Raw genomic sequence first — 230,686 nt, 5'->3', positions numbered from 1 at the left:
TAACCTTGTAAGAAGTCTTTGGCTTTTTCCCAACAAATTCTTTTTTCACTTCTATATATTTTTTTTGCTCCAATGCATTAATATGACTGGCCAGATTACCATCAGTAACCTGTAAATGGTCTTTCATTTCCAGAAAATCGATCCACTCGTTTACCACCAGAATCGACATGATGCCCAGCCTTACCCTACTTTCGAAATCCTTATTTAAATGCTCTAATAAGCTCATTATACAATTTAATAATCTTACCGGTACTTCTTATACATGAGTAAACCGTATACAATATGCAACACGCCAAAACCTAATGCCCAAAACACTAACCCATATCCAGGTATGAACATAGCAATAACACCTAAAAATGCTTCGCAATAACCCAGGTTTTGTATATCTGAAAAAGTATACCGGCCTGCGTTTATTAATGCCAGTCCATAAAACACCAGCATTAAAGGAGCCATAATGATGAAATGCCCGTGATACATCGCCGCCAGGCAAAATAAGCCACCAAAGATCAATGGAACAAATAAAGCAACTAATAATTTCTTAGTGGTGGAAGTCCATATTTTATGGCCTTGCTTTTTTGTTTTGTTTACCGTAAGCAAAATTCCCAAACCAACCGCTGCTATTAAAACCACAATAGCCAGGAGCATTAATTGAGTTACTACGCCAATGCCCGCAGCCCCGCTATAATCGCGATAATAATCGATACCGTTTTTTTGCAGAATGTAATACGCAGCCAAAGCCCCTCCTAACGCCACTATACCAGCCACTACACCCGATAAACCGTTCAACGAAATAAACCGGGAGGATTGCTCCATCATTTTCCGGATATGTTGTAAGTCGTCCTTCAATTCCTGACTCATAAAAGCACTTTGAAATACAAAGTAAGTATTCTAAACCCAATCTGCCAAAAAATAAAAAAGAAAAAGTCGCTTTGCAGCGACTTAAATCAATCATTTAGCTTACGGGTTATCTACGTCCCCTTCTAACATAATCCCTCTCTCTGTCCCGACCGTTATTATTACGCCCATTGTTCCACTCTTTATGTTTCGGGTGATATTTGCTTTCGTAGTACTTGTATTCACGGCTATCACGTATTACAACCTGGTTGTGGCTGTTACGATACCTGCTGTAATCGCGTATATCGCTCCTGTTGTCACGGTAGGGTTCATAATTCCTGTTCACCACAACTTTGTAAGTGTTATAAAGATTTACTCTTCCGTAAGAAGAAGGCAATGATCTGCCATAAGCCCAGCCACGCCTGTTAGGGTATATGAATTGTTCTCCCATCACGTCGTAGTAAGCATTATATTCAGGCAGGTAATAATAGCGTGCATAATCATACCCCACTGGTCCCCATGCCGGTTGGTTACCGATATTTATGTTGATTCGAACCTGTGCATTGGCATTTTGTGCTAAACTAAAACCGGCTATCATTAACACAGCAAAAATGAACTTTTTCATGATCTTTAATTTTAAATGTCTTTCCTTTTGAGGGGTGGACGGGTTTACAATTTTTTGTAAAGCGCTTTGACTAATAGACGTTGAACGAAACGCAAAAGGTTGGTGTCTTTCTCACTTTATCAAATTATTAGCAATTCGCTTTTTAACAATAATTCTTTTATTTATGGCAACCCATCAACCCATTCAATGCCATTCCTCCGGGATTTTAAAATTCTAAAAACCTGCATCTATAATAAGGACAGCCCTTCGGGCTTCCTATTTGCATTTCTCGCCCCCTGTCAACATTGTAACTTGGCAACCCTTCAACCTAGAAAATACCATCCCTCCGGGAATTTTAAAAATTCTAAAAACATGCATTAATAATAAGTACAGCCCTTCGCGCTTCTTAATTGCATTCCCCGCCCTTGTCCACATTTCAACTTGTCAACCTACCAACCAGTCAACCAAACAACCAGCCAACTTACCAACTTATCAGCTAAATTTGCGTCCTATGGCTAAAGCAAAGAATAGAAAACCGGTTATCCTGATCACCAATGATGATGGTATTACAGCTCCTGGTATCAGGGCTTTATATGAAGCAGTTAAAGACCTAGGACAAATAGTTATTGTGGCACCAGACAAACCCCAATCGGGTATGGGCCACGCCATTACCATCGGGCACCCGCTTCGTTTGCAGCCTTCCGATCTGTTTCCCGGTGTCGACGCTTATTCCTGCTCGGGTACACCGGTAGATTGTGTAAAGCTGGCAGTTGATAAAGTGCTACATCGTAAGCCAGACCTTTGTTTGAGTGGCATCAACCACGGCCCTAATCATAGTATCAACGTTATTTACTCGGGCACTATGTCTGCCGCTATGGAAGCTGCTATTGAAAACATTCCGGCAGTAGGTTTTTCATTAATGGATCATAGCATCAATGCAGATTTTTCGGCAGCGCAACATTATGCGCGGGTGATCACCGAAAAGATGTTAAAGGATAAACTCACCAAGCATATTTTGCTGAATGTAAACATTCCGAATTTCCCGTTATCTGAAATAAAAGGATATAAGATCTGTAAGCAGGCCTATGCTAAATACCAGGAGAAATTCCTGGAACGTAAAGACCCAAGCGGTAAAAAGTACTACTGGTTAACGGGGGAATTCGTAAACTTTGACAACGGAAGAGATAGCGACGTATGGGCTTTGGCAAACAATTATGTAAGCGTTGTGCCGGTGCAGTTTGATCTGACCAACTATGATCTAAAAACAAAACTGGAAAAACAGTGGAAGGATAAGCCCGACCGTTCGGTGAAAGCCCCGGTAAAGAAGATCGTTAAAAGATCGATGCCAAAATCTGAATAGATGATCAGCGTTTGCTAAATATCACATAAACACAACTCACTTGAGTCAACAGAAAAAATATTACATCATTGCCGGGGAAGCATCGGGAGACCTGCATGGGGGCAATCTTATACATGCGATCAAACAACAGGACACTTCGGCCCATATACGTTGCTGGGGTGGTGATAAAATGCAGGCAGCAGGTGGTGTTTTGGTGAAACACTACCTGGACCTGGCTTTTATGGGTTTTATAGAAGTGGTAAAAAATCTCGGCACTATTCTAAAAAATTTAAAATTCTGTAAGCAGGATATTCTGGCGTTTAAACCGGATGTATTAGTATTGATCGATTACCCCGGATTTAATTTACGCATTGCCAAATGGGCTAAAGAACAGCAGATAAAGGTGGTGTATTATATTTCCCCGCAGGTATGGGCCTGGAAAGAAAACAGGGTAAAAATGATGAAGCAATATATCGATGAGATGATTGTGATTTTACCGTTTGAGAAAAGCTATTTTAAGGATAAATGGAACTGGGAGGTTACCTATGTGGGTCATCCGCTGATAGAAGAGATCGCCAAAAAAAGAGCGCAACAATCTGACCTGATAATAAATAATGCCGAGGGAAAGAAAAACACCAATCCTGTTATCGCATTGTTACCCGGCAGCCGTAAACAGGAGATAGAAAAAAAACTACCGGTTATGCTGGAGGTTAGCAAAGCGTTTCCCGGTTACCAGTTTGTTGTAGCCCAGGCACCCTCTCTTGACAGCGAATTTTATCATACGTACACCGAACAATACCCCAATGTAAGCATTGTGAATAACCGCACCTATGATCTGTTGATGCAATCAAAGGCTGCATTGGTCACTTCGGGTACCGCCACCCTGGAAACCGCATTATTTGGCATACCGGAAGTAGTTTGCTACAAGGGCTCAGAGATCAGCTACCAGATAGCGAAGCGGGTGATCAGCATTAAATACATTTCGCTGGTCAACCTGATTATGGATAAGGAAGTGGTGAAAGAATTAATACAACAGGAAATGAATGTTGCCAACCTTACTACTGAGCTTGATAAATTACTGAACGATGCAGGCCGGCAGCAACGGATACGGCAAGATTACGCACAGCTGCAAAATATCCTTGGTGCAGGTGGCGATGCTTCCGCTAAAGCGGCAGCCATTATAATAGCATTAGCTTCTTAGCAGTTTAATGGCTAATATAATCATGCAAATAATAAACAGGAAGATGCTGAGGCGATTGATATTATGCATATAGCCGACCCAACTACTCTTCGGCCTGCCCGGGTCTTTCTTTTTCAGGAAAAGATATTCAGCCAATTGTTTAAATACACCCATCAGTTCTTATTTAAATAACGACTCTAGGTTTAGTATTCCGGATCATAGCGGTTGTAACGCTTTTGAAACAGGCCCACGTTTACACCTGCGCGTAATACCGGTACGATCCTCACCTTTTCTGCTCCTGTATTAGGATCAACGGAAAGATCAACATAGGGACTGTTCCTGTTTTTTAATACATCAGCCAGAATTGTGAGGTAAAAAAAGGTGGTTCCGCCTTTAGCACGTCCCGTAGAAAGACCTCCGCCCAGCAGCAGCGAAGTAGCGCTGGCGCTATATTTTTCCGAGATCCTGGCGGAGCCAGACGCGGTGTAATTTACGTTAGTAAAATTATGCTCTAATTGTGCCTGTGCAAATAGAAAGGGGATTGGATATGCCCTGGCGAAAACACCAGGTCCATATACATGCTGTCTTAATTTGTCATTGTAATTATAAACATCTCTTGACCCGGTATACACGTAATTCACTACAACACCAGCATCGAAATAATCGTTAAGCTTGTATCCTAAAACAGGACTGGCTCCAAGCAAAGACCCTCCGGAATAGAATGATGCTGTTACGCCACCACCTGTAAAAAGATTTTCTTTTTTAAATCCCTTTACTTCTACAGGATCGGGATCTTCGTTTGCGTTTCTCACTTTCACTTCTTCATCCTGTGCTAAAGCTGTGATATTTAATACCAGCATTAACGCCATTGCCATGCCTGTTATACAAAAAATTTTCTTCATCTGTATCTGTTTAGTTGTACGGCCGTAAAAATAGTATATATTTTTAAGCGTTGTATACACCAGTTAATAAGGCCGGCAATTTAACATCTTAATCAAATATTTTACCGGCGTTCAGAATATTATTAGGATCGAATACCTTCTTGATGTCCCGCATAATCTGCAACTGGCGTTCTTCAAAAATAATATCCATAAATCCTTTTTGTATCAGCCCAATGCCATGTTCTCCACTAATGGTTCCCCCTAATTGTTTTATTAAAACAAACAGCTCCCGCACAATAATGTCCATTTCGGGATTTTGATAACTATTGGGTATACCCTCCTTTTTGATGCGGATATGCAGATTGCCATCGCCCGCATGCCCGTAAGCTACTGCATCAAAATCGTATTGCTTCCCCAGAACTTTTAACCCCTTGATCAACTTGGGCAATTCGGCCCGTGGCACCACCGCATCTTCTTCAATGGTGTAACCAGCCATTTTCACATACTCTGCTACCTTACGGCGCAATTTCCACAACTCTTCTTTCTGCTGTGCATCTTCTGCAAACAAAATTTCCCCGGCCTCATAATTTTCCAGTACAGCCGCTATTTGTTCCATTTCTTTTAGCAGTACTTCCGTATCATTACCATCTACCTCTATCAGCAGGTGCGCCTCTATCTGGTCGTTAACCGGCATCGCGTGGCTATCTACCATACTGCTCACAATCTTAAGTGCATTGATCTCCATCAGCTCAAGCGCGCTTGGTGTGTATCCCGCCCTGAAAATAGCACTTACCGCTTCACAGGCCTTTTCCAGGCTGCCAAAAGGCGCCAGCATTAACAAGTCGTATTTAGGTAAAGGAATTAAACGCAACACGATTTTAGTAACGATACCTAAAGTACCCTCACTGCCTACTATCAGTTGTGTAATATTATAACCCGTAGCGTTCTTCAATACATTGGCACCGGTCCATATAATTTCACCCGTTGGCAATACAACTTCCAGGTTTAAAACATAATCCTTTACTACGCCATATTTGACAGCCCTCGGACCTCCGCTATTTTCCGAAATATTACCGCCAATAAAACAAGAGCCCTTACTGGCCGGATCAGGTGGATAAAATAAACCCTTTTCGGCAACAGCCCGCTGCAATACTTCGGTGATCACCCCCGGCTCCGTAGTTACCTGCAGGTTGCGCTCATCAATATTTAAAATCCGGCTGAACCTTTCAGTAGAGATCAGCACACCCCCCAAATGAGGAAGCGCGCCGCCGGTTAAACCAGTTCCGGCGCCTCGTGGCGTAACCGGGATCCGGTGTTCATTGCATATTTTAAGTATGGCACTGACCTCCTGTGGTGTAGCAGGTTGGAGCACCACCTGTGGCTGAAAGCTCAACGTCTCGGTTTCGTCGCGGCTATAATGCTGCAATGATTCCGCATCAGCAAAAAAATAGTCATTTCCTACTATTAATTTGAACGATTTTATGATATCTGCTGTTATTGTGTCCGGCAAGTGCTCCATCCCTGTAAATATAGTGCTTTTGAAAGTACAGGCTGGAGCCCTCCTATCACCAGAACATACCAGATGCGGGCAGGATAGTCGATAAATTTAACATACTTATCTTTGAAGCATCCTAAATAAAAAAAATGGCCGGAATACTTGAGCAGATTGGTAATACACCTTTAGTAGAGCTAACAAAAATAGCGGTAAATAAGAAAGTAAAAATATATGCTAAACTGGAAGGGAATAACCCTGGTGGCAGTGTGAAAGACAGGGCTGCCTATGGCATGATCAAGGGAGCTTTAGACCGGGGAGAGATTCAACCCGGAACCCGTTTAATTGAAGCAACAAGTGGTAATACTGGCATTGCACTGGCCATGATCGCTAACCTGTTTGGAATAGATATTGAGCTGGTAATGCCTGAAAGTGCAACGAGGGAACGTGTACTGACCATGCAGGCTTTTGGTGCTAAAGTAACACTTACCTCCAAAGAAAGAGGTATGGAAGGTTCGATTGACTATGCAAATGACAAATTGAAATCGGGCGGTTACCTGATGCTCAACCAATTCGGCAATCCTGACAACCCGGGTATGCACTATAAAACAACAGGGCCTGAGATATGGAGAGATACAAAAGGGCAGATCACGCATTTTGTTTCTTCCATGGGAACCACGGGTACTATCATGGGTGTTTCCAGGTATTTGAAAGAAGTGAACTCCAACATACAGATTGTAGGCTGCCAGCCTACCGATCATTCCAGTATTCCTGGTATTCGTAAATGGCCCGAAGCCTATTTGCCAAAAATTTTTGATAAAAACCGCATTGACCGGGTGATCGAACTCGATGAGTCTGATGCCCGCACTATGGCTAAAAGGCTGGCCCGGGAGGAAGCCGTATTTGCCGGTATGAGCAGTGGTGGAGCCGTACATGCCGCCATTGAGCTCTCCAAAGAACTGGAATCGGGTGTTATTGTTTGTATTATTTGCGACAGAGGCGATCGATATTTATCTTCTGATTTGTTCGACTAGCAGTTAGTCTATCATAAAAATAATTGCTGATGCGGTGCCTTGACTGACCGCATTTTTTTATATAACTATACCCGATAAAAACATGCCGGTTCAGCAGAAGATTTTATCTTCACAGCTTACTAAAGATATATAAATGAAAAGGTTCCTCACCATTTGCCTGCTGCTGGCATGCTGCACTGCTTTTTCTCAAAATCCCGCCACCCTTTATCTCCAATCCAGCGAAGTACACGACATCATGGTTCGCTATAACGCCGACAAAGGAAGCATCCTGCGTTTTTATGGCAGTAGCGACGGATGGCGAAGTGAAACCGGCTTTAATACACCCGAACGAAGAGAGCGCCTGTTGAAACTGATCAGCAGCTATTTGTCTGAATTAGAACAGATGCATTTTGAGACGATGCATATTAACGGTAAAGCAGATTATATACTGTTTAAAAATCAACTGGAAGATCAACGATATCAATTAAAAAAAGAAGAAAAAACATACAGCGAGATAGCAGGGCTATTGCCATTCTCTGACCGGATTCTTCAAATGTATACACCCCGCAGACGGGGCATTTCGGTAAAAGGAGAAGAGGTAGCTAGGGAAATGAATAACATGAGCGGGGAAATAAAAGCCCTCATTAAAAAACTGGAAAATAGCCCGGCTCTTGAAAAAGACCAGGCTTTAACTGCGTCCGGATCAACCAAAACCTTACAGGCTCTGCTAAAAAATTATTTCAATTTTTATAATGGTTACGATCCGCTGTTTAGCTGGTGGGTTCCTAAAACCTATAATTCATTAGATAGCCTGTTAGGAGCTTACGCGACGGCTTTATCTAAAAAGACAACTACTAATAGCCTTCAAAAAGATGATGGAAGCGGCATTATTGGCAATCCCATTGGCCGGGAAGAACTAATACGCCAGCTAAAACTGGAGTTCATTCCTTATACTCCGGAAGACCTGGTAGATATCGCTAATAAAGAATTTGCCTGGTGCGATGCCGAACTGCTAAAAGCGACTAAAGAAATGGGCTTTGGAACCAACTGGAAAGCAGCACAGGAAAAAGTAAAGAATAGTTATGTACCTGTAGGAAAACAGCCGGAGGCCATGCTGGAGTTATATAACCAGTCGGTTGATTTTTTAAAGAAACATGACCTGGTAACCATTCCCCCAATTGCCGAAGAAACCTGGCGCATGACCATGATGTCACCGCAGCAACAACTGGTGAGCCCTTTCTTCCTCGGTGGAGAAACATTAATGATCTCTTATCCTACGGATGACATGGCCTATGATGACAAACTAATGAGCATGCGGGGCAATAATCCTCATTTCTCCCGGGCCACTGTACATCACGAATTAATAGCCGGTCATCACTTACAGGGCTTTATGAATAACCGTTACAAAAGCTACCGCGACTTCGGCACTCCGTTCTGGCACGAAGGCAATGCGTTGTACTGGGAATTTATTTTATGGGATCTTAATTTCCCAAGGGGGCCTGAAGACCGCATTGGCATGTTGTTCTGGCGTATGCATCGCTGCGCCCGTATTATATTTTCGCTGAATTATCACCTGAACAAATGGACGCCTCAGCAATGTATAGACTTTTTGGTTGACCGGGTAGGCCACGAAAGGGCCAATGCAGAAGGCGAAGTACGCCGCTCTTTTACCGGTGGATATGGCCCGCTTTACCAGATTGCGTATATGATTGGGGGGCTGCAATTTTATGCTTTGAAAAAAGAACTGGTAGATACAAAAAAGATGACTTACAAGCAATATCATGATGCCATCCTAAGGGAAAACAGCATGCCACTTGAAATGCTCAGGGCCATTTTACTGAACCAGGACCTGAAAAAAGATTTCAAAACCAACTGGAAATTTTATAACCAAAAACATTATTAAAATTTATCGTCCGATATGAATGCTTCTTCAACTAAAATAAAATCCTATCAAATTTTTAAAACAAAAGCCAGGCTTCAAAAACCTATTGCTGATGCTACACATACATTGCATGAGATATCGTTTCTAGTATTAAGGCTGCATTTACACAACGGAGTTATCGGTGAAAGTTATTTACTGTCTTTTCAGTATTCACCTAATGCGATACTCGGTGCATTAAAAGATACATTGCCACATATTGTAGGACTGGAAGCGTTTGAGACCGGCAAGGCAGAAGCCCTCCTCTATCATGAAGCTGAATATTTTGGAGCCGATGGTCTTAATAAATGGGCGGCAGCAGCCATCAATATTGCAATGTGGGATGCCTGGGCCAGATCGCTGGAACAGCCTGTATGGAAGCTATGGGGTACACATAAAGACAGATGTGCTATTTATGGTAGCGGTGGATGGCTATCATATACCACTGATGAGCTGATTGAAGAGGTGACCAGCTATAAAGCGCGCGGCTTTAAAGCGGTAAAAATAAAAGTAGGATCTCCTGACTGGAAAACAGATGAAAAGCGGCTGCAACTGGTGAGGGATGCCGTGGGAGATGATTTAAATATTATGATGGATGCCAACCAGGGCATGCAATTACCCGAAGCCATACAGCTGGCGAACAAGGCAAGGGAGCTAAATATTTATTGGTTTGAAGAGCCCCTGCATCATCAAAACTTTGAAGGATACAAAACGCTGAAACAACAAACAGGTATATCACTGGCCATGGGAGAACGTGAATATAGCGTTCAGCCACTGAAAGAGCTTATTGCCAGAAACGCATTGGATATCTGGCAACCCGACATCCTGAGGATCGGCGGTGTGGAAGCCTGGCGCTCGAGTGCCGCATTAGCGGCTGCGCATCATCTGCCGGTATTGCCCCATTATTATAAAGACTATGATGTTCCACTGGTTTGTAGCGTACCCAATGGTGTTGGTGTGGAAAGCTTTGATTGGATCGACCCGTTAATCGACAACCCAATGGTAGTAAAAGATGGCTTTGCCTACCCACACAACCAGCCCGGATGGGGTTTTCGTTTTTTAGATGAACATTTACACGAAATAAAATAATGCCCGCCGCAGGTATGAGGAACTTTATATGCCTGAAAATAATTTATATTTTATCGCAGTTGTACCTTTCAGCGACTTACAAAATAAAGTCAACCAGTTAAAGCGTGATATCGCCACACGCTTTAACAGTGCCAGGGCGCTAAAGGTGATGCCTCATATCACCTTAAAAGCACCTTTCAAATGGCCTTCCACAGCGCATAACATGCTGCTAAAATGGTTTGTTGATTTAAAACTTCCCGGGCCTTCTTTTGCTATCACATTACAAGGCTTTGGCGCTTTTAATAATAGAAAGAACCCGGTTATATTTATAAAGCCGGCAGACAGTATTTCCCTGGTACTATTGCAACGGGAGCTCGTTAATAGCTTTGCAGCTTTAGAGCCGGCTATTGTTCAGCCCATAGATAAAAATTTTACACCCCATATGACCATTGCCTATCGCGATCTGACACCGGCCAATTTTGAAAAAGCATGGGAGGAATACAGCCATAAAGAATTTGAAGAACAGTTTGAGATCAACGCGGTGCACTTGCTTCAACACAATGGCAGGCAATGGAACATCATTGCATCTAAAGCATTGGCGAACACATAGTACTTATTTCTTCTTTTTAGCCACCAGTTCGTAAGAATGATCAATCCATTCTTTTAATTGTTTAAAAGGCACCGACCCATCAGCCGTAATGGTGTTCCAGTGTTTTTTATTCATGTGATAACCGGGCTGCACACAGGTATAAGTTGCCCTTAGCTCCAGCGCGAGATCGGGATCACATTTTACATTAAAAGAAATAGGCTCCGCATCCATTCCCATCAGCAGGAATATCTTGCCATTTACCTTGTACACCAGTGTGTCCGGCCCAAAGGGCAGGGCTTCTTCAACATCCGCTTTTCCTAAACAATAATCCCTGATACGCTCTATATTCATCTAAAAAATTTATTGCTGTTATATGCAACCGTTTGCACGTCGTCAATCACCATAAAAATACTAACTTGACACATTTATAACAGATTTGCTTTTAAAATTGTCTGGAAATACCCAGATAACCAGTTACTTAAACCATTTCCAAATGCGGCCGCTTCAAAAGATAATCTCTCTACTCTTGCTGGTTTGCTGTTTTGAAACCACCTCATTAGCGCAACAAATATATGTTTCCACTAAAGGAAAAGACGATAATCCAGGTAGTCGGGCACAACCTTTTCTTTCTATTGAACGGGCGGCAGCACATGCCGTTTCACTCACCGGGGATGTGGCCATCCATATTGAAAAAGGTACTTATTACCTGGATAAAACTATACAATTTACATCTGCACAGTTCAAACCCCGCACATTAACTATACAGGGCTCAGGAGAAGTAATTATTAGTGCCGGTAAGCTGCTTAAGCTTAACTGGAAACATTTTGAAAAGGTAATCTACGTGGCTTCGATAAATGATGACATACCATTTGAAAGATTATACTGCAACAATATTTTACAGGTATTAGCGCGCTACCCCAATTATGATTCTTCTGCAAAAGTATTTAATGGTGCCGCCGCAGATGCCATCGATGCACAAAGAATTAAAAAATGGGGTAATCCGGCGGGAGGATATCTGCATGCATTGCATGGCGGTGAATGGGGTGGCTTTCATTATCGTTTTACAGGAGCAGATACCGCAGGAATACTACAAATGGAAGGCGGCTGGCAAAATAACCGTCCCAGCAAATTGCATAAAGAAATGAGGTTTGTTGAAAATGTTTTTGAAGAATTGGATGCTCCCGGAGAATGGTTCTTAGACAAAAACAAAAAGCTGCTCTACTTCTATCCTCCGGAAAACATTAATCTTGCCACTTCCAAAATTGAAGTGGCCCACCTAACCAAAAGCTTTGTGATGGCAGGCACTGTTCAGCAACCATTACGAAGTATCACTTTTTCTAATCTTCATTTTAAACACAACGAAAGGACCTTTATGGAAACAAAAGAACCGTTGCTGAGAAGCGACTGGACTTTCTACCGTGGAGGTGCTTTACTTTTTGATGGTGCCGAAAACTGCGCCATATCGGACTGTGTATTTGAAGGCCTGGGCGGTAACGCCATCGTATTCAGCAACTACAATAAGAACAACCTGGTAACGGGCTGCCATATTTATAATATAGGTGCCAATGCAGTTTCCTTTATTGGCGATATGAAGGCAGTACGAAGCCCGTCTTTCAGCTATGGCAGTCATGTTCCTTATGCAGAGATGGACAAAACTCCTGGGCCTATTGGTAAAAATTATCCTCAACAATGCGTAGTAGACAACAACCTGCTTCATGATCTGGGGCAAATAGAAAAACAGGCCACCGGTGTTCAAATAGAAGTCTCGTCACAAATAAAAGTCAGCAGAAACAGCATTTACAATTTGCCCAGGGCGGGCATTAACATCGGCGACGGCTGTTTTGGCGGGCACCTGATCGAATACAACGATGTATTTAACACAGTATTAGAAACGGGCGATCATGGATCATTTAACTCCTGGGGACGAGATCGTTTTTGGGCGGCCAAAAGAAGTTACATGGATAGCCTGGTGGCTTTGCATCCAGAATTAATTTTATTGGACGCGCAGGAAACAACCGTTATACGTAATAACCGGTGGCGTTGTGACCATGGCTGGGATGTTGACCTGGATGATGGTTCATCCAATTATCATATTTACAACAACCTTTTTTTAAATGGAGGTCTTAAATTCAGGGAAGGCTTTTTTCGAAAGGCAGAAAACAACATTATGATCAACAACAGTTTTCATCCGCATGTTTGGTTTAAAAACAGTGGTGATGTGTTTACCCGTAATATCGTAATGAGGTCTTATGCCCCAATTGGCATGAACTATTGGGGAGCAACTATAGACCGCAATTTCTTCCCCGACCAGGCCGCATTAGATAAAGCCCGGTTGAATGGCACTGATCAAAACAGCCTGGCAGGTGATCCTTTGTTTATTGACCCGGCTAAGGGGAATTTTAATGTAAGACCTAATTCGCCTGCGCTCAAAACGGGATTTAAAAATTTCGACATGGGTTCTTTTGGCGTACAGAAGCCATCGCTGAAAGCTATAGCACTTCAGCCTGCAATACCGTTGTTACAAACCACAACAGCAATATCTTCGTCAGATAAGCCTATCGATTTTTCGGGAGGGATCATTAAATCGGTAGAAGGTCTTGGAGATCGTTCTGCCTATGGTTTGCCGGACGAAAGCGGGGTAATCGTTATCGATACAGGAAAAGGCCTTTTACGCCAATCGGGCTTGCATCCGAGAGATGTGATAGTAATGGCAGACGGTAAAAAAGTAAAAACCATAAAAGATTTTATAGATATTTATAACGCTCTTAAAAACTTCAGTGCATCCATTTCGCTTACCATTATCCGTAACCAGCAACAACTGACTATTAACTTAACTACCAAATGATAAAATTTTTCACTTTCCTCTTATCTTTTGCGCTTATAGCAACTGCACTGGCACAACCCGGTCCGCAGCATAACCTCAGGTTTAATGAACTCGCCAAGCGGTGGGATGAAGCTATTCCTTTGGGCAATGGTATGCTGGGCGCGCTGGTATGGCAAAAACAGGGTAATTTAAGGCTTTCGCTAGACAGAGCCGACCTGTGGGATGAACGAAAAGCACTAGACCTTTCGCTGTTTAATTTTGCCGATGTACAGCGTTGGGTAAAAAATAAAACTTATGACTCTGCACAACGCCTGGGCGACCGCCCTTATGATGCGCTGCCCTATCCTACCAAACTACCGGCGGCCGCAATAGAATTTAATATCGCATCTCTGGGCAAAGTGATTTCCAATACACTGGATATTACCACCGCATTAAATACAGTGAAATTTGAAAATGGCTACCTGTTCAACACCTATATACACGCCAGCAAAGAAGTGGGGTACTTTTCGTTTGAACATGTTGATGCAAAGAAACATCCGGATATAGTAAGCCTGCTGGCGCCAAAATTAATAGTACATCAGTACAATAAAGGGGGATCCCAGGATCAGGACAACAGCCATGCGGGCGAAGGATTAGGCAAACTGGGATATTCCGAAGGCACTGTTGTTAAAACCAACAACAGTATCCGTTATCATCAATCAACTTACAATGGTCACTACTTTGAAGTATTGATTAGCTGGAAAAAATTTCCGGGTAACCGCATCATTGGCCAATGGATCATATCCAATGATAAAAAGGCACAGGCTCCTGATTTAATTACAACCCATAAAGAGCCCACCAGTTGGACAAGTCATATCAGCTGGTGGAAAAATTTCTGGTCAAAATCTTCAATCGCATTGCCCGATTCGCTGATCGAAAAGCAGTACTACCTTGAAATGTACAAGCTGGGGGCTGTATCGCGCCCCAATGCGCCCGCCATTACTTTGCAGGCCGTATGGACTGCGGATAACGGGAGCCTGCCACCCTGGAAAGGAGACTTCCATAATGATCTGAATACACAACTCAGTTACTGGCCTGTATACACTGCCAACCGTTTAAAAGAAGGAGAAAGCTATATTAACTGGCTATGGAATAATAAAAAGAAAAACGAGCAATACACAAGGCAGTATTTTGGTGTACAGGGTTTGAACGTTCCTGGCGTGGCCACACTTAGCGGAGACCCTATGGGAGGTTGGATACAATATTCATTAGGTCCGACAGTTGGAGCCTGGTGTGCACAACATTTTTACTGGCAATGGAAATACTCAATGGATAACACATTTCTGCAAACCAGGGCTTATCCCTATATACATGATGTAGCTGCTTACATGGAACAAATAACTTTTTTAAAGGATGGCAAAAGAATGCTGCCTCTAAGTTCCAGTCCGGAGTACAACGACAATGCGATTACTGCCTGGTTTACCCAATGGAGTAATTTCGATCTGGCACTTGTACAGTTCTTGTTTAAAGCAGCGGCCGAAGTGGCACTTGCATCTAACAAAACCGCAGAGGCAGCGCACTGGAAACAATTAGCGGCCCAGTTACCTGCTTACGAAACCAATACAACCGGCTTTACCATTGCCCCGGGCCAGGACCTCCATTCATCGCACCGGCACATGTCATCTTATATGGCTGTTTATCCCCTTGCTCTTTTGGATATTAATAAGCAAAAGGACAAGGATATTATACAAAACTCTCTGAAGAGAATAGAAGAAAAGGGAACCAGCGCCTGGTGCGGCTATTCCTTTAGCTGGATGGCTTCGCTCTACGCAAGGGCCTATGAAGCCGATAAAGCCGTGAAACAGTTACAGATATTTGCTTCCAACTTCTGTTCACCTAACAGCTTTCATCTTAATGGTGATCAAAAAGGAGGACAGCATTCCAATTTTACTTACCGGCCATTTACATTAGAAGGCAATTTTGCCTTTGCCCAGGGCGTACAGGAATTATTGCTGCAAAGCCGCGATGGTTACATTGAAGTATTCCCGGCGGTTCCGCGTAGCTGGAATAATGTTTCATTTAAACAACTGCGAGCGGAAGGCGCATTTGTTGTTTCTGCTCAAAAAGAAAATGGTGTGCCAACCTCGATAACCATTGCCGCCGAACAGGGAGGTTTACTAAGAATAAAACTACCTTTCAGAACATGGATCACCAGGAGCATTCCTATGTCACTATTCAATACCAGCGAGGAAGGCATCATTTCTGTGAAGATGAGAAAGGGGCAAACCATTACTATTGAAAACGGATATGAATAATGAAGCAGCAAATGAAACGCAGCATGATGAATTTTTATCAAACTCCGAAGGAGTTCTTTGGACAGGAAAATGCCCGCCTGACCGGACGGGCGGGTATATGCGAAGTTCCCCGTCCGACCGGGCTATCCGCGCGGGCATCCAACCAAATCAAAAAATAAAAAATATACGGGTGAAAAAGATATTTTTTGCGATAACCATGTTAGTCATTACTAACACACAGGCACAACAGATTACGGCAGCTAACCGGGCTAACTGGTTTAAAGAAGCACGGTTTGGTATGTTTATACACTGGGGATTGTATAGCATTTTAGGAGGCACATATAAAGACCACACTATGCCCGATAAAAATTTTAAGAACGGCAATAGCTGGTACTCCGAATGGATACAACAAAGGCTCGAAGTACCTAAAGCCGAATACCGGGCACTGGTGAAACAATTTAACCCTGTAAATTTTGATGCCGATAGCTGGATCAGGGAAGCAAAAAATGCCGGCATGAAATACTTCGTGATCACATCGAAACATCATGATGGCTTTGCTTTGTGGGATTCTAAAGTTTCCACTTACGATCTTGGGAGCACTTCTTACAAAAAAGACATTTTGGGAGACCTGGCAAAAGCCTGTAAAAAATACGGGTTGAAATATGGTTTTTACTATTCGCACTGCGAGGATTGGGATCACCCCGGAGGAGCCACGCCATCCTGGACACCCCAGAAAACGGATAGTCAATTTGAGCAATACTGGAATGAAAAATGTTTGCCACAGGTGAAAGAGCTGATCGAACGATACAGCCCTGATATGTTTTGGTTTGATACCTGGGGAGATGAACAGGAAAAAATATTTATTTCTGATAAACGTCGCGACCAGCTGATCGCCCTGATCCGGAACTTAAGTCCTAAAACATTAATCAACGGGCGTATATCATGGCTTAATCCCGGCAACGACATTGATTTCCTTGAAATGATGGACAACGATTACCCGTCTGAATTATTACAGCGCCCCTGGCAAACGCCCGCTACCATGGTACACTCCTGGGGTTGGCATGCCAAGGATTACAATTGGAAAACTGCTAAAGAAATGATCGGCTACCTCGTGAATAATGTATCCAAAGGCGGTAATTATCTTTTAAATATAGGCCCTAAAGGTGATGGCTACATACCGGCAATGGCTACAAGACGGCTAAGAGAAATGGGTGGCTGGATGCTCACCAACACAGAAGCTATATATGGAGCTATGCCGGTGGCTTTAAAAGCTCCTGAAAATATTCGCCTGACACAAGGTACCATTAACGGGAAGAAGTTTATATACGCGTCGATCTTAAAACCTTTGGAAGAAAAAAAGCTGGTACTTCCCTTACCGCTTCAACAAGTAGTATCCTGTAGTATGCTAGATACCGGTATGCCTGTTCCTTTTGAAAAAAACAACGACGGGACCTCATTTACACTCACTGATAAAATAGCATTAACGGAAGACGGCGTACCAGTATTGAAAATAGAACTAAACAACTAATCATTTTACTTAAGGCTATTTTGCAGTACAGGCCTATCTTGCATTCATTCAAAAATCATCTTAATCATGCGCCTGATTTTTATTTTACTGTTTACGTTGACCCTCTCTGGCTTGTCGGCACAAAAAAAACCTAATATCATTTTAGTACTGGCTGATGACATGGGTTATAGCGATATCAGTTGTTATGGCAATCCACTAATACAAACACCGTTTCTTGATAAAATGGCGCGCAGCGGTATTATGGCCACCAATTTTGTCACCACATCTCCTACCTGTTCTCCTTCGCGTGCATCGTTGTTAACAGGTCGATATTGTACCCGGTCGGGCATTACCTATGTTATTGGCCCAGGCAACAAAATCACCATGCCCGATAATGAAGTAACTATTGCAGAAGTATTAAAACCCAATGGCTATACAACAGGCGCTGTAGGTAAATGGCATGTGGGAGATTATGGCAGTGGGTTGCCTAATAAACAAGGCTTTGACTTTTTTTATGGAATGATGTATAGTCATGACTACAGAAGCCCTTATGTAAAAACAGACACTGTAATTAAACTATTCAGAAGTACCACTCCAGAGATCTATCAACCTGCCGATAGCATTTTGAATGATCTTTATGTAAAAGAAGCAACCGGGTTTATTGCCAAGTCTGCTAAAAGTAAAAAGCCCTTCTTCCTGTATCTTGCTCATAATATGCCTCATTTGCCGGTTGCATTTGCCGCTATGAAAAATAGGGGAAAGCGTTCAGCAGGTGGAGAACTGGGTGATGTAATAGAGGATATGGATGAAGGTCTATCCAGGATATGGAAAGCTGTAGAACAGGCAGGCGAAGCCGATAACACCATTTTCATATTCACCAGCGATAATGGTCCCTGGCTGAATGCACCGCAAAGAATGTATGACGATGGATATACGCAGCCTTATCATATTGGCGCAGCGGGTATTTTCCGGGGCTGGAAGGCGCTTTCCTATGAAGGTGGACATCGTGTACCCTTTATTGTTTACTGGAAGGGCCACACTTTAAACAATGAGGTATTATTGAAGCCGGTTTCCAATCTTGATGTGTTACCTACCCTGGCCGAATGGACGCAATCGAAGCTACCGGCTAATACGCTGGACGGGCAATCTATATCAGGCTTTCTTACAACAAACAACTACAGCAAGTCCCACCGTCCTATTTACTATCATAATACAGTGTTGGAGGGAGTAAAAGACGGAGACTGGAAATTACGAATTACACAAAAAGATAACACCGAATTACAGGAGTTATTTAATCTCTCATGGGATCCTTCTGAAAGAGTAAATCTTTTCGAGAATCCAAAATACATTAAAGAGAAAGAGCGTTTGTTGCAATTATTTAAAGAGTTTCCTAAAGGTTAATAATGCCTTAACTTAGGTGCTCAAAATAATTTTTATAATGATTGTACGAATGCCTCGGTTTTTATTTAAACAATTATTGAGCGCTCTGATAGTTTGCTTTATACTTAGCCTATCTTCTGCAGCTTTTGGCGCCATAAGGTTACCTCATATTATTGGCAACAATATGGTATTACAGCAAAAAAGTGAAACTGCTTTATGGGGCTGGTCCAATCCTGCCGAGAAGATTTATATTACTACATCCTGGAATAATCATAAAGACTCAGTAACAGCCGATGGCACAGCCAAATGGAAACTCAATATAAAAACTCCGGTAGCCGGCGGGCCTTATACGATTACACTAAAAGGAGAAAACACTATCGTACTCGAAAATATCATGATCGGAGAAGTATGGATATGTTCAGGCCAGTCGAACATGGAATGGAGCAGCTTGCAAAAGCTTCAGCAGATCATTGATGAAATGCCTCATAGCCGGAACAATAATATCAGGTTATTTCATGTTGCTAAAACAACATCGCCATACCCGCAGGATTATGTAGAAGGCAGCTGGAAGGTTTCGGGGCCTGATGCCTTAAATGGTTTTAGTGCCGTAGCTTACTTCTTTGCAAAAGAATTGCAACAAAAGCTCAATGTGCCGGTTGCGGTGATTAACACGAGCTGGGGCGGTACACCGGCTGAGACCTGGACACCTGCTGAAAAAGTAAATAATAATGAAGTACTGGCGAAGTCTGCTGCTATGCAAAAAACAGTACCCTGGTGGCCTGCAGCCCCTGGCTACGCATATAACGCGATGATTTACCCTTTACTTAATCTATCAATAGCGGGCGCCATCTGGTACCAGGGTGAGGGCAATACGGTGATGCCGTTTACCTACGGGCAATTATTCTCAGAAATGATCCAAAGCTGGAGAGCCGCATGGAAAAAAGACTTTCCTTTTTATTATGTACAAATTGCGCCATATAATTATGGCCATAATAATATAGGCAACCTGATACGTGAGCAACAGGCCAAAACACTGGCTGTTCCCAATACAGGCATGATCGTCATTTCTGACCTGGTAAATGATGTAAAAAATATTCATCCTACCAATAAAAAAGATGTGGCATTAAGGCTGGCCAATTACGCATTAGCGGAGACTTACAATCAGAATATAGCAGGCTATAAAAGCCCCATGTTTACCCGCATGCAGGTAACCGGTAACAAAGCAAATTTATATTTTGATAACGCCCCTAATGGCTTTAAACTAAATACAGGGAAAACTGCCACTGAGTTTTATTTAGCAGGAGCAGATAAAGTATTTATGCCGGCGGTAATAAAAATAGAAAAGGATCGACTGGTTGCGTCGAGCCCTGAAGTGAAAAATCCCGTAGCAGTACGGTTTTCATTTAGTAATAGCGGCATGTCCAATATTTTCAGTAAGGAAGGATTGCCGGTAGCTCCTTTCAGAACAGATGAATGGGTGGTAGATACGAGTAAAATGAAATAGAGCAGATACCAGATGTTAGATTATAGATACTAGTCTTATATCCCATCTACATCAGGTATTATCACTACCGATTTATACCTCGGCTCCTGGTGTAATACAGCGATTTGGTAATTAATATCTTTTTTACATTGTTCTAATACCTTGGCGTTACGTGGTAGTTTTAATAATAACTCCATCAGGTATTGGTTCCGGAGGCGGTTAATAACCGGTTCTGCTGGTCCTGTTATATGATCCTTATAACGATTGGATAAAGCGTTTGCAAAAATTTGGGCGGCATCCTGCACCACTTCTCTTATTTTATTTTTAAAAGTAAGTTTAATAATCCTCGAAAAAGGAGGATAAAAGAATTGCTCCCGCTTGGCTATTTCATCATTATAAAGTGCATCATAATCATGTTGCTGTACCTGCATCAACACAGGATGTGCCGGCTGCGAGGTTTGCACTAATACTTTTCCTTTACCATGTTTTCTCCCCGCGCGGCCACTCACCTGCTCCATCAATTGGTAAGCTCTTTCGTTTACCCTGAAATCTGCAAATGATAAAATACCGTCTGCATCTAAAATACCCACCAGGTCTACGTTTTCAAAATCAAGACCTTTAACTACCATTTGGGTGCCCACCAGTATATCAATATTCAGTTGCTCAAAATTCTGGATCAACTGGTCGTGCGCATTCTTGCCTCTTACCGAATCCATGTCCATACGGGCTGTTTTAGCCAGGGGAAAAATCTCCTGTAACACTTCTTCAATGCGTTCGGTACCAAATTGCTTTTGTACAAAATCGTGACTGCCACAGGCCGCACAGGTCTGCATCGGCGCGTAGCTGGTTCCACAATAATGGCACACCAGTTTATTATAAAACTTATGAAATGTCAGCGACACATCACAGTGTTTGCATTGAGGTATCCACCCGCAAACATTGCAGCGTTGATAAGGAGTGTACCCACGCCGGTTCTGAAACAATATCACCTGCCTGGCCGCATCGAGCGAGGTTTGTATGGCATTACATAAAGGCTGGCTTAAAATCGCGGCGTTAGGATCTTTGCTTTTCAACCTGCGCGTATCTATCATTTCCAACACAGGCATTGCCACGTCGCCATAACGCTGCATCAATTTTACCAGACCATATTTCTCCTTGGACGCATTGTAATAAGATTCCAGCGAAGGCGTAGCGCTTCCCAGCAGCACTTTGCAATCGTCATATAAAGAAGACATATAAATGGCGGCATCTCTTGCATGGTATCGCGGTGCCGGCTCCATTTGCTTATATGAAGTATCGTGTTCCTCATCACAAATAATAAATCCCAGGTTCTCAAAAGGCAGAAACAATGCCGAGCGGGCGCCTAAAACTATTTTCAACTCCCCTTCTTTCACCTTATTCCATATTTCTATTCTTTCATTCTGGGAGAATTTGGAATGATAAACACCGATATGTCCACCAAAATGTTTTTGTAAACGCCTGATCGTTTGTGACGTGAGCGCAATCTCCGGCAACATATACAACACCTGCTTTCCCGACCTTATGTAATCTTCAATCAGGCGAATGTAAATTTCGGTTTTACCACTGGATGTAACACCATGCAATAAACAAATGGGCTTCTCTGTCAGCGAAACCCTGATCTTTTCAAAAGCCGTATTCTGCGCTTCGGATAACTCAAAATTGATATCAATATTTTTTGCTCCCCTTTTTATCCGGTCTACCACCCTCCTTTCAGCTATCAATATTCCCTTCTCTATCAATCCTTTTAGCTGAGCATCCGATGCACCTGACTTTTTCAGCAGCGCAGCTTTGGTAATCTCTCCCTCTGTTTTCTGAAAATGCAGGTAAGCCAACAGTAATTCCATTTGCTTTTCGGCCCGCTGTAATCTTTTATCCTCATTAAGTAGTAATTCCAATGCGGCTTCAGAGCTGTATTCGGGGCTCAGCAAGATGTAGTCCTCTTTTTTAGGAATATAGGTTTCTTTCAATGCTTCCCATACATAGCAGATCCTTTTTTGTATCAAACGGTTGATGACCGGATACACCTGCCCGCTTGACAGACGGGCATGCGATAGCTCCAGGATTTGCTGAACTTCGGGTAACTTCAACTCCTTTCTTATCAGTAATGCCTCGGCCACCAGGTATTCTTCATTATCCAGCTCCCTGAAGTCCTCACCGGCTTCTTCATTAAAGACCAAAACGGACTCACTGCTTAATTTAAAATGCGCTGGTAATGCGGCTGCCATTACCTCACCTTGTGTGCACATATAGTAGGACGACATCCATTCCCATAACTGTAGTTGCTGGGGATACACTACAGGCTGAACATCCAGGATATTCAACACTTCTTTAGCCTCAAAAAATTCAGGGGCTTCATGATGCAGCTGCTTTACAACACCAGCATATCGTTTGTTTTTACCCAGGTTCACTTCTACCCTGCATCCAACCTTAATATCCGAAAGCATATGCTCCGGAACCAGCCAGGTATAATTGATAGGTAACGCCAACGGGATAATAATTTCCGCGAAAACTTTTCTTGTATTAGTTGGACCGTATAATTCCAGCTCCTGCATGTATGATCAATAAAATTACGATTTAGATATCCAGTCTGCATTATACTTAAGCAATGCCTGCTCCATATCTGCAAAAACGGTTTGCTTCAACCAATGATAGTCCGCCCCCGGTTCAATTTTGTTAAGGTATACCGCCCTACACTTTCCCGGTGTCAGCGAAAAAACAGTTTTGTAATGCATTCTTTTAAAAGTATCCAAAAATAAAACAGGCTGAACGGGCGTTTGTGTTTCCACGGCCAGCTTAAAAGCACCATTATAAAATTCTTTCAAAGGTGCAGTGGTTTCATTAAATGTTCCTTCAGGAAATACAAATATGGATATGCCTTTGTTTAAAACAGATTTGAGCATTTTCAAACTGGCAGCCCGGTGGGTAGCATCACTCCTGTCAACCGTAACGATCGCATTTTTATAAATAAAACCGAACACCGGTACCCTGGTCATTTCAATTTTGCCCAAAGGCCGCAAGGGTTTTCTAAAAACTTTTACCAGCATAGGTATATCCAGGTACGAAATGTGGTTGGCGACGATAATACTTTTTTCGTTAGCGTTATAAGGCGCTTCATATATCGACTTAACCCGGATGAAAGTGAACGCAAACCACAGATCGGCCCAGAATACACAAAGCCTGTAAATCATATTTCCTCCTTTGATACGTCCGAAAAAACTGGCAATAATTACAAGAGGGAATATCAACAGCATAAAGGCCACAAAAATGATGGCGGCATAAATGCTGAATAGGAAACGAAGTACTGTCATATACTGTAGCAAATGTAATGATTAGTTGGCTGGTTGATTAGTTAACCAGTTGATATGTTGACTGGTTAACGGGGATACACAAAATCTAATTTGTTTTGGGCAGTGCACGAAAACAAAAAGCGGTTAGCGGGAGACCGTCAGATCCAAAAGCAAACAGGGTCCTGCCCATTCCTCCCTTCTTGAAAGGGATTGAGGAGGACCAACCTTTCAACTTTTCAACGTACCTTTGCACTCTTATGCAGGGCGCAAAATCAGTAGCTTTTCACACTTTGGGATGTAAATTAAATTACTCTGAAACCTCCTCCATTTCACGAATGATGGAAAATGAAGGGTTTGTGAAGAAAGAATTTACTGAAGAAGCCGATGTATACGTGATCAACACCTGTTCGGTTACTGAAAATGCGGATAAAGAATGCCGCCAGCTGGTGCGTCGTATACAGCGAAAAGCACCTGAAAGCATTGTTGTGATCACCGGCTGTTATGCCCAGCTAAAACCCAAAGAAATTGCGGAAATCCCGGGGGTGGACCTGGTACTGGGAGCTGCTGAAAAATTCAATATTACCAAACATATTAAGGAGATTGCCAAAGGCGATTCGGCTAAAATATGCAGCTGTGATATTGAAGAGGTTTCCGGGTTCAATTCTTCTTTCTCTATCAATGATCGTACCCGTACTTTTTTAAAAGTACAGGATGGTTGCGACTATAATTGCTCTTTTTGCACCATTCCTATGGCCCGCGGTAAAAGCAGGAGTGATAGCATTGCTAATGTGATCAAGAGCGCTCAAAGCCTCGCTGACAGTGGCGCTAAGGAGATTGTGCTTACGGGTATCAACCTGGGTGATTTCGGAAAAGGTCCCGACGGCAATGAGCCCATATCTTTCCAAAACAGGGAGGAAAACTTTTACAAACTCATACAGGAATTGGACCATATAGAAGGTATTGAACGTTACCGTATTTCATCTATTGAGCCCAACCTGCTTACGAATGAGATAGTGGAATTTGTAGCGAATAGCCAAAAGTTCATGCCGCATTTTCATATTCCTTTGCAAAGCGGCAGCAATACTATCTTAGGCATGATGCGCCGCCGGTATAAGAGAGAACTTTATGCCGAACGCGTGGGCCTTATTAAGGCCCTGATGCCTCATGCGGCTATCGGTGTTGATGTTATTGTAGGTTTTCCGGGTGAGACGGATGCTGAATTTAAAGAAACCTATGACTTTCTTCATGCATTAGATATCTCTTACCTGCACGTTTTTACCTATTCTGAACGTGATAACACACATGCGCTTACTTTAAGCCCTATTGTAGATATGCATACACGGCACGAAAGAAACAAATCGCTCCGCAATCTTTCTTACATGAAAATGCAATACTTCGAAGCCGGTCATGCAGGACAGACGCGAAAAGTTCTGTTTGAAAATCATAATAAGAACGGCATGATGGAAGGATATACCGATAATTATATCCGCGTTAGCGTGCCTTACAAAACCGAATGGGAAAACAGTATCGTGGAGTGGCGCTTATAGCCCGGCGTTTACTTGCCTTTATTTGCTTTGTATTGCTGATTTAAGCCTTGTATTACTTCACTGGTAATATCATAAGCCGTGTCGCTATAATAGAAGAAAGGCTCATGAGAAAATATAAAAGAGTAAGTGCCGTCGGCATTGAACTTCTTCAGGTAATCCTGTATGTCTTTAATAACACTCATGTTTTTAGATGCCAGCCAGCTCTGAAAGCCATCCATCAATGATTGTCTTTTCTCCAGTATCTGGCGTTGGGTAGTTTCCATATCTTCCCGGGCTGCCACAGCCTGCTCTTCCGTCATAGATGCGCCCCTCTGCTGATAACCCTCCAGCTTATTTCTATAAGCCTTATCCATCTTATTCAGTTCGGCATCCAAACTTTCCTGTCTTCTTTCTACTTCGTTCGAAACAGCTTTCGCCAGTTCATACTTACCTTGAATAGAATCCATATTCATATAAGCAAAAAGCAATTTTTTGCTACCCAGGCTGTCCTTTGTTTTTAAAACACTCCCAGCAGTGGGCACTTTTTCCGAGCCGCTTGCAAATTGCTTATATAATAAAAATGATACTGCGACAACCAATAAAGCATTTACAATCAATAAGGCCTGTTTCATCCGAGTATTTTATGTTTTTTTTAATTGGGGGCGGATGGCCCACCTGACCAGGCGGGCGGGAACGCCTACCGCTATCCTACCTCTACCAAACTTTTTTAAATGGGCGTTTCTTAATCACATTCTAATTTAAACCTGCAATATAATCATCAATTAAAGAAAAAGTGCAGATGAAAACCTTTCTTATGAAAGGCTTAACGAGATTCCCCAAATTTTAGATCGAAAAGTTAAGAGTTAACCTGCGAACTACCAACTTTCTTCCATAAAAAAAGAGCAACCCTGGTATGATCCAGAATTGCTCTTGCATATTTTGATTTTGATAATTACTCTTCCTCGTCAAATGCCATGGCTTCGCGGGTAGTTTGCAACAATTCGTATTCTTCTTTGCTTCCTACGATCATGTTTTCAAACTCACGTAAACCTGTACCGGCAGGAATGTGGTGACCAGTAATTACGTTCTCTTTCAAGCCCAGCATCTCATCTGCTTTACCGTGTATGGCTGCAGAAGACAATACTTTGGTTGTTTCCTGGAACGATGCTGCTGAGATCCAGCTTTGTACACCCAGAGAAGCTTTGGTAATACCCAGTAATGTAGGCGCTGAAGTAGCAGGTTGTGCATCCCTGAACTCTACAGGCTTTTTATCATTACGACGTAATACTGAATTTTCTTCTCTCAGGTCACGCAGGCTGATGATCTGACCCGCACGAAGTTTAGTCGAGTCACCCGGATCGGTAACTACTTTCTTCTCGTATACGTAATCATTCTCATCAACAAACTCAAATTTATCTACCAGGTCATCTTCAAGGAAACGGGTATCTCCCGGATCAACGATGTTCACTTTACGCATCATCTGGCGTACGATCACCTCAACGTGTTTGTCGTTGATTTTCACACCCTGTAAACGATATACCTCCTGAATCTCGTTCACTACATACTGTTGTACAGCGAATGGACCCTGAATAGAAAGGATATCCTGAGGAGAAACCTGACCATCGCTTAACGAAGTACCGGCTTTTACAAAGTCTCCATCCTGTGCCAGGATCTGACGTGTTAAAGGAACCAGGTATTTTCTTGTAACGCCGTCTTTAGCTTCGATGATAATTTCACGGTTACCGCGTTTAACAGCTCCCATCGTTACCACACCATCAATCTCAGAAACCACTGCAGGGTTACTTGGGTTACGCGCCTCGAACAATTCTGTTACACGAGGCAGACCACCCGTGATATCCTTCAGTTTACCTAAGATACGAGGGATCTTCACCAGTACTTTACCTGCTTTCACATCATCGCCTTCATCCAGCATGATATGAGAACCGGTAGGTAAGTTGTACGATTTATCTGTTTTACCTTCTACAATGATGGAAGGAATCTTCGTTTTATCCCTGGTTTCGATTACCACTTTCTCACGGTGACCAGTTTGCTCATCCGACTCTTCGCGGTAAGTGATACCTTCAATTACGTTGTCAAATTTCAGCACACCATCCACCTCAGCAACGATAACGTTATTGTATGGATCCCATGAGCAGATCGCATCTCCTTTGGAAATTTTCTGACCATCTTTTACCAACAAAGTAGAACCGTAAGGAATATTATTAGTAATTAACAGCCTGTCCGCCTTAGTATCAATGATACGGGCTTCACCGGTACGACCGATAACCACTTTCACGTCTTCACCTTCAGCATTGGTTGTAGCTACCGAACGTACACCGTCGAACTGGATGGTACCATCAAACTTAGCGATCAAAGTAGATTCTACAGAAGCAGAACCCGCAACACCACCCACGTGGAAGGTACGAAGTGTAAGCTGTGTACCAGGCTCACCAATTGACTGTGCAGCGATGATACCTACTGCATCACCTTTTTGCGCCAGTATACCCGAAGCAAGGTTTTTACCATAACACTTCACGCAGCATCCACGCTTACTTTCGCAGGTTAATACAGAACGGATCTCAATAGACTCAACACCCGCCTCTTCAATTTGTCTTGCTACTGCTGCTGAGATTTCAGTACCAGCTTCAATGATCAACTCTTCAGTTTGAGGATGGAATACATCATGTAATGAGGTACGTCCTTCAATCCTGTCTGATAATGGTTCGATCACATCTTCATTATCTTTTAAAGCAGATGTATTAATACCACGTAATGTACCACAATCTTCTTCAGTAATTACTACATCCTGGGAAACGTCTACCAGACGACGGGTTAAGTAACCGGCATCCGCTGTTTTTAACGCCGTATCCGCAAGACCTTTACGCGCACCGTGGGTAGAGATGAAGTAATCCAATACATTCAGACCGCCTTTAAAGTTAGAAAGGATCGGGTTCTCAATGATCTCAGAACCAGTAGAGCCTGATTTTCTTGGCTTAGCCATCAGCCCCCTGATACCAGCCAGCTGTTTGATCTGCTGTTTAGAACCACGGGCCCCGGAATCAAGCATCATGTAAACAGAGTTAAAACCTTGTTTGTCTGAAGCCAGCTCACGGATCAACGTTTCCGTTAACCGGGTATCCACACGGCTCCAGATATCTACGATCTGGTTATACCGCTCGTTATTGGTAATAAGACCCATGTTATAGTTGTCCCAAACCTCATCTACTTCACCTTTAGCATTCTCCAGTAATTCAGCTTTAATTTCAGGAATGATCAGGTCATTAATGCTGAACGACAAACCACCCTGGAAGGCAGTACGGAAACCTAACTGCTTGATATCATCCAGGAATTTGGCTGTTTTAGGAACGTTGGTGATCTCAATGATATTACCGATGATCTCACGAAGGTTTTTCTTTGTTAACAGCGCGTTTACAAATCCAACTTCTGCGGGAACATGCTGGTTAAATATAACACGACCAACAGTTGTTTCTAGTAATTTATACTCCAGTTCGCCATTTTCATTACGAACATTGGTTTTTACTTTAATCCATGCGTGAAGATCGATCTGCTTTTCATTGTAAGCAATGATCACCTCTTCTGCAGAATAGAAAGCTTTGCCTTCACCACGTACTTTTTCAGTTTCGGTAGTTTTCTTACCCTTAGTAATATAATACAGACCGAGTACCATGTCCTGGGAAGGAAGGGTAATTGGTGTACCATTCTGTGGGTTCAAAATGTTGTGAGAAGCCAGCATTAATAACTGTGCTTCCAATACTGCCGCATTGCTTAAAGGTACGTGTACCGCCATCTGGTCACCATCAAAGTCGGCGTTGAATGCCGCAGTAACCAATGGGTGTAACTGAATGGCTTTACCTTCGATCAGTTTAGGCTGGAAGGCCTGGATTGATAAACGGTGCAGTGTTGGGGCACGGTTTAACATGATCGGGTGACCTTTCAGAATATTTTCAAGGATATCCCAGATAACCGCTTCTTTTTTATCTACCAGTTTCCTTGCAGACTTAACGGTTTTTACGATACCTCTTTCAATTAATTTACGAATGATAAATGGTTTGAACAGCTCAGCCGCCATATCTTTTGGCAAACCGCACTCATGCATTTTCATTTCAGGACCTACAACGATAACCGAACGACCAGAATAGTCAACACGTTTACCCAAAAGGTTTTGACGGAAACGACCTTGTTTACCTTTCAATACATCTGAAAGAGATTTCAATGCACGGCCACCTTCAGCTTTAACAGCATTAGATTTACGGCTATTATCAAACAATGAGTCAATTGCTTCCTGAAGCATACGTTTTTCATTACGTAAGATTACTTCAGGCGCTTTAATCTCCATCAAACGTTTCAAACGGTTGTTACGGATAATTACACGACGGTATAAATCGTTCAGATCAGACGAGGCAAAACGACCGCCATCCAATGGAACTAGCGGACGAAGTTCTGGTGGAATTACCGGGATGTATTGCATTACCATCCACTCAGGGCGGTTCGTAATACGTGTATTCGCATCACGGAAGGCTTCTACTACGCTCAAACGCTTTAAGGCGTCTGCTTTACGTTGCTGAGAAGTTTCAGTAGCCGCGCTATTCCTTAAATCAAAAGATAACTGATCCAGGTCGATACGCTGTAACAGATCATGAACAGATTCAGCACCCATTTTTGCAATGAATTTCTGAGGATCGTCATCGGGCAGGTACTGGTTATCTTTGGGTAAAGCATCCAGTATATCCAGATATTCTTCTTCTGTTAACAGATCGCCATAACTCTGTCCTTTATCTTCACGCACACCTGCCTGAATTACCACGTAACGCTCGTAGTAAATGATGCTCTCCAATTTCTTGGAGCTCATTCCCAACAGGTAACCAATTTTATTAGGAAGCGATTTGAAGTACCAGATGTGAACTACAGGAACCACCAGTTTAATGTGTCCCATTCTTTCGCGACGTACTTTCTTCTCAGTTACTTCAACACCACAACGGTCGCACACAATACCCTTATAACGAATACGTTTATACTTTCCGCAAGCACATTCGTAATCCTTTACCGGGCCAAATATTCTTTCGCAAAACAAACCATCTCTTTCTGGTTTGTAAGTACGATAGTTAATCGTTTCAGGCTTTAATACCTCTCCAAAGCTCTTCTCCAGGATAGAGTCAGGCGAAGCAAGGCCTATGGTTATTCTTGAAAACGCTGCTTTTGGACGATTGTCTTTTTTAGTAGCCATGTTTCTATTTAAGATTTTTTATTTGAAAGATTTAAGATGAACGCTGACTTTTTGAAGAAGTCCATAGACCATAGTCGATGGTCCATGGACTCTAAAAACTTATTCGAATGTCAGGTCAAGACCTAAACCTCTTAACTCGTGTACCAATACATTGAATGATTCAGGAACTCCGGCGCGAGGTACGTTTTCACCTTTTACAATGCTTTCGTACGTTTTAGCACGGCCAATGATATCATCCGACTTAATGGTTAATAATTCCTGTAAGATGTTAGATGCACCGTATGCTTCGAGTGCCCATACCTCCATCTCACCAAAACGCTGACCACCGAACTGAGCTTTACCACCCAGAGGCTGTTGTGTAATAAGTGAGTATGGTCCTATAGAACGTGCGTGCATTTTATCATCTACCATGTGGTGTAGTTTGATCATGTAGATCACGCCCACAGTTGCTTTCTGGTGGAAACGCTCACCGGTTTCGCCGTCATACAGGTATGTGTGACCAAACTTAGGTATACCCGCCTCATCACAATAAGTCTCAATCTCTTCTGTAGAAGCTCCGTCGAAAATAGGAGTAGCGAATTTCACACCCAGGTTTTTACCAGCCCAACCTAAAACAGTTTCATAAATCTGTCCGAGGTTCATACGGGAAGGTACCCCTAACGGATTCAATACGATATCCACCGGTGATCCATCCTCAAGGAACGGCATATCTTCCTGGCGAACGATTTTCGCAACGATACCTTTGTTACCATGGCGACCCGCCATTTTATCACCCACTTTCAGCTTACGCTTAACCGCTAAGTATACTTTTGCCAGTTTCAATACACCTGCAGGTAACTCATCACCTATTGAAATATTGAACTTCTCTCTTTTATAGCGACCCAATTCTTCGTTGAACTTAATGCTGTAGTTATGCAATAAAGTATTTACCTGGTCATTGATCTTTTCGTCGGTAGTCCAGCCCAAAGGATTGATGTTAGCATAATCCAGTGAAGCCAGGTTCTTAGCGTTAAACTTAGAATTTCTGCCAATTACGATCTCATCGAAGCTGTTCTTAACACCTACTGAAGTCTGGTTTTCCAGTAAAGTGCCCAGTTTTTCTAAAAGCACATTCAGGATATCCTGCTCATTCTTTTCATGAACGCGATCTAATTTTTCAATTGCCGCTTTTTCACGAACCTTAGCATTTTTATCTTTCTTCGCACGCTGGAATAACTTCTTACCAATCACCACACCTTCTACCCCGTTTGGCGCTTTCAGAGAAGCATCTTTTGCATCGCCGGCTTTATCACCAAAGATGGCACGTAATAATTTTTCTTCAGGAGTTGGATCGCTTTCCCCTTTTGGAGTGATCTTACCGATCAGGATATCGCCTTCTTTAATTTGCGCTCCGATACGGATAATACCATTTTCATCCAGGTCTTTAGTCGCTTCTTCAGATACGTTAGGGATATCAGCAGTTAACTCTTCTTCACCTAATTTAGTATCACGCACTTCCAGTTCGTATTCGGAAATGTGGATAGAAGTAAACATATCTTCTTTTACCACACGTTCGCTGATCACGATCGCATCCTCAAAGTTGTAACCCTTCCATGGCATGAAGGCCACTTTCAGGTTTTTACCTAATGCCAGCTCACCATTTTGAGTAGCATAGCCCTGAGTAAGGAAGTCACCATTCTTTACCTTCTGACCTTTCTTTACGGTAGGCATCAGGTTAATACAAGACTCCTGGTTGGTTTTGATGAATTTAGTAAGCTTGTATATTTTCAGATCTTCTTCAAAGCTTACCAGCTTCTCATTCACATCTCTGTCGTAACGCACATGAATTTCAGTAGCATCTACAAACTCAACCACACCATCACCTTCTGCGTGGATCTGGATCCTTGAATCGCGTGCTGCTTTTCCTTCCAGACCAGTACCTACGATAGGCGCATCCGGACGCAATAATGGAACCGCCTGACGTTGCATGTTTGATCCCATTAACGCACGGTTGGCATCATCATGCTCCAGGAATGGAATCAGGGAAGCACTCAAACCAACAATCTGGTTAGGAGCTACATCCATATATTCAACCTCTGATTTATCAAGGATCGGGAAGTCACCTGTTTCGCGGCTTTCAATCTTCTCTTCAACAAAATTACCATCAGCATCTAACGCCGTATTAGCCTGGGCAATTTTTGCTGAATCTTCTTCTTCTGCACTTAAGAATTTCAGTTTCTTAACATCCACTTTACCGTTTACTACTTTATGATAAGGCGTTTCGATAAAGCCCATTTCATTGATAGTAGCGTGCACGCAAAGTGTAGAGATCAGACCAATGTTCGGTCCTTCCGGTGTTTCAATAGTACACAAACGACCATAGTGCGAATAGTGTACGTCACGAACCTCAAAGCCGGCTCTCTCACGACTTAAACCACCTGGCCCGAGCGCTGAAATACGACGTTTGTGTGTAATTTCTGACAGGGGGTTGGTTTGATCCAGGAATTGGGATAACTGAGATGTACCAAAGAAAGAGTTGATCACTGAAGAAAGTGTTCTTGCATTGATCAGATCCACCGGCGTGAATACCTCGTTATCACGAACATTCATTCTTTCACGGATGGTACGCGCCATACGTGCAAGACCTACACCAAACTGAGCATATAACTGCTCACCTACAGTACGTACACGACGGTTGCTCAGGTGATCGATATCATCGATCTCTGCTTTACCATTGGTTAAACGTACCAGGTATTTAATAATCTCGATGATATCGAGCTTAGTTAAAGTTTTCTGATCCAGAGGCGCATCAATGTTCAACTTGCGGTTGATTTTGTAACGTCCTACTTCACCCAGATCATAACGTTTATCGCTAAAGAATAATTTATCGATAATACCACGGGCTGTTTCGTTATCAGGGGCATCAGCACCGCGCAATTGACGGTAAATAAACTGAACCGCTTCCAACTCACTGTTCGAAGTATCTTTATTTAAAGTGTTGTAAATGATTGCATAATCACCACCTACATCTTCTCTCTGGATAAATACGGTATCGATCGCCATATCAACAATGGTTTCGATCGCTTCCTCATCCAGAACGGTGTCACGCTCCATCACAATCTCATTACGCTCAATAGAAACTACCTCACCGGTATCTTCATCCACGAAATCTTCTACCCATGTGCGTAATACGCGGGCTGCTAATCTTTTACCTAGATGTGCTTCCAGGGATTTTTGGTCACCGGCTACTTCGTCGGCCATACCAAATAATTCCAGGATATCTTTATCAGTTTCATAACCGATAGAACGTAATAAAGTAGTAACCGGGAATTTCTTCTTACGGTCGATATACGCATACATTACGTTGTTGATATCGGTAGCGAACTCCATCCATGCTCCTTTAAAAGGAATTACACGTGCAGAGTAAATTTTTGTGCCATTCGGGTGAACAGACTGACCAAAGAATACACCAGGAGAACGGTGTAACTGGGAAACTACCACACGCTCAGCACCGTTGATCACAAAAGTACCACGGGGAGTCATGTAAGGAATATTACCCAAAAACACATCCTGAACGATTGTCTGGAAATCTACGTGCTCTTCGTCGTTACAGCTTAAGCGAAGTTTCGCTTTCAGCGGAACGGCATAAGTTAAGCCACGCTCCATACACTCGTCGATCGAATAACGGGGGGGATCAATAAAGTAGTCTAAAAATTCCAGTACAAAGATGTTTCTCGTATCAGTGATAGGGAAATTATCTTTGAACACACGGAACAAGCCCTCAATGTTACGCTTGTCGGGTGTGGTTTCAAGCTGGAAAAACTCTTTAAATGATTGAATCTGAACTTCGAGCAAATCGGGCGTCTCAGCCAGATGTTTGATTTTCCCGAAATTCACTCTTGATTTTACGCTTGTAGCAGACATAAATTATACACCGGTTTTAATGATCGACCTATAGAAACGCCAAAAAGGACCACTTTTATCGCTAAAAGAAATCCTACTGAAATTCAATTACTTGAACACATTTCGTAAGTCAAAATTTTATTGGCCAAAATAAAAAGGACTGCAAAGTTAGGGGATAAAGTATAAAGAAAAAACTTATTAGCAATAATTTTGCCAAATTTTATTTTGACGATGGTTTTTATAAATCGTAAATTTATGAAAACAGCTATCTATGAGCCTGAAACACACGCTGAAAGAGTCTCTGACTTTTTCAAAAAAAGAACGCATAGGCATTATTTTTTTGGTGCCTGCCATCGTTATTATCGCTTTTCTCCCCTTCTTTCAAACACATCCGGAAGAGTCTAAACTCTCCTCCACGGACTCAGTCTGGCTCGCAAACGCTAATAATTTGCAGGAGAAAAACATCAGCGAATCATCAGAACTGACCGATGATCCATCAACGCCTGCTACTACCAGCTTCCCTATCGACAAAACGGGAGGCAGCTACAGCAACCCGCTAAAAGGGGTTCTGTTTAATTTTGATCCGAATACGCTGGATGCCGAAGGTTTCAAAAAGCTGGGGCTGAGGGACAAAACGATCCGCACCCTGATCAACTATCGCAATAAAGGGGGGAAATTCAGAAGGCCAGACGACCTGGCTAAAGTATATGGGTTAAGGCAGGAAGAATTTCAACGGCTGAAGCCCTATATATCCATAAAAAGTGCCACACCTGCGGGTAATTATCACAATCAAACCAATGCCGATAAAGGAGTTAACAATACAGGATATACGCCCGAAAACAAGCCCAGTCACCTACCTAAAACGATCGAAATCAATACTGCAGATATAGCAGGGTTTGAGTCTTTGTATGGAATCGGGAATAAACTGGCTACTAAAATTGTCAATTTCCGGGACAAGTTGGGAGGCTTTTATTCGGTCGACCAGGTAGGGGAAACCTACGGAATACCCGATTCAACCTTTCAGAAAATAAAAGCGCAGCTGAAGGTTGATGCCGGGTCCATAAAAAAAATCAACATCAACACAGCTTCCTACGATGAGCTCAATAATCATCCCTACATAAGCGCTAAGCTAGCTTTCCAGGTTTTAAAACAAAGAAAAGAGAAAGGGAATTTTACAGCAATTACGGACATAAAAGATTTGGCAGCACAAACCAACGACTCTTATGAAAGAGTTTCTAAGTACATTACGGTGAGCAATTGAAGTTGAAGACTGTAATGACGCATAAAAAAGGCAACCATAGAAATGATTGCCTTTTAAAAAATATTTGAAAAGAATTAAGCTACTTCAACATCAGCGCCAGCTTCTTTCAACTTAGCTGCGATATCGTCTGCTTCAGCTTTGCTCACACCTTCTTTAACAGGTTTTGGAGCGCCGTCTACTAATTCTTTAGCTTCTTTCAAACCTAAACCAGTTAAGTCTTTAACGATCTTAACAACGTTTAATTTAGAAGCACCACCGCTTTTCAGGATAACGTCAAATGCTGTTTTTTCTTCTACAGCAGCCGCGCCACCACCGTCTCCAGAAACTACTACTGCTGCTGCAGCTGGTTCGATTCCGTATTCAGTTTTTAAGAAATCTGCTAATTCCTGTACTTCTTTTACAGTTAAACCTACCAGGCTTTCTGCTAAATTTTTAATATCTGCCATTTTGTTTAATTTTTACCGTCTTCATTTCCTTTTAAAAATGGATCCGACGGCGGGTTTAAAAAAATTGTACCCCCAGCCCTTTAATAAGGGTGATTGGGCGGTGATTTATAAAAAGAACTAAATCCTTGTTGAGCAAGATCTGGCGAGGGTTAACACGCCATCTCTATAGCCTGATTATTCAGCTGCAGGCTTTTCTTCTGCCGCAGGAGCCTCAGGTGCTGCCGGAGCTTCAGGAGCCGCCTCAGTTGCAGGAGCTTCAGCCGCTGGCGCTGCTTCAGCAGCAACCGGAGCCACATCTCCCTCTGGTTTGTTTTGTAACGCACCAATAACACGCTGAATGGGAGAAAGCAACAAGCCAATAACTTCGCCGATAAGCTCGTTCTTGGTTTTGATTTGTGTTAATGCTTTCAACTGGTTGTCACCTGCATACAGGTCACCGTTGATAAAAGCCAGTTTCAATTCTGGTCTTTCAGCTTTGGCTTCGCTACGGAAAGAGCTTAAAATAACAGCTGGTTCTTTGGGATTTTCAGAGAACATTAAAGCGGTTACCTTATGTAAAGAGTCATAAACACCAGCATATTTTTCAGCATCCAGAGATTCCAGGGCTTTTTTAATAAGCGTGTTCTTAGCTACTTTCATTTCAACATTTTTGTCGAAACAAGCGCGGCGCAATTTACTTACCTGTGCTACAGTAAGCGATTCTGTATCGGTTATATAGAAATTGTCGTACTGAGAGAACTTACCTTTCAATACTTCAATTACTTCATTTTTTTGATCTTTAGTCATTTTATTTCGATTTGACTGTGTTTAAAATTGTTGCGATTGTGTTATACCTGCCTGTTAGGGCAGTACTACAACCTGATTAGTGAACAAAGCCTTTAGTGTCTAAAGCAATGCCTGGGCTCATAGAACTTGCCATGCTGATACCTTTTAAATAAGTACCTTTTGCTGTAGAAGGTTTTGCTTTAACGATAGCATTGATGAACTCCTGTCCGTTCTGAGCGATTTTTTCAGGAGAAAAGCTAACACGTCCGATAGAAGCGTGGATGATACCAGCTTTATCTACTTTGAACGCAATCTTACCACCTTTTACTTCGTTTACTGCAGCTGCCACATCGTTGGTAACAGTACCTGTTTTAGGGTTAGGCATTAAGTTACGAGGACCTAACACTTTACCTAATTTACCAATTTTAGGCATTACAGCAGGAGTAGCGATGATTACATCGATATCTGTCCAGCCGCCTTCAATTTTTTGAATAAACTCGTCTAAACCTACATGGTCAGCACCTGCTTCAATTGCAGCCGCTTCTTTGTCAGGAGTACAAAGTACCAGTACTCTTTTTGTTTTACCAGTACCATGAGGTAAGGTAACAGTGCCACGAATTGCCTGGTCTGCTTTTTTAGGATCTACACCTAAACGTACATGTAAGTCAACCGAAGCATCGAATTTCGCAACATTTATTTCTTTAACCAATGCAGAAGCTTCGCTAAGCGTATATGCTTTGTTGGCATCCACCTTGGAGTTTACAACTTTTCTTTTCTTTGTAATTGCCATTGTAATTCTTTTTTAAGCCTGCCCGAAAGCAGACGGGTTCTTTAATGGATTAATTTTCCCAAGGGGCTTTACCTTCTACAGTTAATCCCATACTACGCGCTGTACCAGCAACCATTTTCATAGCGCTTTCAGCAGTAAAGCAGTTCAGATCGGGCATTTTATCTTTTGCGATAGCCTCAACCTGATCCCATGTAACTTTACCAACTTTGGCACGGTTGCTTTCTTTTGAACCTTTTTGAATTTTAGCCGCTTCCATCAACTGCACCGCAGCAGGAGGCGTTTTAATTACAAAGTCGAAACTTTTGTCCGTATAAACTGTGATTAATACAGGAAGTACTTTTCCTGGTTTGTCCTGTGTGCGCGCATTGAATTGCTTACAAAATTCCATGATGTTAACACCTTTGGAACCCAGCGCCGGACCGATTGGAGGTGCAGGATTGGCCTGACCACCTTTACACTGCAGCTTTACAAAGCCGGAGATTTCTTTTGCCATTTTTAATGATTTATTGGTTCAAACGCTCTGCCGGTTATTCCGGAAAGAGCTCCCAAATTCCTCGTTCTGTATTGATATAATCTGTACAGAAAACCTAAAAAGAACTAATTGGGGGTGCAAAGGTAAGTGTTTTGGTTGAAAAGTTGATCAGTTGACTGGTAGTTTAAGAGTTTGCAGCAGCCAAAATGGGTTGAAAAGATAAAACCAATTGATTTGAAGCGTATTATTTATATTTTTAGCAGATGAAATATTTGTTTTCGGCTTTACTGATACCGCTTTCTGCTGCTGCCTGGTCGCAAACCACGGCTTTTTTCGATTCAACAGGCATTATAGCGAGCAATTTTGAAGGCCTTATGAAAATAAAGCAGGCTTTTAGTTTTACCGAGGGGCCCGTTGCCGATAAAGACGGTAAAGTATATTTTACGGACCAGCCGAACAACAAAATATGGCGTTACGATCCCCAAACTACCGTATTATGGGAATTTAAAAAAGATGCCGGCAGAGCCAATGGCCTTGATATTGACGCTAAAGGTAATATTATCGCCTGCGCTGATGAAAACAATGAAATATGGTCGATAGATACCAGGGGGCATATTGTGAAAGTGCTGCTGGGTAAAGTAGATGGCAAAAAATTGAATGGCCCTAACGATTTATGGATTGACCGCGAAGGCGGGATTTATTTCACCGACCCCTACTACCAGCGTGATTACTGGACCCGTACTGCACCCGAGATCAGGGAGCAAAATGTGTATTATTTGCCTAAAGGGGCTACGCAGCCGATAACGGTGAGTAACGAACTGGTGAAACCTAATGGCATTACCGGCTCGGCTGATGGACAGTATCTTTTTGTGGCCGACATTGGGGATAATAAGACCTACAAGTTCCAGATTAACGACGACGGCACCTTATCAGGCAAACAATTATTTGTTGCTCAGGGATCAGACGGTATAACCCTCGACAACAGGGGTAATTTGTATTTAACCGGCAATGGCGTTACTGTTTATAACAGCACCGGGAAGAAAATAGCCTATATACCGGTTCCGGAAAAGTGGACGGCCAATATTTGCTTTGGTGGAAAAGAAAGGAATATCCTTTTTGTGACAGCAGGCCCGTCGGTTTACCATTTGAAGATGAATGTTAAAGGGAAATGAATAACGTGAGTCAGCATTTCAGCATTATCCGCCAGTTAAACTGCACCAAAATTTATCAACCTAAATTCGTCATTCATCAAGTATTTTTGCGTCTGAACTAACCAGGTAGGTTATCAAAAAAATCAATGACGTATTATTATCTTGCATTCGGTATTCCGGTTATTTCAGAAATCGAACTTCCTGCATTATTTCCAATAAATGAATCCCCCGACCTGGAAAACCCCGTATACGTAAAGCTGGGCATCGTGCCTGCTGAGCTCTCAGGTGAGGGACAAAATGCTGATAGACATGCTTACTGCAACGCTGATGAAATGATTTACACGATCAGCGGGAAAATTAAATTCTATATTTCTAATGGCAGCCAGGTGATTATTGAGCCAATTACGGCAGATTATCGTTCTAACCTGATTTATTTTTATTCGAATGGGTTAGCGGCTATTTTGTACCAGCGGAATATGATCCCGTTTCATGTTTCCGGAGTTTTCACCGGATCTGGGAAAGTTGCGCTCTTTGCGGCTCCCTCCGGCACAGGAAAGTCTACACTGGCCGTTAAACTGCAGGAGTTAGGCTTTCAACCGTTTACCGATGATACAGCTGTATTATTTATAAGAGATGGAAAATGTTACGCACAGGCCTCCTACCCGATGATCCGCTTGTGGGAGCAAACGTTGGATCAACAGAGTTTGCTAAATACTAATGATAAACAAAAGATCTTTGATGATGGTGACCGGGATAAATTTGGCTTTTCATTCCATAGTCAGTTTGCCACGGCGCCGGCTGAGGTTGAAAAAATAATCTTTCTCGACAAGGAGGGTTCGGAAATATGCCTGTCGCCCATCAGGAATATAGAGGCTTTTAAAGCGCTTTCGGATAACGTATATCGTAACCATTGGATACCGGTGATACAAAAAAGCAAGTTACAGTTCGACCTGGTAGGTAAAATATTGAATAGTACCCCTTATTTCTTGGCTCTGCGTCCCAAAAATGTCAATAGCATATCCGAATTCTCCCTATTCGTGAAAAAAATTTTGCAAAATGTTCAGAACTAGGTATTTTGCAGGCCGTAATTAACATTAAAACTTAATTTATGGAAACTAAAAAAACTTGGGTTCTACCGGAAGTAACCGAAATTGAAATCAACTCTGGAGTTGATGCTAAAGCTGATGCTTTTAATACTGCGAGCTAATTCCAAAGGTTAGCAAAACAGTTATATCTTATTAAAATAAGCGGAGTTTACCTGTAAGCTCCGCTTTTTATTTCGCAATCGGTCATGAATCTCATATTTGGAGCCTGGCACTATAACAATAACTATTCAGTTGATCTGTCGCTTCAAAAAATGTATAACGGTCTTAGAAAATTACCACATCAGGGACACGCTTTTAAAACGACTTTAGAGGCAGGATTTGGGCATCTGTCTTCCGGGAGTACTTTTAACGACCAGCCTGTGTATATGCCCGAAAATGAACTGCTGTTTGTATGGCAGGGCAGAATTGACAATATAAGCCAACTCACTAAAAAGTTAGGCCTGGACCACGAAGCAAGAACATCCTACTCCAGTGATTTTGTATTGCTACAAGCTTATAGAAAATGGGGCAGAAATTGTATAAATCACTTACGCGGCGAATGGAGTTTTGCCGCGTTTGACGGCCAAACACAGGAACTATTTATCGCACAAAGTCCAACGGGTTATACTGCTCTTTATTATTACCACGACAATAGCGGCTTTTATTTTAGCTCTTCCATAAAAGGTATTCTACAACTTCCTAATTATTCCAAACAGCTGAATGAAGTCCATTTTATGCGTCAGTTAACCTTGTGGGGCCGGGAAAATGGTGCATACGATACTTTCTACAGCAATGTTTTTTCTTTACCGCCCGCTCATACCATCATCATAAAAAATCGTACTGTAAAAGTCGAAAAATATTGGAACCCGCAAATCACAGAAAAAAGAACTTATAAAAAAACACAGCATTATGCAGATGAAATAATGGAGCTTTTTGTTGCAGCTGTCCAATCACGAATCTGTGGCGATAAATCTGTAGCATCTACTTTAAGTGGAGGATTAGATAGCAGCGCCGTAAGTTACACCGCAGCTGACTTACTTAAGCGTCAGAATACTACCCTTACGACTTTCAGCCATGTTCCACTATTTGCGTCTGAGATACTGCAGGATATTGAAAAAGAAAAAAGTGTACTAGATGAAACGCCCTTTATTCATGATATAGTGAATGCTTCCGGGAATATAGATTCTATTCTATTGAATTCTGCAAATTATAGTGTGCTTAATGGCATGATCGACTTTCTTGATATATATAGCGCTCCGGCTCACGGTGCCTGTAATGCCTACTGGTTGTTGGACATTTACAGATCTGCAGCTCAAAAAGGAGTGGAGGTTTTACTTAAAGGCGAAGGCGGTAATGGCAGTATTTCTTTTGCAGGAGCTCCTCACCTGCTCCCAGTCAGCATTTCGGCCTTTATACACAATCCGTTTTCCTTCTTTAAATCCCGCATAGCGAAACCTGTAGTGCAAACTTTTTTTAGGAACTATTTAAACAAAAGAAACCATAAAAGAAGTAGCCTGAGAAAATACGCTTTTAATGTTTTTGCTCAGCCTGCCAGACTAGATCAACATGGCATTACTATGGATTTTTCGGCTATCGACGATATTCAAAGGCCGTCTCCTGATGATATTCAACAAAACAAAGAGCTTTTTTTAAATTTATACAATGTAAGAAGTGCCATTGGTGCAGCAAGCGGGCAATATTATGGTGTTGAATTAAGGGATCCTACCATTGACCAGGATCTTATCGAGTATTTTTTCAGCATTCCCAATGAAGCTTTTTTTGATAAGCATTTCAACAATCGCATGTTGGTAAAACAAATGATGCGTGGCAAAATACCCGACAGGGTTTTGTTCGAAAAAAGAAAAGGTTTACAAAGTGCAGATATTGTTTATCGGGTAAAGGCCCAGGCCTCCGAAATTTCCGCAGCAATTGAAGATATCAAAAATAGTACCGCTGCCGGATACTATATTGACATTCAAAATCTGAGTAGCACCTGGCAATTATATTTGCGTCAACCATATGTTGAACCCTATCAAATGCAGAACCTGCTAAAGGCTCTACAATTTGCCTTATTTTTACACACCAATTTTGATTAGTTTAATTACCATTACCTACCATGGGCTACCAGTTTAATGCAAAGGATATATTAATAACACAGTTAGGTGAAGAAGGCGTAGCTTTCAACAGTGCTACCAACGAGTATTTTTCTTTAAATGAAACTTCCTTTAAAATTTTAAGAGGTATTGAAAGCAATTTATCAGTCGACGCTATTTGCAGGCAACTGGAAAATGAATATGAAATTTCAGCACCTGATTGTAGGAAACAAGTCAATAACATCATTCAGCTTTTTATTTCGAAAAAGTTGATTACAGAAGAATGATTAACAAAATCAAATCTTTTTTGAGATTAGGCCCATCCAGGAAAATCATAGTGATTCAGGCCCTCTGGATCTCTATATATACTTATTTTCTTTTTAGTTTTTTTAACCGGCGAGCCAGGTTTGGAAAAAAAACAGCACCCGCAGCTAGCTTACATCAATTGCCTCATAAAAAAGCGAATGATATAGGTTGGGCGATACAAATTGTTGCAAAATATATCTCCTGGAAAAACGTATGCCGCCATCAGGCTTACCAGGCCAAATTGCTTTGTAACTTTTATAAAATACCTTGCCTGATTTTCGTTGGTTTTAAGAAAGATCCCAACAGAAATGAGATAGAAGCACATGCCTGGACAGTTGCAGGTGGAAAAATAATAACTGGTTTCTGCAATCCTCAGGAGTACATCGTGCAAAGCGTATATAAAAATAAATGGCAATAGCATTAAAAAATTTTAAACCCAACGATCTGGTTAAAAACATCAGGCGCTCTTTGCTACTATTATGGCAGACGAGTAGTTCTTTGGCTTTATTAACTTTAAGCCTGCATATAATACAGGCGCTGTTGCCGGTAGCCTCCCTCTATTTTATTAAAATATTGGTTGAAGGTGTTACCAATAAGCAGGCTTTTTCGGAAATTGTTCCTTTTATTATTTACTTCCTGGTTACTCAATTATTGCTTGCCCTTACGCAGCAATATGCCAACTATATTATCACCATATATCAGCCCCGGCTTACCGATTACCTGTCAAAACAGGTTTTAGAAAAAGCGGTTAGTGTTGATTATGGATATTATGAAAACCCGGCATATCACGACAACCTGCATCTGGCACAGCAGCAATCTTTATACAGGGCGGGTATGCTTTTAACCAGTTTTACCGCATTTATAACTTCCGGTTTTGCGCTCCTGTTCCTACTCCTGTTTTTTATTAGTATGCAATCCTTTTTTGCATTGTTTTTTATTGCTTTCTCTTTACCTCTTGCGGCTATAAAATGGTATTACGGCATTGCTATTATGCAACAGGAGCGAAAGCTCGCCCCACTCGAAAGGGAAAGCAATTACCTGCACCAAATACTAACTGGCGTAACTTTTGCAAAAGAAACACGAGTCTTTAGCTTCGGTTCATTCTTTATTGATAAGTTCGTCAACATCCGTCGCTCCATTCGCCTTCAAAAGCAACGTTTAAATAAAAAACTCACCCATTACAGCCTCATTGCCGAAGCGATAGAGATCATCGCTATGGCGATTATATTTGCTATCTTATCCAGGCAAACGATCGAAGGCGCTGTAACCCTTGGCTTATTTGTAGTATACATACAGGGTTTTCAAAACCTGCAGCATAATTCGAAAAATTTCCTACAGAGCATTGTGCAAATTTTTCAGCAGCGTATCTTTTTACAAGACCTGTTTTTATTTCTTGATATACCCTTATCTCAAAAAACAAGTAATCACAACCCCTTCCCTCTCACCGATTCAGGATTAACAGTGGAAAAACTGAATTTCCGGTACACCCCAGACAGTAAACTGGTCCTGCGAGATATTTCCCTTCAATGTAAGCCTGGACAGATCATCGCTATCGTGGGGCAAAATGGTTCGGGAAAGTCCACGTTAATCAAACTACTGGCTAAACTGTATGAAGCTAATGAGGGACAGATATATTTTGACAATACGGCCATTGAAGAAATTTCCGAAAAATCGTATAAAGAGCAAACAGTTTTCCTCTTCCAGGACTTTGAGAAATACTTTTTTACTATTGAAGAGAATATTATTTTGGGAGAACCAGATGCAACCAAAACTATAGACAAGATTCAGTCAGCCGCACACGCTGCCGGAGCCGAAGGTTTAATCTCAAAACTACCTGAAGGCTACCAAACCCGCATGGGTCGTATATTTGAAGGCAGTGCTCAATTGAGCGGCGGCGAGTGGCAAAAAATTGCCCTGGCAAGAGTCTTTTATCGTGATAATGCTCAACTTATTGTTCTGGACGAACCTACCAGTGCATTAGATGCACCTGCAGAATACGAAATATTTAAACAGATTAAGGCCATTGCGAAAGACAAGATGGTTATTTTAATAACCCACCGATTGTACAATTTGAAGATCGCTGATCATTTATATGTGATGGAAAACGGTCGAATTGCTGAAGAGGGCTCTTTTGATGAATTGATTGAAAAAAATGGTGTATTTGCACAGCTTTATAATATGCAGCAACTATGATACCTATTGAAGATGTAAAATCAGAATATGGAACCGAAATAACAGTGGTATTGCTATGCTGCAGGTTGCATTTTAATACTGAAAAACTTTCAACCTTGCAGCAATACATCGATACCCGCCAAATTAACTGGGACGACGTAATCTATCTTGCAAAATATCATCGAATTGAGCCTATTATCTATAAAATATTAAGTAAGGCCCATTTACCTGTTGCCATTGCTTCACGTGTAAAGCAAAGCCAGTTTTTCTTAGTTCAGAATAATTTTAAACAGGCTTTAGAAACAGAGCGAATAATCGAACTTCTTGAAACCATGGGCATACAATGCACACCTTATAAGGGTGTTGCTTTTTCCAGGCAGTTCTATGGCGATATTATTTCCAGGGAGTCCAGCGATATAGACCTGGTTATATCTCACGAAGATTTTAGCAAGGTATTAGAGTTGATGACAGCAGATGGCTATATTTTTGAGAACAAGATTGAATACAGCTATTTTAAAGAAAAAATTTTTACGCGGAACAATAGCCTCAATTTTGATAAATTCAAAGGAGATAACAGGGAATTTCATATAGAATTCCATTGGCGTATAACTGAAAACTTTGTAAAAGTTCATAACGAGGCACATCGACAGCTATTTAATAATTCAGAGAAAATTATTTTAGCAAAGCGTAAAGTGAATGCTTTAAATGCCAATGCCCATTATATCACCCTATTTATTCACCATTCTAATCACGATGGATTCAGAGTGCTTAAGAATATCGTAGATCTTTGTCAAATTCTCCCTTCCAATAATAACGACATCGACACTCACTATATTAAAAACGCTTTTAAAGATCTTCGGTTAGTAAAGGCTGCGGCTGTCTGCTGCTACCTTTCCTCCGAACTATTAGGCCTCAACCTTCCGTTATCCCCTGCAAACAACAACAGCTTAATACCGGGAAAAGTAAAAGCTTTCTTTATGGAACGGCTATTAAGGAAAAGATCCTATCGCGATACAGCTTTGGATAATCTCGATAACAGAAGCCAGCTATACCTCAAAGATTCCCTGTCGGAAAAAATTGCATTTATTTTGGCCGGCTTTAAACAAAGAACCACACCTTCTCCGGAAGACCTGCAAACACTGAAGTTAAACCGAAACTTATATTTCCTGTACCCGGCTATTAAATCCTTCAGGCTATTGACAAAAGGCATCGATAAGAAGCATATAAAACAACAAAAATAACTATCATCTTAATGATGGTAACCTTTATATAAATGGTAGAAAACTAATAAGTGAACCATTTTTATTCTGAGAGAAACTGGCACATAACGGTTTTCACTAGCCTGCGTCAGTAATTTCCGCGGAATTAAATGATACAATATTTTTCCTCTCAACGAGGTCAGGAAATTAACCTGAAAAACATCCTTAGCCCACGGATGTTTATTTAGCAAATACTTTAATCCCTGGCCTGCAAATGCTTCCCGTTGCTGTAGCGCAAAGGACAAAGATTTGTCCATAACTCCAAATGCAACTGCTTGTTTATTAAATAGAACCTTTAGGCCTGACTCTTTTTGTATTCTACAGCCCAGCTCCGTATCTTCTCCGCCATAGGTTTTGATACCTTCGTCAAATCCATTGAGCCTGACAAATAGGAAGGCCGGCATTGCCACGTTTCCTGTTAAGATATATTTTGCCGGTAATTCAGCCAGATTATTTTGAAACCGGTTCATTCCCCTTGTCATGTCGTAATCACCCCAAATCGTACCTTTTTTATAGCAAATCTGGCCCTGAGAAATTGTAGTACTGTTTAAAACGGCGTTGTGTGATTCGAGGTAATTATTGTTTACCACCAGATCGGAATCTAAAAATAATACATAAGTTGCGGTTAAACAACCCAATACCAGGTTGCGTGTTGCCGCCCTGCCATGATTTCTTCTATCGGTGTGCTGCAGGCATTCCAGCATGAATTCAAAATGCCTTGAAGAAAGATATGCCAAGGTTCCATCGGTGGAGCCATCCACCACAACCCACACTTTAAAATTGCGAAGGGTTTGCTTCTCCAGGCTATACAGACATCGCTTTAGCTCTTCTAGGTTATTATAGGTTGGTATAACAATATCAAAGAGCAACATTCAATAAATCTGGTTTAAATTGAAACATTTTATCTGATCAGCACCATTTTACCATACCCCTTATTGAAGTATTTATCGGTATTATTATCCTTTGTACTGTATTTATCTAAGCTTCGGCCGTTTAGATTGGTAAGCACTCTGTACAAATAAACACCATTGCCCAGTTTTTGACCATATTGATCGGTTCCATCCCATTTAAATTCGGTTATATTTCTACCGATACGCAATGGACCTAATTCTGCTTTGGTAATCTCCCGGACAATTTTACCCGTAACCGTTAATATTTGTATCCGGATATTTTGAGGGATATCAGACCCTGTTAACGTAAATACAAAGGCTGTTGAACTTGTAAAAGGATTAGGATAATTGAGTAAATTAGTGATCATGGGTTTATTGATTACCTGGAATGCAATCCGGTAATTAAGGCCACCAGCTGTATTGCCACTTTGATCTTTAGCACTTACAATTAATTCATAATCCCCATCTGCCAGCAAATTAGGCTTGAAGGTTACGGTTGCCGTATTGCTACTATTGCCGCCCTGACCTGGAGGGGTTAACACTAAAGTATCATTATTGAATTGGTAATCGCGTGTTACACCATCAGGATGTTTTAGCTGCACTTTTATCAGCTCGGTATTATTGAGTAACATATACTGAGAATCATCAGTAAGCTTCATTAATATACTGGGCTTGCTGGATACAATATCACGGTTCAGTATTCGGGCCCCATCAAAAGTCACATCCAGGTAGGGGTTGGTTGTATCTCTCCGTACATGAAAATTCCGGGATATAAAATTATTAAACTGATATTGTTCAAGCTGGTGCTGCCCGCCTTCGGGATTAACTTCCAGATAAGCAAGATTAGCTCCACCGTAGGATCTGGTATCTACCGAAACATTCACCCTGACAGTATCTCCCGATGCCAGGGATTTTACTTTAGGAACATTAATGAAATGTTCGACATTGTTTTGATCACGAACCGAAAGTTTAACAGCTAAACTGTCAAAATTATGATCACTCACATTTTTAAAAGCTATTCCCAAATTAAGCGGTTCACCTGCATCTACTGTATCTTTCATGCTGAAGTATATATTGGGGGCAACAGCTCCTTCGGGTGCCGGCACGTTATAAAGACGCCAATATTTTAGCTGATAGGGGCTTTTATCGATCGTATCGCGTGTTTGCAAAGCAATTCTTAAACCAGCGTAATTTTGCACATCCAGGGAAGAGAGATCCAATCTTTTCTGATTAACAGGTACCTGGCCTATTAATTCCGTTTCCCGGCCGGATGCATCAACACCCAGAACAGTCAGGAAAGTATTATCTGTTGATGGAGTTTCAACACTATATCCATCCCAAACCAATGTTTTCCATTCTTTAGCTTTAGGGTAAACAGGAGATTTCATAGTACCTGTCGTTCCATGAGCAGGCACCGTAATACTCACACTTAGCTTATCGGAAACAGCAGTGCCAACCGCCTGGGCTAATGGACCAGGCTTGCCTTTTTGATAAATAAAAATATAAGGAACTACAGAGTTTACTAAATCCAACTCTGACAGGCCGATAGATTTAAGTTTATGATATAAAGAAATATTTTTTCCCAGGACGCTTGTGTCTGCCTGCCAGGCTGCAGGTAAGATTGTTGACCCGATTTGGTTGCTTGTTAGCCCGACATAATAGCCATTCGGGATAGAATCTAAAAAACTCATTACCGTCTTCCTGGACTCGGTTGTAGATATATCAAATTGAAAATATTTTACGATCCTGGGATGAGTACCTGCTATCGGAGTAGGTCTGTAACTACCGTATAAACCGCTGGATCCTATATCTGCATTTTCAAAAGGAGACAGGTTCCTGTTATTAATTACATAAAAACGCAGGGAGTTTTCCTGAGGACTAATACTTCCTGCAGCATTCACAATATATCCGCCTTGTATACCCAATCCATTTATCTGATAGGCCACATCCAATGGAGAACCTGCGGCATTACTAATGCTGTTATTTACCACCAGTGAGGCCGTAAGGCTATCATAAACAAAGGTTCCGTCACTTTTAATACCCATTTCACTATAGCTATTGTCTATCAGTTGGCTATAGCCTGACTGACTATAACCAAGATTTGTTCCCTGCATGTAGGTAAAAGAAGCTCCATTCCAGATAGGTTGTTCGTTAGTGTTTGATGGCTTATAAGCTACCCGCCAGTAATAAACTGTACTGTCTTTAAATGTGATTCCGGGACTAAATTCAAGAAGTCCCCCTGATGAAGTTTTATTCTGGCTAACTTTAAAAGATGAATTGAATGTTCTCACCGTATCTATCTCCATTACATAATTTCTTGCTTCCGCAAATGGGTTTCCTGTTGAAGCAGAAAGCACTATGTTCTGACGGTTTACTATGGAATAATTAGCGGGGAATACCGGTTTAATATCATCTTCGTAAATAAAAATATCCTTTATGAGTGTATTATTGGTTTCAAATAATTCACTGATAGTATTCTCCGGATCGATAGTAATCGTAAATTTATTAGCGCCTTTATCTATCAAGGGATCAATATGTATTTGGTATAAAATTGAATCTGCATAGCGTATAGAAGGTAATGTATCCCTTTGGATTACCTTTGTAGAAAGATCAGGCAGGGTTCTCGTTAATTCTACAATAACATTGCTATTAATAGCCTTGCCCAGATTGGCAATTTTTGCTTTTATTACAAAGCTCGGATCGGCTACAGAAACGATAGAAGGATTAACCGTAACCATTTGGTCCTCGATAGCATAATCCGGCTTATCGTATTGATAGAAACGTATAGCGGGATCTCCGTTCAGAGTATATTGCTCACATTGCGCTCTTAAATATCTGTTTCCCTCTCCTCCCTGCTTAGCAAAAGTTTTAACAATTGCCTTCTGCATCATTTCGCCAAGGGTACCTCCATAGCTTGCCTTACTCAATTCGGCATATAGCTCCTGGTTATACAATGCCAGATATTGGATAAAGCCCAGAGCTGTTCCGGCCATCATAGCAATACTTCCCCTCTCCTTTTCAAACATAAACTTCTCTGAAAAAGTGGTAATACTCGAAAGCCGCGCCTCGTTCAAAATAAAAATATCTCCAACATTGCACCCCATCATATGGAACACCGGATATTTACCCTGGTTCAAATATCCGGTTGGGTCATCAAGTTTAAAGACCAAGCCCTCAGTGCTTGAATGTCCGAAGTAGGATACCAGGTTCAAGCCGCTATTCATTAGCGATCTGAATGCTTCAGCCGCTTTTTGTTGTTCACCAGCATTCGTGCTTTTCAGAAAGTCTGTAACATTAGCACCATATAAAGTATCGGTAGCAATATTTTTAGCGAAGTTCAATGCTCCATATAACTGACTGATTTCACCCGGAAGATCAGAACCAACTATATGAGCAATATTCTTTTTCCAGCTATTGGCCAGCGGATTCGGTTGAGGCAGCAGTTTTTCTTCATACTGTTTTACTTTTTCAAGGTAAATCGCAAATTCGCTGCCGTTTACTACAGGTACCCGACCAATTGGCGTTAAAGGAATAGAACTTGCGCCCTCGGCAGCTAACAGCTTATCTGATGCAGGCTCCCCAAAAGTAGGAATGAGATTCAACCTGTCTGTTACCGGATTAGACTCATTATATCGTGCCGCAGTATACTTCACACCTTTACCAACAATAAACACACTTTTTGGGGCAATAGAAAAATGGTTTCGGGCAAACCTCAGAAAATTTCTTACACTCAAAGGGCTACCCTTAATACCATAAGCAAACTGATCCGTTAACTGATCAATCATATATACTTTCGCATTGTAGCCACCCCCTGCTGTTGAACTGCGATAAGCCCTATACTCTTCTACAGGCGCACTACCACCCGGCCCATTTAGAATAGCGCTATGAGATATCATCAAATAATCTCCCTGATTAGTTGTGGCCGAATAATTAACAAAATTCCTTGGTTCGAAACTGTTGATCGTTCTAACGGTTGCAGTATTTACCAAAACCAAATCTGCATTGGCTACAGAAGGCTGTACATATATTTTTACAAGGGAGGGATTAGAGGCATCGGCGTCATATCTTCGTCCACTGCTAAGGTCATACAAGATGGGTGCACCTGAAGTACTAAAGCCGGCAATTTCCATGTACTTGCCTGTAGTAGTCGTTCCTGGTAATTTAAAACGGAAATTATTCGCCCCTCCAAAATTAAAACTACGTGGATAGACAATTTCAATTATACCGATTTTAATACGATTATTGGCAATAGTAGTTACATTTGATATCTGAATGCTTTCTGAAGCGCCTGTCAACGCAGTAATTGGCAGTGTGCCGGATAACCTGGAATAATTGAATTGGTTTAATGTTGTATTGAATAATTCAGTGTTATTTAGTTTCACTTGTACTACCCGGCTATTATCACTGTTGCCTACTACGCTCATATTTACTTGCACTGGGGGAGCTCCCGAACCAGTGAACGGGAATAATCCAGACTGCGTAATTGTTCTCGTTTGATTTTGATCTATTTCATTCGAAGTCCACCCCTCCCCTACTTCAAAAGAAGCCGAGATTGCAGGAGTTGATACTGCACCTTCATAGGGCCCTAAATGTATACTTTCATTGAGGTAGATACCCGCAGTATGCATAAAATAAGGCTCGGCAACAGCACCCGTAGGTATGCTATTGGCAGTAGGTACAAGCCTTTTGTTATTGCCAGCTGAATTAACAGTAAGGAAATAGGCTGCCGTGTCGGTAAACAAACTTTTGCTGTTGTTGATCTGGTCCAGCGGATTACGATACAGTACCTGGTCTGCCTTGCCATCGTTGGCCTCACCCCAGAACTCTATATAGCCACCGGCAGCTAGAACGCCCGTTTGATTGGAGGTATACAAAGCCACCTCTTCTCCGTTACGCCATAACTGGAAAGAAGATACATCTGCATTGCCAAGGTTAATGGCGGCTAACGCCGATTGGGGGATCCTGTAAAGCCCGCTGGATCCGATTTTGAACTTATAATAAGTTTTGCTATAGTCAATCCACTCATTATTGAATGACTGCGCCAGGGCACTCATCGTATACGACAGAAAAAATATTGTCAGCAGTTTCTTCATCGGGTGCTCATTAAATTAAAATACCGAAGATTTCTTTTCACGGTTCAGATCCAGTCTAAGTGAAAAAACATGGGTAAACAAAGGATTAGACTGATTGGCCAGGTTGGCGAATGCATAATCTATTACTACAGATTTAATCCTAAATCCTACACCAACGCTTGGCTGATAGATCCAAACCCGTTTTTGATTCGTCGTATCTCCATCTGCCAGTCCCTTTTGAAAATTGTTAATACCACCCCTTACAAAAAAGATATTCTTGTATCCATACTCTAATCCAACCTTAGGGTCGATACTAACAGCATCGCTGCTTACCAACGTATTTCGTTTTCCATCAAAAGTCAGGTCAAAATCGGTTTCGGCCAGCACTGTTGATGTTTTGCCGATGGTGAACAAACGTGATGCCGCTAATGTCAGTCTTGGAGCCGTAAGTTCCGATGATCGCACCGGGATTTCGTTCTTGGTAAGATATAGCATTTCTTTCTCTTTCTCCGTAAAATTGAAGGTCCAGGTATTAAATGTACTCGTGATGTCTTTGGCCACTACACCAAATCTCCAGTTATTTTTAAACACCTGCAAACCCGCATCCAAGCCAAAGCCCCAGGCCTGCGCAAATTTCCCCACGTTCCGGTAGATCACTTTGGCGTTGGCACCAAAATTCACCATACTGTTCTCCGTTTTTTTGAGGTTTTGTCCATACGATAAGAGAAAAGCATAATCAGCCGAAGAAAAAGTCTGGATATTATTATAATTGAGCGATCCATCGGGGTTCACCAGGAAAAGCGTATTAGGTATATCATCCACAGCAAACCTCATAGCAGAAAGTCCCAATACTCTTTTTTCATTGGTGGTAGGTATGGCCACATTGGCAAAATCGTATTTACCAATTCCTGCAAAATATTCCGAATGCATTAAATTCACTTCCGTACGTCCCTGCACATTCACCAAACCTGCCGGATTCCAATATCCTGCCGTACCATCTGCTACAGAGGCAGCCTGGGCGCTACCCATAGCTAATCCCCGGGCTCCGGCACCAATATTCAGGAATTCATTAGAATATTTTCTAAACTGCGCAACAGACACCTGGCAACAGCATTGAACTACCAGGAATATGCTCGCAAAGGGTATATATTTTCTTATAGTCACTAAACAGTTATTAATATTTACCGGTCAGCTCTATACTGCACTTATTTAAATGGCTTGTTTCTTCATCAAATTCACCACAATGGCAGTACCTGTCAACTTTCTTTCACGTGATCAAAAACTATAGGGCTCATGCGAAATTAGCATTATCATACAAATCAGCAACAGAATTAGTTAAATGCTTAATAATATTCGCCCAACAAGGTAAAAACGTACTTTTGCGCCCATGGATTTAATAAAAGAACTGAAATGGCGTGGAATGGTGCAGGATATGATTCCCGGCACCGATGAGCAACTGAAAAAGGAAATTACAACCGGTTATATAGGTTTTGATCCGACAGCAACCAGCCTGCATATTGGTAGCCTGGTACCCATCCTGCTTTTAGTGCACATGCAAAAAGCAGGGCATCGCCCTATTGCCCTGGTGGGTGGCGCTACCGGCATGATTGGCGACCCCAGTGGTAAAAGCGAAGAAAGAAACCTGTTGAATGAAGTACAATTAGCTGAAAATGTAGCCGGCATCAAAGCCCAGCTGGAAAAATACCTGGATTTTGACCCGTCAAAACCCAACGCCGCCCTGATGGTGAATAACTACGACTGGTTTAAAACGATTTCGTTTATCGATTTTTTACGGGATGCGGGAAAACATATCACGGTAAACTATATGATGGCGAAGGACAGCGTGAAAAAGCGTTTTGAAGGAGAAGTTGGGATTAGCTATACCGAATTTGCTTACCAGTTGATGCAGGGCTACGATTTCTACCATTTATTTAAAGAGAATAATTGCAAATTGCAGATGGGCGGCAGCGACCAGTGGGGCAATATTACCACCGGTACCGAGTTTGTACGTCGTAAAGCACAGGGAGATGCATTTGCTTTTACCTGCCCGTTGATTAAAAAAGCGGATGGTACTAAATTCGGTAAAACAGAAAGCGGGAATATTTGGCTAGATCCTGAACGCACTACACCTTACCAATTTTACCAATTTTGGTTAAATGCCAGCGATGCCGATGCCGAACACTGGATCAAAATATTCACCTTTTTAGATGAACCAACCGTCAATCAGTTGATTGAAGAACACAAACAAGATGCGGCTAAACGCATATTGCAAAAATCACTGGCACGCGAAGTAACCACTTTTGTTCATGGCGCTGCAGCCTATGAGCAGGCCATAGCCACTACGGAAAAGCTTTTTGCAGATCAGAACAAGCCTGCTGAAGAGATGAGCATTGAAGACCTCGAAGGTATGGCGGGAGTTGTAAAATCAACTATTAAAAAAGAAGCTATTGAGAACGGAATTGATATCGTAAGCTTTTTGGCCGATGCAAAAATAACTGCCAGCAAAGGCGAAGCCCGCAAATTAGTGTTGGGCGGCGGCGTACAGCTGAATCGCAGAAAAGTAGAAGACGCTCTGCTATCCGTGGGCAATGATAACCTGTTGCATAACAAATACCTGCTACTTCAGAAAGGAAAGAAAAACTACTATCTTGTTGAGGTAATTGAATAAAGAATTAAAGGGAGCTCTCGCTCCCTTTTTCAATACCTTATCTTTTCAGGAAAATAAAAACAGCACCAATAAATGTAAGCGCAATAATCAAACGGCGATAACTGGTATCTTTTATTAAAGCTACAATTCTGATACCTAGTAGAAACCCGATCAGCAAGGCGGGTAGCAATAAGGCGTCGGTTTTCAAACTGTCTACGGTTACATTCTTCCATACAAATACCTGAAAGGGTAACTTAAACCAGTTAATGGCCAGGAACACCCATGCGGCCGTACCAATAAAATTGTTCTTGGGCATGCGCATCGCTAAAAAATAAATATTAGCGAAAGCACCGGCCAGGTTACCAATCATGGTGGTAAAACCAGAGATCAATCCCATGCCGGATACAAAGAATTTATTGGAAGGAACGATCAGGGTTTTCCTGACTTCCAGGTACAACATAATGATCACAGTTATCACAATAATCGTAGCCATTATTTTTCTGAACACAGCTTCGTTCATGTGCTGACCGGCAAAAACACCTACCAGCACTCCCACCACCATCCAAGGAATCAGTTTCCAGAAATGTTTCCATTCAGCATGACGATGATAGTACTTTACCGCCATCAGATCCGCTGCGCATAATAAAGGTAGCACCACACCGGTAGATGCCTTACCACCCAGCACTATTGCCATCAGGGTTACGTTCAGCATATCGATCCCTTTTAGCCCGGCTTTAGCCAGCCCTATGAAAAAGGCTGATAGAGCCAGGAGTATCCAGTTAGTTAAGGAATAATCATCCAATAGCGCTTGCAAAAAAACTTCTTTAATTATTAATTACAGGGATGACTACCTTATTATTTTAATGGCTTCACCGCTTTCCACATTTCCTGTGCCACCAACAGGTTACCAGCGCCATTAAGGTGTACCCGATCTGTTGTTAGAATACCTTTTTCCTGATTATTAGGATTATTCTTGTCCAGGTAATTCATAAATGACTGACGCAGGTCGATCAATGGTATATTATTTTTCGCCGCATATTCGCGTATCCATTTCGCATAAAAATTCAGGTCACCATCCTGCAGGTTGGTGTCGTCATTATACTCCCCTATCACCGACGGTGTACACATCACGGGTTGTATACCTGCGGCTTTCATCTTCGTAATCATTTTATCGTAAAATGCTCCGAATTTATTTAACTCCGTTCCGGTACCACTGGTTGTTTTGTGCCATACATCATTAATACCAATATATACTACCACAATATCCGGTTTCTGATCCAATACATCTTCCTGGAAACGATAGAATAGATCATAGACCCGGTTGCCACCAATGCCTTTACCAACAAACTCAAAATTTTCGGCTAGCTTATCCTGTTTGCAAAGACTATCCACCTTCGGAATGTAGCCGTTGGGACCGGCACCCTGCTGAGTGATTGAGTCGCCAAAAAATATTACTTTTTTCTTTTTAACCGGCTGAAAGGCAATAAGTGCAATGGCTGCAAGCGTTAGAACATATTTCATGTGTTGATACTTTTTTAGTAGGATATTTATATTGTTCGAAGAATTTCGTTATCAAATAACGGGTACAAGTTTAAACAAAAACCTCAAATAACTGAACTAAATATTTTCACCTTGGCTGGATATCTTTTAGCGTAGCTGAAAAGCATATTGGTAATGGTGCTGTTTTCTTTGTAAGGAGTAACCAGGTCTTTAAATCTCTCGGGCTCTTCAACAGCGGTGTCGTAAGGAATAAATCCCATGCCATAAAACTTTCCCTGCCATACCAGTATGCAGGAATTTTGGTCTCTTGTAATACCCTCATCAATGATAACAAAAGATGGCAGCCCTTTTAGCTTATTGATGGCTGACTCCACCCGGTCGTTATAATCGGCTGCAGCCTCCTTTTGATTACAGGCACCTTTGCACGAAATAGCATGCATTTCTTCATCATAGAGATTTTTGCTGATAAAACAAAGGTGAGGGCAAAGATGATAATCGTGAACGAGCTGCCTCAATGCAGCACCTGCGTTTTCCAAATGGTGATACGAGCTGATAACTTCATACCGGCTGCTTATCTTGTCAATGGCTAATCTTATATATCCGTTCTGATCGTAATAACGAATAATGCCATACATGTCTTCCCGTCTTTTTTGCGCCGCATTAAACCGGGGCCATAATCTTTTTATTTCAGATGATTCTTTTACAGCCGCCATCAATTCTGTACCACACTCCTCAAAACTGATGCGGTATACCTCGCGCATAAAATTTTGCTTTTGCCGGGAGGTGGAGTTGTTACTAAAGTGACTGCTTACCCTGTAACGAATATTTTTAGCCTTGCCTACATAAACAACCTTTCCTTTTTCATCATGAAAATAATAGACTCCGGCTGTATAGGGCAGGTTTTCGAAATCAGTTTTGGGAACATTGGGCGGTAGCACATGCTCCTTGGAAGTTCGTTTTAAGCTTTTGACAATATGCCCCTCTTTATCTTCTTCAAGCAATAGTCGAAATAATGCAACGGTAGCATCTGTGTCTCCACCAGCTCTATGATGATTTATATGAGTTATACCCAAAGCATTACATAGCTTACCCAAACTGTATGACTGGTAGCCTGGCAATATTTTGCGGCTCATCCTAACAGTACATAGTTTATTTGCATCATAGGTATATCCACAAAATTGCAGCTGACTACGTACAAAAGAATAATCGAAGTTGACGCTATGCGCTACAAATATTTTTCCGTTCAGCAGTTCATAAATACGTTCGGCCACCGCTTCAAAAACCGGGGCTTCTGCTACCATAGCATTGCTGATACCCGTTAATGCTTCGATATAAGGAGGTATACGATGAACCGGATTGATCAGCGTTTCATATCGTTCCACTACTTCAATCCCATCGAAAATAACAATGCATATCTCCGTGATACCATTGGCGTCGGCATAACCGCCCGTAGTTTCTATATCAACAATTGCATACATGTCTAACCCACTAATTTCGGAAATTATTTGTCTTTTTCCTATGCAAAATTCGGAATACGGTGTCATAGATCCGATAAACCTGGTTATGAAAAAATAAAGCGGTTCTCTATGCGTTTCCTCGTTATATGTATTTTTCTTGCACCCATTATCTATTTCATTGGTTGCCATGCCACTCCGTCAGGGGAAAGGAAAATAGCTACACTTAATGCACCCCTGGCAATTGAGCCGGCATATGATACCACTCAAAAAAATATTCATATCCTCGTAGCCTTATGCGATAATAAATACCAGGGGATTGTTCCCGTCCCCGCAAAAATCGGGAACGGCCAGGACCCAGATAACAACCTGTACTGGGGTTGCGGCTACGGCGTACGAACTTATTTTAAGAAAAGCAGCAACTGGACCTTTATTAAAACCTTAAAGGGACAGGGTGTAAAAATGCAGCGGCTGGTGTTTAAACACAAACAAAAGAACAGCTATCTTATTGCAGATGCTTATAATGGTATGTATATTAAGGATTGTACTGTAGATTTTTTAAAAAGCTGTTCCGGGCAGTTAAAGGATGTGCTGGATGTTGATGGTAAGCATATCGGTATTAATGGCAATGCCTCTTTGTTAGCTTATGTAGGCCACGACGGATTAATGGACTTTAGCTTATCCGAATCCTTTCGAAATGCGGATGGCCGAAAACGGGATGCCATTATGTTGGCCTGCATCAGTAAAAAATACTTTGCACCCCATTTATCGCAAACCCAGGCCAGGCCCCTGATTTGGAGCACCGGGCTTATGAGCCCTGAAGCCTATACCCTGCATGATGCCTTAAATGCATACCTCGATAAACAATCGCCGGAAGCCATTAGAACCGCAGCTGCGAAGGCTTATGCGAAATATCAAAAATGCAGTGAAAAAGCAGCCAGGAACTTATTGGTAACCGGGTTTTAATAATTGTTTGAAAACTTTGCTACGCTTCCCTGTATGAAAGATTATTTTCGTGCAAATTTGTATTGATGAGCGGAGCAGATAAATTCGAGATGTTTAAAAACCGGTTAACCAAGGTTTACAGGCATTTACAAAAAATAGCTAAAAGGCAAAATATATCCTGTTATCGGGTTTACGATCACGATCTGCCCGAGTTCCCGTTTATTATAGAAAAATATGGTGATACGCTTTATGTGTCTGAATACAAACGAAATCACAGTCTCAACGAAGATGCGCATCAATTCTGGATGATGCAAAGCATACAGGTAATGTCGGAGGTGCTGGATATAACCCAGGAAAATATATTTACCAAATTGAGACAACGCAAGGCAGGCCGCGAGGGACAATACCAGAAAACCGCTGAAACAAAAAGTGAATTTATTGTAGAAGAAAACGGGTTGAAATTTATCGTCAACCTGGCTGACTATCTGGATACCGGCTTGTTCCTGGATCACAGAACCACCCGGAAAATGGTGCTGGATCAATCTGCAGGAAAGCGGGTACTCAACCTGTTCGCCTACACGGGCTCCTTCTCGGTATATGCTGCTGCAGGCGGTGCCGCGCAGGTAACCACCGTAGACTTATCTAACACTTACACCAACTGGGCTAAGAGAAATATCGAATTGAATGGTTTTACAGATCAGAGCAGGTATTTATTTATAGCGGCCGATGTTATACAATATCTACAAACCCTGGAGCCTGCATCCTTTGACATTGTTGTAATGGATCCACCAACTTTTAGCAATAGTAAAAAGATGGAGGGTGTTTTAGATATTCAAAGAGATCATGTATCCCTGGTTAACAATTGCCTGCATGCGCTTTCGCCCGGAGGCCTGCTTTATTTCAGTAATAATTATACAAAGTTTCAGCTGGATGAAGAGGCTATTAAGGCAACTGCTATAAAGGATATAACCAAAGCTACCACACCTTTCGACTTTGAGGGTAAGCTTAAAAGAAGCTGTTTCCTGGTCACCAAATAGACTTTTACCCGAATCATTTATTTTTGCTGCATGTTTAACAATGATGATTTACAGGTGCGCTGGTGGACACTGGAGGCTAAACTGGTAGAACGTTTTGGCAAGAAACCGGATATGGAGACCATCCTTTTCTTAATAGGTATACAGGAGTTGGGCACCGTAGCAGAAAGATTTACCAAAGAGCAAAAACAAGACCTGATGCATATAGCGGTGTGCAAATTACTCGTGCCCAGCGGCTATTATGAGTTAACCGCTACAGACCCCGACGGCTGGCCACATTATAAGCAGCTAAAGCCCATGCCCGATCTAAATCCTTTTGAACAGGAAGCCTTTTTAAAAGACCATGTATTGCTTTATTTTGAAGAAAACGGAATTTAATGTGCAGACTAATTGTTATCGTCGTATGTAGCTTACTGTTATTCAGCTGTGCGTCGCAACAAAAGCTACGCAAGGCTGATCTCAAAAAAGACGTTGTTTTGGAAACTAATTACGGCGTCATGCGTGTTCGCTTAAGTGATGAAACACCGCAGCACCGCGATAATTTCCTGAAACTTGCTAAAAGCAAATATTACGACGGTGTTTTATTCCATCGCGTCATCAATAAATTCATGATACAGGCGGGGGACCCCGATAGCCGCAAAGCAGCGCCCGGAAAGGCTTTGGGCGAAGGGGGACCAGGATATACCATTCCTTCAGAATTCAGAACGAATCTTTTTCATAAGAAGGGGGTCATTGCTGCTGCGAGGGAAGGCGATGATGTCAATCCTCAAAAAGCCAGCAGTGGGAGTCAGTTTTACATAGTGCAGGGAAAAGTATGGACTGACGGCGGACTGGATACGCTTGAAATAAAAAGGTTGAACGGCAGAAAAATTCCTTCAGAACAACGAACTGCCTATAAAACAGTTGGAGGTACTCCTCACCTGGATCAGAATTATACAGTATTCGGGGAAGTAATAGAAGGGCTGAGCGTTATAGATGCAATTGCAGCAGTAACCACCAGTAAAGGAAAAGATAAAGATCGCCCGGTAAAAGACGTGATAATCAAAAAAGCCAGGCTGGTTAAACGCAGATAATAGTTTAAAACAAGGTTTCAATTGCCTGACGGCTGCTCAGGATTTTTCCGAGCGGATCCTCGGTATCCGAAGCCATTTCAACGATAGCATATTCAAGTCCGGCCAAATCCCGGTTGGCAAAGGTTGATTGGAAATCAATTATTCCACTTCCAATAGCAACAGACCTTTTTGTAACAGGGTCAATGTCTCTTAAATGCCATATCGGAAAACGTCCGGGGTACTTTTGAAAAATGTTTACAGGCTCTTGTCCAGCGTAGCCTAGCCAACCCAGATCCGGCTGAAAGACCACCAGGTCAGGATCAGTATAGTCTAGTAAAATATCGAACAATAATATACCGTCAACCACCTCAAATTCGTGGGCATGATTATGATAAGCCAGTTGCAGGTCAAAGGCTTTTGCAATGGCTCCCATTTGATTTAAGGATTGAGCAGCTTTTTTATAGGTATCCTGCGTTTGCTCTAACTCATTACTAAAAAAAGACCTGACAATATATTTGATGCCCATTGATGCAGCGCGGTCACTGATTGTAGAGGCTTCTTTTACACTAAACTGAAAATGTGCACTCACCATCTGTAATCCCTGATCGTTTGCGAGGTTCTTGAGCTCTTCCGGCTTAAAACCCTGGATCGTAAGCTCACTAATATTGAACCCTGCCGGCTCTACCACTGTATAACCTGCTGCCGCCAGTTTTTTAAATGTTGCTCCCGGCTCCTCCAGCAACAGATTTCTTAAAGACCATAACTGTGCGCCTGTTGCCGGTTTCATTAAATGTATATTGAATGTAGTTCCTTAAGCAGCTTTTTGAGCAGATTGTAATCCTATTCTATGGTTGGTTTTAATTGCAGTATCAACTGTTCCAGTTCTTTAATACGTCTTTCCAGATCCGGAAGTTTCCGGCTTAATGCCTGGCTTCTCAACGCAGAAGTATATTCATGTGCCGGAGAACCGGTAACAGCCTTGCCTGGCTCCAGATTTTTACTAACCCCGCTTTGCGCATTTATTTTAGCACCATCGCCAATTTGCAAATGACCTACAATGCCCGCCTGACCGCCAATCATAACACCTTTGCCAATTTTGGTACTACCGCTAATACCGGCCTGGGCTGCTACTACTGTACTGCTGCCAATTTCCACATTATGCGCGATCTGGATCAGGTTGTCCAGCTTGGCTCCTTTTCTTATAATGGTTGAGCCAATAGTGGCCCGGTCAATCGTGCTGTTGGCACCAATTTCAACATCATCTTCAACGATGACATTGCCGATTTGTGGCACTTTAGAGAAACTGCCATCCGCCTGCGGCGCAAAACCAAAACCATCACTACCAATTACAGTTCCCGCATGCACCGTAACATTGTTACCGATCTGGCAGCTATGCAACACTTTCACACCCGGGTGCAATGTAACATTGTTACCAATTGTTACATTATCGCCCAAATAAACACCAGGATAAATTTTAGAACCGCTGCCAATTTTCACCTGCTCTCCCACATAAGCAAACGCCCCTAGGTATATATCATCGGCATAACTCGCGGTTGCCGCTATAAATACCGGTTGTTGAATACCTTTCAATTGTTGCTGACGGAACTCCTGGTACTTGCCCAGCAAAGTAGCAAAAGCGCTATAAGCATCTTTCACTTTTATCAACGTAGCACTAACCGTTTGTTTTAACTCCAGTGAGTCGTTAACAATAACAATAGTAGCTTTTGTTGTATATAAATACTCTTCGTATTTGGGATTAGCCAGAAAACTCAGTTGCCCCGCTCCTGCTTCTTCTATTTTACCAAAGGATTGAACAGCGGCATCAGGATTACCTTCTACCTTACCATTTATGAGCAGTGCGATTTGCGAAGCAGAAAAAACCATTCTTGGATTTTTAATATATTTTTATTGGAGTCGAAAATAGGCAAGTAAATAATTATTAAAAGTTAAAACTCGTACTATTAAACTCTCAGGTAGCAAAAGTAGTATTTTTTAACAGGCTCGCTTATTTTTACGTCAATAAGCGGATCATCCACCTGCGAAATATCTTTCAAAGAACCGTCTTTATATAAAATATTGATACTTTCATTATCAGCATTATAGAGCCGGTTGGTAGCATCTCCGCCAAAAGCGAAATAGTCCATATCCTTTTCATCGACACCTGTAGCCAGGGCTACTTCTTTTATCTTTTCCTGCTGAAATGACTCCTCTATTGGAGTGGACTGCAACCTGATGCGCATGATTTTACGTTGAATGATCGCTTTGCAAAGGAGAGACAATATGGTATCATCGTGGCTACACCAGTTTTTCACGGTAGCCATGATATCATGATCGTCCATCTGGCAAAAATCTTCCAATAGCAATTCGGTGGCTCCGTCGCTGTAGCTTCCTTGCAAAAACCGGTTAAAAGCCGGCGTAGCCGCTGTAGTTATCACTCCTGCCGCAATGAGGGCCTTTGCCCGCCGAATGATCATGATCAGCATTTTTTCAGCAGCAACCACGGTTTTATGCAGGTATACCTGCCAGTACATCAGCCTCCGGCTTAATAAAAACTTCTCGATAGAATAAACAGCTTTTTCTTCTACTACCAGGTTCCCGTCTTTTACGGTCAGCATTTTAATGATACGGTCGTACCCAATTACGCCTTCTGCTACCCCGGTAAAAAAGCTATCCCTGTTCAGGTAGTCCATTCGGTCTACATCCAGCTGGCCGGAAACCAGTTGGTGTAAAAATTTTTTAGGGTATTGATCTGTAAAAATGTCGATGCCTGTTTGTAGTTGTCCGCCAAACTCTTCGTTCAGTTTTTGCATAATCAATAAAGACAGCCGCTCATGATGAGCGCCTTTAATGAGTTCCTGCTCCAGGGCGTGAGAAAAAGGGCCATGCCCTATGTCGTGTAACAAAATGGCCAGCTTGGCTCCCAGTTCTTCCTCCTCAGTTATTTCAGTACCCTTACCCTTAAGTTCGCGCAAGGCAGTGCACATCAGGTGGTAAGCCCCTAAAGAATGATGCAACCGGCTATGTACAGCACCGGGATATACCAGGTGCGCAAAAGCCATCTGGTGAATATTACGCAACCTTTGATAGTAAGGATGGGAAATGATCTGCAATAACAGCGGATGATCGACAGTAATAAAGCCGTATACCGGGTCGTTGATAATTTTTCGAGCCTGGGCCATAATGTATTAAAAACGCAAATTTAGCACGTGCTTCCCTATTTTTCACATTCCCCATAATATTAACATGCCTTCGCGTGCCTTTTTGCAAACCGTTATCTTTGCGCATAACTAAAAACATGATCAAGTACACTCAAAATACATTAGACAAGCTGGAGGCGATACCGGAACAGTGCGGGTATATTTTAAGGTATGAAAGAGGCAATTTTCAAAGTGGTTATTGTATTTTAGATAATAAAAAAGTAGTGGTACTGAATAAATTTCTCCAAACCGAAGGCCGTATTAATGCCCTTATTGAGATAATTCCGCAGTTAAATATTGATACTGAAATGCTGGATGATAATGCTAAAAAGCTTTTTGCGGAAATATCAGAAAGAACCGATGCCGGTGAAGGCGAAGCATAATCTTCTGGCTTTATCAATTTTCAAATTACTCATTATTTACTACTCATTATTTACTACTCATTACTGATCACTCATTACTCATAATATTGCCTTACCCTCCGCTACAAATAACATTTTTAGGTACCGGTACCAGCTCAGGAGTACCCATGGTAGGATGCCATTGCGAGGTATGCACTTCTTCTAACGCTAAAGATAAAAGGCTTAGATCGAGTATACTGGTGCAATCGTCCACCACAACTCTTGTGGTGGATTCCGGACCCGACTTCAGACAGCAAATGCTCACCCACCAGGTAAACAAGCTGGACGCGATACTTTTTACCCACTCCCACAAAGATCATATTGCCGGTTTGGACGATGTGCGGGCCTATAATTATTTTCAACAAAAGCCGATGGATGTGTATGCTACCGAGGCTACGCTTAACCGCGTAAAAGTTGAATTTGATTATGCTTTTGCCGATGTTAAATATGCTGGTGTGCCTTCCATACAACTGCATCACCTTAACAATAATGATGCTTTTCAGGTTGGAGATATGAATATATGGCCGATACCCGTATGGCATATGTTTATGCCGGTTATTGGCTTTAGGATGGGAAATTTTACCTATATCACCGATGCCAACCGTATTGAGGATAGCGCCAAAGAAAAAATAAAAGGCTCACAGATACTGGTTTTAAATGCACTGAGAAAAGAAAAACATATTTCCCATTTTACACTGCAGGAAGCACTGGATTTGGCCGACGAACTGGATATCCCGGAAGTATACCTCATTCACCTCTCCCACCAAATGGGTTTGCATGATACTGTTTCAGAAGAACTCCCCTCAGGTCGATTTTTAGGATATGACGGATTAAAACTTCAAATTCCCTAACATTTGTTAGTTTATTTACAATAGAAATATTATATTTACAGGGACCTCTTTAGCTTGTCAGGATAGTCTCAAAGTTTTACCGCTATGTAGCAATACATGGCGGTTTTTTATTTACACAAACAGAAACTATTTTTTAATTTTATTAAACTTTTATTTAACTTTATTAAATGAAGCTGCCCGTTTTTTGTCCCAGTTGCGAAAACACGCTCAACGTGAGCCAAATGAAGTGCAATGATTGCGGCACTGAGGTTAGCGGAAACTATGAAATGCCCTTGTTTTTAAAACTAACAAGAGAGGAGCAAAGTTTTATCATGGACTTTTTTCTGGCCAGCGGAAGCATTAAAGAAATGGCCAAACAGGCAGGCAACAGTTATCCAACCATGCGCAACAAGATGGATGATATGATTGAAAAAATAAAAAACCTAAAATGCTGATGATATGAAGACCAATCTTATTTTTAACCCTTTTGAGAAATTTTCTGAAACCAGCCTGGCGGTTGCCGGGGCATCCGTTATATTATTTTCGGTTTTGCTGTTCTGGTTTTCAGGCCAATCCAATGACGGCATTTATCACGTTACGTATTAGTCGGGAATACAACTAGTGCAGGCGATTATCGAAGCCCTGAGCTATACTTTTCTCCCTTTTCTTTTACGCTTCACATAAGTAGCAAATTTTCAACTTAAGTTCCCATAATCCCGAACATAGTTCAGGCCTTAAAAACAACACTAATGATCTTTAGCGCATCTTATGATACTCCTGTTAAAATAGTTACTCCTATCACATTCCTGGTCCTTATACTGAGTTTTATTACTCCGGCGATAACAGGGGCTGCAGTATCAGTTTATTACTTTCTTATTCCACTAATTATAATTGCTACCCTGGCATGTATTGCCTATGCCCCTAAATACTATTGTGTGGAAGCCGGTGAAATAAAAATATACCGGATCTTATTGAAACCCGTTACAATAAAAATCGATTCTATATCCGGGATAGAAATATTAACTAAAGCTCAGTTAAAAGGGAGTATCCGGCTTTGGGGATCAGGAGCTTTTCTAGGATACTTTGGGTGGTTTACGACGAGAAAATTGGGCAAGGCAATGTGGTATGCTACGAGAATGGATCGAACAATATTTATATATACCAACGACGGAAAGAAATTTTTAATATCTCCGGACAACACTGATCTGTTTTTAGACCAGCTCCCCGGTATAGTTTAAAAAAAGCGGCCAAGCCGCTTCCTACTATATACTATTTTGTGTTTTTTGCGGACTTACCGCCTCTTTAACCCCCTGGGGAACTTTATCCCAAAGGTTTTTGCCGGCATCAGTCACCTTATTTTTAAGGTTTTGTTTCTGATCAGGCGTCATTTTATATTTCCAGTAAGCAAAAGCCGCCAGGCCTAACGCGATTAATCCGCTTGTTTTATTTTTCATAATTATTGGTTTTAAATTTTATTTTATCGAATAACCATAGACTAAAAGTGTGCCACGACCTTGCTTAAACCTTAAAATATGTCAAAAAAAAATCCCAGGCCACAAAACCCGGGACATCTAGATCTCTAATTGTCGAACTGTAACTATTTGAGATACTGTGCAAAAAAGCCCAGCATGGTTTTATAAAACTCAATCCGGTTATCTTCTCTTTGAAAACCATGCCCTTCATTATATTTTACAATATAAGGCACGTTGAATCCTTTAGCACGCAGCGCTTTTACTATCTGATCCGACTCGTTGATATTAACCCGCGGATCATTAGCACCCTGAACCACTAACAGTGGCTTGCGAATCTTATCCAGCTGGTAAAACGGTGATACTTCTTTGGCGATTTTGGCCTCTTCCGGGTTATCCAGGTCGTACCAGATCTGTTTTACCATTTCTTTATATGGCTTCCAGTATTCCGGGAAGGAAGCAAAGAAGGTTTCAATATTAGACACACCCACGTAATCAACACCACAGGTATACAAATCAGGCGTTTTTACCAATCCCATTAAGGTAGCATAACCACCGTGACTCCCCCCATAGATGGCGGTTTTGCTTTTATCGGCCCAACCTTGCGCTATTGCATATTGAACTCCGTCTTCCACGTCATCCATTAGCTTACGGCCAATTTGTTTGAACCCGGCTCTTAAAAATTCTTTACCATAGCCACCGCTGATCCGGAAGTTTACCTGCAGTGTGGCATATCCCCGGCTGGCAAAGAGCTGCGTTTCGGGATTAAAGCCCCAGCTATCTCTTATGCCTTGAGGGCCACCATGAGGATTTACCACTAATGGCACTTTCCTTCCTTCCAAAGCTGCTTTGGGCAAAGTAATATAACCATGAACGGTTTTACCATCGCGGCTTTTAAAGGAAACAGGCTTCATGATTGCCATGTCGGTTTCCTTCAGTTGTGGCATCAGATCGTACAGAAAAGTTGTTTTACCGCTGGCTGCATCATAAATATAATACTTACCCACTAACCTGTCGCTGGTTACATACACCAGGTATTTGCTCTCATCATCTGTTTTACCCGTTAAACCAAACTGATAGCCTTTAAACTCTTTGTTGAGGTTATCATAGATCTTTTTGAAAGTTGTACTAACAGGTATGATCTCGTCCTTTTCTCCTTCGTAATTGAAGTAATCTACCTCGTAATTCCTTTTTCGGGAAAGGCCGATACCTGATACATCAAAATCTTTATTAGCAAAAACCTCTTTGACCTTCTCCTTCTTTTTGAAGTCATATAGGATAATACGGGCTTTATCAGAATCGAGGTTCGTTACCACATAAGCCTCATCAGGATTAGCAGGATTGTAGCTAAATGATTGTATATTGAAGTTATCGTCCCAGTTATTAGTGAAATATAATTCGTAGTCTTTTGCACCTGCAGGTTTATAAAAATATTGCGATTTAATCCCCTGGAACATTCTGCCAAATCCCCTCAGGTTGCCGTCTTTATCAAAGTCATAACCAACAATGGGATTAGCTACATCTTTATTTTCATACAATTTTTCAAGCGCACCAGTTACCACATTTACCTTGTAGGGTTCAAAAACCTGCTTATTGTCTTTGTTCATGGTAATGATCATATAGTTCTTCTGATCTTTCAGGATACGTTCGATGCTGGCCTGCACTCCATCAAAAGGAGTAAGATCCAGTACATTGCTTCCATCAACGTTAGCTGCATAGATATGGAAGTTCTCATTGCCGCCATTATCCATTACATATACCAGGCGTTCATCATTGATCCAGCCATATCCTTTGATCAACTCGTCCTTCTCCTCGATAGCCCTGGCAACTTTACCACTGGCAATATCTTTCACATATACATGCCGTTTGCCGTTCTCTTCCTTCTCCATATAGGAAAGGTATTTACCCCCGGGGGATAGCTGGAACTGTGAGGACTTGGGGCGGGCAAAATAATCCTCTACCTTATATTTATAATCGCCTTTATCCTGTGCAATGATTTTTTGAATTTCGGCATCACCGGAAGGCAAAGTAGTATCACCAGGCTTGGTTACTACTGTTTTGGTAAGAACCAGCGGCAGGTTCATACCTGCCTGTTTAAACTCTCCGGTGATTGTTTTATCAGCTAATGTTCCGCTATAGCTGATACCCGCAGCTTTTACGCTTAAAGACAGTTTATTGTCTGCAAAAGCAGTGCTGTCAACTGGTATACCTGAAGCGCCCTGGGCCGGGCTATCCATTGTAGTGACCCATTTGTCGCTATCTTTTTTAATATGAAATACGAGTGGAATTTTAGAGCCCTGTACTTCCAGGGTTCCTTTCCAGGCCCCTGCAATATCCTGTGCTTTTATTAATGTCATAGAAATAATACAAACAATAAATGTGAGAAAGAGTTTTTTCATCGTTCGAAATTTAAAAGGTGTAGAAACAAAAAACACACCCTGTAAGATGTGTTTTTGTATATTTTTAGCTGATAGCCTGGGAAACAATGTGCCCGATTTTTTCTATGGATATTCTTTCCTGTTCCATGCTGTCGCGATGACGTATCGTAACCGTACCATCTTCTTTGGTCTGGTGGTCGATTGTTATGCAAAACGGAACACCTAAAGCATCCATTCTCCTGTAACGCTTACCAATAGCATCTTTCTCCTCGTAGAAACATTTAAACTCACCGCGGTACTGAGCCATTATCTCCTGCGCAATCTCAGGTAAACCATCTTTTTTCAACAACGGGAATACCGCCAGCTTGATCGGAGCCAGTTTAGCAGGGAACTTCAATACTACGCGACTGTCCTGCTTTTCGGGTGTGCTCAGATCCTCTTCAGTGTAAGCTGCACAAACCATTGAGAGGAACATACGATCCAGTCCGATGGAAGTTTCAATTACATAAGGAATATAATTACCGTAAGGCTTTCCGGTTTCAGGGTTCACATCATTATCGAAGTACTGCATTTTCTTGCGGCTAAACTCCTGATGCCTTGATAGATCATAATCGGTACGGCTGTGAATACCTTCCAGTTCTTTAAACCCAATTGGGAAATTAAATTCTATATCACAAGCCGCATCGGCGTAATGCGCCAGCTTTACATGATCGTGAAAACGGTATTCTGTGTCAGGTACACCCAATTCGAGGTGCCATTTTAAACGGGCCTGCTTCCAGTATTCATACCACTCCTTCTGCGTACCAGGCCTGATGAAAAATTGCATTTCCATTTGCTCGAACTCACGCATACGGAAAATAAACTGGCGGGCTACGATCTCGTTACGGAAGGCTTTACCAATTTGGGCAATACCAAACGGGATCTTCATCCGACCGGTTTTCTGCACATTAAGAAAGTTTACAAAAATCCCCTGTGCCGTTTCAGGACGCAGGTACACTTTGTTGTTTTCATCTTCAGAAGATACAGTGGAACCAAATTCTGTAGAGAACATTAGGTTGAACTGGCGTATATCCGTCCAGTTAGCAGTACCGCTAACGGGGCATTTAATTTTATTGTCGTCAATAATCTTTTTCAGTCCTGTAAGATCTCCGGCAGCATCCGCCTTTTCCATTTCGCTGATAATGGCAGCAGCTTCGGCTTCTTTTCCTTCCACCTTTAACTGCTCAGTGTGAGATTCAATTAAATGATCTACACGATAGCGCTTCTTACTGTCTTTGTTGTCGATCATCGGATCGTTAAACCCATCCACGTGACCGCTGGCCTTCCATGTAGTGGGATGCATAAAAATAGCTGCATCAATGCCCACGATATTATCCTGTAACTGGGTCATCCATTTCCACCAATAATCCTTAATATTTTTCTTTAGCTCGGCGCCCCACTGACCGTAGTCGTAAACCGCCTGTAAGCCGTCGTATATTTCGCTGCTTGGGAAAATAAAGCCGTACTCTTTACAGTGCGATATAATCGCCTGAAACCTTCCTGCCGGCAAGGCTTGTTTATTTGTCTCTGTTGCCATAAGGCTGCAAAAATAAGGGCGTTTTTTGATTTGAGGTTTAAGAATTGATATTTAGCTTTTCCCCCTGTGATAGCGGATCATTTGCCCGTAATCCATTTTATTATTTAATCCGAAAAGTGCCTGTGCTATGCGTTTCGTTTTGGTGGTATCGGTTTTGGCATCATCAATCCATTTGCTGAAATAATTTTGATGCGAAGGAGCCAATGTTTCAAAAAAAGCCCGGGCTGGCGGATCATCTTCCAGGCAGGCCACAAAGTCCACGTTAAGCTGGTATTGTTGATCGTCTACCTCTAACTGAACAGCAATCATCGCCCCTTGTCTTTTGGCTATCCCCTTACGCATGACAGCATTAATAGCCATAATATAATTACCTGCGCCGGCAGGTAAAAGCGTTACGCCCGAAATGATATGTTGATCCAGTGCGCCTTTAACCCGAAATGCCTTTTTGCTGTCGCCTTTCAGTTGCGCTGCCAACTCCGCCGGTATCTCAATATAGGTCCATCCGGTTTTATCGCCGTTCTCCCCAAATTTCTGAAGGACTGCTGTAAAGCTGATCGCCTGACTTTTCATGAGCTATAACCTAAACATTAATTGGTTTGCACCTTTCCCAACACCTCCATTGGTTTGATACGTACACCAAAGTTATAGGGTGTAATATCCAGGCCCCGCAGATACATGCTTTTGAATGCATAAGAGCCGTACAACCTGATAATACCCAGGTTTACTTCAGCGATATACGATAGCTTCCAGGGACGTATGTCAAAATCACCACGTGATTTAGCTTTTCCTTCGTCAGAGTTGATATATTTATTTCTTGCAGAATACAGATACCCCACGCTCATCCCGGCGCTCAATTCAACAGCATATAAGTTATGCGGCGTTAAATTAAAGTTGAGCATAAGTGGTACCGTTAAATAATCTGCCGCCAGTTTATTCTTTTTATAGGTTCTTCCAAAAGTACCGTCGTAGCTAAGTGCCGGGGCGTTTTCTACAGTCGCTTTTTGTAATTGGTATCTTATCGGTTGCTTGTAATGATAGTTATTTAGCTCCAGCCCTATTCCATAATTAAAATTCACATAATTATTAATGATACTCACCTGCTGGGTCACCACCCAAATATTAACATTACGCGATTTAAAGGGTCGCAGGCTCATCCAATCACCATTAACAGCAGGTGTAGCATATTCCTGGGCTTCAGTACTCGAATAGTCGGTGTTATCTACGAAGTTGGAGAATCCAATATCAACAATGCCCCATTGTGTTCGCACTTTTTTAGGATTGGTACGACTGCTTAACCTCTTTAAAAAGCCCTTTTTAGGTGATGCAGCAAATGCTCCGGGGTCGTTATCTCTGATGATGGTAACACCGCCTATTTCAAGCGTATCTGGTTTCGGTCGGTCCTGCGCCATACCTGAGATAGCTAATGATAAACAAAGTACGGAAAGCAATAATCTCATAATTCCGTAAAGATACATTTTACCGATAACCGAAAAGTTAAAATTCGGACTACCTGGTCGATTATTGAATTTATTATTAAAACCTGATTCCCACGTTGTAAGGAGTCATATCCAACCCGTTTTTAAACATGCCTTTCATGGCATAAGACCCATATAAACTAATCACCCCTAAGTTTACTTCAGCTACATAAGATAATTTCCAGGGGTTTAAGTTTAGGTTGTCTTTCAGCTTTTGTTTGCCTTCATCAGAAGTGATGGTTTTATTACGTGCACTGTATAAGTATCCCGCGCTGATGCCCGCACTAAAGCCCCATTCCTTGGTTTTTTTAGCAGATATCTCAAACCCTTTTTTATGTTTTTTCGTAACGGAGTAACCGCCTGTATGTTTGCCAAAATCAAAATTCAGCATCACTGGAAAGGTCACATAGTCTGCTGCCAGTTTATTTTTAGAATATGCCCGCCCCTCTGTACGATCCCACTCTACATAAGGCAGGTTGGCATTAAACCGAACAGGATTTTTAAACCTGTAATTATTCAATTCTAACCCTAATGCGTATTTCAAATTCACATTATGATTGATCAGGTTTACTTTCTGGCTCACCAGCCATATGTTTACATTCACTGATTTTCCGTTTCTCAGGTCGAACCAGGATGCATCTGAATTAGGTGCAAATGCCTGCGCGCCGGCTGAAGCATAGTTGGTATTGTCTACAAAATTGGAGAAACCCAGGTCAAGCCCTCCAAACCAGCTGGTGGTAATATTTTTACGGCGCGTAGTTTTTTGCCACACTTCGCCATCCTTATCTACAATTACTTTTTTATTGTCCTTATCGGTGATTACCTGCACCGTTACAGAAGAAGTGTCTTTTTGCGCGTAGACCGCAGCCGACATCACCACACACAGAGTCGTTGGTAAAATTTTGTGTAACATATATCTTATTTTTCTTGTATATTTTTATCGTTTTTGGCCAAGAGTAACCTTTGATATAATTTTTCTTTTCTGTTTGTGTAATTTGGAAAAGAAAAATTACATGTCGGTTTTAAGTATTATTTTTCTACACGAATGGCAAAACCTGCCACATTGATATTATCACCACCATCGGATAAAATATCCAGGGCACGGTCGCTAATCTGTTTTCCTATCTTTTTAAAGAGTGATTTTTTTTCTTTCACCGGCTCCTTAGCAGAAGCCACGGGAACAGAGGGCTCGATTGAGGTTGATTTTGTTATCGTTTCTTCAGATACTTTAGCTGGGTCCGTTGAAATAGGGGTTTTAACTCTGTTCCCGTTTCCATTTTCTAATACAGGCGGAGCTGTATTCACAACTTCCTGCCTTTCTTTAGTTCCCTCTACCGCCGAGGATCGAATCGATTGTGTAGTATTCGCGGCCTTAACAGGCTCTTTACGCTGACGTTCTATGTTTTTGGGATATTCTTCAGACGATGAAGCTTCCGAAACTACGGGAGTATTTACACCTACGGTGGAGTCCACAACAGGAGGAGCAGGTTTAGCAGGTTGGGTAACAGGTGTGTCATTCAAGGCTACAGGCGCACCATTTTGCTCTTCCTGTTCGGACTGATTCAAAACCAACCAGGTACTTACACATAATAACAGGGATGCAGCAATGGCCAGTTTCCGCCAGTCCATACTTCTAACAGCGCCCCTTTTATACAACTTTTCTTTACCCGGGTATTGAACAGATAAGTCTGCTTTTAAATATAGCTTACCCAGCGTTTCGAGCTCAAGCCTTAAAGCATCATTTTTTTTCGCGGCCTGTTCTATTGTACCAGCCAGTTCATTTCCAGCTTCACCATCCAGGTACGTGAGTAAATTTTCTTCAGACAGTTCCGATTGCCTGATCAATTTTTCTTTACCACTGAACCCAATCGGCTCTTCGATATTCAAAACCGTTTGTTTCAATAATTCCAGTTCACCAGCCAATTCAGGGTGCTCTATGACAAAAGCCTCCACCATTTCTTTTTCCTGCACAGACAATTCATTGTCTATATACATTAAAAAAAGCTCCTCGTAATTATGTTGGTTGATTTGCATTGCTAATTTCTTTGTTGTTAAACCAGATTATTTACATTCACCAGGTATGACTTTAATTGCAACCTGGAACGATGCAGGTATACTTTTACCTGCGATGCATTCAGCCCCGTAATTTCGCCTATTTCTTCGTAGCTATATCCCTCATAATCTTTTAACAGAACCAAAGACCGGTTTTGTTCTGACAACCGGGATAAAGCCTGTTCCAGAACTGCTTTCAAATTATTTCGCTTCTCTTCAACTCCTTTGTCCAGGTTTTCAAACGACTCATGTAAATCCATCCGACTGTTCTTGCGATAGTGGTCTACCATTTTATTATAAGCCACTCTAAACAGGTAAGCTTTTGCAGTATCCATGTTAATATCCTGCCGGTTTTGCCACAATACTTCGTATGCATTTTGCACCATATCCTCTGCGTCCGCGGTATGTCGCATAGTTTTCAACATGAAACGATACAAAGCATCCGAATAATTCGTTACACACTCATTGTAGTCTTTTTCAGTCATAAAACAGCTAGGGCCTTTGTTGTAAATTTTATTCTATCTGATAAATCCAACCTTAAATATATTATTGTTTAATATGATTAGTATACTGGGCGAGAAACATATTACGCCGCGACCCAAATTCATCTGTTCCAGGCTTTGCCTCTTTTAATTCAAAAAAATCGAACATCACGACCACACCTTCGTTGCCAAGAAGGAAAAAAGATTCTTTTTTTTCTGATTCGCCGGGTTGATTACAACTTACGCCTCTTATTTGAAAATGATTATAGTCCAAATTCGTCCATTGAACAGCCTGCTGATCATTGTACTTTGGATTGGGGGCAATCATTGCAAGCAGCCCCTTTGTAGTATCTCCTGCTATTCGCTGTCTTTTTACCGACACTCTAACCAATATATCTTTAGCGTATTGGTATTCAGATTTATAAATTCCCTCATGCTGTATTTTACTTCCTGGTATCAAAGAAAAGCCGCTGCCCTTTCCCGAAAAGCTGGTATACTTCCTGGGTAACGGATCTGCAAAGGCTGTCAACACCGAAGAAATGATTATAAGAAGCGTTAAAAATATGCCTGCCGACTTTTTCATGTTATAACCCCGTTTTAATTTATGAATACCTGCCCTGCGTTGTTTTGCAAAAGCGTTTCTATAGGTTATACGGGCAGGAAAAAAAAAAGTTACAGCTATTACAATTTTTTTTGTGTTAGACGGGATGCAGCCCTAACCTAATATTTTTATTAATGATAATGAAGGCAGCTGTAAACAAGGCCATGCAACCCTTTATAAAAACTGTATACCATTATAGCTCATAAACTTCTTTAGAAAGTCGTCCATATCCTCTAATTCTTTTATAAAGACACTTGCAGTTTCAGTTTTTAACACTCCATTCCTTTTGGTATTGGAAAATACCGGTGTATACTCACCTAAAAAACTCTTAATGATTGATTCTTTTGCCCGTACTATTTCCAATGCCTGCTTATCCCTTTTCCATTCCCTGGCTTCACTTCTATACTTTTCCAATGCTTTAAAAAAGTTATGATTCGCTGAGGCGCTATCATTTAATTTTCTCTGAACTATGCCCAGATAAGCCCACGAATTTCCCCATTCCGGCAATGCGCTTGTGTAAGCTATAGCCGTTTTAAGCGCATCTTCGTATCTACCTCTTTTATAATCAATGCATATTTTGGACTCATAAGCTCCTGTATGACTTCGATTTAAGACAAGCACTTCTCCAAGCAAGCGGTACGATTGGGTTATTGAATCCTGATTATCATAAAAATTCAACCGATTGGCCTGGCTGAATAAATGATTAACCTGTTCATTTTTTCCATTCTCAGCATTTTTTTGCGAAAACACTGTAATAAAAAACAGCGGTCCGGTTAACATGGTGGTAAACAAAAGTTTCTTCATATGCAAATTTTATTGGTTTCAGATAAGTTGTGATCGGTTAATGGATGAATATAAATTTTGATGGCCCAAAAAATGAAAACAACCTCTCCCGTCGGCAAAAGCATGGCAGATAAGGATGCTACGATCCAATGCAGCGAAAAGTTACAAAAAATAAAAAAAAATTACCGGAGTACCATTTGGCGGTCGGCATCAAGCCTGATGAGAATAAAAAGCAGCACTGAAAAAGTGAGCAGAGAGGTACCACCATAGCTGATCAATGGAAGCGGAATACCGATAACCGGTGCCAGACCGATAGTCATACCGAGATTAATGGCAATATGAAAAAAGAAAACCGAAGCAACCCCATAGGCATAACAACGGCTGAAAACACTTCGCTGCCGCTCTGCGATAGTTACTATTCTAAATAAAAGCAACAAATAAAGACCCAGCAGCACCACACTTCCGGCAAAACCAAAGCCCTCACCAATCGTATCAAAAATAAAATCGGTACGTTGCTCGGGTACAAAGCCATACCGGGTTTGAGTTCCACTTAAAAGTCCTTTGCCTACTAATCCACCACTACCAATGGCTATTTTAGATTGTTTTACATTATAGTCGGCTGTATTTGTCTGCTTCCCGGTTTTAGCATCCACTTTCATTTCCCCCTTGATATACTCTTCCGGAATATCCCTGCCAATGGTACTAAAAATTCGTTCTACCTGGTGTTTTTCAAACACATGTGTAAACAAAAACGGTACTCCAAATCGTTGCACCCCGATGCAGAGCAGTCCAATCAACACAATTTTAATCAAAACATTTTTATCTCTTTTGATCTGCCGCTGGTTCAATAAAATTACAATGCCTGTTATTACAGCCAGTATAATTGCCAGCAGGTTTTTGTCGAGCAGCAAGGTAGCCACCACCAATGCAGCGGCCGCAAAGCCAATTACAATGTATATGGGAGGAAGTCCCTCCCTGAACATTACAAGGAAGAAAGCAAAAAATACCAGCGCTAAACCCGTTTCCTTCTGCAAAATCGTCAATGCCGCTGGAGCCAGCGTAAGGGCTGCGGCAATGAGTTGGGACTTGGGCCTGCTAAAATCCATTTCGGGAAGTGAAAGGTATTTGGCCAAAGCCAATGCCACAGTTATCTTACAAAACTCAGCCGGCTGAAACTGGAAGCCTCCGATACGAATGATAGACTCGGTACCTTTTACCGCAGAGTGAAAGGGAAATACAAGCAGCAGTAGTAATATGCCGCCGGCGTACCAAAGATTAGCCGTAGCAGGGAAAAACTTGCTATCGGTTAGCAAAATAAATAAACCTAGCGCCATAGCCACGCAGGCATAATAGAACTGTTTGCTATAATCCGTTTTATAGCTTAAAAAGCTTTGTAATACAGGATCACCATCTTTATAGGTAACGGCAAAAATGGCCAGCAAGCCTATAGCGAGTAAAATAAGATAAATAATGATCAGTACATAATCTACTCCCTTTGATATTTCTGATTTATTCTGGCTCATGCTATGCTGTATGTGTAGCTTTAGACTGTTTGGAATTTTTCTTCTGTTCGGTTAACACCGCCACTGCTGTTGCCGCTCTCTGACTCTCTCTTTTCTTTTGCTCTTCTTTTTTCTTTTCTTCTTCCAATTTTTTACGCTTAGCCACGCTGTCAGCAGCAGCCCTGCCTCTTCCACGGAACTTTAGAATCATGCTGCTATCTTTATAGTCCTTCAACCACTGGTAGGCCCTGGCGGAATCTGTTAAATATTGTAACCGCGGCAAATAGGGAGGCATTAGATTTACCTTTGACGTCCTTTCAACATCGGCCAGGCTTTTATCATTTAATGTGTCAAATAAGTACTTCTCCATTAACAAACGTGCAATAGGACCTGCTGATGATCCTCCGTACCCACCACTTTCGACCACTACAGCAACACATATTTTCGGATCTTCTTTTGGAGCAAAGCAAACGAACATCGCATTATGTGGCAGATCCCATTTCTTGCCACCAATAATTCTCGAATTTTGTGCTGTACCGGTTTTGGCACAAACATTTATTCCCTGTATCCTCACGTTACGGGCAGTGCCATGAGTAACCACATCCTGCATACCGTTTATTGTGGCACTGAAAGCTGTATCAGAAATATGAGTAAGTGCATCATGCCTGGTACGGTACTTATTCATAAAAACCGAATCGGCAAGTGTTTCATTCTCCAAGCTGTCAACAAAATGCGGCGTATAATAATATCCCCGGTTAGCAATAATACACATAGCATTGGCTAGCTGTAAGGGCGTAGCCAACATTTTATCCTGCCCAATACCCAGCGTCAGGTTGGTACAGGAGTTCCAAGAGCCTCTGTACTCTTTATCATAATCAGCGACTGTCGGGATATTTCCTTTGTTTTCACTGGGCAGATCAACTCCCAATCTTACTCCCATACCGAATAAATTCATATAATCTTCCCAAACCTCATACCCTTTTTTGGGATCCCCATATTTTCGGTTATCTACTACTTTTCGATATACATCTGCAAAGTAAGAGTTGCAGGAGTTGGCGATAGCAAGTCTTAAATTAGCTGCGTGACCACCGCCGGCGTGCGTACAGCCAGGTTTGCCCGAGCCACAGGCATAATATCGCCCCCCGCAGGGATAACCAAATGCCGGTGTTATTACACCTTCATCCAATGCAACCAATCCGCCCAAAGGTTTAAAAGTTGAGCCGGGAGGATAACGACCCTGTATACCCCGGTTTAGCAAAGGCGAAGCAACATCCAGGTTCATTTTCTGATAATTCTTCTTAAACTCAGGTCCGGTTAGATCGTTTGGATCAAAAGTGGGACCTGACGCCATTGCCAAGATGCCGCCCGTCTTAGGATCGATTGCAACAGCCGCACCCACTTTATTGCTGATCAGCTTTTCTGCGAGTTGCTGTAACTCAACATCAATATGTGTTTTAAGCCCCCGGCCTGCAACAGCCGTTGTATCGAATGCCCCATTTTCGTAATGCCCTACCAGCCGGTTCTTATTATCTTTTATCATGTACTCAATACCCCGCTGTCCCATCAACACTTTTTCATAGGCATACTCCAAACCGCTCTTCCCCCTGTAATCGCCCATTCGGTAAAATCCGCCCGAACGCTCAATATCGCGCTGATCGGCTTCACTAATGTATCCTAAAATATGTGCCCCCACATTAAACGGATAAGATCTTACGGGACGGGCTACCAGGTTAAAGCCCGAAAACCGCCAGCCGTTCTCTTCAAAGCGGGCCTGCATTTCAGGTGTTAGCAGCGACATAAATATAGATGGTCGCACCCTCGTATTCTTAACTACCGCCTCTACAATTTTCTGGCGGAACTCAGCCGTGTCAATATTCATCAGGCTGCAAAAAGCCGTAGTATCAATATTCTTTACTTCGGCAGGTGTTACCATCAGATCGAACATGATCGTATTATTCAGTATAGGCTTGCCTTTTCGGTCGAAAATAATGCCCCGCTCCGGGTACACTATTTTCTGGAAAACAGCATTATCCCTAGCTAGCTGGTGGTACTTTCGGCCAAAAATCTGCAGATTAACTAATTGAGCTAGTATAACCAGGAAAACTGCCAGGAAAATGGCGCGAATAATATAACTCCTCGATTGATTGAATACGGACATGTAAAAAGGAAAACTTTTGCAGGATAACAATAATATCAGCAAAAGTACATACACAACAGCGTTGCATTATATATTTCTACCTAAAAAATTTATAATACCTGGAAAGCGCTATAATACTGCATTAAACTGCCGTTTCTTATGATAACGACGCCTTGAACTTTAGTTCGTATAATTTTCTGAAGTTGTTTTGGAACAAACTACAGCCAGCACATTAAACAACAAATTGTGTGAGCCGCTATGCTGTATTTGATCTGAACTTCAGCTTACGCGGGAAGATTAATTCAGCAATAATGATCATCAGCATACTGATAGCCGTGGTAATCACTACTTTCATTAGAAAATGAATGAGGGAACCAAATGAAAGCCACTCCAGGAACAGCAGGTAAAAATTATGACAAAAAGCAAGGATTAACGCATATAATAAGTAAGCGTTCCAGCCCATTGCTTTGGGCGATGGCTCCTTATAACTGAATTCTGTTGCATCTTTAGGTGCAAAAAGATTGATGATAAAAGGGCGTAAAAAAGCGATCAGCACACTGGCAGCCGCGTGTAAACCAGGTGTCATCGTGTAATAATCCACACTAATTCCCAGCAAAAACCCCAGTACCAGCACCCAACCTTTTTTCATATAAAAAGGCAGCCATAGAATAAAAAGGAAATAGATGTATGGGGTGATCAGCTGGTGCAGATGTGGCATTATATTCAATACGTACACCTGTAGAAAAACAAAGAGTATAAAGCGAATGGTATTTCTTACGAGATCACTCATTTATTACCTCCTTTTCTTTCAACCATATCGTGTGTTGCTTTATCCAGCTGCTCTAATTCATTATAATTAAGGTTTTGTACTACGAAAACCTGTTGCAGATTTGTAAGATTAGCTGCTGGCTTTACTTTCAGTATAAAGAAATTACTTGATTTATCAACTAATACTTTCGATACAACACCTACCATGCGCCCCGGCGGGTAACTCCTGGAATAAGTACCGGTTAGAATAGTGTCCCCCCTTCTTACCGAATCTGTCTTAGGAATATTGCTCAACGTCAACTCCTGTGGCGACTTTCCGTCCCAACTTAACATACCGGCACTACCGGTTCTCTTCAGCTGTACACTAAACTTATTCACCACATTCAGCAAACTCATTACCTCGCTAAAGTTCTTGCCTGTATTGATCACTTTTCCAACCAACCCGCCATCAGAGCTAAAAACACCCATATCATCACCCACACCCGTGCTGCTTCCCCGGTTAATCTGCAGGTAATTCTTATCACTTCCCGAGGTGCTATACAATACCTGGGCGCTTCTCCATACGTAATGACGAGCACTTCCTGATGTATCCCGGTAAGTTGAATCATGCATCACGGTTGTTCCTGAATCAGCAACAACAAAGTTTGTGTTGAGTAAATTCATCAGGGAATCGTTCAACCGGTGTACCCGCCTGTTTTCTTCCTGCATGGTAAAAAAGTCTTCCAGGGCATTGTACTTACCATTAAAATAGGATGTAACGCCACCGGCAAAGCCAAGGCCTTTAGCGCGGTGCGATTTATTATACGTAAAAAGAAAGTACAGCGCAATGATCTGTAAAACCAGGAACAGAACAAAAACTGAGTAACGCCGGATGAATAAAAAGATATTACGCATGGCTCCTTTGGATGTTGATAAGTTAACAGGCTGATAAGTTGATAAGGAGGATAAATAATAGGTGTTTTCGCATATAAATCTGCCACTACTTGTTTAACCTGTAAACACTTTAACTTGTAAAGCTATCAACTCAAAATTACCTCATTACAAATGGGTACCTGTCATAGTTTTGCAGCGCAATACCCGTACCTCTCACCACACTTTTAAGCGGATCGTCAGCTATATGCACAGGCAGCTTAATTTTCTGACTTAGTCTTTTATCCAAACCTCTTAATAAAGCGCCACCGCCTGTAAGGTATAAACCACGGCGATAAATATCACTAGCCAGCTCGGGAGGTGTTTGTTCCAGCGCCTTTAAGATGGCTTCTTCAATTTTAAAAATACTTTTGTCCAAAGCTTCGGCTACTTCCTGGTAGCTTACCATGATTTGTTTAGGGATACCGGTTACCAAATCACGACCGTTTACAGGAATATCGTCGGGCGGGTTATCCAGGTCCTTCATAGCGGCACCAATCTGTATTTTGATCTGCTCGGCAGTACGTTCACCTATCAAAAGGCTGTGGTACCTTCTTAAGGCCTCCATGATGTCGGCCGTAAACTCATCTCCTGCAATACGTATACTTTGGTCGCAAACAATACCTGCCAGTGCTATAACCGTGATACCTGTAGTTCCACCACCAATATCGATGATCATGTTACCTACCGGTTCCTCTACATCAATACCAATACCCAAAGCTGCAGCCATAGGCTCATGAATAAGGTATACCTCTTTAGCGCCAGCCTGCTCTGCACTGTCTCTAACCGCACGCTTTTCTACTTCAGTAATCGAAGAAGGAATACAGATCATCATTCTCCAGCTGGGAGGAAACAAAGGTTTTTTGGGGTACACCAGCTTTATCAGCTCACGTATCATTAACTCGGCCGCATTAAAATCTGCAATTACACCATCTTTTAATGGCCTGACGGTTCTGATGCTTTCATGCGTTTTTTCGTGCATCATCAATGCACGTTTGCCAACCGCCAACACCTCCTTAGGATTATTGCGGTTGAGTGCTACAATACTTGGCTCATTTACAGCCACTTCATCGTTATGTATAATGAGGGTATTTGCGGTACCCAAATCCATTGCTATTTCCTGAGTAAACCAGTTGAAAAGTCCCATTCTGCTATATATTCAAAATTGTGTTGGCAAAGGTGAAGTAATTTCCCGAAAGTAACAAAGCAAAAGAACAAAACGCTTTATTTTTCGGCATTTCCACATTATTAACAGAATTTTTAATGGGAAGTTTAACGGCATTATTTCCACATTAAAAGTTGAGCCAAATACCTACCCCATAAAAGCCCATTCACACGCTTTCCAGCTTTATCTGTTGTTAACCTAAAGGAATGGTTTTTTTTCAGTACGTTTGCCGGATAACTAAAGTTAAAACCAAAAGAAATGGCTTTAAAAGACATTCAATCAACAGGAAGTAAAGATACGCGTAGTGGCTTCGGCGATGGTATAGTAGAAGCAGCGCGTAAAAACGAAAATATTGTAGCCCTCACCGCCGATTTATTAGGCTCGATGAAACTGAACCAATTCGTTAAAGAGTTTCCCGAAAGATTTGTGCAGTGCGGCATTGGCGAAGCCAATATGATCGGGGTTGCTTCAGGATTATCCATCGGAGGAAAAATTCCGTTTACTACTACTTTCGCCAACTTCAGTACAGGCCGTGTTTATGATCAGATCCGCCAGTCGGTTGCCTATAGCGGCAAAAATGTAAAGATCTGCGCTTCACATGCCGGCGTTACTTTGGGAGAAGATGGAGCTACCCACCAGATACTGGAAGATATTGGTTTAATGAAGATGTTACCGGGTATGACGGTAGTAGTGCCTTGCGACTATACACAAACTAAAGCGGCTACACAGGCTATTGCTGAGTATGAAGGACCGGTTTACCTGCGTTTTGGTCGCCCAAGCTGGCCTATTTTTACCAAAGAAGAGGATTTCCAGATCGGTAAAGCACAATATTTCTCCGAGGGTACTGATGTAACTATTTTCGCCTGCGGTCACCTGGTATGGAATGCCATACAGGCAGGAGTCGAATTAGAAGAAAAAGGCATTAGCGTAGAAGTAATTAATATACACACGATCAAGCCTTTAGATGAAGAAGCTGTGATCAATTCCCTGAAAAAGACGAAATGTGCGGTTACCGCGGAGGAGCATAATATTATTGGTGGCTTAGGTGATGCCATTGCACAATGTGCTGCTAAAAACTTCCCTGTTCCTATTGAATATGTAGGTACAAAAGATACTTTTGGCGAAAGCGGTACTCCTAAAGAATTATTGAAAAAATACGGCATGGATGTTTCGGACATCGTTGCTGCTGCCGAAAAGGTAATGGCAAGAAAAAGTGCTTGATCTCACTAAATGATTACAGTAAACCCGCGCATTGCCGCGGGTTTCTTTTTTTAGTTTAAACCTTTTCCTATCTTGAAAGTCTTATCATTTCTTTGATGGAGCGCTCCTTTCTTTCTGATGAAGAACTTTTGTTACTGTTTCGTGACCCGGTTACGAAACAAAAAGCGTTTTCCCAGATTATAGACAAGTATAAGGAGAAGCTTTACTGGCATATACGCCGGATGGTGTTAATACATGAGGATGCCGACGACGTATTGCAAAATGTATTCATCAAAATGTGGAAAGGGCTCGACCAGTTCCGCGAAGAAAGTAAACTATACAGCTGGCTATACCGGATTGCCTCTAACGAGAGCATTACCCAATTAAACCGCATCAAAAAGCAGAAGCAGGTAGAAACGGATGAGGAAACGCATCGTTTACTGGAGGAAAAAGTGAAGGCCGACTCCTATTTTGATGCGTCGAAGGCGGAATGGAAGCTACAACTGGCTATCCAAACCCTGCCCGAACAGCAAAAGCTTGTTTTTAGTCTTCGGTACTTTGACGAAATGCCTTACCAGGAAATAAGTGAAGTACTGGGTGTAACAGTGGGCGCATTAAAAGCCAGCTATCACCATGCGGCCAAAAAAATACAGGACTACCTGCTCAATGAATTAAACTTTTAATACCCTAATCGGGTCTATTTTATAGAGATGAATGAACACAATGACATATTAAAGGCATTGCGTCTGCAAATGAAAGATAATAATGAACCCGAAGGATATCCGTTGCAGGTTCCTGACGACTATTTTTCCGGTCTCAACAACAAAATCTTATCAAAAGTTTTAGATGAAGAAAGCGCCGGCCTGATACCCTTTGCTGATATAGATAAAAAGCAAACGTTTACTGTACCCGATGGATATTTTGACAACCTGGAAAAAGACATCCTGAAAAAAACAATTGCTCCCGCGCCCGTCAGGAGGCTTTTTTCCTCCAAATGGCGGCCGATAGCAGCTGCCTCAATCATTGGATTTATTATTTTAGTTGGTACTTATTACTGGGAAAACGCTGATTCGGGGCGAATTACCGTTCAAAATAAGCCTGCCGGCACATCAATAATACAGAATGTCAGCGTTAACGAGTTGTCAGATTTCGTGGGAGAAGCCACCACAGGTAACATCAGCGATAATGATAAAAAAATTTCCGTTGACATTAATCAACTTTTCCAGCAGGTGAGCAGTCAGGATTTAGAGAGTTTTTTGAACGAAACAGCCGTTAATAACACCGAATTATTTTAGATAGCCATGACCAGATTTAGCAGATTAGCCTTAGTTTTTGCAGCATTTTTGATGTTACATTTCAGCATCTATGGCCAGCAAAAACATCCATCGAAACTTGACGATGTATTTTTTGAATATGTGTCAAAAACACTGGAGCTAAAACCCTCAGATGCAGCACAGATGCGGCCTCTGGTGAAAAAATATCTCAATGAAAGAAAGAAGGTTTACAGTAGATTTTCCGACCCGCTGGAGCGGGAACAGGAAATTCTGAATATAAAATTAAGCTCCCGAAAAGAGATGGCTGCCATTATTGGTCTACAAAAAGCAAATGCCTTTTTTTCAAGTGAACAATCGTTCCGCCGTAAGGTAAGAGAGGAGCTAAAACAACGCACTGAAGAGCAGAAAAAAAATTAATGTTTAAACTTTTTTCTTCAATAAATTTTTTTTGTCTGAATCTATTTCCTATTTTTGCAACTGGTGTTTTTCATAGGTTAGCAACGGCCAGCTCTTTTTAGGGCAGGCCTTTTTTTTATCCTGTACTTTTTTTATTCTGTGAAGCGCTTTAAGGGTGTCTGAATATCGTGATAAAACAAAAACTGCCAATCAGCTCCTTCCTCCAACCATTTCTCCCGCAACTGCATGGCTTTTTTTCCGTCGTAGTCATATTTAGCAGCAAACCGTGTTTTCATTTGCGAAAGCTGGGGCGCATCGTCGGCGCCAAAGAATATCGTCTCCTCGCCCTCTTTAAGCCATATTACGCGATGAAACTTAGAATGGGCACCCGTAACCTCGTAGCTGATCCCGTCGGCTATATGGCCCGTTTCCGCCGCTGTGAGCACCAGGCCATCGCTATTCTGTAATAATTCCAGTAAATCTGTATTATACGATGCGGAACCAATTTCCATTGCGTACTCCAATTCCTGTTGTTGAATATGATAAGTGGCGTTTTCAAATGCCAGCTGCCTGGTGTATGGATTGATCAGCCCGCCCGCATGGTCCTTATGCAAATGACTCATAATAACCCTGGTGATATCGCCAGGATTGATTCCCTGATCGCGCAGGTTTTTATACAACTGAAACTGCCCGTCTTCATCGGTAAGCCCTAAGCCGGTATCGAGCAGTATGATATCATCTTGTGTTATTACTACAAAAGGTTGAATTTCTACTAAAAGGCTACCGCGGTTGCGATCAGCCATTTCGTCTTCACTTAATTTAAAGGGAATAAATTGCTTGGAGGCATCTACTGTAAATGCGCCTTCTGACAGGGGTATAATCTTCATCAGGCAAAAGTAGCTGTTATAAATGATTACATATTCCTCCTGTATTGCCCTCCCACTTCATACAAGGCATGGGTAATTTCTCCCAAAGAGCAATATTTAACACAGTCCATCAACTCATTAAAAAGATTGCCATTTTTAAGTGCAACTCGCTTCAGTCTTTGTATAGCTACCGCACTTTTCGCCTCATTTCTTTGACGAAAAGCTTCCAGGTTTTTAATTTGAAGCTCTTTTTCCTCTGTAGTACTCCTGATCACTTCCAGTGGCAGAATGGTAGGACTCCCCTTTTTATTTAAAAAAGTATTAACACCTATCAGCGGCAGCTCCCCGTTGCTTTTCTGCATTTCGTAGTGCATACTTTCTTCCTGTATTTTATTGCGCTGGTACATTCTTTCCATTGCTCCCAATACACCGCCTCTTTCGCTGATACGCTCAAATTCAGCCAGCACAGCCGCTTCCACTAAGTCCGTTAATTCTTCTACGGCAAAACTGCCCTGCAGGAAGTTTTCTGATTTAGCGCTGCCTAATTCCCGGTTTATAATTAACTGGATGGCCATTGCCCGGCGCACACTCTCTTCCGTAGGCGTAGTGATCGCCTCGTCGTAGGCGTTTGTATGTAAAGAATTGCAGTTATCATAAATGGCATATAGCGCCTGTAATGTGGTACGGATATCGTTAAAGTCAATCTCCTGTGCATGCAGACTTCTTCCTGATGTTTGTATATGATACTTCAGTTTTTGAGAACGGTCATTAGCACCATACTTTTGCTTCATCGTTTTAGCCCATATACGCCGGGCTACCCGTCCAATGACACTATATTCGGGGTCCATACCATTGCTGAAGAAGAAAGAAAGATTGGGTGCAAAATCATCTATATGCATCCCCCGGCTTAAATAATACTCCACATAAGTAAAGCCGTTCGCCAGCGTAAAAGCAAGCTGGGTAACAGGGTTCGCGCCTGCTTCTGCAATATGATAACCGCTGATACTGACGCTGTAGAAATTCCGAACTTTATTGTCAATAAAATACTCCTGTACATCACCCATCAGCTTCAACGCAAATTCTGTAGAAAAAATACAGGTATTCTGCGCCTGGTCTTCTTTCAAAATATCGGCCTGCACTGTTCCCCGCACCTGCTGCAATGTTCGCGCCTTTATTTGCTCATACACATCAACAGGCAGCACTTCATCTCCATGTAAACCTAGCAGCTTTAACCCAAGACCACTGTTACCTTTGGGCAGCTCACCAGCATAAACCGGCTGACTATATCCCTTAAATTTTTCCTGCAATTGGCTATTCACCATTAACCATTGACTATTCTCCTCCAACCACTTTTCACATTGCTGGTCTATGGCCGCGTTTAAAAAGAAAGCCAGCAAAACGGGTGCAGGACCATTAATCGTCATAGAAACCGAGGTAGCTGCATCACACAGATCAAACCCGCTGTACAGCTTCTTGGCATCATCCACTGTTGCAATACTCACGCCGCTATTACCCACTTTACCAAAAATGTCCGCACGATATGCCGGATCTTCACCATACAAAGTAACACTATCAAAAGCAGTGCTCAGGCGTTTTGCCGGCTGATCGAGGCTTACATAATGAAAACGTTTATTGGTACGTTCTGGGCCGCCCTCTCCTGCAAACATACGCGTGGGATCTTCGCCCTGCCGCTTCAATTCAAATACACCTGCAGTAAATGGAAATTTACCGGGTATATTTTCCTGCAACTGCCATTTCAAAATATCGCCCCAGTCCTTATACTGTGGCAACGTAATCTTCTTAATTTTCGAACCACTTAACGACACATTAATTAATGGTTGCCGGATCACTTTATCACGCACTTTATACTCAAAGTAATCCTGGTTATAAGCATTGGTGATACCGCGCCACTTATCTAATAGTTCTTTATTCCCCGGTTCAAGATTGAGCAACAACTGCTGTTTCATTTCTTCTATCAACTCTGCAGCATTCGTCAACATTTGTTGAGCACCTTCAAGCTGGTATAGCTGTGAAGCAATGTCACACTGTGCTGCTACCCACTGATCGTAGGCCTGTATCGATTCAGTTATTTCAGAAAGATAGCGCACCTGCTTTGCCGGGATAATACGGGTCTTGCTGCTGGTATCATTCGTATGAGGATGAACTATAACCGGCGTTCCCCAGGTAGTGCCCGTTTTTGTTTCGATGGTTTTAATAATACGTTCGAACAACTCATTTACACCAGCATCATTAAACTGCGCGGCAATGGTACCTATAACCGGAACATCCTCCTCCTTAGCCGTCCAAAGCTGGTGATTACGACGATACTGCTTCTTCACATCCTGTAAAGCGTCTAATGCGCCTGGTTTATCGAACTTATTGATGCAGATAATATCCGCATAGTCCAGCATATTGATCTTCTCCAGCTGAGACGCAGCGCCGTATTCAGGCGTCATCACATATAAGCTCAGATCACAATAATCTACTATAGAAGCATCACTTTGCCCCACACCCGCACTTTCCAATATCACCAGGTCAAATCCTTGGGCCCTACAAATATTGATAGCATCCCGGGCCGTTTTACTCAAGGCCAGGTGATCATTACGGGTAGCCATCGATCGCATATAAGCGCGCGGATGAGATATCGCATTCATGCGAATCCGGTCACCCAATAAAGCCCCACCCGTCTTTTTCCTTGAGGGGTCAACGGATATAACTGCAATAGTTTGATCAGGAAATTGATGTAAAAAGCGACGAACTATTTCGTCTGTAACAGAGGATTTACCTGCGCCACCGGTGCCTGTAATACCGAGCACTACCCCTTTAAAATCTTCCGCCACCGGGGAGCCTTCAACCAGCAAACCCAGTTCAGCATTCGTTATAGCCCTTGCTATGCGACGGATGTCTTTGCTTTCGCTCAGAGGGGGTGTATCATTCCAGTTACCAGCTGCTTCAAAATAGGCTGACTTTCCTGCCCGGCTCAATAAGTCTTCGATCATCCCTTCCAACCCCATTTTTCGCCCATCATCAGGCGAATAAATATGTTCGATACCGTAATCATGTAGTTCGCTGATCTCTGCAGGTAAAATAGTGCCGCCACCACCACCGAATATTTTGATATGGCCACAACCTGCTTCCTGCAACATGTCAAACATGTACTTGAAAAACTCGATATGCCCGCCCTGGTAACTGGTAATAGCAATGGCATGTGCATCTTCTTCAATCGCGCATTCTACTATTTCATGCACGCTTCTGTTATGCCCCAGGTGAATGACCTCTGCGCCCTTACTTTGGAGAATACGGCGCATGATGTTAATAGCCGCATCATGTCCGTCGAATAAAGAGGCAGCGGTAACAATACGGATCGTTGTTGTTTGTGTTTCGTTCATATAGCCGGTACTGATGTTAACAAACTTACGTCAAAAATCAGCAATACCAACTGCTACCTCTTGTTTGGGATGCGAGGTGTAGCCCCGAATAAAAAATATATACTAACATATTGGTATTTTCACCACTTATATGCTCACTCGCAAAAAGCTAAAGATCTGGACAATTATTTTGCATGGCTTGATCCTCATTGGGGCGGGACATGGAGTAGCCCCCTTATTCTTAATCGAAGTAATATATGTTCTCAAAATGCGAGTAACCAATCTCAACTTTTCATTTTCTGCGGATGATAATCATTTTGTAGTAGCTGGCCTCACTGCGCTCCTGGGATAAATAGCCATAGTCGTTTCCATATTTATTGCACAAAAAAAACCGGAAAATAATGTTTCCTCTACTGGGGCTGTGCCTACTTCGGTTATGCGTTATCTACCGTGGATATTATGCGTTAAATGGCTCATCTATACGTATTGTATGGATCTCTGTAGTACCTTTTTTTATTTGCACCATTCTAACATTTACAGGAAAATACCAGAAAAGAGCTTATTATTGGTTGGGTGAAAAAGTATAGCGATTGAGGCTGCAAAGCCTTGATAACAAATGCTCAACATGCTCACTCTACTTCCGCCGGCTACGCACAGGTCTCATTCAAATCATTTTACGTATAAATTATTTATATTTGTACGTATAAATTAAACTTTATGGATTCGAAGTTGACTTTAAAACTTAATGAAAGCGTTATAGAACGTGCCAAGCAATATGCTTTTAATAAAAATTTGAGCTTATCAAGGCTTATTGAGAATTACCTTGATTTGTTAACGCGCGAGCAAGACGATACATTCGAAATATCGCCGTTTGTAAAAAGCATTGCTACGGGCAAAAGCATTCCTGCCGATATTGATGCTAAAAAAATAAAAACAGACTATACCGACTATTTGGAAAAAAAATATCAATAAATGAGACGCCTTTTTTTAGACACCAACATTGTCGTAGATTTTCTAGGGGAGCGGGGAAACTTTTATGAACCTGCCGCAAAAGTTTTAACACTGGCAGATAAAAAGAAAATCAAAGTTTTCACTTCGCCCACATCCATCTCCAATACCTATTATCTGCTGACAAAATACGAGAATGCAAGAATTGCCCTTGATAAAATCCGGAAATTTACAGTGCTATGCAATATTTCGGTAATGAATGAAGAGGTTGTTGAAAGAGCCATTAACTCCGACTTCAAAGACTTTGAAGATGCGATGCAATATTTTAGTGCCATTGCCGAAAACTGCGACTTAATCATTACCCGAAATGAGGTAGATTTTAAAACTTCGCTCATTCCGGTTATGAATGCCAATAGCTACCTGAAGACAATCAAATAGATCAAGACTTTCTTGGCTTACCTCAATAACGGAGACATTAATGGCCACCTTGATGATTTCCGTCCTGACCATCTAGCTCACTACATATGAAATGTCTTAATAATTTTTAGTTGAACCGCAATGACGCTGTGACGCCAAGAAAGCAGCAACGTTAATAACATTGCTTATTTGCGTCCTGGTGGTTAAGCATTTTTTTCAAGTACTTTTAATGTAATATACCCGATAGTTTAAAACTTCAACGTAATACTGGCCATGGCCGACCTGGGCGTTTGAGGAGCCAATACACCCTGACCGGCGAAATACAGTTCATCTGTTAAATTATCCAGCTTCAATCCCAACCTGAATGATTTGGTTTCATAGAAAACCGTTGCATTCAACAATGTGTAGGAAGGTATGGTGAACACACCCGTCACCGCTGAATTAGCGGTTTCGAAATCGCCGATATAATTACCGCCAAAACCTGCACCTAAGCCTTTAAGCCGGCCACTGGGTATACCATAGCTGATCCAAAGATTGGCCAGGTCGGCAGGGCCCGCGCTTGGCGGTCTCCTGTTCTGCGTTGCAGCTACAGCCGATTGGGTAAGCTTGCTGTTATTATGCGAATAGCCTGCCACCAGGTTCAAACCGCTAAACGGATTGGCAATCAGTTCCAGCTCAAAACCTTTGCTGAACTGGGTTCCATCCTGAACTTTAATATTGTAGTTCGCTCCGTCCCGCACCAATTGCTCATCGCGAACCACATTGGTCACATCAATTTCGTAGTAGCTGGCAGTCAGATTCAAACGGCCGCTAAATAGATCCAGCTTCACACCGGTTTCCCACTGATTTGCCTGCTGCGGCTTCAACACACCTGAAATATCAGGCACCGGCTGGGTAACGGGGGCTACATTGGAGAAACCGTTCATGTAATTACCAAACACAGAAATGCGATCCTTGATCACCTGGTATACCAATCCGAGTTTGGGAGAAAGAGCGGTTTGTCCATATTTAGAGTTGGCCAACACAGTATCAGTAGCCAGGTCGTAAGTACCGTTTCCTTCAAAGCGATCCAATCTCAGGCTCACCATAGCCAAAAGGTTGTCGGTAATATTCAATACGTTTGATGCGTAGGCGCTGTAAATATTCGTACGTGTGTTGTTTCTTACACCACGCGCTGTGCTGGCGGCCAGCCTGGCATCTACCAGAGCGCGGTTTAGTTTCGAGTAGTTAGGATCGGTAGGATTCAATGCATTTACAAAATCCAAAACGATATAAGGAGAATTATCATTTTTAATACGCTGGTTTACGTAATCCAATCCTACGAGCAACCTGTTGCGCATCTTTCCTATTTTAAAATCGCCCACGAAATTCTGTTGCACATCCAGGTTGGCGTTCATGGTATTCTGGTAAGAGATATTTCTCTCCAGGCTGTCATCAGTCGCTTTCCGGATAAACTGGTATTGGTAATACCCTTCAGACTGACGGGTATTGTTGGAGAGAATCGTTTGCGAAGTCCATTGACCGGAGATCTGGTAATTAAATACTGCCCTTAAATTGGCTGTAGGATTTTTCATGGAAAGATCGTTATTGGTATAAGATCTTTTGAAATTAAAGCCCAGCTCTTCGGGAGTATGGGCTACAAAAAGCCTGGTGCGGTTTAGGAAGATAGCCGACGGAGTGGTAAACTCTGAGGTATAAAGCTCTGCGTTCAGATTAATTTTCAGCCTTTCGTTTATGCGGTATTCTAACGCAGGCGCTATAAAAAAAGATTTCCTGAAACCGGCATCCTGCCAGCTGTTCTGATTCTGGTAGGCTACGTTCACCCGCCCCAGTAAATTCTTTTCTTTATTGACAGGGCCATATACATCGGCTGTCAGCCTGTTTAAATTAAAGCTGCCATGTATAAAGGACACTTCACCACCAAAGTTCTCCTGGGGTTTGCGGGTGATCAGGTTGATGACACCACCGTAGGTAGCCACAGCACCACCATATAACGTTGCAGACGGACCGCGCAGCACTTCTACCTTTTCTACGTTGGCCGGATCAATTTCACCATTGGTTTGCGTAGGCACCCCATCTACCATCGACACTTCAGTTCTAAAACCACGAAGACTATAATAAGTAGCGCCATCTGCATTAATACCACGATTCGCTGACACTTTAAAAACACCAGGTGCATTTTTCAGCAGGTTGCTAAAATCGGTAGTGATCTGTTCTTTGATCAACTCTTTTGATATACTGCTGTAAGCCTGTGGGTTTTCCAGATTACTCAGCGGCATTTTAGCCACTGTCTGGCTTTTCTTCACTAAAAACTTATTCTTACCTGCCGTTATAATTACGGTTTCTAACTCAGCGCTATTGATCTGTAAAGTAAAAACAGGATTGGCAGCCTGTCCCGCTGACACACTCACTTCCAGCTCTTTGCTGTCATAGCCCAATAAAGTTACCTGCAATGTGTAAGTACCGGGTTTCAGCCTGGCAAACTCAAAACCACCTTCATTATCAGTTGCCGTACCCTGTTTTATATTTTTGATCACCACACTTACATTGGCGGCGGGTTGATCGTCGGAAGTTTTTACTACACCTGCAATAGTCCCAAATTTCTCCTGGCCCCATACATTCATACAAAGAATCGTGCAGATAACAACAGCTATAGCGCGGAATACCCTCAATTTTTTCATTCATCTGGTTTTGTGGCCGCAAAAGTAGGTTCAGGTTTAGTCAGGGCTATTACGAGATGCGGAAAATTAATGCTGGTAAATTTCAATTTAGAAAAAAGATGCTTCTGATAGATCCATTCATTTTATAAGCTACCGCTTCACCGCTACGACGCAAGGGCACGAAGTTTTTGCTAAAGGACATTGTCCGCTTCTTAGCGTCCTAGAGCCTTCGCGGTTAAAACACTCTTTATCGCTTAAAAATCCAACGCATTATCATCCCTTTCTTAACTTCGCCCCGCATGAATCAACGGGAACTATTTTTACGCCATGTAGCGCAAACATCAACTGCGCCATTAGCATTGGAAATTACAAAAGCAGAAGGCGCTGTTTTGCGCGACGTAAACGGGAAAGAATATATCGACCTGATAGGTGGCATTAGTGTAGCCAATGTAGGACACCGGCATCCGAAGGTAATTGATGCCATACATCAGCAACTGGATAGCTATATGCACATTATGGTATATGGGGAATTTGTAGAAGCACCCCAGGTGCAATATGCCCATTACCTGGCGCAGCATTTACCACAAAGCCTGAATTCTGTTTATTTTACCAACTCCGGTGCGGAAGCGGTAGAAGGAGCTATGAAGCTGGCCAAAAGAGCTACTAACCGAACCCAGATCATTGCCTGCGAAAATTCCTATCACGGATCAACCCAGGGCGCTTTAAGTATTATTGGCAGCGAGTATTGGCGCAATGCCTATCGCCCGCTTTTGCCGGGCATCCTGCATTTACAATATAATAGCCAGGAATTAATTGATGCTATTGACACCAATACCGCCTGCGTAATACTGGAAACGGTACAGGCAGAGGCCGGCATTATCATACCCGACACAAACTGGCTGCAGGCAGTCAGAAAAAGATGTACCGAAACAGGAACCCTGTTAATACTCGATGAAATACAGGCAGGCTTTGGTAGAACAGGTAAACTCTGGGGCTTCGAACATTTTGGTGTAGTACCGGATATTGTGTTATTGGGAAAAGCCTTAGGCGGTGGTATGCCCCTGGGCGCTTTTGTGGCAGACAGGGAATTAATGATGCAGCTGGCCAAAAATCCTGTACTGGGGCATATCACTACATTTGGGGGACACCCTGTTTGCTGCGCTGCAGGACTGGCAGCTATGCAGGCGCTGATCAATGAAAGCATGATTGATGGTGTAACTCAAAAAGGAGAGCTTTTTAAATCGCTGCTACAACACGAGCAAATAAAAGCGGTGCGTCATATAGGTTTATTAATGGCCGTGGAGTTTGATAGTTTTGAAACCAATAAAAAAGTTATCGATGCCGTAATTGAAACGGGCGCTTTAACCGACTGGTTTTTGTTTGCATCGAACTGCCTGCGTATTTGCCCGCCATTAACCATCAGCGAAGCAGAAATAAGAAAAGCCTGCTCCATTATTATTGAAGTGCTCAACAAAAATTAAGATATTTATACCCAATCGCAATTACACAAAAGAATACAATGGATACCGCAAACAACGAAAAGAAAATGGCAGCGCTGGAAGCTGTAAAAGAAATTAAAGACGGCATGGCTATTGGTTTGGGCACAGGCTCTACCGCTTATTATGCCATACATGCTGTGGCAGAACTCATCAAACAGGGAATGAACCTGAAAACAGTTCCTACTTCCGAGCAAACCAAACAAATGTCTATTGAACTGGGTATTCCAATGGTTGACATCAACAGTATTGAGTCTTTAGATATTACTATTGATGGTGCTGATGAGTTTACCCAAAACCTCGAACTAATCAAAGGTGGCGGTGGTGCGCTTTTAAGAGAGAAGATTGTTGCATCTATCACAAAAAAACAGATCATCATTACTGATAGCTCTAAAATGGTGCACCAGCTAGGTAAATTCAAAGTACCCATTGAAGTAATCCCCATGGCCTGCAGCTATGTAATGCGCCAGCTATCTGCTATTGGTGGCATCGGCCTTGTCCGCAAAAAAGACGATAAAGATTATATCACCGACCAGGGCAACCTGATCATTGATGCAGACTTTGGATTGATTGAACATCCTGCGGTATTGGATGAACAACTGAACAAAATTGTAGGTGTAGTAGAACATGGCTTGTTCATTGGACTGGCTCATAAAGTAATTATGATAAAGGACGGCGAGGCAATCACTTTCTCCGCATAAACATGGAATCAATGAATAAAAACAGGCTGTACTAAGCTCAATGCTTTTGTACAGCCTGTTTAATTTAACACCAACTAATATTATTGCACTGCTTCACTTTTTACAGCAGGTCTCTCTCCATCTTTATACCAGTCTTCAGCATGCATTTGCTTACCGTGACGTTCATTACAAAACCTACCGTTGTGGTGCTTTGCAAAATATTTTTCGCCTGCAAAAGCGTATAAGCTCCCAAAGGTTACCACCGCTGCTAATAATCCTACCAGTATATGTTGTCTTCTTTGTTTCATGGGTACTTCATTTAAAATTTAATAAAATTTATTGAGCTGCAGTTGTCTTGTGATGCTGCCCTCCGCAACCATATTGAAAGCGATCTTTGAACTGGGCATACTCTTCGTCGGTCATGTTCCTTACCTTATCAGCAAAACGCGTAAAGCGCTCCTGGCGCCTGCTTCCCGGCCCCCAGGCACGGCGCCCAAACAGGCGGAATAACAATCCTACAATAAGAACTACGGTAACTACCCTTAAAACAAAAAAGGGTATAAAGAATAAAGCAGCGCCGATAAGGACGCCTACTATAATGGGTTTTAAAATACTTCTATTCATAACTATGTTTTTAATTGTTTACCTATAGAATAACGTTGCAGGATAATAAAATACTTTAGTTTGTATCATCATTTACTGCAAACAAAAAATGCGAAGAGAAACTCCCTTCGCATTTTACTATTTCATCGCCTTAATATTAAGAATGCATCCCACAACGACGCTTCCATGCCTCTTTAAATTTTTGCCTATCCTCCTCGCTCATATTGCGGTACTTGTCTCTTAGCTCGCCTCTCGATCCAAACTTTTTATGCCCTTTGCCACCAAATCCGCTGAATAGTATTTTGCTCAGCACCAGTATACCCATGGCCTGCCAGTAGCTCACCGGCTTTACGGGTAAAACATCTGGCAATACCGCATTCCAAAGCAACATTACAATGGCGCTGAATAAAAAGACAGCGGCTACGCCACAGAGTATCATCAGTATAACCGGCGGCCGCCCACATTTTCTTCTCATGCTCATAAAATATCTTTTAAAAATTACTTAACTCGTTGTACAAATACTGCAAACGTTTACGCAAATGTTGTACCGCATAGCGTTTACGGCTGATGACTGTTTTAATGCTTTCGCCACTTCTATCGGCTATTTCCTGCAGCGTCATATCTTCCAGTTCATTCAAAATAAAGGCCTCCCGTTGCGCCACCGGCAGTTCTTCCAGTGCATCAAATAATGATTCCCAAAAAAGCTCTTTGAAATCTTCCAGCTCGGGGTTATCATTAATGGCAAGCAAAATATCCTTAAAATAAACGTCACCGTCTTCGCCCTCGTACTGGTAGTCCTCAATCAGGTCGGGTTTCTTTTTACGATATTTATCGGTGATCTTATTACGGGCCACGGCAAATAACCAGCCGCTTACTTCTTCAATAGTTTGGGTGGCTGAGGTGTTAGAAAACTGGTACCAAACATCCTGCAAAATATCTTCTGCGTCGGCATCGGTATTTACCTTTCCACGTATGAAGCCAAAAAGCCGCTTACTGTAATTCTTTACAGTATCAACAATATTCTGCTTTTTGTCTTCGGCCATTATAGCTATTCCGTCCGCCATTAAAATAGTAAACGGACGATGGAGGAAATTACTTTAAAATTTCCGAATTATGATTTTCCATTGCATTGACGCATGTCTACCATTGCATTGCATTGACGCGTGTCGACACGCGTCAATGGGGCTGGCAGGTTCTTTTTTACCAGCTAAAATGCACCAAATCATCAAAACGTACCTGTTGCTGCGTTCCTGTTGCCAGGTTTTTCAAATTCACCACCCCCTGCTCCAACTCCTTACTTCCCAATACGGCTATAAATGGAATGGACTTCTTTTCGGCGTATTTAAACTGCTTATCAAATTTGCTGTTCTCGTGAAAGACTTCACAGGCAACGCCCTGACTGCGCAGTGTTTGAGCCAGTTCCATGGCTTTGGCCACTTCGGCTTCACCTAAATTAAAAAACAGGAGTTTCGTTCCGGAAACCACTTCCTTTGGAAAAACATCCAGCTCACTCATCACATCGTAAATGCGATCTACCCCAAATGAAATACCAACTCCCGGAATATTCGGCACGCCAAATAGACCGGTCAGGTCGTCATAACGGCCCCCGCCTCCAATGCTGCCCATTTGCACACCGTTAGCTTTTACTTCAAAGATAGTTCCGGTGTAATAGTTCAGGCCACGGGCAAGGGTGAGATCAAGAACGGGTTGACTGTTGACAGTTGATTGTTGACAGTATTGTACGATGTACTCCAATTCTTCAACACCCTTTAAGCCGGTTTCGTTGCCGGCGAAAATGGTTTTTAGTTGCTGTAATTTTTCTTCGTTGCTGCCGCCGATATTTAAAAAAGATTCAATAGTCTGAATCTGTGTTTCATTTAAACCTCTGCCCGATAACTCTTCTTTTACTTTTTCTATACCAATCTTATCCAATTTATCAATGGCAATAGTAATGTCGATCATTTTTTCAGCACCACCGCAGATATCGGCAAGCGCAGCCAAAACCTTTCGGTTGTTGATCCGGATTTCTACATCCACTTTCAATTTCTGAAAAACTGTAGCATAGATGTTTACCAGCTCCAGTTCGTTCAGTAAAGACTTACTGCCCACCACATCCGCATCGCACTGGTAAAACTCGCGGTAACGCCCCTTTTGAGGCCGGTCTGCACGCCATACCGGCTGCATTTGATAGCGTTTGAATGGCATGGGCAATTGCTGGTGATTCATGGCTACATAGCGGGCGAAAGGAATGGTCAAATCGTAACGTAAGGCGCGACTGGTTAAGTCCTTACTATTCTTGCCTTCCAACGCCTGCTCAAACCCAATTTTGGCTTTATCGATCTTGTCACCATTTCGAGGGTCGCCTAATCCGTTGTTCAATATCTTAAAGATCAGCTTGTCGCCTTCTTCTCCATATTTTCCCATTAAAGTTTCCAGGTTTTCCATGGCCGGTGTTTCCAGCGGCTGAAATCCATATAACTCGAAAACAGTTTTAATGGTACTGAAAATATAATTGCGTTTTCTTACTGTATCCGCTCCAAAATCACGGGTTCCCTGTGGTATTGTTGGTTTCATTTTTTGTCGATTGTCGATGGTCCATTGACCATAGTCTATTTGCTATTGTATATATTTCTCTATTATTGCCTCGCAGGCACTATCAATCATATCATACACCTCATGGTAGCCCGGCTCCGGGCCATACCATGGATCCGGTACATCCCTGTTTTCGCCGGGATAGATCTCGTTCATCAGGAGCTCTACCTTAGACGCGTCGTATTTACCTTTGGCAATCCATTTTATTTCATCTACCACATCCCCGGCCATTGCGTAGATTTTATCATATTTGTCAAAATCGGCTGCAATAAACCGGCGCGAGCATTGCCCGCTGATATCCAGTCCCCTGGCCTTTGCCACTTTTTGAGACAACTGGTGCGGGGCTTCTCCTGTATGATAGCCATTTGTTCCGGCGCTGTCCACCGTCCAGTTTAAACCTGCCTGGTTTACCCTATGCTGCAAAATACCCTCAGCCAAAGGGCTGCGGCAGATATTTCCCAGGCATACCATCAAAATATTCATCCTTCCTCCGTTATTAGTTTTAACTAATGTAATGGGTCCCGCCTCAACGTTGTACGAACCTTATTTTATGCGCGCAAAGATAAGTGCCATTGCAAATTGTTGGTCCTGTTTATCGGGTAGTACCATTAATTTCCTTTCGGGTTCTGGTCTTTATTACAATCCGGCATATAATCCTCCAGGGTATGTAATTGCTTGTTGTTATAGTTATCAAAATGGAACTGATCCAGTTTCTTAAGTAACATTGCCAGCTGGTATTTTTCGGGATCATCCAAGTTGCCGGCAGCTATTATGCCTAGCAAATCCATTTTTTGAAAAGCGCTGAATAGCGCCTCCCTTCCCTTTGGGGTGATCGCCATCAATTGGCTGCGGTGATCATCCGGGTTATCCGATTGCATCAAATAGCCTGCCTTTATCAAACGCTTTACAATTTCAATCCCGCTGCTCTTTTCGATCACATTTTTCCGTATTAATTCAGTTTTAGGAATCGTATGCTGCTGCATGGCTGTTGCGAGTATGCCAAACTCCTCTATGGTATTGATGGTTGTATCCGCCAACGCTGTTTTTGCATAAAATTTGATGTAACGGTATAAAAACAAAAAATGCTGGGCAATTACCCGCTCAATATTATCAGGATAAGTTTTCCCTTCCTCAATAAAAGGGCCGCGATCAGCGCTGATAAAACTATTTCGCAATTCGGGTAGGCCCGACTTCACTCCCATAGAGGCCACCATACCCTCAAGCGTAAGCGCTTCTTTATCAGGCACACTGGCTTCATACGTTTCCAATTTCTCCAATAATACCTTTAACAATTGCACACTGGTCATTAAAATGTATGTTTTTGTTCCAAAATTAATCAAATCTTATGGCCATATCACATTAATTGTGTTTTTTTGCACTAAAAACCTCTATGAATCAAACAATATTGTATGTTTTAGTACTAACATTATGTTATAGTTCGGCTTTTTCACAAACCAACGGCAATATCAACGGTGTTATAAAAAACAAAAATGCCCAACAAGTTTTGGAGGGCGTTACTATTATTGCTGAAGGCGCCGATACTGTGACTGTAGTGAGTGATGCAAAAGGTTTTTTTTCAATTACTACCCGTGTAGGTAACTACGCGCTGCGGGCAACATCAGTCAATTACGATGCATTGTACCTGTACAATATAACTGTGAGCTCAGGTAATGCCACCGTTATTGAACTTGAATTACAGGAAAGTTCGAAATTGCTCGAAGGGGTGACTGTAAAGACCGGCAAATCGGTAGTGGCCACTAATATGATTACGCCCTTATCTACTCAAAGGCTTACCTCCGAAGAAATTAAAGTAAACCCCGGCGGTAATTTTGATTTGTCGAAAGTGATACAGGTGTTACCCGGTGTGGGTGGCGGCACTACACCAAGCCGCAACGACATTATTGTGCGCGGCGGCGGCCCGGCTGAGAATGTTTATTACCTGGACGGCATTGAGATACCGGTACTCAACCATTTTCAAACCCAGGGAGCCAGTGGCGGTGCTACCGGTATTATTAATGTATCTTTTGTAGATGATATACAATTAACCTCATCGGCATTCGACAGTAAATATGACAATGCCCTTGCCTCTACTTTTGTTATTAAGCAAAGAAATGGTAATTCGCAAAAAACAGGCGGCAACCTACGGCTTTCGGGGAGTGAATTTGCAGCTACGCTGGAAGGACCCGCAGGGCCTAAAACCACCTACCTGGCTTCTGCCCGGAGATCTTATTTAAAGTACCTGTTCACCCTGCTTGATCTGCCTATAAGACCCGATTACTGGGACTTTCAATACAAAGTGAATCATAAGATCAACCCAAAGACAGAACTAAATTTTATCGGCATCGGCGCTATTGACCGCTTTAAACTGGAGGCGCCCTCCAACTCAGATGCCAATACTGAATATACCCTTAGAGCCAATCCTCTGATCAATCAATGGAACTACACGGTAGGTGCAACTTTAAAAAGGCTGGTCGATAATGGATTTTACACTATCGCATTGAGCAGGAATATGTTTTCCAATGGCCTGCGCCGGTATGAGAACAATGCTACAGAGTCGGGTGCTTTGCTTTACGATCTGAACAGCCGGGAAGCAGAAAATAAGCTACGCCTGGATGTCAATAAGTTCAGGAATGGCTGGAAGTATACTTACGGTTTGGCTGGGCAATATGTAAAATATGAGGCCGATTTATTTAACACAGTAGCAGCGGATGCCGGTAACGCTACACAACCGGCCACAACGATTACTACACAAACCGCCATTGATTTTTTCAAGTTCGGCGCCTACGGGCATGTGAGCAAGCGCTTCTTTGAAGACAGGTTGTTGCTGTTAGCAGGCCTGCGATCAGATGTAAACAGCTTTACAACCACCGGCATGAACCCATTGAAAACCCTGTCACCGCGCCTCTCCCTTGCCTACACCTTATCAGATAGCTGGAACCTGTCTGCTTCAGCAGGCAGCTATTACAAAATACCCGTATATACCAGCCTGGGATACAGAGACGCCTCCGGAATGCTATTGAATAAAGAACTGGAATATATACAATCTGTACATTATACGGCCGGCATCCAGTTCATCCCCAGAAATGACTTCCGCTTTACGCTGGAAGGATTTTATAAGGACTATTATAACTATCCCGTATCAGCCACTACGGGAATTTCTATAGCCAATATCGGCACCGATTTTTCGGCCATAGGAAATGACGTATACCGCTCTTCAGGCAAAGGACGGGTATACGGCATAGAAGCCTACGCGCAGCAAAAATTAGTGAAACATCTATTTTACATAGTGAGTGCTACCTTATACCGGTCAGAATTTTCGGGCAGTGATAACCGGCTTGTCCGCTCTACCTGGGATCTCGGTTATATCGTAGCATCCACACTGGGTTATAAATTCAAACGTAATTGGGATATCGGCGTTAAATACAGGATTGCAGGAGGACAGCCCTACACACCGTTTGACATGCAGGCTTCGCAGGCTGCGTACCTGACAACCGGCCGGGGTACGATTGATTATGCAAGACTCAACTCCGAACGCCTGCCCTTTTTTCAGCAACTGGACCTGAGAATTGACAAAAGGTATTATTTCAAAAAAACGAGCCTCGATCTTTTTATAGATTTCCAGAACGTGTTGTTGTACAAAACACCCGGCTTACCCAATTATACTTTTGAACGCAACGCCAATAATACCGGGTTTGCTACCACCGACGGCCAGCCGGTAGCTACAAACGGCAGCAACGCCATCCCGGTTATTTTAAATGACCGGTCGGCCAATATTGTACCAGCAATCGGGTTCATCTTTGAGTTTTAAATATTAAAAAATCGTCCTCCCATTGAAACCGGTTGTAGGAATTAGCCGCGTGGGCCGTGATTTACAATAATTATTTCAAACGTGTAACATTGGGTATCTTTGCAAAATGGCAGGAAAACAAAATATCAGGGATCTGACGCTCGCAGAATTGGAGCAATACTTATTATCAATCAACGAAAAAAAATTCAGGGCAAAGCAGATTTATGACTGGCTTTGGCTGAAACCCGTGCAGCATTTCGACGCAATGACCAACATTAGCAAGGATTTACGCGAAAAATTGTCTGCCCAATTTTCGTTTCCCTCCATTACAGTAGATACGGTTCAACATTCGGAAGATGGCACGATTAAATCGAGGTTTAAGACTATTGAAGGACATTTAACTGAAGGAGTGTTGATACCTACTGAAGAGCGGAAAACGGCCTGTGTGAGCTCCCAGATCGGTTGCAGTTTAAGCTGTAAGTTCTGCGCAACCGGCTATATCGACCGCAAACGCAATCTTAATTTCGACGAAATTTTTGATGAAGTGGCGCTGATCAATAAGCAATCTTTGGAAGTATATGATAAAAAGCTTACCAATATTGTTTTTATGGGTATGGGTGAGCCTTTGCTGAATTACAGGAATGTATTGAAGGCAATTGAAAAGATCACTTCTCCTGAAGGGTTGGGCATGAGCCCAAGACGTATCACCGTTTCTACGGCTGGCGTAGCCAAACAAATAAAGCAATTAGGCGATGATAAAGTAAGATTTAAACTGGCGCTATCGTTACATGCTCCTACCGACAAAAAACGGCACGAGATCATGCCGATCAATGACAGTAATAATATCAAATCGCTGATAGAAGCACTGAACTATTTCTACAAGCAAACCAAGAACGAAATTACTTTCGAGTATATACTATTCAACAATTTCAACGACTCAATACAGGATGCAGATGACCTGATCAAGATCTATCGCCAGGTACCATCTGATTTGATCAACCTGATCGAATATAACCCGATCGAGTTTGCCCAGTTCACCAAACCTTCTGAAGAAAAAGTGGAAGCGTTTATGAAGCATCTAGAAAAGAACCGCGTGAATGTGCGCCTGCGTCGCAGCCGCGGAAAAGATATAGATGCAGCATGTGGACAGCTGGCGAATAAAGGATAGGGGGAAGAAGTGTACGATGTTAGATGTGTGATGTACGGTGACCCACTATCACTTCCTTAACGCTAACAACAACCACTGCAACAAGCAACTAAAAATTATACTTGATATAACCTGCAACGTTTAGCCGTTGCAGGTTTTTATTTTCGGAAATCTTTACAGCATTGCTACTTCAAATCGCTTCTCCTCAGAGACGACAGCACTCCAAACTGCTGATTTTTTGTATCGAGTATTAAAACATGATGTAAAAACAACTTGTTTCCCGTCACGCCTCCTATGCCCGCTTTTAACATACGCTCCACCTGCGCGTTGCTGGCGCCTTCGATATAAGTTACCGAATGCAGCGGCAGCGTTGTATTGGCAATATTAATGCTGGTGGAAGATGCATAGGTATTGGCAACCAGGGTCCGGCCCCATGAATTCACTTCGTGCCGAATAGCTTGCGAACCAGGTGTAGCTAATTGCAAACAGGTCTCTTTATTGGTAAGCAGTTCGAACATGCTTGAACCCGTATCAAAAAACAAAAGCGTTTCTTTAGCGCCTATTTTTGCCGGTAGCAGTACACTTTTATTCATGTAGGTGAAAGTTGAAAACGATAGTTTTTGTTTTAGCCATGGGGTAACCGATGGTAAAATATGCAGCTTTTTACCCGGATAATCCAATACCAGCACCTTGCCGTCTATCAGGTCTGCTCCAATGGTTCCGATTATTTCCATCCCCTCCTTTTTCCAATCGATAACAGCGCTGTCAAATTGTTTTACCAGGATTTCATGAGCAGTAACCCGTGTTTGATCTACCCAAAAATCAAACGCACTAATTCTGTTATCCTTTTCTGGCAAAGGATACGCGCTGGGGTATTTTGCCCCGATGGCATCGAGTTTATTTTTATAAAATAGTGAAAACGGAGATCCGAGGTCGAATTGCATATAAAAAGTACGGGGACAGTCTTTTAGTTTTACCGGAACGATCATAGCTGTATGGGCCTCCCATTTAGCATGAACGGAATCGCCTTGCCACTCAAAAGAAATGGCAGATTGCTTTGAAGAAAACACTAATTGGGTAACAGATGCCGGTTGGGCTAAAAGACAGTTGACAGGAAAGACAAAAAGAGAGATAGTGATGAGTAGTGTGTTTAAAAAATTCATTATAGCCGGTATTATTTTTTGAATACAAACCTATAATGAAGTAACGGACAACTGGTCGGCATTTACCCGACGTTTACCCGACATTCATTAGTAATCAACTACTTACGGAGGCCCATTTTAATTGATTAACACGCTGTAGGTTTACCATAATAACAAAGGCATTGAGCAGGTACATGGTAAAGAACGGTATTAAATAGCTGATCAAATATGCCTTGTTGAAGTAAGCGGCTACAAGCAGATTATAGCCAAGGGTTAGCAACATTAAAGCATGGAGTGTAATGATCCAATAAATTTGCTGCCGGATAATAGTTCGCCCCATCACTAAAGTTTCCTGATGACTATGGTTATGCTTCTTTAAAAGGTAAATGGGAATTAAAAAATGCACGAAGGGAATAACCAGGTAACTAAAACAGGATAGGCAAAGGGTTTGCAAGAAATGTTTTTCGTTTTCCGGATCGCTGCTGATTCGAGGCAGTTCCGGTTGATTTTCCCCACCCTCATTTTGCGTTTCATTCGTCAGCTCTTCAAAGTTTGTTTCCAGTGCCCGGGCCAAAGCCTTTATAGTAAATGATCTTGGAATACTTTCGCCGCTCTCAATTCGCTGAATGGTACGAACCGTTACCTGGGCCAGGCTGGCTAATTCCTCCTGGGTAAGCCCTTGCTTCTTTCTGGCCAGTACTATTTTTTTAGACAACTCCATGCAGTAAACTACTACAGTAAAGATAGGTATTGTAGCGCAGTCACATTTTCCGGAACTTGTTGCGCCCTAACTACTTTTTCCGTTATTACAAATAGTAATGAATGAACCTAAATAATCCCTTTATGAGATGTACTATTTATGCCATTTTGTTTACTAGTATTTTTCTTTCCTGTAGCAAATCCAAAACGTTTTCTCCCGGCCTTTATGGCAAATGGGAACTAAGGACTAATTTGGGAGGATCTATGGCAGGAGGAATAACATACGCTCCGGGAAATGGAAACACTATTAGTTTTTCTCAAGACCAGCGGTACATAATGACCAAAAACAAAGAGACCATTGCATCAGGAAGCTTTAAAATTTTAACTGACAACTCTGCATCAGAATCTGTAGGGCTGGTTCTTGCACCTGGTAAGTATAACAAAAGAATCGATTTCGAGGGATACAATAATCAATATACGCCTAAGATCTTCTTTGAATTAACCAGCGATACACTCTCTTTGCTTGGAGGACATTTTCCTCTTGATTACGGGATGAATGACATTTATGTGAAAATAAACGAATAGTCCGGCTTCCAAAAACAAATAGCAGAAACTGCATTCTCTAAAATTAGTCTTTCTTTGCTCTCAATGTAAACCCGATGGTGGTGCCCACGTCCTGCGTACTACGTATATGTATCGTTTGGTTGTGGGCTTCTATGATATGTTTGCAAATAGCCAGCCCGAGGCCGCTGCCGGTGGCATCCATACTGCGGCCGATATCAGTTCTGTAAAACCGTTCGAATATACGAGGCAGGCTTTTTTCGGCAATACCTACTCCATCATCACTCACCTCAATCAGTATTCTTTTATCATCGGTACGGTAAATACCTGCTTTGATGGTGCCATTGTGCTTACCATATTTTATAGCATTCTCAAAAAGATTTAAAACGATCTGCCGTATTTTTTCTTTATCTGCATGTACAACTATAGGCGCTTCACATCCTTTTTTTATACTGAAGCGAATACTTTTAGGCTCTGCCTTAATAGATATACTCTCAAACGTATCCTTTAATAGGTCCTGTATTACAAAATTTGTTTTCACCAAAACCAGCTCCCCTCTCTCGAGGCTGGATATTTCATCCAGATCAGCCAGCAAATTCGTGAGCCGATCAACATTTTTTGCCGTTTTCTCGAGGAACTTCCTGCGCAACGCCGGGTTTTCCGGTTCGTCCTGCAGCAATGTATCAACATAGCTTTGTATGGTGAAGATGGGCGTTTTAAATTCGTGCGACAGGTTCTGTAGAAATTCACGACGAAACTGCTCATTAGCTTTTAGTTGTTCCACCTGTTTTTGATTCTCCTGCGCCCAGGCTTCCACATCTTCTGTTACTTCGCCTATACTTTTCTTTGGTAGTATGTATTTGTAATAGGTTTCCTCGCGTTTGGTGGCTTTTGTTTGATAAATAAACTTGTAGATCAATTTTATTTTACGATAAATAAAATTATCCAATACAAAAGATATCAGAACATAAGCCCCGGTGAGTAATATCAGAAAGGAAATGACCGCAAACAGCCAACGTTTTTCTACCACATACAGCAATATACTTACCGGTACAGCCAGGGCCAGCGCCGTGTAAAATGATAATTGCTTGGGGGACAGATTCTTGGGATTCATCCTTTTCTTAAGTTCGGGGCTTCAACGTGCTTAAATCTCAAATTTATATCCTACCCCTTTTACAGTAGTGATACAATCCATGTCCAGCTTCTGACGTATTTTACGAATGTGTACATCGATGGTTCTGTCGCCCACAATCACATCATTACCCCAGATAGCATTTAATATCTCGTTCCGTAAAAACACCCGGCCAGGTTTGAGTGCCAGCAGGTATAATAATTCAAATTCTTTTTTCGCCAGCACAATCTCTTTGTCTTCTATCTGCACCAGGAATTTTTCCGGATCGATACTAATGTTGCCTACTTTTACGGCTTTCGAGTTGTCTTTTTGCACCCGTCTTAAAAGAGCAGCAACCCTGCTCAGCAAAACTTTCGGGCTTACCGGTTTGCTTACATAGTCATCTGCACCGGTTTCCAAACCACGCACCTGGGTTACCTCGTCGTTCAGAGCCGTCAAAAACATGATCAGTGTATCCTTGAAAGCTGTTTGCCCACGTAAAACCTGGCAAACCTGAACGCCGGTTTTTTTAGGCATCATCATGTCCAATATTATTAAATTGGGTTTATGCTGATAAGCTTTGTCTATCGCCTCATCGCCATCTTTTGCTGTGATTACTGTATATCCTTCTTTTTCAAGATTATAGGATAAGATTTCTAAAATGTCTGGCTCATCATCAGCAATTAGTACTTTATAGCCTTTCTCCATTTTAATAATAATTTAAAGCAAACGTAACAGTAATTTGTTTTATACGGAAATAACCGGCATTTGTTAAGCCTATCTTAATGTAAATTTAATATTGTAGCCTATGCCGGGGAACTGTTTGACATAATAAAACATCATAAAACCGGCTTAATTATTGCTATTATTGATTGATTTTTATAAATACCAATAAATTTGCTGTCACCTTATATACTATGAATTCTTTATCTATCACTATCCTGAAAAGAATATTTCCTTTTCTGGCATTGCTTCTTTTTACGGTTGACGCTGACGCCCAGAGACGAAAAAAGAAAAAGCAAATAACGGAACCCGTTAAAATTGTTGATACCATACCGGCCTATACTATTGCGATCAACCGGCAGGTGATGCATGAGAAAGTAGAAAAAGAACAAAACTCATTGCTTTCCATTGATGGCAAAGCAGATAAAGTTTTAACTATATCGGCCGACGAGCAATTAAATGCAGCGGTAACGGACGCAGCTACCAAAAGAGTAGATTGGCTGCAATACGAGATAGAAACCAGTCCCACTATTGATGCCCGCTTAAAAGCCAATTACCTGAATGGATTGGCAACCATTCTGAAGTATGTCAAAACCTATAGTCGCAGCAGACAGTCTGCTCTTAACTACCTGCCACAGGTTATTGCCGCCTATAAACAGCTCATTGAAGCCAACACACAACAGAAGTCTATCGCTCCCATTATACAGCCCCTTTCATTTGAAATAGCCAATGCAGCTCTTCAGCCTGAAGTTTTTAAAGACAACAGCGGTTATAATGATGTGAGAGACCTGATGATTCTTAAAACCGCAGATCGCTATCCCGAAAAAGCCTTCGCAGCCCTGAAAGCATATCCCGAATCTCCGGTTGCAGACAGCCTGATCAGGGTGATAGGACATAAGTACCCTTACCTGGTTTACGATTACGCACAGGCTAATAATAAATTCAGCTATCGTATTCAGAATATAGAAGACGACTCTTTGATCGTTCACATTGTTTCCATGGCGCGTAACCCTAATAAAAGCGGGCAGTTCTATTTTCCTTTCCTTGATAATATTGTAAAAGGAAAAATAACCATGGAAGATATTGACAAGGCCAAAACTGATCCTGTAAAATATTTCCGGCTGCTGGTACAAACGCAAATAGACTATACACAGCGCGCCTTAAATGGAGATACGGCAATGGGGCATACTGCCCTGCTGAAAAAACTGGAGCAAAAGGCTAAAGACGATTTTGTGGCGAAGATCAACGGTTTACATGAAATGTCGGATGGCGTTCGTTTTCGTTGCCTGCAGCCATTAACAGCTGAAGAGTTGTATTATGTGGCAGTGCTTACTAACGGACTTATTTATACCAGCAGCTACACCAATGGTGTTTACCCGCTGATGATGCGCAAAGCCAATCAAAAAGGTGATGAGCTATTAAAAAAGATCAATTTCGATCATTATCGCAAATTTTTAAGCCAGGCCGCATCCTATAATACTTTAAGGAACTTCCTGGGAAGCTTCTCTAATAATGCTGATGCTACCGACCTGATGAAGGCATTTGTTACAGGACTGGAAAAGACAAATGGTTTGGAAGATGGCGTAGATGTAGCCGACTCCTACGCCAGCATATCTGAAACCCTACCCGACCTTGCAAAGGACATGTTGGCAAATGTGAAAGTAAACCTGGACAGGAATCACAGCGAAAACAATAAAAAAGGTATTGCCATATATGATATACTTTACAACCTGTTCCTGTCAGCAGATTCATCTAACCATATCGACCTGACCAGTAAACTGGATATTCCTCCCGTATACAATGTTCCGTTTTCGACACTTACTAATGAAAACGGGGAAGTGATCTCGCAGGTATTCTTTTACGGAGACCAGGATGGGCGCAATATCTTCAACGGGTTCCTGAATATGTTTGGAGGTGGCAACTGGAAAATAGACGGCAGTAATAAACAATGGGTGGTCATTAAATCAACCAAGGGCAAGCCGGTGTCCATTTATGCCAATCGCCCGCTGGATGAAAATAAAGGACTGGATGATAAAGCCCAAAGAGCTCTGAACGATTACCTGGATGAGCAAAATTTGCACCCTACCGTTACCATACACCGTGGTCATAGTTATTATGCAGAAGCAACTATCGGCTATATGGCGCCCACTTCTAAAATTGTTTTCATGGGTTCCTGTGGTGGTTTTAACCTCATCGATTCGATCCTGAAAAAATCAGAAGATGCCCATATCATTGCATCCAAGCAAATAGGGCGCACCTCTATAAACAAGCCTTTCTTTTATTTACTGACAGAGAAGTTACGTACCGGCGCTGATATTGACTGGATCCCTTTCTGGAAAGAATTTAAAGGAAGGGCTAATGTGGCTGGTTTTGAAGATTATATTCCACCTTATAAAAACCTGGGGGCTATTTTTATAAAAGCCTACAAAAAAGAAACCGGGGAAACCGATGTATAAGCAAAGAAGCTGTTTCGTTTTTGAAACAGCTTCTTTACTATTTGGCCTTTTTAAAAGCCTGACTACACCGTAGCAAATACCTGCACTTCTACTTTCCATTCCGGACGGGCTAAACGCACAACCTGCATCGTGGCACGAGATGGTGTCTGCCCCTGGTCAGCGGCTACCCAGCCTTCCCACACCTTATTCAGCTCATCAAAATCATTAATATCGGTAAGATAAATATTGGCGAAAAGAATATTGGCTTTATGCGTACCTGCTTTTTCCAGTAAGGCATCTATACTGTTAAAAATGCTTTGTGCCTGACTGGCAACTGTGTCACCATCTGCAACCTGCCCTGCTAAAATCACCAGGTTGCCGGCCTTTGAAGCTTCACTCATGCGAGGATTTTGCTCTATTCTTTGAACACTCATTTCTTTGTTTTTTAATTTAAAAAGTTAACTCACGATCAATCATGATCGCATAAATATATAGATAAAAAATTATTGCCTGATGTCCGGCATCTGAAAGCCGACCGATCGCACTTGATGAAATGAAAAACCGTCTCCAAAATATCTTTGTGACGGCTATTACTTTATCGTAGTACCATTTATTACTGCTGTTGTTGCTGCTGCTGTTGCATCTGCTCCATGTAAAAGCGATAGGAATTGTTTTTTGTAGATGGAACAGGCTTATCCGACTTATAACTGAAAGCAGGCTGACTGCCTGTTTCTTCAATAGGAACAACAGTTCTGTTATCTATAGAAACCAATACCTCTAATATATGATGAGAAGAGCCTTTATAGGTACCTTTTACCGGGGTAACATCAGTGAAGTTTCTTCCCACAGCCAACCTGATATGCCGGTCGCTTGCAATACAATTATTAGTAGGATCCAGACCGATCCATCCATAATCGGGCAAATAAGCTTCAACCCAGGCATGAGTAGCTCCTTCGCCTCTAAACTCGTGATTTTTGGGACAAATATAGCCACTGACATAGCGTGCCGGAACCCCCACCCTTCTTAGCATCAACAATAAAACATGGGCAAAGTCCTGACATACACCAGCCTTCAATTTCCATATTTCATCCACTTTGGTCTCTACACTGGTAATTCCCTGTTTATACTCAAAGTTTTTAAAAATATACTCAGAAAATTGACGGGCATTTTCAAAAGGTGTTTTATTGCTATCAAACAAACTTTCTATAAAAACCTGCAACTCATCTACCTTCTCGAAAGCCTCTTGTTGCATAAAATCTATATAGGGAAACTGCTCCTGCACTGCTACCAATCGGGCCCATTGATCTTTTGCAGGTAGCTCGTTTTGAGGTGCCATTATTTCCTGGGTGATCACCTCTGCTTCAGACGAGATCAGCAACTCATGATGAGGTTCTACAATGGAAAACATACCAAGTTTATTACCGAAATAGTCAACAAAAATTTCTACACCCGGATTTTTGGTAATCGTTATTTTATGACTTACCAGGTTCTGTAGCGCATCCTGTATTGGATATAGCATGATCTGGTTCGTACATTCAACCGCAGGACTGCTGTAGGAATAGCGTGTAATATGTCTGATCTTAAATGATGGCATTCGTAATATTTGAAACGTTTTGGTTTTGCAATGCTAATGTCAAAATTTTATTTTGTTAAATGAAATTTACTATTGCGGCACCCTAATTATAACCAAAATAATGTTTATTGAAAGCACGCGCAATATTGTGCAGATCGGTACGGGTTTGAGCCAGCAAACTCCTGATGCTTTGCCCGTCTTTTAGGTCACAACTACTATATTTCAGGTTGTTCAGCCCTTTTCCAATCAGGAAGTCAACCTGCTCGTAGCTTTCGGGTATACTTTGAGCGTGTAATCTTTTAAAATAACGGCTGATATGTGAAGTGCAGTACAAAATAGAATGCACAAAGTCTTCGTCGTACAAAATCTGTTTAATAATGGTATCCGGCTCTACTATACCGCGGGACGATTTTAAATAAGCCTCATATCCCGAAAGAGAGTACAACAGATACCTGAGTGAGGGCGTTGCCGTTTCATGCGCCGTATCGTAATCTATCTCTTTGAGTTTTATATCTGTAACATCGGTTGTGATAACAGCCCGCTCTACATAAAGCCCCACATTCAAAAAATTATAGGCTTCACCACGCGACATCGTAACATTAATGGTTCCGTATAGAAAGAGCCCGTGTTTCAGCAAAGCATCCAAAGCGGTTATGGGATCGCCATATTTAATAGTGCGTTGAATGCCGGCCTCCCTGATCAGCAAATAATAACCATTAAGCGCATGCCACATTTCCTTCGTAATATGATCCTGTACAGCTTTGGCATTTTCGCGGGCGCGGGTAATATTATTAATGAGCGATGCATCATTATCCCTGTCCAGCATTACATAGTTTAATACAGCACGTGAATCATACTGGATAAGCTCGATTTCAGCAGCATCAAGATACCCATAAGTTTGCAACACTGTTCTCCAGTTATACTCTCTCATTTCATCCTGCGATGCAATATAGTTGGTTCGTAATACCCTTAACAACCCGTTTGTTCGTTCCATATAGCGCGCCAACCAAAACACCGATTCTGCAACACGACTTAACATTTTAAATTCTAAATTTTATGTTTTAAATTCTAGTCTCCCAATACCCAGGTATCTTTACTACCACCACCTTGCGAAGAATTCACGACCAGGGACCCTTCTCTTAATGCAACGCGTGTTAATCCTCCCGGAACAATATTGATCCCATCCGGACCGTAAAGCGCGAAAGGTCTCAGGTCAACCCTCCTGGGCTGTAACTTACCGTCGATATAACAGGGTGATGAAGACAAATTGATAATTGGCTGAGCAATGAAATTTCTCGGATCCTCTAATATAGCTTTTTTATATTCCTCCATTTCGTCTTCCGTTGCTTTATTTCCCATCAGCATGCCATAACCACCCGACTCGTTCGTTTTCTTAATAACCATATTACCCATATTGGCAAAAACCATCGAACGGTTCTCCGGCACATCTAACCCATAGGTAGGTACATTCTTCAATATTGGTTCCTCGTTCAGGTAATAACGGATCATCTCAGGCACGTATGAATATACGGCTTTATCATCTGCAACCCCGTTGCCCATGGCATTTACGATAGCTACATTACCTTTTCGGTAAGCCCAGTAAATACCGGGCACACCCAATATACTATCCGGGCGAAAAGTAAGCGGATCAATAAACTCATCATCAACCCGGCGATAAATAACATCTACTTTTTGTAACCCACTGGTGGTTTTCATGTAAACATGATGGTTCTCTACTACCAAATCTCTTCCTTCCACCAGTTCAATACCCATCAGGCGTGCCAATGTCGTATGCTCAAAGTAAGCTGAATTGTACACGCCTGGGGTCAGTAAAACAACGGTGGGGTTACTGGTTTGCCGGTTAGCCAGGCCCAGCAAATTCTTCAGCAATAAAGAGGGGTACTCTATTACCCTGCGTACATTATTGCGTGGTATCAAATCAGGAAATATTCTAAAAGTAATGCTCCGGTTCTCCAGCATATAAGATACACCCGAAGGTGTTCTTAAATTATCTTCCAACACATAAAAACTGCCATCGGCATCTCTTATCAAATCGATGCCCGATATATGAGAATAGATATCGAACGGTACATCTACGTTCATCATTTCCCGCAGAAATAAGGGACAGGAATAAATTAACTTAGCGGGAACAATACCATCTTTTATTATAAACTGCTGGTGGTATACATCTTTCAGGAAAATATTTAATGCCTTCAGCCGCTGTTTTACTCCAGCCTCAATAATTGCCCATTCTTTTGCCTCAATTATGCGGGGAATAATATCAAATGGAAAAATTTTCTCGACACCTTCATTGTCACTGTAAACCGTAAAGGTAATTCCCTGTGTCATGAAGAGCTTCTTGGCTAACTCATCCTTATTGCCCATTTCCTCCGCAGAAAGCCCCTCCAGTGTTTTAACCAGATGAAGGTAACTCTCTCTAACACCGGTCTGGCTCATCAGCTCGTCCCAAACATTAGACTGTGTATGATAAGATTCTAAGATTTTCGCTAGGGTCATAATCCAGACTTAGTTTGCTTTAAAAATGGAATATATATATAAAAAGTCTAAAAAACAAAAGATTTCATTCAAATTATGATATTAAATATATATAAAAACAAAAAGAAAAAATTCAAATTTAACTCAATAAAATAAAATAATATAATATTCAAATTTATTACAATAACTAAATTCAGGGAAACACCTCCTCCTTTTTTGAGATTAATCCAATTTTATATATATTTTTTAAATAAAGTCTGCTTTTACTTTGGGAATCCCATTATCTTCGCCATGCTAATTAATCATTGTACCGAAAACTATAATCAATGAAAAAACACGCCACACAAAAAAACAGGCAGGTTTTGAGGATCATCAAATTTAAGAAACGCATTTCCCAAAAAACGGAGTTATTCAAAGTGCTTTACTGGAACTATTATGCCATGAACTTCTTGTCTTAGCAAACGAACTCCTGCCGGTTGTTTTGCAAGTAAAATATTTCCGTAGGTTTGGCGCATGAACGAGTTACCATCTATTTCTTTTCAGAAAGCATCTGCCATTAAAACTTACCAGGAGAAAAAACTGGCAGATCTTTTAGTGTACCTGCAAACCCATTCGGCATATTACCGGGAGCTTTTTCGTTCACATAGCATCCCAATTCAGAACATACAAAGCATAGAGGACCTGTCTTTAATACCGCCAACGGAAAAAGAACACCTGCAAATGAGGAATAAGGAGTTCTTGTGTGTTGCTAAAAACAAGATTATCGAATACACGGCTACCTCGGGTACTGTGGGCAGCCCGGTAACTATTGCACTTACCGAAAATGATCTGCAAAGGCTGGCCTATAATGAATACAGCTCATTTGCCTGCGCCAATGGTACTTCTGAAGATATTTACCAACTGATGCTGACACTTGACCGGCAATTTATGGCCGGAATGGCCTATTATAGTGGTATCCGTAAACTGGGCGCAGGTGTGGTACGCGTAGGGCCCGGCGTGCCGTCGCTGCAATGGGAAACCATTGAGCGGCTGAAGCCTACCGCTATTGTAGCAGTGCCTTCTTTTATTATTAAGCTGATACAATATGCAGAAGATAATGGTATTGACATCAACACCTCTTCTGTAAAAAAAGCGGTATGTATTGGAGAAAATATAAGAACCGAACAGCTGGAACCCAATATACTGGCACAAAGAATAACAGATAAATGGAATATACAGCTGTTCTCTACCTACGCCTCTACCGAAATGCAGACGGCCTTTACCGAATGCGAGGCAGGAAAAGGAGGTCATTTGAATCCTGAACTGCTGATCGTTGAATTGATTGATGACAACGGGCAGCCTGTGGCTGAGGGCGAAGCGGGCGAAGTAACCATTACCACCCTGGGTGTTGAAGGCATGCCGCTATTAAGATATAAAACCGGCGATATCTGCAAAGCTTATACAGGGCCCTGTAGCTGTGGCAGGCATACTTTACGCCTATCCCCAGTGATTGGCCGTAAAAAACAAATGATCAAATATAAAGGCACTACCCTGTTTGCGCCGGCACTTTTCGAGATCATTCACCGTATAGACGCAATAAAGGAATATGTAGTAGAAGTGTACAGCAATGAAATAGGAACCGATGAAGTGCTACTGCACCTTACAGCCATCAACGAACTGGAAGAAACACAGAATAAGATCAAGGCCTATTTACAGGCGAGGTTGCGTGTAACCCCACACATTAAATACATCGAACCTGATACCATGCAAAAGCTTCAGTTTCCTGACGGGGTAAGAAAACCGGTTAAGTTTATTGATCGCAGAAAGAATGGTTAATAAGCATATTGTAATGTTTTATAATAACCGGCGCTACCGTAAATGCTTAGAGAGATTTTATTAGTGCCTTTTTGTCTTAAAGGGTACAAATCAAACTCAAAGCTTTTTACCAATACCGCCGTGCAAAGCTCCTTGTTGGTAAACACCACCTTCAACGCGTGCTGTTGCGGATACACGGCGGCGTCAGAAACAGCATGTAATACTTCTGTCTTCCAGGTGTTGCCCGAGCAACCACTTCCGCCAACTTTTATGGTAAGGCAGTCACCCGATATAGAGGCATCCGCAATCACAAAATCGTTTGTAATTACTGTTGAAAAATTGGGTGCATTAGCTACCACGGCTTCGCCACATGGTTGGCTTTTGCGGGCATCCTCCACTTTTTCTTCAACCGGTGAAGAGCGCTTGCAGGAAAAACTCATAATGGTCAGCATCAGTACAATGGGCAGGTAAGTTAGTTTCATAGTATTGTTTTATATGATGACGTAAGACATGGTTAAAACGCAACTGCATAAAAATAAACAATTACTGACATAGTTTTAGCAGCCCGATAGCCTACTGTCATGAAACGTACAAGATTTCCCGATCTCGTAAACACAAATTCCCGATTTCAAAAATGATTGCGCCAGCTAAGGAGGAGTTTTGCTTTCCTTTTACAAACGCAACATGAACGTATTCTTCAAACATTGGCTTTTTATATTAATTGCATTATCAGCCCATCAATACCTGCAGGCACAGACAGACACCAGTAAAGTATTGGAGGAAGTAACCGTTAGCACAGGACAGTATACACCACAGTCACTTAAGAAATCCGTTTACAAAATAAAAGTGATTACAGCCGCGCAAATCAAAGCCAGGGCTGCGCTTAACCTTACACAGGTATTAAATATGGAACCCGGCATTCGTTTTAGTAACGATAATACGCTTGGTATTTCCGACATACAACTAATGGGCATGACCGGCAGAAGTATTAAAATATTACTGGATGGCGTACCGGTGGCCGATCGCAATGATACGCGTGAAAGCCTGAACCAGGTTGACATACAAACGATAGAACGGGTAGAAATTGTTGAGGGGCCTATGAGCGTGATCTACGGTTCGGATGCCCTGGCGGGTGTCATTAACATCATCACGAAGAAGAATATAAATAGCCGCTTCAGTATCGGCACCCGTGTGCAGGAAGAAACGGCAGGGGATGAATACAGTTTTCTGGGAAACAAAGGCCTGCACCTGCAGTCGGTAAATACCTCTTTTTCGAAAAACAAGTTTTTCACCAACGGCGCTTTTACGCACAATGATTTCAGGGGGTATGGCGGTAGCTATGGCCGGAACAAGAGCTGGAAGCCGAAGGAACAATGGCTCGGCAATATTACCGTTGGTCATCGCGGAGCAAAAAATACTATTTACTACCGGGTTGACGGTCTGGATGAAAATATTGCAGCAAAAGGCGCAATCAATATGGACACTTACAAAGCCTTCGACCAGCAGTTCATTACCCGTCGATGGATGCACCAGGTACAGGATGATTGGCAAATTAACCAGAAGCTTCACCTAAACAGCGCTATTTCTTACACGGACTATAGTCGCCGCACACGCAGTACCCGCCACGACTTCACTAATAACACAGATGAATTAACGGCCGGCATAGGCGAACAAGACACCGCCGTTTTCACCACTTTGTTTTTCCGGTCGCAGGGGCACTATATGATCAACGAAAAGCTATCGATACAACCAGGCGTAGAGTATAACCGCAATGCCGCCTCCGGCGCCAGAATAGAAGGCTCTCCGGTGATCAATGATTTCGCCTTTTTTGCTTCCGCAGAGTGGAAGCCTGTAGAACGCATCAACATTCGCCCAGGCTTTAGAATAATTAAAAACTCCCTGTACGATGCGCCACCGGTTGTACCTGCGCTCAACGCCAAAATAGGCTTACGAGAGAATATAGACCTTCGTTTATCCTATGCACAGGGTTACCGCGCTCCTGCACTCAGGGAATTATACTTCGACTTTATAGATGCGAATCATAGTATACTAGGTAATAAAAACCTGGAAGCCGAAACCTCCAATAGCGTTAACGCCGCCTTAAGCTGGCGCTACGGTACCGAACTACGCTCCACTTTTACATTCAGCAGTTTCTATAATGTTTTCGACAACCTGATCGATTATGGTGTAGACGCTAACGACGCTTCTGTAACCCGCATGATGAACGTTGATAAATTTAAAACCACGGGCATTTCATTCGAGCAAATGTTGGTGTACAAACAATGGCAGCTCAACTTCGGCGCGTTATATATAGGCCGTTACAACCGGTTGAGCACTGAAAATAATTTAAGCCAGGCAGTGCCACAGTTCAACTGGTCGCCCGAAGCCAATGCCAGCCTGTATTACAACTGGACAAAAGCTAAAACAACGCTGGCCTTCCTGTACAAATATACCGGCGCCCGGCCCACCTGGCAGTTTGTTAACGGTACCGGCAGCAATGAGGTTCAACTTTCTGAGTTAAGCAGCTTTAGCTGGGCCGATTTTACCGCTACCAAAACCTTGTTTAATAGCATCACCTTACAAACTGGTATCAAAAACATTTTCGACATTAAAAATGTGAATAATACTTCCTCCGGTGGCGGAGCACACAGCAGCAGCGGTCCCACTCCTATCGGCTATGGCCGGTCTTACTTCCTTGGCATCTCTTATCAATTTATTAAAAACAAATAACAATCAATACACATGAAACAATTACTCGTGATGACGATGGCCCTAGCAGTACTGGCCTCTTGCAGCAAAGACCAGGACCCTATTATCGTAGTACCGCCTTCTAATGGTAGTATGCTAGAGCTTAATGGCACTACTACCGGTGCAGGTGCAAATGCGGAAAATTCTGTATTTGTTGATTTTAGTGTAGATAAACAATCTGCTGTATTGCGTGATAGCTGGGATCTAGCCTTTGCAAGCAATAGTACTTACAAGGTAGCTATTAACCTTACAAATGGAGTGTCTGCGGTACAAGTTAACAAAACAGATATCAATACCGTTACAGAAGCAGACGTAAAGTTAGATACACTAAAATTGGGCCAGGGATTAGGTAGCTTTGCTGTAATAGACGACGTCAGGGAAACCAATATCTTAAACAAGACTGTCATTGCGGAAATATCAGCTACGGACAACAACAACAAAGTTTATGTAGTGAACAGAAAAGGAGGAACCAATGGTACAATACTAGGCGTTGCAGATTTATTTAAAATAAGAATTTTAAGAAAAGGCAACGGCTACACTTTACAATATGCTAAACTTAACGAAACCTCTTTTAAATCCCTGGATATTTCCAAAAACGCCGATTTCAATTTTCAATTTGTATCGCTCGTAAATGGAACTACGGTGAACGTTGAACCCGAAAAAACAAGCTGGGATATTATGTGGAGCTGGAATATATCATCCACTTCATTTGGTGCAGGTCTTATACCTTATGGCTTTTCGGATATTGTTTTAATTAACAACATAGGCGGTGTTACAGCATACGAAAGAATATACAGCTCCGCAGAAATTGCTACAGATGCTTATAGTAAGTTCAACAAGGATAGTGCTACCAAATACGCCTACACGGATAACCGCATGTCAATTGGCAGTAACTGGAGAGCCACTACCGGAACAGTAGGGGTAAAAAAAGACAGATTCTATGTAGTAAAAGACGCCGCTGGTAACGCTTATAAATTAAAATTCTTAAGCTTTACTACGCAGGATGGCGGCACCCGTGGTAAACCACTGATTGCTTACGAACTCATCAAGTAACCTTCAATACGATCAAAAAAAAGAACAATGAAACAATTATTCAGTATTGCCGTAGCAGCTGTTTTAGCATTACCGGCAACAGCCCAAAATGGCAAAGAAAACATCAATAAACTCTGCGGATGCTTTGAGGTAACTTTTAAGTATGCCGAAACATTTTCACCGGATAAGGATTATAAATTCCACGACCGCGAAAAAATACAGGGCGCTACTGAACTGTCGTTACCCATTATCAATACCGATAAAAGAGTAGTGATTCAACACTTGTTGGTGGTAGGAAACGGCATGGTAGTAAAACACTGGCGCGAAGACTGGACTTATGAAAACCCGGTACAGTGGAACTATAAAGGCGATAAGGTTTGGGAAAAAATAACCCTTAATAAAGCCGATGTAAAAGGCAAATGGTCTCAATCGGTATGGGAAGTAACCGATGCACCCCGCTACCAGGGCTCCGCGCCATGGCAGGTAGTAAATGGACATACCATCTGGGAAAATACAGCCGATGCCCCATTGCCACGCAGGGAGTATACACAGCGTTCGGACTATAACATCCTGCAAAGAACCAACCGCCTGGTGATCAACGGCAACGGGTACGATCATGTACAGGATAATAAAAAAGTGTTGCGTACAAATGGTGCCGATAAAGTAATTGCAGAAGAAAAAGGTTTGAACCTGTATGAAAAAGCAGATGATAGTGATTGCGAAGCGGCTACTAAATACTGGAACGAGCATAAAGGTTTCTGGACTGCTGTACAGCAGGAATGGGATAAAGTGCTAACACAAAAAACAGCCATCAAACTCGTGAACGATAATGAACTGATGGGTACTTTATTTAAACTGGCCGACGACTGGAAGGAAAAGAAACTAACAGCCGCTGATGCCAACACTACTGTTGCCTCCGTTTTAGCGAAGCATATACAGTAATTGGGACCGGAAGGTCACCGTATGTCATTGATCAGCCTGTCAACAAAAAACAAAACCGAAATGATTGTTGTCCTGAGCCTGACAGTAGCCTGTCGTTTAAAAAGTAAGTTTATTCGTGGTGCCTGAAAGCAACATGAAAAAACTTCGCAAAACAGTCATTTTTCTAAATAGTGGATATACGCCGCGTCATTTTTGGCGTGGCATTTTTTCAAGGTACCAATAGATGAGCTCAGTAGGTACCGTAATGGTATTCACCCCTTCCGCCTGCGGCTTTGTTTCGGAGCTTGCACCCTGGCATTGTACTTAATCAATGGAGAGCATCGGGGCGCCTTCTTTAAAACGATTGCACTTCATTAATAAAAAGCTACATCGGCTGTTCATGTGAACATCATTCAAATTACAAAATCTACATTACCAATTGGCAGCCTTTAAACAGCTATCGGCTGCAAGCGCCCGAAACCAGGTTCCAGCGAGGAGCGACGAGCTGTTTGTTAAAAAACCGGCATCATCAAAGAGACTTACCTGGTTAGCTGGCGGGAAGTTGGCCGGAAACCGCCGGGAACAATTTCAATAGCCAACCAATTTAATATTTTATTTGTAAAAAAGACAATTATTTTATACAGCTTCCTCTTATTCCGCAAGAATTGCTCACCTCCTTCTTAAAGACGATTTCTTTGCTGAAATCGTTACCTTTGCAGTCATTTTTTAGTGATTATGAGTGCAAAATATCAGGAATTTTCGGGTTTAAATCTACCCGCAATAGAAAAGGAAATATTATCGAACTGGACAGAGAATGAGGCGTTTGAAAAAAGTGTTTCTTTGAGAGAAGGCGCTGAGCCTTTTGTTTTTTATGAGGGCCCTCCCAGCGCCAATGGTATGCCGGGCATTCACCACGTCATTTCCCGTACATTAAAAGACCTGGTTTGCCGGTATAAAACCATGCAGGGCTTCCAGGTAAAACGCAAAGGCGGCTGGGATACGCATGGATTACCCGTGGAATTAGGTGTGGAAAAAGAGCTGGGCATTACCAAAGAGGATATTGGTAAAAAAATAACGGTTGAGGAATATAACCAGAAATGCCGCGAAGCCGTACTGCGCTTTAAAAGCCAGTGGGACGATCTTACCCGCAAAATGGGTTATTGGGTAGACCTGAACGATCCGTATATCACTTTCAAAAATGAATATATTGAAACGCTATGGTGGATACTAAAGCAGCTATTTAATAAAGGGTTGCTGTATAAAAGCGTCAGCATTCAACCTTATTCGCCGGCCGCCGGCACCGGTTTAAGCTCGCATGAGCTGAACCAGCCCGGAACTTATAAGGATGTAAAAGACACCAGTGCTACCGTATTGTTTAAAGCCATCCCTAATGAAACACTGGCGGCTGCCAACACAACCGGCGACATTTTTCTGATGGCCTGGACCACCACGCCATGGACCTTACCATCTAACCTCGGGTTAACGGTAGGACCTAATATTGAGTATAGCCTGGTGCAATCCTTCAATCCTTATACCCACGAGCCGCAAAATGTAGTGATTGCTACAGCCTTGCTGCATAAGTATTTTAAAGCAGAGGGTAAAGATGCAGACCTGTCGGCATACCAGAAAGAAGACAAGATCATTCCATGGAAAGTGATTACCACGTTTACCGGTAAGCAACTGGAAGGATTAAGATACGAACAACTAATGCCCTTTGAAGCCAACAGCCTTAATGCCGTGCAGGCTATTACGCCGGATGCTGATCCGTTTAAAGTGGTAATAGGCGATTTCGTTACCACAGAAGATGGGACGGGTATCGTACATACCGCACCTGCTTTTGGTGCCGATGACTATAAGGTAGGTCAGAAAAACAAGTTGGGCATTGTGACCCTGGTAGATCGTGAAGGTAAATTTGTAAATGGTGTTGGTGAATATAGCGGTCGTTATGTAAAAGATTATAAGGACGAGGCCAACTACGTGGATGTAAACGTAGATATTTCGGTAGACCTGAAGTTAAAAGGCAGAACCTTTAAGGTAGAAAAATACGAGCATAATTACCCGCACTGCTGGCGTACTGACAAGCCTGTATTATACTATCCGCTGGATGCCTGGTTTATCAGAACAACGGCCCTGCGCGATAAAATGGTAGAACTAAACAAAACCATACACTGGAAACCTAAATCAACCGGTGAAGGCCGCTTTGGTAACTGGCTGGAGAATATGGTAGACTGGAACCTGAGCCGTAGCCGTTTCTGGGGTACCCCGCTGCCGGTATGGAGCACAGCAGATGGTGAAGAGATCAAATGTATCGGTTCTATTGAAGAATTAAACACAGAAATTAAGAAGGCCAGCGAGGTTTTAGGCGGAGATGTTAATAAGCATTACCTGCATGATGGTATCCTTGATCTGCACAAACCTTACGTGGATGAAGTAATACTGGTGAGCGACAGTGGTAAACCCATGCGCCGTGAACCAGACCTTATAGATGTGTGGTTTGATAGTGGCGCCATGCCTTATGCCCAGTGGGGACTGAATTACGAAAAGCTGAAAGCAGGTGATCCGAAACCTTTCAATCAACCTTTTGATCACAATTTCCCGGCTGACTTTATCTGCGAGGGTGTAGATCAAACACGTGGATGGTTCTATACCCTTCATGCGATCGGCTCTTTGTTGTACGAAAATGTTGCCTTTAAAACAGTTGTAAGCAATGGTTTGGTGCTGGATAAGAATGGCAATAAGATGAGTAAGCGCCTGGGTAACGTGGTTGATCCTTTTGACACCATTGAAAAATTTGGTGCCGATGCTACCCGCTGGTATCTCATCACCAATGCTTCACCCTGGGACAACCTTAAATTTGACATCGACGGTATTAAAGAAGTGCAACGCAAATTCTTTGGTACTTTGTATAATACCTACCAGTTTTTTGCCTTGTATGCGAATGTGGATGGCTTTACCTTTAAAGAGCCCTACCTGCAAATGAATGAAAGGCCGGAAATTGACCGTTGGATCATTTCGTCATTGAATACCCTGGTAAAAAATGTAAATACGGCTATGGACGACTATGAACCTACCCAGGCTGGTCGTTTAATAGAAGACTTCGTAGACGAACATTTAAGTAACTGGTATGTGCGTTTGTGCCGCCGCCGGTTCTGGAAGCCTGCCCGCCGTAACGCAAATGCAGCGCAGGCAGGCGGGGGTGAATATGAGGCAGATAAAGTATCGGCCTACCAAACCCTGTACGAATGCCTGGAAACAATATGCCGCCTAATGGCGCCGATTGCTCCTTTCTTCAGCGATGCGGTATTCCGTAACCTGAACAGCATTACCCAACGCCACAGTGCAGAGAGTGTGCATCATGCCTTTTTCCCCAAAGCCGATGAGGCACTGATCGACCAGTCGCTGGAAGAAAGAATGCAGTTGGCGCAGGATGCTTCTTCATTGATCCTGTCTTTAAGAAAAAAGGTAAATATCAAAGTGCGTCAGCCTTTGCAGAAAGTACTGATACCGGTATTAAACCCATTTATGAAAGATCAGCTTGAAAAGATAGAAGAACTGATCAAATCGGAAGTAAATGTGAAAGAAATAGCTTATCTTACCGAAACCGAAGGGTTTATCAAGAAAAAGATCAAACCCAACTTTGTTGCTTTGGGTAAAAAGCTGGGGCCTAAAATGAAAGCTGTCTCTGGTGCGCTGGCTCAGTTCAGCCAGGAAGATATCAGCCGTCTTGAGCGGGAAGGTAGCTATGAATTAAATATTGATGGCGCAACCATTTCACTGAACCTGAATGAAGTAGACATTAATAGTGAAGATATTCCGGGCTGGACAGTAGCCTCTAAAGGAGCGCTTACTGTTGCTTTGGATATTACTATTACCCCCGAATTACAGCAGGAAGGCGACGCACGCGAGTTTGTAAACCGTATTCAGAAGATCAGGAAGGATAGTGGTTTTGAACTTACAGATAAAATAAATGTTGTTATTGACACAAATGAAACATTAAAAGAATCGCTAACAGCCTATAAAGATTATATTTGCGCGGAAATTCTCGCAGAAAATTTATATTTTCAGGCTATTACATCAGATAATGGTATAGAAATTGATGTTAACGAGAACATTTTAAAAACGATTGTTTCTAAAAAAGGGTAAAATAAATGGCTACAAAAAAAAGCACACCGGCGAAAAAAACAGCTCCGGCTAAGAAGACGGCTCCAACAAAAGTGGTAGCAAAAAAAGCAGCAGCGCCCAAAAAATCTGCCCGTCCGGCAGGGGGAGTCGCTCCGGCAAAAGCCGCCCCAAAAAAGTCGGCTCCGGCTAAGTCTGTAGCAAAACCGGCGCCTGTTAAAAAACCGGCACCCGTTAAAGTAGCCAAGGCAGAACCCGCCAAATCTGTAGCAAAAGCACAACCTGTTAAGGCCGCTGTAAAAGTAGCGCCTAAAAAAACAGCAGCGAGCAAAGTAGCAGTTGAAAAAACGCCTGCCCCGCCGCAAAAAAAGCCGGTGCCCAAAGTAGCACCCCGAAAAGAAACGGGTAAACCACCTGTAGTACCTAAACTGTCCACTAAAAGCGCAGTAAAGTACACACCGGATTTTACCAAAAGCATTTTAGACACCCATAAAAACGAAAAAGTGAAATCAGTAGTAAGGTATTCAGATAGCGATTTACAGGAGTTCAAAGAGATTATTCTTAGGAAATTAGATGCAGCAAAAAAAGAGCTGGCCTATTTACAGGGACTTATTACCCGTCGTGATGAAGGTGGTGATATGGATGAAGGACGTTATATGACCATGGAAGATGGTAGTGTGAGCATGGAGCGTGAGCAACTAAGCCAGTTAGCCAGCCGCCAGATCACTTTTATCGACCACCTGGAAAAAGCGTTAATGCGTGTTGAAAATAAAACCTACGGTATTTGCCGCGTAACCGGCAACCTGATCGATAAAGCGCGTCTGCGCGCGGTGCCTCATGCTACTTTGAGCATTGAAGCCAAGTCGATGATGAACAAATAAGCCGGCAACCGGTACTAAAATAGTAAAGCGAGGCGGCAACGCTTCGCTTTTTTCTTATCCTTCCTCCTATTGATTTTTTTACGCACTCCTTATATATAATGACGATTTCATTCGATTACGATAAAAAACAGGTGATTCAGGCCTTACGCTACCATTTCATATCTAAAACGGAGCTCCGTGTAATGATCATACTAGTCAACGCTTTTGCTATATTATCATTAGTGTTGTATGCATTAGGGAAGATCACGCCTACCGCGTTTCTCACCTATTCTTTTCTCTGGATTGTATTGATGGCCAGTTTATGGTTTATATTACCTGCTGCGGTGTACCGGCAGGCGAAAACATTTCAGCATGCATTTACCATGTATTTTAACGATGCAGATTTTACACTTGAGCATGAAACCGGAAAAAGAAGCTGGCCTTACACAGCCTTACGCAACTATAAGGAAACGCCCAATTTTTTCCACCTGTATTTTGATGCCAAATCCTTCCTGCTGGTTCCCAAAAATGCTTTTAAAGACCTGGAACACCTGCAGAGTTTCAGGGACTTGTTGAAAAGTAAATTATAAGCGAATTAGTTGATCCTTTTTTTCATCAGTATATGGGCTATCGATAGCTTTAAAAACTCATCGCCTGTTACATTATATCCCATTTTTTCATAAAAGCCGGCTGCGCTGGAGCGGGCATGCATCGATATTTCCCGGTAACCAATATCACGGGCAATAGTTTCAGCAAACTCCATTAAAGCCCGGCCTATACCCTTTCCCTGCAACTGGTTTCTTACAGCCATTTGCCTTAAAACAACACCAATATCGCCCTCTTTCACCAATATACAGCAGCCTAACATTTTATCATCTTCAAAGGCTCCAATCAATATATTCTCTTTATCTGCCTCAATATCGGCAACTTCTAACTCCATACCCAGTGGTTTGCGCAGTATTTCGTTGCGCAGGTCGATCATTTGCTGATACTCTTTTGTACCGAAATCTATAATTTTTAAGGCCATCAGGATTGATTTACACGACTGATTTTACGATAACCGCTGTTTGTAAAATAGTGTTTTTTTCTGGCTTAAATTCAACTTTTTTAAAGCATGACAACATTTTTACATTTTTTTTTGTTTCTCATACTTATTTAGTCAAAAACTCTATTTTTGCACTCAACAAACAAAAACAATCAGATATGTCAGACATTGCATCAAGAGTAAAGAAAATCATCGTTGACAAATTAGGCGTTGACGAAGCAGAAGTAACTACCGAAGCATCTTTTACCAACGATTTAGGCGCAGATTCTCTCGATACCGTAGAGTTGATTATGGAATTTGAAAAAGAATTCAACATTTCTATTCCTGATGAGCAGGCTGAAACAATTACCACTGTTGGCCAGGCTGTATCTTACTTAGAAGAGCACGCTAAGTAATAACTTTAGAAACAAATGCTTCGATTGCCGGGCTGCCCGGCGAGTCGACGGCAAAATTTTATATCCGCCTTTGAAGTGGTTACCCATGCAAAGGCGGTTTTTATTAACGTAGAGCTGCACAGCTAATGGAATTTAAAAGGGTAGTAATTACCGGCATGGGGGCTTTGACACCTCTGGGCAATACGGTAGACGAATATTGGAACGGGTTGATTAATGGCGTATCAGGTGCTGCACCTATCACACAGTTTGATGCATCAAAGTTCAGGACCCGCTTTGCCTGTGAAGTAAAGAATTTTGAACCTACAAACTTCCTCGATAAAAAGGAAGCCCGCAAAATTGACCGCTTTTCGCAGTTTGCACTGGTGGCAAGCGACCAGGCGATGGCGGATGCCGGCCTTTCTAAAGACAATATCAATCCCGACAGGATTGGTGTGGTATTGGGTAGCGGTATTGGCGGATTAATTACTTTCCAGAACGAGGTGATGGACTTTGCCAAAGGCGATGGTACTCCCCGTTTCAATCCTTTCTTTATTCCTAAAATGATCCTGGATATTGCTGCAGGACAAGTGAGCATGCGCCATAACCTGCGTGGCCCTAACTACGCGGTAACCAGCGCCTGCGCCAGCAGTACCAATGCAATGATCGACGCAATCAATTTACTACGTTTAGGCAAAGCAGATATTATTGTTACAGGTGGTAGTGAAGCCGTTATCAGCGAAGCTGGTGTAGGTGGCTTTAACGCCATGAAAGCGATGAGCGAACGTAACGATGATCCGGCTGCTGCCAGCAGACCTTATGATAAAGACCGCGATGGTTTCGTAATGGGCGAAGCTGCCGGTATTTTAATATTAGAAGAACTGGAACATGCAAAAGCAAGAGGCGCAAAAATTTACTGTGAAATAGTAGGTGGTGGCGCCAGCGCAGATGCTTACCATATTACGGCTCCTCATCCGGAAGGACTGGGCGCCAAGAATGTAATGCTGGCGGCACTAAACGATGCCGGTTTGAGTATTACCGATATCGATTATATTAATACACACGGCACTTCCACACCACTGGGTGATGTTGCTGAAACCAAGGCCATCCTGGACGTTTTTGGAGAGCACTCCTATAAGCTTAATATCAGCTCTACCAAAAGTATGACAGGCCATTGCCTGGGGGCTGCAGGGGTAATAGAAGCCATTGCCTGTATTAAAAGCGTAATGCACGATATTGTTCCGCCAACAATCAACCATTTCACCGACGATCCTGATCTGGATCCAAAATTAAATTTTACCTTTAACAAAGCACAAAACCGGGTAGTTAATGCAGCATTAAGCAATACCTTTGGTTTTGGAGGGCATAATGCCTGTGTAATTGTAAAGAAATACACATAAGTGAGTTTCATTAGGGACCTTTTTTCCAGGAATTCTGATACATCTCTTAAAAAAGAGTTGAAGAATATATTGGGTTTTACACCCGATAATTTTCAACTTTATAAAACTGCCCTCACCCACCGGTCCATCAGCGAAAGCGTAGATGAAAATAATGAGCGACTAGAGTATTTAGGCGATGCCATACTCAGCTCTATTACGGCCGACTATCTTTTCAGGCGCTATCCTTATCATGGAGAGGGCTTTCTTACCGAAATGCGTAGCAAAATGGTAAACCGCCAGCAGCTCAATGATGTAGCGGTAAAAATGGGTCTGAAAAAAATTACGAAGTTTAACAAGCTCGACAACTGTCTTAAAACCAGCCATATTTTCGGAAACACCTTGGAAGCCCTTGTAGGCGCTGTTTACCTGGACTATGGGTATAAACGCACGTGTCGCTGGGTACAGGATTATATTATTAATCCACACATGTTTATGGACGAACTGGAGAGCCGCGAAATCAATCACAAAAACAAACTCTACGGCTGGGCCAACCGAAATGGGAAAGCACTTGAATTTAACCTGCTGAGTGAAAAAATAGAAAATGGTCGCAGGCTATTTACCATGGCTGCTGTTGTTGACGGGGAAGCCATTGCGCAGGGAAGCGCCTTCAATAAAAAAGATGCTTCACAAATTGCCGCCAATACAGCCCTGGCCTTGTTAGGTATTAACCAAAGCGAGCCTGTACAATAAATCTCTTCCTTTATAGTTTATATCCCTTTTATTACCTTTAGTTGATGGTAAAAGAGATGCCCGTGTACATGGATTACAGCGCTACCACGCCCTGCGATGAGCGCGTAGTGCAGGAAATGCTGCCTTACTTTACACAATATTTTGGTAATACAGCCAGTCGTGTACATAGCTTCAGCTGGCAGGCCGAAGGAGCCGTGGAACAAGCCAGGGCAAGAGTTGCACAATTACTTCAGGCACAAACCCGGGAAATTGTGTTTACGTCCGGAGCAACCGAAGCCTGCAACCTCGCATTGAGAGGCGTATTCGAAATGTATGCAGTAAAAGGCAATCATATCATCACTACCCAAACCGAACACAAAGCGGTTTTAGATACTTGCAAGGCCTTGGAAAAAAAAGGCGCTTCAGTAACCTACCTGGATGTGGACATCAACGGCATTATCAATTTACAACAATTGGAAGATGCTATTCAACCGCACACCATATTAGTGGCCGTTATGTTTGCTAACAATGAAACCGGGATACTGCAGCCGGTAGCGGAAATAGGTGCTATTTGTAAACGCAGGCAGGTTTTGTTTTTTTGCGACGCCACGCAGGCGGTGGGCAAAATACCTGTAACCCCTAACGAAGCAGGTATAGACCTGATGGGTTGCAGCGCACATAAAATGTATGGTCCTAAAGGGGTGGGCGCTTTGTATATCAGAAGCCGGAATCCAAGAGTGAAAATAACGGCCCAGCTTACAGGAGGCGGGCACGAACAAAATATAAGAAGCGGCACTTTAAATGTTCCGGGCATTGTGGGTTTTGGTAAAGCCTGCGATATATGTACCAGCGAAATGGAAGCCGAGTCGACAAGGCTGGAAGCACTTCGTAACCAACTCAGGGAAGCCTTACTACAAATACCGGGTAGCTCTTTAAACGGGCATCCTACCCTGCGTCTTCCGCATATTTTAAATATTTCATTTGCCGGCCTTAATAGCAGCCAGCTATTGTCGGCGCTCAATAAATCACTGGCGCTTTCGGCAGGGTCGGCCTGCACCAGCGGCAGCCTTGATCCCTCGTACGTTCTGGCGGCAATGGGTTTACCGGAAAACCTGTCCCGCTCCGCCCTGCGTTTTAGCCTCGGCAGGTACACAGCTGCAGCAGATATTGAATTTGCCATTGAAGAAGTGACCAGAGAGGTATCGAACCTGAGAAGCCAGCTCCCGGTTTTCAATTCATAAATAATCCGTTGCAATAAAAGCCAGCGCCCCGGCAAATTTGCCAGGGCGCTGATATCAATAAGATTGCTATCTATAAACTACCTAATCTACAACTAAAAGACCTACTGTTACATTCACAAAGCCATCGCAGTAAGTACTGGCCGATGTACAAACATTTTCGAGCAGAATGGAATTATTCGACGTCAGCGTTGTAGTAACATTTGTGTTATTGCTTAACACCAGCGTTTTTGATTGGTTGATTGCCGGACTGATGGTACCCGTATACCGTCCCGCAGCAATGCGGGTCCAGGTAACTGTAACGCCCAGATTATTCACCAACGGAACACCTATAGGAGCGGCTACACCGGTTTGACTCACTACTGATGCATATACCCGGTTAGCATTACAGATATACGAGGTGCGGGAGATTTCTGATGCATCGAGCACATTATTCCGGTTCAAATCCATACCATAATTGATACGCGTACCACCACCTGCACAGTTACTTCCAATGGGTTCGGGCACCACATCCACCAGGCTGTTAAAACCATCGGTGCCGGTACCACCCGCCGCATTACAGATATATTGCGTGCCCTGCACTTCACTGTTATCTAGTACATTGTTGCGATTGACATCTAGCCCGGTCGTTACTTTGAAACCGCCATTGGGACAATTGGCACTGGTAGGTTCTGCAACCACTGATGACAGGGAAGTCAGCCCTTCATTACCATTACAGATATAGGCAGTGTTTTGCACCTCGGCAGCATCCAGTACATTATTACCGTTCGCATCTACACCCGAAGTAACCTTGTATCCTCCCTTTGCACAATTAGCTCCCGCCCCTTCGGTTACAAATGAAATCAGGGAGTTCTTACCATTGCTTCCCGAACCTCCGCTCCCATTCTCTCCATTACATAAATATTTTGTAACCTGTACTTCGCTGGCATCCAATGTTCCATTGCCGTTCTGATCTATTCCAGACAGCACTTTATAACCTCCGTTGGCACAATTAGCCCCTGCGGGTTCAGCAACAAAATCGATCAGGCTGTTTTTACCATTAGATCCATCTGTTCCGTCTTCACCACGTTTACCGGTAACGCCTTTTTTACAACTGCATAAAAGGGCGCAAAACGAAAAAAATACAATAAAATAATTTCGCATTATGTTTTGGCCTAGAGGGGGTAATGTTGAAGGCAATTATTTCGCGCAAATATACTACAACTGAACGGGATACAGCACATTTAAACTTACCCGCCGGACTGGAATACATATAGTATTGAAGATATTGAACAGAGCCTTATTTTTTTCGAAATTCATCACTAATCACCACTCATCATTGCCCCTGTATAAAAATTATCTAAATCTGTTACCTTCGTAAGCATAATAAAATATAGTATATGAGCCAAGTTTGGAAAGAATACCAGGAACAACATGGAGAAAGGTTTTTAAAAGAGATGATGGACTTATTACGTATTCCATCAATAAGTGCCAAAAGCGAGCATAAAGAAGATATGATTCAATGCGCTGAAGCAGTGAAGGCTTCTTTATTGGCAAGCGGTTGTGATAAAGCAGAAGTGATGGATACAGGCGGACACCCGGTAGTATATGGCGAAAAAATAATCGATCCGGCAAAACCAACCGTATTGGTTTATGGCCATTATGATGTACAGCCGGTAGAGCCGCTGGAACTTTGGCACACGCCTCCTTTTGAGCCTACTATTAAAGATGGGAAAGTATTTGCGCGCGGCAGCGCCGATGATAAAGGACAGTTTTACATGCATGTAAAAGCCCTTGAAACCATGGTGAAGACGAATACCATGACCACCAATATTAAGTTTATTATTGAAGGTGAAGAAGAAGTAGGTTCACCTAACCTGGGCAAGTTTGTAGCAGCTAATAAAGAGCTGTTAAAAGCCGATGTGATCCTGATCAGCGATAGTTCTTTACTGAGCATGGAAAACCCTTCTCTTGATACAGGCGTACGCGGACTGAGCTATATTGAAGTAGAAGTTACAGCAGCAGCGCGCGATTTGCATAGCGGCACTTATGGTGGCGCAGTAGCCAACCCTATTGTGGTTTTATCCAAAATGATCGCCAGCTGCCACGATGAAAATAATCATATCACCATACCCGGGTTTTATGATGATGTGAATGTAGTATCGGAAGCAGAAAGAGCATTAATTAACCAGGCGCCTTTTGACGAGCAGGAGTACAAAGACGAAATAGGTATTAAAGAATTATGGGGAGAAAAAGGCTTCAGCACTTATGAGCGTACCGGCATCCGCCCTACTCTGGAGCTAAACGGCATCTGGGGTGGTTACACCGGCGAAGGCGCCAAAACCGTGTTGCCGGCTAAAGCCACTGCAAAGATCTCGGCAAGACTGGTCCCTAATCAAACCAGCGAAAAGATTACCGAGTTACTATTGGCCCATTTCAGGAAAATAGCGCCTTCGTGCGTAACCGTAAATGCATTCGAGCATCATGGCGGAGAACCTTACGGAACGCCTATCGATAGCAAAGGGTACCAGGCAGCCAGCAAAGCGTTGGAAACGACCTTCGGCAAAACGCCTATTCCTGTGAAAGGCGGCGGTAGTATTCCTATTTGTCACACGCTGGAAAGCGAGCTGGGAACCAAGATCATCTTCATGGGCTTTGGGCTGGATAATGATGGCTTGCATAGCCCTAATGAAAAGTATAATATAGAGAACTATTATAAGGGTATCGAAACCATCCCTTATTTCCATCAGTTCTTTGCAGAGTAAGTTTGAAGTTGGCCACGAATGCCCAAAATATTTTTTCTACCCATTCGTGCCTGCCCGTCCGTTCAGGCGGGCATTCGTGGCTAATTTTATACAATCCCAACGTATTTCCTTTAAAGCTCAACGGGCTTATTTGTTGCTTCACCGATAAAAATTTGTTTAGCTTGTCTATATTTTCTTTGAAGAAATTAAAAATCATCCCTATGACAAAGTTGCTCGGCGGTGTTATCCTCTTCTGCTTAACATTCATTATGATTTCCCCCGTATTGGGCCAGGACAATACCGAGCTCAAACAGATGCATGATGCCGACCAGGCGGCACGTATGCAACAACCTATAGACTGGAGCGTATTGGTAAAACAGGATAGTCTTAGGAGAGTCAGAACGTACCAGCTATTGGATTCGGGTAAGGTAATCACCGGCAAGGATTATTACCATGCGGCTATGATCTTTCAACATGGTGTATTTGGCGATACTACTTCATCGGCTATGGCGGTAAAGCTCATGCGCAAAGCATTGGAAAAAGATTCAAGTGTTAACCGCTGGTTACTTGCCGCTGCGATAGACAGGAACCTGATGTATAGCGGAAGGCCGCAGATCTATGGCACGCAGTATACCGCAAATATGCAAAACCCTAAAATGCATTTGTATACCATCGACAGTACGCAGATATCTGATGAAGAACGAAAATATTATCATGTAGGTACCATGGCAGAGATAAGAGAAAAGGAGCGGCAGATGGGTCTTGAGCCAATCAGTAAGCTATATAATGTCAATCAGCCTATTGCTAACACAATCGCATCGATAAAAAGTGAACACCGGAAAGGTAAGAGCTCAGCTTATGCAGTAGACGAGACAGCCATCAATAGCTTTGGCTATAGCCTTCTTAGCGCTAACAAAAATGAAGATGCCCTGGCTATATTTATGCTGAACACAGAGTTATATTCCAATGGCTATAATACCTGGGACAGCCTGGGTGAATGCCTGCTGCAGCTCAACCGTAAAGAAGAAGCCATTAAAGCTTATGAACGATCTGTACAATTGAATCCAGGTAGTCAGTCAGGTATTGATGCATTAAAAAAGCTAAAAGGGAAATAATTTTTTGCACCAGGAGGTTTGGGGCCATTGGATGTTTTCTTAATTGTCTTAACCTCTTAATGGTTCAAATATTTTGTTGCAGTGTTGGAGTTGCTGATAACATGAAGAAATAAAACATTAAGAAATTAAGGGCATTAAGCTGGTCTGCTTTTTTAATACCACTTTCAAACACATGGTAGTTTCGTGGCAAGATGTAATAATGCAAACCTACTATTATTACTTTGGCAACTCAGGCCTTCGCATGCGATAAGGCGTACCGGTCAATGTATTTAAGAAAGCAACCAGCTGTTTCTTTTCCTGCGGGGTCAGGTTTAGTGGTTTTATTAAACGGTCCGTTTTAGGAAACATCGGGTCATTCTTTTGCTCATCGGTTTTAGCCGGTTGAGGCATCCCGCTATTATAAATATTTATCACCCCCTCCAGGTTATCAAATAAACCATTATGCATCCAGGGACGTGTACGGTTCAATTCCCGTAAAGATGGGGTGCGAAATTTCCCTACATCTTCATTCTTCTTTGTTACGTTATAACGGCCGAGGTCTTCAAATTTTCTTTTATAATAAGTGAGACCAATATTATGAAAACTGGTGTCTGTTAAAAAGGGGCCGCTATGACAGTTCATACAACGGGCTTTGGTTCTGAATAAATGTAAGCCTGCCACTTCATCGTCTGTGAACTCTTTGTAGTCACCACTTAAAAACTGGTCATACCGGCTGGAGCGGCTCTTGATGATCTTTTGAAATGCCGCCAAGGCCTGTGCTATCTTATCAAAATCGATATCCTTGCTCTGGTAGGCCTTTTCAAACAGGGTTTCATAACCTTTTATTTTACCCAGCTTTTCACCCAGGGCAGGTACATCCATATTCATTTCGTGGTGAGCGCTCAGGGGCTCTACCATTTGCGTTTCAAAGCTGTTAGCCCTACCATCCCAGAACAGCTCTTTATTAATGTGTACATTCAGCAGGCTTTGGGTATTACGGGTACCCTGCAAGTGATCATTACCCAGTGCAAGCACTCTTCCATCCTGCCAGGAGAGGTCCGGATCATGACAACTGCTGCAGGAGATCTGGTTGGAGCCCGATAAACGGGGATCAAAGAAAAGTATCTTGCCCAGCTGTGTCACCGGGTCTTTATCCGCTTTAAACCAGGAAGTATCATCTTTGGGCATTACCGCCATCTCGCTCCATATAGCACCTGCATCTATCACAGGCCGCGGCCATTGCGCTACCGGGCGACTGTACAGGTTTCTTAAAGAATCGTTGTAAGTTTTAAAAACCGGTAAAGCCTTATTCGTAAAAGAAAAAGAGCCCAGTCCAACCAGGACAATAATGCCTATAACCAGATAGATTTTTTGCATGAGGTTACAAAAATATTTGAAATCCTAATGAAACCTGTAATTGATTTTTACTGCCGTTTGCGCCCTGGTACACCTCTTTATTGATATCGCTGTCCGTAATTTTCTGAAGATAATTCAAATCTAATACCAAGGAAGAGCCTGCAATGCGAAGTAGGCGTGGAGTATAATATACAATGCTCAATTTTCCATTGAAGAATGAAGAACCACCAAAATCATATTCAGGATAAACAATGTTTCGGGTAAATACATTTACCTGTGTCAGCGGCACCGATAAATTATTTTCAAGCGGCACGGATATACCCGGACTGGCTGATATTTTTATTTGCTGGTTCTTTGCATGAATATATTGTGCAAACTGAAGTGAAATGTCTGCCGTGGTGTTTTCATAAAAATGCGAGGCTAAAAAATCTTTTTTAGTGAAATGAGTGGCTCCTGCATTAAGACCTAGCTCTGTCTTTATCGTATTGTGTCTTTTTAAGGAAAGTAAATATTGTAAAAAAGCACTGTGCTCGTCAAATAAATAGTTGGCGCCAGTTGGAGAAGACATTAGTATTCCGGTCCCCTCATTTATAAAGCCGTTGAAAGATACCTGATGGCTCCTTTTAATATTGTCATTGTAAATAAGTGCATCCAGTTTTTGAGTAACCATTTCATATTTACTGTGAACAATTTTCTTTATGGGATTATCTATATTGCTTGTCTGGCTTGTAAGATCAAAATTCTCTCTAGCAAATAATGCATTGCTGTAGTTGGCTTTTATATGCCACCCGGCAAGCTTTGTTGCTAGGTTTACGCCCCAGCTATCTGTTTTGTCTTTAGACTGGGAGTAGGCCTCCGCATTTGAATACTGTGCGATGTAACCATATCCGTTATTAAGGTACAATCTTCTTTCAGGATAGAGCTGACTTGTAGAAAACATCCTGTTCTTATATTTGATGTCGTAAGTGCCATTCTTTTTACCCAGGCTGTAAACCGCCCCAATCGTAGTGTTCATGAATTGGTAAGACAGTCCAGGCGTGTATTCAAGATGAAACAATTTGTTATCCGGGCGGGGATCTACCGAACCGGTTGACCAATGATAGTCGTAATTCAATAAAGAAGTAAAATATAGTTTTCTAAACACAAAATAACCAATACCTGCTTCGAAATTTATGTTTTGTCTTTCATATTTCCCAGCCTTTAGAGCGAAGTGGGTAAAAGGTTCGCCGTTTTGAAGGTCTCCTCCCAGGTTATTAGCCAGGCTATCATCCCATACCTTATCAAAATAGAATTTACCCATTATTTTAGCTTTACCAATAGTTGTAAAGCCCTCTGTATAAAGAGAAGCTACATCGGTTTTAAACGCGGCTACAGGCAGCTTAAAGTGTCGTTTATAATTACTATATTTCAATTGCAGCATGGCTGCCTGGCGCGTAGTATCGGCAATCAGCTGCGCAATGCTGCTTTGGGTAAAATGCAATTTGTTTGCATTGAATGAGTACAGGTATAAGCTATCGCTTTTCTGCCTTTTGTTCCGTTCTGCTTCTAATGCTTTATAGAACTCAGGGCTTATGGCAGACAAGGTATCCTCTAAAGTATGCACTTGGGCATAGCTTTTAGCCATGCACAGGCACACAATTACCAGAGAAAAACATTTTTTAGTAAGATAACGCATATATACTACTTCTGAAAAGACGCATCTGCTTTAGACGGATCTGCTTTCACTTTTGTCTCAAAATCATTAGCAGAATTATTGGTATCCTGCAAAATCCTTCTGCCTTCTACTGTTTTTAAAGTTTTGCGGATTAAGGATTGGGAAGAATAGGCCCCCCCCGTAACAAACGTGCCAGACACATCTAATGAAACTGGCAATCGTTTGGGTACTCTGTCGACTTCCAATGGCGTTAAAATTTCCACTGCGTCAATAACATCTGCAACCTTAACCTGTGCGCAAAAACTGGTTGGAGAACCAGGTACAGAATATCTAGGCCAATTATTGGCAGGAAAGGGCATTTTTGTTTTAAACATAAAAAAATCTTCCCTACCAGTGGCTTCCATAATCCAATCGTTCCCAGAACGAATATGAATCACGTTAACATTTTTAACTTTAGGATTATCGACATCCCATTTATATGGTTTATCACCTAGATATGTTATCAGGTTTGTTTCAAAATCTGCATTACTTAAGTCTATAGATAATGATGGATCAACAATTCCCTGCATAGCTATGACTCCATTTACAGTATCATAAATGGCATAAGGTGCTGTATGGTTAACAGCAGTTTGAGCAATAATAATACTCTTGCCAGGTTCAAGCGGATTATCTTTGCCTGTTCCAGGTATCATGAACAAATATCTTGCATATATGTAACCTTTGTTAGGATCCCCGATGTTGGTGGGCATCCCTGGAGAAGTACTCCAATCTAACGGTACACCTCCGGCGCTTATTTTAGTATTAGACTGCCAGGTACTCCCAAAATACAGGCTGTCTAAATAAATAATTTGGTTGGAATTATTATAAATCTCAACGAATTCATCTCTAAAAGCTGCTCCGTTTTTATTATGCGATCCCGCATAATAAATCTGTTTAAATACCAAATCGCCGATTTTCCCACTTTGCAATAACAGTTTAACATTGGCGTTAGTGTTTATTGCTTGTGTTTCGGTCCCATTATATGCCACATTACCGGCTACCGTTACATTTGTTACCGCGTAAAACTCTTCGGCTGTATAATTTTTTGCTGCCGATACGGTATAATTACCGGGCGTGATGCTGGTAAATACGGCTATGCCATCGTTGTTGGTATTGGCTGTATTTTCCTGCCCGCTTACCAGGTTAGTTAATTTTACGGGGATATTGGCTTTGGAAAGACCTAATGCACTATCTCCTGCTGAATAGCCTACCTGTACGCTTAATGACACAGCCTGTACTGTATCAATGTTGGACTTCCGGCATCCAAACAGTACAGCAATCAATAGACTGAATAATAATAACTGTTGTTTCATTTGTATTTATATTTTAAAATTGTAAGCTGGCCCCGATGGTGATGCTCACAGGTTTATAGTTGTACAATGACACTGCAGTAGCGCCATTGCTATTGGAGATTTTATACGACTTTGGTTGCATGTTCAATACGTTAAAAGCACTTACCGACAATCGTATATTTTTCTTTATTTCTTTAGCTACGCGCATATTAAAAGTCCAAAACCCTTTTGAGGGGGTAAGTGTTCTTTCTTTGTCCTCTTCATTAAAACCTTTCCATAGGTAAGCCAGCGATTCGCTTCTTGCCTCTTCGGGGGACAGTTCAACTTCTGTAAAATCATTTCTTGTATAAGCAACCGGGTATATGTTCTTTTCCTCCCATTGTTGCTTTAATAATGGTTCATAATCTGCCACAACACTTACAATAAAACCAATAGCTGGAATGTGCGTATTGGAAGAGACATTAATAACAGAATTACGGGAAACGCGCTGCGTGCTGATATAATTCACATACACAATGCCTTTTTGCTGTGCTGCTTCAGACGCAACTTCGGTTGTGGTTAAATTGCCACCGATATATTTGCTTACAGAATAACCGCCTCTTACCGCAAAGGAAGTGGAAAGCAGGCGAATGAACTTTGTCTGGAAAGAAAACTGTACACCATAGTCAACTGAATTCAAACCATTATTCATTCTTGTTCTTCTTAAATCCCAGGCCATTCCATAATTGCCAGAGGGATAATAGGAAATAGTGCTGTCGGGATTTACCAGGTAACTGTATATGGGCACCTGGGTGGGAATGAACTCGCCATAAGTATTAAGGCCATCTTTATTTTTTTTGTAATAGGCAAAGACGGACCCGCTGCCTATTTTAGCGTTATTGTAGCTAACGCCCTGCTCAAACTGGTAAGTGACTGCATTTTTTAAATTCCTGTTTTCCGCCAGCACTTTTTGTGTATAAACCAGATATAAGCTGCTTTTGGCATAGCCTGTATATAAGTTGAGCAATGGAATATCAAAATAAGTAGGTGCCGGGTATAAATGCGCCAGCGAAGGCGATTTGAACGAAACTCCGTAAGAACTGCTTAAGCTCCAGTTTTTATGAATGTAATAATTGAAAGATAAACGAGGTTGCGGATTACCTCTTCTGTTTTGCATATTAAGCCTGAACCCCGCACCCAGGTTATATCTTTTTGTAAAAAGCTTTCCTTTGATATTATCCTGGATATAAAGAGCAAAGTTGTTTTCAAAGCCAACACTATCCTTATAGCTAAAAGGCCGTTCGTTCTGACTGGCTAAATTCACCCATCTGGGCCGGTTAGGATCTGCTATATTTCCCAACCCTTTATTTCCTGAACTATTGAATGCAACACCAAAAGATAGCTGGTGCTGCACACCCCATGCAGATAGCAGTTGCGACTGCATATCGGCATTGATGCTGTAAGAAATGGGCTTTCCATCTATTTCTTCAACGGCAAGATAATTGCCTGGAATAAAATAACCTTCATATAAGCCTGTAGTATCTTTATAGCCAACCCCTTTAGGCAGTTGATTCATCCGGAATTGTATATAAGAATATTGTTCTCCTACCGAATAATTTAAAATAACTGAAACGTTATCTGCTAGCTTTTTGTTGATGTTGAAATTCGTGCTGTTGCTCAAACGGAGACTCCGCCTTTTCGAATAGCTCATTTTATCCGTATCATCATCGGGGTCGGCTTTAATATCATCGAGGTTGCTTTCGGTATTAATACTAAAGGAGTTTCTTATATTGCTGGTCAACTGCTTTGTCCATTTTACGCTTGCATTAATATTGTTGTAGCTTTTTACTTTATCTCTTGGGTCGTCATTGCTGTTGGTATAACCTATTCCAAAATTTAAGGCTCCGGCTTTTTTCCCTAAATCAAATCCCTTTGCCAGCGAAAAACTGCTGCTTCCTCCATTTATATTGGTATTAAAACTATAAGGCGTTTTTCCGGCTTTGGTAGTAATTAAAATGGCGCCATTTGTAAAATCTCCATAGCGGGCAGAACCAATACCCTGTATCACTTCAATGCTGGCAATGTTAGACATGGGAATATCCCTCAAATCAAAACCATTATAAGTAACATCGTTTGTAGATCCCCCTTGGATATTTAAAAGAGAACCACCCAATCCTCTTGACGAAAGCCCTCTCGACTGCATATTGGTTTCGTTGCTGATACGTACGCCATCAATAAAAATAGCGATCCCAAAAGAATTATTTCTCGCATCCGCATCGGCGGCACTGGTTCTTAAAGTAATGGTTTGGGGTGTTTGTAAATTGGGAGCCTCTGTTTTCCGGCCGGGCAATGCATTCAATATATCCATCAGAGAAAAAGCCTGTAGCTGGCGAATAGCTTCTTCATCAAAAACGATAGAAGAAGCTGAGTTTTGATTTTTTACAACACCGGTAACTACTACATCATTGAGCGTTAAGCTTAAATTGGGCAGTACCACTTTTACAACGGAAAGATATTCAGCTTTTTTTACTATGATTGTTTGTGTAGCTTTATTTACATAAGAAATTTCCAGCGTAACACTGTCTAACATCAAAAATTTGGAAGAAAACTGAAAAACACCTTTCGCATCAGTAGTTTTTGAAGCCAGTTCGGTACCATCCACCCTCAATTTTGCTGTAGCAAACTGCAGTGGCTTGCCCTGTACATCTTCAACTAATCCGCGAATACCCGTAACATTTTGTGCACATAACGCCTGAACAAAAAAATTTGCTACAAGCGACAATAGCCCAATATAAAAATATTTAGCGATAGCCTTCTTCATTTTCGAACTGCAAAACTACAGTCCCTTACAGTCAGCTCATTTACGAAATGCGGAAATATTCGTTTAATCTTAATCAATTATTTATTCCTTATGATGCTTATCCGATCATAAAAAACAAAAAGCGGTTGTTTTATGTAAACAACCGCTCATTTGCAAATCCGAGATAACCTAATAATAGCTCATATTATAATCATTATCACATTTTGTCTTCATATTTCCGTTGGCGTCGTAAGTATACGTTTCCATGCTTGCACCTACCGGATAAAGTCTTAATTCCTGGATATAACCAGTAACATCAAGCAAGACGGTCAAATCTGAGCCATTGATTCCTGTGAAAATCACCTTACGAAGATTCCAGTCTCCTGATGTTCTGATAATCTGATTTGAAATAATCGTCCCTGTATTTCCATAGCCCGTAAATTCGAGGGGGCAGTCCTTTTCCCAATAGGTGGCCACGTATTGTTTGTTTGGATTGAGAGTTAGCCACCCTGTTTGAATAACTCCGATTTGCTCAACCATATCAGAACAATATCGATCAACACCTGTAATCGGCATTCCGGGTATTATAGTAAATGAAAAATCTACTGGCGAGCTCCATCCAAACACATTATTTGACTGGTACCCCAAATATGCGACTTCTGACAAAGAGGCATTAGTTACTTTCGCCAAAGGAAGACTAAAGGATGACTCATTAGGAATATAAGCTATTGCAGGAGCTGTTGAACAATTCAATTCGATACGTTTTTGCCTCACGCCAATGACTTGTGTTCCGTTTAAAATATTCGCCTTCAATAAAAAACCTCCCGCGTTATTATAAGCTCCGGGGCTTATAGTAACGGTGTTACCGCTGGCACTGACAGTGGCTGCCCAGGAAGGAACCACTTCCCAGTTTAAATTGGTATTGGCGGGAAGATTACTAACCGAGTATGTTGAAGGCGCACATGCGACATCTGCACCATTTACTTCGATCCCCGCATGTAATATTCCTGTTGTTTGATAAATCCAGTCAGCAAATTGAGACACCCGAACATAACCATCAGGGGGTGTAGCGCAATACTGCGAACCAAAGCTAACTACGCCAACAACAACAGCTTTACCTGCGCTATTTACAATAGTCAGTGGACCGCCGCTATCGCCACCACAGGCCGCCTGATGCGGAGAACCCGATGCACCGCAATAGATTAATGAAGGATCAGATAAATCAGTTACTTTTAAATCAGCCGATCGCAATGTATTAGTCGACAGCGTGCCACCCCGGTAATCTTGAAAGCCCCAACCGCTAACCGTCACTGTTTGATTTAATGATAGCGGTTCATTAAAGGAATATTCAACTTGAGAAACTGCATAACTGTAACTTAATGGTGTTGATAAATGTATTAAAGTTAAATCGCTATTACCATTTGGCACCAGATTATCGGCTGTCCGGTTTTGCCTAGTAGAGGGGCTTGCACCCAAGTCGGTAGTGCCGGCAATAACAGTAACCTGACTGGCATTTACACCTGCTACTACATGTTTAGCAGTCAAAATCCAATTATTATTTAAAATAATACCACCCCCGTTAAAATTTCCATTAATAAATATTGCAACCTGATAAGGCCGTGCGTTAATGGTAATAGGGGAGCCATTAATGACCGATTTTTTTTCGATTTCTTTTGGAGTAGGATCTTTTTCAATGACAGTTTCTTTTTTTTGACAGCCATTCAATATTAGTAATGCCAATACAAATGGTAGAAGGAGTTTTTTCATATTTAAATATTTCACTGAAAATACCGCTTCTCCTAAAAACACACTTACGAAATGCGGAAATAATCAATTGATTAAAATCAACTATTCGTCATTACTGACCAATTTTATAATTTTGTCTCCGATGACTGACAAAGAAAAATTACGCCTCGATAAATATTTATGGTCTATCCGCCTGTTTAAAACACGGCGCCTGGCTACCGATGCCTGCAACGATAACCGGGTAAAATACCAGGAGGAATCGGCTAAACCCGGTAAAAATGTACACCTCGGCGATATTTATGATGTACGAACTGAAGGACGTAAATGGCGTATTAAGGTAACAGGACTGCTGCATACCCGCCTGAAATACGAAGAGGCTGTCAAATATTATACAGACCTGACCCCTCCCGAAGAACTGGAAAAAGCCAAAGTACAGGCAGCTTCCTTTTACAGCGGTAAACGGTTGAGCAAAATTGGCCGCCCTACCAAAAAAGAACGCCGTAACCTGGATGATTTTATGGATGGAGAAGAAGAATAGCCACAACCGGGAAGCCACCAATCCTATATTATTTCAGTATCCTGCATTCAAACCGGCGAACAGGCGTTCAGCCAGTAGTGTCGTTTTTTCCAGGGGTGAACTATGGTGACACAAAATTTTGTGTCATGTTTTGCTGTGCCACATTTTAATGACACCAAAAATGAAGATACTGTTCAGCCGGGCTTTAAACTAATAAATGAAAATCCTGTAACAAAAAGCCTTCGGGTGGTACTAACTTCGACAAGAAACTGTTGCGCTTTGAGGCGCGTATAAATATATAACCAGTCGTTTTGGCAGAAAAAGAGCAGGCATTTTTACAACTCATAAAGCAACATGCGGGCATACTGCATAAAGTGGCGCGCCTGTATATGGACACCGAAACCGACCGGCAGGACCTGATACAGGAAATGATGGTGCAGCTATGGCGCTCCTATGACAGCTTCACTGGCAATAGCCAGTTTGCTACCTGGATGTACCGGGTGGCCCTGAACACCGCATTAACTTACCTGCGCAACAATAAAAAGCATAGTAAACATATTTTATACACGCATACACCGGATGTAGCCGATACCAGCTCTCATCCGCAACAACAGGCACAGCTGGATATTTTTTATGCCGCCACCCATCATTTAAACCCCGTTGAGAAAGCATTGATCTTTTATTTTATGGAAGGGCTTTCACATAAGGAAATTGCACTACAGCTCGGCATCAGCGAAGTAAATGCCCGTGTTAAGCTGAACCGCACCAAAGAAAAATTACAGAAAATCATAAAATCATTGGGATATGAATTTTGACAAATTAAGATCAGAATGGAATAAGGAAAGCGCCGATGATGTGCAAATTCCCGATGCCGTAAACAAGCTCCAAAAAGCTAAACATCCGTTGGCCCAGTTAAAAGCCACTATGAAACAGGAGTTACAAATGCAGGTAGTTAGCCTTGCGTTGTTTATTTTCTTTCCATTTATCCTTCGAATGGAGACCTCACTATACCTGATCTACTACCTTGGCTTTATGCTCATTACCGTTATATCAGTGTATTACCTGGTAGCGTTTTCAAAATTTTATAAAACAGTGGATACTTTTGACCTGGCTACCAAGGACCAATTACTGGAGATTTACTTTGATCTGCGTTTAAATATGGAGCGGTACCGGTCCTGGGCTTTTTTGCTTACTCCTTTCCTGATGTTTACCATCGGGCTTTTCTCCTATAGCCATTTACTAAGAGCAGGTAAATGGGAAACCTTTACCGGATTACCCGTTGTACTCTTGTTTGTAATTTGCTTTGCATCGATGGTATTTATGATTGCGGCTACTAACTGGTGGTTAAAATACTATTATGGTAAATATGTAGGCCAGCTGAAAGCGGTGCTGGATTCATTAAAAGAAGATAATTAATAGTATTCTCCATCAATAATATTAAAGCCAGATTGTACATTTGCAACATACTTATGAATATAAAATGCTATTTTCTTTTCGCTGTAGTTTTGCTGTTTGTTGCCTGTGAAAAGAAAGACAAAAACATTACATCTCCTCCCAAACAGGAAGTCAGGGACTCCAGTATATATGTATGTGGCTATGAGCGAAATGAACAGGGTAAGTTGGTGGCTAAATACTGGAAAGACGGAGTTCCTGTTTTATTAACCGATGGCAAAAACAATGCACAGGCAAACTCAATATTCGTAGATGGAAAGGATGTTTATGTTTGTGGTGTAGAGGATAGTATTGCCTCTGAAACCTTGACATTCAGAAATGGCAGATGTTGGAAAAATGGTGTTTCCATTAAATTCGTAGACAACTCGACGAGCATTATTCCTGAAAAAATTTTTGTCGAAGGACAGGATATATATGTAGGCGCTACTGAAACTAGCGTCATCCCTGGCGCCGGAGCAAATACTGCTGTAAAATATTGGAAAAATGGTGTTCCTTTTGTTGTAAGTGGAACCGCATCCTTCTTCACCTCTCTATACGTTTCGAAAAGTAATGTATATGTTTCTGGTAATGTTGCCAGCGGCACTCAGGCAGCCTATTGGACAAATGGAAACCATTTCGACCTATATCGCAATATCATGTATACTACTGCTCTTGATGTTTTTGCTTCGCCTTCCGGCAACGTTTATGTTTGTGGTGCGACTGCGAATTACTGGGAAAACTTTAGCAGAGCTGTTTACTGGAAAGATGGTGTCGTAAATCATTTGACCGATGGCCCCAAGTCTTACCAAGCTACATCAATTGCAGTATTTAACGATACAGTTTACACCTGTGGAACAGAATTTGGCTTTGGTATCAGTTTAGCCAGATACTGGAAAAACAATACCCAGATCAATTTAACTGACGATTCCGTTTCCGGAACGACCTCATCTATTTATGTAAACAAAGGAATTGCCTATGTAGCAGGTACTGTTGGAGGAACCGCAGTTTACTGGACAGATGGAAAATTGACAGAATTAACAGATGGGAAAAGATATGCAACAGCTACCGGCATATTTGTAACCTACTAGATCGATTACCGTGGACAACTGCTTTCTCACCTCATATATTTCCGAACCTATAACAACCCTTACATTTGCAACATGCATATCGATATACTTACCGTGTTACCCGACCTGTTGACCAGTCCTTTTGAACATAGCATTATGAAACGTGCGCAGGACAAGGGATTGCTGACCGTTAAAGTGCACCAGCTGCGTCAATGGGCCGTGAATGAATATGGACAAATAGACGATTACCAGTATGGTGGCGGAGCGGGTATGGTAATGATGTGTGAGCCCCTGGCCAATGCTATTGAGCAGTTATCGAAAGAACGGAATTATGATGAGATTATTTACCTTACGCCCGATGGCGAACGATTAAACCAGAAAATCGCCAACAGCCTTTCTCTCAAAGGCAACCTGCTCATGATCTGCGGGCATTATAAAGGTATTGATGAACGCATCCGACAGCAATATGTAACCAAAGAAATTTCTATTGGCGACTATGTATTAAGCGGCGGAGAACTAGCGGCTGCAGTACTGGTAGACTCCATCGGGAGATTACTGCCGGGTGTGTTAGGCGATGAAACCTCTGCTCTTACCGATTCTTTCCAGGACAATTTGCTGGCGCCCCCGGTATATACCCGCCCGGTTGACTTTCGCGGGCTAAAGGTGCCGGAGGTATTAATGAGCGGCGACCATAAAAAAATAGACAACTGGCGCTACGAACAGTCGGTACAACGCACTAAAGACCGAAGGCCGGATCTGCTGGAAGATTAGCTATCAATTTAATTTTGCCGGTTTTATTAAGTTTCAAAGAAAGCCCTTTTCTTTCTTACAATTTCAATATATTCGTTCCGGATTCGGCAATACCTTGCTTTTTCTGAATAAGAAAATGATGATGTTTCGTCATCGCTGAATAATTATTTGACATACGGCACTACCTGCAATCTTAATGGGGAGAACACGTACTATTCGTACGGTTTCGGTGCTTTGCTCCATGAGTTTAACCGTACGAATAGTACGTGTTCTCTGGAGTTGATTGATATAGTCCTGGGAAAATACGAAGGCGACTGAATCCGCTGGCTGTTTCAAAAGCATGGAATATTTGGTCTACGCTGAAGAGCGCACCATCTTTTATCTTTTGAAACAGCCCTTTTTATCTATTAAAAACTAAACGAGCATGTCTGAAAAACTCAGTCGGCAGCAAATCTATGACCGTATCCGTGCTACCTCAAGAGATCAGTTTATTTTAGAAGAAATGCAGCGCTTGGGGTTCTGGGAGTCACCGGCCGCACCCAGCGTCTCAGAAACACTGATCAAACGCGAGACCACTATTCAACAGGAGCTCAACAGCTTGTTAGCGCAGGACCGCAAATACGCTAACCGGGAAGCGATGATGAAAGACATGCGGAAAGCCCGCATGAAGGCGGCTAAGGAAAAAAGGGAGCAAACCCGGCAAAAAAATAAAAAGAAGCGCCTCGATAAAGCCGAACACTGGAAGCAACTACAGCAGGAGCAAATCATCTTCCTGGGCAAAGAAGTTTCCGGCGGCCTGAACAATACCAACTCCGATGCCTATAAGCTGCAGCAGTTTAATTTACCGGTATTTAATACAATGGCAGACCTGGCGCAAAGTATGCAACTTGACCTGGCCCGCTTGCGCTACCTCCTGTTTCAAAGAAAGGTTTCCAGAACCTCGCATTACTATGTTTTTGAGCTACCTAAAAAATCGGGCGGCAAGCGCCTCATTGCGGCTCCTAAAAAACAATTAAAATATTTGCAGCGATGGCTGCTGAATACGGTACTCCACCCATTGCCTGTAGGTGATGCAGTACATGGCTTTACCAGGCATCGTTCTATTGTTACCAATGCATTGCCACATGTTAATAAAGACATCGTGATCAATGTAGACCTGAAAGACTTTTTTCCTACCATCAGCTATCAAAGAGTTAAAGGCCTCTTTCAAAAACTGGGCTACTCCGAACAATTAGCCACCATTTTTGCGCTCATCAGCACCCGGGCCGAAACAGAGGAAGTAGAAATGGACGGCGTTCGCTATTATGTACAGAACGGTGAGCGCAGGCTACCGCAGGGCTCACCTGCCAGCCCGGCCATCAGTAACCTGATCGCTTACCGGCTCGATAAAAAAGTAAAAGGCCTGGCTAATCAATTAGGCTTTACCTATACCCGTTATGCCGATGACCTTAGCTTTTCGGGTTCAAAGGAGGCGGAGCACAATATCAGCCGTTTCCTGTACTTCCTCAAAAAGATTATCGCTTCAGAAGGGTTTACCATTCACCCCGATAAAATGCATATTATGCGAAGCGGTAACCGGCAAATGGTTACGGGCATAGTGGTTAATGAAAAAACCGGGGTACAGCGAAGCCGCCTGCGCCGGTTCAGGGCTTTATTGCATAATATCCTTGTAAACGGATGGCAGGATCAGCAATGGGGCAAAGCAGTTCACCTCATCAATGCTATTGAAGGGTATATACAATACATCAATATGGTAAACCCGTTAAAAGCGCAACAATTCAAAAATGATCTGGATGCTATTATTTCCAAACACGGGCGACCAATCGTCAATAAGGAAACAACTGTTACACCAGTTATCGAGAAGAAAGAAGTAGTTCAACCCCAATCATCCGAACCTGAAGAACATAAGACGAAGCAAAACCCGGTGGACTGGTGGAATATTTTTCTCTCTTAAAACCCGGTATCATTATCATTATTAAAACGGCGGATCTAAATACAAGGCATGAAACTCATCCAGCAAAGCAAATTATTTTTTAAAGAAGGCAATTCAGACAAGGTATACGAAATAGACCTTTGCGAATTATCGTCTTCAGCATACCTGGTTAACTTCCGTTACGGCAGAAGGGGCAGCAGTTTAAAGGAAGGCTCTAAAACGCCAGCTGCGGTATCGCATGAGCAAGCCATCAAAATATTTAATGAGCTGGACCAGGAGAAACGCAGCAAAGGATACCAAACAGAAATTGAAATTTTTATTGAACTGCCTGTGCCGGATAGCACCATAGAACCCGCTTCTGCGAAAGGCGCCATCCTGCAACGCTTGCAGGACGCTATTGAAGGCAAGAACAGCTTTAAGACTGAATGGAAAACGAGCCGGGTGATCTGGCGGGCCGGAACCCTGCAAATCAGCGAATCGATTCCATTTATTATTAGGCTCGCCAATAAAGGCGATGATATGCAGTTATATGCATCACTTTGGTCGCTGATAAAATTAGATGCCAGCCAGGCTATCCCTTTGTTTCAATCGGTAGCCGGTAGCGGCAAGCCAAAAGCTCATATCAGGAACCTGGCCTGGGAGGGCCTGCTTTCACTGTCCAATGAAGCAGATCGTATTACTCATAGTAAAGCTCTTTTCAATCAACTACCGGAAGATATTGCCCATGCTATTATTGCAGGCAATGAAGTACAACTAGGCGAGCTACTTCAAAAGCAAATGTCTGGTAAAGATGCAGACTCCTTCACCCTGCTTTATTTATTAGCGACTGCTTACCCGTTTACACGAAAACCATTATCAGCCGCTATCAAAAGCTGGGCAATGGTTCCGCCTTATTTTAAGCAGGCACGCGCTATTTATAAATTATCGCAGGTAAGAAATGACACAGCTACCACGGCTCTTTTATCTTATGCTTTCGAAAAAGCGCCTGCCATGTTTAAACGAACCGTGCTACAGGACAGGAGTTATAAAACTTATGTAACTGCGATCAACCAGTCGGTACATATTGGCGCCGAACTAAAAAGTGCTGAAAGCAAGCTGGCATTCTCTCATTTTACCAAAACCTATTTTCAAAAAAATGCAGTGCAACACCTGCGCAATGCAGGACTAGATAATAATGCTGCCCAATACCTGCAATTGGCAGTAGCTATGCTTTTACAATACCGGGAGGAGGATTACACCCCTGCTTCAGAACAACCTGTTTCGCCCTATGGCCAGTACAACTATAAAACCAGACAATATCATTATACGCTGCATAGTTACCCGGAATGTGCAGGATTACTTTTATTAAATACGATTTTATTTGACAAAGACAGCAGCCGTCAACTGCAGCCCAACCTGAAATTTATTACCGGCAAGCGCGAAGTAACTTCCAAAAGCCATTATTATATTGCCGATAGCGTTAGTGAGATTACCGGGGAGCAACAGACCACACCAGCGCCCGGCGAATCATTAACCGACAAAGCCATCAATATATTTAAAGGCTGGTTTGGAAAGAAAAAAGCCGAACCTGCACCAGCACCCCAGGCAGAGGAGCAACGGACTACAATCAATCACTCATCAACAGCCGCTTCCCGGCGTACCGAACTGTACCCCGACTACTGGGATGAAAAACCGGAAGCGTATGTGCAGCTGTTAATGCAGGCGCAAATGGAGATCATACATGCGTTTGCCTACAATAACCTAAAAGCACACCGGGCATTCGAACAAATACTGAACCGGTTTGATGAACAGGCCATACTACAACTTCTGGAAAGCCGTTTCAATCATCCGCACCAGTTGGCTGTAGACGTATTGAATAGCCGGCTGAAAGAATTTGAGGCCAATAGCTTATTTGTTGCCCAGGTGCTAAATAGTAAAGCTGCCTCAGCCAGAGAATGGGCTAAAAGCCTGATTGATCAAAACCAACGCCAGTATTTTGACAATATAGAATTTACACTGGCCCTGCTGTTTAACAACATAGAGCCGAACAACGAATGGATTAATGGATTGATCGCCCGTGCTTATTTTACGCAAGAACGGGTGGAAGCCATTATCGGAAAAGCCGTAATCCAGTTGTTACAACTGGAGCATGCTGATGACAACAATACCCTGGCTAAAAAAGTAATTGACCACCTGCAGGTAATTGCAGGAGACAAACTGGAATTTATCAGTTGGGATATGATTGAACAATTGGTCGCCTCACCGCTGGAAGCTAATAAGATACTTGCAGGATTGATTATCAACAAGAAATTAGAACGCAATAAAAACCTGGAAATTCCTTTTTCACTGGTGGCACTGTTTATGGAAAGTGAGGACATACAGGTGCGTGCCAATGGTATAAAGTTACTCCATCAATACGCGAACCACTATATAGAACAGCATTTACCTGAAGTAGTGAAGTTAACGGACACTGCTTATGAAGACGTATTAACGGCTGCATTAAACCGTATTAAAGCCGTTACCGCATTAAGCTCACACGCAGGTATTGAGTCGCTTACACAAATGGTATATAGCCTTATCCGCAAAGAGAAATTTGAAGGCGCTCATACGACCATCAGCGAATTTATACATAAAGAATTAAGACCCTACTGGCGTAACCTGAAACCGAAAGAGATCACACGTTTAATTCATGCCCATTACAGGCCAGGCCAGCTTACAGGATATGAAATACTGAAAGATTATCCTGATGTGAATGGCTTTACGCTAGGGCAAATTATTTCTTTTGGCAACCACGAGCTATTATCGGTGAGGCAATGGTGCTGGAATTACTTCAAGCAGAACATTCCCCGCATTCGCTACGAAAGGGACAAAGCGCTTAGCCTGTTAGATGCAGACTGGGATGATACCCGGAGCTTTGCTTTTCATTTCTTTAAAACCAGTTTTACCGAAAGTGATTGGGATGCCGACACCCTGATCAGCATTGTAGATTCCATCAGGCCCGATGTAGAGCAGTTTGGAAAAGAAATGATTGCCCTGCATTTTAAGCCGGAGTATGCACCTGCATATCTTCAAAAGCTGAGCCAGCACCCGGGTACCAATGTACAGGCATTTCTTACTAATTATTTATCCTCTTATGCAAGCGGAAAGCCCGATATGCTGCAACAACTGAGTTTCTATTTCCGTTCGGTACTGACAAGGGTTCATAAAGCCAGGGTGGCCAAGAACCGGATATTTGATTTCCTGCGCCAGGAAGCTTTATTATCTGTTGAAGCTGCGGAAATCATTACACCTATTATTGATGATGTATCCGCCCAAACCACTATACAGGATAAAGCTACCTGCATTGAAATTTTAAGTGCAATCAAAAACAAGTACCCGCATCTCGACATGCATCTCACTGTAAAAAGTCCGGCAATATGATATTCGATTATAAATTTAATGGCAGCAGTTCTATAAATAATACCGGCCACGCAACGTCGATGAACTTTGTGCCGGATGCATCCCGGCAACCTGTATTCTTTTCAGGAAAGCTGCATAAAAAGATTGCCTTTCGCGAAGCTATATCGGCGTTGCACGATGTGGTTATTTCAGATCTGAGGTTTAAACCGAAGGATAAAACCGCTTATAAGGAGTGGGTGGCAGAACAGGAAAAACTCTGGTTAAGCGAGTATATGGCCGGTTACCAGATAGAGCAGGTGCGCGCGCGCATCACCCAACTCAAAGAAGAGCTAAGGCAAGTGCAGCAGGAAAAGGCGAAAATAATGCGGCCTTTTTATAACGCAAAAACTGAATATTTTAAATACCTCTATCAAAACGACAAAGATGCCTGGATTGTATTAGACCCGGTTATAACCGTACATCCCGACGAGGTGTTTTTTGAATGTTTCAGCCAGGATGAATCTTCTTACGGGAAATTGAGCTGCAGCTATAATGTCTTCAAAGAGCTCAACGAGTTTCAATGCGGTACAACGAATGTAGATTATTCTGAAGCGCTCTACGGATCATTCCAGAAAATACGGGATTATAAGGAAACCGAATTCACTATCGATCCTTCGGGCTTTGCAACACAAACAACCAATGAAACAGTTTATAAAGAAGTAAAGATCGATTTGCCAGACTCCTGGGTACGTGGTTTTTTACAGGTAAGTGCGGCGATGACATTACCGGCTGCCAGTTTTGAGCTGCACCCGATGGACATCTTTAGTCTTTGCCAGTACCTGCGCCGGTTTAAGGAAAAAGAAGGACCGCGTGCTTTACGTTTTATACTGGAGCCCGGTAAGCCGGTACAGCTGGTTATAGAACCCTGGTACGAAACACTCACCTTTTACCGGTCGGTATATACCGGCCCGGTTGAAAAAACCATTCGGATATGGGGGCGACGCCGCTTAATGATCTTAGAGCGACTGATCCCAGTGGCCAAAAACTTTAAAGTAATATTACTCGGCTCGGGGCTACCGTCATTCTTTTTAGCCGACTTAGGTGATATGGTTTTTACTTTAGGCCTCTCAGGCTGGACCGCCAATGACTGGAGCCATGCAGGCAATTTTGATCTAATGGCGCCCCGCGGCAAAACAGATATTCAAACAAAAGAACAGGTATTTAACCAGTTAAAAGAAACCTGGTATGCCAGCTCCGATGAGCTCTCCAAAAAATTAAATCTCGATTCGTCAACCGTTGCCACTGCGCTTACCGCTTATATCCAGGCGGGACGGGTGGTATATGATATACATCTGGGCTTGTATCGTGTACGCGAATTAACGCAGGAGCCCTTAGATATTTCTTTGCTCCGCTTTGGCAGCGAACTGGAAAAAGAAGCGCATGATTATATCGAAAAAGGGAGCATTAAAATAGCTACAGAAATTAAGAACGACACTTTACGCATAAAAGGAAAAATAACCACTAGAGAAGAAACCTTATCTACTATGGCTATTATTGATAAAGACCAGCGGTTAATTGATGGCTCCTGTGACTGTGCTTTCTTTAGAAGCAACCAGCTCAAAAAAGGACCCTGCGAACATATACTGGCCACCCGTATGAAGCTACAGTAATAGCAAAAGGTGGGCTAGGCATCTTCGCCAGATTATTTCTATAAGCGGTCTCTTTCTTCCTTAACCGGTAATGAAAGCATTTACCCAATGAAATAATTTTGCATAAATCCTTTTTATGCTTCAGAAACTAATGCTGTCTTGCCTTTGCCTTACATTCAATTGGGCGTATAGCCAATCGTTAACCACCTTACCCAGCGGCGGCAATAAAAGAGCAACCGTCAGCGAACAGGTGGGGCTTACAGACATAACGATACATTATAGCCGGCCGGCAGTGAAAGGACGCGAAGGCAGGATCTGGGGCCAACTGGTGTATGAAGGGTTTGGCGACCTGGGTTTTGGCAATAGTAAGGGAGCGCCCTGGCGGGCAGGCGCTAACGAAAATACCACCATCAGTTTTTCTAATCCTGTTACAATAGAAGGACAGCCACTTGCTGCGGGTACTTATGGTTTCTTCATTGCTTATAAACCTGATGAATGCACGTTGGTATTTTCTAAAAATCACAGCTCATGGGGTAGCTATTATTATGATGCCACAGAAGATGCTTTACGGGTAAAGGTAAAGCCTCAAAGCCTGGACCAATCGGTAGAACGGCTGCAATATATATTCAGCAATCAAACAGAATCTGCCGCTACCATCAGTTTAAGCTGGGAAAAATTATCCATCCCCTTCAAAGTAGAAACAAATTATGTAAATGATCAACTGAATATATTCAGACAGGAACTTAGAACTGAAAAAGGTTTTGCCTGGCAGGGATGGCAGCAGGCCGCCCAATGGTGCCTGCAGCATAACACTAACCTCGAGCAGGCTTTATTATGGTCTGATTCAGCCACAGGCAAAAGTTTTGGCGGAGACCAGCAATTTGTGACCTGGAGCAACAGGTCACAGATACTTGAAAAGCTGGGTAAAAGCAACGAAGCGGCACAGGCTATTGAAAAAGGTTTAGCTTTTGCAGGCATGAACGATATGCATCAATATGCGCGCAGCCTATTACAACAGAAAAAAACAAAAGAAGCGATAGCTATATACAAAGCCAATTTTAAGAAATTTCCAGGTACCTATACTACGTTGATGGGAATGGCAAGGGCTGCTTCCGCCGAAGGCGACTATAAAACCGCTTTAAAATATGCGCAGCAGGCATTACCGCTGGTTACCGAAATCAACATCCGCAATTCGATGCTGGGTATAATAGAAAAACTGAAAGCTGGCAAAGATATCAATTAAAAGCATCCTTAAGATTAGCCACGAATACACTAATAATGTATATTATTTGCGTATTCTGTACAACAAAATGTTTCAAGCCCGTTTCCTCGCGCCTTCGTGCCCTGGCGGTTAATAACATCCAGTTGTTACAACAATCAATCCCATAGGATCAATGGAATTCGTGGCACCACTCCCTCTTCCTTCAAAAGACGCAGGATTCTAAAAATGCTTCATCGATGCAGCTACCTGCTGTCATTTCCAACAGGCTTATATGAGAGTATGGGTAATGTTTTATACGTATCGACTTTAAATAAATAATCAGCTTAACAAAACAATTGCTTCAATAAAAAAAGCCACGAACACACTACTCAAACATTCGTGTATTCGTGGCTATACTTCTCCTTACAGAAGCTGGCTATACTTATATCTTACCCACCATCTTCGCAGGTATCACCCACTCATCAAATTCTTTGTCGGTAAGGTATCCCAATTTCAGCGCCATCTCTTTCAAAGTGGTTCCTTCCTTATGCGCCTTTTGTGCTATTTCAGCAGACTTATAATAACCAATCTTGGTATTTAACGCAGTCACCAGCATCAGCGAATTATCCAAATGCTTTTTAATATTCGCCTGTATCGGCTCAATACCCACTGCACATTTATCGTTAAATGATACGCAACCATCACCGATCAATCTTGCACTGTGCAGGAAGTTGTAGATCATTACGGGCTTAAATACATTCAGCTCAAAATGGCCGCTGGCACCACCAATGCTTATGGCTACATCATTGCCCATTACCTGTGCTGCAATCATGGTTAAAGCTTCACATTGGGTAGGGTTTACCTTACCCGGCATGATAGAAGAGCCCGGCTCATTATCAGGAATGAAGATCTCCCCTATCCCGCTACGCGGACCACTTGATAACATGCGGATATCATTTGCTATCTTCATCAGGCTTACGGCTACTGTCTTTAAAGCACCATGTGCTTCTACTATCGCATCATGAGCTGCTAAGGCTTCAAATTTATTCTCTGCTGTTTTAAACGGCAGCTTGGTTAATCGGGCTATTTCCGCAGCCACATTTACATCATACCCTTCAGGCGTATTGATACCTGTACCTACAGCAGTACCACCCAGGGCCAGCTCGCTCAGGTGCGGCAATGTATTTTTAATAGCTTTTAATCCGTGGTCTAATTGCGACACATACCCGCTTAGTTCCTGCCCTAAGGTTAGTGGTGTGGCATCCATAAAATGGGTACGGCCAATCTTCACCACTTTCATATATTGCTTGCTCTTCTTCTTCAGGGTATCACGCAGCTTTTCAATACCCGGTATGGTTACTTCCACCAGTATTTTATAGGCTGCAATATGCATCGCTGTGGGGAACGTATCGTTACTGCTCTGGCTTTTATTGACATCATCGTTGGGGTGCAGGAATTTTTCTTTATCGGTAAGCTTTCCACCATTCAGTACATGACCCCTGTACGCCACCACTTCATTCACATTCATATTGCTTTGCGTACCACTACCGGTTTGCCATACTACCAGCGGGAACTCCGCATCCAGTTTACCCTCCAGAATTTCATCACATACTTTGCCGATCAGTACACTTTTGTTTTTAGCCAATACTTTAGCTTTTTGGTTGGTAATAGCAGCAGCTTTCTTCAGATAAGCAAAAGCGCGGATAATTTCTTTCGGCATTTTGTTGGTATCCTGCGCTATTTTAAAATTCTCAATAGAACGCTGGGTTTGAGCGCCGTAAAAAGCCTGTGCAGGCACTTTTACTTCTCCCATCGTATCTTTTTCAATCCGGTATTCCATAATTATTTAAAATTTATATAATAAGTGATGCTAACAAACGTACAGAAAAATTTTCATCCGTTTTTTAGTTTGTACTATAACATTTTCGTAAACGTTTGCGTTGTGCAGTACAGTCAGGCCATTCGGCAAAACCAGACAGATACCTGCTTTTGCGCAACCGTTTGAATTGTATTTTGTAAAAAGCAATGGGTACTTTAGTGCGTACCCGAATAAAAGAATCAATACCATTACTCAAAAGCTTGACATTTTAGTTCGAATGGCTTATTGCGAATGTTGGTTTTAATCGGGGCTCCCTCTTTATCAACCTGCTTTATTGGAGGTATAAATTAAATAGAATGAAAAAGAAACTATTAGTGCTGTTATATGCGCTATTGATCAAAAATATAGCGCAAAGCCAGATAGAGCATGTTATCATCATTACAACTGATGGGTTCAGATGGCAGGAGTTATTTAGTGGAGTAGATACCGCCATCGCAAATAACCGGCGGTTTAATGAAGGGGATAGCGCTATCATCTATAAACGATACTGGGATGCCGATCCGCTGCAAAGTCGAAAAAAGCTGTTGCCCTTTATATGGAACGAGTTGGTTAAAAACGGCAGTATTTACGGAAACCGCAATGCGGGCAATAAAGTAAACCTGGCAAATCCTTACTGGATCAGCTACCCGGGATATAGCGAGATCTTTACGGGCTACCCTGATCCACAGGTTAATTCAAACGGGTTTAAACCTAATCCAAATATTACTTTGTTCGATTTTTTAAATACCCAATCGAAATTTAAAAATAAGATGGCAGCATTCGGCGCCTGGGATGCTTTCAACAGAATACTCAACCGGCAACGGAATGGGTTGCCTATATTCAGCGCGTTTGACACAGTAACAGGTAAGCTTACTGCTCAACAGAAGCTAATCAACCAGATGCTAACCAACTCTTACCGGCCCTGGGGCAGCGGCGAATGCTTTGATGTGTTTACACATTATGCTGCTATGGAATACTTAAAAGCACATCAGCCCAAGGTTCTTTTTATTGGCTACGGAGAAACTGACGAGTGGGCACATAACGCGCAATACCGCAGCTACCTGGATGCAGCACACCAGTTTGACCAGTGGCTGGATGAAATATGGCAATATGTACAGTCTTCCCCCTTATATAAAAACAAAACGGCCTTGTTCATCACTACAGACCATGGTCGTGGAGACACCATAAAATCTCAATGGACCAGTCATGGCAGCTCGGTTAAAGGAGCAGATGAAACATGGTTTATGGTTATAGCTCCCGGCTTACCCGCAAAAGGGGAAGTGACAACAAATGGTCAATATTTTACCAAACAGTTTGCCCAAACTGTGGCCGGGTTGCTGGGTACTACTTTTAAAGCCGATCACCCAATTGGTGAAAAGATTGATTTAAGATAGTCCCCATATTTTAACGACAGATCTCTGGTTGCGCAGACGGAGACTGCTTTGTCGCAATTCGCTATGAGAATTTTTCCTGCTTGGCTGCTTAGTTATATCGTTACTTTTATGCACTTTATATGCATATCAAAGAATATTTTAAAGGACTGGGAAAATCAGCGCCGGGTAATGATCCCGATCCTGTCGGCAATTATAGGCAATATATAACCACCTATGTGGGTGATGAGGACCTGGTAAAGTTTTGCTTTGATGCGATGTTGGCTGAAGTGGATTTTAAAGAAGGGGAATATACCAAATGGGATGCTGTGGCGCCGGACTACAGTTTTGTAAAACTTAAAAACTACAAAAACCAGGAAGTCAAAATTCCTCTTTCGGGCCAACTTAAAACACGATTTCAGCAGGCACATGCAAACAGCCAAAGCGAGCTGGTATTTGACAACCAATATACGATGGTAATTAAAGTAGGGGCCATCATCTCCTTTACAACAGGTTTCGGCGCCTACGACCTTCGCGACTTTAACAGTCTGTACAAAATAAAAAAAGACCATCAAAATGAGAAGAGTCTACCTCAGCCAGGTCAGACAAGATTATGTAAAGAACCCTGGGAACCCTACTCCCTGGGCAAAAAGGGAGAAGTGATCCCATGCCCCCGCTTTCCGGCGATGTGGGATATCGACAATCCGGGCGAATTATCAATTGGAATAGAAAGCCTGCAGCAATCTTTGCTGAACGGGGATCTAAATCCTGTATGTAAGCATTGCAACGTCAAACCAATTACATCAACTACGCATTTGCAACAAGAGCTGGAAGCCAAGGAAACTAAAACGCAAAAGGAGGATATTATTGCTGAGCTACTATCCATACAAGAGATCAATAATAGTATCCCTATTCCTCCTCCACACCTTCGCTACCGGATATCGGGGACCTCCGATGACAAGATTTTCGTGCATAACGGGATAATAGGTTCGGAGCAGATGATGTCCTACGTTGATAAATATGACCTCGCATTGGAGCGCAGCTTATTAGACTGGGGTTGCGGGTGCGGCCGATATGCCCATCATATCACTTCAAAATGGCCAACAGTAGCTTATACAGGGTGCGATATAGATGCTGAAGCCATCAACTGGTGTCAGACAAACCTAAAGCATGGCCATTATGTGGTAACCGATCCTTATCCCCCCACCCCATTCGCTAACGAACAATTTACTTCGGTTATGGCCTCTTCGGTGATGACGCATCTTACAGAAGCCAACCAGCAGTTATGGTTAGGAGAAGTTTATAGAATACTGAAGCCCGGAGGTATTTTTATAGCTTCTGTTTTGGGCTTTACCGCCGCTTCACGAAATTTCTGGCTCCCAAGGAAACTAAAAAGAAAAGGATTTGTTGATCATCACCAGGATATGGCGCTAAAGGGAATTGCACCCGATGGATATTATAGAGACGTTTTTCAAACAGAACCATACACCAGACAAAAATGGTCAACATTTTTTGAAGTAAAAGAATATGTACCAGGTGGGCTTATGGATTATCAGGATTTGGTGATACTACAAAAAAAACAGTCTATACAATTGAGCGATCAGGAAAACAGCCGCTCAAAAAGCTGGCTACGAACTATATTCCGCTATTAACCGGTTTACCACGCTCTTCGAAGCGTCCTACGCTATTCGGGGCGTCCTCGCCCCGAATCATTATGCTATGGCCTCCGGCCACAACTTTACGCAACCCTATTGCAATAATAATTACCGATTCTGCAACCTCGTTTTAATAATAAGTGCAGCCGGCAGTTCCCCCATTTCAACCTTGCAATAACTTTACATGTTATAATAGTGAGTTATGGAAACCAATAAAAAAATACAATGGAAAGTAGAGGGTATGGACTGTGCTACCTGTGCGCTTACCATTAATAAATACCTGAATAAAGAAGGAGCGAAAGAGGTGAAAGTAAATTTTGCCACCGGAGATGTAAGCTTTGAAAATAATAGCGGATTATCAGTTGATAAGATCTCCAAAGGTTTGGCCGACCTGGGTTATACGGTGGCTGGCGAAACATCCAACCACGATCATGCACACGGGCACAGCCACGAAAGCAGCAAGACAGGCCTTTTAAAAAATAATGCCCAGCGCTTCTGGTTTTGTTTACCCTTTACGCTGATACTTATGCTGCACATGATACCAGCCCTGCATCATAGCTGGATTATGCAGCCTTATGTACAACTGGTGTTGAGCTTGCCGGTTTATATAGTAGGCATGTCTTTCTTTGGTGTAAGTGCCTGGAAAAGCATCCGCAATGGCATGCCCAACATGAATGTATTGATCGCCATTGGTGCAACAGCAGCCTTCGTGTACAGCTTGTACGGTACTTTAACCGGTCAAAGTGCATATATATTTTACGAAACTGCGGCTACAGTGATCACCCTGGTGTTCCTCGGTAATTTCATTGAAGAAAAAGCGGTAGACTCCACACAGGCCCAGTTAAAAAAGCTATCCGAAAGCAAGGTGATAATGGCCAATATGATCGCTTACGATAATGAGCATCAGGAAAATGTGTTCCCGGTAGAGACCAGCTCATTGCGTACCGGTGACCTGATCCTGATCAAAAGCGGGGAGCAGGTGCCCACCGATTGTAAGATACTCTGGGGCGACGTGAGTGTAAACGAGGCCATTGTTACCGGGGAAAGTGCGCCTGTACAAAAAGGTTATAAGCAGGAGCTGATTGGTGGCAGCGTGGTTACAGATGGTACGGCAAAGGCACAGGTAACGGCAGTAGGAAAAGACACGGTTTTAGCCGGCATCATTAATATGGTGCAGGAAGCGCAGGGCGAAAAGCCACCCGTACAGCAGATGGCCGATAAGATCAGCGCGATATTTATACCGGTAGTATTGAGTATTGCTGCAATAACACTGGCAGCGAACTGGATCATTCTAAAAGAATTTACTCCCGCCCTGATGCGGGCGATTGCCGTATTGGTCATTGCCTGTCCCTGTGCAATGGGCCTTGCCACCCCTGCGGCCATTGCGGTAGGCCTGGGACGTGGCGCCCGTAATGGCATCCTCTTTCGTAATGCCACCAGCCTGGAGAATTTTAAAAATATCAAGCAGGTAGTATTTGATAAAACCGGTACGCTTACCACAGGGCAGTTTGCCATTACCGATTATAAAATACTCGACAATCGCATTGATGAACCCGCTTTCCAGCAGCTGGTGTATTCAATGGAAAAATATTCCAATCACCCCATAGCAAAAGCGCTGGTGAAAGAATGGAAAACCAGGGGTGAGATACGCTGGCAAAAAATAGAAGAAATAAAAGGTGAAGGCATGCGGGCGCTGGATAAAGCGGGTAATGAATACAGGGCGGGATCTTATAAAATAGCCGCTCACCTAACAAAGGATGATGGTCATAATATTTATGTGTTAGAAAACAATACCCTGATCGGCTATATCAATGTAGCAGATGAGTTAAGGCCCGAAGCTAAACAGGTAGTGAGCTATTTTCACCGGAAAGGTATTAAGACCGTATTATTAAGTGGCGATAAGCAGTCCAAAGCCCAACACATTGCTACTACGCTGGGCATTGATGAAGTGATTGCCGAGAAAACGCCTGAGCAAAAGCTGCAGATCATTGCACAGAAAAATGCAGAGACACCCACGGCGATGGTAGGCGACGGTATTAATGATGCACCTGCATTAGCCAAAGCCACTATTGGAATTAGCATGAGCGATGCTTCGCAGATCGCCATGCAAACCGCGCAGGTAGTTCTTATGAATCATGGCTTAAAGAACCTGCCCATGGCATTAGGTCTTGGCAGGCATACGTATAAAACCATTCAGGAAAACCTGTTCTGGGCCTTCTCTTATAATATCATTGCCATACCGGTGGCCGCGCTGGGATTTTTAACACCGTCCTTCGGGGCATTGATCATGGCCTTTAGTGATGTAGTGCTGGCAGCTAATAGCAGCAGGTTGCTGGTGAAGAGAGTGGATTAAACTATAAGTTAGTTGTGAGCCACGAATACCCGCCTGAACGGACGGGCACGAATGATAGTAAAAAATATTCGTGCATTCTGTACAACAAATTTACCCAGGCGGCAACTTTCTTGCGTCCTCGGTCTCGCAGTTAAGAGATTCACCGGGGAGAAAAAGAGAAACAGAGTTAACGCGGAGGAGTTTGAATTATGTACTACAGGTTTTACTTCATCAGAACCGGACACATCCTCTGCGCATCCTTTGCGTACTCCTTTCCTCGCGCCTGCCCGACCGCAGCAGGCGGGGTTAAGAGATTCCCCGATGTGCGGATATATTTTATTCATTTGTGTATTCTCTACAACAAATTTACCCAGATCTTAACTTCCTGACATCTTCGTGTCATTGCGGTTATGCAATATTTAGTTGTGCCTGAAAAGCAATTCTGGGAGGAACGCTGGAATTCGTGTCTATTTTAATTAACAGCGATTAAACATACACCCTACTAATGAAAAGTAAAAGTTGACTGATGGGGCTTACCTATAGCGGTAAAAATTAACAGAAGGAATTTATTATAATAATTACATTTAGTATATAATTCTGGTTTTCGTATGAAGGGGCAGAAACAGGTTTTTGAAACTGAAAGCAGGCTGCGATGGAATACATTCAGGTGGTCAAGTCGCATTGTTATATTTTTACTGGTGCTGATAGTGCCGGTGGTCTGGATATCATTAGCACATGTAAACCCGCCATTTTTACCAAAGCTGGAAAAAAGAAGCAATGTTACCAATAAGAAGCTGGTTACGCCTGCTGGTCTTACCCCAAAAGAAGCGGCCAAATACCAGGGCTTTCAAAAGTTCCTGGAACTAAAAAAACAAAACAGCACTTATATAGCCAACGATGCCCGCAGGCCCAGGTCGCAGGCCATAAGAGCCGCGTTTTACGTAGACTGGGATCCCCAATCCCTTTCATCGTTAATAGCCCATATCGACAAAGTAAATACGGTGATCCCCGAGTGGTTCTTTATCGATCCGCTTACCGACACCCTGGTTACCCGTATAGACCCTGAAGCATTAAAATATATGCGGCGGTACCATGTAAAGATTGTGCCGATTATCAGCAATGTCAACATCAGCACCAACAACGGTGATTTTGACGGAGCTATTTTAGACCGGCTCATGCGAAACCCCGAAAAGAGAAAAAGACTGGCCGACCAGATTGAAGCAGTAATACTAAAGAACGGCTTCGCGGGTATTAATCTTGATTTCGAGGAGATCCGTCAGAATACGGTTGAGCCACTGTTTACTTTTCAAAAAGAATTATACAACCGGCTACATGCAAAAAACCTGCTGGTAACGCAGGATGTAGTGCCCGGTGATGACAATTATGATTTAAGTAGATTATCCCCTTACCTGGACTATATCTTCCTAATGGCCTACGACCAGCATTTTACGGAGAGCGTACCCGGCCCGGTCAGCGATCAGCGATGGATCGAAAAGGTATTGGATAAAGCAGCAACCGGTATCGACTCAAAAAAGATCATTCTTTGCGTAGCCGCTTATGGTTACGACTGGCCCGAAGGTAATGATGCCGCTAATGTTACCTATGCCGAAGCCATTGCCCTGGCAAAAGATCATTACGCCCCTATTGATTTTGATAACGATAGCTACAATTGTTCTTTTAGTTATAAGGATGTAGACAGCGTTGTACACAAAGTATATTTTAACGACGCCGCCAGCAATTTCAACACCATACGTTTTGCAGATGACTACGGTGTGGGTGGTACAGCGCTATGGCGGTTGGGATCGGAAGATGAGCGTATATGGACCTTTTACAATAAGGATTTAAGAAATGATTCTGTGGCTGCACACCCGGGTATCTTTACCAGGCTTCAACATGCACCTGTGGGTTACGAAAAGCCGGATTATATTGGCGACGGCGAAGTATTAGATTTAATTACCGAGCCCGGTGAAGGAAAGATGCGTATTACAAGAGACTCCACCGAAAACCTGATCGCCGAAGAAGCGTATTTACAATTGCCCACCAAGTACATCATTAAAAAATTCGGGCAGGTACAAAAACAAGTGTTGCTTACTTTTGATGATGGCCCTGACCCGGATTATACACCACAGATACTCGACATCTTAAAAAAAGAAAAGGTACCTGCGGCCTTTTTTGTAGTGGGTATTAACGTGGAGGACAATCTTTCCCTGTTTCAAAAAATATATAAAGATGGATTCGAAATAGGCAATCATACCTTCACACATCCCAATATTGCGGAAGTAGGCAGAAACCGCGCCATTACTGAAATTGAAGCCACCCGCCTGTTGATCGAATCGCAGACCGGGCATAGCACGGTGCTGTTCAGGCCGCCTTTTAATGCTGATGCGGAGCCCAGCAGCTACACAGAGCTGGAGCCTATTGCCATCGGTAAAAACCATAGTTATTATGCTGTGGGAGAAAGTATCGACCCTGAAGATTGGGATACCAAAAATCCTGACTTCACCATGAATGCCGATACCATTTATAACCGCGTGATCAGGCAGTACGAAGCCAATCCTGAGAAAGGTATCATCCTTTTGCATGATGCGGGTGGTCCGCGGCAGGCAACAGTAGATGCACTGCCACGCATTATCAGCTACTTTAAGAAAAAAGGTATTCAGTTTATATCAGTGGCCCAGCTGCTCCATCTTACCAAAGAACAGGTAATGCCACCGGTTAAAGGTGGGTTACTGCAGGCAGATAGCTTTGCATCGAAGACCATTGCCTTTCTTTCCAAATTCCTTACCATTACTTTTTGGCTGGCCATAGTGCTGGGCATTATACGCATTCTTTTCCTGGGCGTATTGGCATTACTGGATCATAGGAAGGAACGTAAGCAACCACTACTCGTTACCGGTTCATTTACCCCGCAGCTAAGCATTATCGTTCCCGCCTATAATGAAGAGCTCAATTGTGTAGCCACCATCAAAAGCCTGTTGCAACAGGACTATCCCCACTTCGAGATCATTTTTGTGGATGATGGCTCGAAGGATAATACATTCGAAAGAATTAATGAAGAGTTTAAAAACAATAGCAAAGTGCGTGCTTTTAAAAAACAGAACGGGGGTAAAGCATCGGCACTGAATTATGGAATAGAAAGGGCTAACAGTGATTTCTTATTATGTATTGATGCCGATACCCAATTAAAAAGGGATGCCATCAGCCAGATAATGCCTTACTTTCAAAACGAAGCAGTGGGTGCCGTTGCAGGTAATGTTAAAGTAGGTAATACCCGGAATATGTTGACCCAATGGCAGTCTATTGAATATATTACTGCACAAAACTTTGACAGGCGTGCTTTTGATTACATCAATGGCATTACGGTGGTACCTGGCGCTATTGGCGCGTTCCGTAAAAAAGCCATGGAAGATGCGGGAGGATTTACTACCGACTCCCTGGCTGAAGATTGCGACTTAACCATACGTATTTTAAGGCAGGGCTATATTATCCGCAACTGCACCAAAGCCATTGCAGTTACCGAAGCGCCGGAAACCATTCCCCAATTTTTAAAACAGCGCTTCCGCTGGAGCTATGGCATTATGCAAAGTTTCTGGAAAAACAGGGATGCCTGCTTCAATCCCAAATACAAAGGATTAGGTATGGTATCGCTCCCCAATATTTTATTATTCCAGATCATCCTTCCCCTGATTGCACCTTTGGCCGATCTGTTGTTTTTTGTAGGTCTTATTTATAATCGTCATGATATGGATAGTATGCAGCATATTTTATTCTACTACTCTCTTTTCCTGGTTATTGATGTATTTATATCTATGGTGGCTTTCCGTTTTGAAAGGGAAAACTACTGGAGGTTACTCTGGTTGTTGCCGCAGCGCTTCGTGTATCGGCAATTAATGTACATTGTACTGTTCGGCAGCATACGGAAAGCCATTAAAGGCGAAGGCCAGGGCTGGGGTAATTTAAAGCGTACCGGCAATGTGGTGTTGAAGGAATCATAACAGCAGGCTATTGATATGACCATGAATGCCCGAATAATTTTTGTACTATCATTCGTGCATCCCTGGCCATAAAAACAACAACATTTATCTGCTAACAGATTACTCTCTAAGCCGCTATATTAGCTGATGCCGCTGCAACAGACTGGCTCTTCCTCCTAATAATCCGCTGTATCACCAACACTGAAACAATCAGCAACACCATCGGGATCAGCAACACATAAAAGGCCTTCACCCCTCCTACTTCTCCAAACAATATACCTACGATCCGCGAGCCGAGGGTACCACCTAAAGCAGAAAAAATAATAATAAGGCCCGACATGGGCGAATGCAGGTTTTTAGGCAAATGGCTTAATACTGTTGAGTTGAGTAAAGGATAGATTGGGGCTATAAACAAACCTATCAGCGGTAACATAAAACCCAGCACCGGCACATCTGAAATGCTGACCAGCCGGGTAATGGTAGCCGCTACCTTAAGCTGCGGCAATATGGCCAGCAGCAATGCAATAGACAGCAGCGCACAGCCAATAACAATAACGGCCCAGGATATTTTTTTAGATAACCATCCCGCAACAAACCTTCCTACGGCCAGCGATATGGCTAGCAGTGAAGCCATCTGCACACTTAGCTTCTCAGAAAAAGAAAAGATCTTTTCGTTAAACCTGGGCAACCAGGTCATAATACCTTGCTCGATCATTACAAAGAAAAAAGCGGAGCATATAAATACCAATACAAGCGGTATAGCAATCAATGAGAAAGAGCTTTTAATATCTTCCTTCCAGTTAGCACCCGCAGTAGGGGCCGGTATCTGTACCTTAGACAAAGTGAGAAACAAAAAAGACAACAGGACAAAACCGCAAAGTAACAGGTATACATTCAGCCATGCATGGGTATCAGCCTCCGAATAAAAAGCGGGGAACAGGAAATAAGCGCTGGCAATGCCTACCATAAAAAAGCCTTCTACCGAGCTCATTAAAGCCGAATGCTGCCGGGGCCCATCGGTAACCACACCAACTAAACTATACACCGATAATTTGATCAAAGCGAAGCTGACCCCTACCGACAGGAACATCATTTTGGCAGACCAGAAGCTATTGCCAAAGCGCATGCCTAAACAACCAACAAACACAACTGCCAGCGCAATTAACATCGCTCTTTTATATCCGAGGCGTGGTAAAAAAGACGCGACAAAAAATGATACAATAGCAATGGGCAGGTCTTTAAAAGCTTCTAATATAGAGGCGGCTTTTTCATCAACTCCATATACATTAATAGATTTAGCAATTACAATACCCACGCTATTGAGCAGTATTGCAAAAACAAAATAATTGATATACAACGAGAGCTTAATTTTCCAGTTAGTTGACATACATAAACTTTAAAAATGAAAGGCCATTAATTTACTAATGGCCTTTCAGAAAACAACGGAAGCAATTAATAACCTGTATTTTGTTTCAAATTGGGGTTTACCGCAATCTGCTGACTTGGGATTGGGTATACCAAAGTTTTAGGATCAGGATCAGCAGCTTTTTCCTGCCAGGCCACTAAGAATTTTCCAAAGCGAATCAGGTCCTGCCTTCTCCAGCCTTCCCAATACAGTTCACGGGCGCGCTCGTCTAACAAATTATCCAATGTTAAAGAACCAAAGGCGGCAACACCCCGGTTAGCCCTGATGCCATTTACCAAACCCAAAGCCTCACCTGCAGTTCCGGTACCGCCTCTCAATATGGCTTCTGCCTGCATCAGCAATACGTCCGAATAACGATACACTACCCAGTCATTATTTCTTTGCCCTGTAACACTATAATCGAATGCATATTTCATCGGACGAATACCTGCTGTTTCCAGCGTAGCACCCGAAGTGCGTATGGTTACCTCGCGAGTAAACACCAGTGGCGCATTAGCAGGGTTCCTGGCCATTAAGGGCGCATTGGTAGTCCAGTTATATTGCTGACCTGCAAAAAAGCCCACATTCTGCCGTTTATAGGCTTTTGTTTTGTTAGATGTAGTGTCTGCCGCATAATCATAATAAATACCACGTCTTTCATCAGCTGCCGTGAATTTATCATAATAATCAGACAAAGTGCACCAGCCGTTCCATCCGCCCGGGGTCATGTTATAATGTGCAATCGTATTCCAGGCCCTGTCTACGTTGCCTCCCCTTTCACCGTTCTTATTTAACAGAGTATAAATATTCTCAGTAGACTTTACATCATTGTCTGGCGCAAAATTGTCGAAGTATTTACCGGCACCAGAAATGCTGTAAGAACCTGATGCCGTAATTTCCTTGGCCAATGTAATTACCCTGTTCATATCTTCTGCTGCAAATGTGGGCGCCTGCCTGTTTAAAAAAGTACCCTTATTCAGGTATATCTTCATCAGCAATACTTTAGCGGCATTGCGGTTGGCTACATATGCAGCGGTCGGTCCATTGGCTGGTAAGCTGGTCAGGATTTCGTTGAGATCCTTCACCATATAATCGATAGCAGCCTGCGGTTGCAGTACTTCGGGGGCAATCCTGAAATCTTCCAGGGCAGCTCCTTCTCTTACCGGGACCACACCATACAGGTCAATCATATCAAACATGGCTAAAGCCCTTATAAATTTAGCTTCGGCAGCCTGTTGCGCACTGGGGCTATATTTCAACACATTGGTAGCATTATAAATGGCTGTGCCCAGGCTTACAAAAGTATTGTTCATATAACCATTGTCAGCGTTCCAGCTATGCAGGTGTATAGCCCGGTGCATACCGTTGTCATCCCAGTCACCCCCGCGGGTAGGCGCCATTGCAGCATCCGTAGATATCTCCTGCATTACCCAGCGCTGTTCCTGTTGATAAGGCGTATTAAGAGAAGTATAGGCCGTTACCAAAAGACCTGCGGGATCAACATTACTATTCCCTTCTCCCAGCTCACCTTTAAACTCTTCGTTCAGCTTAGTACAGGACACACCGCCCGTAATCACCGAACCTAACATTAATGTATATAATAAATATTTAGATTTCATCTGTTTAATTTTAACGTCCTTCAGTGGTTACTTTCCGGACAGGTTATCAATGGCTACTTTTACACTGCTTTACTATTCACGCCTTGTGTATTCTAAAGCGAGAATGAAACACCTAACAATACCGTTCTGGCGGGTGGATAAGGCAGGTATTCAATACCCAAAGAAGGGATGCCGTTAGTAGCCCCATCCGTATTCACTTCAGGATCGAAGCCAGTATACTTGGTAATGATAAACAGGTTTTGACCCGTAAGAGAAATATTAAAGTTCTTTAAAGCATTACCTATATTACCTACCCTGTACCCTAATGTAAGGTTGGCCATCTTCAGGTAGTTACCTTTCTCCAGATATCTTGTTGAAGGTGCAGCCGAGTTAGAAGTAGACTCTTTTACGTCTGTGTTAAAAAATGCTGATCCTATATTGCGAAGAGAGAGATTGCTTAGACCGAGTGTAGTAGCCGCCGTATTATTAAACAGGTAATGCCCCATGGCTCCGTTCATATTAGCGCCTAAGGTAAATTTTTTGTACGTAACATTGGTGGATATACCCAGCAAAGTAGTTGGGTTAGGGCTATTGTTGTAAAACTTATTGATGGCCGGATCGTTGGCACTGCTGATGCTGCCATCAGCACCGCGATACATGCTCATACCAGTCTGAGGATCGATACCTTCATGAATAGCCAGGTACCAAACATTCAACGGCTGGCCATTTACCATGCGCTGTCCCAATACGCCTGAAAAGCCCTGGCCTCTTAACGCGCCTGTTTCGTAATATCCTACCAAACCGCTTACGCTGTTCTTCAGGAAGGTAACATTACCGGTCAGATCCCAGGTCCAGTCCTGTGTTTTAATTACCGTTCCGGTCAATGCGATCTCCACACCTTTATTTACGATCTCACCATCTAGGTTTACCCACACACGACCTGCCGGCGCTGGCTGGGCAAGGGTTTGCTCAAATAAAGCATCAGTAGTTTTTTTATTGAAATAATCGATAGACCCATATAAACGATTATTTAAAATTGAGAAGTCGATACCAGCATTGATAGTAGAAGAGGTTTCCCATTTTAAATCGGGGTTACCATAGTTAGCCTGGCTAATACTGCGGTTACCAAATACCAACCTGTTTAAAGAGGCTCCTGAGGGAAACTCCTGGTTGCCGGTTTCACCCCATCCTAATCTTAACTTTAGTTGGTTAATATTGCTATTACCTTTTAAGAATGCCTCTTCGGCAATATTCCATGCAACTGCAACTGAGGGGAATATAGCATACTTATTATTGGCGCCGAATTTAGTAGATCCATCTCTTCTCGCCGTAGCCGTAAACAAGTAACGGTTGAGATAATTGAAACCACCTCTTACAAAAAGTGATTGTAACTGATTGGTAGGACTTCTGTACGAAGCTATTTCTCTGGTAGCAGGTGTAGAATACTGCAGATAATCGAAATAGTCCAGGCCCACAAAATTAAACCCACGCCCAAAAGTGATATTGTTATTAAAATTATAGTCCAGATATTCATAACCAGCAACTGCATTAATATTCCAGTCATCGCTCACCTGCTTATTATAAGAAAGTGTATGGGTCATTTGTTGGTTGGTTTCTCCGTTGTTAGATATAAATGCCTGCTCATCATTTACACCATTAGGATCAATAATACCTGCCCTGTAGATGCCTTCGCGGTTACCGGTTTGCCGCATTACACTATATATAAAACGGTACTCGAGGTCGTCGGTAATTTTATAATAAGGGGCCAGATTCACCACCATAGTATTGGTTACCGACCGGTCTTTAAAGGCATCAATGGTTGCCAGGGGATTACGGGTAGAAGCATTGATAAAAGTAAGATTTCCTTTTTCATCTCTCAACGGCCTCGTTGGGTTCCACTGCAAAGCCTGCGATATCAGGTTACCTTCCGAACCAACGGTGGCATTGATAGGTGCATACTGGTTATTGGTTTGCGTAAGGAACAACGAAAAATCAAGTCCTAATCTCCTGCTCTCTAAAAACCGGAAATTACCAGTGAAGTTGGCCGTATATTTTTTCAATTGCGATCCTGTAATAATACCATTCTGATTCAGGTAACCGCCGGACAGGCGATACTTACCATGCTCGGTACCACCTGCTACATCCGCATAATAATTTTGTGTTACCGCATTGCGGGTGATGGCTTTAAACGCATCTACATTGCTTCCAAAATCTGCATTGGTGGCTTCAGACGGCGTATAATATTGTAAGGCTTCCCTAAATCTGGCAGCGTCCAGCACATCAGGATACTCACGCATATTAGATATGCCTGCCGATGCACCTACCGACAAAACGGGGGGACCTGCCTTACCTTTTTTAGTTGTGATGATCACTACACCGTTCGCGCCACGGGAACCATAGATCGCAGTAGCAGAGGCATCTTTTAAAATGTCCATACTGGCTATATCGCCTGGATTCAGGTAAGTAAGCGGGTTACCGCGATCTGAAGAAAAACCGCCTCTGCCTTCTGGCAACGGCGAGTTACCCGACATAGGCACTCCATCTAACACAAATAATGGGTTATTGCTGGCTCTTATGGAAGAATTACCCCTGATGCGCACGGTAACCGATCCGCCGGGCTGCCCGGTATTGTTGATCACCATCACACCCGGTGTTTTACCCTGTATCAGCTGATCGGGGTTCGTCATGATACCCTTATTAAAATTTCTTTCGCTGATCGTTACCATCGATCCGGTAAGGTCTTTCTTTCTGGCCGTACCATAACCGATCACTACCACTTCATCAATGCTTTGAGTAACCGGGGTTAAAGTAAAGTCCACCGTTTGAGCTTTCCCATCTGCAATATTCACCGATTGGGTACCCGATGCGTATCCTACAAAAGAAGCCGTAACCGTATAGCTACCATCTTCTAATTTGCTGAAGGAAAAAGAGCCATCACTTCCTACCGAAATACTTAAGTTTTTTTCCACTATTACTACCGTAGCCCCGGCTAAAGCCTCTCCTTTGTCGGAGCTCACTTTCCCGCTTATGCTACCGGACTGTGCATAGCTGTTAAAGGCGAAAAGAAATTGCAGCAGTAGCAACACTCCGGCAATTTTTGCAGCTCGCCCAATCCATAAAGGTGGTCTTTCCATAATCATTGAGTTTAAAGTTTGAGTAAAAAAAAGATTCATTGGCAAAACATTTATTAATTAATAACTATCTCATGCATTTTTCATTTTCAGGTAAACTCCATTTGTCCACCCAAATCCATCCTGGTTGGGATACTCACCGCCGGTATCTCTGCCGTCATAGTTTTTCACCACCGGGTATTTCTCCATCAACTTTCCTGTTTGCGCAAAACGATACTCCACATTACCCATCCAGTTACAGCGGATGGCAGCTGCCAGATCTGAATCGCCGTACTGCCTGGCGGCCACATATCCCACCCATTGCAAAGGGGCCCATCCTTTAGGTGCATCCCATTGTTGCTCGGTAGCTACATTGGTTGTCAGCAATCCCCCCTCCTTCAGTAAATGTTCCTTTACGAAAGTCAGCACCTGAGCAGCACGCTTGGAAGAGCTTATACCTACATATAGCGGAAATAGCATGGCAAGCGATTTCGATTTTGTAGTTTGCTTTTGCTGGAAATAATAGTCTTTATACACACCCTCCTGCTCATCCCATAAGTACTTTTCTATGGCGTCAATTCTCCCGGCAACTATTGTTTCAAATTTCATTCTCATGTGCCTGTTGTCTGAAACAGTATAAGCATCTAACAAAGTCTGTTCAAGATGCAACATCATACAGTTCAGATCTACAGGAATAATTTCTGTAGTACAAATACTGTGCAGATTCTTGCCATCAGCCAGCCAACGACTCGAAAAATCCCAACCCGACTCACAGGCAGCCCTTAAATTCCTGTATAAATCTTTGTTTCCAGGTGCCTGATTCATTATAGCCAGGTCTAAGGCATATCCCTCCGGGCGGGGTGTATTCTCGGTATCCCAATACCGGTTCATTAAGGAACCGTCGTCCATTTTTACAACATGTAAACTGGCTGGGTGTTCATGTAAACTTTCGGCACCTTTCATCCAGAATGCATACTCTTTCTCCAAAGCTTCCTGGTATTTCACCAGTGCTGCATCTCCTTTAGCATCTCTTAGCAACTTTACCATTGCTGAATAAAAGGGGATCTGTGACCGCGTAAGATAATAGGTGCGGCTGGCATTAGGTATAAACCCAATACTATCGATGAGGTAGGTAAAATTATCGACCATACCCTCCACCAGGTCCAGGCGCCCGCTTTCTACCAAACCCAGCATGGTAAAGTAACTATCCCAGTAATACAATTCATTAAACCTGCCACCCGGAGCAACGTAGGGATGGGGTAGCCCGATCAGGGAGCCTTTATCTGTAGTATTAATACGGGTAAGGTGGTCCCAAAGATTCAGGATATAGTGATCAATATTATTCCCTGCCAGGTTAGAATGAACCCTCAACTGGCCAGGAAAAGAAAAATTTTCCTGCACAAAAGCCAAAAGATCGAAATCGGGTTCGTGCTTTTGATTCGCGTATTTTGCTGCGATATAGGGCAATGAATACAGGGGCTCTGCATCAACAAAAGTTTTCTGATCATTAAAAATATGTTGCGCCTGCACGTCGGCAAACAAAACCCCAATAGCTGAAGCATCTGTAGCAATCATAATTTATATTTTGTAATGAGCAATCGGCAAAGCATGTTGCTACCTGTGGCAATCATTTAGTCCCAGGCCATATAGCAAACATCGTTTCTTCTTTAACAAAAATCATAAACAGGACGATCTGATCATACAACTCTATTCACTTTTTATTGAACTGTATTAATCATTTTTTATTTATATTTAACAGAATAATGAAAATAGAATACGAAATTGTAAAACCAGACAAGGGAAGCTCCTTCCGGTTGCTGCATCATAAAATGGTGCGTGAGTCCGATTTTGTATGGCAATTTCATTATCACCCCGAGTATGAAATTGTATTTGTGCCCCAGGGAAGCGGCACCCGACACGTGGGGAATCATTTAAGTACTTATCACCAGGGAGATCTTGTGCTGATTGGTAGTAATTTACCCCATTCGGGTTTCGGCCTCAATTCTTCCGGTCTGCATGAAGAAATTGTGCTACAGGTAAAGCCTGAGTTGATTCCCCTGCATTTTACCGAAATGGACCTGGTGGGGTCGCTGCTCGAACGGGCCAGGTATGGCATCTCTTTTTCGGGAGTTACCAGGGAGCAGGTAGGTGAGCTGATGGCTACGATGGTCGGTCAGCCTCCTTTTAAAAGAATGATCCTGTTACTGGAGATCCTGGAAAAACTGGCTGGATCCGAAGAGTATACTATTCTTAATAGCAGTATCGTTTCTCCTGCCCTGCTTTCTAAACATAAAGCCCGGCTGCAAAAGGTTTTTTCTTACGTCGAAAAAGAATATGCAGGTGAAGTACAGGTACAAAAAGCAGCGGCACTGGTAGGGCTGTCGGTACCTTCCTTTTGTAATTTCTTCAAAAAAACCACGCAGATCACTTTTTCTGATTTTGTGAATCAATACCGCATACAGAAGTCGTGCATGTTACTACACCAGGACAAAAGCATTTCGGAGGTATGTTTTGAATGCGGATTTAATAACGTAACCTATTTCAACCGGCTATTCAAACAGGTCATGAACGAAACACCCTCAGCCTTCAAAAAGAAAATAAGCGGGTTCAGCGAAGTAGCTTAACCATACTTTTATTTTCAGGAGCATTTATTTTAAATTCTTCACCGGTACCGCGGCAGGTTCTATAATAATTAATGTATTTTAGAGCCGGCGTAATCAGCCCGATATGAATTCACTGGCGCAGGACACTCTTAAAACATACTTTGGTTTCGATCATTTCCGCCCGATGCAGGAGGAAATAGTGGAAGCAGCCCTGCAGGGTAACGATGTGCTGGCATTAATGCCTACCGGTGGCGGTAAGTCACTTTGTTACCAGGTACCCGCACTTGCCAAAGACGGCCTATGTCTTGTTATTTCCCCGTTGATTGCTTTAATGAACGACCAGGTACAAAACCTGCGAAAAAGAAATATTACAGCTTTCAGCATACAAACAGGTATGCAACGAAAGGATGTGATCAGCGTATTGGAAACAGCTGCGCACAGCAACTGCAAATTTTTGTATGTATCGCCGGAGCGACTGGAAACGGCGCTGTTTAAGGAATACCTGCCCGGACTCGGCGTTAATTTCATTGCGGTTGATGAAGCGCATTGTATATCGCAATGGGGCTACGATTTCCGTCCGCCTTATTTACGTATTGCAAAACTACGCGAAGAATTGCCGGGAGTGCCGGTAATAGCACTCACAGCCTCAGCTACGCCGTTGGTGCAGCAGGATATTTGCGAAAAGCTTTCTATTGATGCAGAAAATAAGTTCAGGGTATTTCGACAGTCCTTCGAAAGACCCAATCTTTCTTATAGTGTTTTTCAGACCGACTCCCGTATCAATAAGATTGTCTCCGTATTAAACTCAGTTCAGGGCTCAGCTATCGTATATTGTAAAACCAGGAAACGATCGAAGGAAATTAGTGAACTACTCAATGCTCAAAACATCAACGCTGATTTTTATAATGCCGGTTTGCCCTCTGACGAGAGAACCAAGAAACAGGAGCTTTGGGTCAAAAACCAGATACGCGTAATGGTATGCACCAATGCATTTGGAATGGGCATTGACAAGCCGGATGTGCGTGTGGTAATACATGCCGACGTGCCGGATTGCCTGGAGAATTATTACCAGGAAGCAGGACGTGCGGGACGTGACGGGGAAAAATCGTATGCGGTACTATTATATGATGAGACGGAGCTCGATGCGCTGAAAGCCTTGCCGGATACGCGTTACCCGGGCATAGATACCATTCGCAACGTATACAGGAATGTAGTGCATTACCTGCAATTACCTGAAGGCGAAACACCCGGACATAGCTACGATTTTAACCTGAAGGATTTTATCAAAAAATTTTCACAGGATATACAAACTACGCTTTTTGGTTTGAAAGCGCTGGAGCAAAATGGATGGTTAACGTTTAACGAACAGGTTTTTTACCCGGCCACCGTACGTTTCAATATCTACAAAAACGATTTGTACGAATATGAAAAGAACTTTGCCGATTATGAGCCCATTATTAAGATCCTTTTACGAACTTATGAAGGTATTTATGATTACCCGGTAGCCATTTCAGAAGGATATATTGCTCATCTTTTAAAATATGATATTGCTATTGTAAAAGATCAGCTACGCAAACTACATATAGACAGGGTAATTATATACGAGCCGCAAAAAGAAGACCCACAGGTGATGCTTACCAGAAGCCGTATTAAAACCGCATTGCTTCAAATAGATACGGAAGAGCATAACAAGCGGAAAGCCATTTTTTCTGAACGGATTGATAAGATCATTGACTATATTAAAGACACCAATGCCTGCCGTAGCAAAATCATCGGTAATTATTTTGGCGACGCTAAAATGAACGATTGCGGTATTTGTGATAACTGCCTGAAAAAGAAAAAATCAGCTTTATCGCAGGACATTTTTAGTAAAATTGCAGATCATTTACAACAACTGCTACAAACCCCGTTAACCACCGAAGAGGTTTTCAGGCAATTAAGCATGTATCATAGAGACCATGTTTGGACCGTTATTAATTTTTGGGTGGATGAAGGAAAAATAACCATAGAAAAAAACGGTTCCATTCTTTTCAATTCCTGATCTCGCGATAAATAAAATCATCTTCTAATTCTGCTTAGTGTTTCCTGCGACATGCCAAGGTAACTGGCTACTGCACCCAAAGGAGCACGCAAAATAATGTCAGGCTCCTCCTGCATCATCTGGAAGTATCGCTCTTTAGCTGTCATATATTGCAATGCATAGATACGGCGTTCGAGGTTGATCATTAAAGTGCCCATCACCGAAACCATGAGTTTGGAAACAGATATAGATGTTTCCGCAAATTTTTGAAGACTGTTGAAACTAAGTGTATTGACCACCGATGCTTCCAACGCCTCTATACTATTATGAGAAGGCTTTTCCAGGAAGAGGGTCTCCTTACTTGCTACCAATCTATTTTCTTTGATGAAACCAAGCGTTATATCCTTTCCGTCTTCATTATAAAAAGTACGGAGCAACCCGCTTTCTACGAAATAGATATTCCGGTCCAGGGACTGTTCTCCTCTTAACATTTCGCCTTTATTAAGAACTATTACATGAACATGCTGCAAAAGAAAATCCTTTATATCATCATCTGTTTTGATAATCCCGGATAAGAAATTCAAGGCGTACATTTTTTCTTTTTCCAAAAGTATCGAATATACCGGCATTTAAAAAGCTCCTGCTAGACAACAGGAGCTTTATCAACAAATAATAAAAGAGAAAAAAAACTTTAATCAGCTGCAAGCTCAGGCTCCTTCTGTGCTGCTATCTTTTTCTTTTTAATAACCAGCAGCAGCCAGCTTAGTATGAAAAAAACAACAATCAGAACCAGCAAATGAATGGTGAATGGTTTTGTGAGATAACCCCCACCCCGCTCTACCAGAGATATTTTTAAAATGTTCAGATAGGGTGTTAATGGAACTATTGATGTAAAAGCATTAATAAAAGAAGGCATAGCGATAGCCGGCCATGTAAAACCACTCATTATAAAGGCAGGAGAAGCAATTACCATTAGCACCTGTGTAGCTTTTAGCGCGTTGGGGATGAGTATACTCATAAAAACGGCCAGGAATATCGACGCCAGAATAAAAAGCTCGGAGTTTAGTAAAAACATTCCCCAATTAACAGGACCGGGCACTCTAAATCCAAGTCCGAAAAAATAAAACATTAGCACGTTTAAATTAGAAAACAAAAACACCGGGATGATTTTTATCAACATCAGCTTCAGCTTATTTTCTTTGCCGAACATTTCTAAAAAATCTTTACGCTTAAAGTCTTCCGCAAAACTGACAGCCATGGCCAGCATAATAACCTGCTGCAATACCACCGCCATAATGGCCGGCCACATAAAAACCAGGTAATTGCCTGTAGTATTAAACAGCGTAATGTAGTTGGCCTTAAAAGGTTCATACTTTATACGGGCTGCTTCAGCAGACATGCCTCTTTTTTGTAAACCCTTCATTTCTGCCCCGGCCGAATAAGTGCCCAGCACTGTTTGTATAGATTTCGATGCAAAGTTTGCCGTAAGCAGGTTGGAGGTATTGACATATGTGTTCACTTCAGGATATTTCCCCTGCAACATCATTGCCTCAAATCGTTCGGGTATTACCACCAAAGCCGCAGCATTTCTCCGTATGATTTCATCTTTAATATTGGCGGGCTTTACTGAATATTGAAGCACCTTAATCGTTTTATTATCGTTCAGCATCTCCGTTAGTTGTGTTGAAGCCGGGGTATGGTCATAATCAACCACTATCACAGGAATATCAACAACTTTTCCCTGCCTGTAGGTAAACCCGATAAAAATGGCATAAATAAGCGGAGCCAGAATAAAAACTGATAACAATGTAGTATTACTCAAAAACACCTTAAATTCTCTCTTCACCAGTTTGTTGAAATTTTTCATTGCTTTAATTTTAACTGCTAATTAAGTTGCACGCTCGCATTCACCAATACATCTACAGCGCCGGAGCTACTTACAGGAACGATTTTAATTTCATACACTGCATCTTCTGGGTCATAATCGGGGAAGGCAGTAGTAATATCGGCATACCTGGCCAATTGCTTTATCGATACTACCTGTCCTTTAATTTCTTTTTTGCTATATGGTATCGTCATGCTTACTTCCATTCCTTTTTGATATTTCGACATCCTGCTTTCAGGAATGGTAAATCGGAAATAAGTGGTATGGGGTATATACCCCGTAAATAATGCATAGCCCGCTACCGCCAGTTCTCCCTTATTCAGCGATATGGTTTCTATCTCCATATCATTGGTTGCAATAATATAGCGTTCTTTATAAGCAGTGTTTGCTTCCTGTAATGCACCCGCTGCCTGGCCCGACTGGCCGGCAGCCATCTCGATCTTCTCGTAGCGCGTACCTCGTGTTACATCATGTAATTCGGCATTAACAGCATCCAGCTGTGCCTTGGCGCCCAGGTACTTTGCATATACTTCATCATAATTCTGTGGCGACATTAAGCTATCGCGGTACATATTTTCAGCCCTGCTGAAAGATTTCTGCGCATAGTCGAACTGGTCTTTCAGTCCCTGCTGCTTTGCCTTCAATTGCTTTAGCTGGTCGGAGGTTGCGCCATTGCGGGCCATTTGCTCCTGTGCCCGCGCAGCCGTGGCAGCACCCCTGGCCTGGGTAATTTTAGCTTCCACCTCGGGTATATCAAGCCTGGCCAGCGTATCTCCTGTATGTATCGTTTGTCCTTCCTGAACGTATATTTCAGCTATACGTCCGCTTATTTTGGGTGAAAATGATATCACCTCTTTTTTAACTTTCCCTTCTACTGCGCGCTCTTCCTTTCGCTGTTTACAACCTGTTGCAGTGCTTATTATGAAAACGGCAATTATGGCTATATTTAAATATTTCATGGCTTTTGATATTAAAGTTTGTTGAAGTCTAATTCCTGTGTTGATCTCATCAATTCTATTGCGGCCCGGCGCTGGTTAAAGATGGCCGTCTGGTACTCCAGTTCAGCATTTTCGAGGTCGTTTTCCGCCTCAATATAATCTGCCGATTTTTTAGTACCGTACCTGAATTCCTTTTCAATATTGCTTAAAGCAGTTCCGGCTATCTCCCAGGCCTTCTCTTTCAAAGCAATCTGTGCATTAGCTACTTTATAGTTGCTCATGCTATTGGCCTGGTTTAATTGCAGTTTATCCCGGGCATCTCTTACTTTGCTTTCCAGCACCTGCCTCTCTACCCGCGCACGGGCAATAGCATTTTTACCTTCCTTTCCGTCAAACAGGTCCCATTTAAAACCAACCCCTGCCTGTACCAGGGGTAATACCTGTAAATTATCGGGTCTCCAGTTCAAACGATCTACAGCACCGGGAATGATGTCCCTGGAAGTAGTTATATGGTTATTATAAAGCCCGATATATGAAGCAGAAGCCTTGGCCATCACCTTGGGTATCCACCAGGTTTGTTCGGCTTTTATCTTATAATCTACCGCTTTTATAGCATGATCCAGCGCTCTTAATTCAGATCTGTTAGCAATTGTATGCTGCCCTGTTAAAAATTGAATAGGTTTTAACTGGGGTTGAATGCCCATGATTCTTTCTTCCTCAATGCCGCTCAAAATGGCCAATTGTGCCGTTAACAGTTCTTTCTTACTATTATATTCAATAATTTTTGAATCGAGTGTAGCCTGGGCCAATTCTATTTTTTTGTGATCATAAGGGGTGATCAAACCATAGCCCAGGGCCTTATCGGCAGTCTTCTTCATCACTTCCAGCCGCTCTTTACCCTTTTGCAATACGTTAGCCGATTCATTCAACAATGCAAACTGGTCGTAAATTTTACTGATGAAAGCTATCACATCTTCCCGGCTTTTTTCCATCAATATGTTTTCCGAGTGGTCTTTTTCTTTATTGGCTTCTTTCAGATGTTTTACTTTTCCGCCAGAATACAACAACATGCTGGCTTCAGCACCTGCCTGTACAGAAATTCCTGAAATATTGAGATTATTGTCCAGAGCCCCTTCTGCCAGCGTCATGCCGGGAAAAATATTTGCAACAGCAGGAATAACAATCTCGGGCGACTGCAATTTTGCTGAAGCATACAGGTAACCTGATTTACCGCTAACAGCAACTTTTGGCAGAAATATGTCATTCAGCTTTTCCTGGTCTAAATGAGTTAGCCTGTTCTGTAACTTTTGCTGTACCAGGGTAGCATCCTGTTGCAGCGCACTGTCTACCAGCTCTCTGAGTGTTGGAGCGCTTTGAGCCTGCAAAGCCACTTGTATGCATAAAGCGGATGTTAATAATAGGAATGCTTTTTTCATTTTATTATTTGTTTGTTGACAATGCAAAGGTGAAAAAGATCGCAGGCATAACTTTTGACTTTTGTCAAAAATTGTTTTGCCCGTAAATTATAGTGCGCAAAACACGGTTATTTATGACCGTGTTTTATATCTTTGTAAAGTGCTTGCCGCATAACTTTTGCTTACCCATGCTGCCTGGCACTTATAAAATCAAATCAATGCATTACGGTATCATTACTTTCGGCTCAAGAGGAGATGTACAGCCTTATATGGCGCTGGCCCTGGGATTGAAAAACAGGGGACATTGGGCAGGTATATTAGGAAACGAGAATTTCTCGGAGTTGGTAACAGCACATGAAATAGATTTTTATTCTCTTCCCGGAAATATCGAAGCAATGCTTCAAACGCCCCAAATGACGGGTATTCTGAAGTCGGCGAATACAATGGCATATTTAAAGGAGCTTCGAAAGTTAACCAGGGAAATGCAGGGAGGGATTATTGAAAAGATGATCGAGCACTGTAAAGCATTTGATGTGCTTATTGCCACTCCTTTAACAATGATGTGGGTGTTTTCCGTTGCTGAAAGCTTAAAGAAGCCCTGGGCCATCATTCAGCTATCTGTTCCAACAGTACCTACTGCCGAATTTCCTTTTCCGGGGCTTGATTTCTTTAATAACAGAATATATAACAGGTTTACGTACCGGCTCATTCGATGGTTTTTCTGGAACGAAAATAAAAAGGATATCAATACACACCGGGCTTATTTAGGCTTACCGCCGCTTCAAAAATCTTTAATGCAGATTATTGACGAACAAAACATCCTTCATCTCTACGCCTTTAGCAGATCTCTTATCAGCCGGCCCTCTGACTGGCCGCAGCAGGTTGACATAACAGGGTTTTTGACCGCCAAAGCGACAGCAGTTTCCCAGGAGAAAGATTCGGATAAGATCGCCGAAATTGATGATTGGTTACAGCAGGGTAAGCCGCCTGTTTATATCGGGTTTGGAAGTATCCCGGTGCCGGATACTCAAACTTTTTTCAATGTACTTACCTGCTTACTTAACGATACCGATGAACGTTACATTTTTTGTGAAGGCTGGAGCCATAATATAAAGCTGCCGGAAAACAACCGCTTACTTAAAATCAAATCAGCCAGCCATGCCTGGTTATTTCCTCAATGCCGGTTGGCCGTTGTCCATGGCGGAATTGGTACAATCGGGGCAGCCTTGCTGGCAAAATTACCGGTAGTTGTAGTTTCTGTTTTTGGCGATCAGCCCATGTGGGGGAAATTTATAGAAGAAAAGGGAATGGGCATACATGTACCTTTCAAAAAGCTTACAGGGCAACAATTACTGAACGCTATTAAAAAGGCTGACACGGAGGCTGTAAGAACAGCCGCCCGTTATACAGGAACCCTCATGGAAAAAGAAGACGGCGTGCAGCAGGCGATATCAAAACTGGAAGCATATTTTATATCAAAATGAAATAGTATTAAGTAACAGGATATCATCATAATTGTTTTGATAAGTACATTTTAGCATAAAGAAAGATGTAACAGTAGTTACCACACCATTACATTATATGTATTTTTTCAGGAAAAACGACCCGTTTTCCTTACTTTTAGCGCAATCGGAAAACAAACCTGTTATACATGCTTTTAACGGTATTGGCTGGCTTACTTACCTCTATTTTCATTATTCCATTTGGCAAAATCATCAAATCAAAGTGGAGCATTTTACTCATGCTCCTACCCCTGGGTTTATTTATTTATTATTTAAGATTAGTGCCAAATGTTTCATTAGGAGAAATATTTCTGCAATCTACTTCATGGATCCCCTCGCTTGGTGTTAATCTGGATTTTAAGCTGGATGGACTCTCCCTGCTATTTGCTTTACTGATTACGGGGGTGGGAACGGCTGTTTATTTTTACGCACGCACCTATTTAAAAGGTCATCCTTACTTTGACCGGTTCTTTGGCTACCTGAGCTTATTCATGTCGGCCATGCTGGGTATGGTACTTTCAGACAATATGCTGCTGCTGTTTGTTTTCTGGGAGCTCACCAGTATCAGTTCTTTTTTTCTTATAGGCTTTAATAACAGTGAACTCAGTTCCCGTAAAAGCGCGATCACAGCGCTTTCCGTTACCGGTATGGGGGGCTTTTTTCTTTTAGCGGGTATTATATTATTAGGAAATGTTGCTGGTACTTACTCTATCTCAGAGTTGCTGCATGCGCGTGAAACCATCATTCATCATACCCAATACCCATTAATATTGGGCTTATTTTTCGTAGGTGCTTTTACCAAGTCAGCACAATTCCCTTTTCATTTTTGGTTACCAGGTGCTATGAAGGCGCCAACACCGGTATCTGCCTACCTGCACTCTGCTACTATGGTTAAAGCCGGCATTTACCTGCTGGCAAGATTTGATCCTATACTGGGTAATACACCCATGTGGAGTTACCCGCTCATGATCGTTGGAGGCTTTACCATGTTGTTTGCAGCTGGTCATTCGCTGCTGCGTGTAGACTTAAAAAGTATATTAGCCTACTCTACCATTTCTGCATTAGGTATTTTAACCTTTCTTATAGGCCTGGGCACCAGGGATGCAGTAATTGCTGTGAGCGTTTTCATATTGGTACATGCGCTATATAAAGCAGCGCTCTTCCTGGTTACAGGTATTATAGATCATGAAACGCATACAAGGGATATTACAAAACTGTCGGGTCTCAGGAAAGTATTATTACCCGTGGCTATAGCAGGTTCTCTTGCAGCCCTTTCCAGTGCAGGTATCCCCCTTTCATTTGGTTTTATAGGCAAAGATCTCATTTATGAGGCAACACTTCATGCCCAACCCTCATGGGTAACCCTACTTACAGCACTTGCCGTACTCACCAATATTTGCCTGGTAGCCGCAGGATTCATGGCGGGGATCAAGCCCTTCACGGGCGCTTTGCCTGTTTCTTATGAAAAAATACATCTGCCTTATACCTCAATGTGGCTGCCGCCACTGATCTTGGCGGTTTTAGGAGTATTATTTGGATTGATGCCCCACTATATAGGAGAGCTTTTTTCCCTGCGTGCAGCTAATGCCATGTTTGGCGCAGATACCAGGCTCGATCTAAAAATATGGCATGGCTTCAATACAGTATTGCTTTTAAGCTTGCTCACTTTCGCAGCCGGAACAGTGCTCTATCTCTTTAATAAACCCGATAGTTCAAAAGCCAACTGGCTACAGCGGTTTAAAGTGCTGGCGCCTGAGTTCCTGATGCAACGTCTTACCACAGGGATCTTTAAATTTTCTGACTGGTATACCAGCACATTTCACAATGGGTACCTGCGATCCTATCATTTAAAAATCATTTTATTTGCCGAAGCTTTGTTGGCTTACAAGCTTTGGCTAAGCGGCCCGATAGATATTAATTTCTATAACCTGGCAATGCTAAGCGTTTACGAAGTAGCAATAGTAGCCATTTTAATAGGCGCATTAGCTATGATGATCACTACCAGGTCGCGCCTTACAGCCGTTGTATGTATGAGTATTATCGGGTATTGCATCTGCGTGATGTTTGTTTTTTACAGTGCACCAGACCTGGCTATGACGCAGTTTACCATTGATACCCTTACTACTGTATTATTCGTGTTGGTGCTATATAAACTCCCTCCTTTTTTAAACCTGGGTACCAGAAAAGAAAGGTACAGGGACATGGCTGTAGCATTGGGGTTCGGACTCATTCTTTGTATGGTTGCCCTTCAGGTACACCACGAACCTATAGAAACCGCCACCAGCGATTTTTATGGTTCCAAAGCCTACCTGGATGCCAAAGGGAAAAACGTAGTGAATGTGATATTAGTTGATTTCAGAGGTATTGATACACTATTTGAAACAGTAGTACTAAGTATTGCAGCTATAGGCGTATATAATTTATTAAGACTGAGATTAAAACCCTCAGAAAAAGAATGATATGAGAAGTAGTATTTTACAAACGGCAACGCGGTACCTGCTTCCGATACTATTATTGTTCTCGGTATTCCTGTTGTTAAGAGGGCATTATTATCCCGGAGGTGGATTTGTAGGCGGACTGGTAGCATCTATTGCTTTTGTGCTACATAGTTTTGCCAATGGCACAAATGCTACCATGACATTGCTGGGCAGAAAGCCTCTATCTCTTATTCCTGTAGGATTGGGTATTGCTGCGCTTAGTGTAATGGCCCCGATGTTATGGGGCTTGCCACCTATGACAGGGCTCTGGGTAGAAGGCAAATTCCCCATCATAGGTTCGCTGGGTTCAGCGCTGTTCTTCGACCTGGGCGTTTACCTGGTAGTGGTGGGCGTTGTTTTAACTATTTTGTTTACTATTTCGCTAACAGACGATTAATATGGAGTTATTACTGATATTGGTGCTTGGACTGTTGTATGCAGGGGGCGTATACTTTATACTACGGCGAAGCATGGTAAAGCTATTGTTAGGTATCATGCTGCTGGGCAGCGCTACCAATATACTGATTTTTGTATTGGGCGCCATTGTTAAAGGGAAGCCTCCCATTATAGATGCTGCGGCAGATGTGATGGATCAGTCTTATGCCGATCCCGTGCCACAGGCGCTTATATTGACGGCTATTGTAATCAGTTTCGCCCTTACCGCTTTTGCTATCGTATTACTGAAACGTGTGTATGCATTGGTTGAAACAGATGATTTGGATAACTTAAACACACCGGAGGAGGAAGATATATGATGGGCAATTTTATTTTAGCACCGGTCTTTATCCATTTGCTCATCGCCATCTTTCAACTGATTGCATGGCGCAAAACTGTTACACAACGTATTTTATCGGTGGGCGGAGCCTTGGGCGCATTGGTTGCTGCTATTATATTGTTCAGGCGGGTGTATCTGAACGGTACATTTACCGTTAATGCTTCCAATTGGGAAGCCCCCTTCAGTATTGTTTTTGTAGCTGATCTTTTAGGGGTCACCATGGTATTGCTTACTTCTATTGCGGCTTTTGCAGTGTCTATGTTTTCGGCAACCGGTCTGAGCCGCCAAAGAATGTTGTACGGCTATTTCCCCATATTTCACTTTTTAGTGATGGGTTTGAACGGAGCCTTCTTAACCGGCGACATTTTCAATCTTTACGTTTGGTTTGAGGTGATCATTATTTCATCCTTTGTACTGATGACATTGGGAGGACGCAAAAACCAGCTGGAAGGAGCGCTGAAATATATGTCGATGAATATACTGGCATCCATGTTCTTCCTAACGGGTATTGGCATATTGTATGGCATGACAGGTTCTCTGAATATGGCTGATCTCGCCATCAAAATGCACGACGTTCAGAACCGGTCTTTAGTAGGCATTACTTCGGTATTTTTCATATTGGGCTTCGGCATTAAATCGGCTGTATTTCCTTTATATTTCTGGCTGCCTTCTTCCTACCATACACCTCCTTCGGCAGTAGCGGCAACTTTCGGAGGCCTCCTTACCAAAGTGGGTATCTATGCCATCCTGCGTGTAAACAGCCTGATATTTATTCCTGATGATTTTACCCGCACCCTGTTGATGGTTATTGCAGTGCTTACCATACTTACAGGAACTTTCGGAGCTTTAAACAAAATCAATATCCGCAGGCTATTCTCATACCTTATTGTTTGCCATATTGGTTTTATGGTGGGAGGTATCGCTATGTTTAGCAAACTGGCATTAATGGGCACCTTGTTTTACCTCATACACGACATTATGGTTAAAACCAACATGTTCCTGATATCGGGAGTTATTATGCAGTTGAGAGGTGTTGTTACTATGGAAAAGCTGGGAGGGTTATATAAAGAATATCCCAAAATATCCCTGTTGATTGCTATCGTATTATTATCACTGGTAGGTATACCTCCATTATCAGGTTTCTGGCCAAAAGTATACCTGTTTAGAGAGGCATTTAATGAACACCAGTATTTTTTTGTAGGTGCACTGATCATTGGTAGCCTCGCAACATTATATGTGATTGCCAGGTTATGGGCAGAAGTATTCTGGAAAGAGGTGCCGGCAGATGTAGTAATCGACAATAAATTTGAGCCGATGCCTTTATCCAGGAAATTTTTATTGATCGCTCCCGTAGCTATTCTGGGCATTGTTTCTGTTTATATTGGATTGAATGCCGAAGTAATTATACAGGTAGCGGACAGGATTGCAACGGAGTTGCTGGATACCAGCTCTTATATAAATGCAGTTTTTAAAAATTAAAACAGGAAAAGTATGATTAAGAATTTTCTGATGAACCTTTTGCTATCTTTTTTGTGGGTAGCCCTTACAGGTTCGTTGTCTTACTCAGGCTTCGTCTTTGGCTTTATACTGGGCTTTTTTGTGCTATGGATCATGAATAAGAATGAAGAGGATCGCAGGTACTTTTACCGGATACCCAAGATATTCAGCTTTGCCTTTTATTTTTTGTACCAGATGCTCAAAGCCAATGTACAGGTAGCTTATGATGTGATCACGCCCAAATATTTTTTCAGGCCGGGCGTAGTGCGTTATCCTATGAGCGCCCGATCTGATTTTGAGATCAATGTACTCTCCACATTCATCTCCTTAACCCCCGGCACTTTGATCCTGGATGTAAGTGAAGATAAAAAAGCATTATATATACACGCCATGTATCTTAAAAGCCCTGAAGCCTTTGTCAGGCAGCTAAAAGAAGGCATGGAAAAAAGACTATTAGAAATTTTAAGATGACATTAGCCAACTACTTTGATTTCGTCATTCTGCCCATACTCACCTTGTCGGTAGTATTGGTTTTTATCCGGCTGTTTAAAGGTCCTGCAATAGTAGACCGTGTAATAGCTTTGGACCTCATCATTACCATTGGCATCGGTATTATTACCGTTTACAGCATCAGGCAAAATCAAAAAATATTATTGGATGTAGCCATTATACTGGCGCTTATTGCATTCCTGGGCACTATTGCCTTTTCCTATTACATAGAAAAACAAAAAGATGATTAATATACTTTTAGCCATACTCAGCACCCTGGGTGCATTAGCCATTTTATTCGCATCCATTGGTATTTTAAGAATGCCCGACTTTTACCTGCGTTTATCGGTTACAGTGAAGGCCTCCAGCCTGGGCGTGGGGCTTTTGTTGATTTGTGCCGCTATCATGTTTCCAGGGGATGCTTCAGTAACCACGAAAGCTATCGCTATTATTTTTTTCCTCATCATAACGGCGCCCATTGCGGCACATATGATTGGCCGGACGGCCTACTTTATAGGCACTCCATTATGGAAAGGTACAGTGGTTGACGAGCTAGACGGTATGTACAATAAAGAAACCCATGAGTTGCAAAGCGATCCTCTGCAGGCTATAGATAAATCGATATCGTCTTATGATGACCAGATAGCAGATACAGCAGATGAAACCAAGTAATCCACTGGTACAAAAGAAGAATGGTAAGCCTTAGCTTACCATTGCCTGATATTTTTTCCAGTTATCACCGATCATCCAAAAATTGATGAGGAAAAGCACGCCTGCTATAAGCAGTCCTGAAGGCATAAAAGTTGCATTATGACAAAGTATGCCAATCATTACCGGTAATATCATAATAGCACCCAGCGCCCTGGTTTTAGGAAAAAGGATCAGTATCCCGGCTAACAACTCAATAAGACCCGTCAGCGGAGTTAACCAACTCAGTGTACCAAATGCCTCAAACACGGGCTTCATTTCGGGTGTCATCTCCGGCATCGGCATGTAATGCAGGAATTTATCTAAACCGGCATTAATAAACATCAATGCAAAAAGCACGAAAAAGATTGTTTTTACGATTTTCATTAGTCTGATTTTTTAAAGTGATTGTCTGTTTAGAGATTAATAGTAAAGCTAAAATTTTGTTCTAATTTTCCGAAACATATTTCAGGGCTGCTTCGCCATTGGCAAACCTTCGGGTTTCGATTAACCTGAGCTTTCGCCGGTTAGCACCATTTTTGAAAAGAGGAACACCAGATCCAAAAATAACCGGGTTTACAAAGATCCAGTAAACATCAATGAGGTTGTGCTCCATCAACTGGCCTCCCACACTTGCACTGCCAAAAATAACAATAGAACTACCCTTTTGCCCCTTGGCCTGCCGGATATATTGCACCAGATTATCATGAACAAAACAGGTATTATCCTTAGATAGTTCTGCGGGTGTTCGGGTAACTACTATTTTGGTGGTACCGTTATACCAATCCGAGTATTTTTTTTTAGCCCTGGTAGCGCCGGGCAGCTTACCGGCATCAGGCCAGAAAGAATGCAATAATTCATAAGTAATCCTTCCTGATAAGATGGTACCGGCTTCTCTGCATACCTCACCTACGAAGTCAAGATTATCTTCCCCCGATTCAAAATCATCGAGCTTACCTGCTTTATTAGCTACATACCCATCTAATGAAGTATGTGCAATCCATATAATTTTCCTCATTGTTGCTCTACGTAATTTTTAAACCTATTCAGTACTGACTGGCAAAATTCTTTCTGCAGTTCAATAGCTGTTTGTAATTCGGGCTCAAAGCGTTCCCTTACAATCGTATTGCTATCTATCTGCTGAAATTCAATCCAGGACTGTCTTCCATCCTTTAGCGTATAGGCAATCATTTCAAAGGGGGTAACCTGATTATAAGTACCGGCATGTTCAAATCCTTCACTTCCATCCTTTTTTTCCATAAAAAATTTAAACCGTCCGCCTGCTGTCACGTCGTTCTCAACTTCAGGACAATGCCAATCGTCGAAGGGTGCATTCCATTGCATAATATGCTCCGCGTGAGTCCAGTACTCCCAAACCTCCGTTACCGGCCGGTTGATTAAAACCAATGCAATCAAGCTTTCATGACCCATAGTTTATATCATTGAGTGAAGACCAATAGTGTTACCCTCGCTGTCCTGAACGGTGGAACAAAACCCATACTCGCCAATAGACATTTTAGATTGAACTACTTTGCCTCCCGCGGCTTCAACACGGCTTTCTTCTACCGCGCAATCTTCGCACCCGAAATAAACAGTTACGCTATTACCACCTGCTTTCATGCCCTCCATTTTCACCAGGGTACCGGATACACCGAAATCTTCCATGTTGCCCGGGAAAGAACGCATATTCATTGACTGATCAGTGGGATCAGACATTTGCTCCAACTTTACATCGAGTACTGTTTCATAAAACCGGGTAGCCCTGTTCATATCATCTACATAAATTTCAAACCATACTACCGGGTTTCCTTTTTTGCTTTCCATTGTTGATTATTTTAAAATGATTATTAATTCAATAAATGAGCCTGGATATTTTTGATCTGGTTCAGATGCCTCTGTGTATGAACCTGCACAAAGCGCAGCCACTCGTAGCGGGTCAGGTATCCCATAAAGGGGAATTCCATATCCAAACATATTTGCGATAATTCCTTGTCTTTTATAGTTTTTGTAAGAACTATTTTATTAGCTTTTATTTTTTCAAGCAGCTCTTCTTTCTGATGTGGCGGCAGGTGTGGTGTGACCGCCGGAGCCGCTTTTGCTTTTTGGCTCATATCGAGAAATATCCCTTTTAGCGCTTCTTCATTTTCATCATAGACCCGCTCAACCTCTTTTACATGACTATCGGGTATACCCCGACTGCAAATGGCAATATGCTCAGCCACTTGGCCAATGGTCCAGCTATCTTCGAAGGGCACCCGGTTAAAAAGGTCCTGGGGTATTTCGTTAAGAACCTCAATCACTTCATCAAAGACGCTGCTGATATCCTGGTTTAGTTGTGCTTTTTCCATAATTGAATAATTTTTAAGGGTCAACCGTTATTCAAAAATAGCATCACATAAACGCACATGCGCTTGCCATTTGGCAAGTAATCTAATAGAGATTGCTTAAAAAAGAAATACTTGTCCTATGACAAGTAGATGGGTGAATAAACACTGGTTGGCTGAAGGGTACTGGCGTATTACCCGGCAGGGTAGGTAGCTACTTCTTTCCTGATCCTGCTTAACGATGTATCGGTAACACCCAGGTAAGAAGCGATTTGCTTTAACGGCACATTCTGTATAATCTGTGGCTTGGCCTTCAATAATTTAAGATAACGATTGGTGGCCGTTTCCTGTACCATATCGAGCGACCGTTGCTTGATCGCGAAAAGCTGGCTGGTAAACCAAAGACGTCCCCAATCCACATACGCAGGTATCGTACTGAACAGCGCCTGGAAAACATCAAACTGAATTTTTAGCATAACACAATCCGTGACGGTTTGTATATTTTCGGGAGAAGGGATACGTTGAAATAAAGACGCGGTTGAGATCACGATCTCCCCTTCGGTAAAAAATTCGGTACTGATCTCGTCGTTATTATAATCATAAACATAGGCCCTTGCCACTCCGCTTTGCAGAACGTAATATTCATTGGCAATTTTCCCTTCCTTCAAAAGCAGTGTACCCCTGGGCACTTCCATTAACTCATGGGCATTGGCAATTTGTTGAAAATCGTTATCCGACAAAAGGGGGTGCTGGTAAACCGCTTTTAAAATTTCCATGAGTATTATTTAACAAGCATGTAAGATAGTTATAAAAAGCGTTCAACACATAACCAGCATCATTATTATAACCCCTACGAATAAGGGCTATCAAAATAAGCATATCTGTTCATTGAAACGAAGGCGGAAAGAACTATGATCACTCACCAATGGGCGCATTCCAATTTGTCGCAACTAAGCAAAAAAGTATAAATAAATTTAACCGCTGAGAAGAGAGACTCAAGAGTTTACGCAGAGATCTCTCCGCGTAAACTCAATAAACTCATGCTCTCTGCGGTAAAAAAAGAATGCGACAAATTGGAATGCACCCCCTCGCCAATTGCAAATGCTGATTCTAGCTTTAATAAAATATCTTTGCCAAATGGAATTATTCGCGGAATCATTGACTCAATATAAAAGACTGTTAACCAAAGAGGTAAAAATCGGCGACTTGCTCCTTGGCAATAATCATCCGATCCGGGTGCAAACCATGACCACTACGGATACCATGGATACGATTGCCACGGTAGAACAAACCATCCGTTGCATTGAGGCGGGAGCAGAGCTTGTAAGAATTACGGCACCTTCGAAAAAAGAGGCCGAAAACCTGCTGAACATCAAAAACGAACTGAAAAAAAGAGGCTATACCACCCCTTTAGTGGCGGATATACATTTTACCCCGAATGCCGCTGAGGTGGCTGCCCGTATCATCGAAAAAGTAAGGGTTAACCCCGGCAACTATGTTGATAAGAAGAAATTTGAACAAATAGAATATACCGATGCAGAATATGCAGAAGAAATAGACCGTATCCGCGATCGTTTCACACCACTAGTAAAAATCTGTAAGGAATATGGCACTGCCATGCGTATCGGCACCAATCATGGCAGTTTGAGTGACCGCATTATGAGCCGGTACGGCGATACGCCTATTGGAATGGTGGAAAGCGCTATGGAATTTTTACGTATTGCCAGAAGCGAAAGTTATCACCAGATCATTTTAAGTATGAAAGCCAGTAACCCGCAGGTGATGGTGCAGGCTTATCGCCTGCTGATCAAAACCATGCAGGATGAGTTCGGCGAAATATACCCCTTACACCTGGGTGTTACCGAAGCAGGTGATGGCGAAGAAGGCCGTATCAAATCTGCTGTAGGCATTGGCACCCTGATGGAAGACGGTATCGGTGATACCATTCGTGTTTCTCTTACCGAAGATCCCGAACTGGAAATACCCGTTTGCAGGGATATTGTGAAGCGGTATGAAAATAAAGTTGACCAGTTGACCAGTTTAAAAGTTGAAAAAGACAATACCCCTTACCAACCTATCAACCTTTCAACTTATCAACCTTTTAATTTCAAAAGACAGCAAACAAAAGCCGTTAATAATATTGGCGGAGGCCAGGTACCTGTAGTAATTGCAGACCTTAGCAAGGTAGCACATATAACGCCCGCTTCGCTTAAAGGTATCGGCTACACCTATAATGAAGCAGACGATAAATGGAATATAGCTGATGCGGCCGCTGATTATGTATACATCAATCAACCGGATATTGGCTTTGCATTGCCGGGCACATTAAAAGTAATCACTTCATATGAGCATTGGAAAAATGCGCCGGATGCAAACCAATACTTTCCTATTTATTGTGCTGAACATTTTGCAGCAATAGAACAGCCAGATAGCCCTATTAATTTTGTGATGATTGATTGCCCGCAGGAAGAACAGTACCTGCAGCGGGTTACACAAAAACAAAATGTTGTTTTGTGCCTGAGCAGCACTCAAAAAAATGCAATGCAAACGGTAAGAGCTACTTGCATTAAATTGCAGCAGGAGCATATTACCGCGCCCATTGTATTGATAACCGATAGTAACTGGGATACAGCAGACGAGCATCTTATTCATTACGCTACAGAAACCGGGGCTTTGTTCCTGGACGGATTTGGTGATGGTATTTGCCTGGGCATGACCAACAATGCTTATGCACAAGCAGCCACTTTAAATGCATCAGGAAGAAATTACCTGAACAACCAATCCCCCGAACAGTTCGTTAATAACACGGCTTTCAGCATATTGCAGGCAACGCGTATGCGTATTTCCAAAACAGAATATATTTCCTGCCCCTCCTGTGGTCGAACTTTATTTGACTTACAGGAAACCACCACCAAAATACGCTCGGTAACCAACCATCTTAAAGGCGTTAAAATAGCCATTATGGGTTGTATTGTAAACGGACCGGGCGAAATGGCAGATGCCGACTTTGGTTATGTGGGAAGTGGTCCCGGAAAAATTACGCTTTACAGGGGCAAGGAGGTGGTTAAACGAAATGTAAACAGCGAGGTTGCCGTAGATGAATTGATTAATTTATTAAAAGAAAACGAAGCCTGGGTAGAACCATAGCATTCAATTAAGAGTTTCCTTATTACGAAAACGATCATTTTTATCCGATTTCAAAGAAGTATCAAACGCATTCATTGACAATAACGGTAGGTTCATCGAAAAAACGCATCAACATTTCCTGTGCTCAGCATTTTTTCTAAAATTTGCGCATCCATACGAGGAAATAACCAGTTGGTAAACGCTTACCGTTGCTGACAAAGAAATAGAGAAATCTTAACCACCAACCTTATCTTACGGAACAGGCTATTCTTCAGGGATAGCCTGTTTTGTTTTTTTAAATGAGGGAACATTTTTCAAAACTGCATTCCGAATTATACTGCATTATCTTTACTCAAACAGATCATTACCCCATATGAAACCTGCTTCTATTTTTGGCATCATAGCTATCACCTATTTCCTGGGTATGGCTTTTGAGCAAGACACCCTGCAGTTTATCTTTAAACCGTTATTAGTAAGCTCCTTACTGTACTATTTTATTTTAAGTACCAGACAGGTAACTTCGGCCCTGAAAAAATGGATAGTAGCTGCATTAATATTTTCTATTGCCGGCGACACCCTGCTTATGTTCGCCAATACCAATGAATTGTTCTTTATCCTGGGACTTTGCGCTTTCCTGTTAGCTCACCTTTTCTACATTTATACTTTTCATCAAATACGTACGCAACATCAGATATCGGGTAAGTGGTATGCCGCTATTATTGTAGCCATTTATTATTTCCTGATCATTAATTTTCTACTTCCACACCTGGGCGGTTTGAAATACCCGGTTATAGTGTATGGCCTCGTGATCAGCTTTATGCTGCTGGTAGCCATGCATCTTTATGACCTGGAAGATAATATCACTGCACGGTATCTCCTCACAGGGGCGATCCTTTTCGTGGTTTCAGATTCTGTATTAGCTATTAATAAATTTTACCACCCTTATCCCTGGGGAGGATGGGCTATTATGATTACTTATGTGCTGGCCCAATGGTTATTGGTAAAAGGACTTACCAGGTATATTAATACTGCCGCCATTTAAACCACATCTTTGTATATGATGTCACTACCTCAAAAGCCCGAAACATATTTTTTTAAGGATCAGCGCCTGGAGATATGTGTACCGGAGGAACAAGCCGTACTGGATAAGTATCGAAATAATAAAGACGATGCCTATTGGGCGCAGGTATGGCCCGCCTCTATAGGTCTTTGTCTTTTCCTGGAGCAACATACTCATCTGATCCTCAACAAACGAATACTGGAGCTGGCCGCCGGATTGGGCTTGCCGGGATTATATGCCGCATCCTTTGCAAAGCAAATAACTATTACCGATAAAGAGCCACTGGCCGAAGTATTTATAAAAAAGTCTGCACAGCATCTTGACTTAAAAAACATTATAACCAAAACCCTGAACTGGAAGGACGCTACTAAAGAACCGCTTCCTGAAGTAGTGCTATTAAGCGATGTCAATTATGAACCCGCTGTATTTGAAGAGTTGAAACAAGTACTCCAATTCTTCCTTGAACGCCAGGTAACTGTAATGATCAGTACACCTCAACGCCTGGTAGCTAAACCATTTATTATGGAACTGCTCCCCTACAGCTCTTTACAATGGAATTGTACAGTTTCGTTACATCAAAAAGAAGCAGGCGTTAGTGTTTTTGTATTGAAGTAAGAGAAGTACAACAAATAGCTTTTGCAAAAAGGTAACTCTAGGCGTAAAAAAATATTAGTGCACAATTTTAGTAGACTATTGTAAAATAGTTATATCTTTGTTATATCAAGTTCTTATAAATAGGTATCTTATCAAGAAAGATGGAGAGACAGGCTCGTTGAAATCTTAGCAACCAGTATGTAGATCATAACTATATATAAGGTGCTACATCCTACTCCTGGTCCGCTTTGGCGGCTACAGGAGAGAGATAAGTAAAATCTGCTGCAAGGAACCACCCTTTTGCAAAATGATCTTCAATGTCTTTTCCGATATCACCAACGTCTTTTATTTTTAATGAAGGATGTGGTTTCTCTTATGAAACAAATTATCGGAAAGGGTAAAAGATTCAGCTTCCTTGATCATACCTCAAACCAATTATAGTACAAACCTGAGAAATGAATATTAAAGTATTGAGTTGTTGTTGCTGATCACGCATCAATAGGCAGACAGATAATATCTATCTGGTCAGCATTTAAAGTATTACGAAATCCAGTAGCGTATTGAGTTAGATACAGCCATCTCAACCTTGAGATTGGCTATACTATCCTAATGCATATTAAATGCTTTTGCTTAGAAAGAAGAACATAGAATGTTTTACACTCTTAATTAAATATAATGACTATCCAATCAAAAATCACAGCACTGCTATCTGGTATAGCCTTGTTGTCGGGCGCAGCACTTTACGCCCAATCTGGCAAAGGAACTCCTTTTACTATCAATGGCAAATTAACCAAGATAGAGGATTCGGCAATTGTTTACCTGCAGTATAACCAGGATAAGAAAGCCATCAAAGACTCCTTCCTGGTTCAAAACGGTAAGTTCCATTTTAAAGGAACCATAGCTTATCCTGTAAGAGCTTTTCTCGTATACCAGCGATTAACGAAAAGCGAAAAAAGACAACCTGGTGATTATTTAAGCCTGTACCTGGAAAAAGGTATCACCAATATTAATGGTGGAGACACACTGGCCAAAGCTATTGTAACTGCCGGACCCGTAAACAAAGAATCCAAAGCGCTCTCTGAAACGCTGAAAGAAACCTCTTCAAAAATATCGGCCCTGTACGAGAAACATTATGCACTTAGCAAAGAGCAACGGGAAGATTCTGCCACCGCCAAACAATTTGATGACGCCGTAGAAGTAGTGAAAGCAGAACAAAAGACAGTACTTAAAGCTTTCCTCGACAAACGCCCAGCCACTATTGTTGCCCTCGATGCATTGCAACAGTATGCAGGTTATAATCCCGAGTACGCCACTACTTTTCCTTTGTTCGAACAGCTACCCCTTGCAGTACAACAAAGTTTCCAGGGAAAAACCTATTTGGACCGCCTGGAAAAACTCCGTGAAGTAGGTGTAGGAAAATATGCACCCGCATTTACGCAGGCTGATACATCAGGCGCTGCGGTGTCGTTGGCTTCATTCAAAGGCAAATATGTTTTAATAGACTTCTGGGCTTCCTGGTGTGGACCATGCAGGGCAGAAAATCCAAATGTGGTAGAAAATTTCGAAAAGTATAAGAACAGGAATTTTACGGTTCTCGGAGTATCATTAGACAGGGAAAACGCTAAAGACAAATGGCTTCAGGCAATACACGACGACAAGCTAACCTGGACTCATGTATCAGACCTTAAGTTCTGGGACAACGAGGTTGCCAAATTGTACGGCGTGGGTGCTATTCCTCAAAACTTCCTCTTAGACCCTTCAGGAAAGATCATAGCAAAAGATTTGCGCGAAGATGAACTGGATAAAAAGTTGAAAGAAATTTTCAACTAAAATACAAAGATGGGAATGCGGGAACATCCCCATCTGGTCAGAATCGTAAAAAACAAAAGTCGAATCAATCATTTTTTAAAACGAATCATCAATGACAAAACTAATAAAAAACACACAACCGGGCATTTTCTAAACCGCCCCTGCTAATATCGGCAATACTGTTAAAGACAATCAAGTCTTTACCTATTGTTTTGCTTTTCCGGTGACGTTTTATGGGAAGATGTCTGTTGCAAAGCAACCGGGAAAGCTAATCCTATTTTTTCATTTCGATTACAATCAAACATGAATAGCAAACTTATCATGCTATTGCTGCTTGCCGTGTGCCTGCACCTGCAGGTTGCTGCGCAGCAATCAGGCTTTTCTATAACAGGCACTGTTACCGATTCCTCAGGGCAACAGCTTGCCGGTGCTACCATTGCTTTACGGCCCGCAGGCATTAATACCTTAACTGACGCCAGGGGCTCCTTCTCTTTTAATGATCTGAAAGCAGGAACCTATTCCATAAGAGTAAGTTTTAAAGGCTACGAGAACCTCGTTAAAGAAGTAATAATTCCATCGCAGGGCACCTATCTCCGCCTTCAGTTAAACAAGAACTATAACGTTCTTGACGAGGTAGTAACAGTGGCATACGGTAAATCCAAGTTTCGTGATCTGACAGGTGTAGTAAGTTCTTTAAATGAGAAAGCCATTAAAGACGCTCCTATGGGCTCAACCATTCAAAGTCTGCTTCAGGGCCGGGCCGCGGGTGTAGACGTAGCAATACAATCAGCCTCTCCCACTTCTCCTATCTCAGTAGTGATTCGTGGCGCTTCTTCCCTATCCGGTGACAATCAGCCTTTGTGGGTTATTGACGGAGTACCACAGTATAACGTTTCCACAACCGGTAACATCGCTAATACGCTTTACAATCTTAATATCAATGACGTGGAAGGCATAGACATACTTAAAGATGCCTCGGCAACTGCGCTGTATGGATCGAGAGCGTCGAACGGCGTGGTTATCGTAACCACTAAAAGAGGAAAGAACGGAGCGCCGCCACTGATAGAATTCAGCAGTCGCATAGGATATTCTAAGCTAAACCTTAATGGATATAAATACTTCACAGCACCTGATTATCTCCGCTTTGCAGATGCAGCAGCCAGGGAGGAAGCCTTTGGCCGGGGCACTTTTGATTACTTCACACGCCTGTACCTGGATGAGCAGGCATTCTTCAATTTAAAAACAAGTGAGTTCGACCGCTCCGACTTTAAAACGCTCGATGGGGCTTACTATGAAGGTAATACCAACTGGCTGGAAGAAATGACGCAGAACCCCATCCAGCAACAATATAGCCTGGCGCTCCGGGGCGGAACGAATAACCTGGCCTATTACGTGTCTTTGAACCATCAAAACATGCAGGGTATTGTTAAATCGGGGCAAAGTAAAATATATGGCGGGCGCGTCAGCCTGGAGGCCCGGCTGCGCAACAATATCAAGTTCAGCATAAATCTTGACGGGTCGTCGAGATTGGCTGATGATAAAGATTATATGCTGGATGTGCTGAAGAAAATAAGGCCCGATATACCCGTGTACAATGAGGATGGCACTTTGTTTACCAGGGATCCTTATACAGAAAACCCTTACACAACCATTAAAAATACAGACAGGGGGAACGGCCAGGTATTCAGCGGAACCGCGGCCCTCGAATGGACCATCCTGAAAGGTTTGATCTTCAAAACAGCTTTTACCAATAATTATAACAATGGCCAAAACCTGGAGTATAAACGGAGAGGAAGCACATTCGAGTATACCGGCTCCAGGTCATGGAATAATGCCCGTAGCAATGTAAACGTTTGGGAAAATACCCTTACCTATTTAAAAACCTGGGAAAAGCATGATCTGTTACTCTTAGGTGGATGGACAGCCGAAAAATACAAATCCACTATCTATTCTATGAGAGCATCTGATTTCCCGGATGATGATATTCTTAATAATTTCGGATCGGGTGCTACACTAAGTTCTATGGGGGAAGCTGTTGCCGAAAATGCACTGGTATCGCAGTTTGCCAGGGCACAGTATAAATTTAACAACCGCTATATCTTATCCGGAACTTTACGCAGGGATGGTTCTTCGCGGTTTGGACCCGGCCGCAGATGGGGAAATTTTCCTTCCTATTCTGCTGCGTGGCTGGTATCAGAAGAAGAATTTATTAAAAACAGCTTTCTTTCAAAAGCAGTATCTTATTTAAAATTAAGGGCATCAAGGGGTAAGGCAGGCTCGCAAAACCTGGGCAATTACGATTGGCGCACCCAGGTAACGGCAACACGTTACAACGAATTACCCGCCATCATTCCCTCGTCTATTGGTAATGAAGCCTTACAATGGGAGCAAACCCGCATGACAGATGTAGGTATAGATTACGGCTTCTGGAATGACCGTATTCGCGGTTCGGTTGGGTACTACGTGAAAAACACATCCGACCTGATCTATTCGTCTGTATTACCCCCCAGCAGCTCTTTTTCAAGCATTAACTCCAATATAGCTGCGGTAGACAATAAAGGTTTTGAATTCGACTTAAAAGTAGATGTGGCCAAACGGAACAACCTTACCATAACACTGGATTTTAATGCAGCCAGCAATAAGAATAGCGTGCAAAAAATCAATAATGTTGCCAAGGCGCTTTACTATCCTTACAGCGGCATGCCCGACTATGCTTATATGAAGCTGGAGGAAGGTCAACGCTCTAACCAATGGTGGGGGTATCGAACCCTTGGTCGTTTATTTGTAACAGCAGAAGAAGTGATTGCCCAGCAAGGGCGCACTGCAACCGGCGGCAAGCAACCTTATCGTACAGCCCTGGAAAGCCCGGGTGACCTGATATTTGATGACATTAACGGTGATGGCAAGATAACAGCAGACGATAAAATATATTTGGGAAGCGCTGACCCTAAATGGCTCGGGGGCTTTGGTGCTACATTGATCTGGAAAAACTTTTACGTTAATACCACTTTCACTTACAGTTACGGTAACAAACGCCTCTGGGATATGCCTATGCAGGATGTAGGATATGTAGGCAATTACAATCACAGTAACCTGATTGCAGGACAGAGTGCCACTTTATTGGGCCCTTACGAAGCAACTATCCCAAGAATGACCCAATACGGTGATGGAGGCAATAGTACATTCTCCGATTTTTGGTTATACGATGCCTCTTATATAAGGTTATCCGCACTGAACCTCTCTTACAGGTTGCCTTCAAAATTGTTTCACGGGTCTATCGTTTCCGCAGTTGACATAACCGGACAAGCCACCAACCTGTTTACCATCACTAAATATCCGGGATTCGATCCCCAGGGTAACTGGTCTTCGTCAACCATGGGTACCGGAATGGGTATTGATTACAGCACCTATCCTTCTGCCCGCATTTTTAACCTTGGGGTGAAACTAACCTTCCAATAAAAATTAATTATACTTATGCGCATTAAAATAGTTACAACGGGGTTACTGGCATTTCTGATAACCTTAACCTCTTGCGATAAATACCTCGACCTGGTGCCTCAACATTCACTTACTGATGCCAATGCTATTACCGATGCTGGCAAGGCTGCTAATGCTGTTGGAGGCGTGTACGCCACTTTTACAGGAGATTACTGGGCCGGATCCCTGTATACCGCGCTGGCAACAAAGGCGGGATTTATTGCTTTTAACGGCCAAACAGAATACACTTTATCGTATACACAAAGCAATCCAGGAAACGGAGCTAATTTCTGGGGCCAGTTTTACAAAAGCATTAATGCAGCCAACTTTGCCGTAGCAGGTATTACTCAATTGTCTCCGGCAGCATTTCAAACAGAGGCTGCTAAAAACAATTTACTGGCAGAAGCCCGTTTACTCCGTGGCTGGATCTATGCCAATATTCTATGGAACTTCGGGCATTGGTGGGCAGGGGATGACAGTCCTTACGGCATATTGTACCGCGACCAGGTAGCCAGCTTAACCAATACCAATCAGCCGCGTATTTCGGTAGGAGAAAGTTATCGGAAAATTTTTGAAGACATTGATTTCGCCATTGCCAATGCCTCTGAATTTTCATCGTCCCGATACGTATCGAAGCAATTTGCCAAAGCATTAAAAGCAAAGCTACTGCTTTACCGGGCAGGTTATTCGGGAGGAAGGGAACAGGATCTTAAAACCGCACTAGACCTGGTAAACGATGTATTAAGCAATCACCCCGGGGCATTGGCACTGGAGGCTGATGTGGCTGATGTTTATAAAAATGCATGGGATAGCAAAGAGCTTTTGTTTGGTCGCTATCTCGACAATGATGGCACACGAACTACAAAGGGCGGCTACTGGTATACTTACGGAAGTATTTACCAGGGTAATAAATTGCCGCTGGCTCCCGGAGGAACATTAACAGCGGGCTTGCAATATGGCCTGGATTGGTTTAAGGCCGACAAACGCTGGAGCATTGCCACCGGGGAAGTACGCGCCCCTGAAACTTGGGACGAATCGAAATACTACACATTTAAAAAGCTGAGCCGGTTAGGTTCCTATGCAGGTAAACTTTCTTCACCCCCCGACGAAAAATATACAGCTTACTACCTGCGCCTGTCGGAGCTTTACTTGTTAAAAGCTGAACTGCTTTATCGCACCGGCGCATCTATTGCTTCGGCCATTGCGCCCATCAACCAACTGCGCGCGGCCCGGGCAGCACAGGCATTTGCACCGCTCAATCCCTCAAGCCAACAGGAATTAGCTGATGATATATTTAAAGAAATATTTCTTGAAACCTGCCTGGAAAACGGCAGTGAATTTTACGCTGCACTCCGGTTTAAAAAAGATGGTAAGCCCTGGATTGAAACCATCAAGCAAACTACGCTTGTTGAGAATACTATTTGCTATCCCATCCCCAATGCAGAGATACAAAACAATATTCTTATGATTCAAAACCCTGGTTTAGAATAATACAAAAAATGAAAACGATGAAATTGATCAACAATAATCTATTCGTATTTGGCCTACTCCTATCCCTGTTTTCAGCATGCAGCGATAAAAAAGAGGTACTGATCCCTTTACCCAAAGACATCACTTTTAACGAGTTGTCGCTGGACCGGTTCAGCTATAAAATTTATGATGCACCATTTAAAGCAGGAACGGCATCCACCGGAACTATCACGGTAAATGCAGGAAAAAATGCTGACGGAAGTTTTAAAGGCTTTGCACTATCCAACAAAAACTGGAGGTCTTATCCATGGAACCTAAGCCCAGACTTTGCTCCACCCGGGCTTAGTGATGCTCAAAAGAAAGCATCGGTGGACTCCTGCATTTTTAGTGTATTTACCAATTACCCTAATAAAACCGAAAACTTCCTGGTAGCGGATACCCGAAACGGAGAAGCTTATATAACATTAGATCAGCCTGCAGTTGTAGAGCATATACTGGTAGCCAACACTACCTATAATCATCTCCTGGAAACTTTTGGGTCTAATTATTCCGGCACCCTGAATACTGCAACGCAGGAATATTCGCTAACAGGGACTAAAATCAGGAATATAAAAATCGCAAGCACTTCAACCGATTTATACGGCCGTTGGTATTTACCGGGACCGGATAATAAAAACCTCATCAGGCTGGAAGGTATAGAGCGACTAGCCCAGGCCGCACAAGGTGCCCAGGTGCGTAAGGGTTTTGTTAAGCTGATCGTTACCGGATCGAAAACCGGCACTGCTACGGGCAAGGTTGAGTTTTGGCTAGCCGTACGCCCGGGAATCGATCCCGCTAAAGCTGCCTGGAATGTCATTCTCGGCGACTGGTATACAGTGGACCTCAAAGGACTTGGCCAGGTAGATCGCCTGCAATTCGACATTGACTCTGACTACAAAGACACCAACGGGAAAGTGCTTGTACCAACTTATTTCTGCCTTGATGGTATCCGTATTCAGCAATAAAACAACGTGCAACATAATAAACAAAATAGGCCTATGCCTAAACCGCAAGATCATCCACTTATGATAATCACCGAAAACCATAACCGGGACCAGAACCGCTTTTTACCGTCAACAGGTGGAAGGCGGTTACTATCCCAATAACAGACCCTTCTGAAATGATCCGGATAATTCTTTACCTGCAACTATTAGTCTCAATTTTTATGATCACCTCATGTGCACAGGTTTACAAACCTTTGGTTTATGATGACGAGGTGAAACCTTCCGTAAATTTCCATATATGGTTAACAGAGCCGGACGTCGGAATTTATACCCCGTTTGCTTCCACTATAATCAACTATGAAAGAGTGCAACCCGATCCAGGGCATACCAACGGATCACCTTTTTTGCTCCGCTTAGAGTACCGGGTTCGCAATAATTTTGAAGCCAAACGAATTATAGAGCACTGGTCACATACAGGCAACCTTGTAAAAGTTCAATACCAGCCTTAAATTATAGTCATATAAACCTGTCAGATCATCTTTAGTTTCCACTTAAGTCTCAGCATAAATTTATATCTATTTTCCACCATCCGCGCTACTATTGAATGCTTTCACACAAGCTAACGAATGTTAAACATTCAGGAGAAAAGAGTAAGCGTTAGGCTAATGAAAATTTTCATGTAAGTTTGATGCCACAGAACCGGAACGCTGAGCGAAGCGTCGCCGAGTGTACCATTAGGTACGGGCGGGCGCCTGAAGGAACGGGCAGGTAAATATGCTGCTATATATTCTTCAGCCGGCTCACAAAAATTTGGCAAATGCAACAAGTAGATTTTTTAGTAATAGGAACGGGTATAGCAGGTCTTACTTATGCCTACAAAATGGCTGAAAAATATCCCGAAAAAAAAGTATTGGTAATTACCAAGGCTGCGGCCGATGAAACCAACACCAAATATGCGCAAGGCGGCGTGGCAGTAGTAAACGACCTCGAAAAAGATAGCTTTGAAAAACATATTGAAGACACATTGATAGCCGGGGATGGTTTATGCAATGAGAAAATAGTTGAAATTGTAGTGAAGGATGGTCCCGAACGAGTACAGGAATTGATTGACCTGGGTGCCAATTTCGACAAAGAATCGGATGGCGATTATAAGCTGGGAAAAGAAGGGGGGCATAGTGAGTTTCGCATTATCCATCATAAAGATATTACCGGCTGGGAAATGGAGCGCACTTTACTGGAAGCCGTTGCCCGCTTGAAAAATATTGAAATCATTAAGCATTGCTTTGTAGTTGATATCATTACACAGCATCACCTGGGATACCTTATCACCAAATCTACCCCTGATATTGAATGTTACGGTGTATATGCGCTCAACCTGCATACCAACGAAATAGAAACCATTCTGGCCAAAACCACTTACCTGTCAAGCGGAGGTAACGGACAGGTATACCGTACTACTACCAACCCTGCCATTGCAACGGGTGATGGAGTGGCCATGGTGTACAGGGCCAAGGGCCGGATTGAGAATATGGAATTTATCCAGTTCCATCCTACCGCATTGTTTGAGCCCGGGCTGAGAGGCCAGGCTTTTTTGATAACAGAAGCGGTTCGCGGCGATGGAGGTATACTTCGCAATAAAGACGGCGAAGCTTTTATGGAGCGTTATGATGAGCGCAAAGACCTGGCGCCCCGCGATATTGTAGCACGCGCTATCGACAACGAAATGAAAACCACCGGTACCGAACATGTTTGGCTGGATTGCCGGCATTTTGATACCGCCAAATTCGTTGAGCATTTTCCTAATATTTATGAAAAATGTAAAAGTGTAGGTATCGATATTTCAAAAGATATGATTCCCGTAGCGCCCGCAGCTCACTACAGCTGTGGCGGCATTAAGGTAGATGAATGGGGACAAACATCCATCAGGAACCTATACGCCGTAGGCGAATGCAGCAGCACCGGTTTACATGGCGCCAACCGGCTGGCTAGCAACTCGCTGCTGGAGGCAATGGTATTTGCGCACCGCTGCTTTGTACATGTTTCGCAAAAAGTAGATAACAACGATTTGCCTGAGCATCCTACTTTTAAGCTGAATATACCGGCTTGGAACGCACTGGGAACCAGCACACCGAGAGAATTAATCTTAATTACACAAAGCCTTAAAGAAATTCAGCAGGTAATGAGTGACTATGTAGGTATTGTGCGCAATAACATAAGGCTGCAGCGGGCCATACGGCGTATCGACCTGCTTTGGGAAGAAACGGAGCAATTGTATAAAACCAGCACGCTTTCGCCAAATATTTTGGAACTTCGCAACCTGATAACAGTTGGCTACCTGATTGTAAAAGGCTCCAGCTTCCGCAAAGAAAGCCGTGGACTCAATTATAATACGGATTATCCGCAGAAAAGCGAGCTGCTTCAGAATATTGTTTTATAAATAAGAAAGATAGTAATTAGTTTAGAGCGAACGGGGTATTGGCATTAAACGCTGAATAATCAGCCACGTCCCTATTCACTATTCACCATTCACTATCTACCATTAACTTTTCTCATGTATTATATCGTTTACGGCTTTTTATATCTTTTTTCTTTATTACCACTGAGGGTACTTTACTGGATCTCTGATTTTTTTTATTTTCTTGTATACTATGTAATTGGCTATAGAAAAGAAGTGGTGATGCACAATCTTCAGATTGCTTTTCCACAAAAAACAGTTAAAGAAAGAACAAGGATAGCCAAGAACTTCTATCATAAATTCATCGATTCGATGATTGAAACGATTAAGCTATTATCGGCGCCGGACTCATTTTTTGAAAAACGTTTTACCGGTAACTGGGAAGTTATTAATAAATATTATGCTGAAGGCCGTTCTGTACAACTACACCTGGGACATAATTTCAACTGGGAGTGGGGCAACGTATCATTGCTGATGCATAGCCAGTATAAATTCCTGGGCGTTTACATGCCGTTGGCCAATAAAACTTTTGATAGAATATTTAAAAAAATACGCTCGAGAAGCGGTACGGTTCTGCTAAGTGCTCATCACATGACCAGGGAATTTCTGCCGCACAGAAATACGCAATATTGCCTGGGTTTGGTGGCCGATCAGAGTCCGTCCAACATAGCCAAATCTGAGTGGTTTCATTTCTTTGATCGGAAAACCGCTTTTATTATGGGGCCGGCCAAAAATGCCGCCAAAAATAATACGGTTGTAATTTTTGCTTTTATAAACCGGCCTAAACGGGGTTACTATCACGTAACCTTCTCAGTGGCAGAGGAATTCCCGACTGCCGAAAGCGAAATTGCGCTAACGCACCAATTCGTTAATTACCTGGAAGCCGTGATCAAAGCCAATCCAGATATGTGGTTATGGAGCCACCGGAGATGGAAACACGCATGGAAGGAAGAATATGGTCCGGCAATTCAATAAAAAGTACTATATTTGCAGTCGCAGGTCTCATACGGCCAGCTCCTGTCGAAACTCCCCAGGGCCGGAAGGCAGCAAGGATAGACGGTTGTAGCGGCGCGATGTGAGTAGCCTGCTTTTTTTGTGCCCATCCTTTTCGTTTTAGCTTTATTATACTACTTTAGCATGTCTCAACAACAGTGTGCTGTTACGCGCAGTTTCAAAAAGCAACGCTGCCCGGGCAACACAATTACTACATATTTGATAGCTGGTATAAAAACAAAAAAATAAAATCATGAAATTTTTTATCGACACCGCGAATCTTGATCAGATCAGGGAAGCTAATGACATGGGTATTCTGGATGGGGTTACCACCAACCCGTCCTTAATGGCAAAAGAAGGCATTAAAGGCCATGATGCCATTATGAAGCATTATGTTGATATATGTGAAATCGTTGACGGCGATATTAGCGCCGAAGTGGTAAGCACCGATTTTAACGGTATTATTGAAGAAGGTAAAAAGCTGGCAGCACTGCATAAGAATATCATTGTAAAAGTGCCCATGATCAAAGAAGGCGTGAAAGCCATCAAATGGTTTACAGACAATGGTATTAAAACCAATTGCACCCTGGTATTCAGTGCAGGGCAGGCGATTTTGGCCGCCAAAGCCGGGGCCAAATATGTGTCTCCATTTATTGGCCGTATTGATGACAGTGGTTGGGACGGCGTACAATTGATTGAGCAAATTGCCCATATCTATAACGTACAGGGTTTCAAAACCGAAGTACTCGCAGCTTCTATCCGTAGCGCTAATCATATTATTCGCTGTGCTGAAGTAGGTGCTGATGTATGTACCTGCCCGCTGGAGCCGATCCTGGCATTATTAAAGCATCCGCTCACAGATATTGGCCTGGCTAAATTTTTAGACGACGCTAAGAAGTTTCAGTAATTTATAGTTGAAGAGTTGAGAAGTTGACAGGTTAACAAGGCGCAAGCTGTTACTTTTCAACTTTTCAACCTTTCCACTTTTCAACAATTTTAATTGAACATTTCATCCTTTATTGCCAACCGCATTGCATTCAACCGGAGCCGGTCGTTCTCAAGGTTTATCATCAGGCTTTCTATTGTTGCTACAGTAATTAGCGTTGCGGCAATGATCATTACGCTGGCCTTCGCTAATGGCTTCCAGAAAAAAGTAAGCGAGAAAGTGTTTAGCTTCTGGGGGCATGTACGTATTCAGGAAACACTCCCCTATTCTTCGCTGATCACTGAAGAAATACCCATTATTGCCAGTAATGAAACCCAAGACCGCATTCAAAAAACACCCAATGTAAAAGCAGTATATCCATTTGCTACGCGATACGCTATTCTTAAAACCAAAGACGAATTGCAGGGCATATTGGTAAAAGGACTGGATAAAACCTACGATTTTAATAACCTGAAAGAATTCATAGTAGAGGGCGCCCCGATTCGTTTCAATGACACCACCTATAGCCGGGACATTATGATATCAAAGAAAACGGCACAGGAACTTCACTTAAAGGTGAACGACCGGGTGTCGATTTATTTTATCCGGCCAGACGGTTCAAAAAGGCGCGACAAACTCACCATCAGCGGCATTTTTAAAACAGATATCGGCGACTTTGACAACTCTTTTGCAATAGGAGATATACAATTGATACGCAGGCTGAACAACTGGGAGCCCAACCAGATTGGCGGCTATGAAATAGTGTTACAAGACTTTAAAAAGACAGACTCTTCCATACACCAGATAGCTCAATTACCTGGCTTTGACGAAGACTGGAGTATACAAAATATCAAAGAGTATATACCTAATATTTTTGACTGGTTGAATATGCAGGACACTACCCGAAATGTACTGATTGGCATTATGATCGTTGTAGCAGTCATCAACCTGATCACCTGCCTGATCATCCTGGTGCTGGAGCGCATGCGTATGGTAGGTGTGCTCAAATCCATCGGTGCCACAGACTGGACGGTTCAGAAAATATTCCTGCGTCACAGCCTGATCATTGCACTCAGGGGCATTGTTACAGGCGCTATAATAGGCTTAGGCATTTTATATGCACAGGTAAAAACCGGTTTTATTAAACTGGATGAAGAAGCCTATTACATGGACAGGGCCGCGGTGCAGATCACTGCCTGGGAGGTAATAGCTATTTGCGGGGCAACTTTCCTGATCTGTATGTTGGTATTACTGATCCCTTCCTATATTGTACGAAAGATACAACCGGTTAAAGCCATCCAGTTCCGATAAAATAGGGATGAACCATTTTGCACCCGCTACTCAACCTCAACCATCAGCTATCAACCACTTATCATCTCAGGTGAGAGAGAATGATACCCGTTGCTACAGCTGCATTTAATGACTCAGCCGCACCCCGTTTCTCAATGGTTATCTTTTGTGTAACCCGGTTCATTACTTCGGGCCTTATCCCTTTCGATTCATTACCAATTACAACCAGGCCGTTGGAAATTGCAGCAATGTTTTTCAAAGGATTTCCATCCAGCGCGGCACCATAAAAAGCTACATCCTTATAGCCATCCATCCAGTTTTCAAGATCCGTATATAGTAGCTTTACCCTGAAAATACTTCCCATAGTAGATTGTACCACTTTAGGGTTATAGGCATCTGCACAATCTTTACTGCAAATAACCTGGTTCACCCCAAACCAGTCTGCGATCCTGATAATCGTACCCAGGTTTCCGGGGTCCTGGATACCGTCAAGCATAAGCCCCGGTTGATCTTTTTCAAATGTAAAATGTTCCACTCCCGGCAGGGCTACGATGGCGAGCACCTGGTTGGGCGTTTTGAGCTGTGATATTTTCTCCAGTTCAAAATCGGCTACTACCTCACAATCAATATTTTTACATAATTCCTCATTTAACTCCAGCCATTCTTTCAGGGCATACACCTTCCTTATCCCCAGCTGTGGAGCAACTAAAGCTTCTCCAACTATTTTAGGCCCTTCCACCAGGTAAACACCTTCTTCATCCCTGAATTTTTTTTGGCTTAAACTTTGAATATATTTGACCTCAGATTTATTAAGCATCCTTTTAATATAATTCATCCATTGAATAATAGCATTCAATCATACAAAAATATACATCTTCTTTTCTTACCCCTTATAATGGTATTTGTTTTTTCTTCATGTACACTATTTACAGTGGTGAGAAACGAGCCTCAAAACAAACCCTATATCTTTCAAACTTCTATCAACATAAAAGATAATGATCTGAAAAAAGACGAAAGATCAAGACTTGAAGGAGGGTTGTACGAACAATTAGACGACAGTATTGCTGCGAGGAAACTGGATAAAGTGTTCTGGGAAGTATTAAAGAACCCGCAGCCCCTCGATAGCGGACTGATCAGCAGATCGCTGGAGTTCATGAATAATTATATGGTTGCGGAGGGATACTTTCATGATTCCGTCAATTTTACCACAGAAGTAAAAAAAGTAGGAGACCAGCAAAGAGCGTTTATCCAATTTAACGTATGGCCCGGAAAGCCGACCCTTATTGACTCCCTGGGCTACGACTTACAAAATGATAGCCTGCAATACCTTACTGACAACAATCTGAAGGACGCGCTGATTAAAAAAGGAGACCGATTTGCACAGTCCCCTATTTCGCTGGAAATGGATCGCCTGGTGGAATTATATAGAAATAATGGCTATCTCCTTTTTACACGTAATAATCTTTATGCGCTCTGGGATACGCTGGATATTGAATTGCTGCAACCGGCGCTGGACCCTCTGGAACAGGTAAGCCAGATTCAAAAACTTCAGGAACGAAAAGAGAACCCTACAGCCAACCTGGAGATCAGGCAAAAACAACTAACAGACAGCATTAGCCTGCAAAAATACTATGTGGGTAATGTAACAGTATATCCTGATGTACGGGCCGACACTACCAAAGGGGCAGAAAAGGCCACCACGATCCGTAACGTGACCGTAGTACAGAGATCTGACAAATTCAAACCCAAAATATTCCCCCAGTATGTTTACTTAACCCGTGGCGAATTGTACCGCCAAAGCCGTTATATGCGTACCGTGAACCGGTTTAATAACCTGGGCACCTGGAGGTTGGTAGACATACAGCAAATTCCTCGCGAACGTACCGATACCGTAGATTTTGTAATGCGGCTGACACCGGCGCCCAAGTATAATTTCACGACCAACCTTGAGGGCAGTTTCAGCCAAAGCGTTATTAGCGGAAACTTCGTAGGCCTGGGACTTAATGTAGGGCTGCAAAACAGGAACTTTTTAAAAGGAGCGAACCAGCTTAATACCAATATACGCGAGGGTGTAGAATTAGGAGGGCTTAATTCAGGTCAGTTTATTCAAACGCGGCAGATCAGCTTAAGCAACTCTCTGATATTTCCCCGTTATGTTTTTCCTGGTATGAACAATTTCAGGCAGTCGTTCAGAGGTAATATACAATCGATACTAAGTTTAAATGCCGCTAATACCGAGAGAAGACTGTTGTTTAACCTGACCAGCTTCAATACCTCCTGGGGATATGAATTTGGCTGGCGCTCAAGGGAGTATGCCCTAACCAATCGTTCCTTTAACTTAGGTATTAAAATACCCAATATCGAGTATTCCTATATCAAGAAAAGAGACAGCCTTTTGTCGCTGATCAGGGAAAACCCATCGATACAAAATCTGTTTTCCGACGGTTTAATCACCTCTGTGATCACTAACTTTTCTATGCCCTGGAACAGTGCCAATAAAAGAAGCATTAATGTTTTAAGAATGAACCTGGAAGCCTCGGGCCTGCTTACCGGAATGGTGCGTAATAGCTTTATCGATGAGCAGCTATACCGCTTTGTTAAGCTGGATGCGGAATACGCGAAACTTTTAAAACTATCTCAAAAAACGGGGCTGGTCGTAAGAGGTTTTGCCGGCGTAGGTTATGAGCTGGATGCTACCGCTAACCCCTTAAAGCGATCACAATTACCTTTTTTCAAACAGTACTACAGTGGGGGGCCTAACAGCATGCGTGCCTGGCAGTTACGCCGCCTGGGGCCAGGTTCTACTATCAAGTATTACGAGAACGACGAATCTATCGAAAACGAATTTATAGTACCTGACCGGTTTGGAGATGTGCAGTTAGAGGCTAATATCGAATACAGGTTGCCACTTTTTAACATAGCCGGCCTTCCCATTAATGGCGCTGTTTTTACCGATATCGGAAACATCTGGTACCTTAAAAAAGAAGCCGGGTCGCCCGAAGAGCGGTTTAAATTATCGCGCCTTGGCAAGGACATTGCCATTGGCTCGGGCGCAGGTATCAGGGCCGATTTCAGCTTTTTTGTCATTCGCCTTGACTATGCCTATAAAGTAAAAGATCCTAGTCCCGATGGCCGGTTTGCGGATTACCAGAACAAGTTTTTTGCCTATCCTTTCTTTAAAGGCAGCCAACTACAGATAGGTATCGGCTATCCCTTTATATTCTGATTTTATTTCTTTTCAAAAAACCAGGGTAGACGCCTGCGTCTTTTTATTTTATAGTTAGTAGTAATATATTTACTGATATGATCCATTGCCTCATCAATATCATCCGTCAATAATACCAGGTCAAGGTCTTCCGGAGAGATGGTTCCCTTCTCTGCCATATCCTCGATCGCTACCATCAGGTCGGCATAAAATTCTTTTCCGAAGATTACAATAGGAAACTGTGCAATTGTTTTGGTTTGTATAAGCGTTAAGGTTTCGAAAAACTCATCCATAGTACCAAAGCCACCTGGCATGATAATAAAAGCATAGCTGTATTTGATCAACAGGGTCTTTCTTATAAAGAAATGATCGAAGGTTACCGCCTTGGTCAGGTATTTATTGTAATGCTGCTCAAACGGCAGCCTGATATTACAACCTATTGATGCGCCACCTGCCTCGAAAGCACCCCGATTGGCAGCCTCCATAATGCCAGGTCCGCCGCCAGTCATGGTAGTGAAGCCGGTACCGGCTATTCTGGCTCCAAACTCTACCGCTTTTTTATAGTAAACATGATTTTCTTTAAACCGGGCGGAGCCAAATACCGTGACACAAGGTCCTACAAAATGCAGGGTTCTCATTCCCTTTAAAAACTCCCAGGCTACCTTGAAAAGAAACACAAATTCATATCCCCTGCTTTTAGGCCCTTCTAAATACACGTGTTCTTTAGCTGGTATAATGGGGTCTGCAATTTTCTCGGCAATTTTCTCTTTTTCTTTCATCTTTTTCGAATCGTTTTTCTATACGCTATTCACATTGTATCTGGCGAATATAAATTTAAAAATCATAAACAAGCAACATCTTATTTTTGCCTGTTATATACTTTAAGTAAATTTTATGCGTATTATCAGCTACAATGTAAACGGGATAAGGGCCGCTGTAAAAAAAGGTTTGTTGGATTGGATGCAGACAGATCCTGCAGATATTATTTGCCTGCAGGAAACAAAGGCAGAAAAAGACAATGTAGATTGCACGCCCTTTAACGAATTAGGCTACCACGACTACTGGTTTTCGGCACAAAAGAAAGGCTACAGCGGTGTTGCCGTTTTTACCAAAATAAAACCAGACAATGTGGTGTACGGCACCGGACACCAGGTAAGCGATGATGAAGGCCGCGTTATTCAGCTGGATTTTGGAGATACCCGGTTGATCAATGCCTACTTCCCTTCCGGCACCAGCGGTGATCTGAGACAGGCATTCAAATATATGTGGCTGGACGAGTTCTTTGTCTACCTAAACGATCTGAAAAGAACACACCCCAAACTTATAATCTGCGGCGACTACAATATTGCGCATAAAGAAATAGACATACACGATCCCAAGGGCAATAAGAAGTCCTCGGGTTTTCTACCAGAGGAAAGAGCCTGGATGGATAAATTTGTTGCAGAAGGATACAACGATACCTTCCGTCTTATTCACCCCGACGCAGCTCACCGGTACAGTTGGTGGAGTCAGCGCTTTCCCAGCGTACGTCTCAACAATAAGGGATGGCGCATAGACTATATCACGGTTACCGATCCGCTTAAGAACAAGGTTTCTGACGCAGAGATATTCCCGGATGTAAAACATAGTGATCATTGCCCGATTTACGTTAAACTGGATTTGTAATGGAAAACAATACTGCACTTATATACAATATAACCAATAAGGTATCGCATCATATACACCGCGAATGGCTGGCCTGGATGCAATCACATCATATTCCGGCTGTTTTGGCTACAGGGTGCTTTTTAAAAGCAGTTTTACTGAGGCTAAAAGGTGTTGACGATGAGGAAGGACCTACCTACGCTGTTCAATACCATGCGGCCAGCGAGGCCGATTATGAGCGCTACTTATCTGATTTCTCAACTGATCTTCGCCAGGAAAGCCTTGATCAATGGGGAGATCAGTTCATCGCATTTCGTACCGTTATGGAAGTTGTGAATTGAATGTGAATAAGATTTTATTTGCTGTTTGCCGATTCAAAAAAAAATGTATATTTAGCTATAACCCTTTACAGGTCTGCATTTCAGCGCAACACGGCTGAAACCCTTTGCTGTAGCGGGTTCTGGCAAACGCATACTCAACACGATCTTTTTCAAAGGACATTCAATACTGCGCAAATCCTTACCACACCTGCATTGTAGCGAATTAGTAAATTCTTAATTATAACAAAATATTTTGTTGGTATGAATGAAAAGCCTCTAAATTTGTTGCCAGTTAAAACTCATTAAAATATCAACTATGAACAAAGCAGAATTAATTGAAAAGCTTGCAAAAGACGCTGGCATCACTAAAACTCAGGCTAATGCCGCTTTAGACTCTTTCACAGAGGCGGTAACAAAAACCCTGAAAAAAGGCGACAAAGTAACTTTGGTTGGCTTTGGTACTTTTTCTGTTACAAAAAGGGCTGCCCGTAACGGACGTAACCCTCAAACAGGCGCTGTTATCAAAATTAAAGCTAAAAAAGTGGCTCGCTTTAAAGCAGGTAAAGAGCTTTCTTCTAAAATCTAACAGTAGCAAATCAAACTCTTATAATGCTCCCGCCAACGCGGGGGCATTTTTTGTGGCCGATATAGCCTTTTTTTTGTACGTTTGCAAAAATTTTTTAATTATGGGAAGAGGCGATAAAAAAACCGCAAAGGGAAAACGTTTTAAAGGGTCATACGGCAAAAGCCGCCCTGCAATTTCTCCTGAGGTAAAGAAGAAATTAGCGGCCAAGAAAGAAGTTGCAGCTAACTAATTTGATACTTTAGGGACGAAAAAATTATACAACAGGAACCAAAAGGTTCCTGTTTTTATTTAAACAAACACAATAACTCCTGGGTTTTGATCTCACTATCAGCCTCTTCCAGGGTTTTATGGAGCCTGGTTAACTCGCCGGGAGTTAATATCAGGCTCACGTCCTGCGAAGGAGTCGCGATTATAATGATTTTCGAGTCCTGGTTTACATTGGAGTACGATTGCAGTACTTTATACTTTACTTGTTTGCAGAAGATGTAGAAATCAGCTTCATTTAAAGTAAGCATTGTTGAAATAAAAGCTACCTGGTAGTGACCACACTGTTTGCAGCGCACTACGTAACCTTCTTCGCCATAATAGAGAGACTGAAAATCACAGGCCATATAAATAGTTTTTAAGAAACAAAATTTGCATTTGTTCCTTACTATTACATGCCATATCGGGAATTTAATTTTACGAGATCGGGAATTTTATGGCTAGTTGAACAGTTGACTGGTTTACAAGTTAACAGGGGCCATTTATAAAAATGATATTCGTTCTTACAACTTAAAATATTGCCAGCTTTAGCATTGCGCGTGAATAAACACTTTTAAAAGGAATAATATGATGATGAAACCGTAGGTTATAGACCACCAATAGAAGCCGCAGTTGCCACAACGAAGAATTGAACATCATCCTACACAACTGCTTTACCTGGAAAGCTAGCCCTTATCAACCTATAAACTTATCAACTCTTCAACCTGGCTACACCCATCAGGGCGATAGTCTTTCTATTTTCCAATCTCCGTTCACTTGCAATGTATAAAGCAAACGGTCGTGGAGGCGATTAGGCCTTCCCTGCCAGAACTCAATACGATGAGGCTGAACAATATAACCACCCCAATAGTCAGGCTTCCCGATAGTTTTACCCGCATCCACCTCCGATTGTAAGCTATTAAGCTTTTCAATAAGCAGGTTCCTGTCAGGCAAAACCTGGCTTTGCCGTGAAGCCCAGGCGCCCAGCTGGCTACCCACCGGCCTTGAGAAGAAATAAGTTTCGCTGTCTTCTTTTGAAATCTTTGCAACAGAACCGGTGATCCTCACCTGCCGTTCCAGTTCCTTCCAGAAAAACACCAGGCAAGCTTTTGGATTTTGTGCCAGCTCCTGCCCCTTCTTACTCTCGTAATTAGTAAAAAAAGTAAATCCTTTAGAAGAAAAATCCTTTAGCAATACAATCCGGGCATCTGGTAAACCATCAGCCGATGCAGTAGCAAGGGTCATTGCATTCACCTCCGTTAACTCGGCATGCATAGCCTCATTCCACCATTGTTGAAACTGGTCAATAGCATCAGGAAGCGCATCGGCTTCCAACAAGCTCTTAAGCGAATACTGTATACGGATATCTGCGATAGACATAGTAAGTAAATTTAAATTATGAAGACTGTAAGGAATAATTAAAATTCACTCAAGCTTCACAAATTAAAAATGATCCTCCTCCTGGAAAGGCCTGATTATAATCAATTCCACGCCCTCACAGCTATTAGCTGATCAGGGTACCTACATCTTCGCCTAAGGCTACTCTGGCAAGATTGCCGGGACTGTTCATGTCGAAAACAATGATCGGAAGGTTATTTTCCATGCAAAGAGTGAACGCTGTCATATCCATGATACGCAGGTTATTGGTCAGACACTCCTGGTAGGAAACCGTTTTATAGCGGGTAGCAGTGGGATCTTTCTCGGGGTCTGCAGTGTATACCCCATCCACACGTGTACCTTTCAAAATCACATCTGCTTTTATTTCGATAGCTCTTAAAGAGCCTGCAGTATCTGTTGTAAAATAAGGATTACCCGTGCCGGCACCAAAAATCACCACACGATCCTTTTCGAGGTGCCTGATGGCCCTGCGACGGATATAAGGTTCGGCTATCTGCTCCATATTAATGGCACTTTGCAAACGGGTAAACATGCCCGCCTTCTCAAGTCCTGCCTGTAATGCCATCCCATTAATAACGGTGGCCAACATTCCCATGTAATCACCATGTGCACGCTCAATACCGGTTTGAGCTTCGTTCATTCCGCGATAAATATTACCGCCGCCTATAACAATAGCAACCTGCACACCCAAATCAACAACAGACTTGATTTCTTTGGCATATTGCGTTATCACATCCGCATCCATACCGAAATTCTTATTTCCCATTAAAGACTCTCCGGAAAGTTTTAACAGAATCCTTTTGTATTTAGGCTGCATCTCTTTTATTTTTTAGTTAATTGTTCAAAATTGCCCGGCGAAGATAGGAAACAGTTAAAAAGTTTATAAGTTTATCATTCAAAAGTTTTAGAATGAAGAGCCAACCAGACGCAGTCATTTATTGTTGATCTGTTTAAGGATTAAATTCAGACTTACCCGGAATACAACGCAGCCCCGGCTCAGCAATGGTTGTATATCGGCAAGGTTGTTGAGCGTTTCAATACAGAGATTATTGGTAAAGAGCTATTCAGTTAAACAATTAAAATAGTAAAGGATGAAAAGAAAATTAGGCAGCAGTGATATTTCGGTTACCCCCATTACAATGGGAGCATGGGCTATCGGCGGCTTTATGTGGGGAGGCAACGAGGAAAAAGACTCCATTGCCGCCATTCAGGCTTATATAGATAATGGCGTTACTTCAATAGATACGGCTCCCATTTATGGTTTCGGATACAGTGAGGAGCTGGTAGGTAAAGCCATTAAAAGCTACGATCGCAGCAAGATTGAAATACTAACCAAGTTTGGAATGGTTTGGGATATCGAGAAAGGAGATTTTGCGTTTGAAGGCAAAAACAATGAAGGCGAGTTAAAGAAGATATATCGTTACGGAGGCTACGACCGCACGATCAGCGATGTGGAGCTTAGCCTGAAAAGATTACAAACCGATTATATTGACCTGATACAACTGCACTGGCCCGACACTACTACCCCAATTGACGAAACCATGCGGGCGATGGAGCAACTATTACAGGACGGTAAAGTAAGAGCTGTTGGAGTATGTAATTACAACGCAGCACAATTGGAAGAAGCAGAAAAAACGGTAAAACTGGCCGGTAACCAGGTCCCTTACAGTATGCTGAAACGGGACATTGAAGCTGAAGTTGTTCCTTATGCATTGAAAAACGATTTATCCATTATTGCGTATAGCCCAATGGAACGCGGACTGCTTACCGGGAAATATGAAAACATGTCGGCTTTAGCTGCAGATGACCACCGGAATAATTACTTTAAAAAATTCGACTTCGCAGCGGTAAAGACATTGACCGATCACCTGGCTGATTTGTCAACAAAATACAATGCCACTACAGCGCAGCTGGTGCTGGCATGGACCTATCATCAGCCATCTGTTGCCACTGCCCTGGCAGGCGCACGCAATGCGCAACAGGCTGAAGAAAATTCAAGAGCATTGCATATAACCATCAGTGCAGAAGACCTGAACCTGATTGACGGATGGCTCAACAACAAATTTGCACTTTAATTACAGGAACAATAACCCGAAAGTCTGACTTGCCGGACTTTCCGGTTGAATAACTAAATTAGATACATGAATACGATTTGCTTTGGTGAAATTCTATGGGATATATTGCCTCAGGAAAAAGTTCCGGGCGGAGCTCCCATGAATGTTTGCTACCATTTAAACCAATTGGGGCAGGCAGCGGCCATTATTTCAAAAACGGGGAAAGACGAAAATGGAAAGGGTTTGCTGGAGTTTTTAGAGCAACATCAGGTGGATATTTCGTTAGTGCAGAAAGATGAGCAGCATGCCACAGGTACCGTAATCGCCACGCAGAAAGGTAACGAAATGGAGTATGATATTGTACAGCCCGTAGCCTGGGATTTTATAGATGTAACAGAGCAGTTGCTCAAAAAGGTTTCTCAGGCTTCGTATTTTGTTTGCGGCAGCCTGGCCGCCAGGAGCCAACATTCCCGGAACACCCTCTATCGCCTGCTGGAAGCGGCAAACACGAAAGTCATTGATATCAATCTTCGCCCTCCCCATTACCAAAAGGATACTTTAGATCACCTCTTAAAACAAGCTGATATTTTAAAACTCAACGACCATGAATTGGCGTTAATTGCTGGTTGGTACATTAGTGAAACGGAGTTCGAAAAACAGGTAGCTTTTCTAAGTGATCACTTCTCTATACCAACAATCATAATAACAAAAGGTGCCAATGGCGCAGCACTTTACTATAACAATACATTCTATTACCATAATGGTTACAAAGTAACTGTTGCAGATACTATTGGTAGCGGCGATGCTTTCCTGGCCGGATTCTTATCAAAACATATTGAAAACAACCAGCCGGAAACATCTCTTGATTTTGCCTGTAAGCTTGGAGCCTTTGTTGCCTCGCAAAAAGGAGCATGTCCGCCTTATGATGTGAGAGAGGTTGAGGAAGTTAATTAGTTGACTGGTTGACAAGTTAACTGGTTGATAAGGTCAGGTACTTTGTCAACAAAGGCAACTCATCAATACATAAAATTTGCACTAAGAGGCTATGTTCCGGCCCCGGCGGATACTATGTCTCCTTAAAACTCCAAACATGAATATCGAAGCATTTAAAAATACATTGAATAACCCTGAGCCCCCATCTCATTTTTCAGATCTTCAACAAGGCCTCTGGTATGCGGCTAAGGGCGACTGGGACGCAGCGCATAACATAGCACAAGAGCATGAAGGAACAAAAGACTTTGACCACCTACACGCCCATTTGCATCGGGTAGAAGGCGATGACTGGAATGCCGGTTATTGGTACAGGAGAGCCGGGGTTTCCCTATCAACAAAATCGCTAAGTGAAGAGCTGGATGAGTTGATATTGCAATGGAGCTGATTCCAGCCAGGCTTCTTAGCAATAAAAAAGCGCCTCATTACTGAAGCGCTTTTAAAATATATCCTCAAGGTTTTTATTAACCTAAAGCTACTCTCTTGAATTCTAAAACTTTCACACCGTTTTCTTTCAGGTAGTCTCCAACGGATTTGCCGGCGTCTTTTACGAAAGCCTGTGCAGTTAAGGTTTGCTCTTTAAAGAACGCACCTAATTTACCTTCAGCGATCTTAGCAATCATTTCTTCAGGCTTGCCGGCCATCTTAGGATCTTCTTTCATGATATCCATGATAACCGCCTTCTCACGGGCTACTACATCAGCAGGAACGCTGTCAGCATCTACCGCAACAGGGCTTAACGCAGCAACCTGCATCGCTACATCTTTACCAGCTTCAGCAGCTTCCTTATCTAAAGCAACCAATACACCAATACGGTTAGCACCGTGGATGTAAGATGCTACATAAGGAGCCGTTACTTTTTCAAACTTAGTGATACCGATTTTTTCACCGATTGCAGCCAGCTTATCGTTGATCAATTCAGCAATTTTAGTTCCGTTTACAGAAACTTCGTTCAACTCTTCAGCAGAGTTCACATTGTTTTCGATAGCCGCGTCAGCAATGCTTTTTACGAATGCAATGAAATCTTCATTTTTAGAAACGAAATCTGTTTCGCAGCTTACACATACAACGATACCTGTTGTATTATCCGCTGTAGTTTGCGCGATTACCACACCTTCTTTTGCTTCACGATCACTACGTTTTGCAGCCACTTTCTGGCCTTGCTTACGCAACCAGTCGATAGCTGCTTCAAAATCACCATTTGTTTCTGTAAGTGCTTTACGACAATCTAACATACCCGCACCGGTAGCCTGGCGCAGCTTATTAATATCCTGTGCTGTAATTGTTACTGTAGACATATTTTTTGTTTAAAGTTCAAGGTTGATTGTTTGACGTTTCAAACATAAACCGAAAACGTTTTAAGTAATCTTATTTTATTATTAAGCCGGCAAGGGAATATTTAACGGTAAAACGTCCTCGCCTGTTGGCAATAAAAAAGTTCATAGTTCATGGTTCATAGCTATGAACAATCAACCATGAACTATCAACTTTATACGAGTTATCTTCTTGGAGCTCCGCTTCTCGCGCCGCCACCACCACCAGTGGTTCTCCTGCGCTGACCGCCTTGTCCCTGACCTTGTCCGCCACCACGTCCGCCGCGTCCACGACCAGCTTCTGCTTCCGCTTCAGCCTGTATTTTCGCAGCTTGCTTTTCATTCTCGTCAGAGAAGTTATCTTCTACATCTTCATCTTTAGCAGCTTGTCTTTCAGCTAAACCTTCCTCGATTGCAGCAGTGATATAATTTACTACGATCGCGATAGATTTTGTAGCATCGTCGTTTGCAGGAATTGCAAAGTCAACTTTATTAGGATCGCAATTGGTATCCACCACACCAAAAGTGCTGATGCCAAGGCGTTTTGACTCAGCCAATGCAATATGCTCATGACCGATATCAACAATGAATAAAGCAGCAGGTACACGACCCAGTTGAGCGATACCACCTAATACTTTTTCCATTTTTTCTTTATCACGCGTTAAAGTAAGGCGCTCTTTTTTAGTGATACTGTCGAAAGAACCGTCAGCCAGCATTTTTTCGATGCTCTGCATTTTCTTAACGCTCTTACGTACAGTATTAAAGTTAGTCAACATACCACCTAACCAACGCTCAGTAACATAAGGCATGCCTACTTTCTGTGCGCATTCTGTAACGATATCTTTTGCTTGTTTTTTAGTACCAACAAACAATATTTTTTTACCGCTGCGTGCAATTTGTTTCATCGCAGCTGCAGTTTCCTGCAGGCACTCAACAGTTTTGTTCAGATCAATAATGTGGATACCTTTTTTCTCAGCAAAAATGTAAGGTAACATTTTGGGATTCCATTTCTTTTTTAAGTGACCGAAATGTACACCCGCTTCCAGAAGCTGCTGTTGTAATGATGTATTATTATTTTCCATTTAAAGTATAAGTTTAAAGTTTGAAGTAAAAAGTTTAAAGTTTGCCTAAGGATGCTAACCTTAAACTTTAAACACTTAAACAAATTAACGTTTAGAGAACTGGTAGCTCTTTCTTGCTTTTTTATGACCAAATTTCTTACGCTCAACCGAACGTGGATCACGTTTCAGTAAACCGGCAGCTTTTAAAGCAGGACGGTATTCAGCATTGATATCTACCAATGCACGGGAAATACCCAGCATTGCAGCTTCAGCCTGTCCTTTTACACCACCACCGGCAGCGTTGATTTTGATATCAAACTTATCTGTGGCTTCAATTGTTTTTAAAGGACGCTCAACCTGGTTTTGAAGATACACCAGTGAAAAATAATTTTTATAGTCTTTATCGTTTACAGTGATGGCACCAGTACCCCTGCTGATGAAAATACGGGTAACTGCTTCTTTACGGCGACCAACTGCATTTTTTTGTTTTTCCATTTATTTGAAGATTTTAGTAGTTAGTAATTAGTAATTAGATATTAGACATAGTTGGATTCGCATCTAAATACTAAGGCGCTAAATACTTTGTACTAATTAAAATTTAAGTTCTTTAGGTTGCTGTGCAGTGTGGGGATGGTTACCACCAGCGTATACAAATAATTTTTTGTACATTTTACGACCTAAACGGTTTTTAGGTAGCATACCTTTTACCGCTCTTTCGATAATTACTTCAGGGCGACGCTTTTGTAAGTCGGTAGCCAGTTCTTCTTTACGGCCACCCGGATATCCACTGAAAGTATCGTACACTTTCTGATCCAGTTTTTTACCGCTTAATTTAACTTTCTCACAGTTGGTAACGATGATGTAATCGCCAGTGTCAACGTGTGGAGTGTAAGACGCCTTGTGTTTACCGCGTAAAATAGCGGCAATACGGGAACACATACGACCTACGGTTTGATTAGTACCGTCTACAACGTACCAGTTACGCTGCACAGTAGCCTCGTTCGCGTGCTTCGTGGTGAAATGTTGTTTGCTCATTTTTTTAAAATTCTATTTGTTATAAAAAACCGGGCTATCCCCCGGCCCCTCCCGACAAAACCGGAATTGGGAGTGCAAAAGTAGGCAGTATAGTACAAGAAAGGAACAAAAAAAGGCGTTATTTTTTACAGCACCTTTACAAATAATTGATTTTCAATAAAATTTTTGACACCTATTTTTAGTTCATTCGCTATAACCCCGGTCGCAAAGGCTCTCTAGTCGTCAATTTTCTTAAGGAGGAGGCAAATAAACAGGAAACATAGTATGATTCGTGGGCATCAGACTGTTAGAAAGAGATGATGCATTTTTGCATCTTGCAGGGTTAAACATTTATGTATCTGTGCCTAAATTGGCCTGCCAATAATTAGGCATATCTTTATAGTATGAGCGGCGCATATAAATTATTACCTCATTATACTTATAATGAATGGAAACTCTGGGAGGGCAAATGGGAACTGATCGATGGCATCCCTTATGCCATGAGCCCTTCACCCTTGCCCAGGCACCAAAAAGTGGCCGCTGAATTAAGATATGAGTTTACATCGGCGCTGAAGAAGAGCAAGTGTGATAAATGCAACGCGTATGATCCCTTGGATTATAAAATAACCGACGACACCATTTTAATACCTGACATATTGATTGTATGTGATGAAATTAAAAAACCCTACCTCGACTTCGCCCCTTCACTGGTAGTAGAGATTTTATCGCCCTCCACCGCCCTGAAAGATCGCAATACCAAGTATCAGTTGTACGAGCAACAACAAATTAAGTACTACCTGATTATTGACACCGACACCCGCGAGATAGAGATTTATGAGCTTAAAGACGACAAATATGTATTGCAGCCTTTTAGTACTCCATTTGCTTTTGAGCTTGCAGCCGATTGTAATATTGTAGCGGAACTAGGGAATATATTTTCGTAAGCGATCCCCAAACATTAAACTAAGCACAGCAGAATACTTTCAGCCGCAGCTATTCTTATTCGTTTCTATAAATATTAATCATTACTGCAGTGACGCTATTGCTATCTTGATTTTAAAAAGATCCATTGAGTAGTAGTTCTGTAGCGGAGGAGCTACCAGGCCCGGAATTACTGCATTCTAACATTTGCCTTAAGCAACTGACATATACAGTTTAAGCATGAAAAAGGTGCCGTTGTAACGACACCTATCTGAAAAAAGCCTATTTCAATAAAATTGATCCCCTAGTTTCTTAGAACAGAATACCTCCAGTTCCCCCCATTATTTACGCTTAAAGTAACCGTATAAGTGCCTGCCGAAGCAACCGAAATATTGGAGCCGTTCATCTCCAACATACCATCCGGTCCATCATCTCCCAGGTTAATGTCCCAGCCATCATTAGCCCGGAACTTAATTGCACCGGCAGTTAAAGGCAGCGTAATCGACCATTTTTGAGTGGTGGCATCATAAGTCATATCCTTGTCCACATCCCATGACCCCGTAGCATCACCAATTAGACCAAAGCTGGTGATCTTTGTAGCGGACCAGCTCATTGCGGTTGTATTCACTTTAAAAAGATAAACGCCTCCCGACGCCAGGCTAAAGTTACTGCCATTCCCGATGGTGGTGGCGTCTACCATGCCATAATCACCGGCGCTCCAATCATTACCTTTTACTATTTTAAATTCAGGAGTGTTGTTGCCAAAGTCTATAAATCCTGCATACTCTGAATAAGGTCCTCCTACCGGTGTCATTGCAACCAGCTGCGGTGCAGTGGCCGGCGACCATCCCTGGAAATTGCCCGCTACATTTAATGCCTGTGGATAAACATATTTGATCAAGCGACTAACAGAAAAATCATTTATATATTCCGATACCTGGGTCCAGGTGCCCGATGTAGCTGCAACAGTCCATTTTAAAACCGGATTTACGCTAAAATCGCCATATCCATATTTTACAAGAGAGTCATTAAATTGCTTATGGCTAATAGATAGTAATGTATCAGTACCCGTATTATTGGAGGCCACAGAAAATAATGTGCTGCCGTCCGGCTTCGTAAATGCTACTTTATATTTTATCGCAGCGCCTCCATTTGCCGGGTTAGATTTTGTCCAGTTAAATTTCAACAGGTCTGTAGTAGAAGACGGAGACAGCTCTATTGAAGAAGTAGATGAGGCCGGACCTAACAAGAAAAAGGGAGAAGCACCATCTTTCATGCGATACACTATTAAAGTATGGGCGTTATTGGGCAATACCGTTACATCACCGTTATCTGCTACTACACTCCACAACAATTCAGCACGGGCGCCGGCAGCTATACCGCTGTTCTTTAATGCATCATCAATTTGCTGATAGCTAACTGCTGCAGTGGTGGCTGTACCCTGACTCTCCGAAGCTATAGAAAGAATGGGGCTGGAAAAATTATTAACCGATTTTAATGTGGCAACTAATTTATAAGTAATGGGAGCATTCACTCCTTTTTTAGCAGCACCCCAGCTAAATGACACCACTTTATTGGTAGTAGCAGCATTTAGAACAATTGAGTCTGGACTGCTGGGCGTTACCAGCCTGAATGATGTAGCATCTATACCTTCCCCGGTAGATTTAATCTCCGCCAGTTCAACTTTTTTACATCCTTGCAGAATTAGAAAAGTTGAAATAATAAATAGTATATTAAAGAATTTCATAAGTCTGGTTTAATACGTTAATGTTGAAAAATCATAGGTTGCCCAATCGCTAAACACTGTTGTTGTATTTCCCGGAATCTTTCCACCAAAGCGATACTTTATACGTGTTATTGAGTTTAAATAAGCACTGCCAAATACTATCGATGGCAGAAAAGAATAGCTATAGTTTGTACCAGACCTGGAAACCGAAGAGAAACTTTTAGTAGTGTTCACCTGAGTTTCAGTAACATTATTGCCTGATATCAAAACATTATAAGCAGCTACCTCTACCACATCAACCTGCATCCTTTGGGAGTTAATGCTTGAGGCTAAGGACTGATTGAAGTTAATAGTTACAACATCTTCTTTAGCGACCTTAGGTGGAAAAACTCTAAACTGCGTTTCATTAAATACAGCCGGGTCAGGACGAAGACTTAAGTCCCTGGACTGTGCAGATCCATCCTTTGTTTTAACAAGAAAACCGATTTCAACAATATTGGCGACAGACTCTGCAAAAAAAGTGGTTGGCCTTAACCCAAACTCCCATTTATTGTTTCCCAAGCTTTTCATTTTCAACGTTTCGTTTGAAGAAGTCCAGGAGCCGTTACCGCCTACTACACCATTAGGTGATCCTTGTGATACCGGGTTTGGCGGGTTATTTAGAAAAGCCCAGATATACAAGGGTGCTTTTCCCTCCAATGTACTACCCGTAACATCCATTGTTATAGTAATAGAATCCTTTGCTTTAAAAGAGCCTGGAGAAACAGTAAAGGTTTGGGCATTTGAATTGATTACTATCCCAAATGATAATAACATTACTAAAATGCATATATTTTTCCTCATGATCGTCTATTATGATTTTGTCAAGAAATAGGTGTAAGCAATAACAGAAACCCCGTCCAGTTTTTTCAATATTTTAAACTGCAGTTCTTTCGTTTTAAGAAGCACCAGTGAACCCAGCGGCAACTCAAATGTTGAAGCAGCACCTTTAATGGTTAATGTAGTAGGGGAATTAGGATCATCCAGTTCCCAACTACCCGCCGATAAGGGCAAGAAGAAGGGTGCAGTTCCGGCACTACTGGTAAAAGTCCCCCCTGTGTCGGAAGCTTTCACCAGCTTTAATGTACTGGTAGTAAAAGGTGCCGTATTGGTTACATCTAGCTCTTTATAAGGAAAATTAGATTCAATGGCATCTAAATCGCTCAAGATAACTTTAGTAACTTTCCAATCACCTTCCAGTTCTAAAGTCTTATTTGATATTTCGTTTACCGGCTTGTATGCTTCTTTTTTACATGCTGCCGCCAACAACAAAATAAAAGAAGCTGTGAATAAAAAAATATTTTTCAATTTCATATTAATAAAATTTTCTGGTTTTATAAACAACCGCCTTCTATATTTAATTCAAAATCTTTATTCGCGTTTTTTTCATAATCCGGGAATTGAAGGATAAATCCAGGGCAGTTCCAAGGCGATCTTCTTCTATCCAGTATTTCTACCCGGTTAGCAATATTCGGATCAGCACCGATTCTTTTGATCTGATGCAGCCTGTCTCCTTCGCCAATCATTTCAATTTCCCTTTGCTCCCTTACTTTCTGAAGCAGGAAACCGGCTGACGATGTAGCGGAGATATTTCTTGTTGCATTACCATATGCTCTTTCAATAATCTTGTTAATGTCGGCGATTCCGGTTGCGAGGTTTGTATTTTGCTCCGCTGCAGACTCTGCTCTTACGAGGTACATTTCAGTTAGTGAAACAATGGGTAAAACAAAATTTACAGAATCGTATTTATTGACATAAATATTACCGGCATACTTAGTCGTATTAAGCCATGCAATACGTTTGTCCCCTGTAAAGCCAGTTACATAGTCATATAATTGTTGAGAGATACGTAGATTAGGTAATGTACTTGTTCCGGAAAAACGTCCTCTCAATACACTACCTGGTTCATTTGTACCGGGCTGGTTCATCGTAATAAAAATTGCTTCTGGCGTGCCGGTTGGTGTATATCTTGTAGCTGGTGTAGTTTGCAATGTATATTTGCCTGAACTAATAACAAGATTTGCATAGTTATAAGCCTCAGTATAACTGTTCATTTGAAAATACACCTTAGCCAAGAAAGCACGTACAATGTTTTTATCAGCATAAATTTTAGTTGCATTATAATCTGCTACTTTTCCTTCGGCGCTTTTGAGATCCGCAATAATCTGGCGGTAAACCTCTGCCACAGATGCCCTGACAGGAGCACTAATTGTGCTACTCGTTCTGAGAGGTATACCCGGATGTGAATTATCTGCCGTATATCCGGGATTATGCGCCCAAAGTCTGGCCACTTCAAAATGGCATATAGCACGGATAAATTGGGCTTCCCCCTCTACTTGCGCTCTGTTCGCATCTGAAACCAAATCTAAGTGCTCGAGTACCTTGTTCGCCGTGTAAATGATGTAATAAACCCCGGTGTATAGATCTGCATTATCCGTATTGAAAATAGTGGTGCTTCTGTTAAATATTTCCAGAGGTTTACCGCCTAAAGGAGCCCCGTTTAATGCGTCACCCAACAGCTCTGCAGTTGCCTGTAGCTGGCCGTTATACATATTCGATATACCAATCTGCCTGTAACAGCCATTTAGCAATTTCTTTACATCATCCTCCGTCTTCAGGGCTTCACTTTCCTCTACATTCCCTTCTGGTGGTCTTTCCAGAAATTTACTGCACGATGTAAAAACGATCACGAATGCTGGTAATAAAAAGAAAATCTTATACCATTTATATTTCATAATACAATCGTTTAATATTTTAAAAATTCAGGTTTAATGTTAAGATAAAGGATCTCGCTTGCGGTGGTGTTAAGTAAGTCACATTGGGACTCATATTTCTATCCTGCGCGCTCTGGAAATCCCTGGCAATTTCAGGATCTGAACCCGGATACTTTGTGAAGGTTAACAGGTTCATACCTGTAACAGCAATCTTAGCTCCTTTAAAAAAAGATTCCGTCCGGTTTTTTGAAGGGAAAGTGTATACCACCGTAGCTTCCCTTAATCTCGTATAACTCGCATCATACAGGAACATCGTAGAATTGTAGTTATCATTTGTTCCAAGGCCAGGGTAATAAGTAGAAACACTGGTCGTAAGCCTCGGGTATTTTGCCACATCACCTGGCTCTTGCCAACGATCTAACAAATCCCTTCTGATATTCCACTTGTTGCCCAGGTTCGAATACTTAGCCGATCCGTCATAAATATTTCCACCAATAACATAGGTCCACAATGTTGTAAACTCAATCGTTTTAAATCGAATCGAAGAGTTAATTCCGCCCATATAATCAGGAAGTACATTACCTACCAGTACCCTGTGATCTAAACTGAAGGTCTTGGTTTGCTTCCCGTTTTTATCTAGCCAGATAGGCAATCCGTCAGCAGGGTCGGCACCATAATATCTAACCAGGAAGTTGCTACCAACCGGATAGCCGGCCGCGATACGGGTATCGTTATACCCCCCCTGCAATGCATCAGGGCCCAATGAACCAATCGTTAATACTTCATTATAGTTCTTAGATATATTACCACCAATGCTTACTCCCCAATCTTTTTGATCCACTAGCTTAGCATTTAAGCTAAACTCCACACCCTCATTTAAAATCTTACCGCCTTCTAGGTTACGCCAACTCCTTTGAAAGCCCATAGAGGCTGCAACACCGGGCTGTACCAATTGATCAACCGTTATTTTGTGATAATAAGCGATTTCGCCACTTAACCTATTGTTAAATAAAGAAAAGTCTAGCCCTAAGTCAAAATTCCGAAGTGTTTCCCATTTCAGATCGGGGTTGCCCAAATTACTGGGGCTCCATATGCCTATACCATTATAAGTATTAGAGCTATTATAGCCATAGTAATATTGTCCCGATGCTATTGAGGAGTTTCCTACTATACCATAGCTGGCGCGGAGTTTAAGTACATTGATAAAAGAGATATCTTTTAGAAAATCTTCCTCGTTAATCAGCCAGGATGCCGAAGCAGCCGGAAAAAAGCCTCTCTTATTATTGGGACCAAACCTGGAAGATCCGTCCAGCCTTGCAAGCAACTGAAGATTATATTTATTATCCAGGGTATAGTTGATCCGCGCAAAAAAACTGTTAAAGGTCCAGTTATCCACTGTTTGCTTTTTCCGCTCTCCGCTACCGATCAACGTGTCAAGTCGGTTACGATACAAATCAACATTTCCTTTATAAAAGGGAGCATCTAAACCCCAGGCAAAAATATCACCGTTTGTATTTCTTGTTTCACTTTCCTGGGTTTCAACACCTGCTAAAAAGTTAAACCGGTTACTGGTATTCAAATTCCATTGATAGGAACCTGTAATAGTTGTATTGTAGTTGGTTACCCAAAGCGGATATCTTTTTGCTATAGCCCCCTGCTGGGTATTCCCGGTCCAGGTAGCACTTTCCCACCTGTCGTCCATTGATGCCAGGTAATCAGCAGAACCAACAGCCCGAAATACCAGATTCTTCACAGGCTCATACTCCAGAGTAAGCCCGCCTAATAACCTGTTATCCGCGTTCCTGTACTTTGTTTCATTTAGGTAAGCTATAGGATTATTATACTTGTCAAAGTATTCGCCATTATCGCTGTAAACAGGAAAGAATGGGTAGATATTAC

At 42.3% G+C, this 230,686-nt stretch carries 196 protein-coding genes, 1 other RNA gene and 1 riboswitch (2 of these 198 cut by a window edge); of the genes, 102 read left to right on the top strand and 95 right to left on the bottom strand.

Translation table 11 applies throughout. The features are described 5' to 3' along the window. The 3 genes from ACLOAU_RS10540 to ACLOAU_RS10530 form a co-directional block, all read right to left on the bottom strand. A protein-coding gene (locus ACLOAU_RS10540) for a winged helix-turn-helix domain-containing protein (protein ID WP_427861832.1) crosses the window boundary here: on the bottom strand, window positions 1-226 show its 5' portion. Its footprint begins 65 nt before the window's first position; 226 of the gene's 291 nt are visible here — the first part of the coding sequence; it begins with the start codon at window positions 224-226; its stop codon lies beyond the left edge, outside the window. 17 nt (window positions 227-243) lie between these two features. Next, window positions 244-858 (bottom strand): hypothetical protein, encoded by a 615-nt coding sequence (locus tag ACLOAU_RS10535; RefSeq protein WP_427861831.1) that lies wholly within the window; start codon window positions 856-858, stop codon window positions 244-246. Between the two features lie 106 nt (window positions 859-964). Next, window positions 965-1,459 carry a hypothetical protein gene (locus tag ACLOAU_RS10530; RefSeq protein WP_427861830.1) on the bottom strand — a complete coding sequence of 165 codons (495 nt, stop codon included), beginning with the start codon at window positions 1,457-1,459 and terminating at the stop codon, window positions 965-967. Between the two features lie 490 nt (window positions 1,460-1,949). Here ACLOAU_RS10530 and surE point away from each other — a divergent pair, with 490 nt between their 5' ends. Together surE and lpxB are read left to right on the top strand one after the other, a co-directional pair. Next, entirely contained in the window at window positions 1,950-2,798 is an 849-nt protein-coding gene (gene surE, locus ACLOAU_RS10525; protein ID WP_427861829.1) for a 5'/3'-nucleotidase SurE, read from the top strand. Between the two features lie 40 nt (window positions 2,799-2,838). Beyond that, a complete protein-coding gene (lpxB, locus tag ACLOAU_RS10520; protein WP_427861828.1) occupies window positions 2,839-3,978 on the top strand; it encodes a lipid-A-disaccharide synthase in 1,140 nt (379 codons plus the stop codon). Here lpxB and ACLOAU_RS10515 read toward each other — a convergent pair. The 3 genes from ACLOAU_RS10515 to ACLOAU_RS10505 all read right to left on the bottom strand — a co-directional run bounded on the left by ACLOAU_RS10515 (window position 3,967) and on the right by ACLOAU_RS10505 (window position 6,357). After that, entirely contained in the window at window positions 3,967-4,131 is a 165-nt protein-coding gene (locus ACLOAU_RS10515; RefSeq protein WP_427861827.1) for a DUF6728 family protein, read from the bottom strand. The two genes, lpxB and ACLOAU_RS10515, sit on opposite strands and share 12 nt — an antisense overlap. Window positions 4,132-4,160: 29 nt before the next feature. After that, entirely contained in the window at window positions 4,161-4,859 is a 699-nt protein-coding gene (locus ACLOAU_RS10510; protein WP_427861826.1) for a hypothetical protein, read from the bottom strand. Window positions 4,860-4,947: 88 nt separating this feature from the next. Further along, the gene (locus ACLOAU_RS10505; RefSeq protein ID WP_427861825.1) at window positions 4,948-6,357 is read right to left on the bottom strand and encodes an FAD-binding oxidoreductase; all 1,410 of its coding nucleotides are present in this window, start codon (window positions 6,355-6,357) and stop codon (window positions 4,948-4,950) included. Between the two features lie 125 nt (window positions 6,358-6,482). On the opposite strand from ACLOAU_RS10505, the gene cysM reads away from it, so the two are divergent. The 4 genes from cysM to ACLOAU_RS10485 all read left to right on the top strand — a co-directional run bounded on the left by cysM (window position 6,483) and on the right by ACLOAU_RS10485 (window position 10,939). Next, the gene (cysM, locus tag ACLOAU_RS10500; protein ID WP_427861824.1) at window positions 6,483-7,364 is read left to right on the top strand and encodes a cysteine synthase CysM; all 882 of its coding nucleotides are present in this window, start codon (window positions 6,483-6,485) and stop codon (window positions 7,362-7,364) included. 133 nt (window positions 7,365-7,497) lie between these two features. Beyond that, window positions 7,498-9,246, top strand: a complete 1,749-nt coding sequence (locus ACLOAU_RS10495; RefSeq protein WP_427861823.1) for a DUF885 family protein — start codon at window positions 7,498-7,500, stop codon at window positions 9,244-9,246. Window positions 9,247-9,261: 15 nt separating this feature from the next. After that, window positions 9,262-10,350 (top strand): mandelate racemase/muconate lactonizing enzyme family protein, encoded by a 1,089-nt coding sequence (locus ACLOAU_RS10490; RefSeq protein ID WP_427861822.1) that lies wholly within the window; start codon window positions 9,262-9,264, stop codon window positions 10,348-10,350. Between the two features lie 28 nt (window positions 10,351-10,378). Further along, window positions 10,379-10,939 (top strand): 2'-5' RNA ligase family protein, encoded by a 561-nt coding sequence (locus ACLOAU_RS10485; RefSeq protein WP_427861821.1) that lies wholly within the window; start codon window positions 10,379-10,381, stop codon window positions 10,937-10,939. A gap of 3 nt (window positions 10,940-10,942) precedes the next feature. On the opposite strand, the gene ACLOAU_RS10480 is transcribed toward ACLOAU_RS10485, so the two are convergent. Next, window positions 10,943-11,269 carry an MmcQ/YjbR family DNA-binding protein gene (locus ACLOAU_RS10480; RefSeq protein WP_427861820.1) on the bottom strand — a complete coding sequence of 109 codons (327 nt, stop codon included), beginning with the start codon at window positions 11,267-11,269 and terminating at the stop codon, window positions 10,943-10,945. 142 nt (window positions 11,270-11,411) lie between these two features. On the opposite strand from ACLOAU_RS10480, the gene ACLOAU_RS10475 reads away from it, so the two are divergent. The 6 genes from ACLOAU_RS10475 (at window position 11,412) to ACLOAU_RS10450 (ending at window position 20,406) form a co-directional block, all read left to right on the top strand. Further along, a complete protein-coding gene (locus ACLOAU_RS10475) occupies window positions 11,412-13,763 on the top strand; it encodes a right-handed parallel beta-helix repeat-containing protein (RefSeq protein WP_427861819.1) in 2,352 nt (783 codons plus the stop codon). Continuing rightward, window positions 13,760-16,036: a glycosyl hydrolase family 95 catalytic domain-containing protein gene (locus ACLOAU_RS10470; RefSeq protein ID WP_427861818.1), complete on the top strand. Its 2,277-nt coding sequence runs from the start codon at window positions 13,760-13,762 to the stop codon at window positions 16,034-16,036. Before ACLOAU_RS10475 ends, ACLOAU_RS10470 begins: the two co-directional genes overlap by 4 nt. After that, a complete protein-coding gene (locus tag ACLOAU_RS10465; protein ID WP_427861817.1) occupies window positions 16,036-16,194 on the top strand; it encodes a hypothetical protein in 159 nt (52 codons plus the stop codon). Before ACLOAU_RS10470 ends, ACLOAU_RS10465 begins: the two co-directional genes overlap by 1 nt. Before the next feature lie 11 nt (window positions 16,195-16,205). Beyond that, on the top strand, window positions 16,206-17,543 hold the full coding sequence (locus ACLOAU_RS10460; RefSeq protein WP_427861816.1) for an alpha-L-fucosidase: 1,338 nt from the start codon (window positions 16,206-16,208) through the stop codon (window positions 17,541-17,543). 66 nt (window positions 17,544-17,609) lie between these two features. Next, complete coding sequence (locus tag ACLOAU_RS10455; RefSeq protein WP_427861815.1) at window positions 17,610-18,923, top strand: sulfatase-like hydrolase/transferase; 1,314 nt, start codon at window positions 17,610-17,612, stop codon at window positions 18,921-18,923. Window positions 18,924-18,972: 49 nt separating this feature from the next. Then, window positions 18,973-20,406: a sialate O-acetylesterase gene (locus tag ACLOAU_RS10450; protein WP_427861814.1), complete on the top strand. Its 1,434-nt coding sequence runs from the start codon at window positions 18,973-18,975 to the stop codon at window positions 20,404-20,406. Between the two features lie 35 nt (window positions 20,407-20,441). Here ACLOAU_RS10450 and priA read toward each other — a convergent pair whose 3' ends face one another. Continuing rightward, window positions 20,442-22,958 (bottom strand): replication restart helicase PriA, encoded by a 2,517-nt coding sequence (gene priA, locus ACLOAU_RS10445; RefSeq protein ID WP_427861813.1) that lies wholly within the window; start codon window positions 22,956-22,958, stop codon window positions 20,442-20,444. 15 nt (window positions 22,959-22,973) lie between these two features. Then, window positions 22,974-23,714: a lysophospholipid acyltransferase family protein gene (locus tag ACLOAU_RS10440; RefSeq protein ID WP_427861812.1), complete on the bottom strand. Its 741-nt coding sequence runs from the start codon at window positions 23,712-23,714 to the stop codon at window positions 22,974-22,976. A gap of 236 nt (window positions 23,715-23,950) precedes the next feature. Between ACLOAU_RS10440 and mtaB the strand changes: the two genes are divergently transcribed. After that, a complete protein-coding gene (gene mtaB / locus ACLOAU_RS10435; RefSeq protein WP_427861811.1) occupies window positions 23,951-25,240 on the top strand; it encodes a tRNA (N(6)-L-threonylcarbamoyladenosine(37)-C(2))-methylthiotransferase MtaB in 1,290 nt (429 codons plus the stop codon). Window positions 25,241-25,248: 8 nt separating this feature from the next. Here the strand turns inward: mtaB and ACLOAU_RS10430 are convergent, their stop codons facing one another. The 3 genes from ACLOAU_RS10430 to rpoB form a co-directional block, all read right to left on the bottom strand. Beyond that, window positions 25,249-25,851 carry an OmpH/Skp family outer membrane protein gene (locus ACLOAU_RS10430; protein WP_427861810.1) on the bottom strand — a complete coding sequence of 201 codons (603 nt, stop codon included), beginning with the start codon at window positions 25,849-25,851 and terminating at the stop codon, window positions 25,249-25,251. A 320-nt stretch (window positions 25,852-26,171) separates the two neighbouring features. After that, on the bottom strand, window positions 26,172-30,464 hold the full coding sequence (gene rpoC / locus ACLOAU_RS10425; RefSeq protein ID WP_427861809.1) for a DNA-directed RNA polymerase subunit beta': 4,293 nt from the start codon (window positions 30,462-30,464) through the stop codon (window positions 26,172-26,174). 99 nt (window positions 30,465-30,563) lie between these two features. Beyond that, a complete protein-coding gene (rpoB, locus tag ACLOAU_RS10420; RefSeq protein WP_427861808.1) occupies window positions 30,564-34,367 on the bottom strand; it encodes a DNA-directed RNA polymerase subunit beta in 3,804 nt (1,267 codons plus the stop codon). Window positions 34,368-34,617: 250 nt separating this feature from the next. On the opposite strand from rpoB, the gene ACLOAU_RS10415 reads away from it, so the two are divergent. Beyond that, window positions 34,618-35,607: a ComEA family DNA-binding protein gene (locus ACLOAU_RS10415; protein ID WP_427861807.1), complete on the top strand. Its 990-nt coding sequence runs from the start codon at window positions 34,618-34,620 to the stop codon at window positions 35,605-35,607. Between the two features lie 74 nt (window positions 35,608-35,681). Here the strand turns inward: ACLOAU_RS10415 and rplL are convergent, their stop codons facing one another. The 4 genes from rplL to rplK all read right to left on the bottom strand — a co-directional run bounded on the left by rplL (window position 35,682) and on the right by rplK (window position 38,101). After that, the gene (gene rplL / locus ACLOAU_RS10410; RefSeq protein ID WP_427861806.1) at window positions 35,682-36,053 is read right to left on the bottom strand and encodes a 50S ribosomal protein L7/L12; all 372 of its coding nucleotides are present in this window, start codon (window positions 36,051-36,053) and stop codon (window positions 35,682-35,684) included. A gap of 174 nt (window positions 36,054-36,227) precedes the next feature. Continuing rightward, the gene (rplJ, locus tag ACLOAU_RS10405; protein WP_427861805.1) at window positions 36,228-36,839 is read right to left on the bottom strand and encodes a 50S ribosomal protein L10; all 612 of its coding nucleotides are present in this window, start codon (window positions 36,837-36,839) and stop codon (window positions 36,228-36,230) included. A gap of 76 nt (window positions 36,840-36,915) precedes the next feature. Beyond that, on the bottom strand, window positions 36,916-37,608 hold the full coding sequence (gene rplA / locus ACLOAU_RS10400; protein WP_427861804.1) for a 50S ribosomal protein L1: 693 nt from the start codon (window positions 37,606-37,608) through the stop codon (window positions 36,916-36,918). Between the two features lie 49 nt (window positions 37,609-37,657). Further along, window positions 37,658-38,101, bottom strand: a complete 444-nt coding sequence (rplK, locus tag ACLOAU_RS10395; protein WP_427861803.1) for a 50S ribosomal protein L11 — start codon at window positions 38,099-38,101, stop codon at window positions 37,658-37,660. Between the two features lie 242 nt (window positions 38,102-38,343). Here rplK and ACLOAU_RS10390 point away from each other — a divergent pair, with 242 nt between their 5' ends. The 7 genes from ACLOAU_RS10390 (at window position 38,344) to ACLOAU_RS10360 (ending at window position 46,128) form a co-directional block, all read left to right on the top strand. Next, window positions 38,344-39,252, top strand: a complete 909-nt coding sequence (locus tag ACLOAU_RS10390) for an SMP-30/gluconolactonase/LRE family protein (protein ID WP_427861802.1) — start codon at window positions 38,344-38,346, stop codon at window positions 39,250-39,252. Window positions 39,253-39,377: 125 nt separating this feature from the next. Then, window positions 39,378-40,301 (top strand): hypothetical protein, encoded by a 924-nt coding sequence (locus ACLOAU_RS10385; protein WP_427861801.1) that lies wholly within the window; start codon window positions 39,378-39,380, stop codon window positions 40,299-40,301. 221 nt (window positions 40,302-40,522) lie between these two features. Further along, window positions 40,523-42,412 (top strand): asparagine synthetase B family protein, encoded by a 1,890-nt coding sequence (locus ACLOAU_RS10380; RefSeq protein ID WP_427861800.1) that lies wholly within the window; start codon window positions 40,523-40,525, stop codon window positions 42,410-42,412. 20 nt (window positions 42,413-42,432) lie between these two features. Further along, window positions 42,433-42,696, top strand: coding sequence for a PqqD family protein (locus tag ACLOAU_RS10375; RefSeq protein ID WP_427861799.1), 264 nt, complete (start codon window positions 42,433-42,435; stop codon window positions 42,694-42,696). Continuing rightward, the gene (locus ACLOAU_RS10370) at window positions 42,693-43,133 is read left to right on the top strand and encodes a lasso peptide biosynthesis B2 protein (protein WP_427861798.1); all 441 of its coding nucleotides are present in this window, start codon (window positions 42,693-42,695) and stop codon (window positions 43,131-43,133) included. The genes ACLOAU_RS10375 and ACLOAU_RS10370 overlap by 4 nt, the downstream gene beginning before the upstream one ends. Continuing rightward, window positions 43,124-44,908: an ABC transporter ATP-binding protein gene (locus tag ACLOAU_RS10365; RefSeq protein WP_427861797.1), complete on the top strand. Its 1,785-nt coding sequence runs from the start codon at window positions 43,124-43,126 to the stop codon at window positions 44,906-44,908. Before ACLOAU_RS10370 ends, ACLOAU_RS10365 begins: the two co-directional genes overlap by 10 nt. After that, a complete protein-coding gene (locus tag ACLOAU_RS10360; RefSeq protein ID WP_427861796.1) occupies window positions 44,905-46,128 on the top strand; it encodes a nucleotidyltransferase domain-containing protein in 1,224 nt (407 codons plus the stop codon). The genes ACLOAU_RS10365 and ACLOAU_RS10360 overlap by 4 nt, the downstream gene beginning before the upstream one ends. A gap of 8 nt (window positions 46,129-46,136) precedes the next feature. Here the strand turns inward: ACLOAU_RS10360 and ACLOAU_RS10355 are convergent, their stop codons facing one another. The 3 genes from ACLOAU_RS10355 to ACLOAU_RS10345 are packed head-to-tail and all read right to left on the bottom strand — an operon-like array spanning window position 46,137 to window position 53,272. Then, window positions 46,137-47,018 (bottom strand): glycosyltransferase family 2 protein, encoded by an 882-nt coding sequence (locus ACLOAU_RS10355; RefSeq protein WP_427861795.1) that lies wholly within the window; start codon window positions 47,016-47,018, stop codon window positions 46,137-46,139. Window positions 47,019-47,047: 29 nt separating this feature from the next. Continuing rightward, window positions 47,048-52,129 carry a putative type IX secretion system sortase PorU2 gene (gene porU2, locus ACLOAU_RS10350; RefSeq protein WP_427861794.1) on the bottom strand — a complete coding sequence of 1,694 codons (5,082 nt, stop codon included), beginning with the start codon at window positions 52,127-52,129 and terminating at the stop codon, window positions 47,048-47,050. A 15-nt stretch (window positions 52,130-52,144) separates the two neighbouring features. Beyond that, on the bottom strand, window positions 52,145-53,272 hold the full coding sequence (locus tag ACLOAU_RS10345) for a putative type IX sorting system protein PorV2 (protein WP_427861793.1): 1,128 nt from the start codon (window positions 53,270-53,272) through the stop codon (window positions 52,145-52,147). 223 nt (window positions 53,273-53,495) lie between these two features. Between ACLOAU_RS10345 and tyrS the strand changes: the two genes are divergently transcribed. Next, a complete protein-coding gene (gene tyrS / locus ACLOAU_RS10340; RefSeq protein WP_427861792.1) occupies window positions 53,496-54,776 on the top strand; it encodes a tyrosine--tRNA ligase in 1,281 nt (426 codons plus the stop codon). 37 nt (window positions 54,777-54,813) lie between these two features. On the opposite strand, the gene ACLOAU_RS10335 is transcribed toward tyrS, so the two are convergent. The 3 genes from ACLOAU_RS10335 to ACLOAU_RS10325 all read right to left on the bottom strand — a co-directional run bounded on the left by ACLOAU_RS10335 (window position 54,814) and on the right by ACLOAU_RS10325 (window position 57,733). After that, window positions 54,814-55,569: a sulfite exporter TauE/SafE family protein gene (locus ACLOAU_RS10335; RefSeq protein WP_427861791.1), complete on the bottom strand. Its 756-nt coding sequence runs from the start codon at window positions 55,567-55,569 to the stop codon at window positions 54,814-54,816. Between the two features lie 41 nt (window positions 55,570-55,610). Beyond that, window positions 55,611-56,276, bottom strand: coding sequence for an SGNH/GDSL hydrolase family protein (locus ACLOAU_RS10330; RefSeq protein WP_427861790.1), 666 nt, complete (start codon window positions 56,274-56,276; stop codon window positions 55,611-55,613). An 83-nt stretch (window positions 56,277-56,359) separates the two neighbouring features. Then, window positions 56,360-57,733 (bottom strand): exonuclease domain-containing protein, encoded by a 1,374-nt coding sequence (locus tag ACLOAU_RS10325; protein WP_427861789.1) that lies wholly within the window; start codon window positions 57,731-57,733, stop codon window positions 56,360-56,362. Between the two features lie 108 nt (window positions 57,734-57,841). Between ACLOAU_RS10325 and ACLOAU_RS10320 the strand changes: the two genes are divergently transcribed. The 4 genes from ACLOAU_RS10320 to ACLOAU_RS10305 all read left to right on the top strand — a co-directional run bounded on the left by ACLOAU_RS10320 (window position 57,842) and on the right by ACLOAU_RS10305 (window position 60,761). Beyond that, complete coding sequence (locus ACLOAU_RS10320; protein WP_427861788.1) at window positions 57,842-58,675, top strand: hypothetical protein; 834 nt, start codon at window positions 57,842-57,844, stop codon at window positions 58,673-58,675. 65 nt (window positions 58,676-58,740) lie between these two features. Then, on the top strand, window positions 58,741-59,691 hold the full coding sequence (locus ACLOAU_RS10315; protein ID WP_427861787.1) for a class I SAM-dependent methyltransferase: 951 nt from the start codon (window positions 58,741-58,743) through the stop codon (window positions 59,689-59,691). A gap of 30 nt (window positions 59,692-59,721) precedes the next feature. After that, window positions 59,722-60,066, top strand: coding sequence for a hypothetical protein (locus ACLOAU_RS10310; protein WP_427861786.1), 345 nt, complete (start codon window positions 59,722-59,724; stop codon window positions 60,064-60,066). Beyond that, window positions 60,066-60,761 (top strand): peptidylprolyl isomerase, encoded by a 696-nt coding sequence (locus ACLOAU_RS10305; protein WP_427861785.1) that lies wholly within the window; start codon window positions 60,066-60,068, stop codon window positions 60,759-60,761. Before ACLOAU_RS10310 ends, ACLOAU_RS10305 begins: the two co-directional genes overlap by 1 nt. A gap of 4 nt (window positions 60,762-60,765) precedes the next feature. On the opposite strand, the gene ACLOAU_RS10300 is transcribed toward ACLOAU_RS10305, so the two are convergent. The 3 genes from ACLOAU_RS10300 to ACLOAU_RS10290 all read right to left on the bottom strand — a co-directional run bounded on the left by ACLOAU_RS10300 (window position 60,766) and on the right by ACLOAU_RS10290 (window position 63,919). Continuing rightward, entirely contained in the window at window positions 60,766-61,527 is a 762-nt protein-coding gene (locus tag ACLOAU_RS10300) for a sugar phosphate isomerase/epimerase family protein (protein ID WP_427861784.1), read from the bottom strand. Window positions 61,528-61,580: 53 nt separating this feature from the next. Next, complete coding sequence (lpxD, locus tag ACLOAU_RS10295; RefSeq protein WP_427861783.1) at window positions 61,581-62,624, bottom strand: UDP-3-O-(3-hydroxymyristoyl)glucosamine N-acyltransferase; 1,044 nt, start codon at window positions 62,622-62,624, stop codon at window positions 61,581-61,583. A 77-nt stretch (window positions 62,625-62,701) separates the two neighbouring features. Beyond that, complete coding sequence (locus ACLOAU_RS10290) at window positions 62,702-63,919, bottom strand: HD domain-containing protein (RefSeq protein ID WP_427861782.1); 1,218 nt, start codon at window positions 63,917-63,919, stop codon at window positions 62,702-62,704. A gap of 116 nt (window positions 63,920-64,035) precedes the next feature. On the opposite strand from ACLOAU_RS10290, the gene ACLOAU_RS10285 reads away from it, so the two are divergent. The 5 genes from ACLOAU_RS10285 to ACLOAU_RS10265 all read left to right on the top strand — a co-directional run bounded on the left by ACLOAU_RS10285 (window position 64,036) and on the right by ACLOAU_RS10265 (window position 66,406). Next, the gene (locus ACLOAU_RS10285; RefSeq protein ID WP_427861781.1) at window positions 64,036-64,320 is read left to right on the top strand and encodes a hypothetical protein; all 285 of its coding nucleotides are present in this window, start codon (window positions 64,036-64,038) and stop codon (window positions 64,318-64,320) included. Window positions 64,321-64,406: 86 nt separating this feature from the next. Next, complete coding sequence (locus tag ACLOAU_RS10280; RefSeq protein WP_427861780.1) at window positions 64,407-65,189, top strand: MBL fold metallo-hydrolase; 783 nt, start codon at window positions 64,407-64,409, stop codon at window positions 65,187-65,189. A 167-nt stretch (window positions 65,190-65,356) separates the two neighbouring features. Then, the gene (locus ACLOAU_RS10275) at window positions 65,357-65,623 is read left to right on the top strand and encodes a DUF2089 family protein (RefSeq protein ID WP_427861779.1); all 267 of its coding nucleotides are present in this window, start codon (window positions 65,357-65,359) and stop codon (window positions 65,621-65,623) included. Window positions 65,624-65,627: 4 nt separating this feature from the next. Beyond that, the gene (locus ACLOAU_RS10270) at window positions 65,628-65,774 is read left to right on the top strand and encodes a hypothetical protein (protein ID WP_427861778.1); all 147 of its coding nucleotides are present in this window, start codon (window positions 65,628-65,630) and stop codon (window positions 65,772-65,774) included. A gap of 143 nt (window positions 65,775-65,917) precedes the next feature. Next, entirely contained in the window at window positions 65,918-66,406 is a 489-nt protein-coding gene (locus tag ACLOAU_RS10265; RefSeq protein ID WP_427861777.1) for a PH domain-containing protein, read from the top strand. Window positions 66,407-66,430: 24 nt separating this feature from the next. On the opposite strand, the gene ACLOAU_RS10260 is transcribed toward ACLOAU_RS10265, so the two are convergent. The 15 genes from ACLOAU_RS10260 to ACLOAU_RS10190 form a co-directional block, all read right to left on the bottom strand. Next, window positions 66,431-66,622: a hypothetical protein gene (locus ACLOAU_RS10260; protein ID WP_427861776.1), complete on the bottom strand. Its 192-nt coding sequence runs from the start codon at window positions 66,620-66,622 to the stop codon at window positions 66,431-66,433. A 143-nt stretch (window positions 66,623-66,765) separates the two neighbouring features. Beyond that, on the bottom strand, window positions 66,766-69,036 hold the full coding sequence (locus ACLOAU_RS10255; RefSeq protein WP_427861775.1) for a S9 family peptidase: 2,271 nt from the start codon (window positions 69,034-69,036) through the stop codon (window positions 66,766-66,768). 64 nt (window positions 69,037-69,100) lie between these two features. After that, entirely contained in the window at window positions 69,101-70,591 is a 1,491-nt protein-coding gene (locus ACLOAU_RS10250) for a glycine--tRNA ligase (protein WP_427861774.1), read from the bottom strand. A 51-nt stretch (window positions 70,592-70,642) separates the two neighbouring features. Beyond that, window positions 70,643-71,161, bottom strand: a complete 519-nt coding sequence (locus ACLOAU_RS10245; protein ID WP_427861773.1) for a YdeI/OmpD-associated family protein — start codon at window positions 71,159-71,161, stop codon at window positions 70,643-70,645. 17 nt (window positions 71,162-71,178) lie between these two features. Next, complete coding sequence (locus ACLOAU_RS10240; protein ID WP_427861772.1) at window positions 71,179-72,048, bottom strand: outer membrane beta-barrel protein; 870 nt, start codon at window positions 72,046-72,048, stop codon at window positions 71,179-71,181. A gap of 76 nt (window positions 72,049-72,124) precedes the next feature. Beyond that, a complete protein-coding gene (locus ACLOAU_RS10235) occupies window positions 72,125-72,979 on the bottom strand; it encodes a hypothetical protein (RefSeq protein WP_427861771.1) in 855 nt (284 codons plus the stop codon). A gap of 116 nt (window positions 72,980-73,095) precedes the next feature. Then, complete coding sequence (locus ACLOAU_RS10230; RefSeq protein ID WP_427861770.1) at window positions 73,096-74,100, bottom strand: anti-sigma factor family protein; 1,005 nt, start codon at window positions 74,098-74,100, stop codon at window positions 73,096-73,098. 17 nt (window positions 74,101-74,117) lie between these two features. After that, a complete protein-coding gene (locus tag ACLOAU_RS10225) occupies window positions 74,118-74,603 on the bottom strand; it encodes an RNA polymerase sigma factor (RefSeq protein ID WP_427861769.1) in 486 nt (161 codons plus the stop codon). Window positions 74,604-74,664: 61 nt separating this feature from the next. Beyond that, window positions 74,665-75,183 (bottom strand): hypothetical protein, encoded by a 519-nt coding sequence (locus tag ACLOAU_RS10220; protein ID WP_427861768.1) that lies wholly within the window; start codon window positions 75,181-75,183, stop codon window positions 74,665-74,667. Between the two features lie 192 nt (window positions 75,184-75,375). Then, the gene (locus ACLOAU_RS10215) at window positions 75,376-76,005 is read right to left on the bottom strand and encodes a hypothetical protein (protein WP_427861767.1); all 630 of its coding nucleotides are present in this window, start codon (window positions 76,003-76,005) and stop codon (window positions 75,376-75,378) included. A gap of 161 nt (window positions 76,006-76,166) precedes the next feature. Then, entirely contained in the window at window positions 76,167-77,507 is a 1,341-nt protein-coding gene (gene rodA, locus ACLOAU_RS10210) for a rod shape-determining protein RodA (RefSeq protein ID WP_427861766.1), read from the bottom strand. 1 nt (window position 77,508) lies between these two features. Continuing rightward, the gene (mrdA, locus tag ACLOAU_RS10205; RefSeq protein ID WP_427861765.1) at window positions 77,509-79,644 is read right to left on the bottom strand and encodes a penicillin-binding protein 2; all 2,136 of its coding nucleotides are present in this window, start codon (window positions 79,642-79,644) and stop codon (window positions 77,509-77,511) included. A gap of 235 nt (window positions 79,645-79,879) precedes the next feature. Continuing rightward, the gene (locus tag ACLOAU_RS10200; RefSeq protein ID WP_427861764.1) at window positions 79,880-80,413 is read right to left on the bottom strand and encodes a rod shape-determining protein MreD; all 534 of its coding nucleotides are present in this window, start codon (window positions 80,411-80,413) and stop codon (window positions 79,880-79,882) included. Further along, on the bottom strand, window positions 80,410-81,285 hold the full coding sequence (gene mreC / locus ACLOAU_RS10195; protein ID WP_427861763.1) for a rod shape-determining protein MreC: 876 nt from the start codon (window positions 81,283-81,285) through the stop codon (window positions 80,410-80,412). Before mreC ends, ACLOAU_RS10200 begins: the two co-directional genes overlap by 4 nt. 136 nt (window positions 81,286-81,421) lie before the next feature. Beyond that, the gene (locus ACLOAU_RS10190) at window positions 81,422-82,447 is read right to left on the bottom strand and encodes a rod shape-determining protein (protein WP_427861762.1); all 1,026 of its coding nucleotides are present in this window, start codon (window positions 82,445-82,447) and stop codon (window positions 81,422-81,424) included. Window positions 82,448-82,723: 276 nt separating this feature from the next. Between ACLOAU_RS10190 and ACLOAU_RS10185 the strand changes: the two genes are divergently transcribed. The 4 genes from ACLOAU_RS10185 (at window position 82,724) to ACLOAU_RS10170 (ending at window position 85,356) form a co-directional block, all read left to right on the top strand. Beyond that, window positions 82,724-83,686 carry a transketolase family protein gene (locus ACLOAU_RS10185; protein WP_427861761.1) on the top strand — a complete coding sequence of 321 codons (963 nt, stop codon included), beginning with the start codon at window positions 82,724-82,726 and terminating at the stop codon, window positions 83,684-83,686. A gap of 95 nt (window positions 83,687-83,781) precedes the next feature. After that, window positions 83,782-84,348 carry an RNA polymerase sigma factor gene (locus ACLOAU_RS10180; protein ID WP_427861760.1) on the top strand — a complete coding sequence of 189 codons (567 nt, stop codon included), beginning with the start codon at window positions 83,782-83,784 and terminating at the stop codon, window positions 84,346-84,348. A 27-nt stretch (window positions 84,349-84,375) separates the two neighbouring features. Further along, window positions 84,376-84,960 (top strand): hypothetical protein, encoded by a 585-nt coding sequence (locus ACLOAU_RS10175; protein ID WP_427861759.1) that lies wholly within the window; start codon window positions 84,376-84,378, stop codon window positions 84,958-84,960. Window positions 84,961-84,966: 6 nt separating this feature from the next. Beyond that, on the top strand, window positions 84,967-85,356 hold the full coding sequence (locus ACLOAU_RS10170) for a hypothetical protein (RefSeq protein WP_427861758.1): 390 nt from the start codon (window positions 84,967-84,969) through the stop codon (window positions 85,354-85,356). A gap of 131 nt (window positions 85,357-85,487) precedes the next feature. On the opposite strand, the gene ACLOAU_RS10165 is transcribed toward ACLOAU_RS10170, so the two are convergent. Both ACLOAU_RS10165 and ACLOAU_RS10160 read right to left on the bottom strand, forming a co-directional pair. Further along, window positions 85,488-86,222 (bottom strand): MBL fold metallo-hydrolase, encoded by a 735-nt coding sequence (locus tag ACLOAU_RS10165; protein WP_427861757.1) that lies wholly within the window; start codon window positions 86,220-86,222, stop codon window positions 85,488-85,490. A gap of 26 nt (window positions 86,223-86,248) precedes the next feature. Further along, on the bottom strand, window positions 86,249-89,590 hold the full coding sequence (locus ACLOAU_RS10160) for a methylmalonyl-CoA mutase family protein (protein WP_427861756.1): 3,342 nt from the start codon (window positions 89,588-89,590) through the stop codon (window positions 86,249-86,251). Between the two features lie 696 nt (window positions 89,591-90,286). Here ACLOAU_RS10160 and ACLOAU_RS10155 point away from each other — a divergent pair. Then, complete coding sequence (locus ACLOAU_RS10155) at window positions 90,287-90,541, top strand: DUF6364 family protein (protein WP_427861755.1); 255 nt, start codon at window positions 90,287-90,289, stop codon at window positions 90,539-90,541. Further along, window positions 90,542-90,955 (top strand): type II toxin-antitoxin system VapC family toxin, encoded by a 414-nt coding sequence (locus tag ACLOAU_RS10150; RefSeq protein WP_427861754.1) that lies wholly within the window; start codon window positions 90,542-90,544, stop codon window positions 90,953-90,955. Window positions 90,956-91,182: 227 nt separating this feature from the next. Here the strand turns inward: ACLOAU_RS10150 and ACLOAU_RS10145 are convergent, their stop codons facing one another. Beyond that, window positions 91,183-93,615: a TonB-dependent siderophore receptor gene (locus tag ACLOAU_RS10145; RefSeq protein WP_427861753.1), complete on the bottom strand. Its 2,433-nt coding sequence runs from the start codon at window positions 93,613-93,615 to the stop codon at window positions 91,183-91,185. Window positions 93,616-93,893: 278 nt separating this feature from the next. On the opposite strand from ACLOAU_RS10145, the gene ACLOAU_RS10140 reads away from it, so the two are divergent. Both ACLOAU_RS10140 and rpiA read left to right on the top strand, forming a co-directional pair. Further along, window positions 93,894-95,075 carry an aspartate aminotransferase family protein gene (locus tag ACLOAU_RS10140; protein WP_427861752.1) on the top strand — a complete coding sequence of 394 codons (1,182 nt, stop codon included), beginning with the start codon at window positions 93,894-93,896 and terminating at the stop codon, window positions 95,073-95,075. Window positions 95,076-95,113: 38 nt separating this feature from the next. Then, window positions 95,114-95,791, top strand: coding sequence for a ribose-5-phosphate isomerase RpiA (gene rpiA / locus ACLOAU_RS10135; protein ID WP_427861751.1), 678 nt, complete (start codon window positions 95,114-95,116; stop codon window positions 95,789-95,791). An 80-nt stretch (window positions 95,792-95,871) separates the two neighbouring features. Here the strand turns inward: rpiA and ACLOAU_RS10130 are convergent, their stop codons facing one another. From ACLOAU_RS10130 to ACLOAU_RS10100, 7 genes are all read right to left on the bottom strand, one after another. Further along, entirely contained in the window at window positions 95,872-96,078 is a 207-nt protein-coding gene (locus ACLOAU_RS10130; protein ID WP_427861750.1) for a hypothetical protein, read from the bottom strand. A 28-nt stretch (window positions 96,079-96,106) separates the two neighbouring features. Beyond that, window positions 96,107-96,394: a hypothetical protein gene (locus tag ACLOAU_RS10125; protein WP_427861749.1), complete on the bottom strand. Its 288-nt coding sequence runs from the start codon at window positions 96,392-96,394 to the stop codon at window positions 96,107-96,109. Between the two features lie 136 nt (window positions 96,395-96,530). Beyond that, the gene (locus ACLOAU_RS10120; RefSeq protein ID WP_427861748.1) at window positions 96,531-96,854 is read right to left on the bottom strand and encodes a hypothetical protein; all 324 of its coding nucleotides are present in this window, start codon (window positions 96,852-96,854) and stop codon (window positions 96,531-96,533) included. A 10-nt stretch (window positions 96,855-96,864) separates the two neighbouring features. Beyond that, the gene (locus ACLOAU_RS10115; RefSeq protein ID WP_427861747.1) at window positions 96,865-97,437 is read right to left on the bottom strand and encodes an RNA polymerase sigma factor; all 573 of its coding nucleotides are present in this window, start codon (window positions 97,435-97,437) and stop codon (window positions 96,865-96,867) included. A 136-nt stretch (window positions 97,438-97,573) separates the two neighbouring features. Further along, window positions 97,574-98,947 (bottom strand): histidine--tRNA ligase, encoded by a 1,374-nt coding sequence (gene hisS / locus ACLOAU_RS10110; protein WP_427861746.1) that lies wholly within the window; start codon window positions 98,945-98,947, stop codon window positions 97,574-97,576. 42 nt (window positions 98,948-98,989) lie between these two features. Beyond that, entirely contained in the window at window positions 98,990-99,448 is a 459-nt protein-coding gene (locus tag ACLOAU_RS10105; RefSeq protein ID WP_427861745.1) for a low molecular weight protein-tyrosine-phosphatase, read from the bottom strand. Between the two features lie 125 nt (window positions 99,449-99,573). Continuing rightward, entirely contained in the window at window positions 99,574-100,272 is a 699-nt protein-coding gene (locus ACLOAU_RS10100; RefSeq protein ID WP_427861744.1) for a MarR family winged helix-turn-helix transcriptional regulator, read from the bottom strand. 83 nt (window positions 100,273-100,355) lie between these two features. Here ACLOAU_RS10100 and ACLOAU_RS10095 point away from each other — a divergent pair, with 83 nt between their 5' ends. Both ACLOAU_RS10095 and rlmN read left to right on the top strand, forming a co-directional pair. Continuing rightward, a complete protein-coding gene (locus tag ACLOAU_RS10095) occupies window positions 100,356-102,773 on the top strand; it encodes a TonB-dependent receptor (protein WP_427861743.1) in 2,418 nt (805 codons plus the stop codon). A 106-nt stretch (window positions 102,774-102,879) separates the two neighbouring features. Continuing rightward, window positions 102,880-103,920 carry a dual-specificity RNA methyltransferase RlmN gene (gene rlmN / locus ACLOAU_RS10090; RefSeq protein ID WP_427861742.1) on the top strand — a complete coding sequence of 347 codons (1,041 nt, stop codon included), beginning with the start codon at window positions 102,880-102,882 and terminating at the stop codon, window positions 103,918-103,920. 164 nt (window positions 103,921-104,084) lie between these two features. On the opposite strand, the gene ACLOAU_RS10085 is transcribed toward rlmN, so the two are convergent. Next, on the bottom strand, window positions 104,085-105,062 hold the full coding sequence (locus ACLOAU_RS10085) for a hypothetical protein (RefSeq protein WP_427861741.1): 978 nt from the start codon (window positions 105,060-105,062) through the stop codon (window positions 104,085-104,087). A gap of 94 nt (window positions 105,063-105,156) precedes the next feature. Further along, entirely contained in the window at window positions 105,157-105,762 is a 606-nt protein-coding gene (locus ACLOAU_RS10080) for a helix-turn-helix domain-containing protein (protein ID WP_427861740.1), read from the bottom strand. Between the two features lie 122 nt (window positions 105,763-105,884). Between ACLOAU_RS10080 and ACLOAU_RS10075 the strand changes: the two genes are divergently transcribed. After that, window positions 105,885-106,325, top strand: coding sequence for a hypothetical protein (locus ACLOAU_RS10075; RefSeq protein WP_427861739.1), 441 nt, complete (start codon window positions 105,885-105,887; stop codon window positions 106,323-106,325). 43 nt (window positions 106,326-106,368) lie between these two features. Here the strand turns inward: ACLOAU_RS10075 and ACLOAU_RS10070 are convergent, their stop codons facing one another. Together ACLOAU_RS10070 and ACLOAU_RS10065 are read right to left on the bottom strand one after the other, a co-directional pair. Next, on the bottom strand, window positions 106,369-107,415 hold the full coding sequence (locus ACLOAU_RS10070) for a sensor histidine kinase (protein WP_427861738.1): 1,047 nt from the start codon (window positions 107,413-107,415) through the stop codon (window positions 106,369-106,371). A 30-nt stretch (window positions 107,416-107,445) separates the two neighbouring features. Further along, window positions 107,446-108,120 (bottom strand): response regulator, encoded by a 675-nt coding sequence (locus tag ACLOAU_RS10065; RefSeq protein ID WP_427861737.1) that lies wholly within the window; start codon window positions 108,118-108,120, stop codon window positions 107,446-107,448. A gap of 209 nt (window positions 108,121-108,329) precedes the next feature. Here ACLOAU_RS10065 and ACLOAU_RS10060 point away from each other — a divergent pair, with 209 nt between their 5' ends. Beyond that, entirely contained in the window at window positions 108,330-110,591 is a 2,262-nt protein-coding gene (locus tag ACLOAU_RS10060; protein WP_427861736.1) for a hypothetical protein, read from the top strand. Between the two features lie 62 nt (window positions 110,592-110,653). Here the strand turns inward: ACLOAU_RS10060 and ACLOAU_RS10055 are convergent, their stop codons facing one another. The 4 genes from ACLOAU_RS10055 to ACLOAU_RS10040 all read right to left on the bottom strand — a co-directional run bounded on the left by ACLOAU_RS10055 (window position 110,654) and on the right by ACLOAU_RS10040 (window position 114,660). After that, window positions 110,654-111,004, bottom strand: coding sequence for a RidA family protein (locus ACLOAU_RS10055; protein WP_427861735.1), 351 nt, complete (start codon window positions 111,002-111,004; stop codon window positions 110,654-110,656). A 179-nt stretch (window positions 111,005-111,183) separates the two neighbouring features. Then, window positions 111,184-112,164, bottom strand: coding sequence for a transglutaminase family protein (locus ACLOAU_RS10050; RefSeq protein ID WP_427861734.1), 981 nt, complete (start codon window positions 112,162-112,164; stop codon window positions 111,184-111,186). An 82-nt stretch (window positions 112,165-112,246) separates the two neighbouring features. Then, window positions 112,247-113,182 carry an alpha-E domain-containing protein gene (locus ACLOAU_RS10045; protein WP_427861733.1) on the bottom strand — a complete coding sequence of 312 codons (936 nt, stop codon included), beginning with the start codon at window positions 113,180-113,182 and terminating at the stop codon, window positions 112,247-112,249. Window positions 113,183-113,211: 29 nt separating this feature from the next. After that, on the bottom strand, window positions 113,212-114,660 hold the full coding sequence (locus ACLOAU_RS10040; protein WP_427861732.1) for a circularly permuted type 2 ATP-grasp protein: 1,449 nt from the start codon (window positions 114,658-114,660) through the stop codon (window positions 113,212-113,214). Window positions 114,661-114,965: 305 nt separating this feature from the next. Between ACLOAU_RS10040 and ACLOAU_RS10035 the strand changes: the two genes are divergently transcribed. Continuing rightward, window positions 114,966-115,097, top strand: coding sequence for a hypothetical protein (locus tag ACLOAU_RS10035; protein ID WP_427861731.1), 132 nt, complete (start codon window positions 114,966-114,968; stop codon window positions 115,095-115,097). A 55-nt stretch (window positions 115,098-115,152) separates the two neighbouring features. After that, window positions 115,153-116,454 (top strand): flexirubin biosynthesis putative acyl-CoA ligase FlxY, encoded by a 1,302-nt coding sequence (gene flxY / locus ACLOAU_RS10030; RefSeq protein WP_427861730.1) that lies wholly within the window; start codon window positions 115,153-115,155, stop codon window positions 116,452-116,454. On the opposite strand, the gene ACLOAU_RS10025 is transcribed toward flxY, so the two are convergent. Continuing rightward, window positions 116,451-116,915: a hypothetical protein gene (locus tag ACLOAU_RS10025; RefSeq protein ID WP_427861729.1), complete on the bottom strand. Its 465-nt coding sequence runs from the start codon at window positions 116,913-116,915 to the stop codon at window positions 116,451-116,453. The genes flxY and ACLOAU_RS10025 overlap by 4 nt on opposite strands. Before the next feature lie 202 nt (window positions 116,916-117,117). Between ACLOAU_RS10025 and ACLOAU_RS10020 the strand changes: the two genes are divergently transcribed. The 6 genes from ACLOAU_RS10020 to ACLOAU_RS09995 all read left to right on the top strand — a co-directional run bounded on the left by ACLOAU_RS10020 (window position 117,118) and on the right by ACLOAU_RS09995 (window position 126,703). After that, the gene (locus tag ACLOAU_RS10020; protein WP_427861728.1) at window positions 117,118-119,163 is read left to right on the top strand and encodes a TonB-dependent receptor plug domain-containing protein; all 2,046 of its coding nucleotides are present in this window, start codon (window positions 117,118-117,120) and stop codon (window positions 119,161-119,163) included. A 12-nt stretch (window positions 119,164-119,175) separates the two neighbouring features. Further along, on the top strand, window positions 119,176-120,234 hold the full coding sequence (locus ACLOAU_RS10015) for an HmuY family protein (protein ID WP_427861727.1): 1,059 nt from the start codon (window positions 119,176-119,178) through the stop codon (window positions 120,232-120,234). A 27-nt stretch (window positions 120,235-120,261) separates the two neighbouring features. Continuing rightward, entirely contained in the window at window positions 120,262-121,155 is an 894-nt protein-coding gene (locus ACLOAU_RS10010; RefSeq protein WP_427861726.1) for a DUF6607 family protein, read from the top strand. 714 nt (window positions 121,156-121,869) lie between these two features. After that, window positions 121,870-125,277: an isoleucine--tRNA ligase gene (ileS, locus tag ACLOAU_RS10005; RefSeq protein WP_427861725.1), complete on the top strand. Its 3,408-nt coding sequence runs from the start codon at window positions 121,870-121,872 to the stop codon at window positions 125,275-125,277. 5 nt (window positions 125,278-125,282) lie between these two features. Continuing rightward, on the top strand, window positions 125,283-126,134 hold the full coding sequence (locus tag ACLOAU_RS10000) for a TraR/DksA family transcriptional regulator (protein ID WP_427861724.1): 852 nt from the start codon (window positions 125,283-125,285) through the stop codon (window positions 126,132-126,134). A 98-nt stretch (window positions 126,135-126,232) separates the two neighbouring features. Further along, window positions 126,233-126,703, top strand: a complete 471-nt coding sequence (locus ACLOAU_RS09995) for a YcxB family protein (RefSeq protein ID WP_427861723.1) — start codon at window positions 126,233-126,235, stop codon at window positions 126,701-126,703. Between the two features lie 5 nt (window positions 126,704-126,708). Here the strand turns inward: ACLOAU_RS09995 and ACLOAU_RS09990 are convergent, their stop codons facing one another. Continuing rightward, window positions 126,709-127,140, bottom strand: coding sequence for a GNAT family N-acetyltransferase (locus ACLOAU_RS09990; RefSeq protein WP_427861722.1), 432 nt, complete (start codon window positions 127,138-127,140; stop codon window positions 126,709-126,711). Window positions 127,141-127,316: 176 nt separating this feature from the next. Here ACLOAU_RS09990 and ACLOAU_RS09985 point away from each other — a divergent pair, with 176 nt between their 5' ends. The 4 genes from ACLOAU_RS09985 (at window position 127,317) to ACLOAU_RS09970 (ending at window position 130,878) form a co-directional block, all read left to right on the top strand. Next, a complete protein-coding gene (locus ACLOAU_RS09985; protein WP_114792255.1) occupies window positions 127,317-127,553 on the top strand; it encodes an acyl carrier protein in 237 nt (78 codons plus the stop codon). A gap of 125 nt (window positions 127,554-127,678) precedes the next feature. Next, on the top strand, window positions 127,679-128,929 hold the full coding sequence (fabF, locus tag ACLOAU_RS09980; RefSeq protein WP_427861721.1) for a beta-ketoacyl-ACP synthase II: 1,251 nt from the start codon (window positions 127,679-127,681) through the stop codon (window positions 128,927-128,929). After that, window positions 128,930-129,658 (top strand): ribonuclease III, encoded by a 729-nt coding sequence (gene rnc, locus ACLOAU_RS09975; RefSeq protein WP_427861720.1) that lies wholly within the window; start codon window positions 128,930-128,932, stop codon window positions 129,656-129,658. 44 nt (window positions 129,659-129,702) lie between these two features. After that, on the top strand, window positions 129,703-130,878 hold the full coding sequence (locus tag ACLOAU_RS09970) for a cysteine desulfurase family protein (RefSeq protein WP_427861719.1): 1,176 nt from the start codon (window positions 129,703-129,705) through the stop codon (window positions 130,876-130,878). 81 nt (window positions 130,879-130,959) lie between these two features. Here the strand turns inward: ACLOAU_RS09970 and ACLOAU_RS09965 are convergent, their stop codons facing one another. Next, window positions 130,960-132,018 (bottom strand): DUF7151 family protein, encoded by a 1,059-nt coding sequence (locus tag ACLOAU_RS09965; protein ID WP_427861718.1) that lies wholly within the window; start codon window positions 132,016-132,018, stop codon window positions 130,960-130,962. A 236-nt stretch (window positions 132,019-132,254) separates the two neighbouring features. On the opposite strand from ACLOAU_RS09965, the gene ACLOAU_RS09960 reads away from it, so the two are divergent. Further along, window positions 132,255-133,619 carry a dipeptidase gene (locus tag ACLOAU_RS09960; RefSeq protein ID WP_427861717.1) on the top strand — a complete coding sequence of 455 codons (1,365 nt, stop codon included), beginning with the start codon at window positions 132,255-132,257 and terminating at the stop codon, window positions 133,617-133,619. A 200-nt stretch (window positions 133,620-133,819) separates the two neighbouring features. Next, window positions 133,820-134,713 (top strand): tetratricopeptide repeat protein, encoded by an 894-nt coding sequence (locus ACLOAU_RS09955; protein ID WP_427861716.1) that lies wholly within the window; start codon window positions 133,820-133,822, stop codon window positions 134,711-134,713. Window positions 134,714-134,929: 216 nt separating this feature from the next. On the opposite strand, the gene ACLOAU_RS09950 is transcribed toward ACLOAU_RS09955, so the two are convergent. From ACLOAU_RS09950 to ACLOAU_RS09930, 5 genes are all read right to left on the bottom strand, one after another. Continuing rightward, window positions 134,930-136,069, bottom strand: coding sequence for a cytochrome-c peroxidase (locus tag ACLOAU_RS09950; protein ID WP_427861715.1), 1,140 nt, complete (start codon window positions 136,067-136,069; stop codon window positions 134,930-134,932). 4 nt (window positions 136,070-136,073) lie between these two features. Continuing rightward, complete coding sequence (locus ACLOAU_RS09945; RefSeq protein ID WP_427861714.1) at window positions 136,074-137,672, bottom strand: DUF6850 family outer membrane beta-barrel protein; 1,599 nt, start codon at window positions 137,670-137,672, stop codon at window positions 136,074-136,076. A 56-nt stretch (window positions 137,673-137,728) separates the two neighbouring features. Then, window positions 137,729-139,054 (bottom strand): DUF4876 domain-containing protein, encoded by a 1,326-nt coding sequence (locus ACLOAU_RS09940; RefSeq protein WP_427861713.1) that lies wholly within the window; start codon window positions 139,052-139,054, stop codon window positions 137,729-137,731. Between the two features lie 13 nt (window positions 139,055-139,067). Beyond that, on the bottom strand, window positions 139,068-141,833 hold the full coding sequence (locus tag ACLOAU_RS09935) for a TonB-dependent receptor (RefSeq protein ID WP_427861712.1): 2,766 nt from the start codon (window positions 141,831-141,833) through the stop codon (window positions 139,068-139,070). A 168-nt stretch (window positions 141,834-142,001) separates the two neighbouring features. After that, window positions 142,002-143,579: a serine protease gene (locus ACLOAU_RS09930; protein WP_427861711.1), complete on the bottom strand. Its 1,578-nt coding sequence runs from the start codon at window positions 143,577-143,579 to the stop codon at window positions 142,002-142,004. A gap of 121 nt (window positions 143,580-143,700) precedes the next feature. On the opposite strand from ACLOAU_RS09930, the gene ACLOAU_RS09925 reads away from it, so the two are divergent. The 9 genes from ACLOAU_RS09925 (at window position 143,701) to ACLOAU_RS09885 (ending at window position 155,505) form a co-directional block, all read left to right on the top strand. After that, window positions 143,701-144,096 (top strand): RNA-binding S4 domain-containing protein, encoded by a 396-nt coding sequence (locus tag ACLOAU_RS09925; protein ID WP_427861710.1) that lies wholly within the window; start codon window positions 143,701-143,703, stop codon window positions 144,094-144,096. Between the two features lie 290 nt (window positions 144,097-144,386). Continuing rightward, complete coding sequence (locus ACLOAU_RS09920; protein WP_427861709.1) at window positions 144,387-144,890, top strand: RNA polymerase sigma factor; 504 nt, start codon at window positions 144,387-144,389, stop codon at window positions 144,888-144,890. Beyond that, entirely contained in the window at window positions 144,880-145,491 is a 612-nt protein-coding gene (locus ACLOAU_RS09915; RefSeq protein ID WP_427861708.1) for a hypothetical protein, read from the top strand. The genes ACLOAU_RS09920 and ACLOAU_RS09915 overlap by 11 nt, the downstream gene beginning before the upstream one ends. 53 nt (window positions 145,492-145,544) lie before the next feature. Beyond that, window positions 145,545-146,594, top strand: coding sequence for a hypothetical protein (locus tag ACLOAU_RS09910; RefSeq protein ID WP_427861707.1), 1,050 nt, complete (start codon window positions 145,545-145,547; stop codon window positions 146,592-146,594). 72 nt (window positions 146,595-146,666) lie between these two features. Further along, a complete protein-coding gene (trmD, locus tag ACLOAU_RS09905) occupies window positions 146,667-147,344 on the top strand; it encodes a tRNA (guanosine(37)-N1)-methyltransferase TrmD (RefSeq protein WP_427861706.1) in 678 nt (225 codons plus the stop codon). A 403-nt stretch (window positions 147,345-147,747) separates the two neighbouring features. Further along, the gene (locus tag ACLOAU_RS09900) at window positions 147,748-149,277 is read left to right on the top strand and encodes a reverse transcriptase family protein (protein WP_427861705.1); all 1,530 of its coding nucleotides are present in this window, start codon (window positions 147,748-147,750) and stop codon (window positions 149,275-149,277) included. 48 nt (window positions 149,278-149,325) lie between these two features. Further along, window positions 149,326-152,655, top strand: a complete 3,330-nt coding sequence (locus ACLOAU_RS09895) for a WGR domain-containing protein (protein WP_427861704.1) — start codon at window positions 149,326-149,328, stop codon at window positions 152,653-152,655. Then, window positions 152,652-154,283, top strand: a complete 1,632-nt coding sequence (locus tag ACLOAU_RS09890; RefSeq protein WP_427861703.1) for an SWIM zinc finger family protein — start codon at window positions 152,652-152,654, stop codon at window positions 154,281-154,283. Before ACLOAU_RS09895 ends, ACLOAU_RS09890 begins: the two co-directional genes overlap by 4 nt. A 115-nt stretch (window positions 154,284-154,398) precedes the next feature. Further along, window positions 154,399-155,505, top strand: a complete 1,107-nt coding sequence (locus tag ACLOAU_RS09885; RefSeq protein WP_427861702.1) for a DUF2911 domain-containing protein — start codon at window positions 154,399-154,401, stop codon at window positions 155,503-155,505. A gap of 400 nt (window positions 155,506-155,905) precedes the next feature. On the opposite strand, the gene fumC is transcribed toward ACLOAU_RS09885, so the two are convergent. Next, window positions 155,906-157,303: a class II fumarate hydratase gene (gene fumC / locus ACLOAU_RS09880; RefSeq protein WP_427861701.1), complete on the bottom strand. Its 1,398-nt coding sequence runs from the start codon at window positions 157,301-157,303 to the stop codon at window positions 155,906-155,908. 335 nt (window positions 157,304-157,638) lie between these two features. Between fumC and ACLOAU_RS09875 the strand changes: the two genes are divergently transcribed. The 4 genes from ACLOAU_RS09875 (at window position 157,639) to ACLOAU_RS09860 (ending at window position 166,673) form a co-directional block, all read left to right on the top strand. Further along, entirely contained in the window at window positions 157,639-158,715 is a 1,077-nt protein-coding gene (locus ACLOAU_RS09875; RefSeq protein WP_427861700.1) for a sulfatase-like hydrolase/transferase, read from the top strand. 119 nt (window positions 158,716-158,834) lie between these two features. Then, window positions 158,835-160,343 (top strand): class I SAM-dependent methyltransferase, encoded by a 1,509-nt coding sequence (locus ACLOAU_RS09870; protein WP_427861699.1) that lies wholly within the window; start codon window positions 158,835-158,837, stop codon window positions 160,341-160,343. Between the two features lie 205 nt (window positions 160,344-160,548). Continuing rightward, window positions 160,549-162,699, top strand: a complete 2,151-nt coding sequence (locus ACLOAU_RS09865) for a heavy metal translocating P-type ATPase (protein ID WP_427861698.1) — start codon at window positions 160,549-160,551, stop codon at window positions 162,697-162,699. A 587-nt stretch (window positions 162,700-163,286) separates the two neighbouring features. After that, window positions 163,287-166,673: a trifunctional glycoside hydrolase family 18/polysaccharide deacetylase/glycosyltransferase family 2 protein gene (locus ACLOAU_RS09860; protein WP_427861697.1), complete on the top strand. Its 3,387-nt coding sequence runs from the start codon at window positions 163,287-163,289 to the stop codon at window positions 166,671-166,673. A 106-nt stretch (window positions 166,674-166,779) separates the two neighbouring features. On the opposite strand, the gene ACLOAU_RS09855 is transcribed toward ACLOAU_RS09860, so the two are convergent. The 4 genes from ACLOAU_RS09855 to ACLOAU_RS09840 all read right to left on the bottom strand — a co-directional run bounded on the left by ACLOAU_RS09855 (window position 166,780) and on the right by ACLOAU_RS09840 (window position 174,340). Beyond that, window positions 166,780-168,039 carry an MFS transporter gene (locus tag ACLOAU_RS09855; protein ID WP_427861696.1) on the bottom strand — a complete coding sequence of 420 codons (1,260 nt, stop codon included), beginning with the start codon at window positions 168,037-168,039 and terminating at the stop codon, window positions 166,780-166,782. Between the two features lie 65 nt (window positions 168,040-168,104). Continuing rightward, on the bottom strand, window positions 168,105-169,676 hold the full coding sequence (locus ACLOAU_RS09850) for a RagB/SusD family nutrient uptake outer membrane protein (RefSeq protein ID WP_427861695.1): 1,572 nt from the start codon (window positions 169,674-169,676) through the stop codon (window positions 168,105-168,107). Window positions 169,677-169,768: 92 nt separating this feature from the next. Beyond that, window positions 169,769-172,789 carry a SusC/RagA family TonB-linked outer membrane protein gene (locus ACLOAU_RS09845; RefSeq protein WP_427861694.1) on the bottom strand — a complete coding sequence of 1,007 codons (3,021 nt, stop codon included), beginning with the start codon at window positions 172,787-172,789 and terminating at the stop codon, window positions 169,769-169,771. A 69-nt stretch (window positions 172,790-172,858) separates the two neighbouring features. Further along, window positions 172,859-174,340: a trehalase family glycosidase gene (locus ACLOAU_RS09840; RefSeq protein WP_427861693.1), complete on the bottom strand. Its 1,482-nt coding sequence runs from the start codon at window positions 174,338-174,340 to the stop codon at window positions 172,859-172,861. Between the two features lie 188 nt (window positions 174,341-174,528). Between ACLOAU_RS09840 and ACLOAU_RS09835 the strand changes: the two genes are divergently transcribed. After that, window positions 174,529-175,389 (top strand): helix-turn-helix domain-containing protein, encoded by an 861-nt coding sequence (locus ACLOAU_RS09835; RefSeq protein WP_427861692.1) that lies wholly within the window; start codon window positions 174,529-174,531, stop codon window positions 175,387-175,389. 103 nt (window positions 175,390-175,492) lie between these two features. Further along, window positions 175,493-177,409, top strand: coding sequence for a RecQ family ATP-dependent DNA helicase (locus ACLOAU_RS09830; RefSeq protein WP_427861691.1), 1,917 nt, complete (start codon window positions 175,493-175,495; stop codon window positions 177,407-177,409). Between the two features lie 17 nt (window positions 177,410-177,426). On the opposite strand, the gene ACLOAU_RS09825 is transcribed toward ACLOAU_RS09830, so the two are convergent. The 4 genes from ACLOAU_RS09825 to ACLOAU_RS09810 all read right to left on the bottom strand — a co-directional run bounded on the left by ACLOAU_RS09825 (window position 177,427) and on the right by ACLOAU_RS09810 (window position 181,647). After that, complete coding sequence (locus ACLOAU_RS09825; protein WP_427861690.1) at window positions 177,427-177,972, bottom strand: Crp/Fnr family transcriptional regulator; 546 nt, start codon at window positions 177,970-177,972, stop codon at window positions 177,427-177,429. 107 nt (window positions 177,973-178,079) lie between these two features. Continuing rightward, on the bottom strand, window positions 178,080-179,255 hold the full coding sequence (locus ACLOAU_RS09820) for an ABC transporter permease (RefSeq protein ID WP_427861689.1): 1,176 nt from the start codon (window positions 179,253-179,255) through the stop codon (window positions 178,080-178,082). A gap of 17 nt (window positions 179,256-179,272) precedes the next feature. Beyond that, window positions 179,273-180,232 (bottom strand): HlyD family secretion protein, encoded by a 960-nt coding sequence (locus tag ACLOAU_RS09815; RefSeq protein WP_427861688.1) that lies wholly within the window; start codon window positions 180,230-180,232, stop codon window positions 179,273-179,275. Between the two features lie 11 nt (window positions 180,233-180,243). Then, window positions 180,244-181,647 (bottom strand): TolC family protein, encoded by a 1,404-nt coding sequence (locus ACLOAU_RS09810; protein ID WP_427861687.1) that lies wholly within the window; start codon window positions 181,645-181,647, stop codon window positions 180,244-180,246. A 197-nt stretch (window positions 181,648-181,844) separates the two neighbouring features. Here ACLOAU_RS09810 and ACLOAU_RS09805 point away from each other — a divergent pair, with 197 nt between their 5' ends. From ACLOAU_RS09805 to mnhG, 8 genes are all read left to right on the top strand, one after another. Then, window positions 181,845-183,110 carry a glycosyltransferase gene (locus ACLOAU_RS09805; protein ID WP_427861686.1) on the top strand — a complete coding sequence of 422 codons (1,266 nt, stop codon included), beginning with the start codon at window positions 181,845-181,847 and terminating at the stop codon, window positions 183,108-183,110. 167 nt (window positions 183,111-183,277) lie between these two features. Next, on the top strand, window positions 183,278-185,587 hold the full coding sequence (locus ACLOAU_RS09800; RefSeq protein ID WP_427861685.1) for a putative monovalent cation/H+ antiporter subunit A: 2,310 nt from the start codon (window positions 183,278-183,280) through the stop codon (window positions 185,585-185,587). Between the two features lies 1 nt (window position 185,588). Continuing rightward, a complete protein-coding gene (locus ACLOAU_RS09795) occupies window positions 185,589-186,002 on the top strand; it encodes a Na+/H+ antiporter subunit B (protein WP_114792220.1) in 414 nt (137 codons plus the stop codon). A gap of 1 nt (window position 186,003) precedes the next feature. Then, window positions 186,004-186,360: a Na+/H+ antiporter subunit C gene (locus tag ACLOAU_RS09790; RefSeq protein ID WP_427861684.1), complete on the top strand. Its 357-nt coding sequence runs from the start codon at window positions 186,004-186,006 to the stop codon at window positions 186,358-186,360. Further along, on the top strand, window positions 186,357-187,859 hold the full coding sequence (locus ACLOAU_RS09785; RefSeq protein WP_427861683.1) for a proton-conducting transporter transmembrane domain-containing protein: 1,503 nt from the start codon (window positions 186,357-186,359) through the stop codon (window positions 187,857-187,859). The genes ACLOAU_RS09790 and ACLOAU_RS09785 overlap by 4 nt, the downstream gene beginning before the upstream one ends. A 12-nt stretch (window positions 187,860-187,871) precedes the next feature. Beyond that, a complete protein-coding gene (locus tag ACLOAU_RS09780; RefSeq protein WP_427861682.1) occupies window positions 187,872-188,348 on the top strand; it encodes a Na+/H+ antiporter subunit E in 477 nt (158 codons plus the stop codon). Continuing rightward, window positions 188,345-188,617 (top strand): monovalent cation/H+ antiporter complex subunit F, encoded by a 273-nt coding sequence (locus ACLOAU_RS09775; RefSeq protein ID WP_114792224.1) that lies wholly within the window; start codon window positions 188,345-188,347, stop codon window positions 188,615-188,617. The genes ACLOAU_RS09780 and ACLOAU_RS09775 overlap by 4 nt, the downstream gene beginning before the upstream one ends. After that, window positions 188,610-189,038, top strand: a complete 429-nt coding sequence (gene mnhG / locus ACLOAU_RS09770) for a monovalent cation/H(+) antiporter subunit G (protein ID WP_427861681.1) — start codon at window positions 188,610-188,612, stop codon at window positions 189,036-189,038. Before ACLOAU_RS09775 ends, mnhG begins: the two co-directional genes overlap by 8 nt. Window positions 189,039-189,068: 30 nt before the next feature. Here the strand turns inward: mnhG and ACLOAU_RS09765 are convergent, their stop codons facing one another. The 6 genes from ACLOAU_RS09765 to ACLOAU_RS09740 all read right to left on the bottom strand — a co-directional run bounded on the left by ACLOAU_RS09765 (window position 189,069) and on the right by ACLOAU_RS09740 (window position 192,153). After that, window positions 189,069-189,440, bottom strand: a complete 372-nt coding sequence (locus tag ACLOAU_RS09765; protein WP_427861680.1) for a DoxX family membrane protein — start codon at window positions 189,438-189,440, stop codon at window positions 189,069-189,071. A 61-nt stretch (window positions 189,441-189,501) separates the two neighbouring features. Next, window positions 189,502-190,071, bottom strand: a complete 570-nt coding sequence (locus ACLOAU_RS09760) for a dihydrofolate reductase family protein (RefSeq protein ID WP_427861679.1) — start codon at window positions 190,069-190,071, stop codon at window positions 189,502-189,504. Beyond that, window positions 190,068-190,484: an SRPBCC domain-containing protein gene (locus ACLOAU_RS09755; RefSeq protein ID WP_427861678.1), complete on the bottom strand. Its 417-nt coding sequence runs from the start codon at window positions 190,482-190,484 to the stop codon at window positions 190,068-190,070. Before ACLOAU_RS09755 ends, ACLOAU_RS09760 begins: the two co-directional genes overlap by 4 nt. 3 nt (window positions 190,485-190,487) lie before the next feature. Beyond that, complete coding sequence (locus ACLOAU_RS09750; RefSeq protein WP_427861677.1) at window positions 190,488-190,877, bottom strand: VOC family protein; 390 nt, start codon at window positions 190,875-190,877, stop codon at window positions 190,488-190,490. Window positions 190,878-190,900: 23 nt separating this feature from the next. Then, on the bottom strand, window positions 190,901-191,401 hold the full coding sequence (locus ACLOAU_RS09745) for a DinB family protein (RefSeq protein ID WP_427861676.1): 501 nt from the start codon (window positions 191,399-191,401) through the stop codon (window positions 190,901-190,903). A gap of 170 nt (window positions 191,402-191,571) precedes the next feature. Beyond that, window positions 191,572-192,153, bottom strand: coding sequence for a Crp/Fnr family transcriptional regulator (locus ACLOAU_RS09740; protein WP_427861675.1), 582 nt, complete (start codon window positions 192,151-192,153; stop codon window positions 191,572-191,574). Between the two features lie 361 nt (window positions 192,154-192,514). On the opposite strand from ACLOAU_RS09740, the gene ispG reads away from it, so the two are divergent. The 13 genes from ispG (at window position 192,515) to ACLOAU_RS09675 (ending at window position 209,580) form a co-directional block, all read left to right on the top strand. Beyond that, window positions 192,515-194,524 (top strand): (E)-4-hydroxy-3-methylbut-2-enyl-diphosphate synthase, encoded by a 2,010-nt coding sequence (gene ispG, locus ACLOAU_RS09735; protein WP_427861674.1) that lies wholly within the window; start codon window positions 192,515-192,517, stop codon window positions 194,522-194,524. 352 nt (window positions 194,525-194,876) lie between these two features. Further along, window positions 194,877-195,545, top strand: a complete 669-nt coding sequence (locus ACLOAU_RS09730; protein ID WP_427861673.1) for a lysoplasmalogenase — start codon at window positions 194,877-194,879, stop codon at window positions 195,543-195,545. 15 nt (window positions 195,546-195,560) lie between these two features. Beyond that, window positions 195,561-196,178: a class I SAM-dependent methyltransferase gene (locus tag ACLOAU_RS09725; RefSeq protein ID WP_427861672.1), complete on the top strand. Its 618-nt coding sequence runs from the start codon at window positions 195,561-195,563 to the stop codon at window positions 196,176-196,178. A 125-nt stretch (window positions 196,179-196,303) separates the two neighbouring features. Then, a riboswitch (SAM riboswitch) is annotated at window positions 196,304-196,432 on the top strand. Window positions 196,433-196,832: 400 nt separating this feature from the next. Further along, window positions 196,833-197,987 carry a redoxin domain-containing protein gene (locus tag ACLOAU_RS09720; RefSeq protein WP_427861671.1) on the top strand — a complete coding sequence of 385 codons (1,155 nt, stop codon included), beginning with the start codon at window positions 196,833-196,835 and terminating at the stop codon, window positions 197,985-197,987. A gap of 282 nt (window positions 197,988-198,269) precedes the next feature. Next, window positions 198,270-201,425: a SusC/RagA family TonB-linked outer membrane protein gene (locus ACLOAU_RS09715; protein WP_427861670.1), complete on the top strand. Its 3,156-nt coding sequence runs from the start codon at window positions 198,270-198,272 to the stop codon at window positions 201,423-201,425. 15 nt (window positions 201,426-201,440) lie between these two features. Then, window positions 201,441-202,934: a RagB/SusD family nutrient uptake outer membrane protein gene (locus ACLOAU_RS09710; protein WP_427861669.1), complete on the top strand. Its 1,494-nt coding sequence runs from the start codon at window positions 201,441-201,443 to the stop codon at window positions 202,932-202,934. 8 nt (window positions 202,935-202,942) lie between these two features. Next, window positions 202,943-203,917, top strand: coding sequence for a DUF4465 domain-containing protein (locus ACLOAU_RS09705; protein ID WP_427861668.1), 975 nt, complete (start codon window positions 202,943-202,945; stop codon window positions 203,915-203,917). Window positions 203,918-204,072: 155 nt separating this feature from the next. Continuing rightward, on the top strand, window positions 204,073-204,405 hold the full coding sequence (locus ACLOAU_RS09700; protein ID WP_427861667.1) for a hypothetical protein: 333 nt from the start codon (window positions 204,073-204,075) through the stop codon (window positions 204,403-204,405). A 308-nt stretch (window positions 204,406-204,713) separates the two neighbouring features. Then, on the top strand, window positions 204,714-206,333 hold the full coding sequence (gene nadB, locus ACLOAU_RS09695; RefSeq protein ID WP_427861666.1) for an L-aspartate oxidase: 1,620 nt from the start codon (window positions 204,714-204,716) through the stop codon (window positions 206,331-206,333). A gap of 51 nt (window positions 206,334-206,384) precedes the next feature. Beyond that, window positions 206,385-207,326, top strand: coding sequence for a lysophospholipid acyltransferase family protein (locus ACLOAU_RS09690; protein WP_427862685.1), 942 nt, complete (start codon window positions 206,385-206,387; stop codon window positions 207,324-207,326). An 18-nt stretch (window positions 207,327-207,344) separates the two neighbouring features. After that, an RNA gene (gene ffs / locus ACLOAU_RS09685) (signal recognition particle sRNA small type) lies at window positions 207,345-207,444 on the top strand. A 153-nt stretch (window positions 207,445-207,597) separates the two neighbouring features. Next, entirely contained in the window at window positions 207,598-208,251 is a 654-nt protein-coding gene (fsa, locus tag ACLOAU_RS09680) for a fructose-6-phosphate aldolase (RefSeq protein WP_427861665.1), read from the top strand. Between the two features lie 93 nt (window positions 208,252-208,344). Continuing rightward, a complete protein-coding gene (locus tag ACLOAU_RS09675) occupies window positions 208,345-209,580 on the top strand; it encodes an ABC transporter permease (RefSeq protein ID WP_427861664.1) in 1,236 nt (411 codons plus the stop codon). A gap of 61 nt (window positions 209,581-209,641) precedes the next feature. Here the strand turns inward: ACLOAU_RS09675 and ACLOAU_RS09670 are convergent, their stop codons facing one another. Continuing rightward, complete coding sequence (locus ACLOAU_RS09670; RefSeq protein ID WP_427861663.1) at window positions 209,642-210,376, bottom strand: TrmH family RNA methyltransferase; 735 nt, start codon at window positions 210,374-210,376, stop codon at window positions 209,642-209,644. A 78-nt stretch (window positions 210,377-210,454) separates the two neighbouring features. Between ACLOAU_RS09670 and tamL the strand changes: the two genes are divergently transcribed. Continuing rightward, window positions 210,455-212,785, top strand: coding sequence for a translocation and assembly module lipoprotein TamL (gene tamL, locus ACLOAU_RS09665; protein WP_427861662.1), 2,331 nt, complete (start codon window positions 210,455-210,457; stop codon window positions 212,783-212,785). Between the two features lie 2 nt (window positions 212,786-212,787). Here the strand turns inward: tamL and ACLOAU_RS09660 are convergent, their stop codons facing one another. Continuing rightward, window positions 212,788-213,543, bottom strand: a complete 756-nt coding sequence (locus ACLOAU_RS09660; RefSeq protein ID WP_427861661.1) for an LOG family protein — start codon at window positions 213,541-213,543, stop codon at window positions 212,788-212,790. 115 nt (window positions 213,544-213,658) lie between these two features. On the opposite strand from ACLOAU_RS09660, the gene ACLOAU_RS09655 reads away from it, so the two are divergent. From ACLOAU_RS09655 to ACLOAU_RS09640, 4 genes are all read left to right on the top strand, one after another. Further along, entirely contained in the window at window positions 213,659-214,429 is a 771-nt protein-coding gene (locus tag ACLOAU_RS09655; RefSeq protein WP_427861660.1) for an exodeoxyribonuclease III, read from the top strand. Further along, the gene (locus ACLOAU_RS09650; protein ID WP_427861659.1) at window positions 214,429-214,749 is read left to right on the top strand and encodes a DUF4286 family protein; all 321 of its coding nucleotides are present in this window, start codon (window positions 214,429-214,431) and stop codon (window positions 214,747-214,749) included. Before ACLOAU_RS09655 ends, ACLOAU_RS09650 begins: the two co-directional genes overlap by 1 nt. Before the next feature lie 295 nt (window positions 214,750-215,044). Continuing rightward, window positions 215,045-215,314 carry an HU family DNA-binding protein gene (locus tag ACLOAU_RS09645; protein WP_427861658.1) on the top strand — a complete coding sequence of 90 codons (270 nt, stop codon included), beginning with the start codon at window positions 215,045-215,047 and terminating at the stop codon, window positions 215,312-215,314. 100 nt (window positions 215,315-215,414) lie between these two features. Continuing rightward, window positions 215,415-215,543: a 30S ribosomal protein THX gene (locus ACLOAU_RS09640; protein WP_114789740.1), complete on the top strand. Its 129-nt coding sequence runs from the start codon at window positions 215,415-215,417 to the stop codon at window positions 215,541-215,543. Between the two features lie 55 nt (window positions 215,544-215,598). Here the strand turns inward: ACLOAU_RS09640 and ACLOAU_RS09635 are convergent, their stop codons facing one another. The 3 genes from ACLOAU_RS09635 to pyrH all read right to left on the bottom strand — a co-directional run bounded on the left by ACLOAU_RS09635 (window position 215,599) and on the right by pyrH (window position 217,772). Further along, window positions 215,599-215,925 carry a DUF6686 family protein gene (locus ACLOAU_RS09635; protein WP_427861657.1) on the bottom strand — a complete coding sequence of 109 codons (327 nt, stop codon included), beginning with the start codon at window positions 215,923-215,925 and terminating at the stop codon, window positions 215,599-215,601. Window positions 215,926-216,295: 370 nt separating this feature from the next. Beyond that, window positions 216,296-216,937, bottom strand: coding sequence for a pyridoxamine 5'-phosphate oxidase (gene pdxH / locus ACLOAU_RS09630; protein ID WP_427861656.1), 642 nt, complete (start codon window positions 216,935-216,937; stop codon window positions 216,296-216,298). A 124-nt stretch (window positions 216,938-217,061) separates the two neighbouring features. Then, the gene (gene pyrH, locus ACLOAU_RS09625) at window positions 217,062-217,772 is read right to left on the bottom strand and encodes a UMP kinase (RefSeq protein WP_427861655.1); all 711 of its coding nucleotides are present in this window, start codon (window positions 217,770-217,772) and stop codon (window positions 217,062-217,064) included. Window positions 217,773-218,046: 274 nt separating this feature from the next. Here pyrH and ACLOAU_RS09620 point away from each other — a divergent pair, with 274 nt between their 5' ends. The 3 genes from ACLOAU_RS09620 (at window position 218,047) to ACLOAU_RS09610 (ending at window position 220,387) form a co-directional block, all read left to right on the top strand. After that, window positions 218,047-219,030 (top strand): aldo/keto reductase, encoded by a 984-nt coding sequence (locus ACLOAU_RS09620; protein ID WP_427861654.1) that lies wholly within the window; start codon window positions 218,047-218,049, stop codon window positions 219,028-219,030. Between the two features lie 66 nt (window positions 219,031-219,096). After that, window positions 219,097-219,963 (top strand): carbohydrate kinase family protein, encoded by an 867-nt coding sequence (locus tag ACLOAU_RS09615; protein WP_427861653.1) that lies wholly within the window; start codon window positions 219,097-219,099, stop codon window positions 219,961-219,963. 136 nt (window positions 219,964-220,099) lie between these two features. Beyond that, a complete protein-coding gene (locus ACLOAU_RS09610; protein ID WP_427861652.1) occupies window positions 220,100-220,387 on the top strand; it encodes a hypothetical protein in 288 nt (95 codons plus the stop codon). Window positions 220,388-220,463: 76 nt separating this feature from the next. On the opposite strand, the gene tsf is transcribed toward ACLOAU_RS09610, so the two are convergent. The 4 genes from tsf to rplM all read right to left on the bottom strand — a co-directional run bounded on the left by tsf (window position 220,464) and on the right by rplM (window position 223,408). Beyond that, window positions 220,464-221,297: a translation elongation factor Ts gene (gene tsf / locus ACLOAU_RS09605; protein ID WP_427861651.1), complete on the bottom strand. Its 834-nt coding sequence runs from the start codon at window positions 221,295-221,297 to the stop codon at window positions 220,464-220,466. 200 nt (window positions 221,298-221,497) lie between these two features. Continuing rightward, window positions 221,498-222,394, bottom strand: a complete 897-nt coding sequence (gene rpsB / locus ACLOAU_RS09600; RefSeq protein ID WP_427861650.1) for a 30S ribosomal protein S2 — start codon at window positions 222,392-222,394, stop codon at window positions 221,498-221,500. An 84-nt stretch (window positions 222,395-222,478) separates the two neighbouring features. Beyond that, window positions 222,479-222,868, bottom strand: a complete 390-nt coding sequence (gene rpsI / locus ACLOAU_RS09595) for a 30S ribosomal protein S9 (protein ID WP_427861649.1) — start codon at window positions 222,866-222,868, stop codon at window positions 222,479-222,481. A 96-nt stretch (window positions 222,869-222,964) separates the two neighbouring features. Continuing rightward, window positions 222,965-223,408, bottom strand: coding sequence for a 50S ribosomal protein L13 (rplM, locus tag ACLOAU_RS09590; RefSeq protein ID WP_427861648.1), 444 nt, complete (start codon window positions 223,406-223,408; stop codon window positions 222,965-222,967). Between the two features lie 383 nt (window positions 223,409-223,791). On the opposite strand from rplM, the gene ACLOAU_RS09585 reads away from it, so the two are divergent. After that, a complete protein-coding gene (locus ACLOAU_RS09585) occupies window positions 223,792-224,331 on the top strand; it encodes a Uma2 family endonuclease (RefSeq protein ID WP_427861647.1) in 540 nt (179 codons plus the stop codon). Between the two features lie 281 nt (window positions 224,332-224,612). On the opposite strand, the gene ACLOAU_RS09580 is transcribed toward ACLOAU_RS09585, so the two are convergent. The 5 genes in view from ACLOAU_RS09580 to ACLOAU_RS09560 are tightly spaced (at most 20 nt apart) and all read right to left on the bottom strand, a layout consistent with a single transcriptional unit that may run on beyond the window. Continuing rightward, window positions 224,613-226,055 carry a SusE domain-containing protein gene (locus tag ACLOAU_RS09580; protein ID WP_427861646.1) on the bottom strand — a complete coding sequence of 481 codons (1,443 nt, stop codon included), beginning with the start codon at window positions 226,053-226,055 and terminating at the stop codon, window positions 224,613-224,615. A 9-nt stretch (window positions 226,056-226,064) separates the two neighbouring features. After that, the gene (locus ACLOAU_RS09575; protein ID WP_427861645.1) at window positions 226,065-226,877 is read right to left on the bottom strand and encodes a hypothetical protein; all 813 of its coding nucleotides are present in this window, start codon (window positions 226,875-226,877) and stop codon (window positions 226,065-226,067) included. Between the two features lie 9 nt (window positions 226,878-226,886). Continuing rightward, complete coding sequence (locus ACLOAU_RS09570) at window positions 226,887-227,387, bottom strand: DUF5004 domain-containing protein (RefSeq protein ID WP_427861644.1); 501 nt, start codon at window positions 227,385-227,387, stop codon at window positions 226,887-226,889. 20 nt (window positions 227,388-227,407) lie between these two features. Further along, complete coding sequence (locus ACLOAU_RS09565) at window positions 227,408-228,808, bottom strand: RagB/SusD family nutrient uptake outer membrane protein (RefSeq protein WP_427861643.1); 1,401 nt, start codon at window positions 228,806-228,808, stop codon at window positions 227,408-227,410. Window positions 228,809-228,827: 19 nt separating this feature from the next. Then, window positions 228,828-230,686: the 3' portion of a SusC/RagA family TonB-linked outer membrane protein gene (locus ACLOAU_RS09560; protein WP_427861642.1), read on the bottom strand. 1,198 nt of this gene lie beyond the right edge of the window; 1,859 of the gene's 3,057 nt are visible here — the last part of the coding sequence; the start codon falls outside the window, past its right edge; it ends in the stop codon at window positions 228,828-228,830.

This window comes from Paraniabella aurantiaca (assembly GCF_050309965.1).
Classification (GTDB): Bacteria; Bacteroidota; Bacteroidia; order Chitinophagales; family Chitinophagaceae; genus Niabella.
The sequence above is the reverse complement of the archived record's forward strand: the minus strand, read 5'-3'. Positions and strand labels throughout refer to the sequence as shown.

Excerpts from the sequence above, each read along its gene's own strand:
- surE (WP_427861829.1), top strand. The coding sequence starts at position 1,950 with ATGGCTAAAGCAAAGAATAGAAAACCGGTTATCCTGATCACCAATGAT.
- ACLOAU_RS09720 (WP_427861671.1), top strand. The coding sequence starts at position 196,833 with ATGACTATCCAATCAAAAATCACAGCACTGCTATCTGGTATAGCCTTG.
- mreC (WP_427861763.1), bottom strand. The coding sequence starts at position 81,285 with ATGCGTAATATCTTTTTATTCATCCGGCGTTACTCAGTTTTTGTTCTG.
- ACLOAU_RS09650 (WP_427861659.1), top strand. The coding sequence starts at position 214,429 with ATGGAAAACAATACTGCACTTATATACAATATAACCAATAAGGTATCG.
- rpiA (WP_427861751.1), top strand. The coding sequence starts at position 95,114 with ATGGATACCGCAAACAACGAAAAGAAAATGGCAGCGCTGGAAGCTGTA.
- ACLOAU_RS10165 (WP_427861757.1), bottom strand. The coding sequence starts at position 86,222 with ATGAAGATTATACCCCTGTCAGAAGGCGCATTTACAGTAGATGCCTCC.
- ACLOAU_RS10360 (WP_427861796.1), top strand. The coding sequence starts at position 44,905 with ATGATACCTATTGAAGATGTAAAATCAGAATATGGAACCGAAATAACA.
- ACLOAU_RS09730 (WP_427861673.1), top strand. The coding sequence starts at position 194,877 with ATGAAACCTGCTTCTATTTTTGGCATCATAGCTATCACCTATTTCCTG.
- ACLOAU_RS09705 (WP_427861668.1), top strand. The coding sequence starts at position 202,943 with ATGAAAACGATGAAATTGATCAACAATAATCTATTCGTATTTGGCCTA.
- ACLOAU_RS09715 (WP_427861670.1), top strand. The coding sequence starts at position 198,270 with ATGAATAGCAAACTTATCATGCTATTGCTGCTTGCCGTGTGCCTGCAC.
- ACLOAU_RS10355 (WP_427861795.1), bottom strand. The coding sequence starts at position 47,018 with ATGTTGCTCTTTGATATTGTTATACCAACCTATAATAACCTAGAAGAG.
- priA (WP_427861813.1), bottom strand. The coding sequence starts at position 22,958 with ATGCAGGAGCTGGAATTATACGGTCCAACTAATACAAGAAAAGTTTTC.
- ACLOAU_RS10305 (WP_427861785.1), top strand. The coding sequence starts at position 60,066 with ATGTGCAGACTAATTGTTATCGTCGTATGTAGCTTACTGTTATTCAGC.
- ACLOAU_RS10505 (WP_427861825.1), bottom strand. The coding sequence starts at position 6,357 with ATGGAGCACTTGCCGGACACAATAACAGCAGATATCATAAAATCGTTC.
- ACLOAU_RS10300 (WP_427861784.1), bottom strand. The coding sequence starts at position 61,527 with ATGAAACCGGCAACAGGCGCACAGTTATGGTCTTTAAGAAATCTGTTG.
- ACLOAU_RS09960 (WP_427861717.1), top strand. The coding sequence starts at position 132,255 with ATGAGCCAAGTTTGGAAAGAATACCAGGAACAACATGGAGAAAGGTTT.
- ACLOAU_RS10035 (WP_427861731.1), top strand. The coding sequence starts at position 114,966 with ATGAAAAAACACGCCACACAAAAAAACAGGCAGGTTTTGAGGATCATC.
- ACLOAU_RS10010 (WP_427861726.1), top strand. The coding sequence starts at position 120,262 with ATGAAACAATTATTCAGTATTGCCGTAGCAGCTGTTTTAGCATTACCG.
- ACLOAU_RS10105 (WP_427861745.1), bottom strand. The coding sequence starts at position 99,448 with ATGAATATTTTGATGGTATGCCTGGGAAATATCTGCCGCAGCCCTTTG.
- ACLOAU_RS09850 (WP_427861695.1), bottom strand. The coding sequence starts at position 169,676 with ATGAAATCTAAATATTTATTATATACATTAATGTTAGGTTCGGTGATT.
- ACLOAU_RS09635 (WP_427861657.1), bottom strand. The coding sequence starts at position 215,925 with ATGGCCTGTGATTTTCAGTCTCTCTATTATGGCGAAGAAGGTTACGTA.
- rlmN (WP_427861742.1), top strand. The coding sequence starts at position 102,880 with ATGGCAGGAAAACAAAATATCAGGGATCTGACGCTCGCAGAATTGGAG.
- ACLOAU_RS10160 (WP_427861756.1), bottom strand. The coding sequence starts at position 89,590 with ATGAACGAAACACAAACAACAACGATCCGTATTGTTACCGCTGCCTCT.
- ACLOAU_RS09615 (WP_427861653.1), top strand. The coding sequence starts at position 219,097 with ATGAATACGATTTGCTTTGGTGAAATTCTATGGGATATATTGCCTCAG.
- ACLOAU_RS10240 (WP_427861772.1), bottom strand. The coding sequence starts at position 72,048 with ATGAGATTATTGCTTTCCGTACTTTGTTTATCATTAGCTATCTCAGGT.
- rpoB (WP_427861808.1), bottom strand. The coding sequence starts at position 34,367 with ATGTCTGCTACAAGCGTAAAATCAAGAGTGAATTTCGGGAAAATCAAA.
- ACLOAU_RS09855 (WP_427861696.1), bottom strand. The coding sequence starts at position 168,039 with ATGTCAACTAACTGGAAAATTAAGCTCTCGTTGTATATCAATTATTTT.
- ACLOAU_RS09800 (WP_427861685.1), top strand. The coding sequence starts at position 183,278 with ATGCTTTTAACGGTATTGGCTGGCTTACTTACCTCTATTTTCATTATT.
- ACLOAU_RS10510 (WP_427861826.1), bottom strand. The coding sequence starts at position 4,859 with ATGAAGAAAATTTTTTGTATAACAGGCATGGCAATGGCGTTAATGCTG.
- ACLOAU_RS10465 (WP_427861817.1), top strand. The coding sequence starts at position 16,036 with ATGAAGCAGCAAATGAAACGCAGCATGATGAATTTTTATCAAACTCCG.
- ACLOAU_RS10075 (WP_427861739.1), top strand. The coding sequence starts at position 105,885 with ATGAGATGTACTATTTATGCCATTTTGTTTACTAGTATTTTTCTTTCC.
- hisS (WP_427861746.1), bottom strand. The coding sequence starts at position 98,947 with ATGAAACCAACAATACCACAGGGAACCCGTGATTTTGGAGCGGATACA.
- ACLOAU_RS10455 (WP_427861815.1), top strand. The coding sequence starts at position 17,610 with ATGCGCCTGATTTTTATTTTACTGTTTACGTTGACCCTCTCTGGCTTG.
- pyrH (WP_427861655.1), bottom strand. The coding sequence starts at position 217,772 with ATGCAGCCTAAATACAAAAGGATTCTGTTAAAACTTTCCGGAGAGTCT.
- ACLOAU_RS09580 (WP_427861646.1), bottom strand. The coding sequence starts at position 226,055 with ATGAAATTCTTTAATATACTATTTATTATTTCAACTTTTCTAATTCTG.
- ACLOAU_RS10155 (WP_427861755.1), top strand. The coding sequence starts at position 90,287 with ATGGATTCGAAGTTGACTTTAAAACTTAATGAAAGCGTTATAGAACGT.
- mtaB (WP_427861811.1), top strand. The coding sequence starts at position 23,951 with ATGCAGGGCGCAAAATCAGTAGCTTTTCACACTTTGGGATGTAAATTA.
- ACLOAU_RS10015 (WP_427861727.1), top strand. The coding sequence starts at position 119,176 with ATGAAACAATTACTCGTGATGACGATGGCCCTAGCAGTACTGGCCTCT.
- fsa (WP_427861665.1), top strand. The coding sequence starts at position 207,598 with ATGAAATTTTTTATCGACACCGCGAATCTTGATCAGATCAGGGAAGCT.
- ACLOAU_RS09755 (WP_427861678.1), bottom strand. The coding sequence starts at position 190,484 with ATGGGTCATGAAAGCTTGATTGCATTGGTTTTAATCAACCGGCCGGTA.
- ACLOAU_RS09565 (WP_427861643.1), bottom strand. The coding sequence starts at position 228,808 with ATGAAATATAAATGGTATAAGATTTTCTTTTTATTACCAGCATTCGTG.
- ACLOAU_RS10415 (WP_427861807.1), top strand. The coding sequence starts at position 34,618 with ATGAGCCTGAAACACACGCTGAAAGAGTCTCTGACTTTTTCAAAAAAA.
- ACLOAU_RS10095 (WP_427861743.1), top strand. The coding sequence starts at position 100,356 with ATGAATCAAACAATATTGTATGTTTTAGTACTAACATTATGTTATAGT.
- ACLOAU_RS09840 (WP_427861693.1), bottom strand. The coding sequence starts at position 174,340 with ATGATTGCTACAGATGCTTCAGCTATTGGGGTTTTGTTTGCCGACGTG.
- ACLOAU_RS09785 (WP_427861683.1), top strand. The coding sequence starts at position 186,357 with ATGATGGGCAATTTTATTTTAGCACCGGTCTTTATCCATTTGCTCATC.
- ACLOAU_RS09810 (WP_427861687.1), bottom strand. The coding sequence starts at position 181,647 with ATGAAAAAAGCATTCCTATTATTAACATCCGCTTTATGCATACAAGTG.
- ACLOAU_RS10475 (WP_427861819.1), top strand. The coding sequence starts at position 11,412 with ATGCGGCCGCTTCAAAAGATAATCTCTCTACTCTTGCTGGTTTGCTGT.
- ACLOAU_RS10390 (WP_427861802.1), top strand. The coding sequence starts at position 38,344 with ATGAAATATTTGTTTTCGGCTTTACTGATACCGCTTTCTGCTGCTGCC.
- ACLOAU_RS09795 (WP_114792220.1), top strand. The coding sequence starts at position 185,589 with ATGAGAAGTAGTATTTTACAAACGGCAACGCGGTACCTGCTTCCGATA.
- ACLOAU_RS09885 (WP_427861702.1), top strand. The coding sequence starts at position 154,399 with ATGCTTCAGAAACTAATGCTGTCTTGCCTTTGCCTTACATTCAATTGG.
- ACLOAU_RS09620 (WP_427861654.1), top strand. The coding sequence starts at position 218,047 with ATGAAAAGAAAATTAGGCAGCAGTGATATTTCGGTTACCCCCATTACA.
- ACLOAU_RS10250 (WP_427861774.1), bottom strand. The coding sequence starts at position 70,591 with ATGGCAACAGAGACAAATAAACAAGCCTTGCCGGCAGGAAGGTTTCAG.
- ACLOAU_RS09760 (WP_427861679.1), bottom strand. The coding sequence starts at position 190,071 with ATGAGGAAAATTATATGGATTGCACATACTTCATTAGATGGGTATGTA.
- ACLOAU_RS10270 (WP_427861778.1), top strand. The coding sequence starts at position 65,628 with ATGAAGACCAATCTTATTTTTAACCCTTTTGAGAAATTTTCTGAAACC.
- ACLOAU_RS10285 (WP_427861781.1), top strand. The coding sequence starts at position 64,036 with ATGATCAAGTACACTCAAAATACATTAGACAAGCTGGAGGCGATACCG.
- ACLOAU_RS09965 (WP_427861718.1), bottom strand. The coding sequence starts at position 132,018 with ATGCGAAATTATTTTATTGTATTTTTTTCGTTTTGCGCCCTTTTATGC.
- mnhG (WP_427861681.1), top strand. The coding sequence starts at position 188,610 with ATGATTAATATACTTTTAGCCATACTCAGCACCCTGGGTGCATTAGCC.
- tyrS (WP_427861792.1), top strand. The coding sequence starts at position 53,496 with ATGGATTTAATAAAAGAACTGAAATGGCGTGGAATGGTGCAGGATATG.
- ACLOAU_RS09995 (WP_427861723.1), top strand. The coding sequence starts at position 126,233 with ATGACGATTTCATTCGATTACGATAAAAAACAGGTGATTCAGGCCTTA.
- ACLOAU_RS09640 (WP_114789740.1), top strand. The coding sequence starts at position 215,415 with ATGGGAAGAGGCGATAAAAAAACCGCAAAGGGAAAACGTTTTAAAGGG.
- ACLOAU_RS09790 (WP_427861684.1), top strand. The coding sequence starts at position 186,004 with ATGGAGTTATTACTGATATTGGTGCTTGGACTGTTGTATGCAGGGGGC.
- fumC (WP_427861701.1), bottom strand. The coding sequence starts at position 157,303 with ATGGAATACCGGATTGAAAAAGATACGATGGGAGAAGTAAAAGTGCCT.
- ACLOAU_RS10180 (WP_427861760.1), top strand. The coding sequence starts at position 83,782 with ATGGAGCGCTCCTTTCTTTCTGATGAAGAACTTTTGTTACTGTTTCGT.
- ACLOAU_RS10060 (WP_427861736.1), top strand. The coding sequence starts at position 108,330 with ATGAATTCTTTATCTATCACTATCCTGAAAAGAATATTTCCTTTTCTG.
- ACLOAU_RS09670 (WP_427861663.1), bottom strand. The coding sequence starts at position 210,376 with ATGCTTAATAAATCTGAGGTCAAATATATTCAAAGTTTAAGCCAAAAA.
- ACLOAU_RS10480 (WP_427861820.1), bottom strand. The coding sequence starts at position 11,269 with ATGAATATAGAGCGTATCAGGGATTATTGTTTAGGAAAAGCGGATGTT.
- ACLOAU_RS10275 (WP_427861779.1), top strand. The coding sequence starts at position 65,357 with ATGAAGCTGCCCGTTTTTTGTCCCAGTTGCGAAAACACGCTCAACGTG.
- ACLOAU_RS10325 (WP_427861789.1), bottom strand. The coding sequence starts at position 57,733 with ATGTATGCAATTGTTGATATAGAAACTACGGGCGGTTATGCCGACGCC.
- rplA (WP_427861804.1), bottom strand. The coding sequence starts at position 37,608 with ATGGCAATTACAAAGAAAAGAAAAGTTGTAAACTCCAAGGTGGATGCC.
- ACLOAU_RS10190 (WP_427861762.1), bottom strand. The coding sequence starts at position 82,447 with ATGGGACTTTTCAACTGGTTTACTCAGGAAATAGCAATGGATTTGGGT.
- ACLOAU_RS09740 (WP_427861675.1), bottom strand. The coding sequence starts at position 192,153 with ATGGAAATTTTAAAAGCGGTTTACCAGCACCCCCTTTTGTCGGATAAC.
- ACLOAU_RS10370 (WP_427861798.1), top strand. The coding sequence starts at position 42,693 with ATGATTAACAAAATCAAATCTTTTTTGAGATTAGGCCCATCCAGGAAA.
- ACLOAU_RS10365 (WP_427861797.1), top strand. The coding sequence starts at position 43,124 with ATGGCAATAGCATTAAAAAATTTTAAACCCAACGATCTGGTTAAAAAC.
- ACLOAU_RS09725 (WP_427861672.1), top strand. The coding sequence starts at position 195,561 with ATGATGTCACTACCTCAAAAGCCCGAAACATATTTTTTTAAGGATCAG.
- ACLOAU_RS10215 (WP_427861767.1), bottom strand. The coding sequence starts at position 76,005 with ATGAAGAAACTTTTGTTTACCACCATGTTAACCGGACCGCTGTTTTTT.
- ACLOAU_RS10115 (WP_427861747.1), bottom strand. The coding sequence starts at position 97,437 with ATGGCGGACGGAATAGCTATAATGGCCGAAGACAAAAAGCAGAATATT.
- ACLOAU_RS10225 (WP_427861769.1), bottom strand. The coding sequence starts at position 74,603 with ATGACTGAAAAAGACTACAATGAGTGTGTAACGAATTATTCGGATGCT.
- ACLOAU_RS10025 (WP_427861729.1), bottom strand. The coding sequence starts at position 116,915 with ATGAAACTAACTTACCTGCCCATTGTACTGATGCTGACCATTATGAGT.
- ACLOAU_RS10515 (WP_427861827.1), bottom strand. The coding sequence starts at position 4,131 with ATGGGTGTATTTAAACAATTGGCTGAATATCTTTTCCTGAAAAAGAAA.
- ACLOAU_RS10050 (WP_427861734.1), bottom strand. The coding sequence starts at position 112,164 with ATGCCATCATTTAAGATCAGACATATTACACGCTATTCCTACAGCAGT.
- ACLOAU_RS09870 (WP_427861699.1), top strand. The coding sequence starts at position 158,835 with ATGCATATCAAAGAATATTTTAAAGGACTGGGAAAATCAGCGCCGGGT.
- fabF (WP_427861721.1), top strand. The coding sequence starts at position 127,679 with ATGGAATTTAAAAGGGTAGTAATTACCGGCATGGGGGCTTTGACACCT.
- ACLOAU_RS09925 (WP_427861710.1), top strand. The coding sequence starts at position 143,701 with ATGACTGACAAAGAAAAATTACGCCTCGATAAATATTTATGGTCTATC.
- ACLOAU_RS09610 (WP_427861652.1), top strand. The coding sequence starts at position 220,100 with ATGAATATCGAAGCATTTAAAAATACATTGAATAACCCTGAGCCCCCA.
- ACLOAU_RS10130 (WP_427861750.1), bottom strand. The coding sequence starts at position 96,078 with ATGAAACAAAGAAGACAACATATACTGGTAGGATTATTAGCAGCGGTG.
- ACLOAU_RS10220 (WP_427861768.1), bottom strand. The coding sequence starts at position 75,183 with ATGAAAAAGTCGGCAGGCATATTTTTAACGCTTCTTATAATCATTTCT.
- ACLOAU_RS10440 (WP_427861812.1), bottom strand. The coding sequence starts at position 23,714 with ATGACAGTACTTCGTTTCCTATTCAGCATTTATGCCGCCATCATTTTT.
- ACLOAU_RS09815 (WP_427861688.1), bottom strand. The coding sequence starts at position 180,232 with ATGAAATATTTAAATATAGCCATAATTGCCGTTTTCATAATAAGCACT.
- ACLOAU_RS10125 (WP_427861749.1), bottom strand. The coding sequence starts at position 96,394 with ATGAATAGAAGTATTTTAAAACCCATTATAGTAGGCGTCCTTATCGGC.
- ACLOAU_RS10070 (WP_427861738.1), bottom strand. The coding sequence starts at position 107,415 with ATGAATCCCAAGAATCTGTCCCCCAAGCAATTATCATTTTACACGGCG.
- ACLOAU_RS10120 (WP_427861748.1), bottom strand. The coding sequence starts at position 96,854 with ATGAGCATGAGAAGAAAATGTGGGCGGCCGCCGGTTATACTGATGATA.
- ACLOAU_RS10380 (WP_427861800.1), top strand. The coding sequence starts at position 40,523 with ATGAATCTCATATTTGGAGCCTGGCACTATAACAATAACTATTCAGTT.
- ACLOAU_RS10320 (WP_427861788.1), top strand. The coding sequence starts at position 57,842 with ATGCGTTTCCTCGTTATATGTATTTTTCTTGCACCCATTATCTATTTC.
- rpsI (WP_427861649.1), bottom strand. The coding sequence starts at position 222,868 with ATGGAAAAACAAAAAAATGCAGTTGGTCGCCGTAAAGAAGCAGTTACC.
- ACLOAU_RS10175 (WP_427861759.1), top strand. The coding sequence starts at position 84,376 with ATGAATGAACACAATGACATATTAAAGGCATTGCGTCTGCAAATGAAA.
- ACLOAU_RS10265 (WP_427861777.1), top strand. The coding sequence starts at position 65,918 with ATGATCTTTAGCGCATCTTATGATACTCCTGTTAAAATAGTTACTCCT.
- ACLOAU_RS10495 (WP_427861823.1), top strand. The coding sequence starts at position 7,498 with ATGAAAAGGTTCCTCACCATTTGCCTGCTGCTGGCATGCTGCACTGCT.
- ACLOAU_RS10185 (WP_427861761.1), top strand. The coding sequence starts at position 82,724 with ATGGCTTTAAAAGACATTCAATCAACAGGAAGTAAAGATACGCGTAGT.
- ACLOAU_RS09780 (WP_427861682.1), top strand. The coding sequence starts at position 187,872 with ATGATTAAGAATTTTCTGATGAACCTTTTGCTATCTTTTTTGTGGGTA.
- ACLOAU_RS09875 (WP_427861700.1), top strand. The coding sequence starts at position 157,639 with ATGAAAAAGAAACTATTAGTGCTGTTATATGCGCTATTGATCAAAAAT.
- ACLOAU_RS09585 (WP_427861647.1), top strand. The coding sequence starts at position 223,792 with ATGAGCGGCGCATATAAATTATTACCTCATTATACTTATAATGAATGG.
- ACLOAU_RS10490 (WP_427861822.1), top strand. The coding sequence starts at position 9,262 with ATGAATGCTTCTTCAACTAAAATAAAATCCTATCAAATTTTTAAAACA.
- ACLOAU_RS09775 (WP_114792224.1), top strand. The coding sequence starts at position 188,345 with ATGACATTAGCCAACTACTTTGATTTCGTCATTCTGCCCATACTCACC.
- rpoC (WP_427861809.1), bottom strand. The coding sequence starts at position 30,464 with ATGGCTACTAAAAAAGACAATCGTCCAAAAGCAGCGTTTTCAAGAATA.
- ACLOAU_RS10245 (WP_427861773.1), bottom strand. The coding sequence starts at position 71,161 with ATGAAAAGTCAGGCGATCAGCTTTACAGCAGTCCTTCAGAAATTTGGG.
- rodA (WP_427861766.1), bottom strand. The coding sequence starts at position 77,507 with ATGAGCCAGAATAAATCAGAAATATCAAAGGGAGTAGATTATGTACTG.
- ACLOAU_RS09750 (WP_427861677.1), bottom strand. The coding sequence starts at position 190,877 with ATGGAAAGCAAAAAAGGAAACCCGGTAGTATGGTTTGAAATTTATGTA.
- ACLOAU_RS09820 (WP_427861689.1), bottom strand. The coding sequence starts at position 179,255 with ATGAAAAATTTCAACAAACTGGTGAAGAGAGAATTTAAGGTGTTTTTG.
- ACLOAU_RS10085 (WP_427861741.1), bottom strand. The coding sequence starts at position 105,062 with ATGAATTTTTTAAACACACTACTCATCACTATCTCTCTTTTTGTCTTT.
- ACLOAU_RS09930 (WP_427861711.1), bottom strand. The coding sequence starts at position 143,579 with ATGAAAAAACTCCTTCTACCATTTGTATTGGCATTACTAATATTGAAT.
- ACLOAU_RS09865 (WP_427861698.1), top strand. The coding sequence starts at position 160,549 with ATGGAAACCAATAAAAAAATACAATGGAAAGTAGAGGGTATGGACTGT.
- rplL (WP_427861806.1), bottom strand. The coding sequence starts at position 36,053 with ATGGCAGATATTAAAAATTTAGCAGAAAGCCTGGTAGGTTTAACTGTA.
- rplJ (WP_427861805.1), bottom strand. The coding sequence starts at position 36,839 with ATGACTAAAGATCAAAAAAATGAAGTAATTGAAGTATTGAAAGGTAAG.
- ACLOAU_RS10485 (WP_427861821.1), top strand. The coding sequence starts at position 10,379 with ATGCCTGAAAATAATTTATATTTTATCGCAGTTGTACCTTTCAGCGAC.
- rpsB (WP_427861650.1), bottom strand. The coding sequence starts at position 222,394 with ATGGAAAATAATAATACATCATTACAACAGCAGCTTCTGGAAGCGGGT.
- ACLOAU_RS10290 (WP_427861782.1), bottom strand. The coding sequence starts at position 63,919 with ATGGCCCAGGCTCGAAAAATTATCAACGACCCGGTATACGGCTTTATT.
- ACLOAU_RS09830 (WP_427861691.1), top strand. The coding sequence starts at position 175,493 with ATGAATTCACTGGCGCAGGACACTCTTAAAACATACTTTGGTTTCGAT.
- ACLOAU_RS10260 (WP_427861776.1), bottom strand. The coding sequence starts at position 66,622 with ATGAAAAATAAAACAAGCGGATTAATCGCGTTAGGCCTGGCGGCTTTT.
- ACLOAU_RS10385 (WP_427861801.1), top strand. The coding sequence starts at position 39,378 with ATGACGTATTATTATCTTGCATTCGGTATTCCGGTTATTTCAGAAATC.
- ispG (WP_427861674.1), top strand. The coding sequence starts at position 192,515 with ATGGAATTATTCGCGGAATCATTGACTCAATATAAAAGACTGTTAACC.
- ACLOAU_RS10170 (WP_427861758.1), top strand. The coding sequence starts at position 84,967 with ATGACCAGATTTAGCAGATTAGCCTTAGTTTTTGCAGCATTTTTGATG.
- lpxD (WP_427861783.1), bottom strand. The coding sequence starts at position 62,624 with ATGGTTTTTTCTGCTTCGCAAATCGCACTGCTCATAAATGGTAAGGTA.
- ACLOAU_RS10065 (WP_427861737.1), bottom strand. The coding sequence starts at position 108,120 with ATGGAGAAAGGCTATAAAGTACTAATTGCTGATGATGAGCCAGACATT.
- ACLOAU_RS10045 (WP_427861733.1), bottom strand. The coding sequence starts at position 113,182 with ATGTTAAGTCGTGTTGCAGAATCGGTGTTTTGGTTGGCGCGCTATATG.
- ACLOAU_RS09655 (WP_427861660.1), top strand. The coding sequence starts at position 213,659 with ATGCGTATTATCAGCTACAATGTAAACGGGATAAGGGCCGCTGTAAAA.
- ACLOAU_RS09845 (WP_427861694.1), bottom strand. The coding sequence starts at position 172,789 with ATGGAAAGACCACCTTTATGGATTGGGCGAGCTGCAAAAATTGCCGGA.
- ACLOAU_RS09660 (WP_427861661.1), bottom strand. The coding sequence starts at position 213,543 with ATGAAAGAAAAAGAGAAAATTGCCGAGAAAATTGCAGACCCCATTATA.
- ACLOAU_RS10230 (WP_427861770.1), bottom strand. The coding sequence starts at position 74,100 with ATGCAAATCAACCAACATAATTACGAGGAGCTTTTTTTAATGTATATA.
- ACLOAU_RS10470 (WP_427861818.1), top strand. The coding sequence starts at position 13,760 with ATGATAAAATTTTTCACTTTCCTCTTATCTTTTGCGCTTATAGCAACT.
- ACLOAU_RS10040 (WP_427861732.1), bottom strand. The coding sequence starts at position 114,660 with ATGACCCTAGCGAAAATCTTAGAATCTTATCATACACAGTCTAATGTT.
- ACLOAU_RS09950 (WP_427861715.1), bottom strand. The coding sequence starts at position 136,069 with ATGCAAAAAATCTATCTGGTTATAGGCATTATTGTCCTGGTTGGACTG.
- ACLOAU_RS10020 (WP_427861728.1), top strand. The coding sequence starts at position 117,118 with ATGAACGTATTCTTCAAACATTGGCTTTTTATATTAATTGCATTATCA.
- ACLOAU_RS09895 (WP_427861704.1), top strand. The coding sequence starts at position 149,326 with ATGAAACTCATCCAGCAAAGCAAATTATTTTTTAAAGAAGGCAATTCA.
- ACLOAU_RS09805 (WP_427861686.1), top strand. The coding sequence starts at position 181,845 with ATGCATTACGGTATCATTACTTTCGGCTCAAGAGGAGATGTACAGCCT.
- ACLOAU_RS09890 (WP_427861703.1), top strand. The coding sequence starts at position 152,652 with ATGATATTCGATTATAAATTTAATGGCAGCAGTTCTATAAATAATACC.
- ACLOAU_RS09970 (WP_427861719.1), top strand. The coding sequence starts at position 129,703 with ATGGTAAAAGAGATGCCCGTGTACATGGATTACAGCGCTACCACGCCC.
- ACLOAU_RS09700 (WP_427861667.1), top strand. The coding sequence starts at position 204,073 with ATGATCCGGATAATTCTTTACCTGCAACTATTAGTCTCAATTTTTATG.
- ACLOAU_RS09945 (WP_427861714.1), bottom strand. The coding sequence starts at position 137,672 with ATGGCTAAAAGCTATGCCCAAGTGCATACTTTAGAGGATACCTTGTCT.
- ACLOAU_RS10450 (WP_427861814.1), top strand. The coding sequence starts at position 18,973 with ATGCCTCGGTTTTTATTTAAACAATTATTGAGCGCTCTGATAGTTTGC.
- porU2 (WP_427861794.1), bottom strand. The coding sequence starts at position 52,129 with ATGAAGAAACTGCTGACAATATTTTTTCTGTCGTATACGATGAGTGCC.
- ACLOAU_RS10235 (WP_427861771.1), bottom strand. The coding sequence starts at position 72,979 with ATGTTACACAAAATTTTACCAACGACTCTGTGTGTGGTGATGTCGGCT.
- ACLOAU_RS09835 (WP_427861692.1), top strand. The coding sequence starts at position 174,529 with ATGAAAATAGAATACGAAATTGTAAAACCAGACAAGGGAAGCTCCTTC.
- ACLOAU_RS10000 (WP_427861724.1), top strand. The coding sequence starts at position 125,283 with ATGGCTACAAAAAAAAGCACACCGGCGAAAAAAACAGCTCCGGCTAAG.
- ACLOAU_RS09990 (WP_427861722.1), bottom strand. The coding sequence starts at position 127,140 with ATGGCCTTAAAAATTATAGATTTCGGTACAAAAGAGTATCAGCAAATG.
- ACLOAU_RS09575 (WP_427861645.1), bottom strand. The coding sequence starts at position 226,877 with ATGAGGAAAAATATATGCATTTTAGTAATGTTATTATCATTTGGGATA.
- ACLOAU_RS10310 (WP_427861786.1), top strand. The coding sequence starts at position 59,722 with ATGTTTAACAATGATGATTTACAGGTGCGCTGGTGGACACTGGAGGCT.
- ACLOAU_RS10080 (WP_427861740.1), bottom strand. The coding sequence starts at position 105,762 with ATGGAGTTGTCTAAAAAAATAGTACTGGCCAGAAAGAAGCAAGGGCTT.
- ACLOAU_RS09645 (WP_427861658.1), top strand. The coding sequence starts at position 215,045 with ATGAACAAAGCAGAATTAATTGAAAAGCTTGCAAAAGACGCTGGCATC.
- ileS (WP_427861725.1), top strand. The coding sequence starts at position 121,870 with ATGAGTGCAAAATATCAGGAATTTTCGGGTTTAAATCTACCCGCAATA.
- ACLOAU_RS10330 (WP_427861790.1), bottom strand. The coding sequence starts at position 56,276 with ATGAAATATGTTCTAACGCTTGCAGCCATTGCACTTATTGCCTTTCAG.
- cysM (WP_427861824.1), top strand. The coding sequence starts at position 6,483 with ATGGCCGGAATACTTGAGCAGATTGGTAATACACCTTTAGTAGAGCTA.
- tamL (WP_427861662.1), top strand. The coding sequence starts at position 210,455 with ATGGTATTTGTTTTTTCTTCATGTACACTATTTACAGTGGTGAGAAAC.
- ACLOAU_RS10100 (WP_427861744.1), bottom strand. The coding sequence starts at position 100,272 with ATGACCAGTGTGCAATTGTTAAAGGTATTATTGGAGAAATTGGAAACG.
- ACLOAU_RS10255 (WP_427861775.1), bottom strand. The coding sequence starts at position 69,036 with ATGAAAAAACTCTTTCTCACATTTATTGTTTGTATTATTTCTATGACA.
- ACLOAU_RS10140 (WP_427861752.1), top strand. The coding sequence starts at position 93,894 with ATGAATCAACGGGAACTATTTTTACGCCATGTAGCGCAAACATCAACT.
- ACLOAU_RS09910 (WP_427861707.1), top strand. The coding sequence starts at position 145,545 with ATGAATATAAAATGCTATTTTCTTTTCGCTGTAGTTTTGCTGTTTGTT.
- ACLOAU_RS10200 (WP_427861764.1), bottom strand. The coding sequence starts at position 80,413 with ATGAGTGATCTCGTAAGAAATACCATTCGCTTTATACTCTTTGTTTTT.
- ACLOAU_RS09860 (WP_427861697.1), top strand. The coding sequence starts at position 163,287 with ATGAAGGGGCAGAAACAGGTTTTTGAAACTGAAAGCAGGCTGCGATGG.
- ACLOAU_RS09900 (WP_427861705.1), top strand. The coding sequence starts at position 147,748 with ATGTCTGAAAAACTCAGTCGGCAGCAAATCTATGACCGTATCCGTGCT.
- ACLOAU_RS09570 (WP_427861644.1), bottom strand. The coding sequence starts at position 227,387 with ATGAAATTGAAAAATATTTTTTTATTCACAGCTTCTTTTATTTTGTTG.
- pdxH (WP_427861656.1), bottom strand. The coding sequence starts at position 216,937 with ATGTCTATCGCAGATATCCGTATACAGTATTCGCTTAAGAGCTTGTTG.
- ACLOAU_RS10535 (WP_427861831.1), bottom strand. The coding sequence starts at position 858 with ATGAGTCAGGAATTGAAGGACGACTTACAACATATCCGGAAAATGATG.
- nadB (WP_427861666.1), top strand. The coding sequence starts at position 204,714 with ATGCAACAAGTAGATTTTTTAGTAATAGGAACGGGTATAGCAGGTCTT.
- mrdA (WP_427861765.1), bottom strand. The coding sequence starts at position 79,644 with ATGTCCGTATTCAATCAATCGAGGAGTTATATTATTCGCGCCATTTTC.
- rplM (WP_427861648.1), bottom strand. The coding sequence starts at position 223,408 with ATGAGCAAACAACATTTCACCACGAAGCACGCGAACGAGGCTACTGTG.
- ACLOAU_RS10055 (WP_427861735.1), bottom strand. The coding sequence starts at position 111,004 with ATGAGTGTTCAAAGAATAGAGCAAAATCCTCGCATGAGTGAAGCTTCA.
- tsf (WP_427861651.1), bottom strand. The coding sequence starts at position 221,297 with ATGTCTACAGTAACAATTACAGCACAGGATATTAATAAGCTGCGCCAG.
- rplK (WP_427861803.1), bottom strand. The coding sequence starts at position 38,101 with ATGGCAAAAGAAATCTCCGGCTTTGTAAAGCTGCAGTGTAAAGGTGGT.
- ACLOAU_RS09710 (WP_427861669.1), top strand. The coding sequence starts at position 201,441 with ATGCGCATTAAAATAGTTACAACGGGGTTACTGGCATTTCTGATAACC.
- ACLOAU_RS09940 (WP_427861713.1), bottom strand. The coding sequence starts at position 139,054 with ATGAAACAACAGTTATTATTATTCAGTCTATTGATTGCTGTACTGTTT.
- ACLOAU_RS09745 (WP_427861676.1), bottom strand. The coding sequence starts at position 191,401 with ATGGAAAAAGCACAACTAAACCAGGATATCAGCAGCGTCTTTGATGAA.
- ACLOAU_RS10315 (WP_427861787.1), top strand. The coding sequence starts at position 58,741 with ATGAGCGGAGCAGATAAATTCGAGATGTTTAAAAACCGGTTAACCAAG.
- ACLOAU_RS09985 (WP_114792255.1), top strand. The coding sequence starts at position 127,317 with ATGTCAGACATTGCATCAAGAGTAAAGAAAATCATCGTTGACAAATTA.
- ACLOAU_RS10145 (WP_427861753.1), bottom strand. The coding sequence starts at position 93,615 with ATGAAAAAATTGAGGGTATTCCGCGCTATAGCTGTTGTTATCTGCACG.
- flxY (WP_427861730.1), top strand. The coding sequence starts at position 115,153 with ATGAACGAGTTACCATCTATTTCTTTTCAGAAAGCATCTGCCATTAAA.
- ACLOAU_RS10375 (WP_427861799.1), top strand. The coding sequence starts at position 42,433 with ATGGGCTACCAGTTTAATGCAAAGGATATATTAATAACACAGTTAGGT.
- ACLOAU_RS10530 (WP_427861830.1), bottom strand. The coding sequence starts at position 1,459 with ATGAAAAAGTTCATTTTTGCTGTGTTAATGATAGCCGGTTTTAGTTTA.
- trmD (WP_427861706.1), top strand. The coding sequence starts at position 146,667 with ATGCATATCGATATACTTACCGTGTTACCCGACCTGTTGACCAGTCCT.
- ACLOAU_RS10430 (WP_427861810.1), bottom strand. The coding sequence starts at position 25,851 with ATGAAACAGGCCTTATTGATTGTAAATGCTTTATTGGTTGTCGCAGTA.
- ACLOAU_RS09935 (WP_427861712.1), bottom strand. The coding sequence starts at position 141,833 with ATGAAGAAGGCTATCGCTAAATATTTTTATATTGGGCTATTGTCGCTT.
- ACLOAU_RS09955 (WP_427861716.1), top strand. The coding sequence starts at position 133,820 with ATGACAAAGTTGCTCGGCGGTGTTATCCTCTTCTGCTTAACATTCATT.
- ACLOAU_RS10150 (WP_427861754.1), top strand. The coding sequence starts at position 90,542 with ATGAGACGCCTTTTTTTAGACACCAACATTGTCGTAGATTTTCTAGGG.
- ACLOAU_RS09915 (WP_427861708.1), top strand. The coding sequence starts at position 144,880 with ATGAATTTTGACAAATTAAGATCAGAATGGAATAAGGAAAGCGCCGAT.
- ACLOAU_RS09765 (WP_427861680.1), bottom strand. The coding sequence starts at position 189,440 with ATGAAAATCGTAAAAACAATCTTTTTCGTGCTTTTTGCATTGATGTTT.